General features: G+C 36.1%; 165 protein-coding genes. 77 read left to right on the top strand and 88 right to left on the bottom strand.

What is annotated here, in order from left to right:
* Positions 1-511: 511 nt before the first annotated feature.
* A complete protein-coding gene (locus DRF61_RS18155; RefSeq protein ID WP_111959655.1) occupies positions 512-2,887 on the bottom strand; it encodes a TonB-dependent receptor in 2,376 nt (791 codons plus the stop codon).
* A 109-nt stretch (positions 2,888-2,996) separates the two neighbouring features.
* Between DRF61_RS18155 and DRF61_RS18150 the strand changes: the two genes are divergently transcribed.
* Positions 2,997-4,664 carry a histidine kinase gene (locus tag DRF61_RS18150; protein WP_111959653.1) on the top strand — a complete coding sequence of 556 codons (1,668 nt, stop codon included), beginning with the start codon at positions 2,997-2,999 and terminating at the stop codon, positions 4,662-4,664.
* The gene (locus DRF61_RS18145) at positions 4,661-5,359 is read left to right on the top strand and encodes a LytR/AlgR family response regulator transcription factor (RefSeq protein WP_111959651.1); all 699 of its coding nucleotides are present in this window, start codon (positions 4,661-4,663) and stop codon (positions 5,357-5,359) included. The genes DRF61_RS18150 and DRF61_RS18145 overlap by 4 nt, the downstream gene beginning before the upstream one ends.
* Positions 5,360-5,389: 30 nt before the next feature.
* On the opposite strand, the gene glsA is transcribed toward DRF61_RS18145, so the two are convergent.
* The gene (glsA, locus tag DRF61_RS18140) at positions 5,390-6,397 is read right to left on the bottom strand and encodes a glutaminase A (protein ID WP_111959669.1); all 1,008 of its coding nucleotides are present in this window, start codon (positions 6,395-6,397) and stop codon (positions 5,390-5,392) included.
* 235 nt (positions 6,398-6,632) lie between these two features.
* Here glsA and DRF61_RS18135 point away from each other — a divergent pair, with 235 nt between their 5' ends.
* The 6 genes from DRF61_RS18135 (at position 6,633) to DRF61_RS18110 (ending at position 11,418) form a co-directional block, all read left to right on the top strand.
* Positions 6,633-7,043, top strand: a complete 411-nt coding sequence (locus DRF61_RS18135; RefSeq protein ID WP_111959649.1) for a hypothetical protein — start codon at positions 6,633-6,635, stop codon at positions 7,041-7,043.
* 189 nt (positions 7,044-7,232) lie between these two features.
* The gene (locus DRF61_RS18130; RefSeq protein WP_111959647.1) at positions 7,233-8,246 is read left to right on the top strand and encodes an NAD-dependent epimerase/dehydratase family protein; all 1,014 of its coding nucleotides are present in this window, start codon (positions 7,233-7,235) and stop codon (positions 8,244-8,246) included.
* Positions 8,247-8,285: 39 nt separating this feature from the next.
* A complete protein-coding gene (locus DRF61_RS18125; protein WP_111959645.1) occupies positions 8,286-8,858 on the top strand; it encodes a Crp/Fnr family transcriptional regulator in 573 nt (190 codons plus the stop codon).
* Between the two features lie 96 nt (positions 8,859-8,954).
* Positions 8,955-9,653 (top strand): DUF1826 domain-containing protein, encoded by a 699-nt coding sequence (locus DRF61_RS18120; protein ID WP_111959643.1) that lies wholly within the window; start codon positions 8,955-8,957, stop codon positions 9,651-9,653.
* Positions 9,654-9,747: 94 nt separating this feature from the next.
* The gene (locus DRF61_RS18115; RefSeq protein ID WP_111959641.1) at positions 9,748-10,215 is read left to right on the top strand and encodes a cupin domain-containing protein; all 468 of its coding nucleotides are present in this window, start codon (positions 9,748-9,750) and stop codon (positions 10,213-10,215) included.
* 390 nt (positions 10,216-10,605) lie between these two features.
* Positions 10,606-11,418 carry a helix-turn-helix domain-containing protein gene (locus tag DRF61_RS18110; RefSeq protein WP_157963402.1) on the top strand — a complete coding sequence of 271 codons (813 nt, stop codon included), beginning with the start codon at positions 10,606-10,608 and terminating at the stop codon, positions 11,416-11,418.
* Positions 11,419-11,422: 4 nt separating this feature from the next.
* Here the strand turns inward: DRF61_RS18110 and DRF61_RS18105 are convergent, their stop codons facing one another.
* The 7 genes from DRF61_RS18105 to DRF61_RS18075 form a co-directional block, all read right to left on the bottom strand.
* Positions 11,423-11,779 (bottom strand): helix-turn-helix domain-containing protein, encoded by a 357-nt coding sequence (locus DRF61_RS18105; protein ID WP_111959637.1) that lies wholly within the window; start codon positions 11,777-11,779, stop codon positions 11,423-11,425.
* 18 nt (positions 11,780-11,797) lie between these two features.
* A complete protein-coding gene (locus tag DRF61_RS18100; protein ID WP_111959635.1) occupies positions 11,798-12,238 on the bottom strand; it encodes a transposase in 441 nt (146 codons plus the stop codon).
* A 49-nt stretch (positions 12,239-12,287) separates the two neighbouring features.
* Complete coding sequence (locus DRF61_RS18095; protein WP_111959633.1) at positions 12,288-13,100, bottom strand: hypothetical protein; 813 nt, start codon at positions 13,098-13,100, stop codon at positions 12,288-12,290.
* Positions 13,101-13,694: 594 nt separating this feature from the next.
* Positions 13,695-14,570: a helix-turn-helix domain-containing protein gene (locus tag DRF61_RS18090; RefSeq protein ID WP_111959631.1), complete on the bottom strand. Its 876-nt coding sequence runs from the start codon at positions 14,568-14,570 to the stop codon at positions 13,695-13,697.
* Between the two features lie 662 nt (positions 14,571-15,232).
* The gene (locus tag DRF61_RS18085; RefSeq protein ID WP_111959667.1) at positions 15,233-16,045 is read right to left on the bottom strand and encodes a helix-turn-helix domain-containing protein; all 813 of its coding nucleotides are present in this window, start codon (positions 16,043-16,045) and stop codon (positions 15,233-15,235) included.
* Positions 16,046-16,099: 54 nt separating this feature from the next.
* Positions 16,100-17,515, bottom strand: coding sequence for an aldehyde dehydrogenase family protein (locus DRF61_RS18080; protein ID WP_111959629.1), 1,416 nt, complete (start codon positions 17,513-17,515; stop codon positions 16,100-16,102).
* 431 nt (positions 17,516-17,946) lie between these two features.
* Positions 17,947-18,735: a PhzF family phenazine biosynthesis protein gene (locus DRF61_RS18075; protein ID WP_111959627.1), complete on the bottom strand. Its 789-nt coding sequence runs from the start codon at positions 18,733-18,735 to the stop codon at positions 17,947-17,949.
* Between the two features lie 205 nt (positions 18,736-18,940).
* On the opposite strand from DRF61_RS18075, the gene DRF61_RS18070 reads away from it, so the two are divergent.
* From DRF61_RS18070 to DRF61_RS18060, 3 genes are all read left to right on the top strand, one after another.
* Positions 18,941-19,819, top strand: a complete 879-nt coding sequence (locus tag DRF61_RS18070; protein WP_111959625.1) for a helix-turn-helix domain-containing protein — start codon at positions 18,941-18,943, stop codon at positions 19,817-19,819.
* Positions 19,820-20,322: 503 nt separating this feature from the next.
* Positions 20,323-21,072 (top strand): hypothetical protein, encoded by a 750-nt coding sequence (locus tag DRF61_RS18065; protein WP_111959623.1) that lies wholly within the window; start codon positions 20,323-20,325, stop codon positions 21,070-21,072.
* Between the two features lie 347 nt (positions 21,073-21,419).
* On the top strand, positions 21,420-22,760 hold the full coding sequence (locus DRF61_RS18060) for a hypothetical protein (protein ID WP_111959620.1): 1,341 nt from the start codon (positions 21,420-21,422) through the stop codon (positions 22,758-22,760).
* A 620-nt stretch (positions 22,761-23,380) separates the two neighbouring features.
* Here DRF61_RS18060 and DRF61_RS18055 read toward each other — a convergent pair.
* Complete coding sequence (locus DRF61_RS18055; RefSeq protein WP_111959618.1) at positions 23,381-23,563, bottom strand: hypothetical protein; 183 nt, start codon at positions 23,561-23,563, stop codon at positions 23,381-23,383.
* Between the two features lie 239 nt (positions 23,564-23,802).
* On the opposite strand from DRF61_RS18055, the gene DRF61_RS18050 reads away from it, so the two are divergent.
* The 7 genes from DRF61_RS18050 (at position 23,803) to DRF61_RS18020 (ending at position 34,019) form a co-directional block, all read left to right on the top strand.
* A complete protein-coding gene (locus DRF61_RS18050; protein WP_167409445.1) occupies positions 23,803-25,092 on the top strand; it encodes a hypothetical protein in 1,290 nt (429 codons plus the stop codon).
* A 497-nt stretch (positions 25,093-25,589) separates the two neighbouring features.
* A complete protein-coding gene (locus DRF61_RS18045) occupies positions 25,590-26,006 on the top strand; it encodes a transposase (RefSeq protein ID WP_111959665.1) in 417 nt (138 codons plus the stop codon).
* Positions 26,003-26,320, top strand: coding sequence for a helix-turn-helix domain-containing protein (locus DRF61_RS18040; protein ID WP_228452575.1), 318 nt, complete (start codon positions 26,003-26,005; stop codon positions 26,318-26,320). The genes DRF61_RS18045 and DRF61_RS18040 overlap by 4 nt, the downstream gene beginning before the upstream one ends.
* A gap of 378 nt (positions 26,321-26,698) precedes the next feature.
* Positions 26,699-28,246 carry a tetratricopeptide repeat protein gene (locus tag DRF61_RS18035; protein WP_111959612.1) on the top strand — a complete coding sequence of 516 codons (1,548 nt, stop codon included), beginning with the start codon at positions 26,699-26,701 and terminating at the stop codon, positions 28,244-28,246.
* Between the two features lie 168 nt (positions 28,247-28,414).
* Entirely contained in the window at positions 28,415-29,890 is a 1,476-nt protein-coding gene (locus tag DRF61_RS18030) for a hypothetical protein (protein WP_111959609.1), read from the top strand.
* A gap of 343 nt (positions 29,891-30,233) precedes the next feature.
* Positions 30,234-32,468 (top strand): reprolysin-like metallopeptidase, encoded by a 2,235-nt coding sequence (locus DRF61_RS18025; protein WP_111959607.1) that lies wholly within the window; start codon positions 30,234-30,236, stop codon positions 32,466-32,468.
* Positions 32,469-33,761: 1,293 nt separating this feature from the next.
* Entirely contained in the window at positions 33,762-34,019 is a 258-nt protein-coding gene (locus DRF61_RS18020; protein WP_111959604.1) for a hypothetical protein, read from the top strand.
* Between the two features lie 70 nt (positions 34,020-34,089).
* On the opposite strand, the gene DRF61_RS18015 is transcribed toward DRF61_RS18020, so the two are convergent.
* The gene (locus DRF61_RS18015) at positions 34,090-34,356 is read right to left on the bottom strand and encodes a hypothetical protein (protein WP_111959602.1); all 267 of its coding nucleotides are present in this window, start codon (positions 34,354-34,356) and stop codon (positions 34,090-34,092) included.
* Between the two features lie 922 nt (positions 34,357-35,278).
* Between DRF61_RS18015 and DRF61_RS18010 the strand changes: the two genes are divergently transcribed.
* The 5 genes from DRF61_RS18010 (at position 35,279) to DRF61_RS17990 (ending at position 44,480) form a co-directional block, all read left to right on the top strand.
* Positions 35,279-35,878: a T9SS type A sorting domain-containing protein gene (locus DRF61_RS18010; RefSeq protein WP_228452569.1), complete on the top strand. Its 600-nt coding sequence runs from the start codon at positions 35,279-35,281 to the stop codon at positions 35,876-35,878.
* Between the two features lie 5 nt (positions 35,879-35,883).
* Positions 35,884-42,246 carry an RHS repeat-associated core domain-containing protein gene (locus DRF61_RS18005; RefSeq protein ID WP_111959597.1) on the top strand — a complete coding sequence of 2,121 codons (6,363 nt, stop codon included), beginning with the start codon at positions 35,884-35,886 and terminating at the stop codon, positions 42,244-42,246.
* 4 nt (positions 42,247-42,250) lie between these two features.
* Positions 42,251-42,934 carry a hypothetical protein gene (locus DRF61_RS18000; protein ID WP_111959595.1) on the top strand — a complete coding sequence of 228 codons (684 nt, stop codon included), beginning with the start codon at positions 42,251-42,253 and terminating at the stop codon, positions 42,932-42,934.
* A 420-nt stretch (positions 42,935-43,354) separates the two neighbouring features.
* Entirely contained in the window at positions 43,355-43,954 is a 600-nt protein-coding gene (locus DRF61_RS17995; protein ID WP_111959593.1) for a porin family protein, read from the top strand.
* Between the two features lie 151 nt (positions 43,955-44,105).
* Positions 44,106-44,480, top strand: a complete 375-nt coding sequence (locus DRF61_RS17990; protein ID WP_111959590.1) for a hypothetical protein — start codon at positions 44,106-44,108, stop codon at positions 44,478-44,480.
* Positions 44,481-44,636: 156 nt separating this feature from the next.
* Here the strand turns inward: DRF61_RS17990 and DRF61_RS17985 are convergent, their stop codons facing one another.
* Entirely contained in the window at positions 44,637-45,809 is a 1,173-nt protein-coding gene (locus tag DRF61_RS17985; protein WP_111959588.1) for a hypothetical protein, read from the bottom strand.
* 412 nt (positions 45,810-46,221) lie between these two features.
* Between DRF61_RS17985 and DRF61_RS17975 the strand changes: the two genes are divergently transcribed.
* The 4 genes from DRF61_RS17975 to DRF61_RS17960 all read left to right on the top strand — a co-directional run bounded on the left by DRF61_RS17975 (position 46,222) and on the right by DRF61_RS17960 (position 48,321).
* Complete coding sequence (locus tag DRF61_RS17975; protein ID WP_111959583.1) at positions 46,222-46,653, top strand: SOS response-associated peptidase family protein; 432 nt, start codon at positions 46,222-46,224, stop codon at positions 46,651-46,653.
* Positions 46,640-46,834 (top strand): hypothetical protein, encoded by a 195-nt coding sequence (locus DRF61_RS17970; protein ID WP_111959581.1) that lies wholly within the window; start codon positions 46,640-46,642, stop codon positions 46,832-46,834. Before DRF61_RS17975 ends, DRF61_RS17970 begins: the two co-directional genes overlap by 14 nt.
* A 50-nt stretch (positions 46,835-46,884) precedes the next feature.
* Positions 46,885-47,130, top strand: a complete 246-nt coding sequence (locus DRF61_RS17965; protein ID WP_111959579.1) for a redox-active disulfide protein 2 — start codon at positions 46,885-46,887, stop codon at positions 47,128-47,130.
* 228 nt (positions 47,131-47,358) lie between these two features.
* Positions 47,359-48,321, top strand: coding sequence for a hypothetical protein (locus tag DRF61_RS17960; RefSeq protein ID WP_111959577.1), 963 nt, complete (start codon positions 47,359-47,361; stop codon positions 48,319-48,321).
* A gap of 160 nt (positions 48,322-48,481) precedes the next feature.
* Here the strand turns inward: DRF61_RS17960 and DRF61_RS17955 are convergent, their stop codons facing one another.
* Positions 48,482-48,949: a hypothetical protein gene (locus tag DRF61_RS17955; RefSeq protein WP_146896971.1), complete on the bottom strand. Its 468-nt coding sequence runs from the start codon at positions 48,947-48,949 to the stop codon at positions 48,482-48,484.
* A gap of 7 nt (positions 48,950-48,956) precedes the next feature.
* Positions 48,957-50,210 (bottom strand): C10 family peptidase, encoded by a 1,254-nt coding sequence (locus DRF61_RS17950; RefSeq protein WP_111959573.1) that lies wholly within the window; start codon positions 50,208-50,210, stop codon positions 48,957-48,959.
* A gap of 827 nt (positions 50,211-51,037) precedes the next feature.
* On the opposite strand from DRF61_RS17950, the gene DRF61_RS17935 reads away from it, so the two are divergent.
* The 16 genes from DRF61_RS17935 to DRF61_RS17870 are packed head-to-tail and all read left to right on the top strand — an operon-like array spanning position 51,038 to position 58,484.
* Positions 51,038-51,439, top strand: coding sequence for a single-stranded DNA-binding protein (locus DRF61_RS17935; protein WP_111959567.1), 402 nt, complete (start codon positions 51,038-51,040; stop codon positions 51,437-51,439).
* Positions 51,440-51,462: 23 nt separating this feature from the next.
* Positions 51,463-51,735: a hypothetical protein gene (locus tag DRF61_RS17930; RefSeq protein ID WP_111959565.1), complete on the top strand. Its 273-nt coding sequence runs from the start codon at positions 51,463-51,465 to the stop codon at positions 51,733-51,735.
* Positions 51,736-51,762: 27 nt separating this feature from the next.
* The gene (locus DRF61_RS17925; protein ID WP_111959563.1) at positions 51,763-52,299 is read left to right on the top strand and encodes an antirestriction protein ArdA; all 537 of its coding nucleotides are present in this window, start codon (positions 51,763-51,765) and stop codon (positions 52,297-52,299) included.
* A gap of 48 nt (positions 52,300-52,347) precedes the next feature.
* Positions 52,348-52,521, top strand: coding sequence for a hypothetical protein (locus tag DRF61_RS22700; protein ID WP_157963400.1), 174 nt, complete (start codon positions 52,348-52,350; stop codon positions 52,519-52,521).
* Between the two features lie 11 nt (positions 52,522-52,532).
* Positions 52,533-52,949 (top strand): hypothetical protein, encoded by a 417-nt coding sequence (locus DRF61_RS17920; protein WP_111959560.1) that lies wholly within the window; start codon positions 52,533-52,535, stop codon positions 52,947-52,949.
* A 25-nt stretch (positions 52,950-52,974) separates the two neighbouring features.
* Positions 52,975-53,394 carry a hypothetical protein gene (locus tag DRF61_RS17915; protein WP_111959557.1) on the top strand — a complete coding sequence of 140 codons (420 nt, stop codon included), beginning with the start codon at positions 52,975-52,977 and terminating at the stop codon, positions 53,392-53,394.
* A gap of 48 nt (positions 53,395-53,442) precedes the next feature.
* Complete coding sequence (locus DRF61_RS17910; RefSeq protein ID WP_111959554.1) at positions 53,443-53,691, top strand: EF-hand domain-containing protein; 249 nt, start codon at positions 53,443-53,445, stop codon at positions 53,689-53,691.
* Between the two features lie 2 nt (positions 53,692-53,693).
* A complete protein-coding gene (locus DRF61_RS17905; RefSeq protein WP_111959552.1) occupies positions 53,694-54,062 on the top strand; it encodes a DUF1281 family ferredoxin-like fold protein in 369 nt (122 codons plus the stop codon).
* Between the two features lie 27 nt (positions 54,063-54,089).
* Positions 54,090-54,290 (top strand): 3-isopropylmalate dehydratase, encoded by a 201-nt coding sequence (locus DRF61_RS17900; protein ID WP_111959550.1) that lies wholly within the window; start codon positions 54,090-54,092, stop codon positions 54,288-54,290.
* Positions 54,271-54,525 carry a hypothetical protein gene (locus DRF61_RS22695; protein ID WP_146896968.1) on the top strand — a complete coding sequence of 85 codons (255 nt, stop codon included), beginning with the start codon at positions 54,271-54,273 and terminating at the stop codon, positions 54,523-54,525. The genes DRF61_RS17900 and DRF61_RS22695 overlap by 20 nt, the downstream gene beginning before the upstream one ends.
* A gap of 11 nt (positions 54,526-54,536) precedes the next feature.
* Positions 54,537-54,920 carry a hypothetical protein gene (locus DRF61_RS17895; protein WP_111959548.1) on the top strand — a complete coding sequence of 128 codons (384 nt, stop codon included), beginning with the start codon at positions 54,537-54,539 and terminating at the stop codon, positions 54,918-54,920.
* 29 nt (positions 54,921-54,949) lie between these two features.
* The gene (locus DRF61_RS17890; protein WP_111959546.1) at positions 54,950-55,510 is read left to right on the top strand and encodes a PRTRC system protein E; all 561 of its coding nucleotides are present in this window, start codon (positions 54,950-54,952) and stop codon (positions 55,508-55,510) included.
* Between the two features lie 18 nt (positions 55,511-55,528).
* Entirely contained in the window at positions 55,529-55,747 is a 219-nt protein-coding gene (locus tag DRF61_RS17885; protein ID WP_111959544.1) for a PRTRC system protein C, read from the top strand.
* A gap of 19 nt (positions 55,748-55,766) precedes the next feature.
* Complete coding sequence (locus DRF61_RS17880; RefSeq protein WP_111959542.1) at positions 55,767-56,960, top strand: hypothetical protein; 1,194 nt, start codon at positions 55,767-55,769, stop codon at positions 56,958-56,960.
* The gene (locus DRF61_RS17875; protein WP_111959540.1) at positions 56,947-57,678 is read left to right on the top strand and encodes a PRTRC system protein B; all 732 of its coding nucleotides are present in this window, start codon (positions 56,947-56,949) and stop codon (positions 57,676-57,678) included. The genes DRF61_RS17880 and DRF61_RS17875 overlap by 14 nt, the downstream gene beginning before the upstream one ends.
* A complete protein-coding gene (locus DRF61_RS17870; RefSeq protein ID WP_111959538.1) occupies positions 57,675-58,484 on the top strand; it encodes a PRTRC system ThiF family protein in 810 nt (269 codons plus the stop codon). The genes DRF61_RS17875 and DRF61_RS17870 overlap by 4 nt, the downstream gene beginning before the upstream one ends.
* 199 nt (positions 58,485-58,683) lie before the next feature.
* Here the strand turns inward: DRF61_RS17870 and DRF61_RS17865 are convergent, their stop codons facing one another.
* Together DRF61_RS17865 and DRF61_RS17860 are read right to left on the bottom strand one after the other, a co-directional pair.
* The gene (locus DRF61_RS17865; protein ID WP_146896965.1) at positions 58,684-59,067 is read right to left on the bottom strand and encodes a hypothetical protein; all 384 of its coding nucleotides are present in this window, start codon (positions 59,065-59,067) and stop codon (positions 58,684-58,686) included.
* 58 nt (positions 59,068-59,125) lie between these two features.
* Positions 59,126-59,887, bottom strand: a complete 762-nt coding sequence (locus DRF61_RS17860) for an XRE family transcriptional regulator (RefSeq protein ID WP_111959534.1) — start codon at positions 59,885-59,887, stop codon at positions 59,126-59,128.
* Between the two features lie 75 nt (positions 59,888-59,962).
* On the opposite strand from DRF61_RS17860, the gene dinB reads away from it, so the two are divergent.
* The 4 genes from dinB (at position 59,963) to DRF61_RS17840 (ending at position 66,090) form a co-directional block, all read left to right on the top strand.
* Positions 59,963-61,111, top strand: coding sequence for a DNA polymerase IV (gene dinB / locus DRF61_RS17855; protein WP_111959532.1), 1,149 nt, complete (start codon positions 59,963-59,965; stop codon positions 61,109-61,111).
* Between the two features lie 11 nt (positions 61,112-61,122).
* Entirely contained in the window at positions 61,123-64,167 is a 3,045-nt protein-coding gene (locus DRF61_RS17850) for a DNA polymerase III subunit alpha (RefSeq protein WP_111959530.1), read from the top strand.
* Between the two features lie 274 nt (positions 64,168-64,441).
* Positions 64,442-65,587, top strand: coding sequence for a C10 family peptidase (locus DRF61_RS17845; protein ID WP_167409443.1), 1,146 nt, complete (start codon positions 64,442-64,444; stop codon positions 65,585-65,587).
* A 20-nt stretch (positions 65,588-65,607) separates the two neighbouring features.
* Entirely contained in the window at positions 65,608-66,090 is a 483-nt protein-coding gene (locus tag DRF61_RS17840) for a hypothetical protein (RefSeq protein ID WP_111959526.1), read from the top strand.
* Positions 66,091-66,286: 196 nt separating this feature from the next.
* Here the strand turns inward: DRF61_RS17840 and DRF61_RS17835 are convergent, their stop codons facing one another.
* From DRF61_RS17835 to DRF61_RS22690, 31 genes are all read right to left on the bottom strand, one after another.
* A complete protein-coding gene (locus DRF61_RS17835) occupies positions 66,287-66,595 on the bottom strand; it encodes a hypothetical protein (protein ID WP_111959524.1) in 309 nt (102 codons plus the stop codon).
* Positions 66,596-66,644: 49 nt separating this feature from the next.
* A complete protein-coding gene (locus DRF61_RS17830; RefSeq protein ID WP_111959522.1) occupies positions 66,645-66,971 on the bottom strand; it encodes a hypothetical protein in 327 nt (108 codons plus the stop codon).
* Complete coding sequence (locus DRF61_RS17825; RefSeq protein ID WP_111959520.1) at positions 66,968-67,657, bottom strand: HEAT repeat domain-containing protein; 690 nt, start codon at positions 67,655-67,657, stop codon at positions 66,968-66,970. The genes DRF61_RS17830 and DRF61_RS17825 overlap by 4 nt, the downstream gene beginning before the upstream one ends.
* A gap of 50 nt (positions 67,658-67,707) precedes the next feature.
* Positions 67,708-68,613: a hypothetical protein gene (locus DRF61_RS17820; protein ID WP_111959518.1), complete on the bottom strand. Its 906-nt coding sequence runs from the start codon at positions 68,611-68,613 to the stop codon at positions 67,708-67,710.
* Between the two features lie 20 nt (positions 68,614-68,633).
* On the bottom strand, positions 68,634-69,536 hold the full coding sequence (locus DRF61_RS17815) for a hypothetical protein (RefSeq protein WP_146896962.1): 903 nt from the start codon (positions 69,534-69,536) through the stop codon (positions 68,634-68,636).
* A 13-nt stretch (positions 69,537-69,549) separates the two neighbouring features.
* On the bottom strand, positions 69,550-70,461 hold the full coding sequence (locus DRF61_RS17810) for a hypothetical protein (RefSeq protein ID WP_111959514.1): 912 nt from the start codon (positions 70,459-70,461) through the stop codon (positions 69,550-69,552).
* A gap of 3 nt (positions 70,462-70,464) precedes the next feature.
* Positions 70,465-71,871 (bottom strand): hypothetical protein, encoded by a 1,407-nt coding sequence (locus DRF61_RS17805; RefSeq protein ID WP_123902648.1) that lies wholly within the window; start codon positions 71,869-71,871, stop codon positions 70,465-70,467.
* Complete coding sequence (locus tag DRF61_RS17800; protein WP_111959510.1) at positions 71,864-72,694, bottom strand: hypothetical protein; 831 nt, start codon at positions 72,692-72,694, stop codon at positions 71,864-71,866. Before DRF61_RS17800 ends, DRF61_RS17805 begins: the two co-directional genes overlap by 8 nt.
* Before the next feature lie 10 nt (positions 72,695-72,704).
* Entirely contained in the window at positions 72,705-74,747 is a 2,043-nt protein-coding gene (locus DRF61_RS17795) for a type VI secretion system Vgr family protein (protein ID WP_111959508.1), read from the bottom strand.
* Between the two features lie 344 nt (positions 74,748-75,091).
* Positions 75,092-75,415 carry a molybdenum ABC transporter permease gene (locus DRF61_RS17790; RefSeq protein ID WP_307724876.1) on the bottom strand — a complete coding sequence of 108 codons (324 nt, stop codon included), beginning with the start codon at positions 75,413-75,415 and terminating at the stop codon, positions 75,092-75,094.
* 92 nt (positions 75,416-75,507) lie between these two features.
* Positions 75,508-75,834: a hypothetical protein gene (locus DRF61_RS17785; protein WP_157963399.1), complete on the bottom strand. Its 327-nt coding sequence runs from the start codon at positions 75,832-75,834 to the stop codon at positions 75,508-75,510.
* A 257-nt stretch (positions 75,835-76,091) separates the two neighbouring features.
* The gene (locus tag DRF61_RS17780) at positions 76,092-76,544 is read right to left on the bottom strand and encodes a TraQ conjugal transfer family protein (RefSeq protein ID WP_111959504.1); all 453 of its coding nucleotides are present in this window, start codon (positions 76,542-76,544) and stop codon (positions 76,092-76,094) included.
* A gap of 11 nt (positions 76,545-76,555) precedes the next feature.
* Positions 76,556-77,116: a conjugal transfer protein TraO gene (locus tag DRF61_RS17775; protein ID WP_111959502.1), complete on the bottom strand. Its 561-nt coding sequence runs from the start codon at positions 77,114-77,116 to the stop codon at positions 76,556-76,558.
* Positions 77,117-77,135: 19 nt separating this feature from the next.
* Positions 77,136-78,035 carry a conjugative transposon protein TraN gene (traN, locus tag DRF61_RS17770; protein WP_111959500.1) on the bottom strand — a complete coding sequence of 300 codons (900 nt, stop codon included), beginning with the start codon at positions 78,033-78,035 and terminating at the stop codon, positions 77,136-77,138.
* Between the two features lie 24 nt (positions 78,036-78,059).
* A complete protein-coding gene (gene traM / locus DRF61_RS17765; protein WP_111959498.1) occupies positions 78,060-79,388 on the bottom strand; it encodes a conjugative transposon protein TraM in 1,329 nt (442 codons plus the stop codon).
* Positions 79,378-79,587: a hypothetical protein gene (locus tag DRF61_RS17760; RefSeq protein ID WP_146896956.1), complete on the bottom strand. Its 210-nt coding sequence runs from the start codon at positions 79,585-79,587 to the stop codon at positions 79,378-79,380. Before DRF61_RS17760 ends, traM begins: the two co-directional genes overlap by 11 nt.
* Before the next feature lie 82 nt (positions 79,588-79,669).
* Positions 79,670-80,293: a conjugative transposon protein TraK gene (gene traK / locus DRF61_RS17755; RefSeq protein WP_111959494.1), complete on the bottom strand. Its 624-nt coding sequence runs from the start codon at positions 80,291-80,293 to the stop codon at positions 79,670-79,672.
* 20 nt (positions 80,294-80,313) lie between these two features.
* Positions 80,314-81,297, bottom strand: coding sequence for a conjugative transposon protein TraJ (gene traJ / locus DRF61_RS17750; protein ID WP_111959661.1), 984 nt, complete (start codon positions 81,295-81,297; stop codon positions 80,314-80,316).
* 4 nt (positions 81,298-81,301) lie between these two features.
* A complete protein-coding gene (locus tag DRF61_RS17745; protein ID WP_111959492.1) occupies positions 81,302-81,934 on the bottom strand; it encodes a DUF4141 domain-containing protein in 633 nt (210 codons plus the stop codon).
* A gap of 21 nt (positions 81,935-81,955) precedes the next feature.
* On the bottom strand, positions 81,956-84,463 hold the full coding sequence (locus tag DRF61_RS17740) for a TraG family conjugative transposon ATPase (protein WP_111959490.1): 2,508 nt from the start codon (positions 84,461-84,463) through the stop codon (positions 81,956-81,958).
* Positions 84,460-84,798: a DUF4133 domain-containing protein gene (locus tag DRF61_RS17735; protein ID WP_111959488.1), complete on the bottom strand. Its 339-nt coding sequence runs from the start codon at positions 84,796-84,798 to the stop codon at positions 84,460-84,462. Before DRF61_RS17735 ends, DRF61_RS17740 begins: the two co-directional genes overlap by 4 nt.
* A 9-nt stretch (positions 84,799-84,807) precedes the next feature.
* The gene (locus DRF61_RS17730) at positions 84,808-85,638 is read right to left on the bottom strand and encodes a DNA adenine methylase (protein WP_111959486.1); all 831 of its coding nucleotides are present in this window, start codon (positions 85,636-85,638) and stop codon (positions 84,808-84,810) included.
* Positions 85,639-85,668: 30 nt separating this feature from the next.
* Positions 85,669-85,974, bottom strand: coding sequence for a DUF4134 domain-containing protein (locus DRF61_RS17725; RefSeq protein ID WP_111959484.1), 306 nt, complete (start codon positions 85,972-85,974; stop codon positions 85,669-85,671).
* Between the two features lie 292 nt (positions 85,975-86,266).
* A complete protein-coding gene (locus DRF61_RS22935; protein WP_228452567.1) occupies positions 86,267-87,805 on the bottom strand; it encodes a hypothetical protein in 1,539 nt (512 codons plus the stop codon).
* Between the two features lie 207 nt (positions 87,806-88,012).
* Positions 88,013-88,321, bottom strand: a complete 309-nt coding sequence (locus tag DRF61_RS17715) for a hypothetical protein (RefSeq protein WP_111959482.1) — start codon at positions 88,319-88,321, stop codon at positions 88,013-88,015.
* Between the two features lie 45 nt (positions 88,322-88,366).
* Positions 88,367-88,981, bottom strand: a complete 615-nt coding sequence (locus tag DRF61_RS17710; RefSeq protein ID WP_111959480.1) for a conjugal transfer protein TraD — start codon at positions 88,979-88,981, stop codon at positions 88,367-88,369.
* A 2-nt stretch (positions 88,982-88,983) separates the two neighbouring features.
* Positions 88,984-89,259 carry a DUF3408 domain-containing protein gene (locus tag DRF61_RS17705; protein WP_111959478.1) on the bottom strand — a complete coding sequence of 92 codons (276 nt, stop codon included), beginning with the start codon at positions 89,257-89,259 and terminating at the stop codon, positions 88,984-88,986.
* Positions 89,260-89,288: 29 nt separating this feature from the next.
* Positions 89,289-89,687 (bottom strand): DUF3408 domain-containing protein, encoded by a 399-nt coding sequence (locus DRF61_RS17700; RefSeq protein ID WP_111959476.1) that lies wholly within the window; start codon positions 89,685-89,687, stop codon positions 89,289-89,291.
* On the bottom strand, positions 89,680-90,459 hold the full coding sequence (locus DRF61_RS17695) for a ParA family protein (protein ID WP_111959474.1): 780 nt from the start codon (positions 90,457-90,459) through the stop codon (positions 89,680-89,682). The genes DRF61_RS17700 and DRF61_RS17695 overlap by 8 nt, the downstream gene beginning before the upstream one ends.
* Positions 90,460-90,522: 63 nt before the next feature.
* A complete protein-coding gene (locus tag DRF61_RS17690) occupies positions 90,523-90,675 on the bottom strand; it encodes a hypothetical protein (RefSeq protein WP_157963398.1) in 153 nt (50 codons plus the stop codon).
* Positions 90,659-90,823: a hypothetical protein gene (locus tag DRF61_RS22690; protein ID WP_157963397.1), complete on the bottom strand. Its 165-nt coding sequence runs from the start codon at positions 90,821-90,823 to the stop codon at positions 90,659-90,661. The genes DRF61_RS17690 and DRF61_RS22690 overlap by 17 nt, the downstream gene beginning before the upstream one ends.
* A gap of 406 nt (positions 90,824-91,229) precedes the next feature.
* Between DRF61_RS22690 and mobA (DRF61_RS17685) the strand changes: the two genes are divergently transcribed.
* The 4 genes from mobA (DRF61_RS17685) (at position 91,230) to DRF61_RS17670 (ending at position 94,690) form a co-directional block, all read left to right on the top strand.
* On the top strand, positions 91,230-91,661 hold the full coding sequence (gene mobA / locus DRF61_RS17685) for a conjugal transfer protein MobA (protein WP_111959470.1): 432 nt from the start codon (positions 91,230-91,232) through the stop codon (positions 91,659-91,661).
* A complete protein-coding gene (gene mobB, locus DRF61_RS17680; protein WP_111959468.1) occupies positions 91,658-92,950 on the top strand; it encodes a conjugal transfer protein MobB in 1,293 nt (430 codons plus the stop codon). Before mobA (DRF61_RS17685) ends, mobB (DRF61_RS17680) begins: the two co-directional genes overlap by 4 nt.
* Positions 92,951-93,106: 156 nt before the next feature.
* Positions 93,107-93,769 (top strand): hypothetical protein, encoded by a 663-nt coding sequence (locus DRF61_RS17675; RefSeq protein WP_146896953.1) that lies wholly within the window; start codon positions 93,107-93,109, stop codon positions 93,767-93,769.
* A gap of 15 nt (positions 93,770-93,784) precedes the next feature.
* Positions 93,785-94,690 (top strand): hypothetical protein, encoded by a 906-nt coding sequence (locus DRF61_RS17670; RefSeq protein WP_202974506.1) that lies wholly within the window; start codon positions 93,785-93,787, stop codon positions 94,688-94,690.
* Between the two features lie 51 nt (positions 94,691-94,741).
* On the opposite strand, the gene DRF61_RS17665 is transcribed toward DRF61_RS17670, so the two are convergent.
* From DRF61_RS17665 to DRF61_RS17635, 7 genes are all read right to left on the bottom strand, one after another.
* Positions 94,742-95,767: a hypothetical protein gene (locus DRF61_RS17665; protein ID WP_111959462.1), complete on the bottom strand. Its 1,026-nt coding sequence runs from the start codon at positions 95,765-95,767 to the stop codon at positions 94,742-94,744.
* Between the two features lie 17 nt (positions 95,768-95,784).
* On the bottom strand, positions 95,785-96,114 hold the full coding sequence (locus DRF61_RS17660) for a hypothetical protein (protein ID WP_111959460.1): 330 nt from the start codon (positions 96,112-96,114) through the stop codon (positions 95,785-95,787).
* Between the two features lie 20 nt (positions 96,115-96,134).
* Positions 96,135-96,980, bottom strand: coding sequence for a DUF2314 domain-containing protein (locus DRF61_RS17655; RefSeq protein WP_111959458.1), 846 nt, complete (start codon positions 96,978-96,980; stop codon positions 96,135-96,137).
* Positions 96,981-97,059: 79 nt separating this feature from the next.
* Positions 97,060-98,037 (bottom strand): hypothetical protein, encoded by a 978-nt coding sequence (locus DRF61_RS17650; protein ID WP_111959456.1) that lies wholly within the window; start codon positions 98,035-98,037, stop codon positions 97,060-97,062.
* Positions 98,038-98,049: 12 nt separating this feature from the next.
* Entirely contained in the window at positions 98,050-98,406 is a 357-nt protein-coding gene (locus DRF61_RS17645; protein ID WP_111959454.1) for a hypothetical protein, read from the bottom strand.
* A gap of 23 nt (positions 98,407-98,429) precedes the next feature.
* On the bottom strand, positions 98,430-99,518 hold the full coding sequence (locus DRF61_RS17640; RefSeq protein WP_111959452.1) for a putative toxin: 1,089 nt from the start codon (positions 99,516-99,518) through the stop codon (positions 98,430-98,432).
* 23 nt (positions 99,519-99,541) lie between these two features.
* Positions 99,542-100,930 carry a transglutaminase family protein gene (locus DRF61_RS17635; RefSeq protein ID WP_111959450.1) on the bottom strand — a complete coding sequence of 463 codons (1,389 nt, stop codon included), beginning with the start codon at positions 100,928-100,930 and terminating at the stop codon, positions 99,542-99,544.
* Positions 100,931-101,525: 595 nt separating this feature from the next.
* Here DRF61_RS17635 and DRF61_RS17630 point away from each other — a divergent pair.
* The 5 genes from DRF61_RS17630 to DRF61_RS17610 all read left to right on the top strand — a co-directional run bounded on the left by DRF61_RS17630 (position 101,526) and on the right by DRF61_RS17610 (position 110,073).
* Positions 101,526-102,047, top strand: a complete 522-nt coding sequence (locus tag DRF61_RS17630; RefSeq protein WP_111959448.1) for a sigma-70 family RNA polymerase sigma factor — start codon at positions 101,526-101,528, stop codon at positions 102,045-102,047.
* A 91-nt stretch (positions 102,048-102,138) separates the two neighbouring features.
* Positions 102,139-102,957: a FecR family protein gene (locus DRF61_RS17625; RefSeq protein WP_111959446.1), complete on the top strand. Its 819-nt coding sequence runs from the start codon at positions 102,139-102,141 to the stop codon at positions 102,955-102,957.
* Positions 102,958-103,108: 151 nt separating this feature from the next.
* On the top strand, positions 103,109-106,195 hold the full coding sequence (locus DRF61_RS17620) for a SusC/RagA family TonB-linked outer membrane protein (protein ID WP_111959444.1): 3,087 nt from the start codon (positions 103,109-103,111) through the stop codon (positions 106,193-106,195).
* 10 nt (positions 106,196-106,205) lie between these two features.
* Positions 106,206-107,573, top strand: coding sequence for a RagB/SusD family nutrient uptake outer membrane protein (locus DRF61_RS17615; RefSeq protein ID WP_167409442.1), 1,368 nt, complete (start codon positions 106,206-106,208; stop codon positions 107,571-107,573).
* A gap of 1 nt (position 107,574) precedes the next feature.
* Positions 107,575-110,073 (top strand): S9 family peptidase, encoded by a 2,499-nt coding sequence (locus DRF61_RS17610; RefSeq protein ID WP_157963396.1) that lies wholly within the window; start codon positions 107,575-107,577, stop codon positions 110,071-110,073.
* Positions 110,074-110,153: 80 nt separating this feature from the next.
* Here DRF61_RS17610 and DRF61_RS17605 read toward each other — a convergent pair whose 3' ends face one another.
* The 7 genes from DRF61_RS17605 to DRF61_RS17575 form a co-directional block, all read right to left on the bottom strand.
* On the bottom strand, positions 110,154-110,423 hold the full coding sequence (locus DRF61_RS17605) for a DUF6520 family protein (RefSeq protein WP_111959440.1): 270 nt from the start codon (positions 110,421-110,423) through the stop codon (positions 110,154-110,156).
* A 34-nt stretch (positions 110,424-110,457) separates the two neighbouring features.
* Positions 110,458-111,978 (bottom strand): MauE/DoxX family redox-associated membrane protein, encoded by a 1,521-nt coding sequence (locus DRF61_RS17600; protein ID WP_111959438.1) that lies wholly within the window; start codon positions 111,976-111,978, stop codon positions 110,458-110,460.
* Between the two features lie 131 nt (positions 111,979-112,109).
* Positions 112,110-112,901 (bottom strand): helix-turn-helix transcriptional regulator, encoded by a 792-nt coding sequence (locus DRF61_RS17595; RefSeq protein ID WP_111959436.1) that lies wholly within the window; start codon positions 112,899-112,901, stop codon positions 112,110-112,112.
* 181 nt (positions 112,902-113,082) lie between these two features.
* Positions 113,083-115,083 carry a conjugal transfer protein MobC gene (gene mobC / locus DRF61_RS17590; protein ID WP_111959434.1) on the bottom strand — a complete coding sequence of 667 codons (2,001 nt, stop codon included), beginning with the start codon at positions 115,081-115,083 and terminating at the stop codon, positions 113,083-113,085.
* 125 nt (positions 115,084-115,208) lie between these two features.
* Positions 115,209-115,499 carry a hypothetical protein gene (locus DRF61_RS17585; protein ID WP_111959432.1) on the bottom strand — a complete coding sequence of 97 codons (291 nt, stop codon included), beginning with the start codon at positions 115,497-115,499 and terminating at the stop codon, positions 115,209-115,211.
* A gap of 137 nt (positions 115,500-115,636) precedes the next feature.
* Positions 115,637-116,074, bottom strand: coding sequence for a DUF1896 family protein (locus tag DRF61_RS17580; protein ID WP_111959430.1), 438 nt, complete (start codon positions 116,072-116,074; stop codon positions 115,637-115,639).
* A 216-nt stretch (positions 116,075-116,290) separates the two neighbouring features.
* Positions 116,291-116,539, bottom strand: coding sequence for a hypothetical protein (locus DRF61_RS17575; RefSeq protein WP_111959428.1), 249 nt, complete (start codon positions 116,537-116,539; stop codon positions 116,291-116,293).
* Positions 116,540-116,800: 261 nt separating this feature from the next.
* Here DRF61_RS17575 and DRF61_RS17570 point away from each other — a divergent pair, with 261 nt between their 5' ends.
* From DRF61_RS17570 to DRF61_RS17540, 7 genes are all read left to right on the top strand, one after another.
* Positions 116,801-118,558, top strand: coding sequence for a helix-turn-helix domain-containing protein (locus DRF61_RS17570; RefSeq protein ID WP_157963395.1), 1,758 nt, complete (start codon positions 116,801-116,803; stop codon positions 118,556-118,558).
* A 104-nt stretch (positions 118,559-118,662) separates the two neighbouring features.
* Positions 118,663-119,250, top strand: coding sequence for an RNA polymerase sigma factor (locus DRF61_RS17565; RefSeq protein WP_111959423.1), 588 nt, complete (start codon positions 118,663-118,665; stop codon positions 119,248-119,250).
* A gap of 63 nt (positions 119,251-119,313) precedes the next feature.
* On the top strand, positions 119,314-120,462 hold the full coding sequence (locus tag DRF61_RS17560) for a FecR family protein (RefSeq protein ID WP_111959421.1): 1,149 nt from the start codon (positions 119,314-119,316) through the stop codon (positions 120,460-120,462).
* Between the two features lie 124 nt (positions 120,463-120,586).
* Positions 120,587-124,189: a SusC/RagA family TonB-linked outer membrane protein gene (locus tag DRF61_RS17555; RefSeq protein WP_111959419.1), complete on the top strand. Its 3,603-nt coding sequence runs from the start codon at positions 120,587-120,589 to the stop codon at positions 124,187-124,189.
* Positions 124,164-125,576, top strand: coding sequence for a RagB/SusD family nutrient uptake outer membrane protein (locus DRF61_RS17550; RefSeq protein WP_111959416.1), 1,413 nt, complete (start codon positions 124,164-124,166; stop codon positions 125,574-125,576). The genes DRF61_RS17555 and DRF61_RS17550 overlap by 26 nt, the downstream gene beginning before the upstream one ends.
* Complete coding sequence (locus DRF61_RS17545) at positions 125,576-127,102, top strand: TlpA family protein disulfide reductase (protein ID WP_111959414.1); 1,527 nt, start codon at positions 125,576-125,578, stop codon at positions 127,100-127,102. The genes DRF61_RS17550 and DRF61_RS17545 overlap by 1 nt, the downstream gene beginning before the upstream one ends.
* A gap of 178 nt (positions 127,103-127,280) precedes the next feature.
* Positions 127,281-128,630, top strand: coding sequence for a TlpA family protein disulfide reductase (locus DRF61_RS17540; RefSeq protein WP_157963394.1), 1,350 nt, complete (start codon positions 127,281-127,283; stop codon positions 128,628-128,630).
* A gap of 99 nt (positions 128,631-128,729) precedes the next feature.
* Here the strand turns inward: DRF61_RS17540 and DRF61_RS17535 are convergent, their stop codons facing one another.
* The 7 genes from DRF61_RS17535 to DRF61_RS17505 form a co-directional block, all read right to left on the bottom strand.
* Positions 128,730-128,990, bottom strand: a complete 261-nt coding sequence (locus DRF61_RS17535) for a hypothetical protein (protein ID WP_111959410.1) — start codon at positions 128,988-128,990, stop codon at positions 128,730-128,732.
* Positions 128,991-129,054: 64 nt separating this feature from the next.
* Positions 129,055-129,309 (bottom strand): DUF6520 family protein, encoded by a 255-nt coding sequence (locus DRF61_RS17530; RefSeq protein ID WP_111959408.1) that lies wholly within the window; start codon positions 129,307-129,309, stop codon positions 129,055-129,057.
* Positions 129,310-129,407: 98 nt separating this feature from the next.
* Positions 129,408-129,854, bottom strand: a complete 447-nt coding sequence (locus DRF61_RS23135; RefSeq protein WP_111959406.1) for a MauE/DoxX family redox-associated membrane protein — start codon at positions 129,852-129,854, stop codon at positions 129,408-129,410.
* A 267-nt stretch (positions 129,855-130,121) separates the two neighbouring features.
* Complete coding sequence (locus tag DRF61_RS17520; protein WP_111959404.1) at positions 130,122-132,209, bottom strand: type IA DNA topoisomerase; 2,088 nt, start codon at positions 132,207-132,209, stop codon at positions 130,122-130,124.
* An 11-nt stretch (positions 132,210-132,220) separates the two neighbouring features.
* Complete coding sequence (locus DRF61_RS17515) at positions 132,221-133,672, bottom strand: DUF3945 domain-containing protein (protein ID WP_111959402.1); 1,452 nt, start codon at positions 133,670-133,672, stop codon at positions 132,221-132,223.
* A gap of 78 nt (positions 133,673-133,750) precedes the next feature.
* Entirely contained in the window at positions 133,751-134,065 is a 315-nt protein-coding gene (locus tag DRF61_RS17510) for a helix-turn-helix domain-containing protein (protein WP_111959399.1), read from the bottom strand.
* A 233-nt stretch (positions 134,066-134,298) separates the two neighbouring features.
* Entirely contained in the window at positions 134,299-135,147 is an 849-nt protein-coding gene (locus tag DRF61_RS17505) for an RteC domain-containing protein (protein ID WP_111959397.1), read from the bottom strand.
* 383 nt (positions 135,148-135,530) lie between these two features.
* Here DRF61_RS17505 and DRF61_RS17500 point away from each other — a divergent pair, with 383 nt between their 5' ends.
* Positions 135,531-135,749 (top strand): hypothetical protein, encoded by a 219-nt coding sequence (locus DRF61_RS17500; RefSeq protein WP_111959395.1) that lies wholly within the window; start codon positions 135,531-135,533, stop codon positions 135,747-135,749.
* 77 nt (positions 135,750-135,826) lie between these two features.
* Here DRF61_RS17500 and DRF61_RS17495 read toward each other — a convergent pair whose 3' ends face one another.
* The 8 genes from DRF61_RS17495 to DRF61_RS17460 all read right to left on the bottom strand — a co-directional run bounded on the left by DRF61_RS17495 (position 135,827) and on the right by DRF61_RS17460 (position 144,559).
* Positions 135,827-136,165 carry a helix-turn-helix domain-containing protein gene (locus DRF61_RS17495; RefSeq protein WP_111959393.1) on the bottom strand — a complete coding sequence of 113 codons (339 nt, stop codon included), beginning with the start codon at positions 136,163-136,165 and terminating at the stop codon, positions 135,827-135,829.
* A gap of 127 nt (positions 136,166-136,292) precedes the next feature.
* Positions 136,293-137,462, bottom strand: a complete 1,170-nt coding sequence (locus DRF61_RS17490) for a site-specific integrase (RefSeq protein ID WP_111959391.1) — start codon at positions 137,460-137,462, stop codon at positions 136,293-136,295.
* Positions 137,463-137,563: 101 nt separating this feature from the next.
* On the bottom strand, positions 137,564-138,169 hold the full coding sequence (locus DRF61_RS17485; RefSeq protein ID WP_111959389.1) for a helix-turn-helix domain-containing protein: 606 nt from the start codon (positions 138,167-138,169) through the stop codon (positions 137,564-137,566).
* Between the two features lie 261 nt (positions 138,170-138,430).
* Positions 138,431-139,816: a tRNA uridine-5-carboxymethylaminomethyl(34) synthesis GTPase MnmE gene (gene mnmE, locus DRF61_RS17480; protein ID WP_111959387.1), complete on the bottom strand. Its 1,386-nt coding sequence runs from the start codon at positions 139,814-139,816 to the stop codon at positions 138,431-138,433.
* Between the two features lie 280 nt (positions 139,817-140,096).
* Positions 140,097-140,675, bottom strand: a complete 579-nt coding sequence (locus DRF61_RS17475) for an NAD(P)H-dependent oxidoreductase (protein WP_111959385.1) — start codon at positions 140,673-140,675, stop codon at positions 140,097-140,099.
* Positions 140,672-141,694: a saccharopine dehydrogenase family protein gene (locus DRF61_RS17470; protein WP_111959383.1), complete on the bottom strand. Its 1,023-nt coding sequence runs from the start codon at positions 141,692-141,694 to the stop codon at positions 140,672-140,674. Before DRF61_RS17470 ends, DRF61_RS17475 begins: the two co-directional genes overlap by 4 nt.
* 61 nt (positions 141,695-141,755) lie before the next feature.
* A complete protein-coding gene (locus DRF61_RS17465) occupies positions 141,756-142,322 on the bottom strand; it encodes a Crp/Fnr family transcriptional regulator (protein ID WP_111959381.1) in 567 nt (188 codons plus the stop codon).
* A 467-nt stretch (positions 142,323-142,789) separates the two neighbouring features.
* Positions 142,790-144,559, bottom strand: coding sequence for an aminopeptidase P family protein (locus DRF61_RS17460; protein ID WP_111959379.1), 1,770 nt, complete (start codon positions 144,557-144,559; stop codon positions 142,790-142,792).
* 204 nt (positions 144,560-144,763) lie between these two features.
* Here DRF61_RS17460 and DRF61_RS17455 point away from each other — a divergent pair, with 204 nt between their 5' ends.
* The 6 genes from DRF61_RS17455 to DRF61_RS17425 all read left to right on the top strand — a co-directional run bounded on the left by DRF61_RS17455 (position 144,764) and on the right by DRF61_RS17425 (position 150,444).
* Positions 144,764-145,201: a DUF6526 family protein gene (locus DRF61_RS17455; RefSeq protein ID WP_111959376.1), complete on the top strand. Its 438-nt coding sequence runs from the start codon at positions 144,764-144,766 to the stop codon at positions 145,199-145,201.
* A gap of 200 nt (positions 145,202-145,401) precedes the next feature.
* Positions 145,402-146,508: a DNA topoisomerase IB gene (locus tag DRF61_RS17445; RefSeq protein WP_111959371.1), complete on the top strand. Its 1,107-nt coding sequence runs from the start codon at positions 145,402-145,404 to the stop codon at positions 146,506-146,508.
* Positions 146,509-146,704: 196 nt separating this feature from the next.
* The gene (pruA, locus tag DRF61_RS17440) at positions 146,705-148,330 is read left to right on the top strand and encodes an L-glutamate gamma-semialdehyde dehydrogenase (RefSeq protein ID WP_111959369.1); all 1,626 of its coding nucleotides are present in this window, start codon (positions 146,705-146,707) and stop codon (positions 148,328-148,330) included.
* 276 nt (positions 148,331-148,606) lie between these two features.
* Entirely contained in the window at positions 148,607-148,819 is a 213-nt protein-coding gene (locus DRF61_RS17435) for a cytochrome C551 (protein ID WP_111959366.1), read from the top strand.
* Positions 148,820-148,931: 112 nt separating this feature from the next.
* Positions 148,932-150,116 carry a thioredoxin family protein gene (locus tag DRF61_RS17430; protein WP_111959364.1) on the top strand — a complete coding sequence of 395 codons (1,185 nt, stop codon included), beginning with the start codon at positions 148,932-148,934 and terminating at the stop codon, positions 150,114-150,116.
* Between the two features lie 118 nt (positions 150,117-150,234).
* Complete coding sequence (locus DRF61_RS17425; protein ID WP_111959362.1) at positions 150,235-150,444, top strand: hypothetical protein; 210 nt, start codon at positions 150,235-150,237, stop codon at positions 150,442-150,444.
* Positions 150,445-151,006: 562 nt separating this feature from the next.
* Here DRF61_RS17425 and DRF61_RS17420 read toward each other — a convergent pair.
* The gene (locus DRF61_RS17420) at positions 151,007-152,599 is read right to left on the bottom strand and encodes a helix-turn-helix domain-containing protein (protein WP_157963393.1); all 1,593 of its coding nucleotides are present in this window, start codon (positions 152,597-152,599) and stop codon (positions 151,007-151,009) included.
* Between the two features lie 498 nt (positions 152,600-153,097).
* Between DRF61_RS17420 and DRF61_RS17415 the strand changes: the two genes are divergently transcribed.
* Positions 153,098-154,348, top strand: a complete 1,251-nt coding sequence (locus tag DRF61_RS17415; protein WP_111959357.1) for a site-specific integrase — start codon at positions 153,098-153,100, stop codon at positions 154,346-154,348.
* An 86-nt stretch (positions 154,349-154,434) separates the two neighbouring features.
* Here DRF61_RS17415 and DRF61_RS23030 read toward each other — a convergent pair whose 3' ends face one another.
* The 6 genes from DRF61_RS23030 to DRF61_RS17385 form a co-directional block, all read right to left on the bottom strand.
* Positions 154,435-154,686: a helix-turn-helix domain-containing protein gene (locus tag DRF61_RS23030; protein WP_228452573.1), complete on the bottom strand. Its 252-nt coding sequence runs from the start codon at positions 154,684-154,686 to the stop codon at positions 154,435-154,437.
* Between the two features lie 26 nt (positions 154,687-154,712).
* The gene (locus DRF61_RS17405) at positions 154,713-154,928 is read right to left on the bottom strand and encodes a helix-turn-helix domain-containing protein (RefSeq protein WP_228452571.1); all 216 of its coding nucleotides are present in this window, start codon (positions 154,926-154,928) and stop codon (positions 154,713-154,715) included.
* 181 nt (positions 154,929-155,109) lie between these two features.
* On the bottom strand, positions 155,110-155,493 hold the full coding sequence (locus tag DRF61_RS17400) for a hypothetical protein (RefSeq protein ID WP_111959353.1): 384 nt from the start codon (positions 155,491-155,493) through the stop codon (positions 155,110-155,112).
* 643 nt (positions 155,494-156,136) lie between these two features.
* Positions 156,137-156,454 carry a DUF6922 domain-containing protein gene (locus DRF61_RS17395; protein WP_111959350.1) on the bottom strand — a complete coding sequence of 106 codons (318 nt, stop codon included), beginning with the start codon at positions 156,452-156,454 and terminating at the stop codon, positions 156,137-156,139.
* A gap of 39 nt (positions 156,455-156,493) precedes the next feature.
* On the bottom strand, positions 156,494-157,189 hold the full coding sequence (locus DRF61_RS17390; protein WP_111959348.1) for a nucleotidyl transferase AbiEii/AbiGii toxin family protein: 696 nt from the start codon (positions 157,187-157,189) through the stop codon (positions 156,494-156,496).
* A 102-nt stretch (positions 157,190-157,291) separates the two neighbouring features.
* Positions 157,292-157,750 (bottom strand): DUF3408 domain-containing protein, encoded by a 459-nt coding sequence (locus DRF61_RS17385; protein ID WP_111959346.1) that lies wholly within the window; start codon positions 157,748-157,750, stop codon positions 157,292-157,294.
* A gap of 624 nt (positions 157,751-158,374) precedes the next feature.
* Between DRF61_RS17385 and mobA (DRF61_RS17375) the strand changes: the two genes are divergently transcribed.
* The 5 genes from mobA (DRF61_RS17375) to DRF61_RS17360 all read left to right on the top strand — a co-directional run bounded on the left by mobA (DRF61_RS17375) (position 158,375) and on the right by DRF61_RS17360 (position 162,286).
* A complete protein-coding gene (gene mobA, locus DRF61_RS17375; protein WP_111959342.1) occupies positions 158,375-158,812 on the top strand; it encodes a conjugal transfer protein MobA in 438 nt (145 codons plus the stop codon).
* A 1-nt stretch (position 158,813) separates the two neighbouring features.
* Complete coding sequence (mobB, locus tag DRF61_RS17370) at positions 158,814-160,052, top strand: conjugal transfer protein MobB (RefSeq protein WP_111959340.1); 1,239 nt, start codon at positions 158,814-158,816, stop codon at positions 160,050-160,052.
* Between the two features lie 436 nt (positions 160,053-160,488).
* Positions 160,489-161,205, top strand: a complete 717-nt coding sequence (locus DRF61_RS17365; RefSeq protein WP_157963392.1) for a LytTR family DNA-binding domain-containing protein — start codon at positions 160,489-160,491, stop codon at positions 161,203-161,205.
* Between the two features lie 340 nt (positions 161,206-161,545).
* Positions 161,546-161,779, top strand: a complete 234-nt coding sequence (locus DRF61_RS22685; protein WP_146896945.1) for a hypothetical protein — start codon at positions 161,546-161,548, stop codon at positions 161,777-161,779.
* Between the two features lie 225 nt (positions 161,780-162,004).
* The gene (locus DRF61_RS17360) at positions 162,005-162,286 is read left to right on the top strand and encodes a hypothetical protein (RefSeq protein WP_111959336.1); all 282 of its coding nucleotides are present in this window, start codon (positions 162,005-162,007) and stop codon (positions 162,284-162,286) included.
* 35 nt (positions 162,287-162,321) lie between these two features.
* Here the strand turns inward: DRF61_RS17360 and DRF61_RS17355 are convergent, their stop codons facing one another.
* From DRF61_RS17355 to DRF61_RS17335, 5 genes are all read right to left on the bottom strand, one after another.
* On the bottom strand, positions 162,322-163,602 hold the full coding sequence (locus DRF61_RS17355; protein WP_111959333.1) for a TlpA disulfide reductase family protein: 1,281 nt from the start codon (positions 163,600-163,602) through the stop codon (positions 162,322-162,324).
* Complete coding sequence (locus DRF61_RS17350; RefSeq protein ID WP_111959331.1) at positions 163,595-165,016, bottom strand: RagB/SusD family nutrient uptake outer membrane protein; 1,422 nt, start codon at positions 165,014-165,016, stop codon at positions 163,595-163,597. The genes DRF61_RS17355 and DRF61_RS17350 overlap by 8 nt, the downstream gene beginning before the upstream one ends.
* A gap of 11 nt (positions 165,017-165,027) precedes the next feature.
* Positions 165,028-168,288 carry a SusC/RagA family TonB-linked outer membrane protein gene (locus DRF61_RS17345; RefSeq protein ID WP_157963391.1) on the bottom strand — a complete coding sequence of 1,087 codons (3,261 nt, stop codon included), beginning with the start codon at positions 168,286-168,288 and terminating at the stop codon, positions 165,028-165,030.
* A 246-nt stretch (positions 168,289-168,534) separates the two neighbouring features.
* The gene (locus tag DRF61_RS17340) at positions 168,535-169,743 is read right to left on the bottom strand and encodes a FecR family protein (RefSeq protein ID WP_111959327.1); all 1,209 of its coding nucleotides are present in this window, start codon (positions 169,741-169,743) and stop codon (positions 168,535-168,537) included.
* A 93-nt stretch (positions 169,744-169,836) separates the two neighbouring features.
* Positions 169,837-170,445, bottom strand: coding sequence for an RNA polymerase sigma factor (locus DRF61_RS17335; RefSeq protein ID WP_111959324.1), 609 nt, complete (start codon positions 170,443-170,445; stop codon positions 169,837-169,839).
* Between the two features lie 339 nt (positions 170,446-170,784).
* Between DRF61_RS17335 and DRF61_RS17330 the strand changes: the two genes are divergently transcribed.
* Positions 170,785-172,332, top strand: coding sequence for a T9SS type A sorting domain-containing protein (locus DRF61_RS17330; RefSeq protein ID WP_111959322.1), 1,548 nt, complete (start codon positions 170,785-170,787; stop codon positions 172,330-172,332).
* The last annotated feature ends 47 nt before the right edge of the window (positions 172,333-172,379 follow it).

Raw genomic sequence — 172,379 nt, 5'->3', positions numbered from 1 at the left:
AAAAAATATAGATTATATTTCTATTATCGAAAAATGAGACAGCACAACCTATAAGCTTCAATTATAAAGGTTTATAATTGATAATTTAAAGCAAATATAGAAATAAAAAATAAAATAAATCAAAAATAAGGGAATTATTTTTCTATATTACAAAAATATAACACACCTATAAAAGCGTATGAAATCTACATAATCTGTAGTTTGCTGATCCGGTAAAAAGAATCAGTAAATTCAGAATTTTGAAAAAATAATAACAAAATTTCATAAGATTTTCGCAAAAAAAATAACGTTACCGGAAAGCAACGTTATGATAATAAGAAGATTATAAAAAAGTCCTTATTATTTGATTGACAAAATTATATCATCCATTAATATTTCATCTGTCATCTGTTAGTATTTTTTTCGTCATAGAAGACGAAAGATCAAATTTAAATCAAAAAATGCGCTCGCAGATTTTGCAGATCAGGCAGAAATTATTGTTTTATTAAAATGCCAATAAATTATCTAAAATTTAATCTCTGTTGCCACTTTTAGCTTGCCGTACCGTCTGATTATCTTTTTGGTTGAATCTGTAAACCAGCGTTAAACGATAGCGGGCAGCATTAGGAATACTGGTCTGGCTGATTTCGTAATCTGCCCCTGCAGTTCTGCTGTTTGACTTTCGTAATCCAAACAGGTTGCTTATATCAAACATAAGCGTTGCTTTGTCTTTTAAAAAAGTCTTGCTGAGTCCAACATCAATACTGTGAAGTGCATCTGTATGAGTCTGGGCAGTAGCATTGGCTCCTCTGAAATTATAAAGCGTTTGAAAAGCAAGTTTGTTCTTCAATTTCAGCTGGGCACTTACGCGGGCGGTTAAGGTATTCCCGGAATAATCGAAGCTTTGATCTTTATAACTGCCCTGTTCGGCATAATGAAACAGATTAAACTCTGTATTAACCTGCAGCCATTTGACAGGATTATAAAGCACTGACAGCTCAAAACCGTGACGGGTTTCCCTTTTTATATTAACCGGCATTGTAATAAACAGCCCCCCTGTATTCCGGAACGTATAATCTTCCATTACTCCGGTATTTCGTTGATAATAAAAGGATGGATTAAAGGTAAGCGTCTTCCAGTTTTTAAGAAAAGCGATTTCAAAAACATTGGCATAAGATGGATTAAGATCCGGATTTCCCACATAACGGCTGCTTAGATCAGTCAGTTCATTAAAAGGATAAATCATGCCCAGCCTTGGCCTGTTGATTCTTTTGCTGTAGCTTCCCTGTAAAGTTGTTCGCTCATTGAAACGATAGCTTACATTCAATGTTGGAAACAGACGGTTATAATTTTTCTCATTGGTATAGGTGCCCGCACGGTCTTCGATACCGATATGGGTAAGCTCGCCACGTAAACCTGCCTGATAACTTAAAGCTCCGGTCTTTCCGGAAAACTGTACGTAAACACTTCCAATCAATTCTTTATATAACAAATGATTATCAATCTGATCAATGATCTCCCAGCCCGCTGAATTCTGCTGTTCCGCGATAAAGTCGGTGTTTACTCTCCGGTCTTCTAACTTCAAACCGAATTCCAAAGTGGAAGTACTGTCCAGTGGCTGCATCATATCTGTTTTAATCATAAAATCCTTGCTCTCACCCATTGAACCTGTCCTGATCATTGGTAAATCTACAGCAGCTGGAAATATTTTGCTGGTTGATAAATTCCAGTCTTTGTCACTATCCCAGAAGTCATACTGCATATCTACAGTCAGCTTCTTTCCTGCTTTAGCAAAGTTTTTGGTATAATTGAATTCGAGCTGGTTATAGCTGCGCTTTTCCCATGATTCGCCCTTTCTGGTGAGACTGCTGTCGATAATTCCGTTTTTATTTGAATATAAATAATTAAGCTGGGTCTTGTCGTGATCATGGGTTGAATTCCTCATGAAAGCTGCGGTAATGGTATTATGATCATTGATCTTAAAGTCGGCCCCAAAATAAAGTAATTTGGCATCATCATGCCTGTTCTCATCCTGTCTCTGGTCCAGATCTACCCGTGTTCCTGAAAGTCCCGTAGACTGTTTCATTGTATACAGACCTACATAATCTGAGAACCGGATGCCGTAGGTAGCAAACAGATTGAGTTTATTTGATTTATAATTTAGGCTGGGGCTGATACGGGTTTCGTTGGGTATGCCGCCTACCAGACGCAGCTGACCATTGAACCCTGCCTTTTTATTCTTTTTAAGTATGATATTGATAATCCCCGCAGAACCGGCTGCATCGAATCTGGAAGAAGGATTGGTGATCACCTCCACACGCTCTACCTGATCGGCGGGCACCTGTTCCAAAGCATTGCTCTGAGTCAGTCCGGTCCGGCGGCCGTCAATTAATACCAATACATTAGAATTCCCCCGTAAACTGATTTCTCCACCCGGACTCACACTAACAGAAGGAACAACGTTGAGAAGATCCGTTACCGCACCTGACTGCGAGAGGACATCCTTACCTACTTCAAAGACTTTTTTGTCCAGTTTTAAACTGACCGATGAACGCTGTCCTGTAACAGATACTTCCTGCAACAGTTTTGTATCAGGCTCCAAAATGACCGTTCCCACATTGACTGCCTCATCAGTCTTAACCTCCACAGGCCTGCTGATCGTCTGAAAACCCGCAAGAGCATAACTGATGGTATAGTTTCCAGCCGTAATGCTTTCCAGCCTGAATATTCCTTTGGCATCCGAAATACCGGCGGCAATCGCCCGATCTCCGTTATCCTTTAATGTTACCGTTACATAAGATATGGGTATATCCTGTTTTTCCTGAATGACTCCAGTAATCTGACCTTTCTGTGCAAATGAATACTGAACAGACAGGATGATAAAAAAAATGATGGCTACTTGTTTCATGATGTAAATTTAAATCGCAGAAACAGCCATTCACAGAAGAAACATCTGAACAGCTCCACAAGCTTTCAAACGACATCTGATTTTTCAAATTAGCTTGTATATTTACATTATGTATTATTTAATATTTTTATTAACGCTGCTTGACCTGCTGGCTATACCTGTTATCCGCAATGAAGATCCGGTACCGGTTTATAAAACCGGAGACAATATGGCCTGGATAAGTAAAAATTATAATGATAAAGACTGGTCTGAGACCAGGGGTAATACTTCGGATAAAATATTCTGGTCACGTACCCATGTTGATCTACGTCCGGTGGAAAACGAGCTGATACCTCTCGGTCTTCAGATCAATTCTTTCGGTGCTTTTGAAGTGTACTGGGATGGTGTACTGATCGGCAGAAACGGACAGCTTCCGAAAAATGGAAATCCGGAAATACCGGGAACTGAATGCAGTTATTACAGGATTCCGAATCATCTGATTTCGCCCGGGCTTCATACGATTGCCATGCGCAGCTCCCAATCCCTGTATCCTGATGTCCAGCGGAGTATTGGATTCACAATCAATAATTACGAAACATTACTGACATACCCACTGGTCACAACGGCCTATATGAACCTGATGGCCGGAGCTTTTCTGATCGCTGCCGTTTATTATTTCTTCCTCTATCTGAACAGCAAAAGAAAACAGAAAGACATCCTTATATTTGCGACCATATGCCTTCTTTTTTTCACTTTACTGATCATGGAATATCTGAAATTCCATGTGAAGCTCCCCTATTCTGAGTTCTTCTTACGTCTTGAAATCATCGGATGGCTGACGTTTACCAATGCGCTGCTGGTTCCTTGGTATTTTATTATTCAATTTAACTTCAGGTATGGGAAATGGCTGATGCTCGCCCTGCTGCTGACACTGCTTGGACTTTATTGGTTCAATTACGGGCATTATGACCTGACTGCCCGGCTCTACAGCCTGGCCATGCTGATAACTGCCTTCATTGTGGTTCTGAATGGCATTCTTCAAAAGGAAAAAGGCGGCTTTATTGCTCTTGCTGCTCTTTTGGCAAGTGCATTGGTCAACAGACTTGTGGTTTATGATTATGGGTTATTTATCAGTTTTACCATTATCGTACTCTCTATGCTTTATCTGCACTCTATCCGTACCAGTGTCATTGAGGCAGAGCATCAGAATGCTGTTTTACTTTCGTCAAGGCTGCAACTGGAATTGCTTAAAAAGAATATTCAGCCTCACTTTTTAAGAAATACACTGACTTCGATGATGGACTGGGTAGAAGAATCCCCCAAGGACGGAGCCCGATTTATACAGGCATTGGCCACAGAATTTGATATTATGAACGAGATCTCTGAACAGACCCTGATCCCTGTTACGAAAGAACTGGAGTTATGCCGCCAACACCTGTCAGTTATGGGTTTTCGGAAGGAAATAAATTATATCTGGGAACAAAAAGGAATCGATGAAACACAGCTGATACCTCCGGCAATCATTCATACCTTACTGGAGAATGGTATTACACACAGCGAGCCACTGTCCGGAAATACAATTCAATTTGTACTCCATTATTCTTTATCAAAAGAGGCTCACCAATATACTTTTGAAACTTTCGCGAAGAACCGGCCAATCATGACGGACCGCGCGGGCGGAAACGGCTTTAAGTATATCAAAGCAAGACTGACTGAAAGTTATGGCCAAAACTGGAAACTTACGTCGGGTTCTACGGAAAACGGCTGGATGTCTACTATTCAAATTTTAAAGCAATGAATATAGTAATTATAGAGGACGAGGCCAGAATTGCCCGACGTTTACAGCGTATGACATCCGAATTCTTTACGGACAGACCCCATGAAATCATTATCTGTGATTCCCTGCAAAAGGGACTTGATCAGGTTTCAACCCGAATTCCCGACCTGCTCCTACTCGATCTTAATCTCAATGGGGATAATGGTTTTGAGCTCTTGGAACATATGGTAGCCGCTTCTTTTCATACCATAATTGTTTCTGCCAATACTGATAAAGCGATTACTGCTTTTGCATATGGAGTCCTTGATTTTGTTCCCAAACCTTTTGATCAGGACAGACTTTTTAAGGCTTTAACAAGATTCGTCAGCCCTGCCATAAAACCGGATGAAGGCATTAAATACCTCGCTGTAAAAAGAGCCGGACAGGTTCGTCTGATCAATATTTCTGAGGTGATCTACATCAAAGGGGCCGGAATTTATACTGAGCTGCATCTCAGTAACGGACAGAATGAGCTTCATGATAAATCCCTTGAATATTTGCAGCAACTTCTTCCTGAGAGGTTTGAACGCATTCATAAGTCTTATCTTGTTAATTTTCAGCAAATCGAAAAAATTATCATTAATCCCGGTACACGATACGGAGCCTTGCTTAAAACAGGTGAAGTATTGCCTGTAGGACGTTCAAAGTATAAAGATCTGAAAAATAAAATGGTCTGATGTCTGAATTCGACATGTGAAGGCCTATTCTTAAAACAGACTCAGGTCATACTGTTTCACCAGGTCTAAAATCATATGATAACCGGCCGAGGAATTTCCATGCTGATCTAATGCGGGACTGAAAACACCGATACCCATTTTCCCGGGAACGCTCACGGCAATTCCGCCTCCAACACCGGATTTGCTAGGTACGCCTACTGTTCTGGCATATTCTCCACTGAATTCGTACATCCCGGCTATGAGCATCTGAGATTGGATCAGTTTCGACATTTCTGCATTTTTATACTTGGTATCTCCGTCAAAACGAACACATTCATTGGCAAAGAAATATCCAATTTTAGCCAAATCTTCAGCCGTAAGCTCAATAGAACATTGTTTGAAATAATTGTCCAGCTGATCTTCATTTCCCGAGATCAGTCCGTTGTTTTTCATCAGGTAAAATATGCCACGGTTACGGTGGCCTGTAGATTTTTCGGATTCGTAAACGGATGTATTGTAATCAATTGTATTATTTTTGGTTATATACCTTACCAGATCCAAAATTTTAAGAAACGGTTTTTCACCTTCTCCTGAAATTAGTGAAGTGGTAAGAATAGCTCCCGCATTCATCATCGGATTCAATGGCTTGCTCGTCGTTTCAAGGTTGGAAAAGTGATTGAAAGGTTTATCGGTTCCAAAATACCCCATTTTATTAAAAACATTTGCTTCCCCTTTCTCATTGACAGCAATCATCAATGCAATGATTTTGGAGATACTCTGCATGGTAAATTTCTTGTGAACATCGCCAGTATTAAAGATTTTACCGTTTTTACCGACCACTGAAAAAGCGATTGCTCTGGCATCCATTTTACCTAGTTCAGGAATGTAATCAGCCACTTTTCCCTCCGTATAATAGTTTCTGTTTTTTTCCAGGATGCTGTTTAAGGTTTTTTCCGAAATTGTGGAAATATCTGCTTTCTGGGCATACATCACTGTGTTTAAGGAAAGAAAAGCTGCAATACAGATTCTTTTTGCAGAAAGTAAAAAACTATTATTCATAAAGGTATTTTCGGCCAACAACTTATCATCAACCTTTAAAAACAAAGATAAAGCATTTCCTCCTCTGCCAGCAAATCTACAGGAAAATATCAGTTCTCAGTTTTGTTTTCCTAACCTAAGTATTTCTACCCAAAGCCATAATTGGTCATTTGTACTCTAAAACAGCTGTATTCTTCTTTGTTACTTTGGAATACAGAACAGTTAATAAAAAAATAACCAACAAAATAAATTCAATATGGACACTACAAACATCAATGCCAACTCTGCCGGCCAGCTTCAATTGGGTGGAGGCGCACAATTCTGGGTTTATCTTTCACCTCAGAACGATACATCCAAAATGATTTCCACATGGCGCGTTACATTCTCACAGGGTAACTGGAGCGATTCGATTTCCAGTGAAGCTCCGACGAAACAAATTCAGACCCCAAATCTTTCGGGTATTTTTGAAATTAAAGTAGAATTATTAAGCGGTTCTACCGGTACATGGCGCCAAATTCCGCCTCAGGCAGGAAGTTACAATGAAATAGGCTGCAATTCGAACTGCGCCTCCATGGTAGGTATTGTTGCTGACAGCACCAACCCTGCTCCCGGAGCTATTAATGCCCATTTCTGGACAACCTGGGATGCTATGTGCAAAGCAGGATAAAACAATTGGCTCATGGTATTAAGCTGTCAGCTATTCATTTAATGACATCATATACAAAACAGATGAAGCCGTCTCATTATTGAGATGGCTTTATATTTTTATCGCAGAAACCGTCTGAACATTATCTAACAAAAGTCAAGTGCATTCGCAAATGGTTATAGGAACTTTGTGTCATTAAAATAAGCAATTATGATACAGAAAAATCTGGCCTTAGTTTCCGGGGCCAACGGACATTTAGGAAATAACCTGGTAAGATTCCTGATCAATAAAGGAGTTCCTGTAAGAGCCAGCGTAAGAAATATTAATAATAAAGCACCATTTACAGGATTGGACTGCGAGGTGGTACAGGCAGATATCACCGACAAATCGTCTTTTATCAAAGCTTTACAGGGAGTAGAGACATTTTATGCAGTGGGAGCATCTTTCAAGCTGTGGGCACAGGATCCTAAAACAGAAATTTATGATGTGAATATTCAGGGAACAAAAAATACGATTGAAGCAGCAGCAGAAGCAGGCGTAAAACGTATTGTTTATGTAAGTTCTATAGCGGCATTAGATTATACAAAACTCCCTACCAAAGAAAGTTACGGCTACAATCCTGACCGCAGGGATATGTATTACAATTCTAAAAACGACGGCGAAAAGCTGGCATTTGAACTGGCCAGGAAACTGGGAATAGAAATAGTATCCGTGATGCCTTCAGCAATGATCGGAAGTGAGGCTTTTTTACCGCTGAACGTTTCTTATGGAGTTTTAAAGCTCATTCTCAATAAAGAAATCCCGGTAGATACTAAAATAACCCTGAACTGGATCGATGTAAAAGATGTTGCAGAAGGTTGTTACCTGGCTGCACAGAATGGCCGTGACGGAGAACGCTATATCCTTGCCAATGAGAAGTGTATGACCATTACAGACACTACTATCTTAGCCAATACATTATTTCCTGAGCTAAAGATCAAAATTCCCGGTTCAGTGCCTAAAGCTATTTTATTTACTATTGCCGGAATTATGGAGCTTACTGCTAAAATACAGAAAAAGCCACCTGTTCTGACCCGCAAGGATATTGCGATGTTTTCGGGTTTGCAGCAAGATTTTGACATTACAAAATCCAGAAAAGAATTGGGATTCAACCCCAAAAGTCCGGAACAGGCAGTAAAGGAAGCACTACTTTATTTAATGGAGCATAAAGAGCTATTGAAATAGTTGTTGTAAATTTGAATTTATAACCATCTGTAAGGTACGATGCAGCAGAAATTAATTGATTTTATCCAGTCCGGACATCCTCTTTCCCAAATGGATAAGGATTTGATTTTTCAATATTTTGAACCGGTACTTTTTCCTAAAAACCGTATTATTGAAGAAGCGGGAAAAGTACCGGAATACCTGTATTATATCATATCAGGCTATCTACGCCTGTTCCATTATAACGAAAATGGAGATGAGGTAACAACGCACATCAATTGTCCTCCGGGATTTTTCACCTCCTATTTTAATTTCATAAATGCAACAAAATCTAATGAAAATGTTGAATGCATCACTGAATGTGAGCTCCTACGAATCACCAGGACGGATCTTGATTCTTTAACTTCAAAAAGTGAAGCTATGAAAGATTTCAGCATAGAAGTTTTTCAAAAATCTATTGTCTATAATGAAACCCGATCCACTGAGCTCGCCACTCTTTCCGGAGAAAAACGCTACAGGAAACTTATTGAAAATTATCCGGGAATCCTGCATAATGTGCCTATTAGCTATATTGCTTCTTTCCTGGGAATGAAGCCTGAAAGCCTGAGCCGTATCCGCAGGAAACTAATATAAAATAATTTCTGTCATAAAATCCAAATAATATCTGGTATTGGCTTTCATTATCTTATAGCCTAATCCTTATTTTTGCAGAACATTAAGCAACTTATTATGAATCTAAAATTTTCTGACCACAATCAAATTGGAGTAGTTTCTACTTTTTCTGAGCTTATAAATACCAATTTTCAGGGAGCGATGAATGCAGTTTGCTGGGACAGAAATTTAGACGGTGATTTTAAAGAAATTGTGTCTCAACTTCAATTAAAAGAGAATATTACGGAAGTTTCCATTGAAGATCTTTTAGCACTGCAGCTATCAGAAGAAGGGAATGCTGCAAGGGAAATTATCTTGAGTGATTTAAAGCAATTAGCTGATTTCGGAGCCTCCCCTTCCCTTAATTTACTCAAAAGTTACGAGCGAGATGAGGAGTTCGATTTTATTTCAACCGATGTATATTCGTATCATGTGGACCGCTCGCCTGTTGGTACCCAAACTTTTTTATGTACCTACCATGGTGCTGCAAGTGATATCTTACCTAATGATCAGGCTACACAAAAAATCCTGATTCCGGAAATCCGGGAAAAGCTTAAAGAATTACATGACGGTCCGGAAACAGAATTCGAAATGTTCCTGAAAGACTGTTTCTTCGATCTGCATTATCAGCCCAAGTCCAATGCCCAACCCATAAATTTAGGATCAGGGCATCTTTGGAAATTGGCAGTAGATCATCCGGGGCAGCAAGTCCTGCCTTGTATTCATAGGGCTCCTGTTGAAAGGGATGGTGAGTATAGGCTGTTGCTGATTTGCTAAATGGTTGATTTTTCAATAAAAGCTGTTTTGCTTGCATTCCTGTATAATTTTTGGTAAATTGATGTACATTATTTTAAATCAATATCTAACTCACATGGCTGATACAGTTATATTATCTGAAGGAGCGGAATTCGATCACGTTATACAGGAGGTTTCAAAATACATCCACCTTTATGTAATGGCCTTTGAAAAGGAAGAGCGAAGCATTATACGCATAGATAAACGTGAAAAAATGTATGGCGGAAACGGAACTGTATACATGATCCAAATGTTCGATCAGAATGAGCTGACCAATAATCGTCTGGGTGCTTATATGGTTCTATTAAATACAGGTGATGAATCCGGGTTTCATACCCACAATGAAAAAAATGAAGAAGAACTATATATTGTTGTGCATGGAGCCGGAGAGTATCGTGAAAGAACCGGAACTCAGGGACCGGAGCGAAAAAAAATACTTCAAAAAGGAGATATTACAGCCATCAGTTCCATAGGCTATCATTCTATTGAAAACATCGGAGATGAACCTTTGGTTATGTTTGTTATTACGACTAATAATCCTTAATAAAGAATAAAGCTTAACATCCTTCTCAACTAAGCTGTAAAATATTGGAAAGGGTTTGCCTTGCGTTCACAGAGTCCTGTTGAAAGGATGCTGCTTTTGATCAGTTAGAGGATTGATATTTATTAAGTATGATATGATTAACATTTTTTGTATCTCCGGATCATCTCTTATTCCATTTTATCTTCGCTTCTCGCCTGAAGGCAAAAGGTTTTCTTTATTGAAAATAATTATCATTTTTTTTCGGAAATTGATAACTGACGCGAGATTATTTGCCATATTATTGTGTTTTCATGATAACATCGTTTTAAAAAAAATATATTGATAGGTATTCCCACAATCATTATGAGTTCCGTTTTTTATCTCATATCTTATATCTTCATTTCCTGTACAATGGAGGTTGAAAAGAAAAAAAATTTAAATATCTCTTCTGAAATTTACAATTGTACACATGTAAATAACCAAACAAAATCATGGTCACATCCAAAGCTTCAAGAATTTTTAAAGATATTTACTGTTAACCCTATGTTTCTAGTGTTAGGGAGCAATAAATCAAAAACAGAAGGAAGTGATATAGCTTGCATATGCAGCCAAAAGATGAAGGAGCTCAATTTAATGGTTAAGGATTGCAAAGGATGCCTCAGGCCAATTGGGAATCCAACACAGATTAAAATTTTGATTTTATGTTTAGCCGCTTCAATAACGATAATTATTGGTTTAATCATATTCATCAGAATAAAACCAAATACAAATAACAATTCAGACATTTATTTGCCTGAAAAAAGCACAGAAATAAGCCCCACAGAAATACCCGATGCCAAATTACCAAATTCAATTAGTAGCAGTACTGAACTGTTGATCCTTGAAAAGCTAAATAATTTTGAAGATAATAACATGTTTACAAAAAAGGGGGTTACCCTTGGCAATCTTGCTACAGAGTTTGGAACGAATGTAAAATATTTATCTGCAATTATTAAAAAATATAAATCTGACAGCTTTAAGACCTATATTAATACTCTCAGGATAAATTATATAATCAGCAAGATGGACAATGATATTTCTTATAAAAAATATAAGATAAGCTATCTTGCAGAAGTGACCGGCTTTGCCACGGCTTCTTCGTTCACCAAAACTTTTAAAGAAATTACAGGTCTCCCTCCATCCTTATACTTTGAAAATAAATATGATAAATCGGTTTCCGAATAATAAACTAATTGCAGCTTTCAGTAACTGAAATCAAGTGGGTATATTTTTTTTTCCACTTGGTTATCGTATTCCGGCTTAATTTAAAGATTGAAGCAGTTCGCATATTACTTAAATCGTTTTTAATTTGGTAATTTAAAATCTTTGAAATACTGTGTTTATTATATGCTTTGTGTTTTTGATTCAAAGTGAATGTGTCCTTATCAATACCTCCAAAAATTTTTTGATTCAGCTCAATTATATCGAATTGAGATAGCTCATTTTTACTTAAAATCGGCATACAGACATCTTTTCTGTCCGGAAATTTTTGTTCAAGTATATCTAAAAAGATCAGCTTATAGTTTGGCGTAAGATTCTTCTCCATATCATTATCTTTATTGATTTAAGCTTCTGTACTTTCATATTTAGATATCCATTTATACAGGGTTGTCTTTGGGATTCCGTACCTATTTATAATTTGTAATTTTGTCATTTCTCCGGAAGAAATCTTCTCCATGATAAATGCTATTATTTCCACTGTATACAGATTTTTATGCAATTCTGTCCTTGCTGGCTTTTTCACCTCGTCATCTTCACTGCTGAGACGAGCCTTTGCTTTAGGAGAATATAATATCAGGTGCTGAGTGTAAACCCTGAAAAAATCGTACTTTAAAAGCTTGCACCAGCTGAGAAGGATCTCTGCATCCAAAGTTTCAGCTTCATACATTTTGTTGATTTCGTTCATGTCACATTTGAAAAACCTGCAGATATGGCTTGTTTTAAGTCCTGATTCCATGACTTTTAAATCAATTAATTTCCCGATATGTATTTTCTTATAATTCATGCCCTATTGCCAATCATCAGGCAAAGTCTTTTAAGTTCAACGATGGATACTAGTCAGAAACTTTATATACAGATACTGACACTTTACTATCGGTGAGTAATGATAAATTAACGTTTCCAGTTTCAACAGCAAATGTGATTGTCTCACCAGCATTCAGCGGAACAATAGCTCCAAGAGTAGTGGAAGTAACAGGTACCGAAGCAAGTGTGACACTAAGAATAGATACACGGACAGCATCAATAATTTTCTGTTCAAATACAGTATTGCCATTTTTCAGGATACCTAACCTTTTACCCCCTAACACACTTAAATCAACACCACCCGCCAACTGGACCTCATACTTCACATCATAAAGTCCTGTTTTCGGAGCTGTATAAACTCCATTGTTGAGAAGCGTAGAAACTCCTGTTTTAGTGTCTGTTGATGTAAGGCTTATTTTATTCCAGCTTGTCCCGGAAATGCCTAAATTTATTAGCGACCAAGCACCATTTTTACTTGCAAAAAGTGCTGTTCCCGTTCCGCCTGCCTCTTTATTACCATTCAAGGCTGCCCAGACATTGTTAGGGGCATCATAATAGTAATAGCCTGATGCTGTGACTTGCATTGTTTTGGGTGTTGGCGTCCCAACGGGCGCTGTAACATACACTATAGCCCCATTTTGAACATTACCGTACACAGAATCTTTTGCTTTTAATTGATCTCCTGTAATTCTTGGAGGTAACAGTCCATCAATTGAAGTAGTTATAGTTGGATTTCCTACAATATCCATCGTTGCAGAAGGATTTGCGGTATTCACCCCCACCTGTGCATAAAATACTGATGTTATGCCTACAGTGAATGCTAATAATGAGTTTTTTTTCATGATATATATTAGATTTGTAAAAATTACTAGTTATTAATGCTCACAGAGCCTAAAAAATGCTCTAGCATTAACAATGTAAAAGTCAACACAAAATCACAGGCATACAAACGAATATCTACCCATTTTCGGAAATCTAATTGATGATATTTCCGAAAACAGCTATATCTTTTTAAAGTAATAATGACGTTGTTATCGCTATGAATAAAGAATAAGAAGATTATTCCTCTGAAGTAATTATCGTTTAAAAACTATAGACCTTGAATAAGAGTCCAAACTTTGCCGTTTTGTCTTGCTAAAATATAATAGCTATCCTTTTTCAGAATATCACCATCCAACTAATTAATTTGATCATTTTTATGCGCTTATATATCAATAGTTTTGGATAAAAAAGATTTTAATTTGTATTCATGAAAAAATATAATTCAGCTTAAGCTTTGGCTGGCTGATTTGGCTTTTTAAAAATAATTTTTTTTTTCATCATTTGTGTTGTTACCACACCTAATATAATAAAAGGTGTGGTTTTTACTTCATTAAAATCTAATTTGTTTAAGAAATCAAGCCTTATGATCTGACCATATTAAGCTTATAAAGGAATTATTTTTTTACTGAAAGGGATCTAAATTGAGATGGAGTTAAGTCTGTTTTGGATTTAAAAAACTTAATAAAATTGGTTACCTCTTTAAAGCCCAGCTTATATGCGATTTCACTTATACTTTTATCCTGGTAACAGAGATTTCTTTTGATTTCCAGAATCATCCTGTTGATCAGCCATTGTTTTGGGGTTTGTTTTTCTTCCTCTAGAAAAGCAATTTGAAGTGTTCGCAAACTCACATTTAAATTTTCAACATAAAATTCTAATGTATGCCTTTGGTGGATATTTTTATTAACCATAGACTTGAATTTTGACAGTAACAGCTTGTTCTTGGAAACATCGAGCTTTCTATCTTTATACTCTGATAAGTTTTCTGCAATTAAAAGGATATTGAATAAGTAATTATTTAAAATAGCAGACTGAGCTTCATGATAGGGTCTCTTAAGTTCATCATTTATAAAGCTGAATAAGGCGGAAATCTCATCAAATCTTTCCCTTACATCAAAATACGGTAAATTTAATGGATCATTAAATAAATCTGATTGTCCAAAAAACTGGGTCTGGCATAAATTATTTGTACAAAAAAAGTCTTCAGTAAAAATTAACACCCTCCCCTTGTAATTGGCAGGCTCATGAAATTGAGTCACTTGATTTTGAGTAACAAAAAGCATATACTTTTGTTCTATATCAATGGTAGTAAAATCTATGGTATGCTTCCCCTCGCCTTCGTCGAAAAGATAGATGACATTAAATTCCGTTCTATGTGGCTGGAATAGCTCGGAAGACCGTAGTAATAGCAACTCCGATATGCTTTTGGTGTTGATATAAGAAACACCATTATCAGCATTGAGAAAGGGCTCGATTAGAAATTCTTCCATAATTCATATTTTATTTAAACGAAATGATTAATGCTGGTATATTACAGTTTTTTATATTCATATTTAAAAACTTAATCGGATACCTGCCAAACTAATGTATTATGAAGGAATATTTGTAATAAAAATTCCTGCCACAACTACAATGTGTATTCAAAAAAAACTGCACCTATACCGATGCAGTTTAAACACAAATGATAAAAAAATATCTAGAATCTCTTAAGTCCTCAATTATTTTAAACCTATACAACTCTTTTTGAGTACTGCTACAAAAATAATTCCTCAAAATGAAATCATTTCGATAAAAAAACGTATAAAAAAGGTAAATATGCGAATTGAAGAAATAAAATTTTCTCTTTAAATATTTAAAAAGTTAATATGTTTCTCTAATTGGTAGAAAATTAAGATACATTTTCCCCCTTATGATCTTTATTTCCATACTTAACTGGGGACAAATTCAACTGATTTGTCGTTCGAGGAAAACTTCATAAGTATCAAGATTTCAGTTACTATCTTTGCGATCTAGAAAATATCAACTAGCCAACGAGCTGGTAAGAAAATTGAATCTTTACTTCCGATCAATAGTGAGGTGAATCAATTTTAAATAGAAATCATAATGCAAAACAAGTGAATATTACCAATAACATCAGAAAAAAATAAGGAGTTTAAGTACTGATACCTCTCTCAATTTTTGTAGGACTGTACCCAAACTGTTTTTTAAATGTATAAGAAAAATGTGAAAGGTCCTCAAAACCCAGATCAACAAAAATATCAGACGCGGATTTACCTTCTTCTTTTATCAAAAAATGAGCTTCATTCAGACGTTTTTGCATAATCCATTTATGCGGTGAAGACTGAAATATTTTTTCAAAATCACGTTTAAATGTAGCAAGACTTCTTCCTGTGAGATAAGCAAAACGTTTGAGATTAACATTGTATCTATAGTTTTGATTCATAAAGGCTTCCAGATCAATTTTAAAAGGTTCGGAAAAATCAAAAAGGATATTTTTCAGTTCAGGCTGGGCTTGCAATAAAATTAAAAGAAGTTCTTTTATTTTCAGGTCAATCAGAGACTGATTTTTCAGGTTACTTTCCAGAAGTGTCTGTAAAGAAATCATAAAATTCTGAAGTACAGCATTGACTTCGATAGGAATAAGAGACTTTGCCGTAACCGAATGTTCAGTATGAAGATTATATTCTTTCGAAAAGTTTATTAAATCCTCATCATTCAAATAGATATTCATACTTTCAAAAACACCGTTTTCAGGTGGAATTTTAACAAACTTTACTAACTGATTTTTTCTGATAAGATTAAAATCTCCTGGATTTGCGGCATAAGTGCCATTACTATCTGACAACATAAAACTACCCGAAATCTGATACGAAAGAGTATGTTTCGGAACAAAATTTTCGCCTTTCCTATTCAGTTTGTGATAACAGGAATAAACAATATCCTTAGTTTGTAATCTGTTGTTCATATCGAAAAATAAAAGCATTACTATTGCGTAATGCTTTATCAAATTTACAAATTATTATTTCAGAATTGCTTTTGGTTCAAGGTAAGCTTCCAAACCATAGGTACCGTATTCTCTTCCGATTCCTGATTGTTTAAAACCACCAAAAGGAACCAATGGATCATGATTGAAACCATTGATACAAATTCTTCCAGCATCAATTTGAGAAGCAACACGCATTGCTCTTTCTGGATCTGCTGAACTAATATAAGCAGCCAATCCGTAAGGTGAATCATTTGCAATTTCAATTGCTTCATCTTCTGTTTTATAAGGGATGATGGATAAAACCGGACCAAAAATCTCTTCCTGAGCAATTCTCATTTTATTGTTGACGTTGGTGAAAATTGTAGCTTTTACAAAGTTTCCCTCTTCTAGTCCTTCAGGTTTTCCTTCGCCGCCGGCAAGTAATACAGCGCCTTCTTCCAAACCTAATTTAATATAACTTTGAACTCTGTCAAACTGTTTCACACTGACCATCGGGCCAATATGAGTATCCTCATTCTGAGGTAAATTAACAATGATTTTGTCAACAGTAGCTTTTGCAATGGCATTTACTTTATCCAGTTTATTTGCAGGTACCAAAAGTCTTGTCGGTGCAATACAAGCTTGCCCACTGTTCATATAAGCTCCATAAACTGCCATTGGAATGGTGTTTTCCAAATCTGCATCCTCAAGAATAATGTTCGGAGACTTCCCACCCAATTCCAAAGTGACACGTTTCATTGTATCGACAGCAATTTTTGCAATTAGTTTCCCGACTGCTGTAGAACCTGTGAATGAAATTTTAGAAACGTCCGGGTTACTGGTCAATTCTGTGCCAACCACATTTCCCAGGCCTGTCACGAAGTTGATGATCCCCTCCGGCAAGCCGGCATCATGAAATGCTTCCATCAAAACCTGAGTCTGCAGACTGCTTATCTCGCTAGGTTTGATTACAACGGTACATCCTGCTGCAATCGCTGTAGCAACTTTGCTGCAGATGGAGCTGTTGCTGGAATTCCAGGGTGTAATGATTCCGACTACACCAACAGGTTGTAATTTCACGAATGAAGAATTGATGGTTTCTTCAAATTTGTACGTCTGAAGCACTTCTATCATACTGTCGAACCAAGCTCCGATATGCCTACTGCTCATCGTAACGAATTGGCGTGTACCACCATATTCTTCAATCATGATATCAATAAAATCCTGTTGTCTTTTTTCGACTGCAGTTCTTAATTTTCTCAAATAATCAATACGTTTAGCAACTGTAGATTTAGAAAAGCTTTTGAATGCAACTTTTGCCGCTGCGATTGCATTTTTCGCATCTATTTCATCAGCTAATGTGACTTCTCCGATCTTTTGATTATTAGATGGATTGATCACATCAAAAATTTCTGCCCCGTGTGGAGTAACAAACATACCGTTGATGTAAATTTTATTTACTATTTTCATTTTGTTGACTTTAATGATACAAATTTAGAATGATGACTTAACTTGAACTTTGTAGAAAAGCTCAAATTAACTTTGTAAAAAAGCTCAGGCCATAAAAGCAGAGATAAGGATTATCTTGCCTCCAATACATTGGTTCTAAAAACAATGGTCATTGTAAGTTCATTCTAATTCATATGTTACATTTACGTTTCCCTAATCTAATGCCCCTGACAACCCTGTAAGATCGTTAACCGGGACTAATTTGATTACTATTAAAAATGGCGCCGCTTATCTAAAAGCGGCGCCATTTGGTTTTTGGTCAACAAGATAGGGCTTATCTAAGCACTTCTTATAAGACCGGGTTCCTTTGAGTCAAATTAAAAGTGAATGACTAAGTCCTTTCTCGCCCTTATGTTTGAGTTGTTAGACTATACAGCCTGATCAGAATAACATTATTCTATCCATAAATGTCCCACAGAATAGGTTCTGGCTTTACCTGCCACAACCACTCTTTCATTTTTGTTTTCACAATAGAGCTGGCCGCCTCTTTCCGATAGCTGGCGGGCGAAAAGCTTATCTTTTCCTAATCTTGATGACCAGAAAGGAATAAGCGAGCAGTGTGCAGAGCCGGTTACAGGATCTTCAAGAATAGACGACTGCGGCGTAAAATATCTTGAAACAAAATCACTGTCAGTACCTGCTGCTGTTACAATAACGCCTCCCGGATCCAGATTGATAAGGTCAAAAACAGATCTTTCAATTTTGATTTTTTTTATGTCTTCCTCAGATTCGTATACCAGAACATAGTCTCTTGATTTGAAGACTTCCTTAGGCTGGATATTGAGAGATTGGGTGATAATATCCGGAAGAGCAGATACTTCAGGCATTCTTGACGGGAAATCCATATAATAAAATCCATCTTTTACTTCGACTGTTAATTCACCGCTTTTAGTTTGAAAAACCATTCTGTTACTCTGATGGTTTAAGATGGAAACTAAGCAATGAGCCGTGGCAAGAGTAGCATGCCCGCACAGGTCCATTTCTATTTCAGGGGTAAACCATCTCAGATGAATAGTATCGCCATTATCAATAAAGAAAGCTGTTTCTGCCACAGCATTTTCACTGGCTATTTTTAAAAGTATCTCATCAGGTAACCAGTTTTTTAATGGGACAACACAGGCAGGGTTCCCATGGAAGATCTCTTCTGTAAAAGCATCTATTTGATATAATTCTAACTTCATGATAGACAAAATTTAGGTCTATAACAAAGATAATTTATTTCCTGAACCTGAACCCAATTGAGTTTATATAAAACATGAAGCTCAACATCGATGGTATTTAACCTTCTAAAAATTTCAATGCAAAATTTTGCTTTTTTGATTTGAATATTTTGAGGTGTCTTGCAAAAATTGTAAGTTATCGAACTCATTATTTGATCAACATCCTATGTTTAAAATTTATAATATTGAAGATTTTAAGTCTGAGAAATCTATAGATAATGAATTCATGTTTGAAAGATTTGAGGATCTTAATCGCCCTCCTGATCTACAATGGCCTCATAAACATAGTTTTTATGAGATACTGTGGCTTACTTCAGGCAGTGCTGTCAATAGGGTTGATTATCACCAAACAGAAATTGGGCCCAATACTTTATTTTTTATTTCACCTGGCCAGCTTCATCAGATGTCAACGACAAAAAATGTGAAGGGTTACAGTATTACTTTTACCGAAGAGTTTTTGTTGCTGACCTCAAATAATAAGGATAAACTTCTTTCCCTCAGTTTTCTTCATAACAGTAGTATACAGCCATTCGTTAAATTAACAGATGATAGGGTGAATGAGATAAAACGCCTCATAGAAATGTTGGAATATGAAATAAGATTATCTGAAAAATCAGCAATGATTATCAGTCATTTACTTTTTGTTTTACTCAACAGGATTCAGCGTATTATTATCAATACCCACGATTATATTTATGACAATGTAAATAGTCTAAGGCTTCGAAAGTTCCGGGAATTGGTTGACTGCCATTATCTGAATGAAAAAAAAATTGAGTTTTATGCCCAGAAGCTCGGTTTAACCCCGCATCGTCTGAATGAAGTTACCAAGCATATAACTGGAAAGACCGCTGGTGATATTATTCGGGAACGTGTATTAATGGAGACTAAAAGATTGTTAGTTCATACTGACTGGAACATTTGCAAAATATCGGAACATCTTGGTTTTGCGGATTTATCATACTTTTCAAGGCAATTCAGAAAAAAAGAAAAATTAACTCCGCTTGACTATAGAAATAAAATGTCAGAAAAGTTCCAGAATATTTAGAACTTTTCTCTATTACAATTAATTGCCTCCCAAATTTGTTATAAAGGGGATTATGGATGATAGAGATCTTGTTTTATAGTAGTTTGGTAATGGCTAATACAAGGATTGTTGATCTGCTGACTTCTCTCGTTTTATTTTTTTGACTACCATAAATAATCCAACACTTAGAAAAGCAGGCATCGGGTGCCATTTCAGATTATTCTACTTTGCCAATTATCTTTGATACTATTGAATGCTATCTTCAATTTATTATAGTTAATTTAAAATAAAAGAAGTTCATATATAATATTTTTTTGTCAAGTATTATATATGAACTTCTTTTGATTCTTATAAAATAATACTGTAAATCAATTAATTATGCATTGCAGTAAAAATGCAGTAAAAGCTTCATAAAATAATTGCTCTAATTTTACCAGCAAATTTAAGTGTGATTCCCAAGTACTTAAAAATTTATTACTATTTCTAATAAAACACTAATATTTTAATAAGAAAAATTAAAAGCAATGGAAAAAAAGATGTTACCTATAGCAGTCCTTTTTTATGGATTAACTTTAGCACAGGTTGGAATAAATACAACCTCACCAACTCAAACCCTGGATGTAAATGGCAATGCGCGATTTCGAAATGTTCCTGAAAATAATGTCCTGGATAATGCGGACAGAGTAATGTTGCTACAGGGAGATGGAACAGCCAAAAGGGTTACGGTAAGTTCTCTGCAGCCTCCCGGGAAATTTGCATTGGATGACATTTATACCCTGACAGCTACTGTTCCTGTTGATAAGAATATAACAGGTACGTACTCGGGCAATTCAAAGATTGATGATATTGATATCCAGATGAATCAATCCATAATTATTCCAGCAAGGACAGAAGCATTAATTATTGTTAATTATTCGGTTCCTATGGGAATGGGGAGTGATTTTACCTGTGCAAACAATTTATGGTATTATGGAATAAGATTTTTGAAAGATGGGATTGAGATGCCTCAGGGATCCAGAAAGTTTACCTTTTTTAGAACAGATCCGTCAGCAAAAGTATCTACAATTTCCAGCTCCTATTCTGAAAAAATTACGAATAATACTTTTACAGACGTTACAGTGACCTATTCCTTAAATGGATATTTAGAATTTATTTCGGGTACTATTACTACCAATCCCTGCATTATAAGATTTAATATGAATGCTGCAACAGGGGAAAATTTTAACTGGGGGAAGGCCAATATGAATATACAGTTGTTTAAAAAGTCTCTGTAATATTGATATCGGCGAGTATTCATCAACATGGTGCCTTAAGGAATACTAAAAATAATAGAACAAGATTAATCTTTATAATCTCAGAATTTTGCCTATACAAATTCACTTTGTTAGATTCTGGAAGATTACCTGCTTAATCTATATAGGCATTAGTCTGGAATACGATCTCAATTTCTAAAATAGGAATCTTTTACCTATTACTGCTATAGCGATAAAAACTGATGGTGCCTCAGCAGAAAGCCTGTCCGTATATCCTATTTTCGCCCTGAGCTTACATTCAATCTATTTCAATTTTGATGTTTCCCGCTGCAGTAATATACAGTACCCTTTAACAAAAAATATAAAAAATGAACACAAAAAATTTATTTTCAATCGCATTGTCGGTAGTAAGTGTGGCTTTTTTTGCACAAACAGGCAATGTAGGAATTAATACAACAACTCCAGGTACAACCCTTGATGTGAATGGAGCTATTACCAACCGTGAAACAGCTATAAGCGTTGCAGGTAATACGGCTAATATCCCGGCCAATACAAGCCAGGCACAGCTTACAGGAAGTGCTACCGCAACAGTTTCGATTTCCGTTCCGGCTGCTCCCAATGCCGGTCAAAGGCTGGTAATTTTTAATAACACTACTGGTGGGTTTGGTGCAGCACTAAACGGGGTTACCATACCGAATGGAAAAGCACTGGAATTTGTATACAGTAATGCAGGGTGGAGAGCTACCGACGGAGGAACTGTAGGCGCAGCTCCTGTCAATATTTATACTGCAGATGGTACACTTAGCAGTAACAGAATTGTAACACAGGGAGCCAATACCCTGGCATTTACAGCCAATCAGCCTAATGCATTCTCTGTAGCCGGAAGTACTTTTTCGGTAGACGCAGCCAATAGTAGAGTTGGAATTGGTACAACTGCACCAGATACCAAATTAACGATCAATACTCCGGATAATAGTTTTGGTATCCATCACACAAATGGAACAATTAGTCTTAAATCTTATATAGGGTCAGGTGCTGTATGGCTGGGAACAACAACATCACACCCCTTACATCTAGAAACCGGTAATAATACAAGATTGTCAATTACAGCAAACGGTAATGTGGGGATTGCTATCGACACACCAACCAACACATTGGATGTAAATGGCTCTGCTAGGTTTCGCTCTTTACCGACACAAACCACGCTCGGAAGTTCTAATATGTTGCTTTCTGATGGAACTGGGGTTGTTTCACAGATTACCAGTAACGACTTTATTAACACCTTAAAAACTCCCAATAATGTTTTCAATGCTGAGCAAACTGCCAGTAGTGCAACTCTGCCTGGAAATGGGGTTGCTAACAGAGTTATATTGGGGACGGTCAATATCAATACGGCAGGGGCAGGTACCTGGAACTTTGCCAATAGCAGCTATACAGTAGCCAAAAGAGGAATATATCATATTGTAGCTGGAGTAAAGCTGGAAAATGCTTCTAGCCCACCAAATTACGGACTTTATATTCATGCTGGTACTGATAATTGGACCTTCGGCGGGGCTCCCCAGGCAGGAAATATTTTTATACTATCCGGGACTTATGTAAAGTTGCTTAATGCAGGAGATGTTATTTATTGTGAGACCAAAGCAGGTCCTGGTGCACCTAACTATAATCATAGCAATGCATTTATGCATATTATATATACTGCATTGTAAATGTTATCATGAAGATAAACTAAATTATTACTGTTAAATTTATAGGCAATAGTTGGAAGTATATAGTCCTGACAAATTGAAAATGGCTATGTAATTGTATTGATGTATCGTGTTTTTCTATCAGGCAGGCATGAAGTATACTTAACAGAAAAGGCGATTATAAAATCGCCTTTTAAAATAACCGTTCAACCTTAATTGTTTATTTTATTGATTTGACAATAAATAGGAATTAAAATAAACTTAATACCAATTAAAATATCAGAAAAGTGCCAAAATATGTAAGATTTTTCCTTTATTATATTTGAGAATTTTATCAAATTTGTGATAGGTAAGATAGCAGGTCAAAGATTCAATGCGGGTGGTGCATGGACTGCTAATAATTAGCAAATGGTACTCCGAACTACCAATACAAAACCCAAATCTGAACAATAATCTGTAATACATATCTATGGCTAATTTTTTTTACGACCACTTTGAAAATACAAGCTGAATTAAAAACGTTAAATCTCTATACACTATTTTAAATATTATCTTTTAAATTCAGGAAAGAACTAAGTTGGGATACAATGGCATCTAATTTTGCTGAAAGGTCTTCAGGACTGCAATAAAGGACGTTATGATCACTCAGGCCCGAAATCAGCATTCATATGTCTGATATAAATTAGATTCTTTCCCAAGCCTTTCGCATATCGAGCTTCGGTTCCGATTCCAATAGCTTTTGTTAAAGAAGCCTGGATGGCCTCAATTTCTTTAGGAAGCTTTTTATAATTCGAAAAACCAACAGCGAAATAAGCTTTCACCATTTTAAATTGTAGTGCTGTAAAAATAACAGTTTACGATGAAGTAACTGTGAATAAAATGACATTTTCCGAATCATTTGAATATTACCTTAATTTTTCTTCTAGTACCTATGACCCTTTTTAAAAATATTTTTATTGTTCTGCTACTTTTGCTGATCTGTAATTTCAAATCTCAAATTACTACTGCGAAAATTGATAGTTTGCAAACCACCGTATTTAGCAAACTTTTAAAGAATGGGGAGTTGTACAAGATCGTCTTGCTGGAAACGAAACTGCGAAAAGAATGTCAGCGGTTAAATTATGAAAACGGCGAGATACGGGGATGTCTTAATTTAGCGAATGTGCTGATTCTGATGAAGAAAGATAAGGAGAGCCTTCAAATGCTTGAGATGGCTGAGAAAGAGTTGAAAGGTAAGAAAGAATATGCTCTCGAAGCATATATGTACTTTGTGTATGGTAAAAACTACAATTCTCTGGGCTTGCATGAGCAGGCAATTAAATGCTTTGATACTGCTTTTGTACTCGCTCATAAGATTAAAGATCGAAAGGAAAAAGAAAAAAGGCTCTACAGTATTTATGATTGGAAAAGAAATAGTTTTGAATATTTAGGATTAATGGACTCTGTTTACAGCAATGAACGGAAATGTATGAAATCTCCAACGCCTATGCTATTCATTACCATAGCCGAAAGACATTTTAAGCTAAATAATATAGACTCTGCTGAATTTTACATTAATAAAGCAAATGAGCTTCTCACTACCCGGCAAATTCCTATTGAGGGTAAGGCTAATGTACTCAGGGCTTTTGGAAAGCTGAATATTGAAAAGAAGAATTACAATAAAGCTTTAAACTATTTATTCAGTTCTTTAAATATTACTTCAAAAGCTCAACTAGGTAAAGGCACACTGGAATCTTACAAATTGATTGCTGAGGCGTACAACGGCCTGAATTTTCCCGAACAAGAGAGTGAATATCTCGCAAAATACTCTGCTCTAAATGATAGCTTACAGCGAGAGGAAAATGTCGGAATTAACATGGTCATTAAACGAATGCATAAGGAGCAGGCAGATAAGGAAAAAAGATACAGTTCTGTTTTATTGTATGTCATACTCAGTATTGTTTTCTTAGGCAGTATTATAGTATATTTTGTTTTTAAATTTTCCAGAAGCCGGGAAAGGATTAAAGATGCCATGATCAATGAAAAAGTAAAAGAATCAGAAAACCTTAAGCGGAAATTAACTACTACATATGAAGAACTGATCATGCTAGCTAAACGATCAGACCCCTCCTTTATGATTAAGTTTAGAGATTCACATTCTGATTTTTATGATTGCCTTATTTCAAAATACCCGGATCTTAATCCAAATGATCTGAGATTATGTGCATTTCTTAAGCTGGACTTATCCAACAAACAGATTTCTGATTACGATCATATATCAATTAGAACTGCTGAATCGAAAAAATACAGACTCCGGAAGAAGCTAAAACTTTCCAGAGATATTGATCTGTATAAATGGATTCAGAATTTTTAATTTTTTATCAATTATGCAATCAGAAAATCAGTGTTTTATGGTGTACGGTATAAATGCAGTAAGGATTTTTTGGATCTAATCGAATAAATTTGTCTTCCAGAGTTTTAGGTGCAAATAAAATCGGAAAAGTTACAATTAAAAGATTCTAAAAACACAACCAACGCTTTGCTCTATTTAGATTTTTCAGTCATTTTCCCTCACAAAGTCCGGAGTTTCTGATAGAGCGAAGATTTGAGACAGATTCTCAAGTTTCCGGCATATAATTTCTCTAACATACAAAAATCTTTGTGTATGAAAAAGACATTTAACTACCTTAGTTTATTGCCTAGTTGATACTGTTTCCTCTATTCAAAAACTAGATGTAAGCGGCTATGGTAATTTAAGTCTGGAAGTGCACATATTGATAGAAGCACGATATAATCCGGTTCGGAAGTCAGCAATACAAAACAGCACCGGATCTAGAATTTTTATTGCCTATATACCCTTATAATATGTTTATGAATTTTAAAAATATCCACATTGGGCAGATGATAGAACAAAAGATTAAAGAAAACGGAATAGAAATATCCCGGGTTTGTAATTTTTTGAATATTATGGATGCTGATTTACAGCAAATATATAAATCTGCAAATATTGATTGTGATATGTTACTAAGGTTTTCTAAGTTAACTGAATACGATTTTTTTCGGACCTACTCTCAGCATCTGATTTTGTATTCCCCTCCTAAGGGACTGAATATTAAACAGGGTAAGACCCATCTGCCGGTTTTTAGAAAAGCAATTTATTCGAAGGAATTGATTGACTTTATTCTGGAGCAAATTTCATCAGGCAGAAAGACAAAATCACAGATCATTGAGGAATATAGAATTCCTAAAACAACATTATATAAATGGATAAAAAAATTTCAAAAATGAAACAGTATCCCAATTATAATAAGATTTATGAGGATCTTATTGAACAAAAATATCCAGACAGAGAAGTAAGCTGTAAAGCTCTCTTAAAAAAGGATGTTTTATCTTCGTTAGATGTAATTAAATTAAACAATTTGCTTTTCAGCAACGGATTGCATCATTTTAATCAAAAGCTACGCTCTTATGATGAATCTGCCATTTTGGAAATTCTTCAATATCAGAAAATTAATAAGCTTAGTAATACCACTGTAGCATCCCATTTTAAATTAAGCAGGAATACTCTTACAAAATGGAAGAGACTATACAATAAATTGTAATCTAAAACAGACTTGCTGCTCTGCTTACCAATATATATCTTTTATTAAGATCCGGTTATTATCGTTTTTTAGCCGGATGTTTTGCTGGGTAATATATTGCTGCATGATTCTTTGTATAAAATCTTTTTTATATGTAATCCCTGTATACCAATAAACGACTAATTTATAGAATATCAGCTTATCTGGTTTTAACAGGACCGTTTACATAGTATGTGAGATGTATGATTTTTAGCTTATATTTTTAAATGAGATGGTGAATTTTTATTTGTAGCGAACAGCAATTGTAGCAGGCCCAGGAATAATTTCTCCTGTAATCAAAATACAATTTAAGATACTCGCATTATAATACAAAACAAGTAAAAAATTTCGAATATTTCTATGACAAAACCAAAAGAATTTCAGGATTCTTCTTATTCTAAAAAATGGCGTTCATCAAGTTCTTTTCCATTTTTTAAACATATAATTTTGTTGTTACTATTAGTTACTTGTTTACATGCCAAGGGACAAAAAAATGACAAAAAAGCGATCGGTAAAATTGATTCTCTAATTGTTGTTGCTGATGATTTATACATGAATGGAAAGGATAGAGAACTTATTTTAATCGTAGAGAAAAAAATAATACCAGAATCAAAAAAAAATAATTATGAAAGAGGCTTATGCTATGGTCATTTTTATATTGCTTCCTGTTTATCATTTGCCGGAAAATACCTTAAAAGTAATATATATATTAAAAAATCACAATCCTATACTTCATATCTAAAAAGTGATTTCATGCAAAGCTCCCGTAATTATGGATTAATAGGAGATAATTTAACAGATCTCGGGCTTTATACTGCAGCAGCTCAAAACTACCATAAAGCTGTTAGCGAAATTGAAAAAATTAAGACCAAAAATTATAATGACCTTTTAACTCAAAGCACAACATATAATACCATGGCGAATTTGTATAATATACAGAATTTCCAGGATTCTGCATATTCCTATTTGCTAAAAGAAAGAAAGATATTAAGAAGAATTCCTCTGCATATTGCATATAGGGAAGTGGGAAGCTCTTATAGCTCACTGGGAAACTATTATCTTTTTAAAAAAAATTTAGATTCAGCAGAGTATTATCTTCAAAAGTCACTATCAATTCTAAACAATAAAGAACATCCGTACGAAATTGAAGCTTTAATTGGAATGGGAGATCTTTACGTGTATAGGAAAAGGAATGATAAAGCTATTCAATACTACCAGGAAGCATTGAGTAAAGCAAGTAATGATAATTTGCGTTCGCTTGGGATAATATATAAAAAACTGGGGGATTTCTATTTTAAATGCAATGACATCGAAAAAGCCAGGAAATATTCAATTTTAGGACTGCGGTTTGAGGATAGTATCAATGTAAATATGGATCGTGATCGCAATTTCATTGTCAATGAAATCTTGGAGGGAGAAAAAGAAATTTACGAAAATGAAAATAGGAAAGTTAATTATGAAATAGAGCTGCTGGTAGGTGTAATTATTTTATTATTGATAATTATTTATGTTTTTCAGAAATCAAAGAAGCAAAACGACTTGAAGCTGAACATCAAAGAACTTGAGATAGCTAAAAAGGCAGCTTATACTAATGAACTGGAGCAGAAATTAAAAATATCTTTACATGAAGTTATAGAAGCTGCAAAAAAAAACAGTCCTGTTTTTTTTGAAAAATTTCAATCTTTACATCCGGATTTCAGTATAAAGTTGTTAGAGATCAATGGTAGCCTTACCACCAATGAATTGATACTTTTGGCATATGTTTACCTTAATTTTCCATCTAAGGAAATAGCATCATATACTTTTAGATCATACCGAACAGTGCAAAGCAGAAAATATATGTTGCGGAAGAAGCTTAATCTGGAGACCAATCAAGATCTCTATTTATGGTTAAAAAGAAAGACATAAAGATATACTTATGTAGTACGTAAGCATTAAGTATTTCTGTTTTTTTCAAAATATAATACATTTAATATTCTGATTATAAGATATTTATGCAATTAATCCTTTTTACGTATCTGGTTTTTTTTATGAGATTTCCAGTTTATTTTCCTTTGTAACAGAAATTCTTATAAAATGAAAAAAATATTATTACCTATGGCTGCGATATTTTTTGGCACCATAATGCATGGACAAGTTGGTATTAACACTTCAACTCCAAAAGCGACTTTTGACATTATGGCAAAAAATTCGAGCGGAACTTCCACTTTAGCAGACGGATTGCTAATACCACGTGTAGACAGGCAAAGGGCGGTGAATATGACTTCAGTTGAGCCTTCTACTCTTATTTATGTAAATAGTATTGCCACTGGCAGCGCTACAGGACAGGGATCAAATATAGATAGTATAGGGTTCTACTATTTTGATGAGACAACAAGTAAATGGAGCAAACTTATTACGCCTGTCGGGGATCCTACTCCCGATGCGTTTGTGGATGATAGCGCCAATACAATGGTTAAGCTTGGAACAACCTCTTCGGGTTCAGCCAGAGCTGCAGGATCAGAATTTGTTATAAAGGATGCCGGAAATGTTGGAATTGGTACTTCAACACCGGCACAAAAGCTTGATGTAAGAGGAAATGGAAAATTTGAGTCTAATTTCGCTCAAATTATGGCCAATTCTACAGGTAGTAATCCAGCAAGTATTGATTTGACTAGAGTTAATGGCAATACTAATATTCCTGCTCAGGAAATTGTAGGATATCTCAATTTCAATGGTTATGTTAATAATGGTACTTGGACATTGGGAGCTATTTCTGTAACAAAAGAAGATTCTCCAACGACTTTAGCATCAAAAATGAAATTCTACATCAACGGAAATGAGAGCAGCCCTAAAATGGTATTAGACAACTTGGGAAATCTCGGTATAGGAACCAATGCTCCAGCCCAAAAGCTGGAAGTAAATGGAAATGTAAAATTCAATGCGGTACCTAATGCTTCATCTGTAGATAATACTGATAGAATAATGGTATTACAAAGTGACGGTACCGGTAAAAAAGTTCCTTTAACTAGCCTTCAACCGCCTAATACTTATACTCCAAGAGGAATATTTCGTTATCAGGCTCCTAATCCTGCTTTATATGCATTGAATACATCATACCCAACCACAACTATCATCAATAACATTGATATTGGTTATAATACCTTTACTGTATATATTCCCGCAAATACATCTTCATTGATCCTTTTTAATTACTCAATACCTAATGGATTAACTGATTCTACTGGAGATGCTCTTAGGTTAAATACAAATGGTTACATTTATCAGGGAATAAGATTTTTAAAAGCAGGAGTAGAAGAACCCAGCGGATCAAGGAAATTTCTTCAAACCGGAGTTTCTTGTGTATCAGGAATCTATTCGGAAACTATTGATAACCCTACTTCCAGTCAAATTGCTATAGTATTCTCGCTTCATGGTTATTTAGAGATAGGAGCAGGCACTAATTTCCCAAGTGGTGCATTTGCAAGATTTAATATGAATAAAGCAGTTGGGGAAAATTATAACTGGGGGAAAGGTATTCTAACATTACAGCAGTTTGATAAACCTCTGTAGTAGTTTTGACGCACAAAGCATTTAAGATTGTGGCTTATCGGAATTGAAGAAGGAGATGTTTGTACTGGTACTGTAAAATTTAAAAAGTAATTCTGAAGAGGTTCTCGCTTTAATGTATAGACATATAAGTGGATAAAAATTAGTTGAAGATAATGGAAAGGTTTAAATATTTCAGATTGGACTTCTCTAAAATAGAAACCAGCATTGGTAGATAAAATAATAAGAAAGGGCATAGTTGTTAAGCACTAAACCTTTATAGAAAAAGTAACTTTCGGAGTATATTGTTAAAATCCATTTATCTTATAACTTAACAAAATACTGTATAATAATTAAATAACGAATTATGAAAATTAAACAATTATTTTATTTGGGGATATTTGTGATATCCATTTCCTCAGGGAAAGCCCAGGACTTTTTTACAGTAATCAGTGAAAGGTCCATCAAAGCAGATCCTAAAAACAGGACAGTACAGCCGGAAAAGTCATTGACCTACACATTGGATGTGGTAGGAATGAAAAATTATTTTAATTCTGTTCCGGAATTGAAAGATAGTGATCGTAAAGATAACGCTCCGATTATTGTTTTGCCAATGCCTGATGGTACGAAAGCAAAATTCAGAATCTGGAAATCTTCAGTAATGGCTCCGGGATTAGCCAGTCAGTTCCCTCAGATCATTACCTTTACAGGGCAGGGGATAGATGATAAGTTTGCCACTATAAAACTGGATTTTACAGAATTGGGTTTCCATGCGCAGATAAAATCTGTGGTAGCTGGTGATACATACATTGATCCTTATGCAAAACTGGATGTCAACAATTATATCATTTACAAAAAAAGTGATTTAATTGATAAAAAAACGAGGTCTTGTGGAGTAAAAGATGAAGACGATACTCCATTAGAAAAAAAAAACGCTCAAAAAACCACATCTCCAAGCGTAGGAACTCAAATTAGAGTTTTCAGGCTTGCTGTTGCGTGTACAGGAGAATATGCGGTAGCAGCAACGGGTACAACTACTCCTACTGTTGCGCAGACACTTTCAGCAATTGTAACTTCTGTGAACAGGGTGAATGGAGTGTATGAGCAGGAAGTAGCTTCAAGATTAGTATTAGTGGATAGTGAAGTAAATGTAGTCTTTACAAATGCTTCTACAGATCCATTTAACGGAAATAATGATGCCGATACATTAATTGATGAAAGTCAGACTCAGATTGATTTATTGATAGGAAATGCCAATTATGATGTAGGACATACTTTTAGTACTGGCGCTGGTGGACTAGCTGGTCTAGGAGTTATTTGCATGAATGGTCAAAAAGGAAGTGGAGTTACTGGCTCGGGTAACCCAGTCGGAGATCCTTATGATATAGACTATGTTGCCCATGAAGTGGGACATCAGTTTGGTGGTCCACATACTTTTAATGCTCTTACTGGTGCCTGTGGGGGTAATCGTGATTCTGACAATGCAGTAGAACCAGGAAGCGGAATTACCATCATGGCTTACGCTGGCATTTGTGAAGCCACAAATGACCTAGATTTTCATAGTATTCCTGTTTTTCACACCAAATCATTTCAAACGATAACCACAACGGTTCAGTCAACAACATGTCAGGTGACAACTCCAGTTGCTAATACCGCTCCCGTTGTAAATGCAGGAAATGATTATATTATTCCTAAAGGCACCCCATTTAAGTTAACCGGTTCTGCAACAGATGCACAAAATAATGCACTTACCTATTCATGGGAACAAAATGATGTAGGACCTGCAGGAAACTGGAATGCACCGACTGGAAATGCCCCTCTATTCAGGTCATTTGTACCGGTAACAGTTCCTTACAGATATTTTCCAAAGATCACAGATGTTATTAATAATACGACAACCACAGGCGAGATTTTACCATCATACGGAAGAGCAATGGAGTTTAGATTGACGGTAAGAGATAACAATGCAGGCTGTGCAGGAGTTGCAAATGATGATGCAAAAATTACTGTGGATGCCAATTCTGGACCATTTACGGTAACAGCACCTACTACAGCAGTAAGTTGGACAAGCAATACTACTCAAACCATAACATGGAATGTAGCCAATACAAATGCTGCTCCTGTAAGCTGTGCCAATATAAGTATTTTACTGTCAACAGATGGAGGTTTTACTTATCCTACCACTATTATCGCCTCTACTCCAAATGATGGTTCCGAGACTATTACGGTTCCTAACGTAAATACATCACAAGCAAGAATTATGGTTTCAGGACAGGATAATGTGTTTTTTAATATTAATCCTGTTAATTTTACCATTACCCAGACGTTAGGTGTTGGTGAAGTAACTGGAAGTAAAGATGTATTTATAGTATATCCTAATCCAAGTAAAGGACTTCTGAATATTAAATTTACTAATTTTAATGAAAATTATGATATCATGGTATATGATGTAAGCGGAAGATTGGCATTTAGTAAACTGAATAATATGTTAACGGTTGATAAAATCAGTACGTTCAATTTAGCTCACTTAATGACAGGAGATTACGTGATTAAGATTAAAACTAAGAATATGGAGAAATCTGTAAAATGGGTTAAAGAATAAGAATATCTAAATCCATAAATTGAAAAAAAGGTTGTTTTACAATGAAAACAACCTTTTGTATGCTTACTTTCCGATACAAAACTTGGAAAGTGTTTGTTTACAGCGGTTTGTCACCATTGAGGGACATATAGGGGATAAATACACACAAATCAAAAATATCTGTTACAAATTTACGGATATTATAAAAACAAACAAAATATAATAGAAGCAATTTTTATTACTTACCATTGAAATTCAAGAATTTATTGTCAATTTTTAACGAAGTAACATTGTCAAAAAAAGGGTTTTATTTTGGTAATTTGATAATGGCAAACAATGTTCATTTGATGCAGTTTTCAAGTTCACGTCTCTCTTCAAACTAACTATTTTTGAAAGAAAGGGACAAAATGCTCAATTTTAAAAAACCTATTTTTCATAAAACGCTGTAAACCAAATAATTAATTAAATATCAAGTGACATTGTAACTGACTGAACTTAAGGTAGTTGTGGATTGTAATTTATTTTATTTAAGCCAAAAATAACTTTATGTCGGTGGTGAAATAATTGGTGAATTCACCACCTATATTGGTAATTAAAGAATGTATTTAATTTTGGATGATGAAATGTTTGTCAAAAAGTAAATGATGTTTTTGCTAATATTTTATTCTCACGTTTTGTCCTACATTCTGTTGATCACTCTTAAATTGATAATATATATTTTTGCAATTTTTAAGATATACTGAGTCAGTCTATTTTTAACGAGTCATTATTACTTATACAATCACAAAACTGTGCTTGAATTTTATACAATGTTTGAGCTAAGTTGCGGATTGTAATTTATTTTATTTAAGCCAAAAATAACTTTATGTCGGTGGTGAAATAATTGGTGAATTCACCACCTATATTGGTAATTAAAGAATGTATTTAATTTTGGATGATGAAATGTTTGTCAAAAAGTAAATGATGTTTTGCTAATATTTTATAGTCTCGTTTTATCCTACATTCTGTTGATCTCTCGTAAATTAATAATATATATTTTTCCAATTTATAAGATTTAATGATACAGTCTATTTTGAATGAATCATTATTACTTATACAATCATAACTGTGCTTGAATTTTTTATACAATGTTTGAGCTAATATAGAATGATTTTTTATCGAATCTTGAATATGTGAATTTTATGGCCTAATTTGGCATTCAGAAGCTTTATAGGTAATAATATTATAAGGTAATACCTACAACAATTCATATTATCTTACGTTACAAAAAAAGGGAAACATACTAAATTCAGTTTATTAATTTATTTTGCTTATATGGAAGATACGATCGGTTCAAGTTTTGATAGTACCGCCGGACAAATTTTTAGGATCACGTATAAGAATAGAGATTTTCAGATTCGACTTTTAAAAAGAGGAATTTCAAAAGACGACACCCAAGTAGATCTTCTACTAGATGGAGTAATTCAAAAACTTGTTAATAGAGATAAAGCTTGGTTTTTTGAAAACTCTGATGCGGATCAAGAACTTGCTAAAGATATATGGAGGGCTATTTCATTAAGGTATCGGTTATGATATCTTTAAATCTTTAGGGTTTCCGTAAAATCAAAGATTTTTTAAAAGTATTTTTTAGACATTAATAAAACTACCCTATCCAATAATGTAATGATGTGATCGTGGAAAAGTCAGATTCATTTGGATCATAATCCACCTGCAATTTAAATGTTTTGTTAAAACGTGACAGAAATTCAGCAGATTTTTTATCAATATTTTCAGCGGTGATCTTTTCCAGCTCGTCCTGCAAGTCTGTTTCCAATATTCCATAATCGTAGTGTTCAGTAGAATTCAAAAATTCCAAAGCATTATCTTCCTTGTCAAACAGTAAAAAGAATTTCTTATTAACATCAGCCATTACTCGAAATTCTGCTTTGTCCTTATGTTTGGTACAAGTTTTATGCGTATTTGGATTTTGCCTAAAAAATTCAAAATTCAGTAAATCTTTCCTGATTGCTTCAAAATCATTAAGATCATATTTTGTTTAGACGATTTTAAAATTCTGTTGTGCCTTCCCCCAAAAACCTTCTTTTTTTATTGAATTCTGCTGACAAATAAATCCCTTTAAAGGGAAATAATAACGGTACGACTAGGTTTTTTAACCATATTAACGCAATTAAAAAAGTATCCGTAAAAACCCCATATTAAAATGGGGTTTTCCCCCAGATTTTAACTTATTATTTTTCATAATATTGTTGGATAAAACAATATCACGCGGTTTGTATTTTATTGATTAACAATGATATGATTAGATTTAAATTTGAAATCTTTACGATTTGAACGTTTCTTTTTTGAATCTCCCAAAATTCCTAAAAATGATCATTAATTTCTAATTATAAAATGAAAAACCAATGTGTTTTTAAGTCGAGTTTAATCATTTTTTTGTGAATTATGTTCTATTAAATCACCTTTTTTGGATATGTAAACAATATAATCAAAAATTGTAAGTACATAAGGTCGCTTTGTATTTCGAAACAGTAAATAGCTTTCGAATGTAAAAGTGGCATTGATTATTGAAATGAAGTTATTCTAACCCTAACTTCTTTTATGTACAGATAAAGAATCTCCTCGATTTGTACATGGCCGATAGGCTAAGCGTCTTTTGAGACTACCCACGCCCTGATCGAATAATCAGGAATATTGAAACCTTCAAAATAACCTAAATGAAAACAAAACTTTTTTCCGGATAAAACTATCCCGTCGTCAAAAATTAGTCGATAAGACGATATATCCCATTTGAGGGGATAACCAAAATCTAATTTAATCTAAAAACAAAGCACATGTACAAAATTTATAATGATACACCGTATCGGTGTCCATGCTCCGGTCATCACGGCCGAAGGATTCCTTTACATAAGGAATTGATACCATCGCAATGGGATCGTCATATCAGCCTTTTCGATCTTCTTCCTAGAAAGCGAGGGTTTATGGTAAAGAAATCTATCTTTTTGTTTTGCTTATTGCTGGGCTTTTTGGGGTATTCTCAAACGGAAGTCTACTTTAAATACGATGAGGCAGGCAATCAGCGATACAGGGGTCCAGACTCTACAGCCAAACAAGCTTCCGAGCAATCTAAAAAAGTCCCATTAGCTGGCGCACAGACAATGGATGAGAAGACATTCTGGAAACAGATCAGGCTTTATCCTGTTCCGGTTAACGATGTGTTAACCATAGACTGGACAGAGGAAGCAGACGGATTAATCCAATCAGTTTCTCTGTATCAACATAGTACAGTACACTGGAAATTCCAACAGCAGAATATCCCTTCTCTAAACAAGCAATTGAAGATCAATATGACAGGTTACGACTGGGGCGTATATGTTTTGCGTTTTTCCTTAAAAGATGGAAGAATTATCAGTAAAAACATCACTAAAAGATAATCGTCATGAAAAAATATAATCTAAAGAAAATACAGATATTTTCATCCCTCATATTATCTTTTATTTCGGCTCTTTGCTTTTCACAAGCACCCCCGAAATTTCACGATACTGAGGGCAATATCGAAGTCACAAGGGCGGGACAGCTCCAGTTCTCATTACCCATCGAGGTACCTCCTGGGATAAAAGATATAACTCCAAAAATAAATTTGGTCTACACAAGTGAATCCGGTAATGGTATTGCCGGGTATGGATGGAATATCTCGGGAATTACAGCAATTACAAGAATTGCAAAGACTATAGAAAATGCCGAAGAAGTCAAAGGAATCCAGCTGAATTACTCAGACTACTACAGTTTTAATGGTCAAAGGTTGATTCTAAAAACTGGGGAATATGGAAAGGATGGAGCCGAATATGTAACGGAGAAATATTCAAATATAAAAATAAAGTCTGTAGGATCGGTTACTCTCGGGCAAGCCTGGCAAGGGCCTGACCACTGGGAAATCACTTTTGAGGACGGCTCTCAGGCCTTGTATGGGATGGGTCTGAACGCAAAAACTTCGACAGAGTATAATATTAGCGAATGGAAAGATGCTCAGGGAAATTATATTAGTTATAGCTATAGCCCAGGAAACCAAATTACCGTTCTTGACGCTATAGAATGGGGAGGGAATATAGATTTGAATACACCCCACATGAATGCCATTCGGTTCAATTATTCCGAAAGAAATTTAAAAGAAGAATCTTATATACAGGGAATTAAATATTATCAAACCAAAATTCTTTCAGAAGTTAAGGTCACTACAGATAATAACCAATTCAGAAGATACGGTATTGAATATACCAATAATGGAACAAGTTACCAGTTTGCCAATAAGATTATCGAGTATAATGCTAACAATGAGTCTGCTAATGAGGTGGCATTAAACTATCCAACTATGGTTAACTCTTCATATGCGGAGTACGCTGCAGAACCAGAACCTTTTGATAATGTAAAATTAGTAGGAGATTTTAATGGGGACTCTTATCTGGATTTCCTGATGAATGATGGTACAGTAAAATTGGGTGCTTTCAACGAAACTTTTTCAACCGTTTCTACAGGGAAAGTTTTTGCCGGTAATGCTAAATTAGTAAACACCTTATTGGATGAACAGGGCCAAGTTTATAATGGAAATGGTGTTGTTGAATATAAAGACGGCAAAGTTCTCTGCTATATTTTTAGAGATAATACCTTTGTAAAGGTATTCGAGAGAAATCTAGCGCTAGGTTCTCCAGATGATATGATCACCCTGGAGGTAGGGGACTTAGATGGTGATGGAATACCAGATCTTTTTATTGATGATGGAGATCAAGGGTCATTTAACACAAAAGCTCTTGTAGATCTTAAAAATCCAAGTACGGGATTTCATTACATTATTTCGTCAATCAATGACAGCTCATATCCAGATCAGCATTATACTGATATTGACGGAGACGGAAAAGTAGAAATCATTAGTGTATCAGGTTCACAATATACAGTCTTTGAATTTGTAAAATATGATGCGACCCATTATGAGAAGAAAATACGCTTTTCTGGAAACCTGCTTGAAACAAAAGATCCGGAATTCCCGGTGTTATACGGGGATTATAATGGCGATGGAAAGCTTGATTTTACCATTCCCATTACAGATTATGCGATCGGAAAACCTGATGACTGGAGATTTTATATCGGAACAGATAAAGGCTTTGTCCCTTTCCTGAAAAAAGAATTCTTTACCTATAGAAAGTTCCAGAAGGAAATGACGGGTAATTATGCAAAATATGCAAAACAATATTTCTTTTCTGTTACTGATATGAATAAAGATGGAAAATCTGATGTCGTTCAGATTTTCTCTTACAATCAGATTAATCCTTTCCAAGCAAATGGGTATAGAGAGTTTGGGTATATAGTTAGCGCGAAAATGGCGAATGGATCTGAGATTGACGGAACGCCGAATTTCACGCCAAACTGGTCATTTCAGAGTCCGCTATATGGTACACCGGACATTACTGATCTTACGTTGTTTTCTCCGCTTACCAGCCCAATAAAATCAGGGAATAATTATTACAATGTCTTTGTATACTGGAAAGAAAATCTGAAAAAAATAAAGGGCCCCACTCCACTTTCCGAACTTGCCAGAGTTAGCTCAATCACTCAGGGAGGAGTTACCACTTCAGTAGAATACCTCGAAGTAGTTCCAAATAATACCTCTAATGCATCTTTTTATAAAAAAGAAAAGAATGAGTTTTATCCATACTATTCTTTAAGCAGGGTGGATCAGGCTTTTGCCGTTTCCCAGCTTAAGCAGGAAGGCAGGAAGCAGGATTTCCGTTACAGGGGCCTGTCCGGAAACTTACATGAGAAACAAATGATTGGTTATCATCAGGTCGCCCGTTCTTCCTGGTATGCTGATGGATTTGAAAATACCAAAATATGGTCAGGATCAGAAATTGATCTCCTTAAAGACGGAATTCCAGTAAAAAATTGGAGCATCAGAACGAACAACGAAACTAATATTTTCCCGGTAGATATATCAGAGAATAATACTCAGCTGTTGAGCTTTGAGGGTGTAACATACAAGATAGACAAACTTGTGAATGGCCAGGTCGTTTCTACTGTGCCTCCAGCATACAAAACCAAGGTTGTTACTGCTGTTGTTCCGATATCTACGAAGACCAAGGATTTTTTAACTGGTGTATTTACTGATCAAACTACTACCTATGAAAACTACTACCTTCCTTCCCAAACGGTAATCAATACTAATTATGGGTATGCTGTCTCAACAACAGAGTTTGATTATGAGCATAATTTAGCCGGTATAGGAAAGAATTATTATGTGGGAAGACCGTCGAACAAACTTGCAATAATAGAAGCCTATGGTGACACTCAAAAAAATTTCACAACATACACCTATGATAACAATCTATTAAAAACCAGCACTTATTTTCCAGGAACAGATGCTACTAAAGCAATTGTGGAAAAATATGGGTACGATGGCTTTGGAAATATTACTTCTACGACAACAACATCAGGACTTGATGGCAATTCCAAAACTGAATCGGTACTATATGACTCGCAGGGAAGGTTTTTAGTTAAAAGAACAGATAACCTCGGACTGGTAACTGTATTTACTCATAATGCCTGGGGTCAGATGCTTGCGAAGACTGATCCAGATAATAATACAATAACAAATACTTATGATGGATGGGGTAAATTAATGAGTGTTGCATCCAGCCTGCTTGGAACTACCACATATCAATATGAAAAAGACAACCTGTACAATGTCACCATTACACAAAATGATTCCGATGGAGGTGTTTCCAAATCTTTTACAGACAAACTTGGAAAGGAATATAAAACTTCTACGAAAGCTTTTGGACAGGGGCAATATGTCTCTAAAGAAGTACAGTATGATATATTAGGAAGGAAAATTAATGAATCTGAGCCCTATTTTGATGGACAGGGTGCCAGCCAGTGGAATACTTTCACGTATGACGATACTGTCTTCCCTTCCAAAGTAACTGCTGTAGCGTTTACTGGAAAGAGAACTGAGACTACTGTTTCGGGAGTAACCACCACCGTAAAAGAAACGAACCCAGCAGACTATGGAAGAATTACTTCTCAGACGACGGATGCATTAGGAAATATAATTTCATCTACAGACAAGGGGGGAACCGTACAGTTTACTTACAATGCTGCAGGACAACAGATCCAAGCGAAGTATGATGGGAATATTGTGACTACAAAATATGATGACTGGGGAAATAAAATACAGATGGAAGATGCTTCCAATGGAACTTACCAGTACGAATATCTAGGGTATATGGGAGCATTGTCCAGAATTCTAAGCCCCAAGGGAGAGAAAAGATATGAGTATAATAATCTGGGCCAGCTGATCAGCCAGATTGAGAAATCCAGTCCCGGAAACGAAACGGAAAAGATCATCACCTTTTTGTATAACAATAAAGGAAGGATAGATCAAAAAACAGGAACTTCCAATGGGAAAAAGTATATATATACAATAAAATATGATTCTCAGGGACGGGTAATGTCTTCTTCCCAAACAACCCCTGAAGCTTACTTTTTTGATAAAAATATAGTTTACGACAGCAATGGAAGAGTAAGTACTTATGAAAAAGAATTACAATCCTCAGGAATAGTAACGAAGGCTTCTATTGAAAATGTGTATAGCCCGTGGAATGGAGAACTTTATCAAGTAAAAGACAAAGCTACTGGAAAAATTCTATGGGAACTACAAGAGACAAATGCAAAGTCGAAGGTTCTGAAAGCAAGGTTAGGCACTTCAGAGGTAACCAACACCTATGATGCTGCAGGAATGCTTCAGGAAATAAAACATTTATCTGCGTTATCGGAACCTATAGCCCATGTTCAGTACACCTTTAATGCCATAAAAAATGAATTAAATTTTAGAAAAAATGTACTATTTGACATCAGTGAAAATTTTCGTTATGACGATAATAACCGCCTTGTTAACTGGACTGATCCGGTATCGGGATTTATGCCTTCTGTCGACCGAAATATTTATGATGTAAAAGGTAGGATCATGGAAAATGATCATATCGGAGTTATCAAGTTTGAGAATGCTGGAAAGATCTACCAGCCTAGCGGAATGATCCTTAATAATAATGGAGTTGAAAATTATGACCATGATCTGGTTCAAACGGTCATTTACAATGAGAATAATGATCCAGTATTTATAGACGGTGAAAAAGGAGATGTTGGCTTTCAGTATGGATTGTCAGCCATGAGACAGCGAGCAACCTACGGAGGTAATTTTGGAAGTGATCATGATGGAATATTCACTAAGATTTATAGTGAAGAAGGAAGCTTCGAAGTAGTAAAGAACAATACTACTGGGAAAGAAAGGCATATTATTTATATCGGTGGATCACCATATGAATCTGATATTGTATATTTGAAAGACTTTGTTACAAGTACTGCCTCGTACATGCTTTTGCATAAGGACTACTTAGGAAGTGTGTTAGCAGTCAGCTCACTAAGTGGTAAAGTTTTAGAGAAAAGACATTATGATGCTTGGGGTAATTTTACTCATTTGCAAAAAGGTAATGGGGGTATTGTTACGGATAAGAATTCAATCAATGCTACTCTATTATTAATAGACCGGGGGTATACCAGTCATGAGCATTTTTCTGAAATAGGGATTATCCATATGAACGGAAGGCTCTATGACCCACTGCTCAGAAGGTTTTTGAATGCAGATGAGCACATTCAGGCACCATTTAATACCCAAAATTACAACAGGTATGGGTATGTAATGAATAATCCGCTGATGTATAATGACCCTAACGGGGAATTTGTATGGATTGTTGCGGGAGCAGTTATAGGAGCCTATGTTACAGGAGTAAAAGCTAACGGCTCATGGAATCCTGTTAAATGGAACTGGGGAGCGACCTGGGGGAAAATTGCAATGGGCGGTGCTATTGGAGCATTTACAGGTGGTGTAGCGTCAGTTGTAGGCGCTTCTGCCCTTACCGCAGCAGCCACAGTAGGTATAAAGGGTGGTATTTTAGGTGGGGCCATTGCAGGAGCGTCAGGAGGAGCAGTAGCTGGGGCTATCAATGGCTTTGCAACTGCCGTAATGTTCGGCGAAGATGTAGTCCAGGGTACCTTGATGGGTGGTTTGACCGGAGCCGCTATGGGAGGTGTTATCGGCGGTGTTGCAGGCGGGATTCAGCGGGCTGTAGCTAATGCTAAGGCCGTTACGACAGGTGCTCAACAAGGAACCATCTTAAAAAATGCGCCTATTGAAGTAGGAAGAACGCAATGGACACTGAATAATACACCTAAAACGACCACTGTAGGCGCAACACCTGCACCAAAAGGAAACCTAGTAGTTGGTAATGTTAATGGTGGATATGCTGATGAAGTTGTAGGCTATCAAATTGTCGATGAAGGGGCTAGCACCACTCCAATATTTAAGGAAACTCCCAAATTCAGCTTTCAAGGTGAACAGACGTTCCCGAAGGTATTTAGGTCAAATGAACAAATCGTATCCCAAGCCGCTGTTAGAGCAGAAAATGCAATTGGGGGAACGGGCAGGTTTGCGGGAACCTCTAAACATACATATGCAACTACTTTTATAAAAAAATATCAGGGTATGTACGGTAATAGAGGAATGGAGGTTAACAAGTATTTTAACAGGGCTTTTGGAAAAGGTTATTTAGATGTTCATGACACTTCAAACGGTGTTATTTATGATTTCAAATTTGGAAAACCTGTGATGGGAACCTCTCAGTTTAATAAATATTATAATACATTTCAACAACCAATAAGGATAGTAGATCAATATGGTAACATTATAGTGAGATAAAACAATGGATAATAAAACAAAGAAAATAATCAAAGAGGAGTGGTTAAGTGCATTTCCTGGCTTAAGTGCATTTTCCCAGAATAAGCTATACAAAATAATTGGTCCGGCTATATGCGGTATAGAACTTATTAATTTGCCAAGGAGCGAGAACTACAGACCCCATTTTGTCATATATCCCTTATATAAGGCGGATATTAAATCTTGTCTGGCTTATCCGGTCTTGATGTTTGAATTTTATAATGGTAGAAATTTACAATTAGATCTTCCTTATAATGATGTGAATGAAAAGTTAAAAGAAGCAATTCAAATTGTTTCTGATAGTCTGCAATTATCCCTGGAAGATGATGTACCATTGAACAGTTTTTACAATCTAATTGATGACGTTCAAAAATATGATAGTACTTATCAATCAGCCACGGCAAGCAATGCATCATTACTTGAGTTCAGATTTTATTTAGCATTATATGCAGGAAGCGAAAGTCAGATTCAAAGTACATTAGATCAAATTGAAAGAGCAAGTAAAAACTGGAATCTGAAAATCTTTGAAGCAGCGTTTGGAGACTTTGGCGCATGGTTTCAGAAATTGCAGCATGTAGCGAGTAATAAAGATTTTTTACTGAAACAGGTAGAAGCGAATAAATTGGATAAAAAAATATCCCAATTAGCGAGTTCAGATCTTACTTTATAAAAGTGTAGAAGTGAATCGAGTTTTTTGATAAAGAGAAATAATCCTTATTGAAGTAAAGGATGAATTAGAAAGCTCATGAGCAATTAGTTAATAAGTTCCAATAACTTATTATAAGAGTTGCCCGACAAATCGGGCAACTTTTTAAAAAAAAAGCCATATATTTCCAAATTGTATGAATTAATATACACCACAAATTTGCGTGGAAGTGACGGCCTTTACTTTTCAACCAATGAACAGCAAGCCATTATAGTTATGCAGAAATTTTTTAAACTTAGATCTTGCAGAGAATTAATTCATTGAAAAAGGTAATGAATATCGTGCTAATATTATTAAAACATATCGTGGGGAAATCGCCTTTTAAAGGCTATTAGATGCAAAATCAAACTTGGTAATTAGAACACAATTTTTATAAACTAACCTATGAAAAAACAATTAATAAGCTTATGTATGGTTTTAGGAACTATGGCATTTGCCCAATACTCAGACGAGACGAGATTTGGTATTAAGGCAGGGGGTAATCTGTCAAATATAACAGACGGAGATTCCAAATCCAAACCCGGATTTTATGGTGGGGTATTTGTAAATATTCCAATTTCTGAAGCATTTAACATTCAACCGGAGGCAGTATATAGCCAACAGGGGGCAAAATTAAAAGATGACTATGACTTTGTGGGATATACAATAACGAATATGAAACAAACCCTTGGTTATATTAATGTTCCAGTAATGGTACAATACAATGCCACTCCTGAATTTTATCTTGAAGCTGGCCCCGAATTTGGGCTCCTTATTAATGCTCAAGCATCAGGTGATATTAATGGCACCTCTAATAAAGTAAGCAATAAAGATGGATTGAAAACCTTTAATTTTGGTTTAGGCTTTGGCTTAGGCTATAGATTTAGTTCGAACATAGGGATTAATGCTCGTTATATTGCAGGATTGAGCAATATTGTTAAAAATAGCGGCGGAGAGATTTCAAAAAACACTAATTTCCAATTAGGGCTTAATTACTATTTTTAGAAAGCTCAGTTGTAATAATAATTTATCTGTACGGGAAAGCCCGTCAATTATTGGGAAAGTATAAAATTATACTGACAAAGAAGGCGTAACAGAAATGAAAATAATAGTAACGCTCCAAGCATTAAATTTGTAAGCGAGCTAAAATTAAGAAATGGAAGCATTTTTAAATGCCCTTAAAGAACGCGCTGGTTTTTTTTTACTCCAAATGGGCGAGTTCAAACCGTTTAGGGTCCTTTTTCGCTCAGGCGAAGTTGTTGATACAGTGAAAGCGTATGAAACATTTTCAGAAACTCAAATCTATGATTTCCTTATCAAGGAGGTAAAATTAGATTTGGCAGATTCTGAGATCACTGCCTCAGCAATTGTCCTCACTGGCCAATCAGATGGATATGATGTAGTAGTTATTGAAATATTTAGAAATCGTAGGAAAAAATATCAAGTAGTATTTCCTTATATTATTAATAACGGAACAATTATCTTCGGTCCGGACCTTAATCAGAGTTATCAAACAGATAAGGATTGGTAACTTCATCCGTTCGGTAAAAAACCGTATAATCTTCATCATTACGCTTAGAACGCAAGTAAAGTTCAGATTATCTGATTATATGTTGATGTGACTGTTTTTGAAACCATCGGAAGGTGGTTTCTTTTTTTTAAAGGAATGTAGGAGTTTACTTTACAATTATGTAATAATCTCATTAAGCATCGCTATTGCAAATAGTGGATCTGTAGACTCAAAACGAATGTCGGCTTCCTCATGTTTAGGCATTTTTGCTAAGCGATCAAACAGACGATCCTGAAAATAACCCCATCCAACAAATGCAATAGCGATCTCAGTAAAGATTCTTGGTTTTAAAGTTTGCCAATTTGAGTATCCCTCTGCTCTAGGTGAGCAGAATTCTTTTAAAAAAGTTTCTGCATAGTCTGAGATGATATCCAGTGTATTACTATGGCCTTCAGGATTATGGTCATGGATCGCTTTTATAAGTTTATTGGAGAAAATATTTTCATTAACAGTCGAATTTTCGATAGTTAACATAGGTGTTTGAAAAGAAGCAAAATTCATTACGGTAATATTGTATGGTGCAAAACCAACATCAAAACGATGACGCCACAAAAACGCGAATCCATGTGCCTTCAATGAATTACCCTTTGCTGACATGGCATTTAAGGCAATAAACATTGAATTCTCAAATTCCTGCAACCTCATGTAATCTCCACCAGCATACAGCTGGTCATCATAAAGGCAAATCTGGTACCCCCCTAATTGTTGAGCCGAAATTGAGGGAGTCATTTGTTCTTTAAAAATTAAATAAGGATCTACTATTTTTAATGCTCTTTCTCCACCGCTGTGAGTGGGTTCTAAACAGATAATACGTTTATGTAACCAAACAATTTCATTATACGTGAAATGACAGAGTAATGTTGGCCATTCACTAGAGACAATCACATTCACCAAGTCACCTTCTGATAGAAAAGGTAGATAGCTTCTGAGTTCTGCTGCATAGGCCCCGATTTCAGTTGCGGTTTGTCTAGTGGAACTTTTTTGATTTTTTAGCTCAACTATTATAATACTTTCGGTTGCGGACGAATAAAGTAAGAAATCGGGTCGCAAAATATCATCGGAATTTAAGGAGATATTTTTATCCTCCACTAAAACTTCATGGTTTTCAAAGGACTTAAGACAATGGAGAAAACTATGTGCTATTTTCTGATGGGAAGAATCTGGATAATTTAGATGGTCACTACTTGAAATAAACTCCTCGTAATTTATTATAACATCAGCTAAGCACTGTCCTTTTGCAAAGATATTACTCAGCCATTTTTGCATTTCTTTTTCACTTTCAAATTCCATAACCTTGGATATTTTATTAATGGTACAGTACCTTATTTTTTTTAATATCTAGGGCTTTAGGCCGAAGAACATATACCTAGACTTAAAGGTAAATCATTTCATTAGATGAGAAGAAAGAAAAAATGATTAACTTTAATTATCATTAAATTATTGACTAGCAGTCTGATGGGTAATCTTTTTGAAAATAAAACCTTAGAAATTTCAGCCGAGGGCGTGAAAATTGTTGTATCTGAATACACAGTTAATGATCAACAGGTCTTTAGGTTGCTATTTTCTGATGGTCGGTTACCGCTCGTTATTACTCGAATTTCCGCTCTGTCCAGTAATCTCTGGACAAGTATACCGCAAGGACGGCAAAAAGAAGCCGAATTATTTGGCAAAGAAATTAGTAAACATTTAAAAACTTAATCATATGTGTTATTATAACGGACAACGTGTATCGAGAGATGAATTTATCCGTCTCATGGATCTGGAAAAAGCTGTTATGAACTACGATTTTCTAGATCAAGAAATACACGAGGGATTTAATTACGGAAACATTGCAGTTTTGCGGCCAACGGAAGACAAATGCAATTTTGATATCGTCCAAATGGAATGGGGCTTCGTTCCATCATATGTGAAAAATAGAGAAAATCTGAAAAAGATGCGTTTTGGTTATAAGGACGACAAGGGAAAATGGCATCAGCCCTATACGACGTTGAACGCAAAAGGTGAAGAACTTTTACTGAAGGATGAAAGTACTGGTCGAGAAAAAATGTTTCGGAAAGCAGCGCTGGAAAGAAGATGCTTAATACTTTCAAGTGAATTTTACGAGTGGAGGTCTGCCTACAATGCTCCCAGATGAATCAGCTTGGGAATGGATGATGCAGGACCTTAGTGAGGAACGAATTACCGAACTTGCTACTCATCAAATCAGTGCCGCTGAAATGGAAGCGTATACAATTGAAAAAGATTTTAGAAAAACTGGAACTCCTACAAAAGCCTTTGTTTATGCAGAAGTACCTGAACTTAATTATGAAGTTTAAGTTTAGTCTCCTAATAAAATAATAAACGTGATGTCATTAAAAAAAAGAATATGAAAAATAAGGCCCTAACTGAGTATACAAATGAAGAACTTGTAAGCAATGAAAAAAAAATCAAAGCCATAACGATCATGTTGGGCATAGCAATCCTGCTATTATTCTTAAGTAATATAGTCATAACATTTAAACGCGGTTTTAGCGCGTTAAATGTGATACCTCTAGCTCTGCTTCCAATCTTAATTTTAAATATCAATAATTGGAACCAATTAAAAAAAGAGAAGGCAAACAGGAAATTGTAATAAAAAGGCTATCCTAATTTGACATTTTCTAAAAATGTTATTAAATTCGAGTAAATAATTTTATGCTCGTTCGAGCATACTTTTCATAAAATAGGTTAATAATGGCTAAAACACCCGATTCTACCCAAGATTCGGGTGTTTTTCTTTATGCAATCAAGAATAGCAAGCGATATTGAGCGTTGACTTATCTTTATCTTTCAATTTAAATAAACATTAAAATTTATACTTATGGAAATAGACTTAATGGAAATGCTGTTAGAAGGAAAACACAGCTTTGAGTTTCAAGATTACTGCGAAAGATATTTTGATGCAATTTATGGCATAGAATTTCAACGTGTAGCATCATATGGAAGTAATGGAGATGGCGGTAAAGATGGTTATATTCCGCATTCGAAGGAATATTTTGCTATATCTTCCAGAAGCGATGTCAAAACGAAGATTCGGCAGGACTTTGTTAACTGCGTCACTAAAAATTACAATGTTGAAATTTTTAATTTTGTTACTAATCGAATTTCTACTTCTGATGAATTGGCTGTGGTTGATAAATTACGAATGCATAATCCAAACATTAAGATTAATGTGATCACTCATAAACATATTGCTGCTAAAATAATGCAGATGCCTAGCCAGCAAATTAGAACGGTACTTTGTCGGTCTTTGGATTTTCAAGATGATAATACAGTCTTTTTCAAAGCGGATGAAAAGGAAAAGATATCATTTCCATTCTCACAATCGGTTAAAGATTCGTATGTGTATTATCTGATCGTAATGACGCTGCTTACTTTGGTAATAGCAATTGGAATTTATTATATATTGTCCTCAAATGAATGGGTCTGGAAAATGTCAATGATGAGTTTGCTTTGTGCACTTCCGATATTCTTATATTTTTATAAAGAAAAACTCAAAAAGACCAAATTTCCCCATAAAATTTTATACTTGATCTTGGGTGAAAAATTGCCGGTAGAGCGAGAGGTTCTATTTGATGAACAAACTCATATTTCAATTCGGAGAAATGGACCTTGGCATTTTACTTTTAACAAAAGATCTGCGGACTGCATTAAAAAGGGATGTTGCGGGAAGGTTTACTTATATAGGTCGGAGGAATATAACCTCGTTGGACGATGTGAAAATGATAAGATTAACCATGTTTATAAAGTTGACGGTAATTTTTATGGTGATTTGCTTTCCTAGTATCTAAATTCTAAATATGGCGTAAAAATTATCGCATCTAACTTTGATGATATAAATGAGCGGCTATTATTGCCGTTAATCGAAAGGAAACGTTTTTTTATCTATTGGAGGGAAAAATACAAAGACCACAAATCTGTGGTCTTTGTATATCTGAATGGAACTATTTTTCCAGCTGTAACTTAATAGGTTTAGATCTCAAATCTACAGGTATGTTTTTTCCATTTAAAAATAAGTCGGAATATCCAAGGCTACCGCCATTTTTTTGAACCTTAACCTTAATTGTTATATCATCATAACCTTTAACTTTTAATATGCTTTCTGCATACTCATTATTTTGAGCTTCTACATTTGCAAACACAATCAGCATCTTATCCACCCCCTCATTTACAATATTCATATTCTTTGGAAAATCCAGATTTTCATGATTTTGAAGGATTTTATCACCTGCACTTGTGACGTAATATAGATCCAGGTCAGCTATTGTCAACTTTGAATTCAGGACATTTACACCATTCTCATCTACTAAATTTAGGTAAACCTTATCATATAGGTTTGTTTGCTTAGCTTCCTCTTTCTTACATGCAGTGAAAGAAAGAACACTTACGATTATTAACAATAAATTTTTCATATTGATTTTATTTATGAATCGAATAAACCATTTGTCGTTTATATTGGTAATTTCCATTACCTGAATTTGCATCGGCATACCCGAACCAGCCGTTATGGGAACCACCCCATCCCCAATTCATGTGGAACCACAGATAACCCCCTCCGCCAACTGTTGAACCGTCGGGCAACGTTTCAGGACATGTCATGAGGTGGTGTGCTCCGTCTACTACCCATACATGTCCGCCGCTGTATGTAGGAAAAAGTGATCCGCTCTTGGTACTGTAACCTGATAATATAGCGGGCCTGTTACTTGTTATTTCACTCAAAACTGTCGAAGAATTAAAATCACCCGAAGTTGCGGATGTGGAATACCCAAGACTTTTAAAAGTAGAGGAAATATCACTTATATCTGCAGCCGCGCCGGTTCCATCACATTTATAATCTGAGCCAACTGCATCTGCTGCCCGCCACATAAGTTTAGATATTTCATTTGCTCCTGCAGAAACATCTGTATAATTTGGAACACTACTGGGCATAATGCTATAATTAAATGTAGTTGGATACTGATGAAATCTCATGACTTGTGCCATTGCAGTGGCTACACAACCAGTAAAAGCTTTACCATTGCAATAATAAGGAGTACAACTTTTCGCCGGCATATAATTATTATAGCCACCGATTTGGTCCCAATTTGTACTAAGAAGCGGACCATTCATATATTCACTATCCTCACATTGTGGGGGTGGCGGTTTTGCGACATTGCCTCCAACTGCCTTTGTTTTTATAGTAGAGACCATGTTACCGGATAATAGCTGTGTATATTTGGCTTTCTTCAATAGAATATCCGCAACATTTGTTCCCTGAGTTCCTCTTGCTTTGATAGCATCAATTTCAAGCTTCGTATCGTTAAGCCATGCATCTGTGGCAAGTGGCACAGTATCTGAAGAAAAGGAAGTTTCGTCTGAATATGCGAGTACCGGGTTTGCTCTTCGGTCAGCTGCTAAAATAATAAAGCCGCCATCGGTATAGTTAAATATACGCATGACAACCGTTCCATCACTGCCTACTATTTCTTTCTCTAGAACTGTATTACGGCTTTTATTTACTCCCCGCCTGGCTTTTGCTTTCCTATGTAATATGAACTGCTGTAAAGAGTCAGCGATTGATTTGCTCTCTTTTAAGGTAACATAATTCTCATCATTTGAGTTGTCCGTATTAATATCCTCCCTGTTACACGAAAAGAAGATAAGAATAGCTAAATACAAATAGAATTTTCTCATAATCTAGTTTTTATGGTTAGTATTATATATATACAATAAATATAACCATAAACTTTAATTAACGAAATAGATAACTTTTTTTTAACCTATATAAGTTAATAAAAACAATAAATCAACTACGATTTCGTAATTTTTTTAATGAATTGGTTTTAGGGTATAGAACATAAAGAAGTTCAACAATTTCATAAAAATTTCAGGTTCCTCAATAAATGAGGCATGATCCAATTTCTATAATTTTTCCGAGGGCATGCTGAAATTACGGTATAGCTTCTTTTTAACTGGGGCGTGTCTAATTCAGACCGCGCTTTTTGTTCCAAGTCCTCGCTGAGCTGTGGGCTATCCACTTCAATCGCTCACGCAGTTTTATATTGTTCCCCAGGCACACACCAAAGCACATTTACCTCCTTGCTACTTTCCACCCTATAAAAGAGCTTTTGGCTTCTCATTATTAGAAAAATGTAAATCCGATCCTTAACACAATTCCATACCACGGGTTTACAATCCTCTAATGTCCGAATCAATGATCGATTCGGATATTTTGATGAATTGAATTTCAAGTAATATGATTTCCAAAGAAAAGGATAAAAAGGCAGCCAAGTTAGTTCATCCATCCGGCCCACTTCCCACCAATAGAAAAAATGAATGAACGGTTCCCCCCCAAAGGACCCCCCATTAAATCATTTTTTCTCTTGGTTTTCGCATTTGGATGATCTGTTTGTCTGCTTTCTTTTTTTCCTTTTTTTCTTTTGAAAATAATATCGGGGCCGAGCCTCGGAAAGGACTGGAAGAGCATAACAGAATCGTAAAACAATTTAAAACAAAGCGTTATGAACATCACAGCGAAAATCAGTAGAGATGCGGTAGTTAGAACTACTAATTACGGCAAAGAGGTAGTGAATTTTGGGGTTGCTACCAGACACACATTCCGAAACAAAGAAGGCGAAAAAATCAAACAGACAACATTTTTCGACTGCGCATTTTGGAGAACTGCAAACATTGCCCCATACCTGACAAAAGGCACTATTGTAGAACTTTCGGGAAGGGTCAGCGCAAGTGCGTGGACTGATAAAGAAGGCAACCTAAAAGCGGGGTTAAATTTTCATGTTACAGATATCATTTTTCACGGTGGGGACGGAAAACAGAGCGGGGAAACAGTACAAAAAGAAACCGTAAAAACTGTCACTGCACCCGCTTTTGCAGGTGACAATGACGATGATCTACCATTTTAAAACAATCCAAATTTAAAAGTATTATGAAAAATTCAGCCCAAAGCACAGGGGTACAGATACCCGATAATATAGCACAGATTGCCCTAATGGTCAGAAAAGACTGGAAAAACGTCTATTTCGGGGCAGTGCCTTATTTGGATGCCATGCGCTCACTAAATAGCGTAAACGACAATTATTACGAAGATTCGGCAAGTCTGGTAATCAACTATTTCCTTGCAAATGCAACAACTTGGCGCGGAGAGGTTGCAAGGGCTGTAAAAGCCAAATTAAAACAGCTTGTAGCAAGCGCAAACTAATCTTTAAACCTTCAAAAATTTAACATCATGGCAACAACGCAAATAGATATAACAGAAGCAAGTGTATATGTGGGAACATATGCCAAATATAATGACGGTTCAATTTTCGGAAAATGGTTAAAACTGTCAGATTATGCCGATAGGGGCGAGTTTTACGAAGCCTGTGCCCAGTTGCACAGTGACGAGGAAGACCCCGAATATATGTTTCAGGATTATGAAAACATCCCGAAAGGCTTGATCGGTGAATCGTGGATCAGCGAAAATATTTTTGAAGTATTGGAAGCCTTAAACAATCTGGACGAAAACACCTTGGAAGCCTTTCTAATTTGGTGTGACAACGATCATAAGGATTTGTCAAGTAGTGATGTTTCCGAACTATTGGAGGATTTTGAGAACGACTATGTTGGGCAATACGACAGTGACGAGGATTTTGCGAGGGAATTGATTGACCAGCGCGAAGACCTCAGCGATTTTTCAAAGCAATACTTCGACTATGCATCCTACGCAAACGATCTTTTCTGCGGAAGCTATTGGAGCGAGGACGGACACGTATTCTATAACTAATCATTAACCACAGGCGACTGTGAAAGCAGTCGCCTTTAAATTAAAAAAATGGTACTGGAAACATTCAAAATAACACTTAAACATGATAGAGGTTTTTTCAAGGTCAAAGTAACCTCACTCAGCGTAGAGCAGGGAGCAATTCAGCAGGTAATGGCCTGTGAAAGATGTCCAATAGGGGCAATAATCAGGATTAAAAAAATCGGTCAGAAATCAATCATTTAAAATATACCGCAATGAATATTGGCGTAATAACCTATAAAAAGTACGACGAAAATGTGCTACTGAATGCACATTTCAATGTAGATGAATTATTCAGGATCATCCTGCACGACAAAGATTTTGTACGCTTTGAAATCTTCAACAGGGAGAAAAAATTACTGGCATCCACCTATTACCCAAATGTTGACGGAAAGGGGCTGTATATCCATCCGGTCAAGGTGTTCAGGGACGAGGAACTTAAATGGATAGATTATTACGCATTTAGGTCGCCTTCCACAATTAGGCATTATAAAGTGACTTGGAAAGTAGACGGTGCGGTTTTCGGAACAAGGAAAAAAGCCACTGAATACGCAAATCTTGTCAATAAAAGGGTCTCTTGCAGAATTGAACCTTTCATTGATCGAAGCACTTACCGCAGGTCGCAGAACTGAATTTTACACATCAAAATTTATCAAAATGAAACCATTGGACGAAATGAACAATACAGAAAGAGCGTATGTACTAGCCCGATTATTTCCTAAAGATTTAAAAGACCTTATCAGCTTTGTTCAAAAGGAGATAAGCCATTTTCGGGAAAAACAGGAGGATATTAAACTGGCTTGGCCACCCCAATGCCTGATAACAGCGAATTATTGGTACAGCCTGATCACAGAAATTGAAAAGGTGATCGAAAAGCTCAATGTTCAGCTTCACAGAAACCCGAAAATATTTTCCGAACATCTTTTTTGGGGACACAATTCCATTTTTATGATACACTGCCTTGTGCGCTTTATCGGGTGTGAAAACCCCCACCATAGTCTGAAACTGGCAATAGAACTGCTGTTCGGAGAGAAAGAAGTAGTCTCCATTGAATTTACGGAACAAACGGAAGATTAAAGTTTAACCACAGGTGACTGTGAAAAGTCACCTGGAAATACAAAAAAAATGACACAGGCAGAATTAAAAGATAATTTCAGAGCACTCCTGACCATAAACCCACCCTTAAAGGAAATCGAAGAACTTTTCTATAAGGCTGTGAATAGTGGCGCACTGGATTTTGAAGACGAACAGCAGGACAGTTATAGGACTGCGAAGATTATTTATCATGCCATTCTTTGTACGATGGCGGCACAATGGTTTCCGCTCGCAAAAGAAAACTGGCAGGAAACCGAAAACCTTAAAAAATTCTTGTAATCATGGCAAACTGGTGTAATAATACGGTTGTCTTCGTGGGATCGACCGAAGCAATCCAGCAGATAACAACGCTATTTAATACAATAGCTGAAATGGGACAGAAACCGGAAAATCAAAAACTACCCGATTTCCTAGCAGATACAGACGAACATTTCTTTTACTATATCAGCCATAACGCGGACGGTAAAATCGAATATGAAACGAAATGGACACCCAATATAGAAGCTGTGTTACAGATTGCACAGCTTTATAAGGTGGATTTTGTACTGGACTATCAGGAAGTAGGCAATTGTATATTCGGAAGGGCAACTTATTCTAAGGGTATTTTTAATAACATCTATTTAGATCCCCATGATTTTGGTTGGTTCTAATATCGATCAATCTAAAATTTATTTAAAATGAAAATCACGGATTTAAACGGTTTTGAGATCACAGTAACCGACTTGAATAAAGCTATCGAGCAGGCGGAAAATTTTAAGGACTTGCACCATGTTCCGCCTGTCCCTTACGATAAAGTGAGGCAGGAATACTGGAATGACATATACAACAAACTTTTGGAACTAAAATCAAAATTGGATCATGAGCAACCTAGCAGATAAAACAGAATATCGGGCATTATCCATCATAGCCCGAATGGTTAAGGATTTTGAACGTTTGCACTGCCTGAATATGACGGCATCGGACGATTGGGATGCCACAGGAGCAAGGAATCTTTTGGAAGGTATCATACAGAGCAACGGCTACAAGATAAATTATGACCGTGAAGGTAAAGGCAATAGACCGCTTCTCAAAGATGACAGCATCCCAAAGGCAAAACATAATTATACACGCTAATTTTTTACAACATGGAAAAAGATAATAGGTTTATGGACTATCTCTTCAATGAGTTTCTGGAAATAGAACGGCGCATCGGAAAAAGTCAGTCACATCGGTTTTTGTCCATTATTTCTAACTATATCCAGTGGGGGTTCAAGTATGATAATCCTGAAAAGGCACAGCAATATGCTTGTATGACGTATTCAAGTATTTTACACGCCATTTATAACTGGAAAACACATTTACTTGATCTTAAAGAAGAACACGGGCGGGATGCAAAAAAAAATGTGAAAAAGTATATAAAAAGACTAAGATACCTGAAATATTCGGAGGATGAAATTGCGAATCTTCTCATTGAAAAGTATAAGCTAAATAACCCTTCCGAAATTATCTCACCATACGATCAATTATAAATAAATCAATAATCTTAAACTACAATATTATGGAAGCGAATTTTTTTAAGCAGATAGCAAAAATGGACTTGCAAAGCAAATTAACGCTAACGGTTGCCAAAGCTACAGAAGATAAAATAGTTGTGTCTATTTTGGTTCAGAATGACGGCTGTGGAGATAAAGCAAAAAACATTATCCCACCCCTTAACCTGAAAGGAACGGCAGAAGAACTGGATGCTGAATTTTTCTCACATATCAAAAAACCAGTTGAATCCGCTTCGGGGCTTATGTCCAATATGGAAACTTTTATGAAGCAGATGGAGGAAGCCAAAAAACAGTCTGCAATGGAAAAGGAAAAAGCTGATAAAACGAAAAAAGAGAAGGAAGCCAAGAACAAGAAGTACATCGATGCTATGGCAAAAGCCGAAGCACTGGAAAATGAAGGAAAATTTAAGGAAGCATGGACAGCACTGCCTAAAGCTTCCGAATATCCCGAACATGCTGAAACAATCGGTCAGAAACAGGATTTATATCAATCCCATTTTGCACCTGACCTTTTTGCAAGACCGCAGAGCGAAACTGATGAGCCTATAGACCAAATGAATGTTTAACAATAAAATTGAAAGATCATGTTATTAGCACTTGAACTAGCGAGAGTATTTGTACTCATGGACAAAGGATTGAAAATAATTCTTGACGACCCCGAACCACGTTGGAGCGTGGATGCAGTGATGAATTTTTATGCAAATACCTATCCCAGTTTGACAACTTCAAAAGTTTCTGCACCTGTAATTAAGGATGATTCTGTGGTATATACTTTTGAAAGTGTTATGGGTACGAAAGGATAAAACCGAAAATTTTAAAACAATGAACAATGCGAAAACAGATCATATCGGGAACAATACAAATACCCGAAAAAGAAAGAGAAACCAAAATGCACCGCAGGATTGCGGAGTTCGCCAGTTGGATGCAAAAACCGAAGGATGCGCAGGAAATTTTCAAAGACAAAAGGAAATGCGTTCCAATAGCCATGTTGCCAATGGTTTACTAAACTGCACATTTCTGCCAAAATTCAGGCAGACAGAAATGAATCAGGTAAATGAAACATCTGTTAAACTTGAAAGTGACTTTTTTCAGTCACTTTCAAGACTGGCAGAACACTACAAAATTGAACCATTTGTACAGTCCGAACAATTCAGATTTCCCTACAATATCAATCTTGCCCTTTCTGACATAAAGGGGAAATTAAAAAAGAATGTGCTGAACTGGGATAGTGTTAGATTCAATAAAGAAAATGACAAGTTTTATCTGGTTTCCGAAGAACGCTATGATACAGGTGCTACGCTCTTTTATATTCCTGTTATTCCACTTTTCAGAATGCTCGGTGACAAAAAGAGAAAAAAGGCAGCCCACCTTTTGTTGTCTGTGTTTTCCTATCTCTACCACATTGCTGATATACCTTATTACAGACAGGAAGGTAGCTATTTATATTATGAGTACGAGATGCTGAAAGACTGGATACTGGATGATCCCTACGAAGAAGATGAAGAGGATGAAGACCACCGATTAAGTGAAATCGATTATGCGGAATGGGTCGGGGATAAAATTGAACAGAAAATTTACAACCGTGAAAACCTCGTTTTTTTCGATCAGCGAATTGTTCGGTTTAAACCAAAAGATGATTTTGATACGGGCTGTTTGATGTTGGCCCGCAAAACACTGGCAATTTATCGGGAATATCCCGATGCCAGTATTTTTCGCAATGCCAGCAGTATGTTCGATGAGGATGAAGAATATTTGGAAGATCAGATCATTCCGATGGAAAAATATATTTCATTTTACGCGGACAATAAAGGTTGGCTCGCAGGAACCATATTTGAATCCGTCAATAACCAGTTTCAGGAGTATAGCGAAACGCAGGAACCTGCCCTAATCAAATGTTTTGACGGACAGGAAATTGAAAGCAAAGACCTTTCATTTGAGAAAAGGCTTTTTGACCTATTGCATGACATTACTGATTTAATTTATGACTATAGACAATTGAGCAATGAACAACAATAACATAGATATTACACCCGATTTTGATAAACTCTATTATCCGAAATGTGCATTGGTGCTTTACCAGTCACAGGGGCTTGACCCTGACGTTTATGTTGAACATTTTGATATGGACGTTGACGGAAACCCAATAAACGCCCATCCGCTAACGGTGATGGAAGCCGATCATTTGGCTAAAGCCCTAATGGTTGAACATGAAAAAGAAAGTGCATTTTTAAAACCAAAAACTGTCCTGCCAGGCAATGTTTTAAGTCTTGATCCGAATACGGAAAAAGGAACAGTAATATGGCACACAAAAGCTACGCAAAAAGAACTGTTTTTTGTCGAAAGTCTGGGCATTCCAAACGGTAAAGCACATGTGCCACCTATGCTGTGGAAGGCTAGTAAATCCAGTCTTACGGTATTTGCACTTAAAAGCAACAGAAGGCCAACACTAAAAACACAGCTTTTCCATTGTCCTTATTTCAATATCTACGCAGATGGGAAAGTTTGCTTAGGGACAATAAAAATCGATATTAAAAATTCTACTTCGGTAGAGGAATTTATAAAAGCATGGGAACACTATTTTTTCCACAGTTATTTTAGCCATGCGCTTGTTACAGGTGGACAGAGCGGGGAAAATCTCGTGACACTCTGGAAAAGATTGATAGAACAGGAAACTGTTTTTCCTACGGAGGTACTACTACCCCATAAATTAACCCTCAAAAATATATTGTTATGAATGCCAAAAAAACAAATGTACATTATACAGACAATTACCTGTTAGCCCCAACTAATCCGATCAGCGTGAACCTCATAGGAGCAGGGGGGACAGGTTCAAAAGTGCTTACTGGACTGATGGAAATAAATGAAAGTTTATTGGCACTCGGACATACAGGACTGCAGGTCAGGTTATGGGATGACGATATTGTTACCTCCGCAAATTTGGGCAGACAGCGTTTTTTTGAATGTGAAGTCGGATTGCCAAAGTCCGTTGCGCTAATTAACCGTATCAACCGCTGTACAGGTGCGAATTGGAAAGCGGAAAACCTTAAATTTGAAAAGGACAAGTTTGGAAATATCCCAAAACAGTCAGTCGCAACAATTACGATTACCTGTGTTGATACAGTACAGGCGAGATTTGGAGTTGCCGATATACTTACAGAAATTAATGGACAGCGAAACCGTGTTCGGGATTCTCCGAAATATTGGATGGACTATGGAAATAGTAAACAGACTGGACAGGTAATTCTTTCCACGGTGGGCAATATCACTCAGCCGGAATCCGAAAAATACAATCCTGTAGCCAATATGCCGTTTGTTACCGAAGAATATGGTGACCTTCTTTTACAGTCTGAAAAGGACGATAATACGCCAAGTTGTTCACTTGCCGAAGCATTGGAACAGCAGGATTTATTTATCAATGCTTCACTGGCGCAAATGGGATGTAAATTATTGTGGAGCATGTTCCGTTACGGAATGACCAAATACAGAGGATGTTTTCACAATCTTGAAGATTTCAGAACAAGCCCGATATTGATCGATTGATCCAATCGGGCAAAAAGACATTTCCATAGCTGGAAACGTCTTTTTGCGTAAAGCGAGATGTCCGCTTTGAATGCCCACCGCATATGCACCTTGCTGGGCAATATGTAGCATGACTTCTTTTCTTTTTGGATAGACGACCAAAGAAAAGAAGCAAAAGAAGGTCGTATTATTAAAAAATGAGTTTTAATATTTCTAAATTTTAGTTTTCGTTTTCATTTCCATTGTAATACTCATCCTCCCATTTCAAAATACTTCTCAAGTATTCCCAAGCTTTATCAAGCACAGAATTTTCATCAAATTCAAGTCTTTCGCAATTATTTTTTACGAAAACACCCGTATATCGAAACTCATTATACATGAAATCTTTGTGCTTATTTATAAAATTATAGGGTTCACGGTTGTTCATTAAAACAAATTCGATTAATGATTCACTTAATAAATGATAAACCCATGTACGTTCATCCGGTACAGTTAAAGCAAACGAACGTTCATCTTCCGTCAGGAAACTTCCAGTGCTATCATAATCCTTTAAAGGCTTCTCACACAATAGAAATTCAGGTTGGTCGATTTCAAAACTTTCCATATTAATCATTTCTGGCAATTCTATAATTAAAACACTGCAATTTAATATTTCTTTTGAATTATGATGTTAGCTTGGAAAGATCTGATTTGATTTCATTGAACATCCTGATAATAGTTTCATTATCCAGCTCACTACTGTTCCTATCAAATTCTTCAGTTGCTATACTGCATCTGAATTCCCATATTTCTAGCAGATTCTCTTTTGCGATTTCATATGATTGATAGAATTTATTATCTGCTGAAACTTTTATTTTGGATGATGACTGATCTTCAAGTCTTTTGTAGGTGATTCCTTCACGCGTTATAAAAATATAGGTTTTCCCTACTTTAAGATCACTAAGAGATTCAATATATTGGCCAATAATAAAATTTCCATCTTTGTACGGTGGCATAGAATCGCCTTCTACCGGAAATGCTCTATATTTTCCATGATTGAGAAATGGAAGGGACATCGTCTGCAGGTTCTCAATATAGTCCGGATCGGAATAGCCTACTAAATAACCCATTGAAGCTTTGAAAGGAACGACTTCAATTTTATTTTCGCCTTTGCTATCCGTTTTGATTGGTAATAAAATCCTATTATCAGATAGTTTTAAAAGCTCTTCCAATTTATATTTCCGTAGATCTATTGAAATCAACAAATCCACACTTACCTTATAATAACGAGATATTTTAAGCAGAATGTCTATCGGGGGATCACTGGCGCCATCTTCATATTTGCTATACCTCCCCCTGGTAATAAGGAGCGCGTCCGCAACAGATTGCTGGGATGCATTGAGTTCGTTCCTCAGAAAACGCAGATTTTCAGCGAGTAATAACATTGCTATAATTTATAGCAACAAATTTAGTGTGTTTTGCTAAAAATCATAGCAATTTTGTAAAAGAATTTTAATTTTATGGAGCGTGCTATCGTACATATGGATTTGGATACATTTTTCGTATCCTGTGAGAGACTGGTCAACTCAGAGTTGAACGGTGTTCCTCTCATTATTGGAGGTGGAGATAGAGGGGTCGTTTCGTCCTGTTCCTATGAAGCAAGGAAATTTGGTGTAAGGTCGGCAATGCCTATGAAAATGGCATTGCGTCTTTGTCCACAAGCTAAAGTGGTAAAAGGGGATATGGAGCTTTATTCTAAGATGTCTCACACAGTTACCGAGGTGATCGAGGAAAGCGCACCGCTGATGGAGAAAGCATCAATAGATGAATTTTATCTTGATTTGACGGGTATGGATAAATTTTTCGGCGCGTACAAATGGACAAATGAACTTGGGGCAAAGATTGAAAAAGAGACTGGCCTTCCGATCAGCTATGCATTGTCAGTCAATAAAACAGTTAGCAAAATTGGTACGGGCGAATCAAAGCCTCACGGTCATCGGGAAATACCACCAGTTGGTGTTCATTCCTTCTTGAACCCATTGTCGATAAAAAAGATGCCAATGGTAGGGAATGCAACATTTCAGCTCTTTTCAAGAGTAGGAATCAGAACCATTGGTACTTTAGCTGAAATGCCTGTAGAGGTCTTGCAGCAGATGATCGGTAAAAATGGTGCTGATCTCTGGAAGAAAGCTAATGGTATTGATGAGACACCTGTGATACCGTATTCAGAGAGAAAATCGATCTCCAAGGAAAGGACTTTTAGCAGCGACACAATGGACATCGCTGAGGTTAAAGGTCTGATATCTGGAATGGCGGAGCAACTTGCCCATCAGCTTCGTCACGAGAAATGGTTGACGGCAACTGTTGTGATTAAAATTAGATATTCCAACTTCGATACGGAGTCTAAACAATGTAGGGTTTCATATACATCTTCTGATCATACGCTAGCAAGGGTTGCACTGGAACTTTTCGATAAAATCTACACAAGACGTATGCGTCTTCGTCTGGTAGGATTACGTTTTACCGATCTCGTTCATGGCAGTTATCAAATGAATTTATTTGAAGATAATGCAGAGCTTATCAGTCTCTACCAAGCGATGGATAATATCAAGAACCGGTTTGGAAGCTCTGCCGTTGGCCGAGCTGTAGGATTTGACTTTTTACGTTAGAGCGCGAAACTATGTTTTTAAACTGCCATTCATACCATAGCCTTCGATATGGGACATTATCAATAGATGACCTTATTTCCCAAGCTTCCTCATTGGGAGTAAAAGAGCTTGTTTTGACGGATATAAATACGGTTACCGGAATTTATGAATTCAAGAAAAAATGCGAACAACAGGGAATTAAACCAATGGTAGGAGTAGAGGTACGAAAAAACAACACCCTACTCTACATATCCATCGCCAAGGAATTTATCGGATTAGAAGAAGTGAACAGAATGTTGACATCGGCTAATTGTGATGGTCTCGAATTACCGTTGCAGCCGCAATTACAGGATAATTTCATCATTTATCCTTTAACCAATATCCCAGAAATCCTGAATGAAAATGAATTTATAGGCATTCGTGAAGAGGAACTAAATCTCTTGATCCGGCCACAGTATAAAAAACTTATTATCAAAATGGTTATACTCCACCCGATCACCTTCAGTACTAAAAAAGAGTATAATCTCCATCGGATTCTCAGAGCAATTGATAACAATGAATTGCTTTCTAAAGTACCGGAAAGTGAAGTGTGTTCCAAGAAAGAATATTTTCGGCCGCCGCAAGAAATTTTGGATGCCTACAGGAATTACCCACAAATCATCCACAATACCAATTCATTACTTTCGCAGTGTAGTTTTGACTTTGCTTTTGAAACTCCACGGAACAGAAAATTTTACACAGGCTCAAAGAAGGATGATTTGCAGCTTTTAACAAGGTTGGCTTTCGCAGGGTTAGAAAGGCGATATGGAAGAAACCATGAAGCTGCAACAAAACGAGTTGAAAAAGAATTGAAAGTTATCGATGAACTGAACTTTAGCGGTTATTTTCTAATTACCTGGGATATTGTACGATACAGCAACAGTATGGGATTTATGCACGTCGGTCGTGGAAGCGGTGCTAATTCCATTGTTGCATATTGTCTTGGTATAACAGATATTTGTCCGATTGAGCTTGATCTTTACTTTGAACGTTTTCTAAATCTGAACAGAAAAAGTCCTCCGGATTTTGATATAGATTGGTCATGGCAAGAACGAGACATCATTCTTGACTATATATTTAATCGTTACGGAAAAGAGTATGTAGCGTTTTGTGGGACAAATGTAGAATTTAAGTACCGTTCGATCATCCGTGAAGTTGGAAAGGCCTTTGGTTTACCCAAAGAGGAGCTGGACGAATTAAGCAAATATCCCGAAAGAGTATTTCGCGATGCTATCGTAAAACAGGTGCAGAAGTATGGAAAATTATTAGAGAAATTTCCAAACCAACGCTCCATGCACTCTTGTGGTATCATTATTTCTGAGGAACCCCTGACGAATTTTACAGCACTAGAAATGCCACCTAAAGGCTTTCCGATCGTGCAGTGGGACATGCATGTCGCAGAAGAGATAGGTTTTGAAAAGTTTGATATTCTATCACAACGCGGGCTGGGTGCGATTAATGATACTGTCCGGCTTCTGGAAGAAAAAAGGGGGATCACCGTTAATATCAAAGACACTACCATTTCAAAAGATGAGGCAAAATGCAATGAATATTTAAGCCAAGGTAGAACAATAGGCTGCTTTTATATCGAATCCCCCGCTATGCGTGGTCTTCTCAGACGACTGAAATGTGATAATTACAAAGTATTGGTTGCAGCATCATCAATCATTAGGCCCGGAGTTGCACAATCGGGTATGATGCGGGAATATATTTTTAGACACAACAATCCAGACAAGTTCGAATATTTCCATAAAGTTTTTGAAGAGCAACTCGGAGAGACCTATGGCATCATGGTATACCAAGAAGATGTCATCAAGATTGCGCTTCATTATGGTGGGGTTTCCGCTGCTGATGGGGATATACTGAGACGTGCAATGAGCGGAAAAGGGAGATCACTTTCGGCCTTGCAAAAGGTTAAGGACGATTTTTTTATATCTTGCAAGCAACAAGGACACCCAGAAGCACTGAGTGCAGAGATCTACCGGCAGATCGAATCTTTTGCAGGATATTCATTCTGTAAGGCGCATTCGGCGTCTTACGCTGTGGAAAGTTACCAGAGCTTATACCTAAAGGTTTATTATCCATTGGAGTTCATGGTATCCGCTATCAATAACATGGGTGGATTTTATAGAACCGAGGTGTACATCCACGAAGCGAAGATGTCCGGAGGGAAAATCCTTAATCCCTGCGTGAATAAAAGTGAATATGAAACTACCATCTATGGTGATGAAATCTATCTCGGACTGATGCTCCTAGAAAAAGTCGAGTCAAAACTTGCCCAATTAATCCCGCAGGAACGACGCGCGAATGGAGAGTATAGGTCGATGGAAGATTTTATAAAACGAATTCCGATTGGCATTGAAACTTTACAGACATTAATCTTTATTGGAGCTTTTCGATTTAGTTGTGTTCCGAAAAATGAACTTCTATTGAAGGCAAGAGTTCTACTTGGATACTTTAAGCCTGAGCGTAGATTTGAAGCTTTGTTTGAAGAGCCAGTAAAGGAGTTTAAATTTCCAGAATTAAAACGAAATGTATTTGAGGATGCGTTTGACGAAATCGAGATTTTGAGCTTTCCGGTATCGTGCACGCCTTTTGATTTGCTACAAACAAAGTACAGAGGAACAGTAATGGCAAAAGATTTGACTACCTACCACAAGAAAGAAGTGAAGATGCTTGCGTATCTGATTTCAAGAAAACATGTACCCACAAAAAGGGGAACTATGTATTTTGGAACCTGGATAGATGTTGAGGGGAATTACTTTGACACCGCCCATTTTCCTGATTGCCTTGAAAAGTTTCCTTTTCAAGGAGGAGGCTGTTATCTACTTTTGGGGATAGTGGAGGTTGATTTCCATTTCCCTACGATTACCATCACCAAAATGGCAAAGATGCCATTTATGGCTGATCTAAGATATGCTCACGATGAAGAGAAACGGTTTGAGACACAGGAGCGAATTAAAGAAGATGTCAGTATGACTTTTCGAGCACCTTATCCTCAGGAGCATGAGATTGGGCTTCCGAGAAAAAAAGCTTAGCTACCCATTATCTATATCTCCCATTATAATTAAATTCATTAAGCATTAAAATTTAAGTGATATTATCTAAATTAAAACTTATCGGAAAAATATTCTTTGAAATTACCCAAAAGTGTAGTTTTTAGAAGTGATTATTGGTTAGATTGATATTTTAATTAACTTAGAAGTGAATTGTAGACAATATTAATCTAAACTAATAATCACTATGAAAGTATTTAAATACCTTTTACTTTTTGTTGCCTCTTTGGGCATTCTTTCATGTCAACAGGAGGACATGTCGATTAACAAAAATGATAAATACGGCGTTACTGTAAATGATGCCAGAAAACTGGCAGATCTCGCATCCCAGATATCCATATCTGGATCGAAACAGGCGAGCGGAAATAACAGAGAATTAAAAGAACGACAAATCAAGGAAGTTCTTGCTTATCCCAATGCGAATACACCCGCATTTTATATAATCAATTATGTGGACAATAACGGGTTTATTCTTTTGGCAGCAGATAAAAGATCAGTACCTGTTCTTGCATCATCTGCCCGAGGTAATTTTATCTTAAACGATAGGTCAAGTCCAGAGCTGAAAAATTGGGTAGATCTTACAGTGGTTTACATTCAAAATATTGAAAATGATAAAACAAATAGGGCCACCAATACTTCGAATATGAATCCGCTATGGGACGGACCATGCCCTGATGCCGTATTTAGGGGGATCGATCCGGAGTTTGGGATAAATACCGTTTGTGAGGTTGAGCCTTGTAATTATCAGAATATTGTTATTGCACCCAAAATAAATTCAACCTGGGGACAAGGTGTAGGTTATAATGATCAATTAGCTAACATGTCCTGCATAAACTATAGCAACGGAAAGCCACCGGTAGGTTGCGTTGCGACAGCAATGGGACAAGTTATGAAGTACCACAATTATCCATCACAGTATAACTGGAACGCTATGCCGCTTACCTCAGCCTCAAGTGAAACTGCAAAATTAATGAAGAACATTGGCGATGCAGTCGACATGGATTGGACTTGTAACGGATCAGGTGCGAATACTCAAGATGACGTTGCTAAAGCATTTAAAAATAATTTTGGTTACAGTTCGGCAAAATATATGGATTTTAATGCAGATAAAATGTTGACGGAATTACAGGCAGGCAGAGTTGTAATTATGAGAGGTGGGGAGAATGTAAATGGAACCTATACAAATGGTCATGCCTGGGTCGTTGAGGGTGCACAATTGAACTGGTCTTGTAATTGGGATTGGGAAACCGGACAGATAATAGCCGCTTATGGCTACATATATGGTTATATGAACTGGGGCTGGAACGGTATTGATAATGGTTATTATCAGACAAATTATCTAACCAACTCAAATGGTTCTTTTAACTATAAACAAGGAATGGTATACGATATTCGTCCATAATTTTACTTAAATTAGAAGATATGAAATTAATATGTTTGGTAGCTGTTTTCTTAACATTCGCTTCATGTAAGAAAACAGAAGGAAACGGAGGATCGGTAGTTGTCGAGCAGTCTTTAAAGGTTTCTTTTGTCAACAAGGACAAGAAAGACATTCTAAAAGCACTTGGCGATGCATCTATCTCCAAAATGAGGCTGTATTATCTTATTAATGGTAAAAAAAATTTGTACCACGATCCAAAGTTAAGTGATCCATATGGAATAAAATTGATTGTTCCGAATGACCAAGCAAAACCATACCAATTACAACTGGTGCTAAATAACATTGGAACTATTGGTGAAGGTGTTACTTCTACCACCTATTTAGCTTGGGAAGATGGCCGGGAAGATACAGTCGTTGGAACTTTTTTTAATGACGCAAATAACCGCATACTTACCAAATTCAAATTCAATGGTGTTGAAGGCGGACTAGAAGAAAAAGAAGGTATCGTAATCGTACGAGAATAAGTTCGTAAGAACTGCTTATAAATCACTGAAAATGGTTGTATACAATAAAAAAAGCTGTCTCTTTTAAGACAGCTTTTTTCTCTCGGCCTACCTTATCACCTTATGAAAAGGTCATCTTACTTTTTGTAAAATGATCCTTTAAGATAACCAAGTACTATGAACTATTTTTTAATACGAAAAATGGCATATTAGAACTTTACCACGAATCAAAATTTTCAAGATCCTCAACGACCTTAACCTGTGGAAAGTCCTTTTCAACATCACTACTCTCAACCTTTTTGAAGGAAATTTTATCTTCATTTTTTTCGTATAGATAAAGACCCTTTTCTGTGTTAAAGAATAAGCAGGTTTCATTTTCATCCTCATCCTCTATAAAGCTCAAAAGAAAAGTATTCGTAGGCGAAAGATCATTCTGTTCAGCAACAGAACGAACATCGTCCCATTCGTTTCTTAGTAATTCAGTTAGTTCTTTGACCTCCTGCTTATATAAATCTATAGATACCATAAGTTTCTTTTATCTAAAGAGTAACATACGAAAAGACGGGATTTGTTTACTACCAACTCATAAAACCAAAGTCATTTGGTATTTGCCAATTTGGTTTATCAAAAGCAGATTTAATTATTTCTACACACTGGTCATAATCGCATTCTTTCTGAAAGGAGCCCCGTTTCTGCGGATCGGGAATATCCGCCATCCATAGATTATCATCGTTCCAATCAAATTGAATTATTTTATCATTGGTCTTAAAGCCAATAAAGCTTCCTTTTTCTTCCGATAGATTATAGAAAGTTTCTAATGCATTTTCTAAAGTCATTTCACGGGCTTCACTAGATTCAATTCCTTCGTCTGAGGATGAATCATAATAGAATGTCCTAATCATAATAAATTTAATTTTTTAATAATTTTATCTTTCGAACCAATTATGTTTCCTGAAATCTCTCCTGAAATTGGGTCTTCTTTTAGACCATATTTTATCTTTGTCAGATCCTGAAGTACAACAACGATTATAGCAATCAGCTGTTCATTTGATTCTGACTTTAACTTTTCATAAAGGAAAGGTAGTATCATGTCTTTAGCAGCTGGAATCCTAAAATATATCTGACGCATTGCAGTGATCAGAAAACATTTAAGATCCAGTTCTTTTTCCGTTAAAAAATGATTTTGTAAAATACTTATCATGTCTGTATCTCCTAACCATCCAATTGCGATAATAGCCTTATACCTTAGATCATAACTATTGCTGTCCAAATATGGAGTTATATCGCTGAGATATTTCTTAACGCCGGATAATCCTAATAGATGAATTACATTTGATTTTTTTGTTGTATCGTTTTCATTTTTAAGTTTTTCTCTTAAAAAATTCAAACCAGCTTCGCCTCTTTTTAAAAAACCTTTTCCTAGAATTCCTTTTAGATCTTTATTTTGACTGTCTTGGAATAACTGATAATGTTTTTCCATCCCTTCATGGGAGGTATCTAACAATAGTTGGTTTAGAAAGTCATTATGTACTTTGAAACTATCGGTTTCATTAGCCTTTTGATAGTTCAAATCTATATTATCATTCATTTTGCTATGTTTATGAAATGTGAAATTCAATCTTTAATTTCGCCTCACACTTAAACAAAAATAAAACTATCCATGTGACCGTATTTACTACACCAGAAGTCAGCCCATAAATGAAATGCTTTCTCAGTAGAGACTTGTTTTAGCCGCTGTAATCTTTCTCCAACCTCGTTAGGATTAAAGCCAGGTCCATTTATTGTAAGCCAAGCTTTGTCATATTCTTTTTTTACCATGTAATATTCAAATAATTCTTTCTTTTCAATATCCGGTTTAAGCCAATCAGGAATATTATCTAGGGGCTGATATTTAGGTTTCCTATTAAAAAATGAAAATCCTCTATTTTTGATATTGTATCCAATCCATTCTTTTTGAAAGATTTCAAAGAAAGAAGCTTGTAATATATTTCTTTCAATAATGACTACTTCATTGCTAGGATGACTACCGTTATAGTTATTTTTATTGTAGATGCAGTTTAATGGCTGATTCTCAATGAAAATTGGAAGATAACAATCAGTGTTATTAGTTTCCCTTTCACTAACTTCATAAAATTTAGATAAAGCTTCCTCTGAAATCTGCAATTTTTTAGCAAGACTTAGAAATTCATCAGTCATCACATAATTGAATTGATCAATAAATTGTTCAAATAACATTCCTTCAATAAACTGTTCAGAGCTTCTGGCAGACTCACCTATTAGAAAACCGCTTCCAAAATCTATATATCCAAATGTATATTCTCGCTCACAAAACCAATGCTTAATAATTCCCTCTGCTACTGGAGTGGAATTATAATCAATTATGATCGGAATAAATAAAGGAGGAAAGGGAAAGTCTGCTTTATCATTTTTAGATGTAGTTCCATAATACTCCCGACCGCTATATTCACTAAAGGGTCTTATTGTTCCCATAGAAATCTCAGTTATTCTGGGATCTGAACAAATTTCATTTAAAATTTCTTTCATTCTTTAATTTCGCCTTACACTTATATGAATATAAAACTATCCATATCTCCATACTTTTCACACCAAAAGTCCGTCCATAAATGATAGGCTTTCTCATTGGTGAATTCTTTCAGGCGGTATAGTCTTTCGCCAACTTCTTTGGGAGTAAAGCCAATACCATTAATTGTGAACCAGGCTTTGTCGTACTCTCCGGTAACAATATACTTTTCAAATAGCTCTTTTTTATTTGTATTGACTAAAAGCCATTCGGGAATATCGTCGATTGATTTATATTTTGGATCTTTTTTAAAAAAGGAAAAACCTGACTTATCCTTATTATACCCGATCCATTCTTTGTGAAAGATTTCAAAATAACAAGACTTTGGAACATTGCTTAAAATTATCCGATTATCGTTAGAGGGAAATTCACCATCATAAATTTCATTTTCTTTTAGACATGAAAGTGGTCTATTTGCATTGATTACCGATATACTACATTCTGGATTTTCTTGATGGCTCTGATTTGCTTGTTGAAATTCTAAAAAATCCTGATTACTCAACCCCATGAGTGCCGCACATTTTTCTAGTCTTTCGGTAACAATACAATCCTCGCTGTTTACGAATTCGTTAAACAACAATCGCGAAAACAGTTGTTTCTCGTTTCTGGCAATTTCACTTGTTTGAAACCCATATCCATCTGTCATGTCTCCAAAACTAATTTTTCTGTCTGAAAACCAGTGTTTAACAATTCCCACATGATAATGGTCTGCGTCATAACTATACATAAAAGGTATGAGAAACGGTGGATGAGCAAATGAGCCTGTATTTGTTTCTTCAATATAAAACTTAAACATGCTATACTCATCAATAATCGGAATTTCACCTTTATACAATGATTTAAGTTCCTTTCCTAAATTTAATTCATTTAATATATTTTCCAACATAGAATAACAACACTTAAACAAAAATAAAACTATCCATATCTCCATATCTATCACACCAGAAGTCAGCCCATAAATGGTAAGCCTTCTCATCTGAAAATTCCTTTAAGCGTTGAAGTCTTTCTCCAACTTCAATTGGATTAAAACCGGGACCATTTATGATAAGCCAAGCTTTATTAAATTCACCTGAACTGATATATTTCTCAAACGATTCTTTTTTGTCAGTTTCTGGCTTTAACCATTCCGGAATATTATCTAACGCTTTGTACTTTGATTCTTTCTTAAGAAATGAAAATATACTTTTCTCTGCATTATAGCCAATCCACTCTTTATGCGATATTTCAAAGAATGTGGCCTCAAAAAGGGCCTTTTGATTTAATATACTCTCTGCTGTTGGAAACGCTCCTTTATATTCACTGACATTATTGACAAACATCCATAATGGTTTATGTTCTTTATAAGAATTGAGCAACTGAGCCCGCTGTGTCGAATTTAATCTTGAAATTCTTTTTATCTCTTCAAAACTATAATTAGTTCTTAGTTGATTCAACACAGTATACTTTTTACTATCGCTAATATCATTATCTTCAATTGAATCTATGAAATATTCAAAAACTAGATTATCAATAAATTGATCTGCCGTTCTAGCAATTTCTGCATTCAAAAATTGTTCAGAGAACTCCATGTAGGTAAATGAGTATTCTCTTCCTGTAAACCATTGTTTAGTAATTCCATAAGAAATTGGTGTAGCGTCATAATTAATAATTATCGGAAGAAAAAGCGGTGGATAAGCATGGTTTTTCTTTAAATTAACTTCATTCAAGCCGTAATACTCCCAACCACTATACTCCCTGAAAACACTAATATTACCAAGACACAGTTTCTGTACCCTGTCATCAATTCCCAATAAATCAAGTAGCTCTTTCATTTTTTAATCATTATCGTTGTCGTCAATTGGACGTGGTTTATATTCATATAGTGGTTTCTCATGTTTTGGGCTTACAGGTGTATTGTACGGATGTGGCCCTGTACTTGTAGTCCTGTGAATATCTCTATGTTGATCTGTTGTCGCCGTTTTCGGTTCAGTAGGATATAAATTCTTTGGATCTGTTGCATGATCGGAATATTTTTCAATAGGCCAGTTATTATGATGAATAGGACCTTCAGGAAATTCCACATTATCTCGCCTAGCTATTTTTTTAAACTCATCTCTAACAGCATCAAAAGCTTTTCGTTCATAAGATGGGCTTTTGTTATCATTTGGGTCAATTTTCCCTCGGCGTCCATTTTCATAATTTCTCAAATGTTCACCTGCTCTAGTGTCCGAGTTTCGTAAATTTTCCTTTGCTTGTTCCCATAAAGCACGCCAAACAGGATTATCATACAGTGATTGCAATCCAAATCTGGCCTCTAAAGTAACACGCTCAAAAAGCTTACCATTTTTCAATGCATTAACTGTCTGCGCTCCCTGTTTGTAAATTCCAACCGCCATATTTGGATTTGTCTTCGCACTTTCAACCATCGCTCTTTGCCCAACAAGTGATAGTCCTGCATAATAAAAATCCTGCCAATTCAACGGTTGTGGATTTGCGCCAGTTGCTTTTTGGTATATCTGAATGAAAGGTTGCTCAAACATAGTTAAACCTGAAATAACTTCGTCACCTGTTTCGCTTAGATTTTTACCATTTCTTAATATCCCCTCGAAGCCTACTTGATCTACAACAGCAATTCCCCTTGCGGAAACATTCAAAAAAGCAAAATTGAGCAAGGCTGTAGACATCGTTGGTGTCGCTGTTCCTGCGAAAGCGCCAAACCCTGCCGATCCAAGTTTACCCAGCATAGCACCTTCTAAAACTGCCCAGCCTGTGTTTCTTGCGGTGTAGATCATAGCCTGCCAGGTACTTGTAATTCCTTCTGCATAAGTAATCGTGCCACCTATAATGCAAGTCATTTGGCATTTTGAAGTTAAAGAATAGGCATCTCTACGACCATATGCATTTAACGTGGAGTAACCTACCCACTTCCTGAAAGGAGCAGCCAAACCTCCACAAAGTGCAGCACTCGCTGCCACAGCGACGGCAGCTAATACAACCAATGCTGCACCTCCCGTAACAATGCCAGCTGCCGCTATTGCCGCAGCTATGACCACTGTCCAACGACAACAGAAATCTCCCATCTGTTGTGTTGCAGTATCATCTTTTACTAAATAATAGAATTTATCTTTTGTCCCGTGGTTTGTTTGTGTCGGGTACATCTTTGCCGGAGCAAGACCAGAAGAACAGGTAAAATACATATCACTGGTTAATGCGACGTAGCCGGTTTGTCCTGATTCACTCATACTGTTTAATTTTATAATGAACTTCACCTCCAAATTTATCATTGATCGCCTCAGAAAAATTCACTTCCCCATCAACAATAAAGCCACTCAATAGGTCTATATTATATTGTGCGTTATACAGAGAAATAGGTTTTAAAGCGTCAAAATCCGAAATAGGAAATCCGCCATATAAATCTTTCAGATGATTCTCTGCCACTATATTCGGATATCCATCAACCTTGATATTATAGATATTATCCTTATCCGGACTTTTGTTCCCGTCGTACCCCAAGGCAAAAGGAATTAAACCTGACCTAAATAAATTAGGAATATTTTTTTTTATCCTTCCAAAAAAATCCCTGCCATAAATATTATTTAAATATATGTCAAAAAATTCCATAGCCTTTACCATTGCATCGACACCGCCAACTTTTTCAAAAGCTTCATCTTGGATTTTAAACAACTCAACCAATGAGGTATTTGCCTTATTGTATTCAATTGTCTCAGCCTTTACATCTTCCCATCGTTCCTTTATCTGTTCCAAATTTTTAACCTGCAGAAGAGTACCTTGCTTATCTACGGTAAAAGTGATTTCATTGAGAGCCTTTTGTAATTGGCTGACAACTTTATGAATTTCTATGTATCCCATGTTGTCCGCTTTGACCATACGGTGATCAAGCGTAATAAGTTCAAAAGTATAATCGTGGGAGCCTATTTCTTTAAGTGTAAGCATCCACCTTAATTCCACTTCTGTTTCACTCACCATCCCATTTAGAAGCATATTGCTAATTATGTTGACGAGATATTTCTTATTACTTAAGGTCTTAAAATTTATATATTCCATTCAGATAACCTTAATTAATAAATACGTTTCCACCACTCCAGGAACCTTCACCAGTAATTTCTATTTTTGCTCCGTTCACCTTGATTCCTGCCGTTGAGATTTCAAGACTGTTGTCACCAACTTTCAGGGTTAGCTTTTCCAGCGAGCTTAAATCAATGACACCATCTTTTCCCATTGTAAGCACACTTTGACCATTTCCAACATCTGTTTTGTGGGTATCTCCAACAGTTACCGTATTTTTTTCACCCACAGAAACTGATTTATTCTTGGTAGCATTGGTGTTCGCATTCCCAGCACCATCAAATTTCATGTTCGCACCACCTTGATCTGTCAGGAAAACAGATCCTTCACCGTCATTCAATTCTAGCTTATTTCCACTTCTGCTACTCAGACTTTTGATATTATTTCCTTCTCCTCCTCCGGCGCCAATCCCTCCGTGATACATTCCTCCCATAACAAAAGGACGATCAGGATGCAGATGGACATAATTGACAATTACCTGGTCTCCAACTTCTGGTATGGACATAAATCCCCGGTTTTTTCCAACTTTATCGCTGCTTCCAGCATCTGGTGACATAACGCGGATAAATTCCGTAGTATCCTGACCTTTTTGCCAGTCCAACTGTACCTGTACTCTTCCCTGATTTAATGGATCGGTATTGGATGTTACTTTTGCAAACTGTGGCTCCGCTAATGGATTGATATATTCTGGTCTTGGAAGAAAGCCCGTATCGGAGGCAATTGCTTTAAATGATCCTTCATAATAGCCTCTGGCATCCACCTCATGAAGAGCTTCAATAACCATTAATTTCGTAAAGAAAGTCGTCTCATTGGAATCCGGTTTACGCATTTCTATATCAGTTATGCATCCTGGATAAAGAAATGGCAAACTTGTTTTTCCAGAGGTGACGAGTACCTCAGCGGCTTTGCTCCCTGCTGTACCTCTTTGGGAAGCATCAATATCCATAAAAGATATCGCTTTGATAGGAGCAACACGTAAAGAAGGTGTTTGAAAAGTGCGTTCTGAAATCTCATAAGCACGTTTTGCAATGTCTGAAGTATGTGTGATTTTTGAATTGCTTCCGATAAACTTTTCATCTTTACTACTATTGTAGCCATAAAAAGTTGGTTTAACATGCTGTGCCTTCATTTTGATCTTTACATCACTCAAATTGCTTCCATAAACCAATTTTATTGGTTTCTCTTGGGGTGGCAATTTACCAAAATGAAGAATCTCGCCATCATAAAAGAACTGCTCACCATAAGCTTCAGCAATTCTTGACAGGTAATTAAAATGTGTTTCCTCATATTGACAACTGTAAGAAATATTACCATGCTGAGCATCAACACGAAAATCAAATTTTCCTTGATCCAGGCCTTCTTTAATCACTTCATTTGCTACGCTGTTCAAACTTATCGGTTGCGAACCTCCGAAACTTTGTATATGTGGAGCTGCGTCTAATAGGATCGTTGGACTATAACCCTTAAAAACGATGTTTCCTAAACTTCCTTTTTCCTGACTAAAGCCAATCTGTGTAATAACACCTACAAAATTTCTCTCCGGGCTTTGATCCACGTCTTTATATTTAAAAACAACTGTGATTCTTTTCCCTAGAAAACTCTGTGCGTTTTCAAGATTATGGTTTTCAGGATCTCCCAATGCATCGTGGGCAAGAACCATTTCAAACTTATGATGGTTAGATGCCTTCTGTTTTAATCTAAAATGTTTAAAATGCTTAATTTGTTTACCTTCAACGTGAATGTCAAGTTTTACAACGCGGTTAATACCGGCAATTGCATTTTCCGGTATTGCCTGGGCATTGTAAATTTTTGAAGTTGGTTGATTGCTCCAGATCTTTTCGTTGGAAATTTCCGCCACATTAGGAGTTATCGGCTTATTGAACATCTGTTTTCCTGAACTTATAGCATCTTTGACTTTTACGGCATCGTTCGTCAGGTTTTCAACATTTACATTTTTTTTGAATTCGTTCTCATAATTCATCTTATCTGAATACTTTCCGGTATGGGAAAGATCCTTGTCTTCTTGAAACATGATAATAATTTTTTCGGTTGTGTTTAAATAATATATAATCCTTCTGGTAGGATTCTTTGAGGACAACTGTAAAGAAATAGGTGGCCCTGTTTCGTTTACATTGATTTCACTTGCTTATAATTATAGCAAAAACTATCGGAAATACCTCAACAAGAGGTGATTTGAAGATTAAATAAATGATTCATCAGCGGTTTTAAAAGGTTAATAATTAGTGACTTGGAAAGCCAATATATCACTATAAAAATTCATGACAAAATTTTACACCACCTTTTTGAGAAATTGTCGTAATTCTACGACCAGAGATATAAGGATATGATTATATGAAATTTTGGCTTTAAAAAAGCTTATTTCCGATAGGCTTCAATACTCATCTGACGTCTTTCCTGATCTTTTTTGAAAGTTTTTGCTGTCCATAAAAAACCAATACCCAAAATGATCAGAGCATACGCTATCCATTTGCCAAATCTTTCTGCTAAGGTTATAATGACGGATCGCTCATAACTGGAAAAGCCTTCAGCGCCTGCAGGACCACGACGGTAGAATTTACGCCTGTTTATCCAATAACGTAACGCCAGTCCAAGAATTAATGAGCTAATGCCCATAACTAATAACGGTGTCATATTCAGTGATTTGGTTTCTATAAAAATACAAAAAAATATTTTCTTCATAAGATATAACTTGGACAAAATGGGGTTGTTTCATTGTGAAACAACCCCATTTTCATTTCCCTAGCCGGATAATCCTGCAATCCTGATTTAATCTATAATCTGAATCCTCCTTTTTTCCGTTCCGGTTTCCGGTTCTTTTTCTGATCTGAAAGACTTTTGTCTTGTTTATCTTTTTGCTGAGTGACTGGGTTTTCTTTTTCAAAACGTCCGACATGCTCAGCAGTTTTGTCTTTTGGGTTATTTTTTTCATTACTGTTCTCCTTATTTTCAGTTTTTGTTAGTTCGTTCTCCACTTTGAGAGCATAATAAAAAGCTGTCATCTCCACATCGATTATATCTCCTTTTCTTACAAGTATGGTAGGATCTTTAATGCCTTCCAGCATAGCTTTATAAATCCATTTTACCAATAATTGAATCACAAAATCACGATCAGTGGTGTTTTCAAAGCAATATTCTGTTGCATCACAATTAGTCCGGAAAGTGAAAGTGATTTCAGGTCTTCAAGGGTGCATACTGCTATCCAATCACCATAGGCTAAATATTTGTCACCTTTATCAAGTGTTTTTTTAGATAGTCCACTGTGAGCAAATAATCGATTTCTGAAATCGTCATCGTTTAGTTTTAATGGGAAAAAAAATAAATGAGACAGCTTTGATCTTAAAGCTGCCCCATTTCACTACTTAATACTGTTAAATTGAAAACTCAATTGTCTTTCATTTCCAAAATTATCAAGTATCCAAATGTCAAATGATTGCTGGACGTTGGATTGTGAGGTGTAATAGAAGGTGATCTCCGAACTTTTGGCATCGGAAAGAAAGTATATTTTATTGGGTAAAAAGGCTTTTTTACCTGTCTTACCAATTTCATAGTTCAAATTTCCATTTCCGTCATATTGAAAATACCGGAAGAAATATTGAACGCCAGAAAAACTTCCTGTATTTTTGATTTTCATGGAGATTGCCTCTGTATGACCGACTGCAATTGCCTTGTTAACAGGAAGTACGATAACTTCAAATGGGAAGTTCTGCTGAATATCAAGATCATCATTTTTACAGGAAAATAATAAACAAATACTAAAAAGTAAAATGAACCAGCGAGTCTGGAATTTTGTTACTAATAATGTTTTCATACGGATAAATTTTAAAGATTAAAACGAAGCCCAATACCGGCGGAAGGGCGGAACTGATTAAAATTCGTTCCCCAAATGTATTTCGCCCTGGCCTGTACGGACAGAATAATGAAATTGGTCAGGTATGCCTCTATGGTCAGCCTGCCTCCAGCGCCGTAAACAAAACTGCTCTCATTGTTGATCTGGGAACCATCCGCTAGCAATAGTTTGTTGTGATTGACCAGCTGATAACCACCACTGGCTTCGATTCCTGAATTTAAACTCACAATTTTATTTGGTAAGCTTATAAGATGGAAACTATATCCTCCCGTCAATAAATAAGTTTCTATGGGAATAGGGTTTTCAGCGTAAAATGTCGTCCTGCGCTGATATTCTGCTGAAAAGAAATGATAATTTCCTTTTTTGTGATTTTGTGTCAGCTCCAGATTCACAAAATAATTGTCCTTTGGTTGGTCTTTGGAAAACATGCCAGCAGTGACCTGTAAACCTTTTTGATAAGGTAGTAATCGTTGCGCCAAAATCGACGAAAACGGTAATATACTCATTAAGAATATGCTTAATATCTTTTTCATATCGTTTTAAATAAGATTGTTATTTAATTTTCAGTGGTAGATCCCTTAATAGTACGGCGCGGATCAGATCCTCATTTTCAACTTCAAGTCTTTGATGCCTTCCACCATTCTTTTCATAAAGCTCAATGACAAGGATTTTATCATGATCAAGTGTGAACTGATCCAGCAGATAAACTTCACGGCATGTTTTATTGTCCGGTACTTCGGCAATATCGCTGTACGTCCGGACAATATTTAATGGTTTCTCTTGAAATACAGTACGTTTTGCAACTTTTTTATCGACTATCTTAAAATTTATAAAGTCTATCTGGTAGGAAACATTGGTTTTATTCTGGATCTGTGTATTAAAGTAATATTTCCCCTGGTATATGTAAATCCCTTTCAGACTAAAGAGAATTCCGAAACTTCTGGAAGCGATGTGCCTGATATTGTTCCGGTTTTTTTTATAGATAGCTTCCATGAGCTGATCGGGAATCGAAGGAGAAAAACCCAGATCCTCCAGATGTATATTGGCTCTGGAATTTGAAACGGATTTATCATTTGGATCAAGATTATAGGTCAGAATCTCAGGATAAGAGCTGTAAAAAACACTGAAGCTATAAAATTTTCCGTCATCCGTAATCACAGAGAAATTGGATTCATCTTCAAAATCTTTCACTGCTGCTTTGATTCGTAATACATTCTCCGCATCATCAGCTTTTCCCGCGGTAAGAAATTCACTTCCCAGATCAACATAACGGATCGCAGATGGAAAGATAAGGTGCGTTGTTTTATTATAAGTTACAGTAATACGATACGGCTCAATCTGTTCTGAATCAACCTTATGATTTAGTGAGTCTGTATTTGTTTGTGCACGGGAATAAATAAAACCAAGCATTGCACAAATCGTTATTAATATTTTTTTAATGATCGATTTCATTTCTATTTGATTTAAGGATTAGTATTATTTTTTTGAAACTAAAAAGACTTGATGACCGGCCTTTAACATTACTTTGGGTGTTCTTGTTTTCTTTGAAAAATACCCCGAAACTCCCTGAACCAGACCACGGGAGAGATCGCCCGCTATTTGCTGGCCTGCTGACCTGCTCATCATGATAGAAGTTCCGGAAGACTGGCTCATATTGGATACTATTTCATTTACAGCATTCATTTCAGCAGAATATGGAACACTCAATCCCGGTTGGCCGTCTAAATCATAAATGTTGATATCAACCGGGAAAATATTTCCCTCAAATTCTATTGATGAGACCTTTAACAGTAGACGGCCATTGTTGAATTTTGCTCCTGCTGTAACGATAGATCCGGAAGGAATAGTAAAATCTGGTGTTTTCGCAGATTCAAGTAATCGTAATTTCACCGTTCCATCAGTGGTTATGGTAGTAGTCTCATGAATGCATGCCCCGATACTATTCTTCGGTTTGGAAACCTGTTCTGTCACACCCACAGTGTAGAATCCACGGTTTCTTTCTCCGTTAATGTTTTCCAAAAACTCACTATCGGTAGGTTCACGATAAAGGGCAGAAACCACATTGGTGCGCATAGGGGAAAAAGCGACAAAAGATGCTTTCTGAACTCCAGTATTTCTAATGGTTGTACTATCTGTCTTTTTTTGCTCACCACCATTACTTGGAAGATATTTAGACGCCATCTGGTAGGATTTTTCCATGAGCTGCAATTGGTCATTAACTGTTAAAGGAGCGGGATTCGCATCCCTTTCATCAAGTTGCTTTTTTAATCCTGCAATCTCTTTGCGAAGTTCCGTCGATTCGTAGTTTTCGTTACTGTTATAAAATGAACCTAAAGTCGCTTGCGCATTCCGATAGGAGTTTAAAGCAGTATTTTCAGTTTGATAACTTTTTCCTAAAGGATTATTCGTTGCATTCCCATTTAAACCGGAGTTCGGATCGGTGGCCTGCATAGTACTGTCGCTATTCCAATAATCCGAAAGTGATGTTAGCATGGTCTTTTTCTGCTGATTTTTCTCATCCATCATGGCCTGTTCATAGGCTTTTTGTTTATCAGACTGCATTCCAATTTCTGTGGCCTGCGGGACAGCACCATTGAGGGCTGAATCTTTATTTTCCTTCTTATCGGCCGAAGACTTAAAAATTAGATAGAGACAGGCAAGGAAAACGATTACCATCAAAAGATAAATCAATGGCTTTTTTAACTTTTCCAACTTGGACTTTTCATTCCCGCTAATTAAATCTTCAGATTTCTGCTCAGATTCTTCGACTAGAATACTGATTCTTTTATTCTCGTTATTTTCCATTATTCTCATTTTTTAGATTAATTGAAGTACTGTCCATGCTCATTTTACTGGACTTTTCAGTTTTTCCGACAGGATTCTCAATATGTCTGATCGCGACTTCCTGATCTGCTTCCCCCGTTTCCACACACACGTTCGCAACAACAATAAGCGTTAAAATGGTATAGCACAGGAAAAAATAAATAGTATATTTTCGTTGCATTTTTATGGGTAATTCGCGCCAACGGTCATCTAGATCGTTAATGTGATTTTCGATTTTTGTTCTAATATTCATAATGATAGATTTAACGTTCAACAACTTCTAGATCTCTGTTCTCCAAAACAGCGAATTTCTCAATATTGAACCCCTGCGGATTGTTGTCGCTACGAACGGAGTTAAGAAGATTGCAGGAAGTCACGAGATTACGCTTAGTCACGTTGCTTGAACGGATAATAAATTGAGTGGCGTAAGTCTTAACAGAATAGGGGTAAGAATCAAAGTTGCAGACTACACTATCAACTTCGACCCGTTGCTGTACATTTCCACTAATTATACGATTATAATAGCCCTTTTCTGCCAGGTCATTGTAGTAGTCAAAAACACTCTTATCGGCGAGATTAAAGGCCCTTTTCATATTACTCTCAATAGCATTTTTGTCTGGGGCCAAGGTGAAAAATAGTTCGTGAAAACGTCTCACATGCTCTCTTGCTTCAACAGGGCGGTTGATGCTGGCATCTTGCGCTAGCGCCAGCATCAACGATTTTCCCTGATCAAGAACATAGATTTTCTCCCGTTGCCTTTCGGCGAAACTATATGACTTCCAGATAGCATATCCAACTATACCAGTACATAATACAGCGAAAATTATCGCATAAAGCCTGATTTGGCGGAAGCTATTTTCGATATTTCGGAGGGTTTTAAATTCCATGTTTTTAATTTTTAGGTTTGTTATTTTTTTAGTAATTGCCCACCGATGTTTCCTGCTACAGCGCCCGCACCACCACTAGCAACACTGGCCGCCTGCTGAATATTTTTGGTGTAATTGGTTGCGCCAGATGCCTGGATGATCCAGCCCGTTACAGTAGGCACAGTAAAATATCCTACTATCCCAATAATCATAAAGATGATATACACGGTGTTCGTCGTGTCAGGAATAAAGGAAGGGTCAGATAAATTCTCGATATCGCGCTCTAAAATCAGAGACTGTATCCTGGCCAGAATTGAGCTGAACAGGTCAGCAACAGGTAGCCATAAATAAACACTAACGTATCTGGTAAACCATTGATTTAATGTAGACTGAAATCCATCCCAGACGCTGATGGCAAATGCAATTGGGCCAAGGATTGAAAGGACGATCAAAAAGAAAGTTCTTATGGTATCAATGACCAGCGCCGCTGCATTAAATAATATTTCCAATAGTTCCCTGAAAGCATCTTTTATTTTCTGACCCAATTGGAACATTCCACGCTCAAAATACATCCCCGTCATGGTGGAAAGGTCGCTCGGCGACCAGCCTAATTCTTCAAGCTTTTTGTCAAATTCGTCATCAGAAACCAAATACGCTTTTTCAGGATTTCGGATCATTGCTTCATATTCCAGTTGGTCTTTCTTTTCCTGCAGCACATTAAGATCAATGACCTGATTTTCGAGCATGGCATGCGTTCCCTTTACAACTGGACTTAAAACAGCATTGATAGATCCCAACACAATTGTTGGGAAGAACATTATACAGATGCCCAATGCGAAAGGCCGCAGTAAAGGGAAAACGTCGATAGGTTCTGCGCGGCTTAATGCCTGCCATACTTTGAGGGCAACATAAAATAACGCGCCCAATCCAGCTACGCCCTTTGCCACTCCCGCCATATCTGCCGATAGTGGAATCATCTCATCATAGAGTGAGCGCAAGATTTCGTGTAAGTTCTCGTATTCCATGATATTACCAATATTTTTGATCAGGCGTGCCATAGAGTTCAAGAACTCTTTTTGTATTGTTTTTCTTTTTGGCCCGGATAATACTTACCGAAATGTTTTTATTGGTGAAGTATTTGACAAGCGCATGGTATTCTTTGACTTCCTTATATACTTTGTCAATTACCTCCATTCTTTCTTTATCATTTAACGAAAGTCCATTGGCTGTAATAATCTGCTTCAACTCCTTTAAGAGTTCGGTACTTTCGTTCAATAGTGCTGAATATCCGTTTGCAATGGCAGCCAATTCATTTGGTTTGAAATTGGGGTCATTCATCATTTTGCCAAAGTTGGTGACGTACATTTCTGAAACATCCCCTACAAGCAATACCGTTTGCTGAACTTTTCGGGCATCTTTGACCAGGTTATTGACCGCCTTAAGCTTGTCGTAATATTCTTTACCTTGCTCGTAAACCCGCTTTACTTCATTGAAGTTCTTCACCACATTGGAAACTGTAGATGATGTCTGAACAATTTCGTTGGCACTGTTGACAATTCCGGAAGCCAAGTTTGTGGGATCAGTCACTACCCACTGGGCTCTTGCTTGCGATGTGATGGCAAAGGTTAATACCATCATCACCACGAAAATGAGTTTTTTCATTGCTTTAAAAATTTTAAATGATTAATTATTATGTTGATTTTCGCTCTTTTTAAGCACGATACGTTTGATAGCATGCTCGACGTTTCCTCCAAGTTTCTCCGCTAATTGCATGACCTCTAATTTTTCAGTTTCCTCTGTGGTATAGGCATAATATTCCGCCATTGAAACTTCTGTTGCGTACACAGCTGAGTGAGTACCCCCAAGCCCAATCCAAACCTCCTTGTATTTCCGGGCAGGATCATTATTCATATTGATCGAAAGTATCTGGGATTTCTCTTTTTCAGTTAATCCCAACATCGCTTGGATATCATCGAACTTATTCATGTATTTTCGCTGATCAAGAAGAATTTTGCAATCGGAATTATTGATGATAGTCTCTTTGACGACAGGAGAATGAATGATGTCGTCAACCTCTTGGGTCACGACAATTGCCTCACCAAAGAACTTTCTGACTGTTTTAAACAGGTATTTTATATATTCCGCGAAGCCTTCTTTTGCAATCGCTTTCCAAGCTTCTTCAATTAGTATGAGCTTACGGATACCCTTTAAGCGTCTCATCTTATTGATAAAGGTTTCCATGATAATGATGGTCACTATTGGGAAAAGAATTTTATGATCTTTTATTGCGTCCACCTCAAAGACAATAAATCTCTTATTTAGCAAATCAAGCTCTTTTTCAGAGTTCAATAGGTAATCATATTCGCCTCCCCGGTAGTAGGGTTCCAAAACGTTTAAAAAGTTGGCTAAGTCAAAGTCCTTTTCACGCACTTCCTTCGCTTCAAGCACTTTTTTATAGTCATTTTTTACATATTCATAAAATCCATTAAATGAAGGCTTGCCTTCCAAGGTCTTGATATGATCTATATATCCGCTCACAGCATTGGACAGTGCGACTTCTTCAGAACGTTTCGGAGGTTCATCGTCTCTTTTCCAAAGTGTTAAGATTAGAGTTTTAATGCTTTCTCGCTTTTCAATATCAAAAACATTATCATCTGTGTAAAAGGGATTAAATGAGATTGGGTTATCCTCTGTATAGGTAAAATATACACCATCATCGCCCTTAGATTTCCCCTTTATCATTTCGCAAAGACCTTGATAGGAGTTTCCGGTATCGATCAGCAGAACATGGGAACCCTGTTCCCAATATTGTCTAACCATGTGATTCGTGAAAAATGATTTCCCGCTTCCGCTAGGCCCCAGTATAAACTTGTTCCTATTTGTGATAATTCCTTTCCGCATTGGAAGGTCTGAAATGTCCAAATGAACCGGTTTTCCTGTAAGACGGTCCGCCATCTTGATCCCGAAATGGGAGGGGGAATCATGGTAATTTGTCTCTTCTGTGAAAAAACAGATAGCTGGTTCGATAAAGGTATAAAAGCTCTCTTCACTGGGGAAATCACCTGAGTTGCCGGGCATTGCTGCCCAAAAAAGTGTGGCAACATCAACCGTGTTATGTCTGGGCTTGCATTCCATTAGAGCCAGTGCACTGCCGGTATCATTTTTTATTCTTTTCAACTCAGCAGGGTCATCTGACCATGCTATCACATTGAAATGTGCACGAACCGAAGAAAGCCCAAAAGAATGTGCTTCATTGAGATACTTCTCGATCCACTCTCTGTTTATTTGATTGCTACGGCTATACTTTGCCAGCGAATGCATGTTCCGGGCGGATTTCTCAAACTTCCTGAGGTTATCATCGGAATTATCTAAAAAAAGGTATTGATTATAAATGTGGTTGCAATTCAGCAGTAAACCAACTGGGGATGCAAATGATAATAAACAGTCACTTCGATCTGTGGACAGCTTTTCATAGCGAGTATCTATTGAAACAGTACCCGGAAGATCATCAGTGTCCGATAATGTGTGCAAACAAAGCCTTTTATTGCCGATGCGGACCTCCTCGTTGCCTAAGGATATATCCTGCAATGGTTCATCTTTTTCCATCGAAAGGGTAAAGTACTGGTCAAGTAGCCCCGGATGATTATCAGAACCCGTGATATCTTCAGCTGTAAGTCTTTCAAGAGTTATAAAACCACTGTCGTTTAAAATCCGCTCAAACTGTGCCACCGCCTCCATGAACCGATAGATATTTTCTTTGTCACGTATTTCCTTTGGTATCAAGACCCCTTTGCACAGCGAAGAAAAATTCGATTGCATTCGCATTCTTTCCTTACTGGTCTTTGTTAAAAAAAGATAACAGTAGTGGTTCAGGAAAGGACGTTCGTTAAAGTGCTGTTGATAAGATTTTCCCAAAAAGCTTATTCCTTCATCGGAAAGATCTGGCTCATAACTTTCTCTAACGAACCAATCTTGTTTATGTACAATCGAATAATCTGGTAAAGTTTTTATTGCTTTGTGCCAGGCAGAGTGCATTGCATCATATTCAGCAGATGATACCGTAAATACTTCCGGAAGGATAACTTTGAAACATACAGTGATGTCCGCTTCTTTCGATATAATACAGTTCTCTTCAACTGCAAGTAGCGGAAACTTTGATTCCAAAGTCCTTGTCTTTGCCATATTCTTCATGATATTTTGGATTTGAAGTTTAACCTGGATTTTAGTAAGCGATAAATTCGCTTCTGACTGACGATGAACCTTGGATGTCGCTTTTTTGAAGCTATTTTCATAAGGCCATGTTCACCATACTTCCCATTAAGGGAGAAAGTCTGCCAGATGAGAACCGATGATCCAGAACCTCCAAGAATTAGGCATACATAGGGGTTAATTCCGATCATATACATGATCATTACAAGGATCAATACGCCCAGAAGACCAGCAGCAAAAATGAACAGATATTGGGCCTTAAGTCCTTTAAACTCAACCGAACGGCCCACACCTTTATTGATATTAAATACTTTCATTGGTCTGGTTTAAAAGTTTATAGTTCCTTGAATAGCATTCAGGTCATAATTCGCAGTCAAGACCTCAATCTTCTTTTTATGGGGTTTTCCATGCGCATTATCAACCATTACATTTGCCTGCATCTGTATGCTGAACCAATCATGATTTTTTATATATTGCTTCAACTCAGGGCTTGGATAACTGCTTAGCAGAAATTTTCCCTTTATCTCGGATAGACAGCGAAGGAGGGAGGCATAATCTTCTCTCGAATAGCCATCGTAATGCCCACAATCAGAATTATAATATGGTGGGTCGCAGTAATGAAAGGCAGAAATATGATCACGAGAATTGATTATGCGTAGCGCATCCGTGTTTTCAATTTGTACATTCTGTAACCTTATCGCATATTCTTCTGAAAATGAATTACGTTTATTGCTGATCTTCTTAGCGGTTGTGGAGCTTGTTTTATCATACCCCCAGGCGTCCCCGATAATAGAACTAAAGGATTGGTTGCAGAGAACCCATACTGCCCAGGCGCGCTTCAGCCGATCAAAAAGATGTGGGTTGTTATAAATGACAAGCGCATCGTTATGTAATGATCTGCTGTGAAGGCTTATTCTGATCAATTTTTCCAATTCTACGAACTGATTCTGCACCATTTCGTAGAAATTGATCAATTCTCTATTGTAGTCGTTGATAACTTCAACCTCGGTAATTGGTTTTGACCAAAATATAGCCCCGCCACCTACAAAAGGCTCAACGTATGTTTTGTGCGGTGGAATAAGTGGAATAATTACCTTTGAAAGTTTCTGTTTACCCCCATAGTAAGTAAGAGGAGTAGTTATATTTTTCCTAGTCATATCTGCTGATTTAAAGGTTTGAAAGGAAGACTACAGGAAGAATGATCGTAAGATCGTAGCCGCAACAATCAGGAATATGCAGGCGCCAAACCAGCTTGCCGCAGTCTTACTGGTATCGGGATCACCGCTGCTGAACTTGTTGTAAACTTTGACACCCCCTATCAACCCGACCACAGCGCCGATCGCATATACAAGCTGGGTCGCTGGATCAAAGTAACCAGTGATCATCTGGGTTGCCTCCTGAATACCACCCTGTCCGTTTCCCTGTGCAAATGCACCAACTGTTGATAGCACTAATACTGCTGTCAGCAAAATTCTTTTTCTTTGTTTTTCCATGATTTAAACGAATTTTTTGTTATTCTTTTCCTGCTCCGTGCAGGCTTACATGGCAAATGTGAGATAGAATTAAAAGCACCCTTTTAATCTGGAAATCAGAGGAATTATTTGGCGTTCAGAGGCTTTAAGCGGTTAGATTTATGTATGAAAGATTTAAGATTTTTGAACATTTGGAAGTCTGGGAGAGGTTTTACAATTGATTGGTTTTTGCCTGTATCCCCCTCAAAAAAAGGTGCTAAATCTAAGATTTAGCACCTTTTTTCTCGGAATTAGGTTATGGAATTAAACCAAATTACATCTTTCGGCCTTTGCTATTATTTGACGGCTTATTTGTCTTTTGATTATTTTGTCCTTGTTGTTGTTTCTGCTTATTTTCTTTGATCACATCAACAATAAACGTTTTTTTCCACGGAATTTTCTTTGCTTCAAAATGGCTCTGTACGCCAACCCATTTTAAATCACTTTTCAGATCCCAGCCACCTTCACGGTTCCATCCAATCGGGTCAAGTTTTGTTTGAAATGGAAATTCTATAGCAATCAGATCTTTGGGGAAGCTGGAAATATTAGCATAGTCCAGTTCACGAAATTCATGTTTTTTGGGATCGTAGGGAATGAGATAGGCATCTTTCTCTTCGGAATAATAATGGTCAATATCATCAAAATTTATCCCTTTGGAAAGGAAATCACTTGCTGAGCGAAGCATATTCATCCTGATGTCAACAGTAAAGGTATGGCCTTCAATATCAATAGTTGGAAGTTTGCCCTGCATACGGGAGTGAAAAGCCTGTTGATCCACCATAAAATGAAAGTCATCATGCGCTTCCACTTCCTGAATGGAGACGTTGTATTTTTTTGCCATTGCTGCAGGATCAAGTACAACAAATTCAGGTAAGTGAATATCCTTATCATTATACTCAATCAGATATCCATCCCCGCAATCCTGCATTTCTTTTAAAGGAATTACATTATTTGGATCGAACTTATCTCGGAATTCAAACGTGTTAACATCAACAATAAATGTAGTCCCCTCGATCAATAATTCCAATTGTCCCTGCTCATTCCTGTTAGTCGGTATAATTTGGCTAATTTGATCATGACTATATGCAAGGTCGTATTCAAGTTTTAAATCATGGTATATGAGGCCAAATTTAAGTGGCAATTTTGAAGCATGGTTTTTCCCTATGGGGTCAATGGTACGTATGTCTGGAATCTCTACAAGCTTTACCGTTTCGGTATCCATGACACTTTGTTTTTTGAGATCAATAACCCTCCCGCTTATGGGTTCATATAATATATTAAATGCTCTATTTTTATCACTATAATAATCTTGCAAACCTTTAAGCTCAATATCAGGTTTTCCTTCAATGGACCATAAGATATCATTGTCAGGATCAACAACATATTGATTGCCGCATATGTTCACTTTGACGGGATGCCCATCAATTCTTTTATTGTATACTTCCTGATTGACCATTAATTCAAAGTCAGTTTTCTCAACCATATCTTTGGTAGTACAGTTATACTTATTGCTAAAACCCAAAGGATCAATTTCGGTAATCCGCGGAACTGTAACCATTACAGAAGGGTTTAATGCAGGATCAAGAATCTTATCGATCATTTCATCGATACTTGGACCTTTCATTATAAAATCGTGAGTTTTATATAATGGGCTATAACTAAAGGAATAATGCGTACCATGATCTTTCATATAGGCAAAGCTGATCGAATTGCTAGGATTATCTTTTTCAATGAGCGCCAGCCTATCAATGTCAAATTGAAAAATTGTTTTCTCAATTTCAATCTCCGGTAATTTTCTGTTTTCTTTATCCATAATTTTCTTTTTTATTTTATGGGTAAAAATGATCCGAAAATTAATGACATTGGATAAAGTTGAATTCTTAGGAACTATTTGGCAGTTACTGGCAATATTCAGGTTTCAACACACTTCTGGATGCATCTAAAATCAAGTGATGGCATATCAAAAGCAGATATTTTTCAGAGATCTCACTTGGGAAGCTTAGTTCGCCAATTCAGGGAATTATAATTTTGGCCCTTTCCTTTGCTTTGGAATTTCAGTTTTTTTTACATCACTTTTCAAGCGCTGTTCAACTAGCCAATCGATGTACGATTTAGCATCTTCGAGATTGTTAGGTACCATTATTCGTCGCCCAGAAGATTTACTATCGTCCAGCCCAATACAAAATCCATAGTCTGGAAATTCCTCTTTTTTATAAACTAGAATAAAATTATGCACATGCCGTTCGGCAACATTATTTTTGTGGCTGGCAATTATATATCCTTTATATTCCTCAAATATATAATTGGGATCATTATTTGATTTAATCATAACTATTTAAAGTTTTGTACAGTACTAAAAAAGACATTGGGGATCTTAGATAAAATCCCCAATGTCAAAATCATCACCGTTCTCAGAAGTTTTAGGTTCTACCTCGTCTGGCAAATTCTTATTCAAAAGATCTGCAATCTTGCGGGAAGAACCTTCCATAGCATTTTCCAATAGATAGAAAAGATCGGTACCTTCAATCTTACGGACTACTGCGACTGCCTTTTTAATTGAAACAGGATCAGGATCATCGTTCCGTAATACCTGCCCGGCATCATTGAGTTCCTGAAAGGAAACCCCTTTGGCATACCCTCTGACCGTATTTGGATCCACTATCGTTTTAAATTCTTCCTCTTCTTCCTCGTAGTCAATATCCTCTTCGGAATATTCCTCAGAATTTTTCTCTGGAACTGGATGTTCTAAACCCTTTCCCTCGGTGTTCATTTCAAAATTATCCTCTTTATCGTTTCCATCATTAATTTGGCTCTCTGTGGATGCTGTTGGCGCAGAAAGGCCATTGACATACCTAGATTTACCCATGATGTCTTTTGGATCTTTCCTGGAAGCGACAACCGGATTTCTTCTAATCTTATTTATGACCAATTTATCTTTCAACAAAAGAATAATTATTGTTAAAAGGCATGTTAAAATCAATACTTCCATTGCTATAATATTGGTTTCTGGTTCATGGCATGCATCGTGTTTATTTCATCACCGAAATTCTCAAAATGTTCCTTTAACACATTATGAATATAATCGGTTAACGTAATTTCTCCGTCTCCAAGAATACAAACGATTCTGGTCAATTTCTTGTGGAAGTCGGAGCATATATAAACTGATTTTCCACATCGGGCTACCGTGCTGGTCGGCTTCAAAAAAGAAGATTCATATTCATCTATATGAAGTGTTTTTTTCGATTGGTTCTGTTCTTGTTTTTTCATTGCGATAATATTCGTTCAAAAGGAATTAATTAGAAAATAGGTTTAAACTTATCATTGAAATCATCTGTAATCGCCTTTTCAAAAAGCTCAAAATGATGATTTAAAATATTGTCCAGATAGGCATAAAGCGGTATTTTGTCTTCACCAATAACCTGTACAATCCTGGATAGACGTTCATGAGACTCCTGCCTTATGTAGATACTCTTTTCACCTCTTCGGTTCATAGAATGATTCTTAAGAAAAAGTTCTCCGTAGGTCTTTTCTGATTGCTTTTTGATTTTTGCCTTTTCTTTTACCACAGGTTTATTTTCAACGAGCGGGTCATTGGCAAGTGGAAGGTTTGGATCACGTGTTCCTTCAGCCATAACTTGCATCAGATATTCTTCATCAACCTCTGGAATATTTGCCTTTTTTCCATTTTTATCCATTATCCTGCATTTTTATAGTTTTTAAAAATTCCTCGATGAACATATCCATTTTACAAGACTTTATAAGTCTTCTATCCGGTGGGAGCAAGGTTGACCTAAAAACGGTCTTTGCTTCTGATTCACTTTCTTTTCGAAAACGTTTGCTGTCAGGAACTCTAGTTTCCATTAGTGTCAGTCCCAATTCATGAATGATTCTATCGTAATGATCGTACAGAACCGATTTCTCCCTTCCATCTACTTGATTCCAGAAAAGTCTGATTGTTTTAATGGAAGTTTGACCATTTTTTATCAGAACGTTGGTCATGACATCCGTAAAAGATAGTGTACTCTCAAGCACAACACGGTCCGCTGTGATCGGAGAAAAAATGTGGTTCATTCCCGCAAGAGTGCTTAAAAGACCCGGAGTGTTCACTGTTCCTGGAAGATCAAAAAATATGATATCAACAGGTAACTGTGACAATTGTAAATACTGTTCAGCCTCTTTTAAGGCCAGCTCTGGCTTGCACTGAAATATCGGATAAGCTTTCTTATTTATAGCCTTAAATTGTTGGAAAGCCAATTTCTTAAAGCTTTCATTTTTCATAATTGCAGACTGGTCTCGCTGTCTCATTTGAGCGAGACTATGTTGCGGATAATCGCAATCGAAAACTGCTACATTCAGTCCACGGCCATAATGTAATGTACTGGCTAAGATCGCTGTGAAAGTACTTTTACCTACACCTCCTTTTTGGCTGGAGAAGGCTACAAATAATGTGTTTTTCTTCTGTTCCATTTTCTTTAATTTTTAAAAATTTTTATGTTATTGTATTTTGTAAATCCTGCAAGCACGCTGGATCTACGGAATGCTTTCTATATATCTTCTTTTCTGTCCTGAAAGAATGATAGACCTATAACCTGAAAGGAAATCTTCACGTATGAAAACTTGCAGATTTTCATTCTTTCTGGCAGACTTTCTATCAATCATGCTGATCTTAATTATAACTGTCATGCGTTCTTGCATTTTTGCTTTCTTCACTGACTCCAGGAAATTTTTCAGACCGGACAGCATCTTTATTGGCATGTCCTCTTGAAAACAGGTTTTCTAGCCTGATTGAAAACCTGTTCTCCGTATAGCCCCTCTGATGAATTGCTACCATGATTATTTGCAAGCCTGATATCAAGGTTACAATCAGCTTATCTAGCTTGATTGCACAAATAACAAGTAATTATAAATCCATTTTAGCTGCCTGGAATTGATTGGCGAAATGCGGCACTTTTTGGCTCTGGCTTGTATGGTGGGCCTTTAAAAATGTTGCCTTTACTTTGTATTGAATTAGTATGGAGGGGTAAAGCAATTTTAACTTTTAATGGATTAGAGGTCTATAATCCATGAATTGTTTTTATTCAATCCGCCAATGATGGCGGAATCCTTTCATCGGAAAGGAGCAAGTTATCTTTTGAGCTGCTCGAAATAAATTCCGCAGCTCAAAACAACTTGCCCTAGCGGGGCTTTAAAAACACTCTCCGAAGTCGAGGTTTTCATTAAAACAATAATTTTTGACAATGGATAATCAAAAAAAAGATCAAATAAAAAAGTCTGGGCGCAAGCCCAAGATTGATCCGGCAAAACACCGATATACGATAAGTTTGAACGATAAAGAGAATGATCGTTTCTTGTCGTTATTTGAAAAATCAGGAATGAAGGTTATGGCACATTTTATCACGGCTTGCATGTTCGACAAGGCCATCAGAACAGTAAAGATTGATATGAATGCAGTAGAATATCATACCCGATTAACAAATTTGTATAGCCAGTTTAGGTCAGTAGGGGTTAATTATAATCAGGTAGTGAAGATTTTGTACCGAAATTTTTCAGAGAAAAAAGCGTCTGCCTATCTATATAAATTAGAAAACCAGACCTCGGAATTGGCGAAATTGTGTCGAGAAATTATAGATCTAACACTTGAATTCGAGAAAAAATATCTTCAAAAATGATTGCAAAAATTGGAAAAGGAGCAAACCTTTACGGTGTAATAAATTATAATTTTCAAAAAGTAGCCAGCGAAAATGGTCAGATTCTCGGTCTCAATAATATGCCGGAAAGTTTAAATGGAACATATTCTGTTAGTTATCTGATGAAATGTTTTGATCCATATCTTACTGCGAACCATAAAACAGAGAAAACAATCCGTCATATTTCTTTAAATCCTGATGCATCTGATTACCTAAATGATGAAAAGTTGGTAGCAATCGCAAATGAATATATGACAAAAATGGAATTTGAAAAACAACCTTACATTATCTTTAAGCATACCGATATAGAACGAACCCACATTCATATTGTCACAACTTGTGTTAGGTCGGACGGAAGGAAAATTCCAGACTACAACGATCACAAAAGATCAATGGCTATTTGTAGAAATATTGAAAAAGATTATGGTTTGTTACCAGCAATGGAAAAAGCTACCAGTGATGATCTTCATTTTCGACCTGTTGATTATAAAAAGGGAAATATCAAAAGTCAGATTTCATCAATAATAAGGTATCTTCCGTGGCACTATAAATTTCAGACTTTAGGAAGTTATAATGCGCTATTATCATTATTTAATATTAGAGCTGAAGAGGTAAAGGGAGAAATTAATGGGCAGATGAAAACTGGGCTTGTTTATTTTGCACTTGATGATGCAGGTAATAAAATAAGCAATCCTTTTAAAGCTTCTTTGTTTGGGAAAAAGAGTGGAACGGAATTTTTAAATAATCATTTTCAAGAAAGCAAAAGAGCCATGAAATCCACTTCTGTAAAATCAATTTTAAAAAACACTTGTGAATCTATTTTAGCAATTACCAACGGCGAGGCCGAGTTTAAAAAACAGTTGGCACAACAGGGGATAAATATAGTGGTACGAAGAAATGAGGAAGGTAGGGTTTACGGCATTACTTTTATTGATCATGAAAGTCGTACCGTTTGGAATGGTTCTCAACTGGGAAAAGAGCTTTCTGCAAATGTTTTCAATCTGCATTGGAAAGACGATTTTGAATCTTCAACAGATAAATCATCATCCTATAGTTTTTTTCGCAACGAAAATACTGAATCTACAAATCCAAATAATATCTTACATCAATTATTTGATTTCTTGGATGAAGGAGTCGTCGAGAATTTAACAGAAAGTTTTGTAGATGGACTTGGTTCTTTAGTGCCTGGTGCTCAGGGGGATGATTACGAAGAAATGGCATTTGCGAATAGGATGAAGAAGAAAAAGAAAATCAGGAGAACGAAATTTTAGCCTATAATTAACGAATTCTTTTTCTTCCGTATTTCGTATATTTACTGAAAAGCATTTAATAACCATATTGAATTACCAAAAATCATGAGAAGGTTTTACAATTTTCTAAGCCAGGATATTGTCCAATATATCAGTAAAATATTTAATTACATAATCATGGCCGTTGCCATCATATTACTCGTGGTTTCTATTTTGGCATTTGTCTCAAAACAATACGAACTATTTTCTACATCACTCTCTATTTCGTCTGAGGGAGTGAGTTTTTATCTAAAGCAATTCTCAAAATTTTATGGACTTATTGGTGCAACGATTACGCTGATCGTAGCATATTATGGTATTGAAAGACTTAAAGCGGCAGAACGTGCCAATTATGATAAGGTTAAATTAGACAGGTATGCCGATTGGAGATTGGTAACAGATATAAGGATTGATCTTATAAAAGATGAAAACCCGCTTTTCAGAAGGGAATTTTATAAAATACGATATCAACTTTTTGAGGTTCTTTATCCTGATTTTTCTATCAGTGACCAAGCGCACCTCACTCTTCTTTTTAATAAATATTTTAAAAATGATATTGTATCCTTCGAAAATAATAATAAGAATCAGCAACGAATGGGTGGTATATATAGATCGTCAACACATCATTATTTTGGAGAAGATTTATTATTCGTTTTTTTAGGCAGTCTTTCTGGTAAAAATTATGATACTGTGAATGAAGATTTTCTACAATTGTATATCGACAATCTATCCTCAGAAAGATTGGTTAATGCTGAGACATACCTAATAGTACAAGAACGCTATTTTGGAAGAGAATTTTAAAAAATGTGTTTATATATGAATTTAGAACAGGTAAGAAAAAGTTGTTTTTTTTGTGGGGAAGAAATTGAGAAAAACAAAACTTTAGAGCATATTATTCCCAATGCACTACTGAAAAAACTCAATATTAAAGAAGAGGTTTTAGGGGGAAATTTAAACATCCAGTATAGCCGTGTAAAGGTTCCTGCCCATCAGTATTGCAATAGTACTTTCGGAAGTCAATATGAAGCATTGTTATTAGACATGCTAGACGACCCTGCGCGAATTTATAAATCAATAGCAGATGACTATGGTATTGAAATTCAGTATGGTCCAGAATTTAACGATATATCCATAATCAGAACTTGGATGACAAAAATTTATTACGGTCTTTTTTATAATGATTTTCTAAAAACAAAAGATGAACAATACCGTCAGATATGTCAGAAAATCATTGGATCTAAAAATTTTGAGCTAACAAGGGAATCTTATAAAAATCAGTACGGTTTTAACATTCCCTCTAGTTTGTATGTTTTTAAAACGAAAAATACCGAATTCAATCTTAGGACAATCATTGATCCAGCCACTCTGATGCTCAGAATTAATGGATTGATCTTAATTTTATCCATAGGAGATGGTTTTTTATGCAGGCAATATTTGAATGGTGAATCACTAAACCAGCTTAATGACTACTTAGCATTGCATGAGGAAAATATCCCTGATTTCCCCTCTCCAGAATTAGCGCTAGCTGAAATTTTAGCCCTACGTGTAAACATTCCTAAACAGCCTTTCTTTATGTTTAATGCAAAAAGAATGATCAATTTAAGTTTGAATACGATGGCGGCAAATCCTGATTCTCTTTATCAAGTTGATCCCGAACAAATTGCTAAAGACAGATCAGATATTCTTGCAGATTTTGGAATAAAGTTGGAAGAAGATGATTAAAGTAAATTTACAAAACATGTAGTTCACCAAAATAACATGTTTATGCGAGGATCAATGGGTTAATCTAACATCTTCATATTTTTTTCGTTCAGTTTTCAAAGAAAGCAGCCATTCAAGGTACATTCCTTCAGGCATATTGCGATAACCTACTTCATGTATATGCTTATATTCTTTATTGAGTAAAGTTACCAGTTCTTTTGCCTTTGAATCGGCAGAATCTAATTTTTGATATTGCGCTTTATAAGTTTCAGCTTTTAAAATCAAGGCGGTTATCAAATAGGGGTGAACCTCCAATGCGCGCAACGCACACCTCAATGGGAAAGTTCCATCATTTTTAGGAAACGACCTATTGTATGCGTTTGCAAGATCTACCAAGCATAATGCAAGACTTTCGCGGTTTGTAAGCGCCTTCATATACACACCATTCTGAATAGCATCCAAATGAACAAACCCTGAAGCCATTAGCCAAGCATCTTGTGGAAAAATTCCACTTGTCAATTCAGTATTATACCAGCCGATGGACTTAATATTATGTTTGATATAAATATGATTAGGTGCTAGAGCAAGGTTCGCATCGGCACCAATTTCCTCAGCTAGGATTTTATAAAGGTATGGCAGTGAATTACAATTACCTTTCTGCGTATTCACTAATTTGGAAACGAAAAGATTGGAAAGGTCTTTATGCCCAAATACATCATTAAAATCGTAGGAAAAAGCTTTATACTCGAGCGTGTCACTATTAACAATAATAGGCGTTTTCTGGCAGATAACTGAAAATATAGCGGCGTATTTACTAACAGCTGCTTTATCCTTTTCTTCATAGGTCAAGTCCCTATTTTGAACTATTTTTTTTGCAAAGTTTGCCATGAATTTTATTTTCCGGCTCACTTCGGCTGTATCAAGTTTACCCTGATAATAAGCTTCCTCCACATTTAATACAGCAGTTTTAAAACTATAAGGCTGCTTATTGGTAAGCATATTGTCAATTGTGAGAAATGCATCATCATAAAAGCGGTTGTCCTGAGCTTTAACAAGGTTGCTTAGCAGTACAAATAAGGTTAAAATAAAGTACTTCATATTGTAGGTGTGGTGAATTAAGAATATTGATTATTGTTAGTATCAAGGTAATCAAGAACCTCAATTACCAATATATCATCGTCTTTTTTGGAATATTCTGAAAGAAAAGAATTTATTAAATTATCTAACTCTCGAATGGAACAGAGCCTTTCATAATTTACATTGTTATCTTTTATAATTTCTCCTAACCCTCTTTTTGATTTAAAGAATTTATAATCACTGTCAGCACCAATCGAATATTCGGCATAGATAATAATCTTATCAAGATCTAAATCAACAAAATTTTCACTTAATAATTCCCCTAATTGGTTAATTCTTACGGCTTTAATTATTTCTTCTAATTTCATCGTTTATTTGCATTTCATAATTAGTTTTTCTCAACCAGATTCAATACTTTCCAGCCACAATGACCAGAATTCCAAACCCATAGCTCATTTATCGTAATTGCCCCATCCCTATAAATAACTTTTTCCTCAATCAATTGCTGATCTTCCCTTTGATCTTTCAAAGTGAATACTCTTTCTATATCTTCAAAATTTGGAAAACCACTTATTTCTAAATCATCAACAAAAGATGTTTTCAATGCGGATGTTATCATTGTAAGATTCTTTTCATTAACCACTACAGAATGATCAATCATGATATTTTCAGCCTCTTTTCTGAAATCTTTACAGGAAAATATTCCATCAAGGTCCTTATTATTATAAAACTGCTCAATTGTGATTATTGCACCCTCCGCGGTAGACAAATCTGGCCTGAAGAAATCATCTCCCTCATCTATTCGATATCCGCAATCTATTTCGAAATTCAGCTTCTCATCTTCTCCAAGCATATTTCTATAATGCCTTACAGTATATCCTCCTAACATTCTTTGATTCTCAATAATTAGCCAATCCACAGCTTCGCTGCATGGAACTTTTTCGGGATCATTATTTTCTGCCAAAATTCCACTGTAATAGCCATTCTCGATCCTAACATCCTCCAGCCACACAAAAATTTCATCCTTATTCTTAAATTTTATTGAAGAATAGCCTACATACCCTTCATTAATCAGTTTATTGAAATACCAGATGGTATTTTTTGCCTTATATAATAAATAGAGATATTCTTGGTTTTCCTCTAATTGAAAAGTATTATTCATTTTACAAAGGTCAGCGTGCCAGCTGTTTTTCTTATTTTTATCGAACTTTAGTCTGGAAACCAGCTTTTTCATTCATGATTTATGACATTGTATCTTGGGTTTATACAATGTTACGGTAGTTCTCAACTACACCAAAGTATTATAAGTTAGTTCAGGACAAATTACCTGTAATCCAATGAGCCGATTTCAAAAACCTCTTTGCCGTATCGTCGCCCCAGACCGCACCATAATCAAACTCGTAGTTTTTGCAATTTTCATTTTCCAAAACTGTAGTTGCTGTTTGTAACAGTAAGGCAGTCCCAAAAGTTCCAGCCAGCTCATGAAACTTTTTGTTCCAACTTGCAGTAGGATTTGCTCCCCGGGCTGTATCGAAAAAATTAATTAGCTGAACTTTAATCTCAAAATCATTCCAAGCGTTTTCAGCTATTGGCAAATTCAAAACGTCATGGATAATTCTATAGCAACCTTGATCATTCAACACTTTAAATTTCTTCAAATAATCAATTAGTGCAACATCCTCTGGTGAAACTAGTTTTAATATCTTTTTAAAACATATAATATCATGGTGAAAAGTCTTTTGATGAATAATATGCAATATGTTTTTCAAAATTGAAAACCTATCTTTGACAGTCCCCTGTTTAAGAATACCGCGAACATGTTCAGCTTTTAAAATATCCTCTAAAAAATTACTATTAGGAGAAACAAAATAGTTCTTACTAAGATAGACCGTAGTATGAAAAAAATCTTCTGGCGAATAGACAATCATCTTGTCATTCACAAATTTGCATATCAAATTATCTCTAAGTAAGGCTCCGAACCTTGCTATATATAGGGATCTTAGAAAAGCTCCGTTAAATTCGTTATTGTAATTCAGTAACTTAGGCAAAATGTACTTATAACTTTTCCTCTCGATTTCTGATGAAATCAATTCGTTAAATTTGTTCTCTAAATCTTCTTCTTTCTGTAACTGATCCTCCCAATCACTAGTTGCTTCTTCGTGTTTCAAAAGCAATAAGTCAAACCAATTTTGAATTTTAATAAAATCACTTTCAGAAATTTTAAGCGCCTCAGCTAAATCTTTCGATTTCGCCAGCTCATTATTTTTAAAAGTTATATATGCATCATTCATTTTCAATCGAATTTAGATCATATCGCCAAATTTTACTTGTGTTCCTTCTACAGTATAAGGATATATTTGCTGAAATTTGTCTTCAGGTGATAGAATAAAATCAATAACCAGTACATCCATTCCTTGATATCTTCCGTCTTGAGCTATTGCATAAACCCGAACATCCTCATCTTGCAAATCGTCATAAGCTCCAGCTAATAAAATATCATACATTTCTTTGGAATCGGTTGATTCTGAGTATGCAGAAATATTAGCCAACTTTCCATTGGCCCTGATGTATGCGCCATACGGGGCAAACTCGCCATTTTCAAGCAAGAATTTTTCAGCTTGTTCTTTAATTGCCTCAAGCAATTTTTCAATATTATTCATCGCTAAATTTAAGAATTTTTATACTAAGCACATCCAGGAACACCTCCGCAAGGGTCTTTGGGTTTTGGTACAGGCATCAATTTCGGTGCGGGAGCAGGTGTAACTTTAATATTATCAATTTTTGGTCTTGCAGGAGGAGTATATCGTTGAATATTTATACCTGACTTTTTCAGTGGCTCACTTAATTTTGCAGCGTCATTAATTTTCAATATTGCTTCCTGTCCGTTCGCTTTCGAAACTTCTTGTTGTCCTCTAAGTTGTTTTGTAAAAGATTGTTTCGCTACATGCTTTATTTCAATTGTTCCTCCTTCATCTGTCATTGCATCAGGGATAGTTCTTCCAGTTTTTCCTGTTTTAGGATCGGTATACTCGTACGTTTTTGTATTTTTCTCTTTCCCCATTTCAGCAAGCTGCTTTTTTTCCACATACCTGCCAAAATTAAAATGTTCTTGCTGTGCTGATGTTTCTCCAGTCTTTGTTCCAACCTCACCTGTTTTAGAAAGCGTTTCAATAACAGGTGATGGTTTAATTGACGACTCCTCGAATAAAGGCATTAGTCGCATCCACCAACAACATTCAACTGCATCTTCTGGTGCAAGCCCCGTTGGATCTTTAAATTTAACGGGGTTATTAAATGACATGTTATAAGGACTCCAATCTGGAAATTCTTCACTTAGCGGATCGGGGCTTATCCAGCGACCATGAGTATCTCCAATCGGTTGGGCGTCTGGATCGTCAAGATCAACTTCCAAGAAATCGACAACTTCACCCTTCTTAACATTGAAGCGAACTGATCCGATAGTGACTACACTATCCTGATCGTGAAATTCAAGATATTTTCCCTTACTTAATGTTGCAACCTTGGGGTAGTAGCCATATTTCTTAAAGGGATTTCCAGCTTCAATATTCCTTCTTCTTCTTTCCGCTTCATCAGGACTTAGACTATCTCTAGTTTTTAGCACTTCCATCATATAGGGACGTGAGCGCTCTTCCTTTGTCAGTTTAACCGGGTTGACCCATTCCTTTTGCTTGGTGTTTTTTTTCTTTTGATTGACCTGAGCTTGCGAAAAGCTCACAAGGAACAGGAAAACAAAAAATAAAATCTTTCTCATAATTTAATTGTCTTTTGATTTTTTTATAAAAATTCCTTAGGAATCATGTAGATTTTGGGTGATTCTTTTTTCGGAATGATTGGTTTTGGTTTTTTATTGGCTTCTTTTTGTTTTTGCGCATTTAGGATCTTAATTTTTTCAGCGATTTCATCACTCTTTTGCTTGTTTTCTGTACTCTTTAATGAACCAAGCCATTTTTCATATTGGTCGAGTGGCATTTGGGTAAAGCCCGATTGATCTATATAATCAAAGCCAATATTTATTTGGCGAAATTGATCTTCCAGCGGTGGGTAATTGCGGATATATTGAAGCTGCTCCTTATTTTCAGGATCAATTCCAAACCTGCTACAAGCCTGCATGAAGCGTACCTGATCAGTGTTACTTTTCCATAAAGTAGCATTAATATTATTTGGATTTAGTGCAAGTGCTTTATCCAAAACTTTGGACACAAATTCATCGTAACCGTATTTGTGTATATAACCGCTCGCAAGATCAACGTAGGTCTGTGATAAGATCTCACGCTTATTGAGGTTCTGCATATATAGCTTATTCTTTAGCGCTTCTGCTTTGATATAGCCAGAATTAAGCACGAAGGAGTTAGCAGAGAACATTCCATTGGTAAGTTCAACACTAAGCATTTCACCATCAGCATCTTTGAATCGAATGTAAGAGTGATTGGGAGACATTACCAGATAAGCTTCTGCACCGATCTGTTCAGCTAAAATAAGGTATAGCAAGGGCATTGAATGACACTGCCCCGTATTAGTTTTCATCAGCTTGGAAACAAACATTTTTGAATAGTCTTTTGCGCCCATATAATCATCAAAATCATACTTAATGGCTTTGTGAACTACTTTTCCATTTACCTTACTGTCCTCGGCAAAGTATTTGAAAATGGACAGGTTTTTCGAAACATTGTCGGAATCTTCAATTCCTCTAGCCTTAATTTCTTTCCGAACTATATTTGTGGCTTTTTGGATCTGGCCCTGATAAGTTGACTGGAATTTTTTATCATTATTATTGTATGCATTCTCCACAAGAAAAACCGCGTCGGCAATTGAATAACTTTCGGGATCAAGTTTTGAAAGATTTTCATAGGCATCGTAGTAAGCGCCAGTTCCTTTCCTATCCGATAAGGGAGAAAGCATAAAATTTCTCGAAAATGATTCCGACCGTATCTCCGCAATCTGACGTTCAACTTCTCTATTGATATGTTCCTCATCAGATTTCGGACTTACATTCTTGTAAGGTTTTTCAGCAGAATAATTCGACTTTGGAAAAATCACCTCTGATTTGTATTGTGTTCCCTTAGTGCTATATAAGGTAGCTTGCTGTGGAGTCTCAGGCAACTTTGGTATCTGCCCAAAGCAAAAGGAACTAAATACAATAAGGTATAAAATTGCTTGTTTCATCAGATAAATGTGTCTTTTTAGGTCGGTAGGATTTGCAATTTAATTTATTTTTATATTGTCGGATATAGGTATTTTCACGGAAATTTGATTTATTTTCAAATATTCCTGTATCCTAAATCTATAAAGCGAAGGTATATCGTGGAAACGTCAGAACCCGTCGTATTTTAAACTTTTAAAAGTTTATCTAATCTTCCTTATGCATTCAGTGGGGATAAATACAAAAAGGCATGGGTACTGAAGCCAATCGTCTAAGAGGTACCGCTAAGAACCCAGATGCCGAAAAGACTTAGCCCATGCCAATAGTAGGCACAGGCGTAAGTCTATCGAATTGCATCTTTTTTGAAAATTAGCGGTTTTCTTAGATTAAATTTTCGATAGCTTACGCTCGTTTATATCGTTATATTCTATTAATATTCCGACTGCTAATATATTAATTTTTTAGAAAATAGATTTCTTTATTGGTTTTTATTAATTTTCAACCAGTGTCAGGTTATTAAATTCCTGTATAATGTGGTATGTAATCTATGTTTAATAAAAAAATATTGCCTTAAATTTAATTATTTGTTAAAATATTGCTAATTTTGTTATTCATACAATGTGGTCTTCTAACCGACATATCAGAATTGAAGAACTGGAATATTATACGCTTCTTCATAAATTCCATCCATTAATAATTGCTCTCATTTATAAAAAGATTAAGAATAGGGACGATGTATTGGATGTTTATCAGAATGTCATAATTCATATATGGCAGTATAGATCAAAATTAGATTCTAAAAATATTGAGGGCATAATTGTAAAGACTTGTTTACAAGAGATAGCTCATTTCTATAGAAATACAAAAAGAACGCAAACTGATACTCTACCTTTAGATCACTCCGATACTACAATGGAAGATGTACTTATTGCGGAGAGAAAAGAACAAAATCTTTTAGAAATCGAAAAAGCAATTGAAGAATTATTCCCACCGCTTCGCAGGAAGATTTTCAAGATGAATAAGTTAGACGGAATTACGCAAGCAAAAATTGCTACAACCTTAAATATCTCAAAAAGAAGTGTTGAACAGCATATTTCCAAGTCCATAATCTTCTTAAAAAACAAGGTGAAAATTTATTAAAATTTGTTAAAAATCCATAAAAAGAGTTAATTTTTCTATAAAACCATGTGGTATTTTTCTACTTCCTCCTATATATAATAAAGGAACTCTTATGGAAGATAAATTTAATCTGACAGAGGAAGAAGATAATAAAGCGTGGACAAATGCTTTTATCACAATTCGTCGTAAGGAACAGCAGAAAAGAAAACGAAGATATATAATATTCGGGGGAATGGCTGCCGTAGTACTATTTAGCAGTAGTATTTTAGGTTTTAATATCCTTAATAAACCGGATGTATATTTTGCCAATTCAAATAGATTAAAGGTATTATTGCCGGATAATTCTGAGGTCATTTTACAAAAAGGTGCTAAGCTCACCGTTGAGAAATCTTTTCCGGCAGATACTAGAGATGTGAAACTTGAAGGTGATGCTGTTTTTAAAGTATCTAAATCGAAAACGCATCCGTTTATTGTTCACGGAAATGATTATGAAACAAAAGTCTTAGGGACTGTATTTAAGGTTTCACAGAACGGAAAAACATTTACTGTAGATCTTTTTGAAGGGAAAATACAGGTCAACAAAAATGGGACCTCAGAAAAGCCACTTATACTGCGTCCAAAAGAAACCTTTTCAAATATGGGGTCACTTGATGTTGGTGTAGTAATGAAAACAGAAAGTAAAAATAGCCCCACACAACACAATAATAAGCTGATAGGTATTCATTTTAGCGAGTGTCCTGTGAAGACAGCTATTCAAACTCTTGAAAGAAACTATGGACTGAAGATATCCTACCCATTGGAGGTCAGCAGCGAAAATGTTTCAGTAGCGAGAGAAGATGCAAACGCAACAGATATAATCAAGGCAATTGCCTTACAGTTGAACCTAAATATTAAACAGATCAATGCTACAACATTTGAACTGGAAAAATAGGCTCTGGTGCTTAATGACACCAGCATTTATTCCAGAAAGATAAGTTAATGTTCTTGATACACGAAACGACCGACGGGGCCAACCGTCGGTCAAGTATCTAATTAATAACAAAATCAGAAAGAAGCTATTAATTTTAATACAATGCAAAAATATGAAAATTTTATGCACTGCCGCCATATTCCTATTTTTCGGCTGGCAAGGGCTCTGGGCCCAACAGAATCTCATTGAGAAGAGAGTAAGCTATCAAACAAACCGAATTCCGGTTGCCGATGCCATTGATAGGTTTATTTCCGACAATAAGATAAAGCAATATGCCTATTCAAAAAAATCATTGAAGGGTTATTTTGTACAACCTGTAAAATGTACCAATGAAACTGTTATTGCATGCCTCGACAAGCTATTGAAAGAATTGCCATTTGAGGCGCTGATCGACAACAATATGGTTATTATCCGTGAAAAGAAGAATAAGTCAGTATCTATTAACGAAGAGTTTTCTCCAATACCCATTTCAAAGCAGGATACGATAAAACCCTTAGCAAGCAAGGAAACCAATATTGAAGAAATTGTCCTGAATGCCGGTTACTACAATGTAAAAGACAAAGAACGAACGGGAAGCATTGCAAAAGTTTCTGCTAAGGATATTGAGAACCAGCCTGTCTCTAATGTTCTTGCAAGCGTTCAGGGACGTATGGCAGGTGTTAGTATAGTCCAAAATGGGGGTACGCCTGGAGGTGGTTATCAAGTTCAGATCCGGGGACGGAATAGTCTTCGGACAACCACAAATAGTGGTATGGATGGTAGTCAGCCACTTTACGTTGTCGATGGCGTACCAGTTGGTAATGAAATGACTTCCGTATTTGGTGGAGCATCTATTCCACTTGGAAGTATAAACCCCTTAAATAGCATAAACCCCAATGACATAGAAAGCATCGAAGTACTCAAAGATGCTGATGCCACTTCAATCTATGGTTCAAGAGGAGCCAATGGCGTGATCTTAATTACAACCAAGAAAGGTAGAACAGGAAAACTTTCATTAAACTTCAATACAAATTATGGGATAAGCAATGTCATCTCGAACTTGAAGATGATGAATACTGAGCAATATTTAAATATGCGTCAGCAGGCATTTTCAAACAGTGGTATAACAAATTATCCAGCAACAGCATATGATGTGAATGGTACTTGGGATAAAAACAGATATACAGACTGGAAAAAAACACTGATAGGAAATACAGCGGATTTTTCCAATGTGCTTATATCATTGACTGGAGGAAGCGAACAAACTAATTTTTTGGTCAGCTTGGGCCATAATGAACAGACGACAGTTTTTGACCATAATTTTAGGTACAAAACAAACAATATTACCTCTTCATTATTCCATAAATCCACCGACAATAAATTTCAGCTAAGTGTCAATAATATGTTCTCATCCCAGAAGAATAATGTGCTTAACGGCGATATTACTGGACAGGTTTACATTTTGCCGCCCAATGCACCTGCCTTATATAAAGAAGATGGAAGTCTAAACTGGGAGAATAATACGTTTAATAATCCTGTTGCAGCTTATAATGGCACCTATTCATACGAAAACTTACAGTTTCTAACTAACATTGCAACACGCTACGAACTTTTCCCTAGCTTTAATGTAAAACTCAATGCTGGTATCAACTATCAGGCTTTTGAAGAATGGGCACTTAAACCCAATACCGTAAATAATCCTGCTTACATAAGCGGACAGTCCAGTGCTTATTCAACAGCATCAAAAAGTAATCAGGATAGATTGTCCGTAATTTTAGAACCCCAGTTAAACTGGCATTACAAAAATGAAAGACATGAATTAGATATTCTTGTTGGAGCTTCATATCAACAGGAAACAAATAAATTGGGCTCAATGAGAGGCACTGGATTTGAAAGCAATGTCTTTATCAAAAATATTGCGGCCGCTCAAACAAAAACAATAAACGATCAAGTTACGAGTGAATATAAGTACGCAGCAGTATTTGGTCGGTTGAATTACCAATTTGATAAAAAATATATTTTAAATATTACTGGAAGGAGGGACGGTTCCAGTCGTTTTGGACCGAATAATAGGTTTGCAAATTTTGCGGCAGTAGGTGCGGCTTGGATATTTTCTAAAGAAGATTTTTTAAAAGATTCCAAATGGCTAAGTTTTGGTAAAATAAGAGGTAGCTATGGTTCGACCGGTAGTGATAATATTGGTGATTATCAGTTTTATGATACTTACACTGTATCATCGCTCATTTATAACGGGGTGACAGGGTTAATACCTTCGCGACTCTATAATCCAGATTTCAGTTGGGAAAAGACAAGAAAATTAGAAATAGCACTGGAACTTGCATTTTTGCAAAATAAAATAAATTTAACCTCTGCTTGGTATTCAAATCGTTCTTCAAATCAGTTAGTCGGTTATCAGCTTCCAGCAGTAACTGGTTTCCCTTCTGTTTTGGCAAATTTAAATGCAACTGTACAAAATGAAGGTTTGGAATTTGAGCTATCGGCACGTCCCTTATCTACAAACCAACTAACGTGGGAAACGGCTTTTAATATTAGTTTTCCCAAGAATAAATTGTTATCATTTCCTGGTTTGGAAGGGTCTACCTACTCAAATCAATTCATCATAGGGCAACCAACTTCTATGGTCAAACTTTATAATCTTGAAGGAATTGATCCACAGACTGGTCAATACAAATTCACCGATTATAATGGTGATGGAAAGGTGACTTCTGCGGATGATCGTCAGGTCGTTGGAGACCTCAGCATGAAATTTTTTGGAGGCTGGAACAATACCTTTAGATATAAAAATTGGGATGTCTCTTTCTTATTTCAGTTTGTAAGCCAGAAAAGTCGAAATTATAATTATGTCATACCGTCCCCTGGAATTATAAACAATTTACCCATTCAAGCACTGGACGTTTGGTCACCATCAAATCCCAATGGCCTATATATGCCATACAAATCATCGGCGAATCCTCAGCATTCTCTTTTTCAAAGTAGTACCGCTTCTTATTCCGACGCTTCTTTTATAAGACTGAAAAATATAGAATTAGGCTACAAACTTCCATTAAAGGAGGGCCTTTTCAAGGAGGTGAAAATATATATTCAGGGACAGAATCTTGTGACATGGACCAAGTATTTCGGGATAGATCCCGAATTAGGGTCTGGAAGCTTTCTTCCACCACTAAGGACCTTTTCTTTTGGCATTCAATGTAAACTTTAAATTCAAAAAAATGAAATCAATAGAATTTTCAGCAGTACTTATGCTACTGTTACTCCATATAACTTCATGTGAAAAACTAATTGAAGTAGACCTGCCACAGAATCAGATTGTATCTGATCAGGTTTTTGACAATGTACAGACTGCAAATTCTGCTTTGGCCGGGCTTTATGCCGGGCTTTGGGACAGTTCACCGCTCTCTGGTGATAAAACCGGAACCTTATTGGGACTTTATACCGACGATCTTGATTATTATACCACAGCATCAAATACTGGTGTATTGGAAATTTCTCAAAATGTGCAAATCGACAATAACATTGCTATCTTAAATTATTGGACTTCTGCTTATCAAAAGATATATCAGGCGAATGCGATTATTGAAGGAACAGAAAAGTCTTCAGGAATTCCTGTAAACGAAAAGAAAAGAATCAAAGGAGAAGCGCTATTGATCCGCTCTATCTTATATTTATACTTGGTGCAAATCTTTGGTGATATTCCTTATGTGGATTCAACAGATTACCAAATTAATAAAACTATCCCTAAAACAGCGCAAAATGATGTTTTAAATAGATTGGTAATTGATTTAAATGAATCGATTGGAGGGCTTGTTGACGATTATCGAAACCCTGAAAGAATCTTTCCAAATCGAAAGGTTGCTCAGTTATTGCTTGCTCAGGTTAATATGTTGCAAAACAAATGGAATGAGAGTGAAATGATTTTAAAAAATATAATTCAAAGCGGTGTCTACCAGTTTCAACTTGATTTAACAAAAGTCTATAAAAAAGGAGGGGTTCACATACTGTGGCAATTAAAGCCTAAAAATAATGGTGATGCCACAAAAGAGGCAATCTCTTATTACTTTAGCAATGCAGCCCCGCTTTCTTTCGCCCTTTCTTCAAATCTGGTTAATTCATTCTCACAGAATGACCTCCGTAAGCAGAATTGGATGAAGCCCGTAACATTTAATGGGACGACTTGGTATCGAGCCGATAAGTATAAAAATAGAACCAACAATACTGATGAATATTCAATAATATTCCGTCTTGAAGAAGTATACCTATTACTGGCAGAAGCGTTGGCAAAGCAGAATAAAGTAAATGAGGCTTTGCCTTACTTGAATGCGACTCGTCAAAGAGCAAATCTCGCTCCAATTGTATCACCAATTACAAACGAAAACTTACTTAATGAAATTTTATTGGAGTATCGAAAAGAATACTTTACAGAAACTGGACATCGTTTTTTTGATTTAAAAAGGATTGAAAAGTTAGATGTGCTGAACACGGTAAAAGCAAACTGGAAAACATTTCATTCAAAATGGCCATTGCCACAAAATGAGCTTCTATTAAACCCTAATCTCAATCCCCAAAATGCTGGTTACTAATATGAAAAAGTTAGAAATTGTATTAATAATTCTATGTTCTTTATATTGTACTGGACAAAAACAAAAAAACTCGGACACCCTAAAAGGAGAGCTATCAAAGTTTTATGCTATTAGAAACTTAGTCGTATCGGATGATAGTAAATGGTCTTCTATAAAAAAGGAGTATAGCAATAACGTTGATACTGTTCTCGTATTTAAGAATGCAGAGCCGGAGCAACCTGTTGCTACCTTGATCGGCTTAAATCAGAAACGAGTTTTTTTAAAGAACAATAAGTTCTTTGCTTCCGGAAATAACAAAGCATTATTGCTGGATCTAGTTAAAGGTAAAGGTCTAAGATATCAAAAAGTAAAATCGGCAGAAGTTTTAAGTGCTGCAGATAGATATTTCATTCATTACAATGATCAAAGCATTTGTGTTTACGATGGGAACGGAAAAGTGCAATCCTCGGCTAAATCTATTGATTCATTCCCTGTAACAGACAATGTAAAAAATCTTTTTATTTTAAAAACCGTTGGAGACACCCAAAATATTGTAGATCTATCTGACAGCAGTTTGAATATTTACCATACAACTAACCGTATTATTCAAATGGAAATTTCCAACTCTGGTAATTACTTGATGCTGGTGGAGAAAATTATTAACACAGGTTTGCTAAAACCTGTGTTGATCAATTTAGCTACAAAAGCCATTAGCTACCCTTATGGAGATCTATACAGACAAGCTGATGCAATAAAATTTTCGGAAATTCAAAAGGGAGAATCGTTCCTAATCGATTTTCAAACAAAAAATAAAGTGAATACTGAATTAGTTGATATTTGGTATGGTAATGACAGCAATTTAAAAGCTAAGGATATAGGTTGTATACGGTCAGAGTACTATCTGTGGAATACTTTAACCAGTAAATGCATTAAAATCCCAAATGATAGGTTTCCATCATTTGCCGCCATTAACAATAAGAGGTTTCTTTTAAGCTTCGATCCGGTTGGAAATTATAATTATGTTACCTATGTTCCACTCGTAGATTATTACTTATATGATATAATAACTGGTAAATATTGTCCATTATCTTCAAAAACTTCTGGCATTTCACATTCTCCAAATGGTCAATACTTAGTTTTGTTAAATGAAGCTGATAAAGATGGTCGGATTTTAGATCTGGATTCCGGTTCAAGTTTATTTCTGCCACCTGGCCTTCATAATCCAGTTTTCAGTTTAGATGGTAATTATATCTTTTTTAATGGTATGGAGGATTTCTGGTGGTTTAAAACAGAAACAATGCACTTAAATAGAATGGGTGAAAAAGGGAAAATTTCAAGTATATTAAATGTTAAAAGAAATCCATCGAATGGAAATTATAGTAGTTTTTCAATAAATATAGATTCAAATACTGTAGACCTGAATAAGGGACTTCTACTTACATTGAAAGACAACGAAAATAGATCATCAATCTTAAGTTATAAGAATGGCAATTTTAAAGTATTACACAACCAAACTCTAAATTATATTTCAGAAATTAAGACTGATCCGACACAGCGACATAGTTTTTTGATAGAAGAAAACTACAATTTAGCACCTCGGTTGATTTATACTTCCCTTGGAAAAATACAGGATAGAGTTATTTATCAGAGCAATAAATCTGATCGTATTTCAAATACAATAAAACAGGAAATTGTCCACTATAAAAACAAAGACAATGAAGAATTGAAAGGAGTCCTTTATTATCCAATTCATTTTGATCCTAAAAAAAAGTACCCAATGATCGTACAGGTTTACGAGAAACAAAGTACTTCTGCAAACAAATATCCAGTTTTGGGAATATCTTTTATTGGCTATGATCGAAGATCATTACTGCGAAGAGGATACTTTGTTTATGAACCTGACATTTCTATCTCTACAAAAGGGATGGGGGTTTCTGCATTGGACTGTGTGGACAAGGCTTTAGATGCGGTGTCGGTCAATTCAAACATTAATATGGCAAAAGTGGGTTTAACCGGACATTCTTTTGGTAGTTATGAAACGAATTTTATAGCGACCCAATCTAAGCGTTTTGCTGCTTATATTTCAAGTTCTGGATTTAGTGATATCGTTAGGGCTTACTTTTCATATAATTATAATTTCAAAATTGCAGAATATGCTAGAATCGAAAATGGTCAGCATCAAATGCCACCCTTTTCTGAAAACAAGGAGCAATATTATAAAAACAATCCGATAAATTTTGTTGATCAGGTCAATGCTCCCATATTGCTATGGGCAGGGATGAAAGATAAAAATGTTCCATGGCAACATACACAGGAATTTTATATCGGTTTAAAACGGAATGGCAAACAGGTGATAGCAGTATTTTATCCAAACCAAAGCCACACAATTTTAAATAATACCCCGGAAGCAGAAGATTTGCAGGTGAGAATATTAGAATGGTGGGATTACTTTTTAAAGGATCATAAAAATGCAACTTGGATTGATAAACAATTACATAATAAAAAAGGATGCACTTTATAATGCCTGAACGTTATACAACGTTAGTTATTAAATTTGTTATAATGAGCCCGATATTCCTTCGGGCTCATTTCTTTTAAGGTTTAATTTTGTGGAATTTTGTACAATTCATCACCACACATAGTTTCACCTTGCTCGTGTAATGTAACTGAAGAATTTTCTGCCCAAGTACATACTTCTGCACTTTGAATATCGCTACATTGTTGGTTTTCGACTTTCACACAAAGGTTCTGTGCGTTGTCAAATCGGTAGGCATCTACTAATGCTTTCTTAGCGCTACTGTTTAAATTTCCAGCAAATGCCACACCTGCGCCCAATCCCAGAATGATTGCAGGCATTAATAATTTTTTCATAATGTGTTTATTAAATTTGTTATTACCTACTCTTTTAAAGGTTTTCGGTTTCCCCTTTGTCTTTTTTAAAGTAACTTAATATTGGTTCTCTGAAATAAAACCTTTGTAACTTAGAGCCAACTAGTACATACAAATAATTATCAGTAACCCAAAAGTCTTTCACACTTGAATTTTTACCGTTATAGAGATAAAAACTTCCAATATAGGCCTTCGCGTCAGTTCGATAAACATCTATTATTTTTGCTTTTTTCCATGATTCCCTTGACTCATGTTTACCCATGAGGTTAGACTGTATGAAAATGAGATTACGATTCGCGTGTGTCATGCTATTAACTTTAAACGGCGGAGCGCTTAGTTTATGCCTTCCATCCGATAGTGCAGTTGTCTGAATATTCGCATGTGTTGTAGTGTCGATTGTATTTAATCGTTTTAGGACATTTAATTTGTCGTCCATTGAAATAAATTGATTTCTATAATTGTACGTGTATAATATATTTACTGTATTATTACTCCTGACTAACCCTCCATCAACATCAAAGACTCCGTCAACCTGCTTTTCAAGAACCATAGGATATAATTTTAACTTAGGAGTTGCATTTAAATCCAAAGATGCTAGTGTAAGTTCTTTATTTCTCCTGCTTAGCGTTCTTAGGACAAATTTTGTAGAGTCAATAGGAACAAATTGTGTAAAAAAAGCATCTTTTAAACTTATCGTTTCTGCATTCTCTTTCCCAAGGTTACCACGGAAGATTACAGGTACGGAACCATCATAAAAATAATAGTATGGAGCCTTAACTTTTACCTGAATATTACGGAAGTTGTGTTGAAGATTGTCCGGTATTATTTTAATTCTTACGGAATCACCAAAAGCAGTATCAATAGAGAACAAAGTTTGAGGGTAACTTTTATTGCCTAAATATATATGAGACTTATCATTGCCAGCAAAATAATAGTTTTCATTATCTAAACTAATTTTCTTGTCTCCAATAATAGGATGCATCAAGAATCTCCTCGTGAAATTATTGGCTTTTTTTATAATATGTTCCGAACTTAAAAATAAAGCAACCACAAGTCCACAGCTAATTATGATGGTACTAAATGAAATGGATAGGGGTAAGGTTAATTTTTTGAGACGATTTTCTTTCCATGAACGGTAAATAATAGCCGAAAAAATAAGTACCACTACCACTATATTAAAAATCAAGTGTTCGGTCCAGCCTAACTTTTCCAATATTCCTCCACATGAACAAGGAACAAAGTCACTATATTTTAAAATAAGGTATATATAAATGGTAAAAGCAGACATTAGTCCTAACGAACCATACAATGCAATTATCTGAGTATTGGGTAGACAAAGTAATATTGCAAGAAGTAGCTCTACAAATATTACAGCATAGGAAATAAACCCTGCATAAGCACTTAACAATGGGGATTGCGCAAGCTGAACTTCAAAATTTTCAAAATCCAAAAGTTTACTCATAGCAGCATATACAAAAAGCAGTGCTATAAAATAAGCAACAATATTTGCATAGTCTTTTGCTAAATACTTTTTCATCACAATCGGCTTACTGATTAATTACAATCAAATTTCCAAAACCTTTTGTGAAAAAAAATATCTAGAAAGAGCTAATGTATTTCAAAAAAATGCTTTTTTATTATATTAAATTCCCACTAGTAGGAATATTATTATCGATAATATAATATTTGTTTGAATCTGGGTATTTTATCCAGAGATATTTTATAATGTTGATTAAATAATCTATACAGATTTAAATAGTCTCCGAATTGGTTATTATATGCTACTTCCTTCATGGTCATATCCGAAAAAAGAATATCCCGGTTTGCCCCGATCATCTTTTTTTTTATATAAAATTGATAAAACGTATCTTCGAGATAAATCTTACAATCTTTTTGAAATTGCTTATAGTTCCTATTATACGATGTAACAAAGTCCATTAACGACCGTCCTACTTTTCCATCATATATGTCCAAGAAACGTTCAATGTAATCAAGATCTTTGGGAATTATATTAATTAAAACCCTTGGTATCGTAAATTCATGAAGGATAAAAGTGATGATTTTACCACATGAATCGGTTGCAGCGATTCCAGTCAATAATGCGAAATTTGTTGTCTTAGGATATTGTACTTGGATAGGAATTATCTGATTTTTTACATTATCTTCTATCTGTTCAATGACAAATGAGAAACCCGATAAAATTTCATCATTTTTGGTTTTTTTAAAATTCTTTATTTTTCGTTCAATAACGCAAGACTTTCTAAATAAATCCAGTTCTGTAGGCAGAAATCCAGTTTTTTGAAAAAATTCAATATAATAATCCATGAGTTTATTCAACTGAAGTTGAATAACATCAATTCGATTAGTGTGAAAAGCCGGAAAGACCCAGGGAAGTTTTGCGAACTCTTCAATAGCGTCCTTAACCGTTCTTTCTACCAGTGATAATAGATATGTGTTCATAATTATTGGCTAGTTAGTACAACAAATTTCTTATAGAAAAGAAAATCCAATATTCTACTAAGTAATGAAATATTTTTGGTTTTCTAAAAAAATATAAAATTATTGTATGAAGTAAATGCTGAAAAACGTGTTGATAATCAATATCATGCATCGCACTATTGTAACACAATAATATATGCCACTATTCCTTCTTTAGTAAATGAGCTAAATCCGGATCATTTGCAATTCGATCTAATTCCCTATCAATAATTCCAAGAATATCTAGTTTGACCTGCCTATAATTCAGCTCAATAACTTCTTTCATGCCATCTACTCCATTATCATTAGTGAAGGATAATATCTGCGGAATCTTTTTATATGCTTTGGTTTCAGCGGCTACCTTTTCATTATCCACGACTATCTCTGCGTGAAATATTTTTTGTTCGATGCGCTCATCGAAATTATCGGAGACCGCGCCTACAAACATTCCTTGTGTTAAGGTCGAAATTTTTGAAGCTGGAATAAGACTATCTAACTGTGTAGAAATTGAAGTGGATTTATCGTTACGATTGATAGTCATACTTTGACGCTTCTGCAATACCTTTCCGAAACGTTCTGACAAACTTTTCGCTGTTTCTCCAACCACCTGGCCGCTGAAAATATTACCAACCGTATTCTGTATTACCTTAGCTTCTTTATCACCATAATCACGTATTAACTGTGAAAAATCTTGAAAGCCCAAACAAACCGCCACTTTATTACTTCTCGCAGTCGCGATAAGATTATCGAGTCCCCTGAAATATATCGTGGGTAGCTCGTCAATAATAACCGAACTTTTTAATTGTCCTTTCTTATTAATGAGTTTTACAATTCTTGAATTGTACAACCCCAATGCGGCAGAATAAATATTTTGCCTATCTGGATTATTACCGACACACAAAATCTTTGGCTCTTCGGGATTGTTGATATCGAGCGAAAAATCATCTCCGGTCATTACCCAATACAATTGCGGACTTATCATTCTTGACAAGGGAATTTTTGCAGATGCTATTTGCCCTTGCAACTGGTCTTGCGCTCCTCCTTGCCATGCGTCCATGAAAGGTGACAAATAGTTCTCCAATTCGGGGTATGACGTAAGAATAGTAAATACATCTTCATATCTTTTATTCAGCAATTCTATAGCGTGAGGGAAAGTGCAGTACTTGCCATTATCATAGATTTTCAGGTACCAGATAATGGCTGCTAGTAGAATAATGGGAGATTCGACGAAAAAATCGCCCTGTTTTTGGATCCACGACCGATTTAGATTCAGCATTATGGTGTAAGCAGCCTCGTAAGCATCCGAAATGTCAGTCATAAAATCTGGATTAAGTGGGTTGCAACGGTGGCTTTTTCTCGGATCATCAAAGTTGATTACATAAAACTGTGGTTTGATTTTATATTTATCTGTATTCCTCAGCAAGTGATTGTATGCAATGGTAGAGAGGTCGTCAAACTTGAAATCATAGATATACATTGAAAAACCTTTTTCAATTTGTTGTTTTATGTAATTGTTTACGACTGCATATGATTTACCAGATCCAGGTGTACCCAGTACAATCGTTGCTCGGAATGGATTTACAATATTTATCCAGCCATTATTCCACTTTTGCTTATAGTAGAATTTTGTGGGAAGGTTCACCGAATATTCATTTTCCATCAATTTGGTTTCCTGTTGGAAACTTTCGTTTTCATTATTGAAAACATCATCCATCAGATTATTTTTCAATAATCGACTTAACCAAATTCCACCTACCATCAATGAAATGTAACCAGTACTTGTCGTGAGAATGTATAAAAAGAAGCCTATTTCGGGAGAAAGGAATAATAATGATGTGTTAAAAAAATATAGAAGAGTTCCAACTATTAAAACGGAATTAATTTTTGTCCAAGTAATTTTTTCATTTTTTACACCCTTCGTTCCCAAACAACTTAAGGCAAGGAGCAGGAATGCAAAAGCCTTGGTATAAAGGGTATGTGAAAATAAACCTACTGTCCTTTGGAAATTTGTCAAAATACGATTAACGACCTCGATGGTCCACCCCTTATCAGCAAACGCACTGAAGCAAAACCAATAAAAATGCATAAGTATCAAAATGATACTCACTGCCCTCATAAAAGCAATAATTTTTGCCAATCCTCTTAAATCGTCATCTCCTTGCATATCAACGTTATTAATGTTGCAAGCGAAAATAATTGTGGTGATTATCCGATTGTTATTGTGACCTTCATAGGCATTTGAAGGTTACTTTTGGCAATATGTACCAATGAAAATGAAAGAGATTGAATTTAATCTTTGCCAAAGATTTTTTGCACTTCATCGATTAGAGACGAGAGGTCTTCAGAGATGTAAGAACTTTTGTAAAGATTATTTTGTGAAACTTCGACGCACCAGAAACCTAATTTATCGTTCCACCATATTAAGCCATGAAAATGATAAGCTATAAATTCAGCAATTAGAGGTTTATTCAATATTTCATTTGCAATATCCATATTCAATTCAGTATCGAAATTTGAATATAATGGACCTTTGCTAGAATAGAGCTGGAAGTTCTCTGGTATTCTGATTTCAGCTTTCATACATAAAGATAAAAAGAATAGTAATTTTTAAAAATCAATAGTGACTTTACAAAGAAAAAACTGCTGATAATCTTAAAAATTAACAACAGCTCTTCTTTTGTTTTCTGGTAATGTAGGGTTCTCTTTTGAAATTAGGATTACGGATTTAAGTTATTTTGCAAACAGACCGTAATAGTATTCTTTAGATCTTGATAAAGATAATCATAGGAAGTACTATATGCAAAGTCATCTGTTAAATCATATTTTTTAAATACAAATTCACACTCTTTAAGCATTCTTAATGCAAATGGTCTTAATTCTTCGTCCATGAAATAAGTATCGAATTCATAAATAATGACTTGTAATACAGTGTTGAACTTGGAAAAGTATAGTCGCTCAAAAAGTATTGAGTTTGCAATTTTTTCAGCCTCTTCTTCGCTGTTTTTTCCTTGCAGAGCCCCTTCATAAGCTTTGTATGCCCAATTTGAACGTTTGGAAATGAAATTTGAATCATAAGCTTTTTCAGGAAAGTTTGTATCCAGTAATTCTTGAAGGCTTGATCGAAAATAAGACAAGTTTTTAACTAAAATATCCATACACATTAAATTTTGTAATTAATTGATGGATAAACTTAAAAAGGAAATCAATATCTTTTTGAACTAGGCATCTATTGTCATCCAAAGGATAAACTTGACACTTGAAGACTTTAAATATTGGTACTTTGATTTTATTTAAGGCGTTTAAAATCAATTATTGAGAATCACATTCGTTTAAATATGCATTGCGCACTGCATATAAACGAACGATAAAATTTAATCTTTAATCCTCCATTGTCCCTGGTTTTTTGGTGGTGGATCGCCTTCGAGTGCTCCGCCCTCATCAACTTCACTTTGATAAATCTGTACTTGGTTAATGCTATCAGCACCAATCTTTCCTTCATTAGCCATCGTTTTTAAACTTTCATTTTTTACTGCCATTACAGGTTCTTCATCTTCCTGCGTACAGGAGTGCATAATCACAATTCCCGCTAAAATTGAAATTATTGAGATAATCTTTTTCATTGTAAATAGTTTTAAGAATTATCCCGGTCCCGGATATTAATAGAATTCTGATGTCGAAATTATAGGTCTTTCATGTGGTAGGAAAGCGTTAGTGGCGCTCTTTCCTGAATGCGCACGTGCTAATTCATGAATTCGCTCGCCTCAAAATATAGCTAATGATGGTGACTGTGTGGACGTTAATCAATAAAAGAAGTACACATAATGACCGTATTCATAATTGAGTGAATTTTTATAATTTTGATGGTAAACTTTCCTATTTCCATGAAAACCAAGGCTAGCCAATATTTTTTTATTCTATTAACCATTTTTGGTGAATGCCTTTTTGCGCAAAAGACTGAGAAATTTAGCGATTACTATATACTTCGGAGAAATTATGAGGGCCTTCCTGAAAACGATTCCAGTGCTAAACCGTTCGTAGAAAAGTATATTGCAAAAGCGAAAAAGGAAAAAAATTATGAAAGGCTCGTAAGAGGTTATCTGGATGCTATATTATTTTCGCCGTCGCCAAACGACAAGCTTAAATTTGCAGATAGTACAATTTGGGCATCAAAAATGACAAGAGATCAAGGAATGATCAGTTCCGCGTATCTCGAAAAAGGGGTTGTCTATTATTTCCAGTTTAAAAAATATCAATTGGCATTGGACGAATTTCTTAGAGCATATGAATATTCAGTAGATGGAAACGATATCTTCTACCGGAATAGGTTGTTATATTTTATTGGAATAGTAAAGAGTTATATTGGCTATTATGGCGACGCCTTAGAACACTTTAAGAAAACAAGCGCTTTTTTTCAGGCTGAATCAAAAAAAAAGATGCATCCTAACTTACTATACGCAAATATCCGCGGCTATCTGAATAGTGTACATCAAATGGCCATCTGTTACCGCAATCTTAAAGATTACAAAACTGCAGATTCCCTAGTATCTATTGGACTATCTGAAACTTCTGGGAGTAAAGAGTATCTGCAGGAGTATGGGTATTTCTTAAAGGAACGGGGAATAGCGGAGTTTAGAAAGAAGGAATATAAAAATGCGATTTCTTCACTGAGATCATCAATTGGTTCTATTTCTGCAGTAAACGATTTTGCATGGATCACAGTTTGCTACTCTTTTATTGGCAAATCCTACCTTGCGAGTGGAAACAATCCTGCTGCGGTATTATATTTTCAAAAAGTCGATTCAGTGTTTCAAAAACATAATTTCGTATTGCCAGAAGTGAGGGATAATTACGAATTGCTGATTAATCATTATAAGGATGAAAACAACATCCAACAGGAACTGTTTTATACAAGACAATTGTTAAAGGTTGATGCCTCTCTTTCCTTAGACTTTAGACATTTATTTTCTAAGCTTTACAAAGAATATGATACAAAAAGGTTGACCCAGGAAATGAAAAGATTAGAAAAAGAGTCCTCACGTGCCTCCTGGATTAATATCTCTATCTTTATTTCGGCTGGTATTGTAATAATTCTTACCGCTTTAAAATATAGGAAAAGGGAATATCATATCCAGAAGAACTACAAAGCGCTCGAACAGATTATTCTTAATAAAGAGGAGTATATCTCCTCACATATTCCCACTAAACAAAAGGAGAATGACAGGCAGGATCTTAACGAAAGCCTTAAAGATGGCATTCTGTATAAGTTAACGCAATTCGAAAGGAAAGAGGAGTTTTTAGAGGAAGGTCTTACAATCGCAAAATTAGCTTCTAAATTTGATACAAATGTAAAATATCTCTCTCAAATAATAAATGACCACAAGGGAATGAATTTCAGTAAATATTTGATTGCGCTGCGAATTGGGTACATTACTGAAAAACTTTATAAGGATCGAAAATTCCTTACATATAAAATTACAACTCTTGCGGAAAAATGTGGTATTGCTTCCAGATCCAACTTTTCAAAGCTTTTTCAGGAAATTAATGGCATTCGACCTACAGATTTTATCAAAAACCGACAAAACGACTTGGCTATGAATGATTCTACAAATAAAACTGATTCATTCAATCGTGCAAATTAATCATTGTTTTTGCGTCTTTTTTAGACGTAATTACTGTCAATCTTTTGCATAAATTTTTTGCTTATGAAAAATAATCAGTAATTTTATATTACTTGACCCCCTCAATGATGAAGAACTTGGAAAATATGACGCAGGATTTTTTAGCGCTAAGATTTGCAGAAGGGGATCAATATGCTTTTAGCGAAATCTTCCATAAATTCCAACCAGCACTTGTTTTCTTTGCCAACAGACTTATATTATCTTATAATCTTAACGATGCTGAAGAAATTGTTCAGGACATTTTTGTAAAACTCTACGATAAAAGAACTTCTTTCAAAACGATGGATAGTGTGAAGGCTTTTCTTTATATTTCTGCTAAAAATGCCTGCCTCAACAGGATCGAGAAAGAGAAAGTACGTCTACGACGGTTTGACCAATACATTTCATCATTTGATGAATCAGAAGATAATATTTTGAAAAACATTATCTATTCTGAATTGGTCAGGGAAATCAGCGCTGAAATTGATCTTTTGCCCACAAAGTGCAAACTGATAATGAAACAGTTATTTGAAGAAGATAAAAATGCAAAAGAAATTGCTGACGATCTAGAAATAACTGTAAGTACGGTAAAAGCTCAAAAAGCTAGAGCGATTTCTATCCTAAAAAAGAGGCTCAGCGGTGCCGGTATAGCATTTCTATTGATTAATTTCTAATTTTTTTAAAATTCTTTTAGTCCTACTGTACCTTTTTCCTGTTTCTATAGAAAAAAAGGACGAATGGAAAGGCAGGATATCTACAATAGTTTTGAAATAAGCACGATACTCAAAAAAGTTGTTCAGGAAGTTCCTCTGACAGTTCATGAGCACGAGACGTTTAATAATTGGCTGCAGAAGGATAAAAAAAACAAGATCTTTTATGAGAATTTAAAAGATGATAAAAATCTTGCTAATGCAATAAAAGAGCAGTTCAGTACTGATACAAGCTTCCAGTTTAAACTCGTTGAAAGAAAAATTAGACAAAAAAGGAAAATTAAATTTTTCCGTGTTGCAGGAGTGGCAGCAGCCCTTGTTTTATCCATTGGTGTAGGAACTTGGGTTTATATAAACAATAGGGATAAAGAACCTCAATCAACGCTTACTGCCTTTGGAACTGACGTGCTTCCTGGTTCTAATAAAGCAATAATTAAACTTTCCACAGGTCAATCCATAAATTTAGATAACCATCAGGGAATCCTTATCACGGATGCTGGATTTTCCTATACTGATGGCACAAGCGTAGCAAACGTGGCCAACGCTGAGTCCGCTACATTAATTACGCCCAGAGGTGGACAATATCAGATTACGCTTTCCGATGGCACTAAAGTATGGCTAAATGCTAATTCTTCTCTTCAGTACCCTTTAGCATTCAAAGGCAAACAGAGAGAAGTTCGACTGAAAGGAGAAGGATATTTTGAAGTAACCCATAATCCGGCAAATCCTTTTATTGTTAAAACAGATTTGCAGCAGATCAAAGTTCTTGGAACTGCCTTCAATTTACGTGCTTATTCCGAAGTACAATTCACAACCCTTATTCGTGGTAGTGTATCTGTCACTTTAAACCATGCTGGATCTCCGGAAGTACTAAAACCCGGTGAGCAGGCCATTGTCCAAGATCACATCATTTTAAAACAAAAAACTGATGTGAACGACTATGTAGGATGGAAAGACGGTAATATTATTGGATCAAGTGTTAGTCTGGAAGTAATTGGTAGCGATATAGAAAATTGGTACGACGTGGATTTTATTTACCCCAGAAATTTTAAGAACTGCGAAAAGGCTCACATCAACATTAATAAAAATGAAAAGCTTTCATCGGTACTGAAAGCAATAGAAAATAATTATGGTGTCAAAACCGAAATCCGAGGAAAGGAGGTGTTCATCAAGTAAAGACGTTTCATATGTGTTTATGCCCGTAGTTTTTTAATAATATACCGTCCCGAGGTCCAGTCGGGACGGCTGCGGGTTAAAATTGAATTTATAAAAGCTATTAACTAACCCTAACTCAAATGTAATGATTTATACCATTAAAGACAATGGTAAACGGCAGTCTATTCCCAGAAAAGATCAGCAATACATTGTCACATACTCTAACAGTAGACCAACCATGAGAACTACGATCTTCTATATGTTCTTACTCTTATTCTTGGCATGTACCAAGGTAACAGCACAGAAGATTGTTCTTTTCTCAAAAGACGCCCCGTTTAAAAGTGTCATCCAACAGGTTCAGAAACAGTCTGGTTATTCATTTGCCATAGGTGACAGACATATGCGCATGGCAAAAACCGTCACAATTTCTGCGCAGGATAAAGACATTAAAGAAGTTTTGAATGCAATATTTAGCAGTCAACCATTTAGTTATATCATTGATGGTAAGGTGATAATTTCCGTGGATAGGGGTAAGGAACCCCAACCAAAAACTCCAGAAGAAAAAAAACAGGAACCCATCAAAGGAAAAGTCAGCAATGAAAAAGGGGAAGCACTTGCTGGCGCTTCTGTTAGGATCAAAGGAACAACCGTAGATTTTTTTACAGATGCAAACGGAAGATTTGAAATTCCTGCCAATTACAATAATGCAGTTTTACAAGTGTCATACATCGGCTATGCGAGAACTGAAGTATCCGCTAGCGCAGCTGACAACATTTTTTTGAATCCTTCCAACAATACCATTGATATCGTTGATGTTGTATCAACAGGATATCAAAATATACCGAAAGAAAGAGCCACAGGCTCCTTTGTCCAAATCGACAACCAACTATTAAATAGACGGGTTAGTACAAATATTTTAGATCGTTTAGATGGTGTCACAAGTGGATTGATATTTAATAAAATTTCAGGTCCAATAGGGTTGAATCCTCCGAATGAAAAATTAGGAATAAGCATAAGAGGAAGGGTTACAATTGATGATAAAGTTAGCGCTGATCCTCTGGTTGTACTTGACAATTTTCCCTATGAAGGAGATATTAATAATATAAATCCAAATGACATTGAAAGCATCACAGTACTTAAAGATGCTGCTGCTGCTTCGATCTGGGGTTCGAGATCTGGGAATGGTGTCATTGTAATCAGTACCAAAAAAGGAAAATTTAATCAACCTTTAAAGATTGATTTTAATTCAAATTTAACCGTAGGGGCAAGGCCAAATTTAAAATATTCAAGAAATTTTCTTAAATCCTCTGAATTTATTGATGTCGAGACGTTTCTTTTTAATAAGGGGTATTATGATCCCAATTTAAACGATAACAATTACTACCCTGTAATATCACCAGTAGTTGAGCTTTTATCGAAACAAAGAAACGATCCTTCAAATGAGAATATTACTGACCAAATAAATAGATTGAGAAATGTTGATGTTCGCGACCAAACATCCGAATATTTTTATCGTCCCAGCATTAATCAACAATATTCATTGGGTTTTAGAGGCGGTTCGGAAAAAGCTATTTATTCACTTTCGATAGGATATGACAAAAACCGTAATACATTGTATGAATCCGGAAACAATAGGTTTACTATTAATTCTACAAATACATATCATCCCATTAAAAATTTGGAAATTACAGGTTCTGTATTATATACAAAGAGTGAGAATAAATTTGGATATCAATACACTTCTCCGTATCCATATATAAGTTTTGTTGATGATAGTAAAAATCCGCTAGCAGTACCATATGGAAAAAGAGACAGTTATCTTGAAAATAGCCAAAATTTAGGCTTTTTAGATTGGAAATATAGGCCCATTCAAGAAAGAGACCTTTATGATACCAGTACTAAAACTGATAACATCCTTATAAGAGGCATTGTCCGTTATAATTTCACTGATTTCTTAAATGCTGAAATTCAATATCAGCATGAAAATGAATTCGGAAATAATCGTGGTTACCGAAGTCCCGACAGTTATGAAGCAAGAAATTTCGTTAATATGTACAGCCAGCGATCTAGTGAGGGCTCATTTACATACCCTTTTCCAAAAGGAGGAATTCTCTATTTAACAGACAGAAAATTGTATTCCAATAACTTCAGAACACAGCTGAATTTTAATAAAGAATTTTCACAAAAACATTTAGTATCTGCAATTGCGGGATCTGAGGTAAGAGAAATAGTAAGTGAGAGTACTGATAAAGCGTTGTATGGCTACAATGATGAGTTTGGAACTTCTGTAACTAATTTAAATTATAATATTCCTTATCCAATCAACCCATCGGCACTTGGATCAACGGTTCTTCCGTCTCCTCTTGGGAAAATTATAGGTAATACAAATAGATATATATCTTATTATGCAAACGGCGCTTATACGTATTTAGGTAAATATACTTTATCGCTGAGTGGAAGAAAAGATGGTGCAAACATTTTTGGAGTGAAAACAAATGATAAAATGACACCACTTTGGTCAACTGGTGTTGCTTATGATATCAGCAAAGAATCGTTCTATAAATTTTCGTTAATACCTTATTTAAAACTAAGGGCATCATTTGGATATAATGGAAATGTATATAATGCCTCATCCTATTTGACGGCAACCTATGATGTCAGCCCAATTACTGGACTACCAATTGCCTACATCACGAGTGCCCCAAACGCAGAATTAAGGTGGGAAAAAATTAGAAATAAAAATCTAGCTTTAGATTTTTCATCTAAAGGTAATCGCTTGAATGGTTCATTTGAAATTTATGAGAAGTTAGGTACTGATCTTATCGAGGATGCTTTGTTAGCACATTCAACCGGGTTTTCTTCTTACAAAGGAAATGCAGCAACTGTTAAGACAAAAGGTTTTGATATTAATTTAAACTCAGTAAATCTTAATGGTAATTTTAAATGGAATACGACTATACTATTAAGTTATAATAAAGATAAAGTAATATCTTATGACACAAAATATACTTCGCAATATCTAACATCGACATCGAGCAATACTGGTGGGCCCGCTCGTTATGGCTTATATATTAAGGAAGGAAACAGCTTATTTGGTATTTATAGTTTTAAATCTGCAGGTCTTGATCCAACAAATGGTGATCCCCAAGGATTTCTTAACGGCGAATTAAGTAAAGATTATCTTAAGATCATAACAACCTCTAGCATAGATGATATAATTTATCACGGTTCATCAAGACCCACACACTTCGGTTCTTTGAGAAACTCCTTTTCATATAAAGGATTTTCATTATCCGCTAATATTACTTTCAAATTTGGACACTATTTCCGACGGAAATCTACATCATTAGTTTATGCAAATGTTATTGCAGACGGAAGTGTTAATCAAGAATTTCAAGACCGATGGCAAAACCCTGGAGATGAAACGCGTACTACAGTTCCCTCTGTTTTATATGATTTCAATTACAATCGTAATACTTTTTATCAAAGTTCCGAATCTCTGATTGAAAAAGCTGACCATATACGACTACAGGATCTTAGTCTAAGTTATGATTTTAATAAACAATCACTCCAGAGTCTGCCATTCTCTACATTGCAGGTTTACAGTTATATAAATAATATCGGAATATTATGGCGAAAAAATAAAAAAGGTATTGATCCCGACATTAGTGAGTTCTATTATTCCGGTTTTAATACATATCCAAATCCAACTACGATTTCCATTGGAATCCGAACTACTTTTAAATAAAATGATGATGAAAAATATTATAATTTATATTTTATATGGAGTATTGCTTTTAAGTTGCAAAAAGCAAGATGAATGGTTAGAAAAGAAATCTGGTAAGTCAGATATTATACCTTCGACAGCAGACGATTTCCAAGCATTATTGGATAACACAGATGTAATGAATGTGGGCTATCCAGCAATTGGAATTATTGGGGCAGATAACTCCTATGTTTTAGACCAAATAGCAACAACTTCTGGGACAGTGATGGAAAGAAATGCCTATAAGTGGGCTCAGGATATATATGAAGGGAATTTATTAGCAAGTGATTGGACCAACCCATATAAAGTTATTGAATATGCTAATGTGGTTATTGAAGGTGTAGAAAAGTTTAAAACTAAGGATATTAGGCTGCTAGAAATTAAAGGAAGTGCTTTATTTTTTAGGGCATTTGCTTACTATCAACTAGCACAAATATATTCGAAACAATACAAAGAAACCTCTGCTTCATCAGATTTAGGGTTACCTTTAAAATTGAATTCTGATGTTAATGATTTACCTCAACGTTCCACATTAAAAGAAACCTATGATCAGATCTTTAAAGATCTTTTGGAGGCGGAATCATTACTACCTACTAAAGTGGATTTTAAAACAAGACCATCAAAACCTGCGGCGCAAGGAATGCTTTCAAAGGTATACTTTAATACTCAAAATTATCAAAAAGCAAAGGAGTTTGCTGACCTTGTGCTGGCTAGAAACATCGAACTTTTAGATTTCAACATTTTAAGTACCACAGTAAATTTTCCATTTCCTACAATCCGAAATAATAATCCGGAAATTATTTTTTATGGAGAAACAAACAATTATAATTTTAATAATAGGCAGAACATGGCGGTAGTTAAAGAATTACTGGACAGTTATGAACCTAACGATTTACGTCGCAAAGTATTTTATAGATTAAACGCAAATGGGACGGTTAACTTTGGAGGACGCTATACAGGAGGGACTGCATTTTTCTGCGGTATTGCTCTAAATGAGATTCTTACAATCCGAGCTGAATCATTGGCACGATTGGGTAGTTTTAAAGAAGCAATTAGTGATTTAAATTTATTACTTAAATATCGTTGGAAAAAGGAAAACGGTATAAGTACTTATATAGATAAATCAGTCCAAAATAGTGACGAAGCCCTATCATTAATAATTTTAGAGCGCAGAAAAGAGCTCCCGTTTACTGGAAATCTACGATGGGAAGATTTAAGAAGGTTCAATCTCGATTCTAAAAATGCTATAACTATCACAAGAACAATTGCTGGTGAAAATTATAAAATAGAACCTAATAGTCCTAGATATGTCTTTCCAATCCCTCCAGTGGAAATTAATCTTAATCCATTAATTCAAAACATTCGGTAATGAAAAAAACACTAATATTCATTATATTAAATTTTTTGACCATAAACATAGTTTTAGCTCAGCTAAAAATAAGCGATAAAAAAATATCGAAAGCACAATTTTATGTTCATTCAAGGAACTACTCTATCAAAGACAGTTTGTTTCTTATCTACCAGGAAAATCAGTGGAGTAATTTGTCAGGGGTTCCTCGGCAGATTATAAATGGTAAGCTTGGCTACCAGCTAAAAATGAATTTTGAAAATGGTGAAAAATTCCTTTATGGAAGTCTTTCTATTGGCGATTGTAGACCTTTGCTAATTGAGAATATAATTGAACCAAACGATAGTATTGTTTTTCATGTACTTAGAAATAGAATCATCATAGATGGACGAGGCAAAGAGAAATATCAATTTGTGCAAGAAGTAGAAAATGAGCTTGAATTATTGAATTTTTTCCGAGACGATTCTCTTTCGAAAGTTTCAGAATTATCAAATAATATTTCGAATGCAGTTACAGAAGAGTTTAATGTTGAATCAACAAAACAGGGTTTCATTAAAAGCTTGCAATACAACAAAAAAAAGAAACAGATTGTTTTAACTCTTTTAGATAAGTATAAAGGGAGGATACCCCAAGAAATATTTGAATTATTAAAATTAGATTACTTAAGTAAAATCGAATCTGAATATCTTAAGTCCTTTAATGATGGTATTAACTATATCATTTTTAAGGGAAAGGAAAATGCTGACTCTAGCTTTATGGTTCTTGATAAAATAAATCCAGAGAAAGCAAATTATATACGTCACTCGTTTAAAAATACTGTTTTGCATCCTTTATCTAAGGAGTTAATCGAATTTTTATTGCAGGATATAAGAACACAGATGTATAATCCTAAAACTAGAATTACCAACAGCCCAAAAGCCATTGTTGATTATATAATTAATAATTACTCAGGGTTACTTAGAGATAGATTGTTGACTCGCTTTCTTATTAAGAATAAAATCAAATCAGATCGAGAGGTAGAGACAATTTCTTATGCTTTGAAACATATGAATTCAGAAAACTGTATTGAAATACTCCGAAAATCTTTATGTCATTCTTCACCAGGAAGCGTGGCCTTTGAATTCGAACTGACAGACACTCTGCGAAATGTTGTAAGACAAAGTGATTTTAAAGGAAAAGTCGTTTTGCTCGACTTTTTCTTTACCGGCTGTGGCTCATGTAAAATTTTGAATGATAAAATGACGCCAATTGTGCAATTATTCAAAGATAACCCAAATGTCAAATTTGTTAGTGTAAATATTGACAAAGATAGGAAGGAGTGGATCAATTCTGTGCGAAGTTTAGAATATACACATAAGGGAAGCATTGATTTGTATACAAATGGGAATGGAGCGAATTCTAAAATAATTCAGCATTATAATGTTTATGGTTATCCCACACTCATATTAATAGGAAAAGATGGGAAAATAATTAGTGCTAACCCGCCAAAACCACATAATAAAAAGAATAGCACAACCCTAATTCAGATGATTAAGACCGCTTTGTAGAAATTTTAGTTGTAAAAATAGCCGTCTTAGTAATTATCGATCAAATCTTGATGATTATTTGCTAACCATAAAAAGATTGTTCGAGGTAAAAATAAAGTGTAGAAAAATTAGTATGAATACATATTTCAATTACATACATTGAAATGAATATTCATCCATAAATTCTAAATATATGAAAATGAAATATTTAATATTGACCTTAGTCTATTGTTTGCTAACCCTCAATTATGGCAAAGCAGCACCTAAAAACAAAACTAAGGACGAAACTAAAGTAGCGTTTATTACTGTCAGCTTTGACAAGCAACTATCTAATGATAGTGTTGATCTAACATATCGAGATAATAATTGGGGAATTGGCTCAGCGGAATTGTCAATGCCATTGAATACAATTTCAGCTAAAATTGGAGAACCAATAAAGATTATATTCGAAAAACAACAAGCTTTTCTATACGCTAATTTAATAACTCGAAGTGGTAAAGTTCTATTTCTTTCTTCAATCGTTGAACCATCCGATAATATTGAAATTAAAATTTATAATGAACGGGTAATCTTTTCGGGTAGAGGAAAAGAAAAACTTCAATTCAAGAATAAAATTGAGGAAGATTTTGAAAGTTGGCGCAAAACTCAAACTAACTTAAGTTTTTTTAAAGAAGGTAAAAGCAATATTGTTAAAAAAGCACTGAAGGAGTTCAAGCCTAAAATCAAAAAACATATCTTTCAAATTATAAAAGCGGACTATTTGTTTGACGCTAATTTCGATTTTATGTATGTAAACTATGAAGATTTCATTAGAAAATCAGAGTCCAAGCTAGGAATGTCCGATAAGGTTTTAAATGAGTCTTCTGGTTACTTGAATTATATTTTGAAAGCAATTATGATGAGAAAGTTAGAACCTCAAACTGCTGTTGAATATATTAACAAAAACTTTCATGATATATTGAGAGATCGATTACTAACATTATATTTTATTAATAAATCCATCAAAAATAATCAGGATGTTGCTTTAATTTCAGATGTTTTAAAGACTATTAAAACTGATTATTGCATAGATGCCTTGAAAAATTTCAAAGCAAATTCATCGCCAAAAAGTCCAGCATACGACTTTGCTTTAAGAGATACGTCAGGAAATATAGTTAGGCAAAGTGATTTTAAGGGCAAAATAGTATTATTAGATTTCTTTTTTACAGGTTGCGGTTGGTGCCAACTATTAAATGAGAAAATGACTGGTATTTATCAACTTTTTAAAAATAATCCAAATATAATTTTTGTCAGCATAAGTATTGATAGGGATCAGAAAATGTGGAAAAATTCAATAAAAAATCATAAATATACGCATCCGGGAAGCATAGATTTGTATACTAATGATGAGGGAAGTAAATCAAAGATCATTGAACATTATAACATTAAAAGCTATCCTCACACAATTCTAATAGATAAAGATGGACGGATTGTTAGCGCAAGTCCACCTGAACCTCATACTCCAAAAGAAGAGAATTACCTAATTGAATTAATAAATTCATGTCTTTAAATATGGTAGCCGCTTCCTTTATTTGCCTTAGAAAACACAGGAAGCGGCCACTATATTTATTTTAATTGTCTAGTTTGTAAATGTTTCCCTTTGCAATTTTTATTCTTCTTCCCATTTTGCGTTAATAGTATTAGGGACAAAATTGGAAGGATCAACATTGCTGCCAGAAGGATTAATTTTTATATAATCACAAACCTCTCCAGGCTGGATTACACATACTCCGGGAGGGCGTGAAGACATCAAATGAAAAGTTGAGCCAATTAAAACATATTCCTCCGAAGTAACCTTTATTTTTGTGTTCAGCGCAGCTGCCAATGCTATATTAATTGACGCGAATAGTATTAATTTGAAATTTTTCATGTTCTTGGTTCTATGGATTAATAGAAGTATGAGCAAAAGTGATCATACTTCTATTTAAACATTATTACTCAACCCAACTAGCGTTAGTCGTATGAGGAGTAAAATTTGATGGATCAGTATTACTTCCTGACGGATTAATTTTAGTATAATCGCAGGTTGCACTTTGCATACTTTCGCAGTTTCCTGCTGGTCTGCTTGATTTTAATTGGTAAGTACCACTAATTAACACATACTCTCCAGCGGCTTTATTACTTGAAGTGAAAGCGCTTCCAACGGCAAATAATACTGCCGCACCTAATAATAATTTAAAATTTTTCATAATAAAAAGTTTTTGATTTGTTGCTTACTCTGGTTTGAAGGTTTTCAGCTTCCCCTTATTTTGGACCCAATAATTATGATTCATTAAACTGATCTCATTTATTGTATTTGATTATATGTATAGTTTTCTGGCTCAGATTTTTTGAAGGACCAAATAGCCAAATAGGTGATAACAACAAAAAATAGATTGAAAATTAAATGTTGCGGCCAGCTTAGATGCTTTATTACACCACCACAGCTACATGGTACATATTCGAACACATGGAATAATACAAGTGCTGTATAAATTGTGAAGAGGCTCATTAAAATTAATGATGCGTATAATGCCAGTAACCTTGTTTTTTCAAATATGAGTCCTAAAACTATTCCTATTTCAGTAAGCGGAACTAACCATCGCAGAATCGGGGTTAAACTGTTTGGGAATGGTTGATTATTTAAGTCATAAGTGAAACCCTTAAAATCCACAAATTTGCTCACTGCTGTATAAAGAAACAATATCACCAGTAGCAGGACAACAATATCTATAATTAGTCTTTTATTTCGCATGACTTGGTTAATTTGTTAGTTTTGAAGGATTTAACTTTAATTATTTCTTTTCGGCATTACTATACCAGTTTCCTTCAATTGAAAAATCATATCGTGAACAAGACAAATGTAAAGTTGTATTTCATTAGAAAGCAACACTTTAAAGTGCTAATTCCTGAATTAGCACCACCAGAATAGCGCTACCATTGATCAACATTACATTTAAAATTTCACTGAAATTTGAATAAAAAATAAAATGGTGACATGTTAGCCACCATTTTAACTGTATTATTTTCTCTTTTTTTTCGGTTTTCCAAAATCAAATGATGTCTTCCCATCTTCATCTAGTAAAATATATGCATCAAACTTGTTCCCGGACCTGCTTTTCATTCCTCGTAAAAGGGATGTTTTCTTTTTTAAAATCAAGTTCTCTATTTCTTTATCACTAAGTGTAACCTCACAAACAGATTTAAATTGAATCCATTGGCAATTCTGGTCAGGACATTTAACAACATAATCATTAAAAATTAAATTATGATTTTTGCATTTTGGGCATTTTAATGCTGGAGTATTGGCTACTATAGTTGTAGATAATAATTCCGAAGTAATACTTTTAGCGTAATCCTCCATTTCCTTTTGGAACACCTGTGAATCCAATTCGTTGTTTTCTATTTTTTGAAGAGCTAATTCCCACTGGGCTGTCATTGATACATCAGCGATTTTCTTTTCCTTTACAAGTTCATAAACTTGAAGTCCTTTTTGGGTAGGGATTAGATTTTTTTTCTCTCGTAGAATATAATTCCGATCAAATAAAACCTCAATTATTGCTGCTCGCGTGGCAGGAGTACCAATACCAATATTATCAAGCGATTTTCGTTCTTCTTCATTCTCAATCTGTCTACCTGCATTTTCCATTGCTGATAAAAGACCAGCCTCAGTATACAGTGCAGGTGGTCGAGTTTTCTTTTCTAAAATACTTCCTTCTTTAATATTGAGTGAATCACCTTCTTTTAAAATTGGAATGTCCATTAAAACTTCCTCTTCCTTGTCCTCATCTTGAAAATGATTTTGTATCGCACGCCAGCCGGGATCTATAACTCGTGCTCCTTTCAAAATGAATTCATAATGCAAGGATTCAAGTTTTATGTCTGTAATTTCTTTTGCGCATTGATAGCAAATGGCTTCAAGGAGTCTTAGGGCAATCATATCATAAATTGCATTTTCCTTAGTTGAAAGAGCAGAAGGAATTTTTTCTGTTATCAATAATGCATGGTGATCAGTAACCTTTAGATCATTAACAATCCTTTTATTAAATCGACCCCATTTAACATTGTTGATCCGTTCTTTATATCCTTCTCGATTTTCCAGCGCTCTTACCAAATCTGGTATTTCCGGCCAGATATCGTTAGAAAGATACTTGCTGCCAGTTCTAGGATATGTAATGAACTTTTTTTCATACAGGGTTTGAGCAATCGATAAGGTTTCTTCGGCTGTGAGGTCTAGTTTCTTGTTGGCTTCTTTTTGCAGAGCAGTAAGATCAAAAAGTAATGGGGGCTGTTCATTTGAATTACGAGTAGTTACAGAATTAACAACTGAATTTCCGAGACGCTCGATGGATTTCATGACCTCCATCGTTTTATCTTTATCTTTCCATTTATCTTTGGAGATGCTAGAAAAGGTCATTCCATCTTTTGAATATTTAAGTTCTAATTGCCAATAGGTCTCAACTTTAAAATTTTTATTATCTATGTATCTCTTGCAAATTAAACTTAAAGTCGGAGTTTGAACTCTCCCTAAAGAATAAACCCCATTTCCGGCTTGCAATGAAAGTGCCTGCGTTGAATTTATTCCTACCAGCCAATCAGCACGGCTTCTGGCTTGGGCGGCAAAGAATAATCCGTCAAAATCATATCCTGGCTTTAAACTTGCAAAACCTTGATGGATGGCTTTTTCTGTTAATGAACTAATCCAAAGACGATCAAATGGTTTTTTACAATTCAAATAATCATAGATATACCTGAATATGAGTTCACCTTCTCTTCCGGCGTCAGTAGCAACGATTATGCTTTCACATTCTTCAAAAATCGTTTCTATAATTTTCAACTGCTTTACTGCACCTGGATCATCCAGATACCCTTTCTCTTTCTTTATTTTCCTTACTGTAAGGATGAATGGATCTGGTAAAATTGGTAAACTTTCCTTTTTAAAGCCTGCTATACCATAATCTGATGGCATTGCTAAGGAAATCAAATGACCTATTGCCCAGGTGACCACATACCCATTGCCTTTGAGGTATCCATCATGCTTTTCTGTAGCCCCCAGGAGAGATGCTATCTCGCGGGCGACACTTGGTTTTTCTGCTATTACTGCTTTCATACTTTAGATTTTTATGATGCCCTGCGACCTCTTTTTTTAGTAGCATTAGATACCCCATTTTGTTTATTCTGCGGCGTTTTATTGCGAGGTGATGTTTGTCCTGACTTTAATGGGTCGTTAATATTCTTTGTAGCTACATTTGTTTTACCCTCAGAATTAACTGCAACTTGCGTTTTTTGAGTTTCTGCAGGGGTTGACTTTTGCTTAAGATTATTGGGATTTTTAAAATTAAAGTCTAACTTCCCACTCTCTTTATTAAGCCAAACATATCCAGGATATTCTTTTCCTGAATCATTTTTAAAATCAGCAATATATACTGTTTCGCCGTTTGAAATCTTATTGTACTGGTCGAATGTAAACTCTTTCCTTCTGTAAACTTTAGGTATCTCAGTGGATTGACTTTGAGAATTTACCTGATTTTGCATTTTAGCATTACCTTTATCAAACTGAAACTCGATATGGCCTTTAAATGCATTAAATTGAATTTCTCCGTTAAACAAAGAATTACGCTTTGAAAGCATTCCTTCAAGGTATATTGATTTCCCCTCCAATAACTCTTTTTTTTGCTCAGGTGAAATTGTCACTCCCTTGATCACATCATCAATTTGAATGTTTGCTACTGAATAAGCAACCACTTGCTTTGTATCCTTATCAAGGCTTATTAAATGAGGCAGATGAGTTTTACCGTCTTCCGTCAGATTAACAGCTCGTCCCATGTTTCCTTTTTCCAACAAGTGAGCCTTGTCTTCATCTGTAAATTGATGGCCAAAAAACGGTTTATCCAATTCTATTTCATTCTTCTTTGGAAGCATGTTAAAGACAGCCTTACCATTTTTGCCCATTTCAAGCCAAAGTTTGCCTTCTGTATCGAGTTTTTGATTTCCGACTTTTACTGATATTGGAAGCATTTCGGCTGTTTTGAATCCTTTTAATAGAGAATCAAGTAGACCAGTTTTGGCGAAATCTTCCCGTGTCCAACCAAAATTTTGAAGACTCTTCCAGTCAATTTTGTCCACTGAATAGCGGTTGCTATTTTCAGGTTTGTTTTCTTGTTGTGCCATAGTATTTTTATTATTTTGTGGGTTTATAATTTCTTTAAGACCTTTCAAAAGATCTGCTCCTTCAAGTTTTGCGGAATTAACAAACTGTTGCATTTTTTTTGCTATCAGTACCGCACTCTGAATAGGGACTTTAAAAAAATTAAATCGTGTAGGATTACTAATCTGGCTAAAGAAATTCCTTAAAAAATTGGAAAGCATATCTTCATTTTTATTAATTTTCAAAAATGAATTTTCCTTTCTTTTTGCCGGATCTACCGTTTCTAATTTATCCTTCTCTCCAGATTTTTTCTTAATACCCTTTACAGCCAAAATTTTATTGGCCTCCTTATCATGCACAAGTAATGTATCCGTTAAATCATTTACCTGATCTGATTTGTGCGTTGGTGATTGATTATTGCTCATAACATTAATACTTTATAAAATCTCAGATCAAGGTATTTTATATATTGATACGAACCTGCATGTTGGAATTAGAAGGAACTATTCGTCTGTCATTTTCCTTTTACGTTTGGTTGGAGTATTGAAACTGTCCCGAATAAATTGGTGAACATCCGACAATTTGTAATAAAGTTTACCGCTAATAGTGTAATAGAGTAATTTACCTTCGGACCTGTATCGTTGCAAAGAACGATTACTAATTTTCAGCATTTGAAGTAGATCTTGATTGTCAAGCAATTCTTCTCCATCAATTGCATTATTATTTTTTTTCATTTCTCTTACACTTTGGGAAATCAAATCAAATCGATCCATGATTCGTTCCATCCAGGCTATAAATTCTAATCTGTCAATATTCATATCTGATCATAATTATTTGTTCTGATACAAATTTCTTCGACATAAAAAATATAATCAACCAAGTTTACGACAGCCGTACCAAGAGAAATATGAAATATTTATTTTTTTCATTAGTGCTAAAATTCGTTATAAAAGGTATTATCAATGATCTAGAAAAATTAGGAAACTTGGTAGACCTTGGCAGATCTTGGCAAAAAAAAGACAACCATTTGGTTGTCCGTTGGTTTGAATGATTAAAGATTTTTATTCATATATTCTTCCAAACTTACTTTTAGATAATCTAAAAATGCTGTCTTACTTCCGGCTCTAACTTTCATGCGATGGAATGCATGATGGAAATCGCCCAATTCGATCTGAAATAGTGTTTCTGTTATCGCACTGATTTTTGATATAGCCAATCTTCCATTTGATAATGACCTGGCTGCATATAAGGCATAAATTAGTTCTATCAAAGCATTTTTGGAATCGGTCCAGAACATATCATCATAATTTATGTAAGTTAAGGACGTCGACTGACCTTCAGATTCAGGATTTAATCTGTTTCTTATGTAGTTATATAAAAGTTCATCTGCGATAATATGGGCAACTTTGTAATCGTAGTATGTAGAAAAATGTGGATCAATTTCAAATACAAAACTATTCAAGCCTTCCATAATATCTATATTCCCCAGTGAGAAATACTTTTCATCAAGATCCTCTCGACCTGATTTAATATATCGGTAGAAATCTGAATCTACGAAATGCTCTTTAAACTCTTTGTTTAATTTATCTAATTCATTTTCAAAATACGTTTTGTAAAACTCGCCACCTTTGGCAGGACAAGATGTTTCAATCCTATAAATCTTATTGTAGTATATAAGTTTTCCAAGAATCTGAGGTTTAATGTTCTTGAAAAAATTAATCTCCTGTTTTTTATCAATAAATCCTTTTTCTGCTACAAGATTTTTAGTTTCAATAAGTAATTCTTGGAGGACAAAAGTCATTTGGTTAGCTTCTTTAATTACCTTTTCCTTATCTAGTGTAATTTTGTACTCTTGAATTTCAATACGTTTTACTATAGTATCATAAATTGATTTTATCATGGTAAAAATATATTACTAAGGTTCGTAAACTATCAGGTCCAGTGATATCAGCAATCTTAAAAATATAATATTTTTTCCCTACGTCGCGAAATATTTAATTTCCTTATTAATTATTCATTATATATTTTTTACTAATAACATCCATTCAATACGTGCGTTTCTGTTATAATATTTATGTGTTTATAATTTGATTGTAAAGCAATTTAAATTAATGTATGGTGTAATTATTTGCTATTTAATATTTGAAAGTATTAAGTCAATATTCGTACACTACTGTGCAGTTACCGTATAAGTCAAAATCAGTTTTATCGGCTCTTATGAAATGTGAACAATAATCGAATTTTAATGTTAAGGTCTTATTACTTAACCTGTTTCCTGTTATTATGGCTAAGAGAAAAAAAACGGGGTACAATTATGAAATGCTTACTAATGCATGTTTTATAGAAATAGAAGGGTTAGACCTTGAAAATATAAAGAAAATTATGGAAAAGGAAGATAAACCTGTTTCTGATGAAGAAGCAGAGGAAATAGGTGAGTTTTTGAAACTTCTAAAAAGCATAACCATTAAGGAATTTTTTTCCCCTAAAAACAATTTGGAATAATTCATTTTCATAAAGTTTATAAAATAATAATCCTTCCAAACCTTATATTTGGAAGGATTAAAATGGGGGACACTTTACTACCACCTTTTCTTTTCCATTTTTTTTAAAAAATCTTTTCCGTTTTCATGTAATTCATTTAAAGACTTTTCTTTACCCTCTTGAATCCATTCTAATAATTCTACTTTAGAAAAATGGAGCCTATTGCCTTTTTTATAAAATGGTATCTCGCGTAAACAGACCTTTGAGTAAAGTGTTGGCAATGATAATTTCAAAATCTTACATGCCTCTTTTGCTCCAATAAATTCAATATCGTTCGATTCCTTTTGAATTCGATCCAATAAAATGTTTTCTATACTGTCCAATCTTTCTTCAATTCTTTTAAGAATATTTGGCAATTGGTCAAATGTGTATTCCATAATTTTCTATTCAATTTAAAAAGACAGAGGGGATTATATCCATAAATGGCTTTGACTGACGCAAATTGGCCTTCAAAGGTAAACGCTATGGTAATTTCTATAGATGTTTAGGCAAACCAGCACAACTTTAGATATTAATAATATCTTTTGGATTGTCACACTTTTCCAGATCGACAATGTTCTTGCCGATGTCAAATAGATTGATCTTAATTTTTTCAGAAGCTTCTTTTTTTAGACTGTCCACAATCTTAGCGTATATTTGAGTAGTTTTGATATCCTTATGACCTAATAGTTTTGAAACAGTATATATAGAAGTTCCAGCTGCAATTTGCAATGTTGCAAAAGTATGCCTAAAACCATGAAAAGTAAAATGTTTCTCTATGCCCGCATTTACTAACCATTTTTTTAATTCAGCAACTGTGTTATGGTAATTTAAACCTTCGAATACTCTTGAATCAGAGTTACCTCTTTGCCCTAATAATTTGATTGTTTGATCTGATACTGGATGATACTCTGCATTTTCTGTTTTTTCTTGGTTGTAAACTATGTAATAATTTCCTTCTGTGCCGTGAATCTCACTCCATAATAACTTTTCTACATCCGAATATCTGAAACCGGTCATCGCTGAAAATAGTCCAGCTTTTTTTACAATGGGATTGCCGCATTTTGCATTTGCCATTCTTTGCAATTCTTCCATAAATAAAAATGGGCGATGTGTTTCTTGGGGAGTGATACTGTCTATTATTGAGCCTAAATCTGTTGGAAGAAAACGTTTTTTAAAAGCTTCTTTCAATGTTAATTTGAACCGTCCATAATAGGCTACCGCCGTATTTTTCTTGATTGTTTTCCTACGTCCCAATGCGGGACAGGTTAATAAGTAGTCAGCATATTCTTCGCATAGGGTTTCATTAAGCTCGTTGAAAGGTATTTTAGGACCCACAAAAGTCTTAAAATATCTAACTGACATTACCCAGTTATAACAGTTATTCCTCTTTCTTGCTTCCTGTTCAAAGAATTCGATAAAGTTAGACTTCATCTTTTCCTCAGAAATAAAATCGAATCTTTTACTTTGTAATTCTATATGACGCTGGGCTCTTACATACTCGGCTAGAGCTAAAGTTTCCTTATTAAACTTCCTTTCGTTGTCATTTTTAGGACGATTATATATGAATAATTTCAGGTAGTGCTTTCGTTCCATTTTACCTGTTTCTGGATTATATATTGGAGGCCATATGTCCAGAAATAAAGATTGTCTACCTTTAGATATAGGTTTTTTTCTTAGTGTTACTTTTGACATAATCTTAGATTTTAGAGTAATATAAATACTGTATGATAAAGACTAGATATACTGGTTGTTAAAGGGGATATTTGGCGTCAGAGTTCCAAATAAATTGATAATTAACCACTATAAATACCTAACTGAATCCTCTTCAGAATATGTTCAATTTTAACTCTAGGTACATACACAAATTTTCCCTTTTGGAATTTGGGAATATTATGTCTTGCAATAAGATTTTTTAAAGATGTTTCTGAAATGCTATATTCTTTTTGAATTTGTCCAATGGTAAAACAATCTTTTAATGGTGTCCATTCTAGGTTTTCCAAATCTTCCGTTGGTTTTTGATCTACCTTTGGTTTGACTTCAAACAATGCATCAATATCTTTCTTTAATAGACGTATCTTTCTGATTGATAAATTAGCTGCTGGAATACTGCCGCTCTTAACCATTCGATAGACTGTTCTCTTATCACATTTCAGCAATGCAGCAGCTTCCTTGATTGTTAAATAATCAAGGGTTTTAAGTGCAAAATAAGAGTTAGGATCTTCTTTAGGTTTTGATTGGGTTTTGGGAACTAGCTGAGTTGCTTCAGTTAATTTTTCCCTAAGTTCTCTAATATTAAGCTTATAAGCTCTCGAATTACAGGTTTTGCTACAGTATTTGGTAACTGTTGTTTGGGCAATAAATTCAAGCCCACAATGGTCGCAAATCTTCTTGATTTTCATAATATTTTATTTGTGGGAGGAATAATTTGGCTTAAGGTGCATTACGGTACATTTAGGTACAATAAGATGCAATAAGATACCTTAAGTGACATTACCTCACCCGGGTTAAAAAAAATAAAATATTATTGATTTGAGGGACAAATAGGGGACAAAACTGAGTAAAACTAACCAAACTTAGAAAAACTCTTACAAAATTAGAAATTCTATAAGTGATTAATAATCAATAGTTTGGTTTGTTTTAGTTTGTTTTATTTGTTGTACTTATTTGCCGATACAAAACTTGGAAAAAATATTCCCCAGCACCTCATCATTCGTCACTTCACCGGATATCTCACCAAGATGTTCTAAAGCATTTCTCAGTTCATAGGCCAGCAGTTCTGTAGAAATCTGGAAAGAAATGGCTTCTTTTACTTTATGGGTGGCCTCCAAAGATTTCCGAAGGGCTTCAAAATGTCTTTGGTTGGTAATGACCACATTATTTTCCTGAGACTTTAACTGCTCAACGTAGGAAGACAGTTCATTTTTAAGGTCCTGGATATTTTGGTTTTCTACCGCTGATATTCTGATAAAATCAAATTCCTGGGTAATTTCATTTCTGAAAATGTCTTCTACAGCTTCATATTTCGGAGGCAGTACTTCGTCAATTTTTGTGGCACAGATAATCAGCTTCAGATCGTCTCTCTGTAAAGATTTTATCATTTCAATATCCTCAGAATAATCTTCTGTAGCAGCATCTGCAAGGTAAACCAGAATATTGGCATTCTCCACTTTTTCCTTCGCTTTTTTCACTCCGATTGCTTCAATTTCATCCTGGGTTTCACGAAGTCCGGCTGTATCGATCAAACGGAATGCATGACCTTTGATATGCAGCACTTCTTCGATGGTATCCCTTGTGGTTCCGGCAATATTACTGACGATCGCCCTTTCTTCTTTCAATAAAGCATTTAATAAGGTTGATTTTCCAGCGTTCGGTTTTCCAATGATAGCAACCGCTGTTCCGTTTTTGATGGCATTTCCATATTGGAAACTTTCAATAAGAGAGTCTAATTTTAATTCGATCTTATCCAGCAGTCCGTTAAGAGCCGATCTGTCCGCAAATTCTACATCCTCTTCAGCAAAATCCAGTTCCAGCTCAATCAGGGAAACAAAATTCAGAAGATCTGTTCTCAGGATCGATATTTCATTGGTAATTCCTCCTTTCAGCTGATTGATCGCTACTTTTCGGGAAGCTTCATTTTCAGACGCAATCACATCTGCAATGGCTTCCGCCTGCGAAAGATCTATTCTTCCGTTGATAAAGGCACGGAGGGTGAATTCTCCTGCTTTTGCCATTCTTGCCCCGTTCTTAGTCAGAGTTTCCAAAATACGTTTTCCGATATGCGGTGAGCCGTGAAAAGCTATTTCCACAGAATTTTCTGTAGTAAAACTTTTCGGAGCCAGAAAAATAGAAAGCATCACTTCATCAATAGCTTCCTCACCATCCATAAAATACCCGTAATGGATGGTATGAGACTTCTGCTTTTCCAGTTTTTTGCCCGGAAAACTCTTCTGGACAACCGGTAAAGCATCGTTCCCTGAAACTCTGATAATCCCTAAAGCTCCTACTCCATTGGCTGTGGCCAGTGCGCAAATCGTATCGTTATTCATGGTGCAAATTTACGTTTTTTCAGGCTAATTTCTGATGGGGTATTTTATACAGATTGTCTATGACTTTGATCGGAATTATTGGAGTTTTCAAGTCATTGCAAGGAACAAAGTGACGAAGCAATCTCAATTCGTGATCATTCGTGCTAAACATTTATATTATTTGTGTTGAGATATCAATAATTCTGCAAAAACAAAAATCCCGTGTAATTAGTCTCCGGGAGATTAAAACATTCCCTTTTTAAAATAAGGCTACTCCGCCACTTGTTCCTTGCAATGACAATTATTTCTGCCGTTTTCCTAATTCTCTTACTTTCTGAAGCCATCCGTTACGCTGTATCTCGGTAGAATTTCGTATGACACCTATATAAGTAACCTTCACCGGTTTTACACCACAGAATTCCAGCGTTGATTTTTTCAGCTGATTAATGCTCGGCCTTCCATAAAAAAGCAGGTAATACCATCCCGGCTGATCCAGTGTTGTAATGATGTGGGCGGTTTTCCCTTTCAGCAGCTTATCCCACCAAACTGAATTTTCTCTGTAGCGGTAGGCAAATCCCGGAAGAAAAAGTCTGTCAATAAACCCCTTCATCAGGGCAGGCAAACCGTCCCACCAGACTGGATGGATCCAGACCAGATGATCTGCCCACTGGATAATTTCCCAGGCTTTCAACAGATCGGGCTCCAGTTCCATTCTTTTCTGGTACCCAAAGTGAAGAACAGGATCAAATTCCAATTCTGCTATTATGATTTCTCTGACTTCAGCTCCTGATTGCTCGGCTCCTCTCTTGTAAGCTTCTGCCATTCCAAAATTGAAGGAATCCTTGTTGGGATGCCCGTTAATAATGGCTATTTTCTTCATCTTGATGTTTGTATATGTATGGATTCATAAGCTTTAAGCTTCTCCAGAAGTAAGGATGGCTGATGCAGCTGGTGGCTGAAATACGTATTATTTTCATGGAAATTATTCAATAGCTCTTCCGTATGAAGCACCGCAGAAAGTGCCGTTAATTCTGCCTGTCCCTTTGTGCTTTGAAGGCTTAGTTTTTCATTCCCGGATTTAGTTTTTATAATAATCTCAAATACGCTCTGATCGCCATTTCCACTTGACCCAAAAATCATTCTCCGTTCTTTAAGTGATAAAATATTGAAAATCCTCACCTTTTGAAATGCCCCTAAAAGCCATGTGATGAACTTCGAATTATAAGTCATCTTCACACTCACATTAGGTATGTTTTCTATCTGATTGAGAATATATAAATCCGGTACATCAAAGTTGTAAGCTTCTCTTTTCCCTATTCCAAATGAAAAGTTAAAATCTTCGGAATCTAAAAAATGTTTTATGGGAACCTGTCGGTTATTTTCATACCTGATAAAAGGCTTGGCTACATTTTCGGCCATAAAATGCGCCGAGCTTTCTCCTGCAAGGTCTTTCACGGAATAGTATACAAAAAGTTTCACTTCCTGAATATCGTCCGTATTACCTGAAAGTGTTTTTACCAATCCGTTGACAATACCTCCCATCCATCCGGAGCTGAAGACAATCCTGCTATGGACATCTCTGTTTTTAGCAATTGCATAGGCTTTGACAAGATCGGGAGTCGGTTTGGTGATATCCAGATAATCTATTTTATTTTCGATGGCAAAACGAAGAATATGATCCTCTTTATCATTCACAGAAAGAATGACCAGATCTATTTTCTTTTCCAGAATCACCTGAAAAGTCCCAGGATCAGTAACATCAATTTTAAGATGATTGCCTGTTCCTCCCTTTCTTCCGCCAACGAATATATTGACATGTGGATTTCTAGATTTTAAAATCCGGATAATTGTTTTACCTACAAGGCCGTTTCCTCCAACGACCAGAATATTGTGCTCCATAATATTTTTTTTACAAAATTATAGAGCTGTAATGCCGTGGCGTAGGACAAATGTCTAAAAATTATATGACCGTTTCTTTTCTGATTCTGCTGAGATGTCTCTGTGTAATTCCTAAATAAGAGGCCAAATACTGCAGAGGAATTTTCTGAACATAATCGGGCTGATTGCCAAGCAGCGTTTCATACCGCTGTGCTGCACTGTCTCTTTGGAGCTGAAAAAATCTTTTCTCGAGCTCAAGATATTCCTGTTCAGCTATCATCTTTAAAAATTTCGTCCAGTTGAGATCATCTTTTATCAGATCATCTATTGCATCTTTTTTTAAAACCAGCAAATCGGCATCGGTAATAGCCTGCATATTTTCCCTGCTGAGACAATCTGAAATAAATGAGGAATAACTGGCCATAAGCTGATTGGGAAACCTGAAGCAGTAAGTCATATCCTTTCCATTATCCGCAATATAATAGGAACGGAAAATTCCCGATATAATGAATGCTATTTCCCTGCATTTGTCGCCTTCCTGCACAAAAAAGTCATTTTTATACACTTTTCTGGCTTCAAAAAGCTGTAAGAAATCTTTAATCTCATGGTCTGAGAATATACCAAAGCTCCGGAAATAGTTTTCTATCATATTTTTCAAATTGTACTTAAAACCCTGAAAGTTTTTCTTCAGCTTTGTTTTTTTACAAAATTAAACAAATACAAAAGCGGCTGCAAGCCTTTTCTTTGATGCTTATTTTAACTTTAGCCTTTTAAGTATGATTATATTCAAAATTTGAATGTAATCATCTACCTGTTAGAAATCTTATCCGATGATGAAAAATAAAACCATTTCAGAACGAAATGGTTTTACCTGCTTTGAATTTAATAAGTATATGAAGATATGAATGATGTTTTTTATTGACACAAAGATAGATGGTCCCGTAAGATGTTCTGTCAGGGGAATCCCTAAAATTATATCCGTGAAAATACGGTTGTAGATATAAAAAAGCCCTGCGGATTTCTCTGCAGGGCTTCAGAATTTATCTAACAATTATTAATGTTCAAAGTATGGAATTCAATGTTTAAAGTCTAAAATTGACCATTCACATTTATCTATTAAAGCGGACTTACCAAATCAAGGAACCATGTTTTAATGTCTCCCTCAAGGTAAGGCCCAATTTTTTCTTCACATGTTCTGTGATAGTCATTCAGCCATTTAATTTCTCCTTCTGAAAGAATTTCTTTTACAATAGTATCCTTAAAGAACGGGCAGAACGTAAGGGTTTCAAACTCATAGAAAGTTCCGTGAATTGTTTTTTCCGCTTCTTTTACAGCAATCAGGTTTTCGTGTCGGATTCCATATTCTCCTTCAAGATAATATCCGGGCTCATTGGAACATACCATTCCAGGTAGAAGATCTTGTGGATTCATATCTTTTCTGATGCTCTGCGGACCTTCATGAACGTTCATGAAGCTTCCTACTCCATGGCCAGTTCCATGATTGAAGTCCTTTCCTTCCATCCAAAGTGGAAGCCTTGCAATGGCATCAAGGTGAACCCCTTTTGTTCCTTTCGGGAATTTCACCATGGATAAACGGATCAGACCCTGAAGCACTAAAGTGGAGTTTCTTTTGAACTCATCGGAAACAGCTCCTAACGCCAGGGTTCTTGTAATATCGGTCGTTCCTTCCAGGTACTGCCCCCCTGAATCTACCAGGATACTTGCATCGTTGGTAACCTCTTTACTTCCTTCACTTTTTGCTGAATAGTGCATGATAGCTCCGTTATCCTTATATCCTACAATGCTGCCGAAGCTTTCTCCAACGAAGTTTTCTCCTTCTGCACGGAAGCCTCTCAGTTTTTCACCGATAGAATATTCGTTCATACTTTCTTTTCCTGCATTATGGGTCAGCCAGTAAAGAAATTTCACCATGGCAACACCATCCCTTACCATTACTTTTCTGAACCCTTCCAGCTCGGTTTCATTTTTCTGAGCTTTCATCAGGTTACCGGGAACCGGAGCTTTTATAAACTGGTTGTTTTCTTTTAAAGTTTCAATGATCATCTGGTTACTGTTTGGAGAAACCAGGATTTTTTCATTTTTGAATGCTTTCAGATAATTGTAAAACTCTTCATAAGGCATCATTTTCACAAACGAGTCATCCATTTGTTTTCTTGCCTCCACTTCCAGCTTTTCAAGATCTGTGAACAGTACTGCATCATTTTTGGTAATGACAACATATCCTAAAAACACAGGATTGCTCTGTACATCGCTTCCCCTTAAATTCAGTGTCCACGCTACATCATCAAGACTGGAAATAATATGAACAGTAGCTTCCTGGTCTTCCATTTTCTGACGGATAGCTCCCAGTTTATCTGTAACAGATTGTCCGGCTCTCTCTACAGGATGTACGAAAATAGGATTTTTTGAGGGTGTACCTCTGTCTTTCCAGATCTCTTTTAATAACGGAAGATCTGTTAAGGTAATATTTTTTGACTGCAATTTTTGTGAAATCAGCTCCCAATTGGCATTGGAAGTGGCAACAGCATTAACGGCTACTTTTCCGCCTGCAGGAATCTGGGAGATAATCCAGTCAATATAATTGGGTGTTCCTTCCATTCCGTCTTTGAAAAGATCGATTCCTGAACCTTCCAGCTCTATGGCAGCCTGAGTAAAGTATCTTCCGTCTGTCCAAAGCCCTGCTTTGTCTTTTGTAATTACCACAAAACCTGCAGAACCCAAAAATCCTGACAGCCAAGCTCTTTCCTGCCATTCTTCAGGTAAATATTCGCTCATATGCGGATCCGCAGAATATACTATAAATGCATCAACATTATTCTTTTGCATTTCTTCACGAAGTGCAGCCACTTTTTCCTTTGAAGTCATTCTTTTCTTTTTTAAACACCGAAAGTTACAAAAAAATTGAGGTTCAGAAGTGTATTCCATCCTGTATTTTCGTTAATAATCTGTTATTTTTTCTTTCATATGCATTAATCCTTAAAGGCAACAATATTTATAATTACATACCACAAAAACAACATTATTGCTAAACATATAAAGTTTTGGAGAGATTATTGCTATTATTCTGGCATGAGAGAGCAGAATTATAAAAATCACAGGAAATTTTATCCTCCCCATCATTTTATTTATCTTCCGCTACTGATCGTGCTGGAAATTCTTGGAATTTATAAAATCTGGGACGATCCTGAAAATAAGCTGATATGGATATTATTTTCGACCGTGATATTTCTGCTTTTCTACCTGACTTTTATGACGAGACAGCATTATGCGCTGGGACTTCAGAACCGTCTGGTAATGCTTGAATTTAAACAGCGGTATTTTGAAATTTTCGGACAGAGATCTGATGAAACGGCTGATAAGCTGAGATTTGACCAAATTGCAGCATTAAGGTTCGCCTATGATGATGAATTCAGGGAACTTCTGTACCGGGCACTTCACGAAAATATATCAGGAGACGAGATCAAGCGTTCTATCAAGAACTGGAGAGCCGATCGCCAGAGAATCTGATTTAACACCAAAAATATTATATCATGAGAAAGTTAACTTTATACAGTATGATCGTTTTCACATTGCTAACGTTAACAAGCTGTGAAGCAATTGAAACTATTTTTAAGGCTGGAATGTGGTGGGGAATTATCCTGGTCGTTGCAGTAGTAGTAATCCTTTTTCTAATCTTTTCGAGGGGTAAGAACTCTTAACCATTTTTTATGGAGAAGAATACGGATCTGGAAATTATTTCCCACTTAAAGCCTTCAAAAATTATCAAGATCATGAATGATCCCGAAGCCTCCGCAAAGGCGGTACATCTTGTATATACCACCGATGCGGAAACTGCCGGGATTACCCGTAAAAAAACGGGGAAAAAGTATTCTTATTACAAAAACGGAGAAAAGCTTAAAGATAAAGATGAGATTGCCAGAATCAATAAGCTGGTGATACCCCCTGCCTGGGAAAATGTATGGATTTGTGCATTGGACAATGGTCATCTTCAGGCCACTGGTTTTGATATAAAAAAAAGAAAACAATACCGGTATCATCCCTTATGGAGTGCTTTAAGAAATCACACAAAATTTTACAGAATGCTTCAGTTCGGGTATGCATTGCCCAATATCCGGCTTCATGTGGAACAGGATCTCGCTTTAAGAAATTTTGAGAAGAGAAAAATCCTGGCATTAATTGTAAGTTTAATGCAGCATACAAACATCCGTATCGGTAATAATGCCTATGAAAAGCTATATGGCTCTTTTGGTTTAACGACTCTGAAAGGCAAACATGTGAAAATTAACGGTCAGAAAATTTCCTTTTCGTTTAAAGGGAAGAAAGGGATTATGCATAATATTGATCTCAAAAGTCGAAGATTATCAAGGCTTGTGCAGAAATGCAAGGATATTCCAGGAAAAGAACTTTTCCAGTATTTTGATGATGAAGGAAACCGTCATTCGATAGATTCGGGGATGGTAAATGAGTATATTAAGGAAATAAGCGGGGAAGATTTTACAGCCAAAGATTTCAGAACATGGTCGGGAACAGTAAGTGCTTTAATTGCTTTTAAAGAGATAGGCTACGCCGAAAATAACAGTCAATATAAAAAGAAAGTAAAGGAAGCCTTGGATATGGTTGCAGAACACCTGGGGAATACCAGTACGGTCTGCAGAAAATACTATGTGCATCCGCTGGTGATCAATCTTTATGAGAATAATACGATCAAAAAATATCTTGATGAACTGGAACAGATCGAAGAAAATGACGGAAAAGCAGGCCTCACCCAGGAAGAAAAGCTAGTCCTGAAAATTCTGGAAAATGAAAAGATGTAAGTTGCCGATAAGAATTTAAAGATCAACAAGAAAACACCATATCTACTCATTTTGAATCATCAAAAAATGATATTTTTTAAATTTAAAACAGTATTAAATTTTATTTTATAAAGATGAGCTGCTTTTTTTCTTTGCGTTAATTATTGTAAATTTGTATACCAACATATTTATCAATTTTAAAATAATATAACATAATATGTCAAAAGCAATTTCGCAAGTACCATTTGCAGTAAACGAGCCGGTAAATTCTTACGTACCGGGATCTCCAGAAGTTAAAAGCCTTATCGCTACTTACAAAAAGATGTGGGCTGAGAAGACAGAAATTCCAATGATTATCAATGGCAAGGAAGTAAAGTCTGATGAGAAAGTTCAGCTTCAGTCTCCTCAGGATCACGCTCACGATTTCGGGTTTTACTATAAAGGTACGATGCAGCATGTAGATGACGCTATCAACGCGGCACTGGCAGCTAAAAAAGAATGGAACGAACTGGGCTGGGAACAGCGTGCAGCTATTTTCCTGAAGGCAGCTGACCTTTTGGCCGGACCTTACAGAGACGTAATCAATGCAGCAACCATGATCGGGCAGTCTAAGAACGTACACCAGGCTGAAATAGATTCTGCCTGTGAATTCATCGATTTCTTAAGATTCAATGTAGAATTCATGACTGAAATGTATTCTGAACAGCCGGTTTCCGACAGCGGAATCTGGAACCGTGTAGAGTACAGACCACTGGAAGGGTTCTGTTTTGCAGTAACTCCATTCAACTTTACAGCGATTTCCGGAAACTTACCGACTTGTATGGCAATGCTTGGAAACGTTGTCGTTTGGAAGCCTTCTGACAAGCAGGTTTATTCTGCTAAAGTAATCATGGATGTATTAATTGAAGCGGGTCTTCCTGCAGGGGTTATCAACATGGTTTTCACAGACGGAAAAGAAACTGCTGAGAAAGTATTGGCACATCCTGATTTTGCAGGTCTTCATTTCACAGGTTCTACGAAAGTATTCCAGGGAATGTGGAAAATGATCGGCGATAATATCCATAATTACAGAACATATCCAAGAATTGTTGGGGAAACCGGAGGAAAAGACTTCGTGATCGCTCATCCTTCTTCCAATGTGGAGGCCGTGGCTACTGCTTTGGTAAGGGGATCTTTCGAATATCAGGGACAAAAATGTTCTGCAGCTTCAAGAGCTTATATTCCTAAATCTCTTTGGGCTGATGTGAAAAAAGTAATGGAAACTCAGATGAATTCTATCAAAATAGGTTCTCCTGAAGATCCGTCAAACTTCGTTAACGCAGTTATTGACAAAAATTCTTTCGAAAAGTGTAAGGGATATATCGACAGAGCAACTGCTTCCGGTGAGGCTGAAATAGCAATTGGTGGAAAAGTTGATGATTCTAAAGGATGGTTTGTACATCCTACCGTAATTGAAACTACGAATCCTCATTACGAAAGTATGGTAGAAGAGATCTTCGGACCTATCTTATCTGTATATGTATATGAAGATCAGGACTGGAAAGAAACTTTAAAATTAGTAGATTCTACTTCTCCATATTCATTGACAGGTTCTGTTTTCTCACAAGACCGTTATGCAATCAATGAAGCCTTCAAAGCGTTGGAAAATGCATCAGGTAATTTCTATATCAATGACAAACCGACAGGTGCGGTAGTAGGCCAGCAGCCTTTCGGAGGAGGAAGAGCTTCCGGTACCAATGATAAAGCAGGTTCTAAAATGAACTTATTAAGATGGACCTCCGTAAGAAGTATCAAAGAAACTTTTGTTTCTCCAAAAGATTACAAATACCCATATCTGGGATAAAAGTTATAGTTATAAATTGTGAGTTATAGATGATAAATAATCAGTAATAAGCAATGAATAATAATCATAGAGCCTCGAAATTATATTTCGGGGCTTTTTTATTAATGATCAGATCTAATTTCATTATTCACAGCTTTCTTCTAATCATCTATAATCTTTTACCATTGTTTTTTTTCTAACAAAGTTTAACAAAGTTTATCTATGTTTTAATATTTTGAACGGCCGGTTAGGAATAATTATTGAACTTTAAATAACAACATCAAAAATAAAATATTTATGAAAAAGTTTTTGTTAGCAGCCATAGGTTTAGGAATAATAGTTGTGAGCTGCGGAACCAAAGAATCTTCTATGTCATCCAACATTAAGGATTCCACTGCAGTAAGCAATACCCAAACCGTAACGCCTAGTGCAAAGGATTCAACAAAGATGACTACTGATACGGCCAAGATCAAAATAGATTCATCGGCAACCGTACCTCTATCTAAATAGATACAAACAAGTTTAATCCAAAAATGGAAAATCCGCAGATGAAAGCTCTGCGGATTTTTTTGTTTTTTTCACAATGTCATTTCATTATCTTTGCAAAAACAAAACAAAAACAATGATAAAAAAACTTTTATATGCCGCTACTCTTGTAGCAGGTTCCTTTCTATTTGGACAGGGTGTCAAATTTGAAGAAGGTAAATTTTCCGAAATACTCACTAAAGCAAAAAAAGAAAACAAATTGGTGTTTATTGATGCCTACACTTCCTGGTGTGCTCCCTGCAAGCTTATGGTTAAAAATATTTTTCCATTACAATCTGTTAGTGATTACTACAATACCCATTTCATTAGTGCAAAAATTGACATGGAAAAAGGTGAAGGTATTCAGTTAGCAAAAAAATATAAGGTAAATTCCTATCCCACTTATTTATTTATTGATGGAAATGGCGAAGTTATTCACAGAGGTTTAGGTTATTTTGAAGAAAAGGATTTTATCCAGCTCGCGAAAGATGCTGATGATCCCAATAAGAAGCTAGCTGTTTTAAAGAAGAAATTTGAAAAGGGTGAGAAAAGTCCAGAATTTCTAAACAATCTTGCTTCACTTGCAGATTCTTATGGTGACAAAGAACTCGCAGTAAATGCATTAAGAAGATATTTTGAGACTAAACAAGGAAAAGATTTTACAGAAAAAGACTTTAATTTTATTTTGTTTAATACTAAAACTACGGATGCTCCCACCTATATCATTTTTCAAGAAAGAAAAGATGACATTCTTCAATATATTTCAGAAGAAGAATACAACAAATCAAACAACCGCTTCAAATTAAACACTATTTCTAAAAAATCCTATAATCAAGATACCAAATTATTTGATGAAAAATACTTTTTATCTGAAGTTGGAAAAATAGTTGGAAACGCAGAGGCAGAAAAATATCTTCAAAAAGAAAAAGCAGAAAAAGCACTAAAAAATAAAGATTTTGCTACCTATGAAAAAATCTCTTTAGATTTATATAAAGATCCTTCAAAAGAAGATTCCGGAGAACTGGCTATGGCAGCATGGAATTTCTATGAAAAGGCAACAGATAAATTTTCTCTGGAAAGAGCAACTCTTTGGGCTCAGGAAGCTGTGAACAAGGGTGAAGACCCTATGAATACAGGTACTTTAGCAAACCTTTACAATAAAATTGGAGATAAAAAAAATGCTAAAATCTGGGCCGAGAAATCTATAGAGATAGCTACTAAACAATACGGAAAGGAAGCTGTAGATCCAGATATGATAAAGCTATTAGACAGTTTAAAATAATAAAAGAATGCAGAAATTCATAGAACTATGGATTTTTTTATTCCGAAAAATATGTTTCTTTAAAATTGCACTAGGATTTCTTATATTTGATTAATACTAAACAATTAAAAGAATTACTATGAAAAAATTATGGATAGGAGCTGTTCTGGGGATATTATTTTTAGGAAGCTGCGCCCAGAATAAAGAGAAAAGAGAAGCGTTTAAAGATGAGCACAATAAAGATTCACTGAGAAACAATATGGGAGATTCAGCGGTTGCCAACTCTGAGCCGGCTCCGGTAGCTAAAGATACTGCCAAAGTAAAAGCCGACAGTCTGAAAACAAAATAAAAAAACAAATCCGCAGCATACTGCGGATTTGTACTTAAAAAAACTTGACTGAAAAAAACCGGGCAATCAACCCCGATTGTATTATAAATAATTATTGCACCAGGTCAGATTACTAATTCTGATCAATAAAAAAATATTTACTATTTGTTACAAGAAAGCTTGAAGAAATTCTCTCAGCTTTGGATCCGTTGTTTATTATAAATGACACCGAGACCGCAACCGGCACAGCTGTATTGGATTTCTATCTTTTTAAAGGTGTTGATAGAAAATATAAATTCCAATACGGCCGCTGAAGTTGCCATCCGTTTAATTTTTACTAGCTTAAAAGTTTTCATGGTTAGCATAAAAATCAGAGATATTTACACTTCTAGTAATTTTAGTATTTAAATTTGAGCGCTGTTCTGCTTTATCGGAATGAAGATTAAAATATGAGTGACAAACCGCAGTATGTCTATTCCCATAAAGCTGGCGCAAAGATATAGATGTGAAGGCCTTACGTAAAACAATAGGTTAGCCATTTTCATGAAAATGAAAAGACAGAATACGTAAAAACATCTGCTTTTTAATTGTTTTCAGGAAAATGGGTATTTTTATCTGATTGATTTTCATCCAGATATTTAATATAGGCTGAAGGAGAAAAATCGGTCACCGCCTTAAATACTGAAGCGAATTTGCTGTGTGAAGAAAAACCGCATTCTTCAGCAAGGATACTTATTTTATACTGCCTGTATTTATCATCATTGATGAGCTTGTCTACAATATAATTAATTCTTAAACGGTTAACATATGTTTTGACATCCGTACATTTATGTCTATTGATCACATAGGACAGATACTTTGTATTGGTATTGAGTTCCGCAGCCAAAAATGATAAAGACATATTTTTGTTGTTGTATAACTCACCTTTTTCAAATTCCTCCAGAAGTTCCAGGAGCTTTGATTCGGTTTCGGAAGTCATCAGAGAGTCACTTCTTCGTTTATCATTTTCCCCTGCCCTGTCATCTACTTCTTCCACAGAAATATTTGGAAAATCAGAGTATTCCCTTTTTAAAGGTAAAGGCTCACTGCGTACACTGATCATCCGGAGTTGGGCCCTAATAATATTCCTGAATTTTGCACGCTGCTTTTTCTGTTTGGTTCTGAAGAAAACAACAATGGCAATCAGAGCCGCAAAGAGTACAATAATTGCTGCATTTTTAACAATACTGATCCGGGCACTTTTTTTACTGGGCTTAACTAGAATTTCTGAGCTTTTAAATGCAAACTCACGGTTTTTTGCGGTAAGGCTGTCATAGGCTCTTACATATTTTATGGCATACAGGGAAGCTTTAACGTTATCGCCTGTCCCTTCATAATAATCATTAATATTGGAATATACGGCTTTCTTAAGCTTAAGACTCCGCGAACTGTCCGCTATATTTTCTGCTTTTTTTAGATATATTTCAGCATCTTTCCAGTTTTTCTGCCTTAAGCGGATGCCGCCCAATCCATTATATACCAAACCCAGAACACAGCATTTATCTTTAAGGATTGATTCTGCTTTCCGGTAATTCTTTTCAGAAGTAACGTAATCTTTAAGCTTAAAATATATATCACCAAGAACTTGGTAAGAGGCTGCTACAGCCCGTTCATTATTCTGAATATTATCTTTTCCGAAAGAGTGTAATGAGTATTCGATATAATTAATGGCATCGGAATAATTCCCCTGTTCGATTTCATAATAGGCCATTTCCTGATTCAGCAGCCCCATTACCTCTCCTCTTTTTTGAGTATCGCTTATGCTTTTTGCTGCTTCCATACCCAGCAGCGTATATTTTTTCGATCTTTCAAAGAGACCAACCAGCCGGTACTCTTTAGCCAAAAACTCATTGACACGGCAAAGCCATTCTGCATCATCAATCTGCCTGAGCAGGGAGTGAGCATTTTCACCATAACATATGGACTTTTTGAATTCACCTGCTGAGTGATAAAGTTCGGCAGAAAGTAAAAGGCTTTTCACTTTGTCCAGAGGTTTCTGCGCCTTCATGTATAAGGAATCTGCTGTTTTTAAAGCTTCGGGAATATCTTTTTGTGTCACCTGAACAGATGTTCTTTCACAGATCTGGTCAAAATTGTATTTTTTCTGTGCCCAGATGGGGACAGCGGTAATGAACAAAAACAAAAGTTTTAGCAGACTCCTGGACATAAAAAAATAAATTATTATTTTGACTTTATAATAATTCATCATTCTCATGGGCTGTCTTTTTGTTTTTACAAAGCTACTAATATTTTATATTTTATTAAAATATTCTTCTATTATTTAATTTTTTAAACTAAAAAGTTTAAAACTATTTATTTTAATAACATTTCATCAATGATTTTCACTTTAAATAGACTTATTACATTTTAAAATAAAATTCTCAGTAAATATACATCAAAGATTAAAAACAGGTAAAACGGTTGTAAATAAAGGCTTTACAGCCGTTTTATGATTTTTTGGTAATGAGATAAAAAGCAGTAAAAAGCAAGGTTTGGCAAAAGTAAGGTTACTAAAACGTTACTTTTGAAAATAGAAACTAACATCTTTAAAATACTGTATTTCAGCTTTCTGCACTGTATTTCATATTGTTCCATAGCTCACATAAGTTTAATTTTATCATTAAGAATTGTGAGTATGGAAACGACAAAAAAATCAACATTTAAGGTATTATTCTACCTTAAAAAGAATGCCCCAAAGAAAAACGGAAAAGTTACGGTTATGTGCAGGATTACCGTAAACGGCACACAGTCTGCGTTCAGCACCAAACTGGATATTTCCGCACAGAATTGGGATTTGAAGTACGGCAGAGTCTTGGGGAAAAGCCGAGAAGCACAAGAGGTAAACGGAAAGCTTGATAAAATCCGTCTGGGTATTGAGGAGTGCTATTCCAAAATCCTAAAAAACGAGGGAACGGTCAATAGCACGAAGCTTAAAAATACCGTTCTCGGTATGGAGAACGGAGAACTGACCTTTTTCAAGTTCTATGAACAATTCCTTTCCGATTATGAAAAAAAGGTTGATAGCGGACTTCGGGTAAACGGAACATACAGTAAGTACAAAACACTTTTAAAGCATCTGCGGAATTTTGCCATTGTAAAATACGGCTATTCAGATGTACCCTTTAGCGACCTTAATTGTGATTTCGTACAGAATTTTGATTACTATCTGCGTGACGACCGAAGTTTAACACACAACTCCATTTGGTTGTATATGATTGGCTTTACCTCTGTCTGCCGATTGGCAAGGAGCAGAAAGCACCTTGCTTTCAATCCGTTCAGCGAATATAAAAATACCAAAAAGGATAAAGACCGTGGCTATTTATTACGGAATGAGTTGGAACAGCTTGTAATATTTGATTGCGACAAAAGAAAAGACGAACTGGTTAAAGACCTGTTTGTTTTTAGTTGCTTTACAGGGCTTTCCTATTCAGATATAAAAGGACTTAAAAATAGCAATATTCAGGATTTTTTTGATGGCAATAGATGGATTATCGTACGCAGAAAAAAAACGTCTACATCGTCTAATGTAATGCTGTTGGATATTCCCAAAATGATTATCCGTAAGTATGAAGGGCTTTCCAAGGAGGGAAGGATTTTCCCCGTACCTTGTAACACTGTATGCAATTATAGTTTACAGAGAACATCCAAACTTATTCCCTGCCTTGAAAACAAAAAGGTAACGTTTCACCTGGCGCGCCACACCTTCGCCACGCTCTTCCTTAGTGAAGGTGTTCCGCTTGAAAGTCTGAGCAAGATGATGGGGCATAAGAACATTGCTACTACACAGATCTACGCCAAAATACTCAACGAGAAAGTTGGTAAGGATATGCAGAAGGTATCGCAGAAATTTAAAGGAATGGAACGCTCTTTTGTTGCAAACCTGTAGAACGGTACAGCCCATTGTTTTTTAAGCAATGGGCTGTTTTTTAATTGACTGATACGGTTACAATTTTAAAGCATTCTTTTAATCGACTAACGCTGATAGTTATCTTCCAATACCTTGATAATATCCGACTCCCGGAAAAGGATTTTCCGTTCGAGCTTGATAAAGGGTATCAGTCCGTCATCTCTGTACTGTTGCAACGTCCGTTTGCTGATATGTAACATCTCGCAAACCTGTTCGCCTGACAGGTAGATTTCCCCTTTTATGAGTGGATGAAAATATTCCCTGATATACAGCAGTTCATTTTTGATACCTACCACAGCTTCCAGTAGAGCAAGCATATCTTCGTTTGAATTTCCAATCTGTTTCATTTCTTTTGCTTTTTTAATAGTCGCTCTCCCTGCATAAGTAATTCCACATCGGATAATCTGAAATACGTCTTCCGATTGATTTGCGTTGCTCCAAGAATACCTTTTGCCCTGTATGTCTGTAATGTCCGTTTGCTGATGTTCAGCAATTGGCAGGCTTCCTGTTGGTCGAGCCATTTTGTTGCCTGTTGCAATGCCTTGTATGGTGCAGTCATTTCCGAAATCAATAGATTTACTTCCTTTACTTCCCCATGCAATGCCTTTAAAATCTGAATGTCTAAAACTGTTATTTCCATATCTACATTATTTAAACCTCGAAAATAAAAGCTATTCACATAGATTATTGTAATGTTGCGTTCAATGGCAGTATTTGGCGTACAGATGCCAAATACTCGGCTATAATCTTAGTTTTGGTTTCTTACTTTTTGAACGGGACTGCTGCATTCTGATTTCATTGTCCATTTTTAAGGTAGGCTTTTTGTTGGTCTGTACAGTCAGGTTTTTTTCATCGTTTTTGAAATCCGAACGCATAACCGTTTTTGTTGCACCCATCACGCTTTCGTGCTGGACTGGTTGTTTTGGCGATTCAGTACGTTTGCCCCCGAACAGCGTGCCCCAATTTAATAAACCTTTTGCTTCCTTGAATTGGCGTTTAAAGTTTGTGATAAAATTGGAAATCGGGTCGCTCTGCTTATCAACCTGTATCAAAGGACTATGCTCTTTTTTTCTGATTTGTTCTTTCTCTTTCTGCTCTTTGTCAGGTATTACTTTTTGTGCCATAGGTTCAAAATTTGCCCCCAATATAGAACACAAGGGAATGTATTGTTTTCATTAGGCATTATGTGGCAGTATTTAGCTTATGTTGGCACAATATGAATGGAAAGTAATCCTCAAAACACTTTAAATTTTCCTTGCAAAGCCCTCGCACATTTAAAGAGTTTTTTACGGATAAGGGAAAGCATACCAAAAACACCCTATCTTTAGCCCTTACGTGTCTTTAGTAACCTTTCATTGATTGGAATGGATTAAAAAAAGAATAAAAAGGGAGCAAAGATAAGGCGGACAGCCACCGCACCACCCAACCAAAAGACTACGGCATAATGGCAGGGCAAATATGGTGGCTTCGCCGAGTGGTTGTGTTTGCCCTGCCACCCTTCGGGACTTATTCCGTTTCCTTTTGGTTTTTCCGCTTGTCCGCCTTGTTAAAATGGCTTTCTTTTTTTTCTGTTTTTTTCTTTTGGAAAATAATTTTTGATGATAGCAAGCAGGTAGGTCATATAGCTTCATACTGCTTATGGAGTACTTCAATCGATGTCCGGTACTTCAATGTATTGATTTACCCTGACTTCTTTTTCTTGTAGAAGTTGCAGAGCAAGAAAAAGAAGTAAAAAGAACACTACCTTTTAAGTTTGGATCTCACTTTTTATATCCAGTGATAAGGTTTATCTTTTCTATTAAGGTAACAGTACATTTCTTCTTTCTTAAGCTCAGGAAAGAATTTCAGGGCATCTTCAATCGCATAGTCGGGCAGGAAATAAATCTCGTCACGGATAGCCTCAATCACTTTTTCTCGGCCGTAAAAACGGACAATCTCATCTATTTCATCCTTACCACCACGTTCTACGATACGGGTGATGACAGCCAGATGAGCTTTCTGCCAGTCCAATTTATCTACATCCGTATCCCAAAAGAATTTAGGATGCAGATTTGGTTTCTGAGTGCTGTTTTCTACCTTTTTCATATAATAAATTTAGTCAATTTTACCAAACTGAACAAATATTTACCTGCGAAAACCACGACCTTTTTTCGAAGGTGTATGTTTATTTTCCTGCTTAGGGCTTATTCCAAATTTTCGTTCAGGATCAGCTACAGCTTGTTTCAAACGTTCGGACATCTTTACCCAATCTTTCTCTTTTCCTGTAATCATCGAAACATCGTATTCCTTTCTGATATTATCAAAATACGAAAGTGCGTAACCTGCCAAAAAAGCGTTACCATCATATTTTTTTTCATAAGCCTGAAGATAATATTTCAGGGGCTTGTCATTAAGAAGAAAATACATATCTACAAAATCTTTCAGCCTCTGACCGCTTTGAAAAATGGCATGTAGTTTCATTGCCCCTATATCTTCATTTGAGATCATACGGACACCTTCTGTTTGCTCAACAGGATTTAACAGAGGATATTTGTGGGTAACAATATCTACTTTTATATCATCGATATAAGTAAGCACTGTATTATTGAACAACCTGCTTTCAGCTTCTTTTGCACCATAGGTATTTTGTAAGTATCTGAGCATTGCTTGTGAATCAAAACCTTTTGTTGTGAACAAGTCTATATCAACCGATAAACGATGTCCCAAGCGCAAGGCTAATGCAGTTCCACCAACCAAAATATACTCTTTCAACTTTTCATCTTTCATGAGCTTTTGGAGAAGTTCCCACATCTCCGTGCTGACCGTTTCTTTATACAACATGACACACTTTTCCGGAAATTAATCCCGGAATCGAGGCACGACCTCAAACTGGCATCGGGTGGCAGTGTTTGGCTTTAAGAGTACCTTGCTCTGTCAATACTCTTATAGGATAGGCTCGTTGTTCTTTCTGTTAAAATCTGCAATGATCTCTTTTTCAAAGAGACTGAAATGATGTTCCAGTATATGGTGCAGATAAGTGAACAGGCTTATTTTATCTTCACCCACTATTTGCAGGATGCGCGTGATCCTACGGTGAAAATCAGGGTGGATGTAAACTACCTTGCCCTTGCTTCCCGAAATATTCCTTCCCTGCAAAAAAAGAGTTTCATAATTATTTTGTACGGTGCGCTTGGATTTACCCTTTAAAACGGTAGACATCCCATTGTTACCGGAAGCGCCCGAAGAGGTATTTTCTTCATTCTGTATATCACTTTCCACTTCAGGAACTATTGCTGCTACCGGAGAAGGTTCAGCAGGTTCAAGTATTAAATCTAACATTTCGGTATTGCTTATTTCGGGCAGGGCTGGCTTTTTCTTTTGGTCTGGTTTCTGTTCTTCCATGATGATATGATTTTTTAAAGGTTGATGGCATTTTATATGTAATCATTTGGGTATTGCTCCACAGATTTATTCAGCTGTTGCTGTATAACATGATGTATTTGTTGAACTGTATCTTCTTTTTATTGGTGCGGTTCAGTACTGATTTAAAAGTGTAGCTTTTACATTCTATATTCTTTTATTTCCACATCCTTTCAGCGATTTAATTCAGCAGAGGTTTAAAGATGTACCCATTCCTCTTTTTACTCTTTTATTTCTTTACTTCTTTATTTTTTTGGTTCTGTGCCTATTCATTTATCTGAATATGCAGATACAAAGGAAATATCAATTTCCTAACCTACCGAAAAACAAACCCTGTTTGGCTTCATTTGGCATTAAATGGCATCATTTGGCTTGGGTTAAAACAGCTGTTATTCAGCTGCTGCTTCCTAAATTTGAATTGGAGAATGGGTTCTTTATCCCTGCTAAAATAATCCGCCTTAAAGCGGATTATCCTTTCACCGGAAAGGAGCAAGTTATGTTTTGAGCAGCTCGGAATGAATTCCGCTGCTCAAAACCTTGCCCTGCCGGGGGCTTGAAACCGGCTCCGAAGTCGCCGGTTTTTAAAATACTTAATAATGGATTGATATGGAAGAAAACAATAACAACAGGCCAAAGAAAGGCGGACGTAATCCTAAAAATGATCCTGCCGTATTTCGTTATTCTATTAGCCTGAATGCTCAGGAGAATGCAAAGTTTCTTTCTCTCTTTGAGCAGTCCGGAATGAAAGTCATGGCGCATTTCATCACCGCCTGCATTTTTCAGCGGACCATTAAGACCGTAAAAATTGATATGGGAGCTATTGATTACCATACACGCTTAACAGATTTTTACGGACAGTTTAGAGCAGTGGGTGTCAATTACAACCAGGTAGTGAAGATATTGTACCGTAATTTTTCTGAAAAAAAAGCAGCGGCTTACCTCTTTAAACTGGAAAAAGAAACTGTAGAAATGGCAAAGCTATTCCGGGAAATTATTCGTCTGACGCAGGAATTTGAAGAAAAACATTTGAAAAAAGATCATTAAAATGATTGCAAAAGTAGGAAAAGGTGAGAATTTAATGGGTGCGCTAAGCTATAATCAGCTAAAAGTAGATAAGGAAAACGGGAAAATTTTGCTTACCCACAAGATACCGGATACTGTAGATGGTATTTATACTGTTGGTCATTTGTACCGTTCTTTTGAGCCCTATCTCCTTGCCAATAACAAAACAGAAAAGCCTGTTTTACATATTTCACTCAATCCTGATCCCAAAGATCAGGTCAGTGACGAAAAATTCAAGGCTATTGCCGAGGACTATATGGAGCAAATGGGCTACGGAGACCAGCCATTTGTAGTTTTTAAGCATACAGATATAGACCGAACTCATATCCATATCGTATCTACCTCTGTAGCTATCGATGGGAAAAAAATTTCTGACAAATATGACCGTCCCCGTTCAATGAAAATTTGCAGGGAACTGGAAACTAAATATCAACTTACCCCCGCAACGGAAAAAAGCACCTCAGTGGATGACCGGATTTTCAGCCCTGTAAACTATAAAAAGGGTGATATAAAAAGTCAGATTGCATCTGTCATCCGACATGTTCCAAAATATTACAGGTTTCAAAGCCTGGGCGAATACAATGCTCTGTTATCTCTTTTCAACATTACCTCAGAAGAAGTGAAGGGTGAATTGCACGGAATACAAAAACAGGGCCTGGTCTATTTTGCACTGAATGAAAACGGAGAAAAGGCCAGTAATCCTTTTAAAGCCTCCCTATTCGGAAAAAGCGCGGGATATACAATGCTTCAAGGCCATTTTGCTACTTCGGCAGAATCACTAAAAAAAGAACCCGTAAAAGGTGTAATTAAAAATACCATTGATCGGGCCATCCATAAGGCAAAGGACGAGAAAGATTTTAAAAAACAACTCTTGGATCAGGGTATTAATACGGTTGTACGCAGGACCTCTGAGGGACGAATCTATGGGATCACCTTCATTGATCACCGATCTAAAACGGTTTGGAATGGTTCACGTCTTGGTAAAGAATTTTCTGCGGGTATTTTCAATGAATGGTGGAACAATAATCAGAAGCCTGAAGTTAAAAATACGCAGGACGAAAAACCGCATCATCTTTTTAATTTCCCAGGTAAAGATGAACCGGATTTTGTTGAAGGATTGGGCGGATTACTACCGGTAAATAATGGTGATGATTTTGAAGAACATCTATTTGAAAACCAAATGAAGAAAAGAAAGAAACGAAAACCGGGACAACAAATGTAAATTACCATAAAGAAAGATGCCTAGATTACACCAGTCGATTAAAATTGTTGGTGGCGTTTCTAAAAGAAGAATATCTAAAAACCGTTTTTTTCATTTCTGTCAATCAACTTTACCGATATGGTTTTAGATTGTCCAGTGGGCTTCCGGAAACTTCGGATTAGAAAATGCTATAATGCCTTTTTATAAAAGTTAAATTATAGCTTTAATCTAGGTACTGATACTGAGCTGATTAAAATTACTTTTGTAAATTTATTCTCTAATAATATTTCACATGGATGTGTGATATAAAACTTTTACCATGAAAACCATTACTTACAACAACACAAAACTATATCTAATTTTAATTTTTGCTTCATCTTTTCGCGTTTTCCTGCATGGCAAGCCTCAATTTCTCCTACATGCACTACTATCATCGACATTTTATATTAGCGTTGTTATGAATGTTAGTATATTATTATTGCTTATCATTTATATACATACAATTACTACGTGGCTTGACGAAAAATTAGATTGGAGACGAATACCTGTTGAACGGTCTTTAGTGCAGTTTGGGCTTGGTATAGTTATTCCGGTCATAATACTGCTTTTACTCATTTCAAAATACGCTCAGACTCTCGACCAGAATATTATTGAAAATGGCTTTTTACTGATCGAATTTCCATTTCTTTTATCTTTTTTTATCTTTTTGAATGGATCTTATCTTTTTTCTTATCTGGTACTAACTGAACCTTCGTCAGTAATTAATTTCGATAATCATTACAATCTACACTCTAAAAGTATAGGAACATCAACGTTGACCATACAATATAAAGGCAATGATCTGGAATTTGATATATCCCATGACATACTATATTTTTACCGTTTTAGAAAACAGGTGAAATTTATTGCATTTAATGGAGAAGAGTATCCTGTTAAAAAAACGCTTGGAGCTGTAACAGACCAGCTCAAAGATTACAACTTCTTACAGATCAATCGCTCGGTTGTGCTGAACTTTAGCATGGTTGAAGGGTACCGACCCGGTTTGAAAAGAAATACGCTTGAACTGATCTTTAAAAATAAGTATTCCCATCTTTTGGAAAATCAGAATATGAATCAATTTGTAGTGACAAAAGAACATATTTTGAAAATTACTCGTTTTTTTAACACGTTTTAACAGAAAAATTCATGCTATTTCATGTCCATTTCATGTTGTTTCATATCCTTTTTATGTCATTACGCACCCGGTGCGAAAAAACACAGCCCCTGTTCATAGGCTTTCAACGGCTGTCCTTATGTTTTTTCGCACCCTTTATGTCACAACCTATTGACTTGTACGTTTTTAATGTTATAGATTTACAATCAGATAGATAACGAATTGAATTGGCAGCTTCACTATCACAATAATGCCGTGTCTGCCCATCTGAACATTTAAAACCAAAGCCATGCGAAACAAATAAATTGCCTAGCGTAATCATTTAGGCAACCCCCGAAATAATTATTGAAATCGATTCATTATGTACCCGATATGCGATGCCACAGGAAAACGGTCTTTGCCGTCTCTGGATCAGGCAGTAGGTTTAATGTATTTCTTCAGAAAGGTAATAGTTAACAAGCTAACTGGAAAACGCATCAAGCACCGGAGAGGAAAGCCAGTACAAATAAGGGCGTACCCATGTGATTATTGTAAAGGCTACCACCTGACCAAATGGACACAGCAAAGATTCAAAAAAGCCCCACAACATGAATAACAGGGAGGTGCTCCGGCATGATCACTGATTTCTGGGCAAGGCGGTTACGGCTGATGTACAATCAGACCGATGCAATGGTTCCGTTAGGGAATTAAATTTTATAAACAATGTTTAACCCTTTTCAGATTGCAAAAGTAAAACATAGACAACTACCCCCGTCTGTGCCTTTTCAATTCATTCACGGTAATATTTTATTGCCAAAATCTTAACCATAAAACAAATAAAATGAACACATTAAAAACTGCCGTTACAGCATTAGTTATTGCTGGCGGCACAATCGCAACATTTGCATTCACAAGATCAGATAACAATAATGAGAGATTATCTGCACAAACCGAACTTCACTGGTTTAGTCCTGGTGGCAGCTATTTAGGAGAAAAAACAATTGCCGAACAGGAAGCTGAATGTCCAGGGAGTAATTTTACTTGCGCTAGAGGATATGACGATGAAAATAACGGGGCTCCGGTAGGACCGGTTCGCTATACAGCTCAAAAGGCACAACCTTAATTAAGATTGGGGAGCTGCTGTTGCAGCTCCCTTTTTTATTTTTTACTTAATACAATAACCTGCATATCGCGGTATTCTCTAGTAAGAATAAGTCCTTCTTTGTCTAATCCTAATATCAATTTATCAAAATCTGATTTTGCCTTTAGAGGTAAAGAAACACTTAATCGTTGCCTTTTATCTAGTCCTGTTTCATCGACGATGGCTAGAGGAAATAATGGCGTATCTCCATCAATCCAAATACTAAGCAAATTTTCAAGAGGCACATTATTTTTAATTGTGGAGTCCTTGGTTTCAATAAATTCTACTTTTGAATTAGGTGCAGATAGCCGAATTCCTTTACCTGCTTTTAATACAAGGCACTTCACACGTCTGTTTTCAATTTTAGAAGTTATTCCAAATTCAATATCTAAAATCTTTTTCATTTTATCTAAAGCTTCTTTTTCATTATTCCCCGGTATGATCTGGTCATAGGAAAAAAGATTTTGTTTGGTCGTATGATCAGCTTTAAGTTCTTCAATTCCTTCATACATTACTCTGCTTTTATGGAAATAGCTCATTCCGTCCAGCCCCAGATATGCAAGGGTATAGAGTTTGGAAAGTGATGAATTAATGGCCCTGATTCTATTTGTATTAGTTGTTTTGTCAAACAGCGGAGCAGTACTAAAAGACTGTGTTTCCTTTTGATAATTTCCGAGATAATAATAGGATTTCAACGCGGGGAAGCCTCGTTTTTCATCAATCTGGATGAGCGGACTGAGCACCTTATAGGTTGCAACATCTTCCTGTTCATTTTTAACCGGAAGCGATAATGTATCCCCTGCGATAAGTTTCCTTACATTCTCTTCATTAACATATTCAGGTGTTGTTATAGCAACGACTACGCCTTCTTTGCTGATCCACACATAATGGGGTATCTCGCGGTGGGGAAAGTATCTTTTCAGGAGCTGATCATCAGTAACAGAAGCAACCTTGATGCCGAAGTTCTTTTCATAGTTTATTAAAAACTTGCTGACGACTGTATTCTTATCACTCGTAACACCGATAATATCAAGATCCTTGGAAAACTTGTTTTTCAGGGAATCTGTTTTCGGAAACTGCGCGATACAAGGCGAACACCATGTCGCCCAAAAATCGAGAATAAGCGCCTTCCCTTTTTTATAAGAAAACTCCTCTTCTTTCCAGTTCACCAAAGACTTTGCTTTAATCGTTTCTACAGTATCACCTATCGCATAGACCTGTGCCTGGGCTTTAAAAATAAACAGGGCAGCTATTATTAGTAAAAGTGTCTTTTTATGCAAAAATTTTGGATTATTCATAACCTTGATTTTGTTTAATAAACGGATTTGAAAGAAGTACAGAATTGGGTATCGGATAGAAAAGATCGGTGGCAGTTATATCCGGCTGCTTAGCTTTTAAAACGTCTAAAGCGCGCCCTGTCCTTTTCAGGTCAAACCAGCGGTGTCCCCACTCGGCAAATAGTTCCGATTGACGTTCCTTCTCGATCAGCGTTACAATATTCTGAGCGTCACCGGTAATTTTAGCGAGCCCGGCTCTATCCCTCAACCTGTTAATATCATCAGCCGCCAGTTGATTGTTGTTTTGATGTGCATAAGCTTCGGCCCGTATCAAATATTGCTCTGCCAGTCTGAATACCTTATAATATTCTGAAACCGTTCCTATGGCAATGGCCTTATATTTTTGTGCGAAATGGTACGTTTTATTGCTTACAATTTTTGAAACTGTATATTGATTCCTTCTTACATCGCCCGCTTCAAAGCCATTTATTACATAATCTGTTAAAGCTATTTGACCCAGTGTGGAAGCAGAAGTGCTGAGGGGTAATAGCTGTCTTGCTTCAGTGGTGTTCCAAGAGGGCTGAACGGGCATAAGCTGCCAGATGGTTTCGTTCCCTTCGATAGAGAATATTTTATTGAGCGGATCAAGCGAATAGATGCCGGACTCAATCACTTCAGTGGATTTAGCCAATGCCAGATCCCACTGCTGGGTATACAGGTAAACCCTTGCCAAAAATGCCTGAACAGTTTTTAGATTGGGGCGTACTCTGTTGGAGGTAACATAGGAATCCTGTAGCAGCTTTTCAGCTTCAACAAGATCTGCAACAATCTGGATGTAAACCTCGCTCGATTTGTCTCTGCCTTTTTCGGTGCTGTGCCGATAGTCTGTGGAGAGGATAAGAGGAACATCACCAAAAATATTTACAAGATAAAAATAGACAAATGCTCTTGTAAATAGTGATTCTCCCAGGAGCTGTTTTCTAACACCGTTGGGTAACTGATCTGCTATTCTCAACTTTTCAATACAGATATTGGATTGGTAGATATTCTTATAAGCCCTGTCCCATATATTAAAATCCAATAGGGAATTTTTAGAGGTTAAAGAATTGGTCCGAAGTTCATTGTAGGAACTATTGGAGGTATTGGTGTTGTAAAACTCATCCGAACTGAGCCCTGTGAATACGGTTATGCCTCCCGATGAATACCACAATGAAGTTCCCATATATTGTGAATATATGCCAACTACGGCGGAAGTTGCTTTCTCGCTATTGTTAAATATATCATCTGCTCCTAATCGGTCATGCGGCGCGCCAACATCCAAAAACTTATTGCAGGAGGTCAAGCATACAGTTATTACCAGCATGATCACGGTAAGCACTTTTTTAACCACTCTTGTATGGTCATATGGTATCCTATTTCGTAATGTCTTTTTCATAATTTGATGAGTTAATAGTGTAACGCTATGCCCAATGTTAAAGAGCGCAATGGAGGTACTGCAAGTATATTTCCCTGCGTTTCCGGATCCCAGCCATTATACCTGGTAATAGTCAGCAGGTTCTGGCCTTGAATGAATAGATTACACGATCCGGCTGCAATTTTTTTTGACAACAAAGTAGGGAGATTATAGGATAATTCGAGGGTTTTAAGCCTTATAAAAGAAGCATCTCCAAGAACAGCATTGGATTGTAATACGTATTCATTGGCAATCCTGTACGCTTCACTGGAAGTGGTCGCAGAGACTTTTTGGACGGTAGTAATATCACCCGGGTTTTTCCATCTGGCCATCACGGCACTAGGCTGATTGAACATCATTCCGGGAAAACTTTGCGAGTTCGAATAGATCTCATTGAGGATGGTTGTTCCGGTCTGTTTTTTGAACTGGAAAAAAGCACTGATGGAAAATCCCTTATATTTTAAAGTATTAGACCAGCCGCCATAGAACTTAGGGTCTAACGTTCCCAAAACTGCGTAATCGAAATTATTTATTGTACCATCACCATTAGTATCCTGAAATTCATATACTCCGATTTGGGGATCCACACCCAATGATCTGTACCCATACATAACATTTAGGGATTCACCAATGACATATTTCGATTGATAAGCAGAGGTTTGCAGGTTTTCAAATCGTAACAACCTGTTTTTTGGAATTGTTATATTAAAGCCTGTTTCCCACTGAAAATTTTGATTTTTGAAAATCTTGATTGTAAGTTCTGATTCCCATCCTTTATTTTCGATAAGCGCAGGGAAATTCCTATTGATACTGAAGTGACCGGTCTGGGATGGGAGGATGTACTGGACAAGCTGGTTATCACTCCTGTTTAGGAAAAATGCTATATTCAAGAATATCCTTTCATTAAGCCACGCCGTTTCCAGTGCCGCTTCATATTTTTTGTTGACTTCCCATCCGTAATTGGGGTTAAATAGGCTGCTTGGATATAATGCTGTGCTTCTCTGGTAAGGGCGCCAGGTGGACCAGGTATCCAGATACTGATAATTGCCGATCTGGTCGTTGCCTGTGATCCCGTAGCTTGTCCTTAGTTTTCCAAAAGACAGTATGCTGTTTTTTTGTGAGAGAAAATTTTCATTTGAAAAGATCCATCCGGCACCAATGGCATAAAAATTACCCCATTGGTTATCAGACCCAAAACGACTTGATCCGTCTCTGCGGCCTGACAAGTTGATCAGGTATTTATTGTCCAGATTGTAATTAATCCGAGCAAAAGCTGCTGCGTATTTATACGGCGCATAGGAGTTAAATTGATTGCTCAGGATGGTTGCTGCTGCAAGCGACTTTAGCAGCTGGTCGCTGCTATAACCGGAAGCTTTAAGCGACTGCACCTCATTGAGGGTACTCTGCAAGCTCGCCCCCAGGGTGAAGTGCAGCGAGCCTCTTTGCCTTTTGATACTATAATCAATCTGCGGTTCTATGATCCAGCTGGAAAAAGAATTCGTGGAATATTGTGCGAATCCCTCATAATCATCCCCTGACGGGTCCTGCGTAGACAGAGGATCATACGACCTTTCATCTGCATTGAGGTCATTGTACCCAAAAGAGGTTTTGATATTCAGATTGTTGAGTAGGGAATAGGATACCTGCATTCTTGAAATCAGGTTTTTGCGATAGGAACTAAACTCCTTTTTGGTAAAAGCAACGGGATTGTAGAAGGAAGCACCATCCTGGCTCCAATTCAGATCTCCATCAGCATTATAAAGCTGGGGAAGGTTGGGAGGAAGGTTGCTGTAATAAAGAGCATTCCCATTAAAAAGTCTATTGGATTCAAGGGAATAATTGGTCGAGAAGGCGATTTCAAGCCTGTCCTGAAGAGCTTTATGATTAATATTGAGGTTAATAGTCCCTTTTTTATACCTTGAATCCCCGGTAAAAACAGTGGATTCCCTGTTAAAGCTTCCTCCTATTAAAAACTGGGTCCTGTTGTCACCTCCGCTCAAATTTACAGCGCTGTTCATGGTGCTCGCCGTCTGTCCCATAATCAAATCTCTTAGGTCAGTATACCTGTTTTTGTCCCATAGTAAAAGATCAGGCGCGTAAGCTTCGGTGCCGGGTGCAGAAGACGGAGTAATATTGTCATTTCTAAAGGCTTCTTCCCGAAGTGCCAGGTATTGCTCAGTGGTAAGCATGTTCATTTTTTTGGCAATGTCACTGTATCCCTGTAAGTGTCGGACATTGAACCGCGTCGCACCCGATTTTCCTTTTTTAGTACTGATAAGAACCACCCCATTGGCTCCGCGGCTACCGTAAATAGCCGTTGCATCGGCATCTTTTAGAACCTCTATGCTTTCAATATCATTCGGATTAATACTCGAAAAAGGGCTTAAGCCATTGGAAACAGAATTTTGGACGGCAATGTTGTTGTTATTAGGTGCAAAGGGTACTCCATCGATAATAAACAGGGGTTCTGAGCCCTGCGCCAGGGAATTCCTGCCTCTTATCTGGATGGAAAAAGTAGAACCGGGGACCCCATTATTCTGTATTACATCTGCTCCGGGAACACGTCCTATCATGGTGGCTAAAAGATTGGATACGGGCTGGCTTTCTATTTCCTTTGCAGATATTTTAGCCACCGATCCGGTATTTAGCCGTTTGGTTGTCGTTCCGTATGCAATAACCTGCACTTCGTCAAGCTTTGATTCACTTTTGATAAGGATAATCTTTCCTGCATTTTTTACACTGACTTCTTGTGTGATATACCCGATATAGGTAACCAGTAAAACAGCATTATCGGTTACATTATGCAGGGTAAATTTCCCTTCACTATTTGTACCGGTATGAACACCGGTACCCTTTACCGTAACAGTTGCTCCGGCCAAAGCCTGGTTATTTTCATCGGTCACGGTTCCGGTTACCGTCTGTTTTTTTAAAAAATCAGAAATTTGCTCTATAATTCCTTTTTCTTTTGGTTTTACCAGAATGGTTTGATCAATTACTTCATAGACTAGTGGCTGGTCCTTAAAGACTTTATCAAGGACTTCGGTCAGGCTCTTGTTTTTGAGGCTCAGTGTCACTTTGCCTGTCCTGCATAGAATGTTTTCGTCATAAAAAAAACTGTACCGGCTTTGCTTCTGTATTTTTTCAAATACTTTTTCAATAGGTTCCTGCTTTACGAAAATACTGATACTTTGCGCATGTACTGTTGCGGTTACTTTAAAACAGGATACCAGAATGAGCAGTGCAATGAGTTTCATAACCAGCAGGTGTTTGGTCAGGTGCTTTTGCCAATGGCCACAGCCGTAGCGAAGCATGTAAAAAATTTCATACATTTGTTTGTTGGGTTAGTTGATTTCTCTTTTAAACTGGATGATCTTAACGCCCCCAACTTAGCCGGCAGTACCCATCACAGTACTACCGGCATTTTTATGTTGGAAACGATCATTAACTATTACTAATCTTCTTTTTTATGGCATAGGCGGTCGGTGTTAATGTTTTTTTTACTATGGTGTTATAATCAGTGTTCTTCCCTGTGGATGGTCTTCTACCGTAAAATGGATGTCATTGAACCGGAACATTCTAAATAGTGTAGAAAGGCTTGTGTTCCTTGATACCCCGCCTGTAAACAGCCTGCGCGGTACTTCGCCATGAAATTCTACTTTAATATTGTACCAGCGCGCCACCTGCCTCATAATGGTTCTGAGATCAGCTTTCTTAAAATACATCATGCCGTCCTTCCACGCCAGTGCCGTCTGCAGATCAGCTTCACGAACTTGGAAATGCCCGTCTGCATATAAAGACTGCTCACCAGGCTTTAATATGATGGGTTTTTGCTTACCGCTGTTGTCCGACGGCAAAACCTTAACTGAGCCCTCTTCCAGAGTGGTTACAGTTTTGCCTTCATCTGCATAGCTGTTGATGTTAAAATGTGTTCCGAGTACTTCAACTTCCTGAGTGGGGGTCGCTACGACAAAAGGATGTTTTTTGTCTTTTGTTATTTCAAAGTAGGCTTCGCCGGCTACCAGTATTACTTTCCGCTTTCCCCGCTCTCTCAGGACAGCAGAATACTGTAACGTGGTGCCGGCGTTGAGCCATACTTTGGAGCCATCCGGCAGGATGACCCTGTACGTTTCGCCATTGGCGGTTGAAAGTGTATTGAATGAGGAAGGGTTTGCAGGCGGAAGGTCGTTCCCGTTTTTGGCACTGGAATACACCAGTTCGCCATTTGCCGTTTTGGCAATGCTAATGCCTGTTTCTTTTGCAATCAGCCCGTTGGCGGAACCCTCTAATATAAGGGTTTTCCCATTGGCAAGGGTAAGTGTTGCCTTCTGAGTGCCCGGTGCAATATCACCGATCGTTACAGTCTTTGGTATAGTAGTCCCAGGATGGCTGCCGATAAAATACACTGCCAGGGTTATTAACAGTAGTGCCGCTATTGCAGCAGCTATCCTTAGGTATGGGATGCGGGGTTTTGAAACAGCATGTATTTTTCTATTTAACGAATTTCTGACGTATGCGCCTACTTCTTCTATCTCACCGGCATTACCGGAAAAGTCTAACGGACTATTAAGCTCTTTTTCTATGAGTGCCTTCAGTCTGTCGCCCTCTTTATCTATCTTAAAATAGTGAAGAAGTGCAGTAAGTTCTTCTACGGTATATTTACCCGAAAGATACCTGCCGAAAAGATATTCGATTTCTGCTCTGTTATCCAAAATCTATGCTTTTATAGGTAATACAACCGAAACACATTTTCCGGGGACAAGAAAAAAAATAAATTTTAACAAACTGATAAAACAGCGAAAAACCTAATTAAGATGGTTCAATCCAAATGACACAGAAATGATAACGGAGGTGACAAATTCGGGATAACGGGACAGGCTTTCCTTAATAAAAAGATTGGCTCTTTTAATGTGGGTATGTATGGTGTTAGTGGATATGTTCAGTTCCTTACCTGCCTCTTCATAACTCTTTCCCTGCAATTTACAGAGTACAAAAACTTCCCGCTGCTTTTTAGACATCCTCTGCATGATTTCCCCCAGCATCTGCTCGTTTTCCTTTTCGAAAACCCGTGCCTCGATGTGTTCATAACCTACCTCTATAATTGGAAAAAGATAAGCCCTGTACTTTTCATCGTATGCAGCTTTTTTAAAGATATTGAAGGTATTGTTTGTGGCTGTTTTAAAAATATAAGATTTTAACGGTCTTTCAGTGTCAATACGGTCCCGATGCTCCCATACCGCCATAAAAGTATCCTGAACAACCTCTTTTGCCAGCTCAGTTGATTTTAGCAGCCGAATAAGATGGCCGGTTAAGCTTTGATAGTATTTATTGTAGAGAAGCTCAAAAGCAATATGATCCCCTTTCCGCAATCTAAGCAGCAGTTCCTTTTCATCGGTGGCAAGTGACAGCTTCATTATAAATACACAGTAAAGTTAAAATTTTGTTAAGGCAAAATCAAGTGATTGACAATTTAGATTATTAATAGATGTTAATATGTAAAAATAAGTGTATTGATTCCTTCATGTGAAGAAGAAATTGGATTACGCAATTTTCACTAGCATGATTATTATAATACGACATGTTTTGTCGCTATCCGTATCTACCTTTGTATTAACAAAAAATTAATAAGTAATTGTTTGTTGAAAATATTATATCTCACCGTAAAAACCACAAACAAAATATGGGGAAAACCCCATTGTAGTGAAATAAATTTTCTTTAAATTTAACTTTTTAAAATCGAAATACAATTGCCTATGAGAAAAACTTACTCAGGTGCACTTATCATGTGTGCTATTTCTACAATTTACAGCCAGGATATACTCTGGCAGAGAGACATTAAATCCTCCACGCAGGATTTTCTAAGCCAGGTTACCACAACCATTGACGGACAATATCTCATTTCGGGCAGTTCGATTCAATCCGGCGCTTTGACAAGCTCTGCGAGCGCAAAGCAGAACAACGGCTACGACTATCATTTGGTCACACTCAACCAGAAGGGTGAACTGGTTTGGGAAAAATATTTCTCAGGAAATAACCATGATTACTTATCTGCTTCCATCGCCACCCAGGAAGGAGGATTTCTTCTGGCGGGAACTTCTTATTCAGGGAAAGGTCTGGATAAGAAAGACGAGTCTAAAGGAGGTTCAGACCTATGGTTGATAAGGCTTAGCGAATTTGGTGATCAAATCTGGCAGAAAACTTTAGGGTCAGCATCCGATGAAGAAGCAAGATCAGTTATTCAAACTACAGATTTAGGATTCTTTGTAGCCGGAAATGTTCAGAATTCAGCTAAAGGCCACGGTTCAAAAGATGTTTTGATTATAAAACTGGACAAAGACGGGAAAGAACTCTCCCAGTCTATTTTAGGAGGAAAAGGATTGGATGAAGTTGAAAAGATGATTCCCACCAAAGATGGAGGAGCCTTGCTAGGGATCTATTCCAGGAGTGGTGTTGGAGGAACAAAAAAGACAGAGAACTACGGCGAAGGAGATTTTCACATTATCAAACTGGATAAAAATTGTAAGGTTCAATGGGAGAAAAACTACGGTGGTACAGCTGATGACCATTTGAGAACACTGGCTTTGACTTCAAATGGATATGTCATCGGTGGAGAATCCAGATCAGAAATATCCGGCAATAAAACGGTGGGAATAGAGGAAAAAACTGACCTTTGGCTGGTTGCCCTTGATGAAAAAGGCAACGAGCAGTGGCAGAAATCCTACAATTTTGGTGGCAGAGACGTTTTAATGGGAATGAGTGTTTTACATTCTGCTGATGACAAAAATACAAAGGGAGTATTGATTGGTGGCTACACGCAATCCGAAGAAAGGATTAAAGCTGATGATGAAAAGTTTTGGATGCTATATTTAGATCAAAACGGCAATGAACAGTGGCGTAAATACATCAAAGGCGAGTCCAGTAAGAGAGAAGAAAGGCTTTCAGACATCAAATTAAACAGAGATGGCTCGATCATTTTAGCAGGAACCAGTGCCGATACGCTTGGAGAAGAAAACTGGAAAATCATAAAACTGGGGGATAAACAGATCGACCAGTTGATCGAAAAACAGGACATCAAAATCTATCCTAATCCTGTTTCAGATTATGCTTACGTAGAAATAGGCCTTGAGTTCAAAGAGGCTGATATTATGCTGTATGATATGGGTGGAAGACAGCTTCAGAGCCTAAAAACTAAAAATAAAGTGACGAAGATTAATACTCAGAATCTAATTCAGGGAGCATATCTGGTGATGATAAAAACAGATTTGGGAAAAACAGCTAATGCTAAACTGATAAAAAAATAAACATAAATAATGAAAAAAATCTACATGTGTCTTATAAGCCTGGTAGG

This window comes from Chryseobacterium lathyri (assembly GCF_003290185.1).
In the GTDB taxonomy this organism is placed as follows: domain Bacteria; phylum Bacteroidota; class Bacteroidia; order Flavobacteriales; family Weeksellaceae; genus Chryseobacterium; species Chryseobacterium lathyri.
Note: the sequence above shows the minus strand (reverse complement) of the source record. Positions and strands in the feature narration are given on the sequence as shown.

Bases quoted from the DNA above. Each gene is read 5' to 3' on its own strand.
- mobA (WP_111959470.1), top strand. From the start codon at position 91,230: ATGGATAATCAAAAAAAAGATCAAATAAAAAAGTCTGGGCGCAAGCCC.
- traK (WP_111959494.1), bottom strand. From the start codon at position 80,293: ATGGAATTTAAAACCCTCCGAAATATCGAAAATAGCTTCCGCCAAATC.
- DRF61_RS17875 (WP_111959540.1), top strand. From the start codon at position 56,947: ATGAACAACAATAACATAGATATTACACCCGATTTTGATAAACTCTAT.
- DRF61_RS17950 (WP_111959573.1), bottom strand. From the start codon at position 50,210: ATGAGAAAATTCTATTTGTATTTAGCTATTCTTATCTTCTTTTCGTGT.
- DRF61_RS17395 (WP_111959350.1), bottom strand. From the start codon at position 156,454: ATGAAAAAGGTAGAAAACAGCACTCAGAAACCAAATCTGCATCCTAAA.
- DRF61_RS18085 (WP_111959667.1), bottom strand. From the start codon at position 16,045: ATGAACAACAGATTACAAACTAAGGATATTGTTTATTCCTGTTATCAC.
- DRF61_RS17845 (WP_167409443.1), top strand. From the start codon at position 64,442: ATGTCGATTAACAAAAATGATAAATACGGCGTTACTGTAAATGATGCC.
- DRF61_RS17790 (WP_307724876.1), bottom strand. From the start codon at position 75,415: ATGAAGAAAATATTTTTTTGTATTTTTATAGAAACCAAATCACTGAAT.
- DRF61_RS17365 (WP_157963392.1), top strand. From the start codon at position 160,489: ATGAATGTTAGTATATTATTATTGCTTATCATTTATATACATACAATT.
- DRF61_RS17780 (WP_111959504.1), bottom strand. From the start codon at position 76,544: ATGAAAACATTATTAGTAACAAAATTCCAGACTCGCTGGTTCATTTTA.
- DRF61_RS17610 (WP_157963396.1), top strand. From the start codon at position 107,575: ATGAAAAAGTTAGAAATTGTATTAATAATTCTATGTTCTTTATATTGT.
- DRF61_RS17725 (WP_111959484.1), bottom strand. From the start codon at position 85,974: ATGGAAAAACAAAGAAAAAGAATTTTGCTGACAGCAGTATTAGTGCTA.
- DRF61_RS17815 (WP_146896962.1), bottom strand. From the start codon at position 69,536: ATGTTGGAAAATATATTAAATGAATTAAATTTAGGAAAGGAACTTAAA.
- DRF61_RS17880 (WP_111959542.1), top strand. From the start codon at position 55,767: ATGAACAATGCGAAAACAGATCATATCGGGAACAATACAAATACCCGA.
- DRF61_RS17900 (WP_111959550.1), top strand. From the start codon at position 54,090: ATGAAAATCACGGATTTAAACGGTTTTGAGATCACAGTAACCGACTTG.
- DRF61_RS17540 (WP_157963394.1), top strand. From the start codon at position 127,281: ATGAAATATTTAATATTGACCTTAGTCTATTGTTTGCTAACCCTCAAT.
- DRF61_RS17580 (WP_111959430.1), bottom strand. From the start codon at position 116,074: ATGGATATTTTAGTTAAAAACTTGTCTTATTTTCGATCAAGCCTTCAA.
- traN (WP_111959500.1), bottom strand. From the start codon at position 78,035: ATGAAATCGATCATTAAAAAAATATTAATAACGATTTGTGCAATGCTT.
- DRF61_RS17560 (WP_111959421.1), top strand. From the start codon at position 119,314: ATGGAAAGGCAGGATATCTACAATAGTTTTGAAATAAGCACGATACTC.
- DRF61_RS17715 (WP_111959482.1), bottom strand. From the start codon at position 88,321: ATGATTAAATCAAATAATGATCCCAATTATATATTTGAGGAATATAAA.
- DRF61_RS18080 (WP_111959629.1), bottom strand. From the start codon at position 17,515: ATGAAAATAGTAAATAAAATTTACATCAACGGTATGTTTGTTACTCCA.
- DRF61_RS17545 (WP_111959414.1), top strand. From the start codon at position 125,576: ATGAAAAAAACACTAATATTCATTATATTAAATTTTTTGACCATAAAC.
- DRF61_RS17810 (WP_111959514.1), bottom strand. From the start codon at position 70,461: ATGAAAGAGCTACTTGATTTATTGGGAATTGATGACAGGGTACAGAAA.
- DRF61_RS17510 (WP_111959399.1), bottom strand. From the start codon at position 134,065: ATGAATATTGACAGATTAGAATTTATAGCCTGGATGGAACGAATCATG.
- DRF61_RS18020 (WP_111959604.1), top strand. From the start codon at position 33,762: ATGGAAGATACGATCGGTTCAAGTTTTGATAGTACCGCCGGACAAATT.
- DRF61_RS17735 (WP_111959488.1), bottom strand. From the start codon at position 84,798: ATGAAAGTATTTAATATCAATAAAGGTGTGGGCCGTTCGGTTGAGTTT.
- DRF61_RS22685 (WP_146896945.1), top strand. From the start codon at position 161,546: ATGTACCCGATATGCGATGCCACAGGAAAACGGTCTTTGCCGTCTCTG.
- DRF61_RS18030 (WP_111959609.1), top strand. From the start codon at position 28,415: ATGAAAAAAATATTATTACCTATGGCTGCGATATTTTTTGGCACCATA.
- DRF61_RS17670 (WP_202974506.1), top strand. From the start codon at position 93,785: ATGAATTTAGAACAGGTAAGAAAAAGTTGTTTTTTTTGTGGGGAAGAA.
- traJ (WP_111959661.1), bottom strand. From the start codon at position 81,297: ATGGAATACGAGAACTTACACGAAATCTTGCGCTCACTCTATGATGAG.
- DRF61_RS17355 (WP_111959333.1), bottom strand. From the start codon at position 163,602: ATGAATAATCCAAAATTTTTGCATAAAAAGACACTTTTACTAATAATA.
- DRF61_RS17960 (WP_111959577.1), top strand. From the start codon at position 47,359: ATGGAAATAGACTTAATGGAAATGCTGTTAGAAGGAAAACACAGCTTT.
- DRF61_RS17850 (WP_111959530.1), top strand. From the start codon at position 61,123: ATGTTTTTAAACTGCCATTCATACCATAGCCTTCGATATGGGACATTA.
- DRF61_RS17760 (WP_146896956.1), bottom strand. From the start codon at position 79,587: ATGCAACGAAAATATACTATTTATTTTTTCCTGTGCTATACCATTTTA.
- DRF61_RS17455 (WP_111959376.1), top strand. From the start codon at position 144,764: ATGAGAGAGCAGAATTATAAAAATCACAGGAAATTTTATCCTCCCCAT.
- DRF61_RS17775 (WP_111959502.1), bottom strand. From the start codon at position 77,116: ATGAAAAAGATATTAAGCATATTCTTAATGAGTATATTACCGTTTTCG.
- DRF61_RS17835 (WP_111959524.1), bottom strand. From the start codon at position 66,595: ATGGTATCTATAGATTTATATAAGCAGGAGGTCAAAGAACTAACTGAA.
- DRF61_RS17485 (WP_111959389.1), bottom strand. From the start codon at position 138,169: ATGAAAATCAAGAAGATTTGCGACCATTGTGGGCTTGAATTTATTGCC.
- DRF61_RS17800 (WP_111959510.1), bottom strand. From the start codon at position 72,694: ATGGAATATATAAATTTTAAGACCTTAAGTAATAAGAAATATCTCGTC.
- DRF61_RS17505 (WP_111959397.1), bottom strand. From the start codon at position 135,147: ATGATAAAATCAATTTATGATACTATAGTAAAACGTATTGAAATTCAA.
- DRF61_RS23030 (WP_228452573.1), bottom strand. From the start codon at position 154,686: ATGCTTGCTCTACTGGAAGCTGTGGTAGGTATCAAAAATGAACTGCTG.
- DRF61_RS17740 (WP_111959490.1), bottom strand. From the start codon at position 84,463: ATGAAGAATATGGCAAAGACAAGGACTTTGGAATCAAAGTTTCCGCTA.
- DRF61_RS17915 (WP_111959557.1), top strand. From the start codon at position 52,975: ATGAAACCATTGGACGAAATGAACAATACAGAAAGAGCGTATGTACTA.
- DRF61_RS18010 (WP_228452569.1), top strand. From the start codon at position 35,279: ATGTACAAAATTTATAATGATACACCGTATCGGTGTCCATGCTCCGGT.
- pruA (WP_111959369.1), top strand. From the start codon at position 146,705: ATGTCAAAAGCAATTTCGCAAGTACCATTTGCAGTAAACGAGCCGGTA.
- DRF61_RS17400 (WP_111959353.1), bottom strand. From the start codon at position 155,493: ATGGCACAAAAAGTAATACCTGACAAAGAGCAGAAAGAGAAAGAACAA.
- DRF61_RS17710 (WP_111959480.1), bottom strand. From the start codon at position 88,981: ATGGAAGTATTGATTTTAACATGCCTTTTAACAATAATTATTCTTTTG.
- DRF61_RS17925 (WP_111959563.1), top strand. From the start codon at position 51,763: ATGGCAACAACGCAAATAGATATAACAGAAGCAAGTGTATATGTGGGA.
- DRF61_RS17530 (WP_111959408.1), bottom strand. From the start codon at position 129,309: ATGAAAAATTTTAAATTATTATTAGGTGCGGCAGTATTATTTGCCGTT.
- DRF61_RS18095 (WP_111959633.1), bottom strand. From the start codon at position 13,100: ATGAAAAAAAACTCATTATTAGCATTCACTGTAGGCATAACATCAGTA.
- DRF61_RS17795 (WP_111959508.1), bottom strand. From the start codon at position 74,747: ATGTTTCAAGAAGACAAGGATCTTTCCCATACCGGAAAGTATTCAGAT.
- DRF61_RS18035 (WP_111959612.1), top strand. From the start codon at position 26,699: ATGACAAAACCAAAAGAATTTCAGGATTCTTCTTATTCTAAAAAATGG.
- DRF61_RS18130 (WP_111959647.1), top strand. From the start codon at position 7,233: ATGATACAGAAAAATCTGGCCTTAGTTTCCGGGGCCAACGGACATTTA.
- DRF61_RS18120 (WP_111959643.1), top strand. From the start codon at position 8,955: ATGAATCTAAAATTTTCTGACCACAATCAAATTGGAGTAGTTTCTACT.
- DRF61_RS17615 (WP_167409442.1), top strand. From the start codon at position 106,206: ATGAAATCAATAGAATTTTCAGCAGTACTTATGCTACTGTTACTCCAT.
- mobC (WP_111959434.1), bottom strand. From the start codon at position 115,083: ATGCAAGGAGATGACGATTTAAGAGGATTGGCAAAAATTATTGCTTTT.
- DRF61_RS18025 (WP_111959607.1), top strand. From the start codon at position 30,234: ATGAAAATTAAACAATTATTTTATTTGGGGATATTTGTGATATCCATT.
- DRF61_RS17535 (WP_111959410.1), bottom strand. From the start codon at position 128,990: ATGAAAAATTTCAAATTAATACTATTCGCGTCAATTAATATAGCATTG.
- DRF61_RS17955 (WP_146896971.1), bottom strand. From the start codon at position 48,949: ATGAAAAATTTATTGTTAATAATCGTAAGTGTTCTTTCTTTCACTGCA.
- DRF61_RS18115 (WP_111959641.1), top strand. From the start codon at position 9,748: ATGGCTGATACAGTTATATTATCTGAAGGAGCGGAATTCGATCACGTT.
- DRF61_RS17405 (WP_228452571.1), bottom strand. From the start codon at position 154,928: ATGACTGCACCATACAAGGCATTGCAACAGGCAACAAAATGGCTCGAC.
- DRF61_RS17700 (WP_111959476.1), bottom strand. From the start codon at position 89,687: ATGGATAAAAATGGAAAAAAGGCAAATATTCCAGAGGTTGATGAAGAA.
- DRF61_RS17935 (WP_111959567.1), top strand. From the start codon at position 51,038: ATGAACATCACAGCGAAAATCAGTAGAGATGCGGTAGTTAGAACTACT.
- DRF61_RS17350 (WP_111959331.1), bottom strand. From the start codon at position 165,016: ATGAAAAAGACATTACGAAATAGGATACCATATGACCATACAAGAGTG.
- DRF61_RS17865 (WP_146896965.1), bottom strand. From the start codon at position 59,067: ATGGAAAGTTTTGAAATCGACCAACCTGAATTTCTATTGTGTGAGAAG.
- DRF61_RS17920 (WP_111959560.1), top strand. From the start codon at position 52,533: ATGAATATTGGCGTAATAACCTATAAAAAGTACGACGAAAATGTGCTA.
- DRF61_RS22695 (WP_146896968.1), top strand. From the start codon at position 54,271: ATGAGCAACCTAGCAGATAAAACAGAATATCGGGCATTATCCATCATA.
- DRF61_RS18135 (WP_111959649.1), top strand. From the start codon at position 6,633: ATGGACACTACAAACATCAATGCCAACTCTGCCGGCCAGCTTCAATTG.
- traM (WP_111959498.1), bottom strand. From the start codon at position 79,388: ATGGAAAATAACGAGAATAAAAGAATCAGTATTCTAGTCGAAGAATCT.
- DRF61_RS17930 (WP_111959565.1), top strand. From the start codon at position 51,463: ATGAAAAATTCAGCCCAAAGCACAGGGGTACAGATACCCGATAATATA.
- DRF61_RS17895 (WP_111959548.1), top strand. From the start codon at position 54,537: ATGGAAAAAGATAATAGGTTTATGGACTATCTCTTCAATGAGTTTCTG.
- DRF61_RS17985 (WP_111959588.1), bottom strand. From the start codon at position 45,809: ATGGAATTTGAAAGTGAAAAAGAAATGCAAAAATGGCTGAGTAATATC.
- DRF61_RS17495 (WP_111959393.1), bottom strand. From the start codon at position 136,165: ATGGAATACACATTTGACCAATTGCCAAATATTCTTAAAAGAATTGAA.
- DRF61_RS17390 (WP_111959348.1), bottom strand. From the start codon at position 157,189: ATGTTGTATAAAGAAACGGTCAGCACGGAGATGTGGGAACTTCTCCAA.
- DRF61_RS17595 (WP_111959436.1), bottom strand. From the start codon at position 112,901: ATGAACACATATCTATTATCACTGGTAGAAAGAACGGTTAAGGACGCT.
- mobB (WP_111959468.1), top strand. From the start codon at position 91,658: ATGATTGCAAAAATTGGAAAAGGAGCAAACCTTTACGGTGTAATAAAT.
- DRF61_RS18005 (WP_111959597.1), top strand. From the start codon at position 35,884: ATGAAAAAATATAATCTAAAGAAAATACAGATATTTTCATCCCTCATA.
- DRF61_RS17335 (WP_111959324.1), bottom strand. From the start codon at position 170,445: ATGAAGCTGTCACTTGCCACCGATGAAAAGGAACTGCTGCTTAGATTG.
- DRF61_RS17860 (WP_111959534.1), bottom strand. From the start codon at position 59,887: ATGTTATTACTCGCTGAAAATCTGCGTTTTCTGAGGAACGAACTCAAT.
- DRF61_RS18145 (WP_111959651.1), top strand. From the start codon at position 4,661: ATGAATATAGTAATTATAGAGGACGAGGCCAGAATTGCCCGACGTTTA.
- DRF61_RS17385 (WP_111959346.1), bottom strand. From the start codon at position 157,750: ATGGAAGAACAGAAACCAGACCAAAAGAAAAAGCCAGCCCTGCCCGAA.
- DRF61_RS18100 (WP_111959635.1), bottom strand. From the start codon at position 12,238: ATGAATTATAAGAAAATACATATCGGGAAATTAATTGATTTAAAAGTC.
- DRF61_RS18000 (WP_111959595.1), top strand. From the start codon at position 42,251: ATGGATAATAAAACAAAGAAAATAATCAAAGAGGAGTGGTTAAGTGCA.
- DRF61_RS17585 (WP_111959432.1), bottom strand. From the start codon at position 115,499: ATGAAAGCTGAAATCAGAATACCAGAGAACTTCCAGCTCTATTCTAGC.
- DRF61_RS17475 (WP_111959385.1), bottom strand. From the start codon at position 140,675: ATGAAGAAAATAGCCATTATTAACGGGCATCCCAACAAGGATTCCTTC.
- DRF61_RS23135 (WP_111959406.1), bottom strand. From the start codon at position 129,854: ATGCGAAATAAAAGACTAATTATAGATATTGTTGTCCTGCTACTGGTG.
- DRF61_RS17660 (WP_111959460.1), bottom strand. From the start codon at position 96,114: ATGAAATTAGAAGAAATAATTAAAGCCGTAAGAATTAACCAATTAGGG.
- DRF61_RS17465 (WP_111959381.1), bottom strand. From the start codon at position 142,322: ATGATAGAAAACTATTTCCGGAGCTTTGGTATATTCTCAGACCATGAG.
- DRF61_RS17675 (WP_146896953.1), top strand. From the start codon at position 93,107: ATGGCCGTTGCCATCATATTACTCGTGGTTTCTATTTTGGCATTTGTC.
- DRF61_RS17640 (WP_111959452.1), bottom strand. From the start codon at position 99,518: ATGAGAAAGATTTTATTTTTTGTTTTCCTGTTCCTTGTGAGCTTTTCG.
- DRF61_RS17655 (WP_111959458.1), bottom strand. From the start codon at position 96,980: ATGAAAAAGCTGGTTTCCAGACTAAAGTTCGATAAAAATAAGAAAAAC.
- DRF61_RS17605 (WP_111959440.1), bottom strand. From the start codon at position 110,423: ATGAAAAAATTATTAATGCCTGCAATCATTCTGGGATTGGGCGCAGGT.
- DRF61_RS17990 (WP_111959590.1), top strand. From the start codon at position 44,106: ATGGAAGCATTTTTAAATGCCCTTAAAGAACGCGCTGGTTTTTTTTTA.
- DRF61_RS17500 (WP_111959395.1), top strand. From the start codon at position 135,531: ATGGCTAAGAGAAAAAAAACGGGGTACAATTATGAAATGCTTACTAAT.
- DRF61_RS17870 (WP_111959538.1), top strand. From the start codon at position 57,675: ATGAATGCCAAAAAAACAAATGTACATTATACAGACAATTACCTGTTA.
- DRF61_RS17890 (WP_111959546.1), top strand. From the start codon at position 54,950: ATGGAAGCGAATTTTTTTAAGCAGATAGCAAAAATGGACTTGCAAAGC.
- DRF61_RS17415 (WP_111959357.1), top strand. From the start codon at position 153,098: ATGGAAACGACAAAAAAATCAACATTTAAGGTATTATTCTACCTTAAA.
- DRF61_RS17435 (WP_111959366.1), top strand. From the start codon at position 148,607: ATGAAAAAGTTTTTGTTAGCAGCCATAGGTTTAGGAATAATAGTTGTG.
- DRF61_RS17705 (WP_111959478.1), bottom strand. From the start codon at position 89,259: ATGAAAAAACAAGAACAGAACCAATCGAAAAAAACACTTCATATAGAT.
- DRF61_RS17555 (WP_111959419.1), top strand. From the start codon at position 120,587: ATGATTTATACCATTAAAGACAATGGTAAACGGCAGTCTATTCCCAGA.
- DRF61_RS17330 (WP_111959322.1), top strand. From the start codon at position 170,785: ATGAGAAAAACTTACTCAGGTGCACTTATCATGTGTGCTATTTCTACA.
- mnmE (WP_111959387.1), bottom strand. From the start codon at position 139,816: ATGAATAACGATACGATTTGCGCACTGGCCACAGCCAATGGAGTAGGA.
- DRF61_RS18075 (WP_111959627.1), bottom strand. From the start codon at position 18,735: ATGAAGTTAGAATTATATCAAATAGATGCTTTTACAGAAGAGATCTTC.
- DRF61_RS17600 (WP_111959438.1), bottom strand. From the start codon at position 111,978: ATGAAAAAGTATTTAGCAAAAGACTATGCAAATATTGTTGCTTATTTT.
- DRF61_RS17650 (WP_111959456.1), bottom strand. From the start codon at position 98,037: ATGAATGATGCATATATAACTTTTAAAAATAATGAGCTGGCGAAATCG.
- DRF61_RS17565 (WP_111959423.1), top strand. From the start codon at position 118,663: ATGATGAAGAACTTGGAAAATATGACGCAGGATTTTTTAGCGCTAAGA.
- DRF61_RS18015 (WP_111959602.1), bottom strand. From the start codon at position 34,356: ATGGCTGATGTTAATAAGAAATTCTTTTTACTGTTTGACAAGGAAGAT.
- DRF61_RS17430 (WP_111959364.1), top strand. From the start codon at position 148,932: ATGATAAAAAAACTTTTATATGCCGCTACTCTTGTAGCAGGTTCCTTT.
- DRF61_RS17645 (WP_111959454.1), bottom strand. From the start codon at position 98,406: ATGAATAATATTGAAAAATTGCTTGAGGCAATTAAAGAACAAGCTGAA.
- DRF61_RS18070 (WP_111959625.1), top strand. From the start codon at position 18,941: ATGTTTAAAATTTATAATATTGAAGATTTTAAGTCTGAGAAATCTATA.
- DRF61_RS18060 (WP_111959620.1), top strand. From the start codon at position 21,420: ATGAACACAAAAAATTTATTTTCAATCGCATTGTCGGTAGTAAGTGTG.
- DRF61_RS17635 (WP_111959450.1), bottom strand. From the start codon at position 100,930: ATGAAACAAGCAATTTTATACCTTATTGTATTTAGTTCCTTTTGCTTT.
- DRF61_RS17360 (WP_111959336.1), top strand. From the start codon at position 162,005: ATGAACACATTAAAAACTGCCGTTACAGCATTAGTTATTGCTGGCGGC.
- DRF61_RS17570 (WP_157963395.1), top strand. From the start codon at position 116,801: ATGAAAACCAAGGCTAGCCAATATTTTTTTATTCTATTAACCATTTTT.
- DRF61_RS17625 (WP_111959446.1), top strand. From the start codon at position 102,139: ATGGAAGATAAATTTAATCTGACAGAGGAAGAAGATAATAAAGCGTGG.
- DRF61_RS17805 (WP_123902648.1), bottom strand. From the start codon at position 71,871: ATGAGTGAATCAGGACAAACCGGCTACGTCGCATTAACCAGTGATATG.
- DRF61_RS17885 (WP_111959544.1), top strand. From the start codon at position 55,529: ATGTTATTAGCACTTGAACTAGCGAGAGTATTTGTACTCATGGACAAA.
- DRF61_RS18065 (WP_111959623.1), top strand. From the start codon at position 20,323: ATGGAAAAAAAGATGTTACCTATAGCAGTCCTTTTTTATGGATTAACT.
- DRF61_RS17825 (WP_111959520.1), bottom strand. From the start codon at position 67,657: ATGAATGATAATATAGATTTGAACTATCAAAAGGCTAATGAAACCGAT.
- DRF61_RS22935 (WP_228452567.1), bottom strand. From the start codon at position 87,805: ATGGATAAAGAAAACAGAAAATTACCGGAGATTGAAATTGAGAAAACA.
- DRF61_RS18040 (WP_228452575.1), top strand. From the start codon at position 26,003: ATGAAACAGTATCCCAATTATAATAAGATTTATGAGGATCTTATTGAA.
- DRF61_RS17665 (WP_111959462.1), bottom strand. From the start codon at position 95,767: ATGAAGTACTTTATTTTAACCTTATTTGTACTGCTAAGCAACCTTGTT.
- DRF61_RS22700 (WP_157963400.1), top strand. From the start codon at position 52,348: ATGGTACTGGAAACATTCAAAATAACACTTAAACATGATAGAGGTTTT.
- DRF61_RS17620 (WP_111959444.1), top strand. From the start codon at position 103,109: ATGAAAATTTTATGCACTGCCGCCATATTCCTATTTTTCGGCTGGCAA.
- dinB (WP_111959532.1), top strand. From the start codon at position 59,963: ATGGAGCGTGCTATCGTACATATGGATTTGGATACATTTTTCGTATCC.
- DRF61_RS17840 (WP_111959526.1), top strand. From the start codon at position 65,608: ATGAAATTAATATGTTTGGTAGCTGTTTTCTTAACATTCGCTTCATGT.
- DRF61_RS17820 (WP_111959518.1), bottom strand. From the start codon at position 68,613: ATGAAAGAAATTTTAAATGAAATTTGTTCAGATCCCAGAATAACTGAG.
- DRF61_RS18150 (WP_111959653.1), top strand. From the start codon at position 2,997: ATGTATTATTTAATATTTTTATTAACGCTGCTTGACCTGCTGGCTATA.
- mobB (WP_111959340.1), top strand. From the start codon at position 158,814: ATGATTGCAAAAGTAGGAAAAGGTGAGAATTTAATGGGTGCGCTAAGC.
- DRF61_RS18090 (WP_111959631.1), bottom strand. From the start codon at position 14,570: ATGGAAGAATTTCTAATCGAGCCCTTTCTCAATGCTGATAATGGTGTT.
- DRF61_RS17515 (WP_111959402.1), bottom strand. From the start codon at position 133,672: ATGAGCAATAATCAATCACCAACGCACAAATCAGATCAGGTAAATGAT.
- DRF61_RS17470 (WP_111959383.1), bottom strand. From the start codon at position 141,694: ATGGAGCACAATATTCTGGTCGTTGGAGGAAACGGCCTTGTAGGTAAA.
- DRF61_RS17965 (WP_111959579.1), top strand. From the start codon at position 46,885: ATGAAAAATAAGGCCCTAACTGAGTATACAAATGAAGAACTTGTAAGC.
- glsA (WP_111959669.1), bottom strand. From the start codon at position 6,397: ATGAATAATAGTTTTTTACTTTCTGCAAAAAGAATCTGTATTGCAGCT.
- DRF61_RS17975 (WP_111959583.1), top strand. From the start codon at position 46,222: ATGTGTTATTATAACGGACAACGTGTATCGAGAGATGAATTTATCCGT.
- DRF61_RS17695 (WP_111959474.1), bottom strand. From the start codon at position 90,459: ATGGAACAGAAGAAAAACACATTATTTGTAGCCTTCTCCAGCCAAAAA.
- DRF61_RS17460 (WP_111959379.1), bottom strand. From the start codon at position 144,559: ATGACTTCAAAGGAAAAAGTGGCTGCACTTCGTGAAGAAATGCAAAAG.
- DRF61_RS17970 (WP_111959581.1), top strand. From the start codon at position 46,640: ATGCTCCCAGATGAATCAGCTTGGGAATGGATGATGCAGGACCTTAGT.
- DRF61_RS17730 (WP_111959486.1), bottom strand. From the start codon at position 85,638: ATGACTAGGAAAAATATAACTACTCCTCTTACTTACTATGGGGGTAAA.
- DRF61_RS17995 (WP_111959593.1), top strand. From the start codon at position 43,355: ATGAAAAAACAATTAATAAGCTTATGTATGGTTTTAGGAACTATGGCA.
- mobA (WP_111959342.1), top strand. From the start codon at position 158,375: ATGGAAGAAAACAATAACAACAGGCCAAAGAAAGGCGGACGTAATCCT.
- DRF61_RS22690 (WP_157963397.1), bottom strand. From the start codon at position 90,823: ATGGTAGCAATTCATCAGAGGGGCTATACGGAGAACAGGTTTTCAATC.
- DRF61_RS18125 (WP_111959645.1), top strand. From the start codon at position 8,286: ATGCAGCAGAAATTAATTGATTTTATCCAGTCCGGACATCCTCTTTCC.
- DRF61_RS17520 (WP_111959404.1), bottom strand. From the start codon at position 132,209: ATGAAAGCAGTAATAGCAGAAAAACCAAGTGTCGCCCGCGAGATAGCA.
- DRF61_RS17830 (WP_111959522.1), bottom strand. From the start codon at position 66,971: ATGATTAGGACATTCTATTATGATTCATCCTCAGACGAAGGAATTGAA.
- DRF61_RS17445 (WP_111959371.1), top strand. From the start codon at position 145,402: ATGGAGAAGAATACGGATCTGGAAATTATTTCCCACTTAAAGCCTTCA.
- DRF61_RS18105 (WP_111959637.1), bottom strand. From the start codon at position 11,779: ATGGAGAAGAATCTTACGCCAAACTATAAGCTGATCTTTTTAGATATA.
- DRF61_RS18045 (WP_111959665.1), top strand. From the start codon at position 25,590: ATGAATTTTAAAAATATCCACATTGGGCAGATGATAGAACAAAAGATT.
- DRF61_RS17745 (WP_111959492.1), bottom strand. From the start codon at position 81,934: ATGAAAAAACTCATTTTCGTGGTGATGATGGTATTAACCTTTGCCATC.
- DRF61_RS18155 (WP_111959655.1), bottom strand. From the start codon at position 2,887: ATGAAACAAGTAGCCATCATTTTTTTTATCATCCTGTCTGTTCAGTAT.
- DRF61_RS17905 (WP_111959552.1), top strand. From the start codon at position 53,694: ATGGCAAACTGGTGTAATAATACGGTTGTCTTCGTGGGATCGACCGAA.
- DRF61_RS18110 (WP_157963402.1), top strand. From the start codon at position 10,606: ATGGAGGTTGAAAAGAAAAAAAATTTAAATATCTCTTCTGAAATTTAC.
- DRF61_RS17910 (WP_111959554.1), top strand. From the start codon at position 53,443: ATGACACAGGCAGAATTAAAAGATAATTTCAGAGCACTCCTGACCATA.
- DRF61_RS17345 (WP_157963391.1), bottom strand. From the start codon at position 168,288: ATGAAACTCATTGCACTGCTCATTCTGGTATCCTGTTTTAAAGTAACC.
- DRF61_RS17490 (WP_111959391.1), bottom strand. From the start codon at position 137,462: ATGTCAAAAGTAACACTAAGAAAAAAACCTATATCTAAAGGTAGACAA.
- DRF61_RS17690 (WP_157963398.1), bottom strand. From the start codon at position 90,675: ATGACAGTTATAATTAAGATCAGCATGATTGATAGAAAGTCTGCCAGA.
- DRF61_RS17630 (WP_111959448.1), top strand. From the start codon at position 101,526: ATGTGGTCTTCTAACCGACATATCAGAATTGAAGAACTGGAATATTAT.
- DRF61_RS17575 (WP_111959428.1), bottom strand. From the start codon at position 116,539: ATGAAAAAGATTATCTCAATAATTTCAATTTTAGCGGGAATTGTGATT.
- DRF61_RS17425 (WP_111959362.1), top strand. From the start codon at position 150,235: ATGAAAAAATTATGGATAGGAGCTGTTCTGGGGATATTATTTTTAGGA.
- DRF61_RS18055 (WP_111959618.1), bottom strand. From the start codon at position 23,563: ATGGTGAAAGCTTATTTCGCTGTTGGTTTTTCGAATTATAAAAAGCTT.